General features: G+C 72.1%; 177 protein-coding genes and 1 pseudogene (1 of these 178 running past the window's edge). 91 read left to right on the forward strand and 87 right to left on the reverse strand.

The genetic code is table 11. The features are described 5' to 3' along the window. Both AB0K14_RS14070 and AB0K14_RS14075 read left to right on the forward strand, forming a co-directional pair. On the forward strand, positions 1-1,740 hold the 3' portion of the coding sequence (locus tag AB0K14_RS14070) for a hypothetical protein (protein WP_360450548.1). It extends 594 nt beyond the left edge of the window; the window shows 1,740 of its 2,334 coding nt (coding positions 595-2,334); its start codon lies beyond the left edge, outside the window; it ends in the stop codon at positions 1,738-1,740. A 215-nt stretch (positions 1,741-1,955) separates the two neighbouring features. Beyond that, positions 1,956-2,490: pseudogene (locus tag AB0K14_RS14075) on the forward strand (integrase core domain-containing protein); the annotation flags it as partial. Between the two features lie 10 nt (positions 2,491-2,500). Here AB0K14_RS14075 and AB0K14_RS14080 read toward each other — a convergent pair. Next, on the reverse strand, positions 2,501-4,219 hold the full coding sequence (locus AB0K14_RS14080; RefSeq protein ID WP_360450550.1) for a hypothetical protein: 1,719 nt from the start codon (positions 4,217-4,219) through the stop codon (positions 2,501-2,503). A gap of 35 nt (positions 4,220-4,254) precedes the next feature. After that, complete coding sequence (locus tag AB0K14_RS14085) at positions 4,255-5,700, reverse strand: VWA domain-containing protein (protein WP_364338066.1); 1,446 nt, start codon at positions 5,698-5,700, stop codon at positions 4,255-4,257. 368 nt (positions 5,701-6,068) lie between these two features. Between AB0K14_RS14085 and AB0K14_RS14090 the strand changes: the two genes are divergently transcribed. The 8 genes from AB0K14_RS14090 to AB0K14_RS14125 all read left to right on the forward strand — a co-directional run bounded on the left by AB0K14_RS14090 (position 6,069) and on the right by AB0K14_RS14125 (position 14,378). After that, entirely contained in the window at positions 6,069-6,581 is a 513-nt protein-coding gene (locus AB0K14_RS14090) for a hypothetical protein (protein ID WP_360450555.1), read from the forward strand. 719 nt (positions 6,582-7,300) lie between these two features. Further along, the gene (gene sigJ, locus AB0K14_RS14095) at positions 7,301-8,245 is read left to right on the forward strand and encodes an RNA polymerase sigma factor SigJ (protein WP_360450558.1); all 945 of its coding nucleotides are present in this window, start codon (positions 7,301-7,303) and stop codon (positions 8,243-8,245) included. A gap of 84 nt (positions 8,246-8,329) precedes the next feature. After that, positions 8,330-9,517: an FAD-dependent oxidoreductase gene (locus tag AB0K14_RS14100; RefSeq protein WP_360450561.1), complete on the forward strand. Its 1,188-nt coding sequence runs from the start codon at positions 8,330-8,332 to the stop codon at positions 9,515-9,517. A gap of 253 nt (positions 9,518-9,770) precedes the next feature. Continuing rightward, positions 9,771-11,459, forward strand: coding sequence for a hypothetical protein (locus AB0K14_RS14105; RefSeq protein WP_360450563.1), 1,689 nt, complete (start codon positions 9,771-9,773; stop codon positions 11,457-11,459). A gap of 48 nt (positions 11,460-11,507) precedes the next feature. After that, positions 11,508-11,852, forward strand: a complete 345-nt coding sequence (locus AB0K14_RS14110; RefSeq protein ID WP_360450566.1) for a lycopene cyclase domain-containing protein — start codon at positions 11,508-11,510, stop codon at positions 11,850-11,852. Continuing rightward, positions 11,834-12,154 carry a lycopene cyclase domain-containing protein gene (locus tag AB0K14_RS14115; RefSeq protein WP_360450569.1) on the forward strand — a complete coding sequence of 107 codons (321 nt, stop codon included), beginning with the start codon at positions 11,834-11,836 and terminating at the stop codon, positions 12,152-12,154. The genes AB0K14_RS14110 and AB0K14_RS14115 overlap by 19 nt, the downstream gene beginning before the upstream one ends. Further along, positions 12,151-12,849, forward strand: coding sequence for a class I SAM-dependent methyltransferase (locus AB0K14_RS14120; protein ID WP_360450572.1), 699 nt, complete (start codon positions 12,151-12,153; stop codon positions 12,847-12,849). The genes AB0K14_RS14115 and AB0K14_RS14120 overlap by 4 nt, the downstream gene beginning before the upstream one ends. Further along, complete coding sequence (locus tag AB0K14_RS14125; RefSeq protein ID WP_360450574.1) at positions 12,846-14,378, forward strand: FAD-dependent oxidoreductase; 1,533 nt, start codon at positions 12,846-12,848, stop codon at positions 14,376-14,378. The genes AB0K14_RS14120 and AB0K14_RS14125 overlap by 4 nt, the downstream gene beginning before the upstream one ends. Before the next feature lie 53 nt (positions 14,379-14,431). Here the strand turns inward: AB0K14_RS14125 and AB0K14_RS14130 are convergent, their stop codons facing one another. Together AB0K14_RS14130 and AB0K14_RS14135 are read right to left on the reverse strand one after the other, a co-directional pair. After that, complete coding sequence (locus tag AB0K14_RS14130; protein ID WP_360450577.1) at positions 14,432-14,566, reverse strand: hypothetical protein; 135 nt, start codon at positions 14,564-14,566, stop codon at positions 14,432-14,434. 159 nt (positions 14,567-14,725) lie between these two features. After that, positions 14,726-15,757 carry an LLM class flavin-dependent oxidoreductase gene (locus AB0K14_RS14135; protein WP_360450579.1) on the reverse strand — a complete coding sequence of 344 codons (1,032 nt, stop codon included), beginning with the start codon at positions 15,755-15,757 and terminating at the stop codon, positions 14,726-14,728. A gap of 69 nt (positions 15,758-15,826) precedes the next feature. Here AB0K14_RS14135 and AB0K14_RS14140 point away from each other — a divergent pair, with 69 nt between their 5' ends. Further along, positions 15,827-16,105 (forward strand): GNAT family N-acetyltransferase, encoded by a 279-nt coding sequence (locus AB0K14_RS14140; protein ID WP_360450582.1) that lies wholly within the window; start codon positions 15,827-15,829, stop codon positions 16,103-16,105. A 9-nt stretch (positions 16,106-16,114) separates the two neighbouring features. Further along, positions 16,115-17,113, forward strand: a complete 999-nt coding sequence (locus AB0K14_RS14145) for an MBL fold metallo-hydrolase (RefSeq protein WP_360450585.1) — start codon at positions 16,115-16,117, stop codon at positions 17,111-17,113. A gap of 128 nt (positions 17,114-17,241) precedes the next feature. Here the strand turns inward: AB0K14_RS14145 and AB0K14_RS14150 are convergent, their stop codons facing one another. Continuing rightward, complete coding sequence (locus tag AB0K14_RS14150) at positions 17,242-17,997, reverse strand: alpha/beta hydrolase (protein ID WP_360450588.1); 756 nt, start codon at positions 17,995-17,997, stop codon at positions 17,242-17,244. Positions 17,998-18,072: 75 nt separating this feature from the next. Here AB0K14_RS14150 and AB0K14_RS14155 point away from each other — a divergent pair, with 75 nt between their 5' ends. Next, entirely contained in the window at positions 18,073-18,684 is a 612-nt protein-coding gene (locus AB0K14_RS14155; RefSeq protein WP_360450591.1) for a TetR/AcrR family transcriptional regulator, read from the forward strand. Here AB0K14_RS14155 and AB0K14_RS14160 read toward each other — a convergent pair. From AB0K14_RS14160 to AB0K14_RS14170, 3 genes are read right to left on the reverse strand one after another with little or no spacing between them, the layout of a single operon-like run. Then, the gene (locus AB0K14_RS14160) at positions 18,681-19,118 is read right to left on the reverse strand and encodes a response regulator (RefSeq protein WP_360450594.1); all 438 of its coding nucleotides are present in this window, start codon (positions 19,116-19,118) and stop codon (positions 18,681-18,683) included. The two genes, AB0K14_RS14155 and AB0K14_RS14160, sit on opposite strands and share 4 nt — an antisense overlap. Then, complete coding sequence (locus AB0K14_RS14165; protein ID WP_360450597.1) at positions 19,115-20,605, reverse strand: ATP-binding protein; 1,491 nt, start codon at positions 20,603-20,605, stop codon at positions 19,115-19,117. Before AB0K14_RS14165 ends, AB0K14_RS14160 begins: the two co-directional genes overlap by 4 nt. Further along, positions 20,605-21,795: a fused response regulator/phosphatase gene (locus AB0K14_RS14170; protein ID WP_360450600.1), complete on the reverse strand. Its 1,191-nt coding sequence runs from the start codon at positions 21,793-21,795 to the stop codon at positions 20,605-20,607. Before AB0K14_RS14170 ends, AB0K14_RS14165 begins: the two co-directional genes overlap by 1 nt. 131 nt (positions 21,796-21,926) lie before the next feature. On the opposite strand from AB0K14_RS14170, the gene AB0K14_RS14175 reads away from it, so the two are divergent. Beyond that, entirely contained in the window at positions 21,927-22,628 is a 702-nt protein-coding gene (locus AB0K14_RS14175; protein WP_360450703.1) for a lysophospholipid acyltransferase family protein, read from the forward strand. 3 nt (positions 22,629-22,631) lie between these two features. Here the strand turns inward: AB0K14_RS14175 and AB0K14_RS14180 are convergent, their stop codons facing one another. Beyond that, entirely contained in the window at positions 22,632-23,081 is a 450-nt protein-coding gene (locus tag AB0K14_RS14180; protein WP_360450603.1) for a YkvA family protein, read from the reverse strand. A 114-nt stretch (positions 23,082-23,195) separates the two neighbouring features. Between AB0K14_RS14180 and AB0K14_RS14185 the strand changes: the two genes are divergently transcribed. Together AB0K14_RS14185 and AB0K14_RS14190 are read left to right on the forward strand one after the other, a co-directional pair. Next, positions 23,196-23,837 carry a hypothetical protein gene (locus AB0K14_RS14185; protein WP_360450606.1) on the forward strand — a complete coding sequence of 214 codons (642 nt, stop codon included), beginning with the start codon at positions 23,196-23,198 and terminating at the stop codon, positions 23,835-23,837. After that, entirely contained in the window at positions 23,837-25,225 is a 1,389-nt protein-coding gene (locus AB0K14_RS14190) for a serine protease (RefSeq protein WP_360450609.1), read from the forward strand. Before AB0K14_RS14185 ends, AB0K14_RS14190 begins: the two co-directional genes overlap by 1 nt. Before the next feature lie 149 nt (positions 25,226-25,374). Here AB0K14_RS14190 and AB0K14_RS14195 read toward each other — a convergent pair whose 3' ends face one another. The 7 genes from AB0K14_RS14195 to AB0K14_RS14225 all read right to left on the reverse strand — a co-directional run bounded on the left by AB0K14_RS14195 (position 25,375) and on the right by AB0K14_RS14225 (position 36,035). Continuing rightward, the gene (locus AB0K14_RS14195; protein ID WP_360450612.1) at positions 25,375-26,178 is read right to left on the reverse strand and encodes a hypothetical protein; all 804 of its coding nucleotides are present in this window, start codon (positions 26,176-26,178) and stop codon (positions 25,375-25,377) included. A 4-nt stretch (positions 26,179-26,182) separates the two neighbouring features. Further along, positions 26,183-30,592 carry a protein kinase gene (locus tag AB0K14_RS14200; protein WP_360450615.1) on the reverse strand — a complete coding sequence of 1,470 codons (4,410 nt, stop codon included), beginning with the start codon at positions 30,590-30,592 and terminating at the stop codon, positions 26,183-26,185. A 245-nt stretch (positions 30,593-30,837) separates the two neighbouring features. Then, positions 30,838-31,560, reverse strand: a complete 723-nt coding sequence (locus AB0K14_RS14205; protein ID WP_360450618.1) for a D-Ala-D-Ala carboxypeptidase family metallohydrolase — start codon at positions 31,558-31,560, stop codon at positions 30,838-30,840. 250 nt (positions 31,561-31,810) lie between these two features. Beyond that, positions 31,811-33,634, reverse strand: coding sequence for an FAD-dependent oxidoreductase (locus AB0K14_RS14210; protein WP_360450621.1), 1,824 nt, complete (start codon positions 33,632-33,634; stop codon positions 31,811-31,813). Continuing rightward, the gene (locus AB0K14_RS14215) at positions 33,631-34,470 is read right to left on the reverse strand and encodes a ferredoxin (protein WP_360450623.1); all 840 of its coding nucleotides are present in this window, start codon (positions 34,468-34,470) and stop codon (positions 33,631-33,633) included. Before AB0K14_RS14215 ends, AB0K14_RS14210 begins: the two co-directional genes overlap by 4 nt. 221 nt (positions 34,471-34,691) lie before the next feature. Next, a complete protein-coding gene (locus tag AB0K14_RS14220) occupies positions 34,692-35,444 on the reverse strand; it encodes a DUF4142 domain-containing protein (protein ID WP_360450626.1) in 753 nt (250 codons plus the stop codon). 12 nt (positions 35,445-35,456) lie between these two features. Beyond that, complete coding sequence (locus AB0K14_RS14225; RefSeq protein ID WP_360450629.1) at positions 35,457-36,035, reverse strand: hypothetical protein; 579 nt, start codon at positions 36,033-36,035, stop codon at positions 35,457-35,459. A gap of 178 nt (positions 36,036-36,213) precedes the next feature. On the opposite strand from AB0K14_RS14225, the gene AB0K14_RS14230 reads away from it, so the two are divergent. The 3 genes from AB0K14_RS14230 (at position 36,214) to AB0K14_RS14240 (ending at position 38,697) form a co-directional block, all read left to right on the forward strand. Further along, complete coding sequence (locus AB0K14_RS14230) at positions 36,214-36,777, forward strand: sigma-70 family RNA polymerase sigma factor (RefSeq protein ID WP_360450632.1); 564 nt, start codon at positions 36,214-36,216, stop codon at positions 36,775-36,777. 4 nt (positions 36,778-36,781) lie between these two features. Beyond that, positions 36,782-37,516: a zf-HC2 domain-containing protein gene (locus AB0K14_RS14235; protein WP_360450635.1), complete on the forward strand. Its 735-nt coding sequence runs from the start codon at positions 36,782-36,784 to the stop codon at positions 37,514-37,516. 272 nt (positions 37,517-37,788) lie between these two features. Then, positions 37,789-38,697: an NAD(P)-dependent oxidoreductase gene (locus AB0K14_RS14240; protein WP_360450638.1), complete on the forward strand. Its 909-nt coding sequence runs from the start codon at positions 37,789-37,791 to the stop codon at positions 38,695-38,697. Here the strand turns inward: AB0K14_RS14240 and AB0K14_RS14245 are convergent. After that, complete coding sequence (locus AB0K14_RS14245; RefSeq protein WP_360450641.1) at positions 38,650-38,994, reverse strand: DUF742 domain-containing protein; 345 nt, start codon at positions 38,992-38,994, stop codon at positions 38,650-38,652. The genes AB0K14_RS14240 and AB0K14_RS14245 overlap by 48 nt on opposite strands. A 485-nt stretch (positions 38,995-39,479) precedes the next feature. Here AB0K14_RS14245 and AB0K14_RS14250 point away from each other — a divergent pair, with 485 nt between their 5' ends. Both AB0K14_RS14250 and AB0K14_RS14255 read left to right on the forward strand, forming a co-directional pair. Continuing rightward, complete coding sequence (locus tag AB0K14_RS14250; protein WP_360450643.1) at positions 39,480-40,238, forward strand: ABC transporter ATP-binding protein; 759 nt, start codon at positions 39,480-39,482, stop codon at positions 40,236-40,238. After that, positions 40,238-42,775 (forward strand): ABC transporter permease, encoded by a 2,538-nt coding sequence (locus AB0K14_RS14255; RefSeq protein WP_360450646.1) that lies wholly within the window; start codon positions 40,238-40,240, stop codon positions 42,773-42,775. The genes AB0K14_RS14250 and AB0K14_RS14255 overlap by 1 nt, the downstream gene beginning before the upstream one ends. 185 nt (positions 42,776-42,960) lie before the next feature. Here AB0K14_RS14255 and ispH read toward each other — a convergent pair whose 3' ends face one another. From ispH to AB0K14_RS14280, 5 genes are all read right to left on the reverse strand, one after another. Beyond that, positions 42,961-43,887 carry a 4-hydroxy-3-methylbut-2-enyl diphosphate reductase gene (gene ispH / locus AB0K14_RS14260; protein ID WP_360450649.1) on the reverse strand — a complete coding sequence of 309 codons (927 nt, stop codon included), beginning with the start codon at positions 43,885-43,887 and terminating at the stop codon, positions 42,961-42,963. Between the two features lie 239 nt (positions 43,888-44,126). After that, positions 44,127-45,167: a family 2 encapsulin nanocompartment cargo protein polyprenyl transferase gene (locus AB0K14_RS14265; RefSeq protein WP_360450652.1), complete on the reverse strand. Its 1,041-nt coding sequence runs from the start codon at positions 45,165-45,167 to the stop codon at positions 44,127-44,129. Between the two features lie 237 nt (positions 45,168-45,404). After that, positions 45,405-46,814, reverse strand: coding sequence for a family 2B encapsulin nanocompartment shell protein (locus AB0K14_RS14270; RefSeq protein ID WP_360450655.1), 1,410 nt, complete (start codon positions 46,812-46,814; stop codon positions 45,405-45,407). Between the two features lie 30 nt (positions 46,815-46,844). Continuing rightward, complete coding sequence (locus tag AB0K14_RS14275; protein WP_360450658.1) at positions 46,845-48,251, reverse strand: family 2B encapsulin nanocompartment shell protein; 1,407 nt, start codon at positions 48,249-48,251, stop codon at positions 46,845-46,847. A gap of 434 nt (positions 48,252-48,685) precedes the next feature. Then, entirely contained in the window at positions 48,686-49,510 is an 825-nt protein-coding gene (locus AB0K14_RS14280; protein WP_364338128.1) for an alpha/beta hydrolase, read from the reverse strand. Positions 49,511-49,719: 209 nt separating this feature from the next. Here AB0K14_RS14280 and AB0K14_RS14285 point away from each other — a divergent pair, with 209 nt between their 5' ends. From AB0K14_RS14285 to AB0K14_RS14310, 6 genes are all read left to right on the forward strand, one after another. Beyond that, a complete protein-coding gene (locus AB0K14_RS14285) occupies positions 49,720-52,212 on the forward strand; it encodes a helix-turn-helix transcriptional regulator (RefSeq protein WP_360461071.1) in 2,493 nt (830 codons plus the stop codon). 12 nt (positions 52,213-52,224) lie between these two features. Then, on the forward strand, positions 52,225-52,641 hold the full coding sequence (locus AB0K14_RS14290; protein ID WP_360461068.1) for a thioesterase family protein: 417 nt from the start codon (positions 52,225-52,227) through the stop codon (positions 52,639-52,641). Continuing rightward, positions 52,638-53,738, forward strand: a complete 1,101-nt coding sequence (locus tag AB0K14_RS14295; protein ID WP_360461065.1) for a zinc-binding dehydrogenase — start codon at positions 52,638-52,640, stop codon at positions 53,736-53,738. Before AB0K14_RS14290 ends, AB0K14_RS14295 begins: the two co-directional genes overlap by 4 nt. A 59-nt stretch (positions 53,739-53,797) precedes the next feature. Further along, entirely contained in the window at positions 53,798-54,616 is an 819-nt protein-coding gene (locus AB0K14_RS14300; protein ID WP_360461062.1) for a cyclase family protein, read from the forward strand. Between the two features lie 137 nt (positions 54,617-54,753). Continuing rightward, positions 54,754-55,017 (forward strand): helix-turn-helix domain-containing protein, encoded by a 264-nt coding sequence (locus tag AB0K14_RS14305; protein WP_360461059.1) that lies wholly within the window; start codon positions 54,754-54,756, stop codon positions 55,015-55,017. 3 nt (positions 55,018-55,020) lie between these two features. Continuing rightward, positions 55,021-55,950 carry an IS630 family transposase gene (locus tag AB0K14_RS14310; RefSeq protein ID WP_360461056.1) on the forward strand — a complete coding sequence of 310 codons (930 nt, stop codon included), beginning with the start codon at positions 55,021-55,023 and terminating at the stop codon, positions 55,948-55,950. On the opposite strand, the gene AB0K14_RS14315 is transcribed toward AB0K14_RS14310, so the two are convergent. Both AB0K14_RS14315 and AB0K14_RS14320 read right to left on the reverse strand, forming a co-directional pair. Beyond that, complete coding sequence (locus tag AB0K14_RS14315) at positions 55,845-56,363, reverse strand: GNAT family N-acetyltransferase (RefSeq protein ID WP_360461053.1); 519 nt, start codon at positions 56,361-56,363, stop codon at positions 55,845-55,847. The two genes, AB0K14_RS14310 and AB0K14_RS14315, sit on opposite strands and share 106 nt — an antisense overlap. Positions 56,364-56,543: 180 nt before the next feature. Beyond that, entirely contained in the window at positions 56,544-58,004 is a 1,461-nt protein-coding gene (locus AB0K14_RS14320; RefSeq protein ID WP_360461050.1) for a protein adenylyltransferase SelO, read from the reverse strand. Positions 58,005-58,132: 128 nt separating this feature from the next. Here AB0K14_RS14320 and AB0K14_RS14325 point away from each other — a divergent pair, with 128 nt between their 5' ends. The 3 genes from AB0K14_RS14325 to ppk2 all read left to right on the forward strand — a co-directional run bounded on the left by AB0K14_RS14325 (position 58,133) and on the right by ppk2 (position 60,764). Then, complete coding sequence (locus AB0K14_RS14325) at positions 58,133-58,342, forward strand: DUF2795 domain-containing protein (RefSeq protein WP_360461047.1); 210 nt, start codon at positions 58,133-58,135, stop codon at positions 58,340-58,342. Positions 58,343-58,542: 200 nt separating this feature from the next. Next, a complete protein-coding gene (locus tag AB0K14_RS14330; protein WP_360461044.1) occupies positions 58,543-59,685 on the forward strand; it encodes a serine protease in 1,143 nt (380 codons plus the stop codon). A gap of 110 nt (positions 59,686-59,795) precedes the next feature. Then, positions 59,796-60,764: a polyphosphate kinase 2 gene (gene ppk2 / locus AB0K14_RS14335; protein WP_360461041.1), complete on the forward strand. Its 969-nt coding sequence runs from the start codon at positions 59,796-59,798 to the stop codon at positions 60,762-60,764. 159 nt (positions 60,765-60,923) lie between these two features. Here the strand turns inward: ppk2 and AB0K14_RS14340 are convergent, their stop codons facing one another. Beyond that, positions 60,924-62,240 carry a protein kinase gene (locus tag AB0K14_RS14340; protein ID WP_360461038.1) on the reverse strand — a complete coding sequence of 439 codons (1,317 nt, stop codon included), beginning with the start codon at positions 62,238-62,240 and terminating at the stop codon, positions 60,924-60,926. 132 nt (positions 62,241-62,372) lie between these two features. Between AB0K14_RS14340 and AB0K14_RS14345 the strand changes: the two genes are divergently transcribed. Beyond that, positions 62,373-63,350 carry a hypothetical protein gene (locus AB0K14_RS14345; RefSeq protein WP_360461035.1) on the forward strand — a complete coding sequence of 326 codons (978 nt, stop codon included), beginning with the start codon at positions 62,373-62,375 and terminating at the stop codon, positions 63,348-63,350. A gap of 171 nt (positions 63,351-63,521) precedes the next feature. After that, entirely contained in the window at positions 63,522-63,917 is a 396-nt protein-coding gene (locus AB0K14_RS14350; RefSeq protein ID WP_360461033.1) for a bacteriophage spanin2 family protein, read from the forward strand. 437 nt (positions 63,918-64,354) lie between these two features. Here AB0K14_RS14350 and AB0K14_RS14355 read toward each other — a convergent pair whose 3' ends face one another. Next, entirely contained in the window at positions 64,355-65,866 is a 1,512-nt protein-coding gene (locus AB0K14_RS14355) for a GGDEF domain-containing protein (protein ID WP_360461030.1), read from the reverse strand. 58 nt (positions 65,867-65,924) lie between these two features. On the opposite strand from AB0K14_RS14355, the gene AB0K14_RS14360 reads away from it, so the two are divergent. Continuing rightward, a complete protein-coding gene (locus tag AB0K14_RS14360; protein WP_360461027.1) occupies positions 65,925-66,443 on the forward strand; it encodes a MarR family transcriptional regulator in 519 nt (172 codons plus the stop codon). A gap of 155 nt (positions 66,444-66,598) precedes the next feature. Here the strand turns inward: AB0K14_RS14360 and AB0K14_RS14365 are convergent, their stop codons facing one another. From AB0K14_RS14365 to AB0K14_RS14390, 6 genes are all read right to left on the reverse strand, one after another. Beyond that, positions 66,599-68,050, reverse strand: a complete 1,452-nt coding sequence (locus tag AB0K14_RS14365; RefSeq protein ID WP_360461025.1) for a glutamate synthase subunit beta — start codon at positions 68,048-68,050, stop codon at positions 66,599-66,601. Continuing rightward, positions 68,043-72,593, reverse strand: coding sequence for a glutamate synthase large subunit (gene gltB, locus AB0K14_RS14370; protein ID WP_360461022.1), 4,551 nt, complete (start codon positions 72,591-72,593; stop codon positions 68,043-68,045). Before gltB ends, AB0K14_RS14365 begins: the two co-directional genes overlap by 8 nt. 398 nt (positions 72,594-72,991) lie before the next feature. Further along, positions 72,992-73,204, reverse strand: coding sequence for a hypothetical protein (locus tag AB0K14_RS14375; RefSeq protein ID WP_360461019.1), 213 nt, complete (start codon positions 73,202-73,204; stop codon positions 72,992-72,994). A 141-nt stretch (positions 73,205-73,345) separates the two neighbouring features. Continuing rightward, entirely contained in the window at positions 73,346-74,050 is a 705-nt protein-coding gene (locus tag AB0K14_RS14380; RefSeq protein WP_360461016.1) for a VIT family protein, read from the reverse strand. Positions 74,051-74,184: 134 nt separating this feature from the next. Next, entirely contained in the window at positions 74,185-74,721 is a 537-nt protein-coding gene (locus AB0K14_RS14385) for a hypothetical protein (RefSeq protein ID WP_360461013.1), read from the reverse strand. Positions 74,722-74,869: 148 nt separating this feature from the next. Continuing rightward, positions 74,870-75,232 (reverse strand): helix-turn-helix transcriptional regulator, encoded by a 363-nt coding sequence (locus AB0K14_RS14390; RefSeq protein ID WP_360461011.1) that lies wholly within the window; start codon positions 75,230-75,232, stop codon positions 74,870-74,872. A gap of 93 nt (positions 75,233-75,325) precedes the next feature. On the opposite strand from AB0K14_RS14390, the gene AB0K14_RS14395 reads away from it, so the two are divergent. Then, positions 75,326-76,057 carry an SDR family oxidoreductase gene (locus AB0K14_RS14395; protein ID WP_360461008.1) on the forward strand — a complete coding sequence of 244 codons (732 nt, stop codon included), beginning with the start codon at positions 75,326-75,328 and terminating at the stop codon, positions 76,055-76,057. Positions 76,058-76,281: 224 nt separating this feature from the next. Here the strand turns inward: AB0K14_RS14395 and AB0K14_RS14400 are convergent, their stop codons facing one another. Further along, positions 76,282-77,064: an SGNH/GDSL hydrolase family protein gene (locus AB0K14_RS14400; RefSeq protein ID WP_360461005.1), complete on the reverse strand. Its 783-nt coding sequence runs from the start codon at positions 77,062-77,064 to the stop codon at positions 76,282-76,284. Between the two features lie 135 nt (positions 77,065-77,199). On the opposite strand from AB0K14_RS14400, the gene AB0K14_RS14405 reads away from it, so the two are divergent. The 4 genes from AB0K14_RS14405 to AB0K14_RS14420 all read left to right on the forward strand — a co-directional run bounded on the left by AB0K14_RS14405 (position 77,200) and on the right by AB0K14_RS14420 (position 80,768). Next, positions 77,200-77,751, forward strand: coding sequence for a TetR/AcrR family transcriptional regulator (locus AB0K14_RS14405; protein WP_360461002.1), 552 nt, complete (start codon positions 77,200-77,202; stop codon positions 77,749-77,751). A 113-nt stretch (positions 77,752-77,864) separates the two neighbouring features. Continuing rightward, on the forward strand, positions 77,865-78,545 hold the full coding sequence (locus AB0K14_RS14410) for a response regulator transcription factor (RefSeq protein ID WP_360460999.1): 681 nt from the start codon (positions 77,865-77,867) through the stop codon (positions 78,543-78,545). Beyond that, positions 78,542-79,822 carry a HAMP domain-containing sensor histidine kinase gene (locus AB0K14_RS14415; RefSeq protein WP_360460996.1) on the forward strand — a complete coding sequence of 427 codons (1,281 nt, stop codon included), beginning with the start codon at positions 78,542-78,544 and terminating at the stop codon, positions 79,820-79,822. Before AB0K14_RS14410 ends, AB0K14_RS14415 begins: the two co-directional genes overlap by 4 nt. 241 nt (positions 79,823-80,063) lie before the next feature. Then, positions 80,064-80,768, forward strand: a complete 705-nt coding sequence (locus tag AB0K14_RS14420; protein WP_360460993.1) for a CAP domain-containing protein — start codon at positions 80,064-80,066, stop codon at positions 80,766-80,768. Here the strand turns inward: AB0K14_RS14420 and AB0K14_RS14425 are convergent. Beyond that, positions 80,750-81,241 carry an Lrp/AsnC family transcriptional regulator gene (locus AB0K14_RS14425; RefSeq protein ID WP_360460990.1) on the reverse strand — a complete coding sequence of 164 codons (492 nt, stop codon included), beginning with the start codon at positions 81,239-81,241 and terminating at the stop codon, positions 80,750-80,752. The two genes, AB0K14_RS14420 and AB0K14_RS14425, sit on opposite strands and share 19 nt — an antisense overlap. Before the next feature lie 121 nt (positions 81,242-81,362). Here AB0K14_RS14425 and pdhA point away from each other — a divergent pair, with 121 nt between their 5' ends. The 6 genes from pdhA (at position 81,363) to AB0K14_RS14455 (ending at position 86,289) form a co-directional block, all read left to right on the forward strand. Continuing rightward, positions 81,363-82,436, forward strand: coding sequence for a pyruvate dehydrogenase (acetyl-transferring) E1 component subunit alpha (gene pdhA, locus AB0K14_RS14430; protein WP_360460988.1), 1,074 nt, complete (start codon positions 81,363-81,365; stop codon positions 82,434-82,436). Next, positions 82,433-83,452: an alpha-ketoacid dehydrogenase subunit beta gene (locus AB0K14_RS14435; RefSeq protein ID WP_360460986.1), complete on the forward strand. Its 1,020-nt coding sequence runs from the start codon at positions 82,433-82,435 to the stop codon at positions 83,450-83,452. The genes pdhA and AB0K14_RS14435 overlap by 4 nt, the downstream gene beginning before the upstream one ends. Further along, the gene (locus AB0K14_RS14440; protein ID WP_360460983.1) at positions 83,445-84,743 is read left to right on the forward strand and encodes a dihydrolipoamide acetyltransferase family protein; all 1,299 of its coding nucleotides are present in this window, start codon (positions 83,445-83,447) and stop codon (positions 84,741-84,743) included. Before AB0K14_RS14435 ends, AB0K14_RS14440 begins: the two co-directional genes overlap by 8 nt. A gap of 68 nt (positions 84,744-84,811) precedes the next feature. Continuing rightward, positions 84,812-85,393, forward strand: coding sequence for a GNAT family protein (locus tag AB0K14_RS14445; protein ID WP_360460980.1), 582 nt, complete (start codon positions 84,812-84,814; stop codon positions 85,391-85,393). 7 nt (positions 85,394-85,400) lie between these two features. Then, positions 85,401-85,652 (forward strand): hypothetical protein, encoded by a 252-nt coding sequence (locus AB0K14_RS14450; protein WP_360460977.1) that lies wholly within the window; start codon positions 85,401-85,403, stop codon positions 85,650-85,652. Positions 85,653-85,662: 10 nt separating this feature from the next. Then, positions 85,663-86,289, forward strand: a complete 627-nt coding sequence (locus tag AB0K14_RS14455) for a histone deacetylase (protein WP_360460974.1) — start codon at positions 85,663-85,665, stop codon at positions 86,287-86,289. On the opposite strand, the gene AB0K14_RS14460 is transcribed toward AB0K14_RS14455, so the two are convergent. The 4 genes from AB0K14_RS14460 to AB0K14_RS14475 are packed head-to-tail and all read right to left on the reverse strand — an operon-like array spanning position 86,264 to position 91,075. Continuing rightward, entirely contained in the window at positions 86,264-87,307 is a 1,044-nt protein-coding gene (locus AB0K14_RS14460) for a GDSL-type esterase/lipase family protein (protein WP_360460971.1), read from the reverse strand. The two genes, AB0K14_RS14455 and AB0K14_RS14460, sit on opposite strands and share 26 nt — an antisense overlap. A 6-nt stretch (positions 87,308-87,313) precedes the next feature. Then, a complete protein-coding gene (locus AB0K14_RS14465) occupies positions 87,314-87,958 on the reverse strand; it encodes an ATP-binding cassette domain-containing protein (protein WP_360460968.1) in 645 nt (214 codons plus the stop codon). Continuing rightward, a complete protein-coding gene (locus AB0K14_RS14470; protein WP_360460965.1) occupies positions 87,955-88,620 on the reverse strand; it encodes an ATP-binding cassette domain-containing protein in 666 nt (221 codons plus the stop codon). Before AB0K14_RS14470 ends, AB0K14_RS14465 begins: the two co-directional genes overlap by 4 nt. Next, positions 88,613-91,075: an ABC transporter permease gene (locus tag AB0K14_RS14475; RefSeq protein ID WP_360460962.1), complete on the reverse strand. Its 2,463-nt coding sequence runs from the start codon at positions 91,073-91,075 to the stop codon at positions 88,613-88,615. The genes AB0K14_RS14470 and AB0K14_RS14475 overlap by 8 nt, the downstream gene beginning before the upstream one ends. A 156-nt stretch (positions 91,076-91,231) precedes the next feature. Between AB0K14_RS14475 and AB0K14_RS14480 the strand changes: the two genes are divergently transcribed. Both AB0K14_RS14480 and AB0K14_RS14485 read left to right on the forward strand, forming a co-directional pair. Continuing rightward, on the forward strand, positions 91,232-91,441 hold the full coding sequence (locus AB0K14_RS14480) for a hypothetical protein (RefSeq protein WP_360460959.1): 210 nt from the start codon (positions 91,232-91,234) through the stop codon (positions 91,439-91,441). A 26-nt stretch (positions 91,442-91,467) separates the two neighbouring features. Next, entirely contained in the window at positions 91,468-92,658 is a 1,191-nt protein-coding gene (locus tag AB0K14_RS14485; RefSeq protein ID WP_360460957.1) for a phage tail sheath subtilisin-like domain-containing protein, read from the forward strand. On the opposite strand, the gene AB0K14_RS14490 is transcribed toward AB0K14_RS14485, so the two are convergent. Next, the gene (locus AB0K14_RS14490; protein WP_360460954.1) at positions 92,655-96,194 is read right to left on the reverse strand and encodes a HEAT repeat domain-containing protein; all 3,540 of its coding nucleotides are present in this window, start codon (positions 96,192-96,194) and stop codon (positions 92,655-92,657) included. The two genes, AB0K14_RS14485 and AB0K14_RS14490, sit on opposite strands and share 4 nt — an antisense overlap. Positions 96,195-96,257: 63 nt before the next feature. Further along, the gene (locus tag AB0K14_RS14495; RefSeq protein WP_360460951.1) at positions 96,258-96,446 is read right to left on the reverse strand and encodes a DUF3072 domain-containing protein; all 189 of its coding nucleotides are present in this window, start codon (positions 96,444-96,446) and stop codon (positions 96,258-96,260) included. 139 nt (positions 96,447-96,585) lie between these two features. On the opposite strand from AB0K14_RS14495, the gene AB0K14_RS14500 reads away from it, so the two are divergent. Both AB0K14_RS14500 and AB0K14_RS14505 read left to right on the forward strand, forming a co-directional pair. After that, a complete protein-coding gene (locus AB0K14_RS14500; protein WP_360460948.1) occupies positions 96,586-98,112 on the forward strand; it encodes a cellulose binding domain-containing protein in 1,527 nt (508 codons plus the stop codon). 89 nt (positions 98,113-98,201) lie between these two features. Beyond that, entirely contained in the window at positions 98,202-99,008 is an 807-nt protein-coding gene (locus AB0K14_RS14505) for a hypothetical protein (protein ID WP_360460945.1), read from the forward strand. A gap of 12 nt (positions 99,009-99,020) precedes the next feature. Here AB0K14_RS14505 and AB0K14_RS14510 read toward each other — a convergent pair whose 3' ends face one another. From AB0K14_RS14510 to AB0K14_RS14520, 3 genes are all read right to left on the reverse strand, one after another. Then, the gene (locus tag AB0K14_RS14510) at positions 99,021-100,523 is read right to left on the reverse strand and encodes a methionine--tRNA ligase (RefSeq protein ID WP_360460942.1); all 1,503 of its coding nucleotides are present in this window, start codon (positions 100,521-100,523) and stop codon (positions 99,021-99,023) included. Between the two features lie 194 nt (positions 100,524-100,717). Continuing rightward, positions 100,718-101,152 (reverse strand): alpha/beta hydrolase, encoded by a 435-nt coding sequence (locus AB0K14_RS14515; protein ID WP_360460939.1) that lies wholly within the window; start codon positions 101,150-101,152, stop codon positions 100,718-100,720. A gap of 63 nt (positions 101,153-101,215) precedes the next feature. After that, a complete protein-coding gene (locus tag AB0K14_RS14520) occupies positions 101,216-101,980 on the reverse strand; it encodes an alpha/beta fold hydrolase (RefSeq protein WP_360460936.1) in 765 nt (254 codons plus the stop codon). A 53-nt stretch (positions 101,981-102,033) separates the two neighbouring features. On the opposite strand from AB0K14_RS14520, the gene AB0K14_RS14525 reads away from it, so the two are divergent. Together AB0K14_RS14525 and AB0K14_RS14530 are read left to right on the forward strand one after the other, a co-directional pair. Continuing rightward, complete coding sequence (locus AB0K14_RS14525; protein ID WP_360460933.1) at positions 102,034-102,249, forward strand: hypothetical protein; 216 nt, start codon at positions 102,034-102,036, stop codon at positions 102,247-102,249. A gap of 378 nt (positions 102,250-102,627) precedes the next feature. Next, positions 102,628-103,059, forward strand: a complete 432-nt coding sequence (locus AB0K14_RS14530) for a hypothetical protein (RefSeq protein ID WP_360460930.1) — start codon at positions 102,628-102,630, stop codon at positions 103,057-103,059. Between the two features lie 100 nt (positions 103,060-103,159). On the opposite strand, the gene AB0K14_RS14535 is transcribed toward AB0K14_RS14530, so the two are convergent. The 3 genes from AB0K14_RS14535 to AB0K14_RS14545 all read right to left on the reverse strand — a co-directional run bounded on the left by AB0K14_RS14535 (position 103,160) and on the right by AB0K14_RS14545 (position 105,376). Further along, positions 103,160-103,936, reverse strand: a complete 777-nt coding sequence (locus AB0K14_RS14535) for a hypothetical protein (RefSeq protein ID WP_364338095.1) — start codon at positions 103,934-103,936, stop codon at positions 103,160-103,162. Positions 103,937-104,113: 177 nt separating this feature from the next. Continuing rightward, a complete protein-coding gene (locus AB0K14_RS14540; RefSeq protein ID WP_360464345.1) occupies positions 104,114-104,734 on the reverse strand; it encodes an L-threonylcarbamoyladenylate synthase in 621 nt (206 codons plus the stop codon). A 36-nt stretch (positions 104,735-104,770) separates the two neighbouring features. Then, positions 104,771-105,376, reverse strand: coding sequence for a LysE family translocator (locus tag AB0K14_RS14545; protein ID WP_360464343.1), 606 nt, complete (start codon positions 105,374-105,376; stop codon positions 104,771-104,773). 58 nt (positions 105,377-105,434) lie between these two features. Between AB0K14_RS14545 and AB0K14_RS14550 the strand changes: the two genes are divergently transcribed. The 4 genes from AB0K14_RS14550 to AB0K14_RS14565 all read left to right on the forward strand — a co-directional run bounded on the left by AB0K14_RS14550 (position 105,435) and on the right by AB0K14_RS14565 (position 109,730). Continuing rightward, positions 105,435-106,901 carry a PLP-dependent aminotransferase family protein gene (locus AB0K14_RS14550; protein WP_360464340.1) on the forward strand — a complete coding sequence of 489 codons (1,467 nt, stop codon included), beginning with the start codon at positions 105,435-105,437 and terminating at the stop codon, positions 106,899-106,901. A 277-nt stretch (positions 106,902-107,178) separates the two neighbouring features. Continuing rightward, positions 107,179-108,216 carry a hypothetical protein gene (locus tag AB0K14_RS14555; protein WP_364338097.1) on the forward strand — a complete coding sequence of 346 codons (1,038 nt, stop codon included), beginning with the start codon at positions 107,179-107,181 and terminating at the stop codon, positions 108,214-108,216. A gap of 235 nt (positions 108,217-108,451) precedes the next feature. Beyond that, on the forward strand, positions 108,452-108,790 hold the full coding sequence (locus AB0K14_RS14560) for a YciI family protein (protein ID WP_360464334.1): 339 nt from the start codon (positions 108,452-108,454) through the stop codon (positions 108,788-108,790). 121 nt (positions 108,791-108,911) lie between these two features. Further along, the gene (locus AB0K14_RS14565; RefSeq protein WP_360464331.1) at positions 108,912-109,730 is read left to right on the forward strand and encodes a siderophore-interacting protein; all 819 of its coding nucleotides are present in this window, start codon (positions 108,912-108,914) and stop codon (positions 109,728-109,730) included. A gap of 76 nt (positions 109,731-109,806) precedes the next feature. Here AB0K14_RS14565 and AB0K14_RS14570 read toward each other — a convergent pair whose 3' ends face one another. Continuing rightward, positions 109,807-110,439 carry a helix-turn-helix domain-containing protein gene (locus tag AB0K14_RS14570; RefSeq protein ID WP_360464328.1) on the reverse strand — a complete coding sequence of 211 codons (633 nt, stop codon included), beginning with the start codon at positions 110,437-110,439 and terminating at the stop codon, positions 109,807-109,809. Positions 110,440-110,531: 92 nt separating this feature from the next. Between AB0K14_RS14570 and AB0K14_RS14575 the strand changes: the two genes are divergently transcribed. Then, positions 110,532-111,458, forward strand: a complete 927-nt coding sequence (locus tag AB0K14_RS14575; RefSeq protein ID WP_360464325.1) for an NAD(P)-dependent alcohol dehydrogenase — start codon at positions 110,532-110,534, stop codon at positions 111,456-111,458. Here AB0K14_RS14575 and AB0K14_RS14580 read toward each other — a convergent pair whose 3' ends face one another. Then, positions 111,459-112,604, reverse strand: a complete 1,146-nt coding sequence (locus tag AB0K14_RS14580; protein WP_360464322.1) for an acyl-CoA dehydrogenase family protein — start codon at positions 112,602-112,604, stop codon at positions 111,459-111,461. 160 nt (positions 112,605-112,764) lie between these two features. On the opposite strand from AB0K14_RS14580, the gene AB0K14_RS14585 reads away from it, so the two are divergent. The 3 genes from AB0K14_RS14585 (at position 112,765) to AB0K14_RS14595 (ending at position 114,575) form a co-directional block, all read left to right on the forward strand. Continuing rightward, on the forward strand, positions 112,765-113,268 hold the full coding sequence (locus tag AB0K14_RS14585; RefSeq protein ID WP_360464319.1) for a SigE family RNA polymerase sigma factor: 504 nt from the start codon (positions 112,765-112,767) through the stop codon (positions 113,266-113,268). After that, the gene (locus AB0K14_RS14590) at positions 113,265-114,089 is read left to right on the forward strand and encodes a hypothetical protein (RefSeq protein WP_360464316.1); all 825 of its coding nucleotides are present in this window, start codon (positions 113,265-113,267) and stop codon (positions 114,087-114,089) included. The genes AB0K14_RS14585 and AB0K14_RS14590 overlap by 4 nt, the downstream gene beginning before the upstream one ends. Positions 114,090-114,215: 126 nt before the next feature. After that, positions 114,216-114,575 carry a hypothetical protein gene (locus AB0K14_RS14595; protein ID WP_360464313.1) on the forward strand — a complete coding sequence of 120 codons (360 nt, stop codon included), beginning with the start codon at positions 114,216-114,218 and terminating at the stop codon, positions 114,573-114,575. Here AB0K14_RS14595 and AB0K14_RS14600 read toward each other — a convergent pair. Further along, the gene (locus AB0K14_RS14600; RefSeq protein ID WP_360464312.1) at positions 114,561-115,325 is read right to left on the reverse strand and encodes a DinB family protein; all 765 of its coding nucleotides are present in this window, start codon (positions 115,323-115,325) and stop codon (positions 114,561-114,563) included. The two genes, AB0K14_RS14595 and AB0K14_RS14600, sit on opposite strands and share 15 nt — an antisense overlap. 154 nt (positions 115,326-115,479) lie before the next feature. Here AB0K14_RS14600 and AB0K14_RS14605 point away from each other — a divergent pair, with 154 nt between their 5' ends. Further along, positions 115,480-116,862: an FAD-binding oxidoreductase gene (locus AB0K14_RS14605; protein WP_360464310.1), complete on the forward strand. Its 1,383-nt coding sequence runs from the start codon at positions 115,480-115,482 to the stop codon at positions 116,860-116,862. 239 nt (positions 116,863-117,101) lie between these two features. Further along, positions 117,102-117,851, forward strand: a complete 750-nt coding sequence (locus AB0K14_RS14610; protein ID WP_360464307.1) for a glycoside hydrolase — start codon at positions 117,102-117,104, stop codon at positions 117,849-117,851. A 160-nt stretch (positions 117,852-118,011) separates the two neighbouring features. Here AB0K14_RS14610 and AB0K14_RS14615 read toward each other — a convergent pair whose 3' ends face one another. Beyond that, entirely contained in the window at positions 118,012-118,605 is a 594-nt protein-coding gene (locus tag AB0K14_RS14615) for an isochorismatase family cysteine hydrolase (RefSeq protein WP_364338103.1), read from the reverse strand. A 283-nt stretch (positions 118,606-118,888) separates the two neighbouring features. Here AB0K14_RS14615 and AB0K14_RS14620 point away from each other — a divergent pair, with 283 nt between their 5' ends. Beyond that, complete coding sequence (locus AB0K14_RS14620; protein WP_360464302.1) at positions 118,889-119,773, forward strand: hypothetical protein; 885 nt, start codon at positions 118,889-118,891, stop codon at positions 119,771-119,773. A 10-nt stretch (positions 119,774-119,783) separates the two neighbouring features. On the opposite strand, the gene AB0K14_RS14625 is transcribed toward AB0K14_RS14620, so the two are convergent. Together AB0K14_RS14625 and AB0K14_RS14630 are read right to left on the reverse strand one after the other, a co-directional pair. Continuing rightward, entirely contained in the window at positions 119,784-120,974 is a 1,191-nt protein-coding gene (locus AB0K14_RS14625) for an MFS transporter (protein WP_360464299.1), read from the reverse strand. Further along, positions 120,971-121,747, reverse strand: a complete 777-nt coding sequence (locus tag AB0K14_RS14630) for a DeoR/GlpR family DNA-binding transcription regulator (protein ID WP_360464296.1) — start codon at positions 121,745-121,747, stop codon at positions 120,971-120,973. Before AB0K14_RS14630 ends, AB0K14_RS14625 begins: the two co-directional genes overlap by 4 nt. A 244-nt stretch (positions 121,748-121,991) precedes the next feature. On the opposite strand from AB0K14_RS14630, the gene AB0K14_RS14635 reads away from it, so the two are divergent. Beyond that, positions 121,992-123,983: an endo-1,4-beta-xylanase gene (locus AB0K14_RS14635; protein WP_360464293.1), complete on the forward strand. Its 1,992-nt coding sequence runs from the start codon at positions 121,992-121,994 to the stop codon at positions 123,981-123,983. Between the two features lie 300 nt (positions 123,984-124,283). Here the strand turns inward: AB0K14_RS14635 and AB0K14_RS14640 are convergent, their stop codons facing one another. From AB0K14_RS14640 to aroF, 3 genes are all read right to left on the reverse strand, one after another. After that, a complete protein-coding gene (locus AB0K14_RS14640) occupies positions 124,284-125,447 on the reverse strand; it encodes a cytochrome P450 (protein ID WP_360464290.1) in 1,164 nt (387 codons plus the stop codon). 15 nt (positions 125,448-125,462) lie between these two features. Continuing rightward, entirely contained in the window at positions 125,463-126,599 is a 1,137-nt protein-coding gene (locus AB0K14_RS14645; protein WP_360464287.1) for an MFS transporter, read from the reverse strand. A gap of 320 nt (positions 126,600-126,919) precedes the next feature. After that, on the reverse strand, positions 126,920-127,948 hold the full coding sequence (aroF, locus tag AB0K14_RS14650) for a 3-deoxy-7-phosphoheptulonate synthase (RefSeq protein ID WP_360464285.1): 1,029 nt from the start codon (positions 127,946-127,948) through the stop codon (positions 126,920-126,922). A 371-nt stretch (positions 127,949-128,319) separates the two neighbouring features. On the opposite strand from aroF, the gene AB0K14_RS14655 reads away from it, so the two are divergent. Continuing rightward, positions 128,320-129,264, forward strand: a complete 945-nt coding sequence (locus tag AB0K14_RS14655) for a prephenate dehydrogenase (protein ID WP_360464283.1) — start codon at positions 128,320-128,322, stop codon at positions 129,262-129,264. A gap of 81 nt (positions 129,265-129,345) precedes the next feature. Here the strand turns inward: AB0K14_RS14655 and aroH are convergent, their stop codons facing one another. From aroH to AB0K14_RS14670, 3 genes are read right to left on the reverse strand one after another with little or no spacing between them, the layout of a single operon-like run. Further along, positions 129,346-129,717: a chorismate mutase gene (aroH, locus tag AB0K14_RS14660; RefSeq protein WP_360464280.1), complete on the reverse strand. Its 372-nt coding sequence runs from the start codon at positions 129,715-129,717 to the stop codon at positions 129,346-129,348. A gap of 4 nt (positions 129,718-129,721) precedes the next feature. Then, a complete protein-coding gene (locus AB0K14_RS14665) occupies positions 129,722-130,534 on the reverse strand; it encodes a class II aldolase/adducin family protein (RefSeq protein WP_360464277.1) in 813 nt (270 codons plus the stop codon). Between the two features lie 30 nt (positions 130,535-130,564). Then, entirely contained in the window at positions 130,565-132,097 is a 1,533-nt protein-coding gene (locus tag AB0K14_RS14670) for an FAD/NAD(P)-binding protein (protein WP_360464274.1), read from the reverse strand. Between the two features lie 1,407 nt (positions 132,098-133,504). Between AB0K14_RS14670 and AB0K14_RS14675 the strand changes: the two genes are divergently transcribed. Then, complete coding sequence (locus AB0K14_RS14675; RefSeq protein WP_364338109.1) at positions 133,505-134,437, forward strand: helix-turn-helix domain-containing protein; 933 nt, start codon at positions 133,505-133,507, stop codon at positions 134,435-134,437. Positions 134,438-134,483: 46 nt separating this feature from the next. On the opposite strand, the gene AB0K14_RS14680 is transcribed toward AB0K14_RS14675, so the two are convergent. After that, a complete protein-coding gene (locus AB0K14_RS14680) occupies positions 134,484-134,960 on the reverse strand; it encodes a TIGR03618 family F420-dependent PPOX class oxidoreductase (protein ID WP_360460924.1) in 477 nt (158 codons plus the stop codon). Positions 134,961-134,999: 39 nt separating this feature from the next. On the opposite strand from AB0K14_RS14680, the gene AB0K14_RS14685 reads away from it, so the two are divergent. From AB0K14_RS14685 to AB0K14_RS14695, 3 genes are read left to right on the forward strand one after another with little or no spacing between them, the layout of a single operon-like run. Continuing rightward, entirely contained in the window at positions 135,000-135,677 is a 678-nt protein-coding gene (locus AB0K14_RS14685; protein WP_360460921.1) for a flavin reductase family protein, read from the forward strand. Continuing rightward, entirely contained in the window at positions 135,674-137,125 is a 1,452-nt protein-coding gene (locus AB0K14_RS14690; RefSeq protein WP_360460918.1) for an FAD-binding oxidoreductase, read from the forward strand. The genes AB0K14_RS14685 and AB0K14_RS14690 overlap by 4 nt, the downstream gene beginning before the upstream one ends. 16 nt (positions 137,126-137,141) lie before the next feature. Then, positions 137,142-138,335, forward strand: a complete 1,194-nt coding sequence (locus AB0K14_RS14695) for an acyl-CoA dehydrogenase family protein (protein ID WP_360460915.1) — start codon at positions 137,142-137,144, stop codon at positions 138,333-138,335. 99 nt (positions 138,336-138,434) lie between these two features. Here the strand turns inward: AB0K14_RS14695 and AB0K14_RS14700 are convergent, their stop codons facing one another. From AB0K14_RS14700 to AB0K14_RS14715, 4 genes are all read right to left on the reverse strand, one after another. Continuing rightward, positions 138,435-138,929 carry a nuclear transport factor 2 family protein gene (locus AB0K14_RS14700; RefSeq protein WP_360460912.1) on the reverse strand — a complete coding sequence of 165 codons (495 nt, stop codon included), beginning with the start codon at positions 138,927-138,929 and terminating at the stop codon, positions 138,435-138,437. Further along, the gene (locus tag AB0K14_RS14705) at positions 138,913-140,457 is read right to left on the reverse strand and encodes an AMP-binding protein (protein WP_360460909.1); all 1,545 of its coding nucleotides are present in this window, start codon (positions 140,455-140,457) and stop codon (positions 138,913-138,915) included. Before AB0K14_RS14705 ends, AB0K14_RS14700 begins: the two co-directional genes overlap by 17 nt. A 67-nt stretch (positions 140,458-140,524) precedes the next feature. Beyond that, entirely contained in the window at positions 140,525-141,970 is a 1,446-nt protein-coding gene (locus AB0K14_RS14710) for an MFS transporter (protein WP_360460906.1), read from the reverse strand. A gap of 89 nt (positions 141,971-142,059) precedes the next feature. Further along, positions 142,060-142,638, reverse strand: a complete 579-nt coding sequence (locus AB0K14_RS14715; protein ID WP_360460903.1) for a TetR/AcrR family transcriptional regulator — start codon at positions 142,636-142,638, stop codon at positions 142,060-142,062. Positions 142,639-142,689: 51 nt separating this feature from the next. On the opposite strand from AB0K14_RS14715, the gene AB0K14_RS14720 reads away from it, so the two are divergent. After that, positions 142,690-143,649, forward strand: coding sequence for an LLM class oxidoreductase (locus AB0K14_RS14720; protein ID WP_360460900.1), 960 nt, complete (start codon positions 142,690-142,692; stop codon positions 143,647-143,649). A 23-nt stretch (positions 143,650-143,672) separates the two neighbouring features. Here AB0K14_RS14720 and AB0K14_RS14725 read toward each other — a convergent pair whose 3' ends face one another. Then, positions 143,673-144,698, reverse strand: coding sequence for a LysR family transcriptional regulator (locus AB0K14_RS14725; RefSeq protein WP_360460897.1), 1,026 nt, complete (start codon positions 144,696-144,698; stop codon positions 143,673-143,675). Between the two features lie 88 nt (positions 144,699-144,786). Here AB0K14_RS14725 and AB0K14_RS14730 point away from each other — a divergent pair, with 88 nt between their 5' ends. From AB0K14_RS14730 to AB0K14_RS14740, 3 genes are read left to right on the forward strand one after another with little or no spacing between them, the layout of a single operon-like run. Beyond that, a complete protein-coding gene (locus AB0K14_RS14730) occupies positions 144,787-145,872 on the forward strand; it encodes a maleylacetate reductase (RefSeq protein WP_360460894.1) in 1,086 nt (361 codons plus the stop codon). Next, complete coding sequence (locus AB0K14_RS14735; RefSeq protein WP_360460891.1) at positions 145,869-146,735, forward strand: intradiol ring-cleavage dioxygenase; 867 nt, start codon at positions 145,869-145,871, stop codon at positions 146,733-146,735. The genes AB0K14_RS14730 and AB0K14_RS14735 overlap by 4 nt, the downstream gene beginning before the upstream one ends. Further along, a complete protein-coding gene (locus tag AB0K14_RS14740; RefSeq protein ID WP_360460888.1) occupies positions 146,732-148,564 on the forward strand; it encodes an FAD-dependent monooxygenase in 1,833 nt (610 codons plus the stop codon). Before AB0K14_RS14735 ends, AB0K14_RS14740 begins: the two co-directional genes overlap by 4 nt. A 172-nt stretch (positions 148,565-148,736) precedes the next feature. Here the strand turns inward: AB0K14_RS14740 and AB0K14_RS14745 are convergent, their stop codons facing one another. After that, positions 148,737-149,255, reverse strand: coding sequence for a hypothetical protein (locus tag AB0K14_RS14745; protein ID WP_360460885.1), 519 nt, complete (start codon positions 149,253-149,255; stop codon positions 148,737-148,739). Between the two features lie 182 nt (positions 149,256-149,437). Here AB0K14_RS14745 and AB0K14_RS14750 point away from each other — a divergent pair, with 182 nt between their 5' ends. After that, positions 149,438-150,025, forward strand: coding sequence for a superoxide dismutase (locus tag AB0K14_RS14750; protein ID WP_360460882.1), 588 nt, complete (start codon positions 149,438-149,440; stop codon positions 150,023-150,025). 4 nt (positions 150,026-150,029) lie between these two features. Here AB0K14_RS14750 and AB0K14_RS14755 read toward each other — a convergent pair whose 3' ends face one another. After that, on the reverse strand, positions 150,030-150,632 hold the full coding sequence (locus tag AB0K14_RS14755) for a GNAT family N-acetyltransferase (RefSeq protein ID WP_360460879.1): 603 nt from the start codon (positions 150,630-150,632) through the stop codon (positions 150,030-150,032). On the opposite strand from AB0K14_RS14755, the gene AB0K14_RS14760 reads away from it, so the two are divergent. Beyond that, positions 150,543-151,172 (forward strand): GNAT family N-acetyltransferase, encoded by a 630-nt coding sequence (locus tag AB0K14_RS14760; RefSeq protein ID WP_360460876.1) that lies wholly within the window; start codon positions 150,543-150,545, stop codon positions 151,170-151,172. The two genes, AB0K14_RS14755 and AB0K14_RS14760, sit on opposite strands and share 90 nt — an antisense overlap. Here AB0K14_RS14760 and AB0K14_RS14765 read toward each other — a convergent pair. The 5 genes from AB0K14_RS14765 to AB0K14_RS14785 all read right to left on the reverse strand — a co-directional run bounded on the left by AB0K14_RS14765 (position 151,095) and on the right by AB0K14_RS14785 (position 156,496). Next, the gene (locus tag AB0K14_RS14765) at positions 151,095-152,003 is read right to left on the reverse strand and encodes a trypsin-like peptidase domain-containing protein (RefSeq protein ID WP_360460873.1); all 909 of its coding nucleotides are present in this window, start codon (positions 152,001-152,003) and stop codon (positions 151,095-151,097) included. The genes AB0K14_RS14760 and AB0K14_RS14765 overlap by 78 nt on opposite strands. A gap of 102 nt (positions 152,004-152,105) precedes the next feature. Then, a complete protein-coding gene (locus AB0K14_RS14770; protein WP_360460870.1) occupies positions 152,106-153,323 on the reverse strand; it encodes an SGNH/GDSL hydrolase family protein in 1,218 nt (405 codons plus the stop codon). 250 nt (positions 153,324-153,573) lie between these two features. After that, a complete protein-coding gene (locus AB0K14_RS14775) occupies positions 153,574-154,719 on the reverse strand; it encodes a glycosyltransferase (RefSeq protein WP_360460867.1) in 1,146 nt (381 codons plus the stop codon). A gap of 91 nt (positions 154,720-154,810) precedes the next feature. Beyond that, positions 154,811-155,905 carry a nucleotide disphospho-sugar-binding domain-containing protein gene (locus tag AB0K14_RS14780; protein ID WP_360460864.1) on the reverse strand — a complete coding sequence of 365 codons (1,095 nt, stop codon included), beginning with the start codon at positions 155,903-155,905 and terminating at the stop codon, positions 154,811-154,813. Positions 155,906-156,004: 99 nt separating this feature from the next. Further along, entirely contained in the window at positions 156,005-156,496 is a 492-nt protein-coding gene (locus AB0K14_RS14785) for a MarR family transcriptional regulator (protein ID WP_360460861.1), read from the reverse strand. A gap of 74 nt (positions 156,497-156,570) precedes the next feature. Here AB0K14_RS14785 and AB0K14_RS14790 point away from each other — a divergent pair, with 74 nt between their 5' ends. From AB0K14_RS14790 to sigJ (AB0K14_RS14800), 3 genes are all read left to right on the forward strand, one after another. After that, positions 156,571-158,586: an efflux RND transporter permease subunit gene (locus AB0K14_RS14790; RefSeq protein ID WP_360460858.1), complete on the forward strand. Its 2,016-nt coding sequence runs from the start codon at positions 156,571-156,573 to the stop codon at positions 158,584-158,586. A 72-nt stretch (positions 158,587-158,658) separates the two neighbouring features. Then, positions 158,659-159,297 carry an NAD(P)H-binding protein gene (locus AB0K14_RS14795; protein ID WP_360460855.1) on the forward strand — a complete coding sequence of 213 codons (639 nt, stop codon included), beginning with the start codon at positions 158,659-158,661 and terminating at the stop codon, positions 159,295-159,297. Continuing rightward, complete coding sequence (sigJ, locus tag AB0K14_RS14800) at positions 159,294-160,274, forward strand: RNA polymerase sigma factor SigJ (RefSeq protein WP_360460853.1); 981 nt, start codon at positions 159,294-159,296, stop codon at positions 160,272-160,274. The genes AB0K14_RS14795 and sigJ (AB0K14_RS14800) overlap by 4 nt, the downstream gene beginning before the upstream one ends. A 42-nt stretch (positions 160,275-160,316) precedes the next feature. Here the strand turns inward: sigJ (AB0K14_RS14800) and AB0K14_RS14805 are convergent, their stop codons facing one another. Continuing rightward, positions 160,317-160,895 carry a TetR family transcriptional regulator gene (locus AB0K14_RS14805; protein ID WP_360460850.1) on the reverse strand — a complete coding sequence of 193 codons (579 nt, stop codon included), beginning with the start codon at positions 160,893-160,895 and terminating at the stop codon, positions 160,317-160,319. 106 nt (positions 160,896-161,001) lie between these two features. Between AB0K14_RS14805 and AB0K14_RS14810 the strand changes: the two genes are divergently transcribed. Next, positions 161,002-162,021, forward strand: coding sequence for an aldo/keto reductase (locus AB0K14_RS14810; RefSeq protein WP_360460847.1), 1,020 nt, complete (start codon positions 161,002-161,004; stop codon positions 162,019-162,021). 139 nt (positions 162,022-162,160) lie between these two features. Continuing rightward, positions 162,161-162,430: a hypothetical protein gene (locus AB0K14_RS14815; protein ID WP_360460844.1), complete on the forward strand. Its 270-nt coding sequence runs from the start codon at positions 162,161-162,163 to the stop codon at positions 162,428-162,430. On the opposite strand, the gene AB0K14_RS14820 is transcribed toward AB0K14_RS14815, so the two are convergent. After that, complete coding sequence (locus AB0K14_RS14820; protein ID WP_360460841.1) at positions 162,427-163,173, reverse strand: class I SAM-dependent methyltransferase; 747 nt, start codon at positions 163,171-163,173, stop codon at positions 162,427-162,429. The two genes, AB0K14_RS14815 and AB0K14_RS14820, sit on opposite strands and share 4 nt — an antisense overlap. Before the next feature lie 201 nt (positions 163,174-163,374). Between AB0K14_RS14820 and AB0K14_RS14825 the strand changes: the two genes are divergently transcribed. Next, positions 163,375-165,246 (forward strand): hypothetical protein, encoded by a 1,872-nt coding sequence (locus tag AB0K14_RS14825; RefSeq protein WP_360460838.1) that lies wholly within the window; start codon positions 163,375-163,377, stop codon positions 165,244-165,246. Positions 165,247-165,337: 91 nt separating this feature from the next. Here AB0K14_RS14825 and ilvD read toward each other — a convergent pair whose 3' ends face one another. The 3 genes from ilvD to dacB all read right to left on the reverse strand — a co-directional run bounded on the left by ilvD (position 165,338) and on the right by dacB (position 169,581). Continuing rightward, entirely contained in the window at positions 165,338-167,035 is a 1,698-nt protein-coding gene (ilvD, locus tag AB0K14_RS14830) for a dihydroxy-acid dehydratase (protein ID WP_360460836.1), read from the reverse strand. A gap of 136 nt (positions 167,036-167,171) precedes the next feature. After that, positions 167,172-167,936, reverse strand: a complete 765-nt coding sequence (locus AB0K14_RS14835; protein WP_360460833.1) for a hypothetical protein — start codon at positions 167,934-167,936, stop codon at positions 167,172-167,174. Between the two features lie 88 nt (positions 167,937-168,024). After that, positions 168,025-169,581 (reverse strand): D-alanyl-D-alanine carboxypeptidase/D-alanyl-D-alanine-endopeptidase, encoded by a 1,557-nt coding sequence (gene dacB, locus AB0K14_RS14840; RefSeq protein WP_360460830.1) that lies wholly within the window; start codon positions 169,579-169,581, stop codon positions 168,025-168,027. A gap of 168 nt (positions 169,582-169,749) precedes the next feature. On the opposite strand from dacB, the gene AB0K14_RS14845 reads away from it, so the two are divergent. Both AB0K14_RS14845 and AB0K14_RS14850 read left to right on the forward strand, forming a co-directional pair. Beyond that, complete coding sequence (locus AB0K14_RS14845; RefSeq protein ID WP_360460827.1) at positions 169,750-170,556, forward strand: SAM-dependent methyltransferase; 807 nt, start codon at positions 169,750-169,752, stop codon at positions 170,554-170,556. Positions 170,557-170,607: 51 nt separating this feature from the next. Continuing rightward, positions 170,608-171,066 (forward strand): cold shock domain-containing protein, encoded by a 459-nt coding sequence (locus AB0K14_RS14850; protein WP_360460824.1) that lies wholly within the window; start codon positions 170,608-170,610, stop codon positions 171,064-171,066. 73 nt (positions 171,067-171,139) lie between these two features. Here the strand turns inward: AB0K14_RS14850 and AB0K14_RS14855 are convergent, their stop codons facing one another. Further along, positions 171,140-172,315, reverse strand: a complete 1,176-nt coding sequence (locus tag AB0K14_RS14855; protein ID WP_360460821.1) for an ATP-binding protein — start codon at positions 172,313-172,315, stop codon at positions 171,140-171,142. Beyond that, positions 172,315-172,968: a response regulator transcription factor gene (locus AB0K14_RS14860; protein ID WP_360460818.1), complete on the reverse strand. Its 654-nt coding sequence runs from the start codon at positions 172,966-172,968 to the stop codon at positions 172,315-172,317. Before AB0K14_RS14860 ends, AB0K14_RS14855 begins: the two co-directional genes overlap by 1 nt. 120 nt (positions 172,969-173,088) lie before the next feature. Here AB0K14_RS14860 and AB0K14_RS14865 point away from each other — a divergent pair, with 120 nt between their 5' ends. Next, on the forward strand, positions 173,089-174,483 hold the full coding sequence (locus AB0K14_RS14865) for a S41 family peptidase (RefSeq protein WP_360460816.1): 1,395 nt from the start codon (positions 173,089-173,091) through the stop codon (positions 174,481-174,483). Positions 174,484-174,520: 37 nt separating this feature from the next. Here AB0K14_RS14865 and AB0K14_RS14870 read toward each other — a convergent pair whose 3' ends face one another. Then, entirely contained in the window at positions 174,521-175,414 is an 894-nt protein-coding gene (locus tag AB0K14_RS14870) for a LysR family transcriptional regulator (RefSeq protein ID WP_360460813.1), read from the reverse strand. 75 nt (positions 175,415-175,489) lie between these two features. On the opposite strand from AB0K14_RS14870, the gene AB0K14_RS14875 reads away from it, so the two are divergent. Further along, a complete protein-coding gene (locus tag AB0K14_RS14875; RefSeq protein ID WP_360460810.1) occupies positions 175,490-176,527 on the forward strand; it encodes an alpha/beta fold hydrolase in 1,038 nt (345 codons plus the stop codon). A gap of 3 nt (positions 176,528-176,530) precedes the next feature. Here AB0K14_RS14875 and AB0K14_RS14880 read toward each other — a convergent pair whose 3' ends face one another. From AB0K14_RS14880 to AB0K14_RS14890, 3 genes are read right to left on the reverse strand one after another with little or no spacing between them, the layout of a single operon-like run. Then, positions 176,531-176,782, reverse strand: coding sequence for a hypothetical protein (locus AB0K14_RS14880; protein ID WP_360460807.1), 252 nt, complete (start codon positions 176,780-176,782; stop codon positions 176,531-176,533). A 16-nt stretch (positions 176,783-176,798) separates the two neighbouring features. After that, positions 176,799-177,929 (reverse strand): glycosyltransferase family 4 protein, encoded by a 1,131-nt coding sequence (locus AB0K14_RS14885; protein WP_360460805.1) that lies wholly within the window; start codon positions 177,927-177,929, stop codon positions 176,799-176,801. Continuing rightward, positions 177,926-180,079 (reverse strand): glycogen debranching N-terminal domain-containing protein, encoded by a 2,154-nt coding sequence (locus AB0K14_RS14890; RefSeq protein ID WP_360460802.1) that lies wholly within the window; start codon positions 180,077-180,079, stop codon positions 177,926-177,928. Before AB0K14_RS14890 ends, AB0K14_RS14885 begins: the two co-directional genes overlap by 4 nt. Before the next feature lie 219 nt (positions 180,080-180,298). Between AB0K14_RS14890 and AB0K14_RS14895 the strand changes: the two genes are divergently transcribed. Beyond that, positions 180,299-180,664 (forward strand): DUF1330 domain-containing protein, encoded by a 366-nt coding sequence (locus tag AB0K14_RS14895; protein ID WP_360460799.1) that lies wholly within the window; start codon positions 180,299-180,301, stop codon positions 180,662-180,664. A 4-nt stretch (positions 180,665-180,668) separates the two neighbouring features. Here AB0K14_RS14895 and AB0K14_RS14900 read toward each other — a convergent pair whose 3' ends face one another. Continuing rightward, entirely contained in the window at positions 180,669-181,241 is a 573-nt protein-coding gene (locus AB0K14_RS14900) for a D-alanyl-D-alanine carboxypeptidase family protein (RefSeq protein ID WP_360460797.1), read from the reverse strand. Further along, positions 181,241-182,179 (reverse strand): class A beta-lactamase, encoded by a 939-nt coding sequence (bla, locus tag AB0K14_RS14905; protein ID WP_360460794.1) that lies wholly within the window; start codon positions 182,177-182,179, stop codon positions 181,241-181,243. Before bla ends, AB0K14_RS14900 begins: the two co-directional genes overlap by 1 nt. Before the next feature lie 82 nt (positions 182,180-182,261). On the opposite strand from bla, the gene AB0K14_RS14910 reads away from it, so the two are divergent. Then, a complete protein-coding gene (locus AB0K14_RS14910) occupies positions 182,262-183,143 on the forward strand; it encodes a LysR family transcriptional regulator (RefSeq protein ID WP_360460791.1) in 882 nt (293 codons plus the stop codon). Further along, the gene (locus tag AB0K14_RS14915; protein ID WP_360460788.1) at positions 183,140-184,042 is read left to right on the forward strand and encodes a serine hydrolase; all 903 of its coding nucleotides are present in this window, start codon (positions 183,140-183,142) and stop codon (positions 184,040-184,042) included. Before AB0K14_RS14910 ends, AB0K14_RS14915 begins: the two co-directional genes overlap by 4 nt. Before the next feature lie 112 nt (positions 184,043-184,154). Here the strand turns inward: AB0K14_RS14915 and AB0K14_RS14920 are convergent, their stop codons facing one another. Further along, a complete protein-coding gene (locus AB0K14_RS14920; protein WP_360460785.1) occupies positions 184,155-185,321 on the reverse strand; it encodes a helix-turn-helix domain-containing protein in 1,167 nt (388 codons plus the stop codon). Positions 185,322-185,538: 217 nt separating this feature from the next. Here AB0K14_RS14920 and AB0K14_RS14925 point away from each other — a divergent pair, with 217 nt between their 5' ends. From AB0K14_RS14925 to AB0K14_RS14935, 3 genes are all read left to right on the forward strand, one after another. Beyond that, on the forward strand, positions 185,539-186,816 hold the full coding sequence (locus AB0K14_RS14925; protein WP_360460783.1) for a YncE family protein: 1,278 nt from the start codon (positions 185,539-185,541) through the stop codon (positions 186,814-186,816). Positions 186,817-187,129: 313 nt separating this feature from the next. Then, the gene (locus AB0K14_RS14930; protein ID WP_364338129.1) at positions 187,130-187,705 is read left to right on the forward strand and encodes a cyclodeaminase/cyclohydrolase family protein; all 576 of its coding nucleotides are present in this window, start codon (positions 187,130-187,132) and stop codon (positions 187,703-187,705) included. After that, a complete protein-coding gene (locus AB0K14_RS14935; RefSeq protein ID WP_360460780.1) occupies positions 187,702-188,610 on the forward strand; it encodes a bifunctional methylenetetrahydrofolate dehydrogenase/methenyltetrahydrofolate cyclohydrolase in 909 nt (302 codons plus the stop codon). The genes AB0K14_RS14930 and AB0K14_RS14935 overlap by 4 nt, the downstream gene beginning before the upstream one ends. 40 nt (positions 188,611-188,650) lie before the next feature. On the opposite strand, the gene AB0K14_RS14940 is transcribed toward AB0K14_RS14935, so the two are convergent. Further along, entirely contained in the window at positions 188,651-189,784 is a 1,134-nt protein-coding gene (locus AB0K14_RS14940; protein ID WP_360460777.1) for a hypothetical protein, read from the reverse strand. A gap of 298 nt (positions 189,785-190,082) precedes the next feature. Here AB0K14_RS14940 and AB0K14_RS14945 point away from each other — a divergent pair, with 298 nt between their 5' ends. Together AB0K14_RS14945 and AB0K14_RS14950 are read left to right on the forward strand one after the other, a co-directional pair. Further along, the gene (locus AB0K14_RS14945) at positions 190,083-190,631 is read left to right on the forward strand and encodes a hemerythrin domain-containing protein (RefSeq protein WP_360460774.1); all 549 of its coding nucleotides are present in this window, start codon (positions 190,083-190,085) and stop codon (positions 190,629-190,631) included. A gap of 157 nt (positions 190,632-190,788) precedes the next feature. Beyond that, positions 190,789-191,724, forward strand: coding sequence for a DUF3048 domain-containing protein (locus tag AB0K14_RS14950; protein WP_360460771.1), 936 nt, complete (start codon positions 190,789-190,791; stop codon positions 191,722-191,724). 1 nt (position 191,725) lies between these two features. On the opposite strand, the gene AB0K14_RS14955 is transcribed toward AB0K14_RS14950, so the two are convergent. Further along, positions 191,726-193,570 carry a cellulase family glycosylhydrolase gene (locus tag AB0K14_RS14955; protein WP_364338124.1) on the reverse strand — a complete coding sequence of 615 codons (1,845 nt, stop codon included), beginning with the start codon at positions 193,568-193,570 and terminating at the stop codon, positions 191,726-191,728. Positions 193,571-193,819 lie beyond the last annotated feature (249 nt).

Below are 193,819 nucleotides of genomic sequence, written 5' to 3' on the forward strand. Positions count from 1 at the left end.
CCGCCCGCGAGGCCCACCGGTTTGAAGCTCGACGGCATGGACTGCGGTGCCGAGCCGATGATCACCGCCTCCCACGGGCCGAACCTGTACGCCCAGGTCGGCGACCCGGACGGGCCCTACGGGCTGGAAGCCCGCTTCGCGTACTGGCCGGTGGCCGCGCCCGATCAGCGGCACGAGGTGTTCCCCGTCTGGGCAGGCAGCGGCTACGCCGCCGCGTACTTCCCCCAGGACATGGTCCAGGACGGCGGTACCTACGCCTGGCAGGTGCGCGGCGAGGACGGCTTCGCCACGTCCGAGTGGTCCGAGCAGTGCCTGTTCACCGCCGACCACACCAGGCCGGACGTCGAGCCGACGGTGACCTCCCCGGTGTACCGGGAGAACGGCGGACCGCCCGGTGACGGCGGGCAGGGCGTGCCGGGCGACTTCACGTTCACCGCGAACGGCGTGGCCGACGTGGTGGCATTCGAGTACGACGGCGTCGGCCTGCCCTACGGCAGGGTTTCCGCCGATCGGCCCGGAGGGTCGGCGACGGTGTCCCTCACCCCGGTCGCCGACGGTCCGGTGTACCTGTCCGTGACGAGCATCGACCGCGCCGGCAACCGCTCACCCGAACGGAGCTACCGGTTCTGGGTGCGCTCCACCGGGCCGTTGATCGACGGCAGCCCGCAGCTGGGCAAGCCCGAGGAGTTCACCTTCACCGCCCGCCAGGAGGGCGCGGTCCAGCTCACCTACCGGCTGGACAGTGGACCCGAGACCACCGTCCCCCTCGGCCCGGACGGCACGGCGAAGGCGACGATCACGGTCACCGAGGCCGATCCGGAGTTCCACGAGCTGGTGGCGTGGACCACCAACGCGACCGGCCAGAAGTCGGGCACCTCGACGGAGTTCTTCTACCTGGACGCGATGCGTCCGGAGGTATCGATCGACACGTGGGAAGGCCCGATCGGCCGCGAGCGGAAGTTCTCCGTCACCGCCACGATGCCCGACGCCGTGTCGTTCACATACCGCGTCGACAACGGGCCGCAGACGACGGTGCCCGCGTCCGCCGGCGGCACGGCGGAGCTCGCCTTCACCCCGACTGAGGTGGGCTGGTACGAGCTGTTCGTGTTCAGCACCAACGGGGAGGGCGTCCGGTCCGGCGCTGCCACGGTGGAGTTCCTCGCGGACGGCGCCGCGCCCGTGGTCACCAGCACCGACTACCCCGCGTGGCAAATGTCCGGAGGGCCGGGTGTCAAGGGCGCGTTCAGCTTGTCGTCACTGCTGCCCGACGTCGTGGAATACCGGTACTGGTTCGAAGGGGAGCCGGAGCGCGTGGTTCCGGCCAACCCGGACGGCACCGCATCCTTCGACTTCACGCCGACCAAGCCAGGCTGGTGGTACATGTACGTGAAAGCGGTGTCCCGAACCGGTTTGGTGTCGGCGCACGCGCGGCACGACTTCCAGGTGAAGGCGTTCGAGCCGACGGTCGCCAGCCCGCAGTACCCGCCGGACGGCAGCGGTGGCGTCCGGGTCGGCGAACCGATCGAGTTCACCTTCACCTCGGCACTGCCCGAGTCGACGGAGTTCGTCTACTGGCTGGAATTCGGCCCGCAGATCACCGTCCCGGCCGGTCCGGACGGCACGGCGACCATCACCTACACGCCGACGAACGCGTACACCCACAAGCTCCGGGTGTTCAGCCGCACACCGGAGGGCTACGTCTCAGGCACGCGGGACCACTACTTCACGGTCCGCGCCTGAGCCCTCCCGCGGCGGGGCCGTTCGCGCCCCGCCGCGGGACAACACCTTCAGTGTGGGCGTTCATACGAGGCGCTTGTGGCGCGCTCTTGATGACGCGCAGGTCGTCGGTCTGGAAGACGGTGTCGAACGTCTTGCCGTACTTGCCGTCGCGGTCGCCGAGCAGGGTGCCTGGCGTGACCGAAAGACCCCCGCCACCACCGACGATCCACCAACCCGGACAGGGCAGCGAACCAGAACCGACAGGTCGAACGCGCGAAGAACACCAGTGCGGCGCAGTTCGGCGCCCGGCGCGGTTGCACCTACCTGCACTCCGCACTCGACGGGTTCTCCCGCATGGCCTGCACCGAGGCACTGCCCGACGAGAAGGCGGTCACCGCGATCGGCTTCACCCACCGGGCGTGGGCGTTCTTCACCGCCCACGGCATCGACCACGTCCACCGCATCGTCACCGACAACGGCTCCTGCTACCGCGCTCAGGACTTCGTCACCGTGCTGCGCGGCTCCCGCCACCAACGGATCACCCATACACCCCACGCCACAACGGCAAGGTCGAACGCTACCAACACGTCCTGGGTGAGGAATTCCTCCATGCTCAGGTGTGGACCAGCGAACAACAACGCGCCGAAGCCCTACAGGTGTGGAACGTGCACTACTACTACTTCGACCCCGCACGGCCGTCGGAAACCGACCACCGGCGTCCTGGCTCGACACCGGCGTCACCAAGTTTTGGCTTCATACAACCCGCATTGAGATCGAATGTTCAGGGCCTCGGCAGCACTCGCCGGACATCCTGCGCGACCGTGACCGATCTGCCACCGCCGGTCAAGGTCAGGGTTCCTACGCCCCGAGAGGACGCCATCCCGGTGTAAACCAGGGTGGTGACCCAACCGCCACCCGCATCTTCCACGATCGGTTCGGCAGTCGCCGTGCGAGTCCAGTTGCCGCTGGAGTACCGATGGGTGGTGGGCGTGGCTGAGCGTACTTTGTTGACCCCTGCCCAAGGGGGCAGGGAATTGTCGGGATCCGCATCGATCGGAGCAGGGCTGGTGAGGGTGATCGCGGAGACGTCGTCTCCGGGGAGGAAGCGCACGTCGCTGACGGTTTGGTTCCTGCCGGAGCCGCCCGTGGACGATTCGAGACCGAGGTCGTCACGAGAGATCGTTCTACCGTCCTTGTCGAGGATCACCAGTTCGTCGCTGACATAGGCGATGCGGTTCTCGTCTTCGTTCGTCGCCATGGTGCGGAACCCGGGAACTCCTCGAACCGTGAAGGCGGGTTCAGCCGTCACGTCACTGAGCACGCGGTACACGGTGCGCTCGGGTGTGGAGACCCCGCCGCTGTTGACTGCGTGGACCTTGTAGGAGTTCGCCGTGCGGATGGTCGTCATGTACTGCACGTGCAGGCCCTCGGGTGTGTCCGCCGGTCGTCCGGGTAGTCCCGGGATGGTCAGGGAAGTGGGTGGGCCGCCGTCGTCGGGGTAGGACAGCCAGCCGGTCCCGGCACCGTCACTGGACACCAGGAGGTTGCCGACGAACGCGATGCCGCACCCCACACAAGTCCAGGAGTGCCGTACTCCCGTCCCCACGTGGTAGAGCTCCACTTGGCGGGCCGCGTCGCCGCCGAAGTCAAGCCAGGCCAGGCGCTTGCCGTCCGCGGACCACACCAGTTCGCCGAGCCCTGGTTCGTTCTCCGAGTTCTGCGCCAGCACCACTGGCTCGGCCTCGGGGGTGTTGAGCAGTCGTATGTCGGTCGCTGTCTCGTAGGCAAAGGGGCGGAAGGGCGGTGGTGGCGGCGTGGTCGACTGCGTCAATCCGGGGACGTCGAGGCGGTCCGCGTCGGGTCGGTCGGGCACGCTCAGGCGTTGGAGGACGGTGTCCAGCTCTGCTGCGGTCGCCGCGAATTCCGGTTCGGCGGACCCGGTGATCTCGGTGAGCCGGGCCAGGGCCTCGCGCTGCTCGTCGGGAACCTGGTAGCCGATGACCCGCAGGTCCATGCGCACGCCGATGGCCTCCACCCGATCGCGAATGGCTTTGAGAGTGGCGTCCTGGGCTTCAGTGCAGGCGTCGGCCCCGTGTGTGGTGACGACGATGATGCGGTTGCGGTGGCGACCACGGAAGGGGTAGATCCCGGAGAAGTCGTCGACAGCCGCGAGGACGCCGTCGAACAGGGTGGCCTCGCCGGCGGTGTTGACGCCTCGGGCCGCTTCGCCGATCCGGGTGCCGTTGCCGGCAGCGCTGGGCACCAGCTCCCTGGTGTTCCCGGGGTCGCCGCACGTTCCACCGAACGTGCGCAGGGCTAGCGCGTCGCCGTCACCGCTGTTGCGTGCGGCGGAGTCGACCGCGTCGACCACTGCGGTCGTATCACCACCAGCCGAGGCGTCGAGCAGGAAGGACGTCCGGTGGTCCGGGATGGCTGCGATCACCGCTGTGACCACGCCTGCGACGATGACGAGTACCGCGATGGCCGCGAGGGCGATCACCCGCGGTCGGCGTCGGGGGGATGCGGGTCGTCGGGTCACCGGTCGCCTCCCGGTCCTGCGGCACGCAGAGCGGCCAGCGTGTTGTTCAACTCGTCCACTTGGCGGTTGTAGTCATCGGCGGTGCGTCGGAACGCCTCGAGCCGAGGCTCCAACTGCTCTGCGGACTGTGCGGCTTCCAACAGCGCCGCAGCATCGCTCACCACCCGACTCTGGAGGCTGCGCAGCGCAGTCGCCCGGTCGTACGCGTCCTTCGCCGGGGGAGTTCGGACCCGGCTGCGCAGATCGTCGAACGGGGCGTCGGAGATCGCCGTGGCGTTCCTCGCCGCTTCGAGGGCGCGTTCGGCGACGTCCAAGCGTCCACCGATCGTCGCCCGCACCGCTTCGTCGACCTGGTTCACGGCAGGGTTGAGGGACTCGACTACTTGCTGGGCTGAGCGCAGGACCGGTTCGACGTTGGTGAACCAGTCCAGGGAAGCGTCGAGTTCGTCGGGATTGTCGGCGAACACCGGTGGGGGTGCGCCGGCGGCGGTGGCGATGCGGTCGAGTCGACTGCGTTGATCACCGGGTACCTGGTAGCCGACGAACCGGAACTGCACCGACAGCCCGGCGGCGGCGAGCCTGTCCCTGATCTCTGCTTGCACGAACTCGTCATCGTCATCGCAGGCGTCCGCACCGTGCCGGGTCACCACCACGACCCGATTGACCTGTTTCGCTGCCTGGTGGAAGGGACGTGTGAAGTCCTGGGTCGCCTGGACGACGCCCCGCAGCAGAGTGGCACCGGTGCTGCTGGCAACTCCCCGTGCCGCATCGGTGATCTCCTGGCGGTTGTCGGTGGCGAAGTCGACCAGCCGGGCGGTGTTGTCGGGGGAACCGCAGTCACCGCCGAAGCTACGCAGGGCCAAAGCGTCATCGTCGCCGGAGTTGCCGACGGTCTTCCGCAGGGCTTCCACCGTGTCGTGCAGTTCGCCGGTCTGCCCGCCGGCCGTGTCCAGCAGGAACACGGTCTTGTACAGCGGTGCGAATTGCGGCATGACCCAGACCACGGCGGCCCACCCGATGACCACGACGAGCACGGTCGCGGCGAGGGTGGTGAGCGTGACGCGCAGGCCGCGGGGCATCGGGATGCGGAAGTGCTTGTGCTCTCCCACCGCCATGTTCTTGCTGCCGCGACCGTCGACGTTGTAGTTGGTGACCGAGTTCGCACTGGTCGAGTGCGTGGTGACGCCACCGTGCACGGAACCTGCCTGCACCACGGTACCCGCCGACCCCGATACTTCGTTGCTCACTGTCGGGGTTCCGGGCGTCTCGATCCCGTCGGGCCCGGCCTGGGAATGAGGTGTGGTCATCGGCTGCCTTCGCGCATGGACCTTGCGGCCGGTGGAGTGCTTGTGGACCACCGCTCCAGATGTCAGGGATTGTGCACCGGCGGCGTTCTGGAGAAACCGCATTAGTGCGCTTTGAGATCGGTTCGACACGAACATGGCGGGACCGAGGAGTGTGAATAGTGCGCTTTGTGCAAATGTCTGGTGATCGGCTTGGCCGGAAGCGCTCCCAATGTGCCCTTAATCGTGAAGGTGCAGGTCACGAGGATGGCGATGATCAGCAGGGCGGCGCCGACCCAGCCAGCTGCGAGGGTGGCGGCCATCGCACCTCCGGCGCCGCCCGTCATGGCCCTGACCGATGGCCGCCTCATCGGTCCACCGCGCGATATGCGGCCAGTCGCAGGGCAATTGCGAGTCGATGTTGCGTCTGATCGGGTTGCACACGGGCGTCTGAGTATCTGCTGCATTTGCCCGGTGTTCCTCTCAACCGGGCGCGATAGTCGCGTCCTGATCTTGGAGGGAGTCGCATGAGCATCCGACGAAGGATCATGGCCGGGATCGCGTTACCGGTGGTGGTTGCGGGCTGCCTTACGGTCGGACAGGGTGCTGCTTCCGCGTCGCCCGCGGTGGCATCGGGTGCCGGGGTGCGCACGATCGTCAAGGCCGACGCGCCGCCGAACGCCGTCCAGGCGACGCGAGGGGACGTGACGATCGCCGCCGACAGCCATGGCTGCAACGGGAGCGAGGTGTCGAACAACAGTTACGTACACGTGTGCTTCGTGCGGGACGGCGACAAGATCTGGGTTCGCGACGACGAGGCGAACGGCCGCTCGGCGGTCGGTCAGATCCACTTCTACGACGCGGGGTCTTGGTACTACGGCTACTGCCTGAACCCGAACAGCCACGCCAGCGGCATCTGGGTCTACTGCGGCTTCCCCGAGGCCGACGAGAACACCACGGCCTTGTACCGCGGCTACGACACGGACGGCGACACCGTACCGTCCCACTTCACCGCCTGGCAGGATGAGCCGACCAGCTGACCTGACACTGGCCGGCCCCAGGCCCCAGGCTGACGCGCATCGCCACGACCCTGGTCACCGCGCCCGTGACCGTCCAGGGATCGACCACGACGTTCTCCTCACCTCACCACACGGCCGCGTTCGCGCCGTCCCGGTGTGTGGGTCGTCCACCCGGCCGTCGCGTTCCCTCGCCGTCGGGTCGCTCGCGGACCACGTCGGCGGGCGGGTGGACGACCGTGATCGACCCGCTCCCAGGGCGGACGACCCGCTGCCGGTGCCATTGCAAAGACCGGAAGGTGTTCGGCCTCGGCGCGCTGGGCTCAGCCGCGTCGTCGGCCGAGCTCGCTCCGTTCGTCGAGGCGGCAGTGTTCGTCCTAGATCACCGCGGCAAGTGTCGTCGGCGCGATGACGGGCGCCGTCAGCGCCGCCGCTGTCGCCGGCCTCCAACTCGGCGAACCGGCTGAGCGGACCCCGCGCTGCGATGCAGCACGCGGCCGGGGTCGCACTGCACTACGTTGCATCACTCGACACGCTCGACCTCACCGGGCACACCGCTCCACGAGCTTCCCCCGGAGCAAGGGCAACCCCGCCCGCCGATGACCGGAATCAGCTCCCGTTACCGATCTTGCCCTCGACCGTGCTCGGGGTCTTCGCCCTCCACGCCATACGCGACCGGATGAGTTGGATGCTGGACCCGAAGAAGGATCACGGTGGCCGGCGCGGATGGTTAACTTCGATCCATGCTGGTTGGTACCCGCGAGATCGAGGTGTTCGAGGGATTCAGGGCGCGGTTGGAGGCGATCGCGTACCGCTTGTTGGGGTCGGCCAATGATGCCGAGGACGTGGTGCAGGACACGTTCCTGCGCTGGCAGTCCGCTGACCGGGAGCTCATCGAGACGCCCGAGGCGTGGCTGACGAAGGTGCTCACCAACATCTGCCTCAACCGGCTCACGTCGGCGCGGGCCAGGCGGGAGACCTATGTGGGCCAGTGGCTACCCGAGCCGGTCTTCGCCGGGGACCGGATGCTCGGCCCGTCCGAGACCGTCGAGCAGCGTGAGTCGGTCTCGATCGCGATGCTCACGCTGATGGAGCGGCTCTCGGCCAATGAACGCGTCGTGTACGTGCTGCGCGAGGCGTTCGGTTACTCGCACGGCGAGATCGCCGAGGTGCTCGACCTCACCGAGTCGAACTGTCAACAGCTCTCCCGGCGGGCCAAGCAGCACCTGGCCGCCGGCCGCCGCCGGGTGGAGGTCGATGAGGCCGCCGCCCGCAAGATCGTCGAGGAGTTCCTCGCCGCGGCACTCAGCGGCAGGACCGACTCACTGGTGCGGATGCTGACCGACGACGCGATCCACGTGGGCGACGGTGGTGGCGTGGTCTTCTCGCTGCCGTTGCCGATCACCGGTGCGCTGCGGGTGGCGAGGTTCCTGCGCGGGCTGGTCGAGCCCAGCACGGCCAAGTGGGAGATGATCGGCGGTCGACCCGTCCTGTTCGCCGCGGTCGCCAACGGCTTGCCCGCGCTGGTGCTCCTGGTCGGCGACCGGGTCGCCACCGTCGTCTCCCTGGACGTGACCACCGACGGCATCGCGGCCGTCCACACCCAGGCGAACCCCGGCAAGCTCGAACGCGCGACACGCCAGTGGGCCGCATGCGAACACGGGGACGCGCTCGTCGACAACTGGTGACCCAGGTCACATCCCGTTGCTGTCAGGTTTCGTGTCGCTGCCCGGTTCAGGAAGCAACACCAACCGGGCAGGGAGTGAGTGACCATGAACAAGCACCAGATCGTCGTTCTCGGGGCCGGCTACGCCGGAGCCAACGCCGCCGGGCGCCTGGCCAAGCGACTGCACCCCGCCGACACCGAGATCACCCTCGTCAACGCCGATCCCGAGTTCGTCGAACGGGTCCGCATGCACCAACTCGCGGCCGGCCAGGACTTGAAGCCTCGCGCGCTGACCGATGTCTTCGCGGGCACGGGCGTGCGGGTGCGGCTCGCGCGGGTCACCGCCGTCGACACCGAACACAAGACCGTCGACATCGTCGATGCCGACGGCCCCGGCGAGATCGCCTACGACACGCTGGTCTACGCCCTGGGCAGCGCCGCCGCCGACTGCGGTGTTCCGGGCGTCGTCGAGCACGCCCACGACATCGCCGGCAAGCAGTCCGCGTTGCGGTTGCGTGCGAGTCTGGCCGACCTCGCCGCGGGCGGCACCGTGCTCGTCATCGGGGGCGGCCTCACCGGCATCGAAGCCGTCACCGAGATCGCCGAAGCACGGCCGGACCTCGATGTCGCACTCGCCGCCCGCGGCGGCCTCGGCGACTGGCTGAGCGAGAAGGCCCAGCACCACCTGCGCAGGGCATTCGACCGGCTCGGCATCACCCTGCACGAGCACACCGAAATCTCGAGCGTCGAGTCGACCGGCGCGGTCACCGCCGACGGCCACGCGATCCCGGCCCAGGTGACCGTCTGGACGGCCGGCTTCGCCGTCCATCCCATCGCCGCGGCCACAACCCTGCGGGTTTCCCCGACCGGCCAGATCGTCGTCGACGACACGATGCGGTCGGTCTCCCACCCCGACGTCTACGCCGTCGGTGACGCCGCGCTCGCACCAGGCGCGAGCGGCACACCACTGCGGATGTCCTGCGCCTCGGGAGTCCCCTCCGCCCACCTGGCGGCCGACGCCATCGCCGCCCGCCTCACTGGACGCCGGCTCCCCCAGAACAAGATCGGCTACCTCGGCCAGTGCATCAGCCTCGGCCGTCGCGACGCCCTCGTGCAGTGGGTCACCCCCGACGACCAGCCCAAACCGTCCGCGACGACCGGCAAGTTGGCCGCACGCCTCAAGGAGATCATTTGCAAGAGCGCGGCCTGGAGCATCTCCCACCCGACAGCGATGGTCCCCACCCGGCGTCGCCACACCATCCCGGCCGAAGAACCCCTCGCGATCACCGCGTGACACCCACCGTCGCATGGGCGTACCGCTACGGCCCCGTGCGGTGGCGGGGACAGGACCAGCACCGATGGCCTTCGACGCGTACAACCCCTCCGGGCGCCGATCGCCGCGACCGATTCGTGTCGCCCAAGGAGTAACCACACGTCGGTAGCACCACCGGGCGACACCCGTCCTGTACGAGTAGACGACTTCCGCCGACCGCGCCCGGGCCACGAAACCAGTCTTCGACAGGGCGTGCTGGCGAAGTCCTCAAGAGGTGATTGCCACGACGGGGCGGGCGTTCCCGGATCGACGGATCCGGGAACGCCCGCGCCATCGACCGGACCTGCTGACCGCCGGGCACAGCGGCGCGCCCGCCCGGCAGCGGACCCTGCGGGCGGTGCTCGACTGGAGCTGGGACCTGCTGACCGAGTCCGAGCAGGTCGTGCTGCGCCGGCTGTCGGTGCACGTGGACGGCTGGACGTTGGGCGCGGCGGAAGCCGTGGCGGGCGGCGCAGGCCTCGACGTGCCGGACCTGGTGGCCCGCCTGGTCGACCACTCCCTGGTCACGACGACCGGGGTCGACCCGCCCCGGTACCGGCTGCTGGAGTCGGTCGCGGCGTACAGCGCGGCGAAACTGCGCGAGGCGGGCGGTGCGGACGAGGTCGCCGATGTCGAGCGGCGGCACCGGGACCACTACGCCCGGCTCGCCGTGACCGCCGACCATCACCTGCGCGGACCGGGGCAGTCGCGGTGGCTGCGCCTGCTCGACGCCGAGGCCACCAACCTGCGCGCCGCGCTCGACCACGCCGCCCGCGACGGGGAAGCGCTGCCGGTGGTCGAGTCGTTGGCGTGGTGCCGGGTGCTGCGCGGGCGCCTCGGCGAGGGACGTCGGGCGCTGACCGCGGCGCTGGCCGCCGGCGGTCCGAGCGGCGTGGCGGGCACGGTGCAGGTGTGGCACGCCGCGTTCAGCCTGCTCATGGGCGTGGCGTCCGGGCTGGTGCCGTCACCGGTGACCCGTCCGACCGGGGCGGAGGACGCGGCACGGCGGGCGCGGGCGGAGTGGTTCCTCGCCGGTCTGGGCATCGGTGAGCTGGGCGTCGGCCGCGACTTGGTCGCCTCCGCGCTGGCGGTGTTCCGGGAGCAGGACGACCGGTGGGGCACGGCCGCCGCGCTGGGCACGCTCGCGCGGTACGCGTTGGCGTGCAGCGACCTGGACGCGATGGCCGGGCACGGCGAGCGCAGCATCGCCCTGTTCACCGAGGTCGGTGACCGGTGGGGGCAGCTGCACGCCACGTTCGGGCTCGGCACGCACGCCGAGGTCGTCGTCGGCGACTACGACCGCGCCGCCCGGCTGCACCGCGACGGTCTGCGGATCGCCGAGGAGCTGGGCCTGAGCACCGAGGTGTCCGACAAGCTGTCCGCGCCCGGCCGGATCGTGCTGCTGACCGGCGACCACGAGCAGGCCGACGAGCTGCACGAGTGCGCCCGCGAGCAGGCCGTCGCGCAGGGCTACACGGTCGGCGAGGAGGTCGCCGAGCTCGGGCTGGCGCTGGGCGCGCGGCGGCAGGGTCGGTTCGACCAAGCCGAGGCGTTGCTGCGCAAGTGGCTGGTGTACGACCGGCGGCTGGAGTCCGACATCGCGGTCGCCCTCATCGCCGCCGAGCTGGGCTTCATCGCCGAACAGGGCGGCGACGCCGACGCCGCCCGCGCCCTGCACCTGGAGGGGTTGGCGGCGGCGCGCAAGGCGGCCGACCCGCGGGCGGCACGGCTGCTCGGCGCGGCCGCGGCGCTGCGTGAGCAGGTCGGCGCGCCGCTGCCGACCGGTGAGCGCGGCGACGTCGACCGGATCACCGCGACCTGCCGCTCGGCGTCGGGCGAGGAGGCGTTCACCTCCGCGTTCACCTCCGCGCTCGACGACGGCCGGGCGCGCCGCGAGTCCGAAGTGGACCTCGTGGTGCCCTGAGCCGCCGCTGTCATGCGGACCGCTGTCACCCGCCTTACGGTGAACCGCATGGACGATCGGTGGGAGTACCTGTCGGTGCTCGTCGTCTGCCTCCTGCTGACCGCGCCGCTGGAGTACCTGGGCGCGGGGGTGTACCGGCGGTTCGACGCGTTGGCCCGCGCGGTGCTGCCGGTGGTGGTGCTGTTCGGCGCCTGGGACCTGGTGGCCATCGCGCGCGGGCACTGGACGTTCAGCGAGCGGTTCACGCTGGGGTTCGTGCTGCCGGGCGGGATGCCGGTGGAGGAGGCGTTGTTCTTCCTGGTGATCCCGCTGTGCGCGCTGCTGACCTACGAGGCGGTGGGCGCCGTGGTCGTGCCCCGGGCGGAGGGCGCGCGGTGGGTCCGGAATACCTGATCGCGGCGGCGGCGTCGGTCGGGCTGACGGTCGCCGCCGAGCTGTTCCTGCTGCGCACCGGCCTGTTCCGCCGTCCCGCCTACTGGCTGACCATGGCGATCGTGTTCGCGTTCCAGGTGCCGGTCGACGGCTGGCTGACCAAGTTGAGCGCGCCCGTCGTCATCTACGCGCCCACTGCCATCAGCGGGCTGCGCGTGCCGTGGGACATCCCCGTGGAGGACTTCTTGTTCGGCTTCTCGATGATCACCCTGACCCTGCTGCTGTGGGAACGCGCCCGTGCCCGGGAGGTGGCGGCCCGATGACCGGGTTGGCGATCGACGCGGTGCCCGCCGCGTTCGACTCGGCGGCGCGCGGCTACGACCTGCTGGTGGGCGCGAACCCGGGTTACCACCGGGAGCTGCGCAGGTCGGCCACCGCGCTCGGGATCGCGCACGACGGCGCCGGCCAGCGCTTGCTCGACCTCGGGTGCGGCACCGGCGCGTCCACGGCGGCACTGCTCTCGGTCGCGCCGAAGGCGGAGATCGTCGCGGTGGACGCGTCGGCCGGGATGCTCGACCGGGCGCGGCGCAAACCGTGGCCGGACACCGTGTCGTTCGTGCACGCCCGAGCCGAGGAACTCACCGCGCACGGCCCGTTCGACGGGATCTTCGCCGCGTACCTGGTCCGCAACCTGGCCGACCCCGACCCGGTGCTCGCCGCGGTCCGCGGCCTGCTCAAGCCGCGGGCGAGGTTCGTGGCGCACGAGTACTCGGTGCGCGACTCGCCGGTGGCGGGCGCGGTCTGGACCGCCGTCTGCTGGACGGTGATCATCCCCGGTGGCGCGGTGATGACCGGGTCCCCGGCGCTCTACACGTACCTGTGGCGCAGCGTGCTCGACTTCGACGGTGTTCGCGCGTTGCGGCACCGGCTGCGGCGCAACGGGTTCACCGACGTCCGCGTGCTTCCCGCCGCCGGGTGGCAGCGGGGGATCCTGCACACGTTCGTGGGGCAGACGTGAGACGGGACCGCAGGGCGGTGCGCGTTCCGGCGCCGACCGGGCGGCCGACGTGCGAGCGGGACGTGGTGGTCGTCGGCGGCGGGATCGCGGGGCTGGCCGCGGCGACGATCCTGGCCGAACGCGGCGCGCGCGTGGTGCTGTGCGAACGGGAGGACTACCTCGGCGGCCGGGTGGGCGGCTGGTCGACGCGGTTGGCCGACGGCAGCCACGCCACCATGACCCGCGGTTTCCACGCGTTCTTCCGCCAGTACTACAACCTGCGGTCGCTGCTGGCCAGGGTCGACCCGGACGGCTCGGCCCTGGTCGGCCTGCCGGACTACCCGCTGTGGCGCGCCGGCGGCCACCGCGAGGGCTTCGCCGGGTTGCCGCGCGCCGTGCCGTGGAACGCGGCCGGTTTCCTGTTGCGCAGCCCCGCGTTCGCGTGGCGCGACCTGGCCGCCGTGGACGCCCGTGCCGCCCTGCCGCTGCTGGACGTCTCCGTGCCGCGCACTTACCACGACCTGGACGACCTGGACGCCGCCACCTACCTGGACCGCGTCCGCTTCCCCCGGGCGGCGCACGCGTTGGCGTTCGAGGTGTTCTCCCGCAGCTTCTTCGCCCACCCCGGCCGGATGTCCGCCGCCGAACTCGCGACCATGTTCCACATCTACTTCCTCGGGTCGAGCGAGGGCCTGCTGTTCGACGTGCCCACCGACCCGTTCCCGCACGTGCTCTGGCAACCGCTGGCCCGTTACCTGACCGGTCTCGGGGTGACCGTGCGGACCGGCACGCCGGTGCTGCGGGTGGACCGGGGTGAGCGGTTCACCGTCCACCTGCCGGACTCGGTGCTGGCAGCGGACGCCGTGGTCATGGCCTTGGACGTGGAGGGCTTGCGCCGAGTCGTGGGTGAGTCGGACCTGGGCACCCCGCGGTGGCGCGCGGACATCGCGGACCTGGAGTGCGCGCCGCCGTTCCTGGTCTCCCGCTACTGGCTGGACCGCCCGGTGCGCGGCGACCGGCCGGGCTTCCTCGGCACCACCGGCTACGACCTGCTGGACAACGTCTCGGTGCTCGACCGCTACGAACGCGAGGCCGGCGAGTGGGCCGCCCGCACCGGCGGCTCGGTGGTCGAACTGCACGGCTACGCCCTGCCGTCCACGGTGGATCCGGCCGACGCCCGAGCCCGGCTGTTGGCGCAACTGCACGCCGTGTACCCGGAAACGCGTGCGGCACGGATCGTCGACGCGCGACACGAACTGCGCGCCGACTGCCCGTTGTTCCCACCGGGCGGCTTCGCCCGCCGCCCCACCGTGCGGACACCGGTGGACGGCCTGGTCCTGGCGGGCGACCTGGTCCGGATCGACCTGCCGGTGGCGTTGATGGAACGTGCCGCGACCACCGGCTTCGCCGCCGCCAACCACCTGCTGTCGAGGTGGGGTGTGGCGGGCACGGACCTGTGGAGCGTCCCGACCGCCGGCCGGGGTCCGGTGCTGCGCGCCCTGGCCCGCCGCTTCGGACGCAACCCGACCAACGCCCCGGTCCCGATCTGAGCACCGGTGCTCAGGGCGTCACCGCTGTGACAACGCCCTGAGCACCGGGGACGTCACGTCGGCGTGGGCGGTTCCGGCGTGGGCGGGATCGGCGGCTCGGTGGCGGGCGAGGGCTCGGGCCCCGGCGGCTGGGGCACCGGCTCCGGCACGGGCACGGGCCGCGGATCGGGCGTCTGAGGCTGGACCATGTCGACCTCCTTCACTCCACCGGGTTACCCAATCCCCCGCCTCCTACCTCCAAACCCCGAACCTCCTACCTCCACCCCGCGCGAGTCCTACCTTCAAACCGCGCGTGTCCTACGTTCGGAACGCGCGTGTCCCACGTTCAGGACCCCCGAGTTCAACGCTCAGGACGCGCGGGGTGGGTCCGTGGCGCGACGGGCGACCGACGGTGACGGGGTCAGGTTCGGCAGGACCTCCCGGCCGAACAGCCGGATCGTGTCGAGCACCGCCTGGTGCGGCAGACCGCCGATGTCGACCATGACCAGCTGCGCGTCCAGGCCCAGCAGCTCGGTCAACCGGTTCAACCGGTCGGTCACCTCGGCCGGGTCGCCGCACACCGCGGCACCCTCCACCAGCGCCTCGACGTCCACCTCACCGTCACCGCGCCAGGGATCGGCGAACCGCGCGTACGCGCTCAGGTACGGCTGCCACGTGGCCCGTGCCTCGGCGGCCGTCGGCGCGACGAACACGTGACTCGGCAACGCCACCCGCCCACGCCCGCCCATCGCCTCCCGGTAACGCTCCACCACCGGTCGGTGCGTGCACGGGTCGCGCAACGTGCTGGGCAGCATCAACGGCAACTCGAGCTCCACCGCCAAGTCGGCCGACACCGCCGACCCGCTGCCGATCCACACCGAGGGCCTGGGCTGCTGCACGGGACGCGGCGTCGTCGTGACGTCCTCCAGCGGACTGCGGTACTTCCCCGCCCACGTCACGTGCCGCTCCTCCAGCAGCCGCAGCAGCAGCCGCAGGTTCTCGTCGAACCGCGCCCGCAGGTCGTCCTGCACCCCGAACGCCGCGTCGGTCCGCTGCGACACGCCCCGCGCCACGATCAGCTCCGCCCGCCCCCGCGACAGCACGTCCAGCGTGGCCAGGTTCTCCGCCACCCGGACGGGGTCGTGGTGCGCCAGCAGCGTCACCCCGGTGGACAGCCGCAACCCGGTCGTGCGCTCGGCGATCGTGGCCAACAACAGCTCGGGCGCCGAGACGATGTACCGGGTGAAGTGGTGCTCGCCGATCGCCACCCCGGCGAAACCCGCCTCCTCGGCCACGACGGCCTGCTCCACGATCGCCCGCATCCGGTCGCACTCGGTGACCGCCCGACCGGTGTGCGGGTTGGGCAGGTGGTCGCCCAGGATCAGCAGGTAGACGTCCATCCGCCAATCTTGCCCGGCACGGCTACGGTGGCACCCGTCGAGAACCCGTCCGAGCGTCAGGAGCGCGGCGTGACCGCAGTGTCCGTGTCCGACAAGCCCGAGCAGTCCCGCTACGAGGTGCGCCTGGACGGCGAACTCGGCGGCTTCGCCGAATACACCTCGGCGGACGGCGTGGTCACGTTCACCCACACCGAGGTCGCCATCGAGGGCAAGGGCCTGGGTAGCGCGCTCGTCCGGCACGCGCTGGAGGACGTGCGCGCCAAGGGCCTGACCGTGGTGGCCCAGTGCACGTTCGTGCGCGGCTACCTGGACAAGCACCCCGAGCTGGCCGAGGTTACCGGCAAGTAGTATCCGGGGATGGAGTGGACAGAACCCGGAGTCTTCGAGGTCGCACCCGGTGTATACAGGATACCGCTGCCGCTGCCGAACGACGGATTGCACACCGTCAACGTGTATGCAATCGACGATGGTGACGGCCTCGTCCTGATCGACTCCGGCTGGGCGCTCGACGAGGGCGAGACGGCACTGGAGACGGCGCTGGGCTCCCTGGGGCACGGGTTCGAGGACGTCCGCCGCTTCCTGGTCACCCACGTCCACCGCGACCACTACACGATGGCCGTGGCGCTGCGCCGCCGGTTCGGCACCAGGATCGCGCTGGGCGCGGGGGAGCAGCCGTCCCTGGCCAAGGTCATCGGCCGCCGCCGGGACGGCTACCGCGACCTCGTCACGTGGGGCGCACCGCACCTGGCCGAACGGTGGCGCGCCGTGGTGGCGTCGGTCGGCGAGGCGGAGCTGCGCGACTACGAGGAGCCGGACGACTGGCTCCACGCCACCGACCTGGCCCTGGACAAGCGCGTGCTGCGCGTCCTGCCGACCCCCGGCCACACCCGAGGGCACGTGGTGTTCATCGACGTCGACGCGTCGCTGCTGTTCGCCGGCGACCACGTGCTGCCGCACATCACGCCGTCCATCGGCTTCGAACCGGCCCGGCCCGCGCTGCCGCTGGGCGACTACCTCGACTCGCTCCGCCTGGTCCGCGACTACCCGGACCTGCGGCTGCTGCCCGCGCACGGGCCCGTCACCGAGTCCAGCCACGCCAGGGTGGACGAACTGCTCACCCACCACGAGGACCGCCTGGCGGCCACGCTGGACGCCGTGCGCGCGGGCACGGGCACCGCCTTCGAGACCGCCCGCAGGCTGGGCTGGACCCGGCGGAACCGGACGTTCGCCGAGTTGGACCTGTTCAACCAGGTGCTGGCCACCGGCGAGACGGCCGCGCACCTGGACGTGCTGGTCCACCGCGGTGTGCTGACCGCCGACGAGGACGACGGCGTGAGGCGGTACGCGATCTGCTGAAGTACCGGGTCGGCTGAGGCACCGGGTCGGCTGAGCTGCCGGGGTCGACCGAAGCGCCGGTCGGTGGAATTGCCGGGGTAGCCGAGGCGCCCGGTCCGCGCAATTGCCGAGGTAGCCCAGGTGCCGGGTCAGCGGAAGTGCTCGGCGAGGACCGGGGCGAGGACGTCCGGCGTGATGTCGTGCCAGCCGCCGTCCAGCGTGCGGCGCCGCGCGTTCGGCAGGCGTTCGGCGACACCGTCGGCCCAGGCGCGCAGCCGTTCGTCGCTGCCCTCGCTGTCCAGCACGAGCGTCGGCACGCCGACCGAGGCCAGGTCCGGGACGGTGCCGGTGATCGTCAGGTCGTAGGCGGTGGTGTGGGCCAACGCCTCCAGCACGGGCCAGGCGGGTGACCGCCGCATCCCGGCGGTGACCTCCTCCGGCACGCCGCACGCGACGTGGAACCGGCTCATCGCGTCACCACGCCGACCCTCCGCCACCAGGGCGTCGATCTCGGCGCTCACGTCCGGCCCGGTCTGCTCCTCGAACGACAGCGGCGGCTCCAGCAGCGCCAACGCGGTGATCGGCACCCCGGCCGCCGCCGCGTGCAGGGCCAGCACCGCGCCGGACGAAAAACCGTATGCAAAAGCCGATCCACCGGCCGCCTCCACGACCGCCGCCAGGTCTTCCACCTCACGGTCGATTGCATACGGTCTGCGGTCGCCACTCTCGCCACGACCCCGGCGGTCGTAGGTGTATGCGGTATACCCCCGCAAGGCCTCGGCCAGAGCGGGCATCGGCCCCGAGCCGCGGAAGCAACACGCCGGGTCCACCAACACCACGGCCGGACCGTCGCCGACCCGTGAGTACCCGATCGTGGTGCCGTCCTTCGAGGTCACGGTGCTCATGACCCACTCCTCAAGGTTGGGAACTGGACGGTACCGTACTCGCCACAGTACTGGACGGTCCAGTACTGTCGACGTGTGGAAGAGACACGATCCGACCGCAAGCGCCGAGCCGTCCTGGACGCGGCCCGCACCGTGTTCCTGCGGCACGGCTACGTCGGCGCGAGCATGGACGAGGTCGCCGCCCTGGCCGAGGTGTCCAAGCAGACCGTCTACAAGCACTTCGCCGACAAGCAACGGCTGTTCACCGAGGTCATCACGTCCGACATCCGGGCGGCCGAACAGCGGTCCGACGAGGTGGTCGACGGCCTGGCCGACACCGCCGACCTGGCGGGTGACCTGCGCGAGATCGCCCGCAAGCTGGTCACCGTGGTCACCCAGCCGCACCTGGTCCGGCTGCGGCAGGTCGTCATCGGCGAGGCCGACCGGTTCCCCGACCTGGCCCGCACCTGGTACGCCTCGGGCCCGCACCGCGGCTACGAGCGGCTGGCCGAGCGGTTCGCCCGCCTCACCGAGCAGGGCAGGCTCCGGACACCGGACCCGCTGCTGGCCGCGCAGCAGTTCACCTGGCTCGCCCTGTCGGTGCCGCTGAACCGGGCCATGTTCGACCCCGAGCGCTACCCCGAGGACGAACTGCTCAGGTTCGCCGACGAGGGCGTGCGCGTCTTCCTGGCCGCGTACCAGCCCTAGCGGGGCAGCTTCACGACGGTCACGAAGAAGTCGTCGATCTGCCGCACGACCTCGATGAACCGGTCGAAGTCCACCGGCTTGGTGACGTAGGCGTTGGCGTGCAGGTTGTAGCTGCGCAGGATGTCCTCCTCCGCCTCCGACGTGGTCAGCACCACCACCGGGATGGGCCGCAGCGTCGCGTCCGCCTTGATCTCGGCCAGCACCTCGCGGCCGTCCATCTTCGGCAGGTTCAGGTCGAGCAGGATCAGCCCCGGCCGCGGCGCGTCCTCGTACTGGCCCTGGCGGCGGAGGAACTCCAGCGCCTCGACGCCGTCGCGCACCACGTGCAGCTGGTTGCGGATCTTGTGGTGCTCGAACGCCTCCTGCGTCATCAGCGCGTCGCCGGGATCGTCTTCGACCAGCAGGACGTCGATCACGTTCAGCGGGTTGGTCATTGCTCGTCGTCCTCTACTGCCGGCAGCGTGAACTTGAAGGTGGTTCCGGTGTCGTTCGTGGTGTCCAGCCAGATCGTGCCACCGTGGTACTCGATGATCTTGCGGCACATGGCCAGCCCGATGCCGGTACCGGGGTAGTCGTCCTTGTGGTGCAGGCGCTGGAAGATCACGAAGATCCGTTCAGCGTACTCGGGCTCGATGCCGATGCCGTTATCACTGATCGTGAACGTCCAGAATTCGCCCGTCCGCTCCACGTCCACGCGCACGTGCGGCGGCTCGTCGCCGTGGAACTTCAGCGCGTTGCTGATCAGGTTGCCGAACACGCCGCCGAGCAGCGACTCCTCGCCGCGCACGGTGGGCAGGTCCGCCACCTCGACGGTGGCCCGGGTCCGCTCGACGACCTCGGAGTAGTTGTCCAGCGCGTGGGAGACCACGTCGTCGCAGTCCACCAGCGTCTGCTCGCGGGACATCCGGCCGACCCGGGAGAACGCCAGCAGGTCGTTGATCAGCACCTGCATCCGCTTCGCGCCGTCGACGGCGAACCGCAGGTACTGCTCGCCGCGCTCGTCGAGCTCACCGGAGTAGCGCCGCTCCAGCAGCTGGCAGAAGCTCGCCACCTTCCGCAGCGGTTCCTGCAGGTCGTGCGAGGCGACGTAGGCGAACTGCTCCAGCTCCGAGTTGGACCGCCGCAGCTCCTCCAGGTCGGAGAGGATGCGCACCCGCATGGCCTCGACGTCCTGGCCGAGCATCACCGTCTCCTTCGGCCCGCCCGCCTCGACCGGGTGCTCGTAGTCGCCCGACGACACCTGTCGCACGTCCGCGGCCAGCCCCGTCAACGGCGCGATGACGATCCGGTACAGCATCACCGCCACCCCGGCGATGATCAGCACCAGCAGCAGGCCCAGGCCGATGAGCAGCCACAACGCCTGGCGAGCCGTGTCCGTCACGTTCTGGCGGCCCTCGGTGGACGCGTCCGCGAGCTTGGCCTTCAGCGCGGCCAGCGCGGTGCGGGCCCGGTCGAACAGCTCCTTGCCGCGCTCGGCGTCGGCCAGGGTGGTCTGCGGGTTGCCCGACACGTACACGAAGTCGACCAGCGGCTGGGCGTAGCTCTGCCGCCAGTCGGCCGCCAGCTGGTCGACCTCGTCCAGTTCCCGGACCAGGTCGGGCCGCGCCTGCGACAGCAGCGAGCGGGCGGCCTCCACGGCGTCGTGCTCGGCCCGACCGCCCTCGGTGTAGGGGGACAGGAAGTCCTGGTTCGCGGTGAGCACGAACCCGCGCAGACCGGTCTCCTGGTTGGCCAGCGCGATCTCGACCTCGAACAGCTCGCGGCCCGCCGGGTCGATCCGGTCCAGCAGCTCGGTGCGGGCCTCGGTCAGGCCGTTCAGCGCGACCACGAGGCTGCCGATGGCCCCGGCGCAGACGACGATCAGGACCGCGACGGCCGCGATCAACAGCTTGCTGGCGGGCCAGCGGGTGCGGTAGCGCATCAGGCGCGGTCCGAGATCAGCAGCACGGCCATGTCGTCGTCCAGCTCCCCGCCGTTGAGTTCCTTCACCCTGCTGATCAGGCTGTCCAGCAGCGTCGCCGGTGTGCGCGTCCAGTCCGGCCGCGCCGCGGTGATGTCGCCGATCAGGTCGATCAGCCGCTCCGAGCCCAGCCGCTCGCTGTCGCCGTGCACGCGGCCCTCGACCAGGCCGTCGGTGTAGAGCAACATCGCCCACCCCGGCGGCAGCGGCACGTCCAGACCGCTCCACGTGCTGTCCGGCAGCACGCCCAGCGGCAGCCCGGCCCGGTCGCGCGGCAGCTCCACCACGCGGTCGCCGACCAGCAGCATCGGCTCCGGGTGCCCGGCCAGGTAGACCCGGGCCCACCGGCGGTCCGGCGAGATCGTCACCATGCAGGCGGTGGTGAACAGGCCCGGCTGGTGGCGTTCGTGCTCCAGGATCTCGTGCAGCGTGCGCAGCACCCGCGACGGCTCCTGGTCGGCCAGCACGAGCGCCCGCCACGCGATGCGCAGGAACACGCCGATCGCGGCCTCGTCCGGGCCGTGCCCGCACACGTCGCCGATCAGCACCTGCAACGTGCCGTCGGAGGTGCGCACCACGTCGTAGAAGTCACCGCCCAGCAGCATCCGGCTGCCGCCTGGCCGGTAGCGGACCTGCCAGCCGATGTCCTCGCCGTGCATGATCGGCGACGGCAGCAGGCCGCGTTCCAGGCGGGTCTTCTCCGCCGCGAGCAGTTTCTCGTCGCGCAGTTGGCGCTGGGTCTCCTCGACGCGCTTGCGGCCGACCGCGTACCGGATGCTCCGGGCCAGGCCGACACCGTCCACCTGGCCCTTGACCAGGTAGTCCTCCGCGCCCTGGGCCACCGCCTGGGTGCCCTGGTGCTCGTCGTTGAGGCCGGTGAGCACGATGATCGCCACCGGTGCCGGGTTGGCGAGCAGCCTGGTCAGGCCGTCGAGACCGGTCGTGTCGGGCAGCCCGAGGTCCAGCAGCACGCAGTCGGCCTTGGGCAGCAGGCCCTCGGCCTCGCGCAGGGTCCGCGCCCGGTGCAGTGCGACGTCCGCCTCGACTTCCTCCAACAGGGCTTCGACCAGCACGGCGTCGCCCTCGTCGTCTTCGACGAGGAGCACGTTGATCCGGTTCACCGCGGTCCGCGGTGTGGGAAGCCCTGCCACGGGGGAGGAGATTAGTCGAACTCGATCAGGCCTGGGTGAGGGTGGTGCGGCGGGTCGGCGGAACCGACGGGTGGGGCGCGGTGCGCGGCCCGGACGCCATGACCGAAGATCCTGGCGTGACGTTCTCCCAGATGGTGGCGCTGACGACCCGTTTGCCCCGGCGGGGCCGCGGTTTCTGGTACTCCGTGGCGATCGACCTGCTGTGGCCGCTGGTGGTGCTGTTCGTGCGCATGCGGATGGCGGGTAGGACCAACATCCCGCGTGAGGGCGCGGTGCTGCTGGCCTCCAACCACCTGTCCTTCGCCGACCCGGTCACGTTGACCGCGTTCGCGCTCGCCTCCGGCAGGGTGCCCCGGTACCTGGCCAAGGCGAGCCTGTGGAAGGCGCCGGTGATCGGGTGGGTCATGTCGTCGGGGCGGCACATCCCGGTCGACCGCGACAGCGTGCGCGCGGGCAAGGCGCTGGACGGCGCGCGGACCTCGCTGGACGCGGGGGAGTGCGTGATCGTCTACCCCGAGGGGACCTTCACCAACGATCCCGACGGCTGGCCCATGCGCGGCAAGAACGGCGTCGCGCGGCTGGCGTTGACGTCCCGCACGCCCGTGGTGCCGGTGGCGCAGTGGGGCACCAGGGAACTGCTGCCGCCGGGCAGGTTCGTGCCCCGGCCGTGGCGGAAGGTGACCGTGGTCGCGGGTGCGGAGGTCGACCTGTCCGACCTGTACGGGCTGGAGCCGACCAAGGTGGTGCTGGACGAGGCGACCGCGCGGATCATGGGCGCGGTGACCGCGCTGCTCACCGGTGTGCGCGACCTGCCGCACCCCGGCGGGCGGTGACGGTCAGCGGGTCTTCGCCTGGCGCTCGCGCTCCCACCGCAGGTACTGGCCCGTGACGGTGGACACGCTGGTGAGCAGCCACACGGCCACGCCCGCGTCGTCCGTGACGCCGATCAGCGGCAGCAGTTCGGGCAGCAGGTCGATCGGGGAGACCAGGTAGGCGACGGCGAACCCCCACGTGGCCAGGGTGGTCGTGGGCAGGCCGTAGGCCTTGCGCTCGCGCAGCAGCCGGGGCAGCGCCCTGGCCCGGTCCACGACGTTGCCGACCGGGCGCGGCTCGCCGTTGCGCTCCCACCGGCGGCGCCGGCGCACGACCCACAGCACACCGGCCGCCACGCCGAGCACGACCAGGCCGGAGCCGACGACGGCGGGCGGCAGGCCGATCAGCTCGTCGTCACGCCACAGCAGCGTGCTCAGCCCGACGAGGGTGAGGACCACGCTGAGGAAGATCACACGTCCATGGTAGTGGCGGCGGGCCGCTCGTGCGGGCGGGCGCCGGGTCACGGGGCGGAAACTTCCGCGTCGACCTGGGCGCGGCGCGGGCGGGTCGATCAATACGATGGCTCGGTGAGCGATTCCCCCCGGTTACCGCCGAGATCGGTCGTCGTCGCGCTGTTCGTCGTCGCCGCCTGCGCGGTCCTCGCGGCCGGCGGCCTGACCGCCGTGGTGCTCGCGGACGACGGGCCCCGGCAGGCCGCCCAGGCGCCGGCCGGGCGACCCTCGCCGAGCGCCCGGGAGGACACCTCCCGCGCCGTCGGGGCGCCGTTGTGCCTGGTCGGCTCCTGGCGCACGGTGGACGAGCGGTTGATGATCAAGTTCTACACCAACGAGGACCCGATCCCGTTCACGGTGAGCGGCCGGGCCTACGACTTCCGGCCCGACGGCACCGGGACCGAGCGGATGGACAACGTCGTGTTCACCGGCACGTTCCAGGGCAACCAGCTGCGGTTGGTGGGCCAGGGGTTCAGCGAGTTCACCTGGACCGCCACGGACAAGGTGATCACCTACGGCAACCGGACCCGGTCCGAGGCGTCGTTCTCGTACTACGACCAGCGCGGGTTCCTCGAAACGCAGCCGTTGCCGGGTGACCGCCCGATGAACGAGGTGAACGACTACGCCTGCCAGGGCACGCAGCTCGTGGAGAGCAACGCGGGTCTCGGCTTCCAGTCGGCGTGGGTGCGCACCGCCGCGTCCGGGGTGTACGGCTGATGCGGGCGGTGTTGACGGCGGTGGCGCTGCTGGCGTTCATGGCTGCCGCCGCTGGTCCTGTTGCCGCCGCTCCTGTTGCTGCCGTTGCCGTTGCCGGCCGGCCGTCGAGCCCGGAGGAGTTGGCCGCCGCCATCGCCAGGCCGGCCATCGTGTTCATCACCGTGGAGTGGCACGGCTGGGTGCGCGACAAGCGCACCGGCGAGGTGTTCGGCGGTGAGAAGGGCTACGCGGTGAAGGCGACGTGCAGCGGTGTGGTGATCCGGCCGGACGGGCACGTGGCCACCGCGAGCCACTGCGTCCACACCGGACCGCAGGGTGGCGCGGGCGTGTTGTTCGACGCGGCGATCGCCGACCTCGCGGCGGTCGGTCGGATCGGTGACCGGGTGAAGGCCAAGCAGCAGATGGCCGAGCACGCCGTGGCCGAAGGGGCGAACCCCGACCGGCCGATCGACCGCGCGATCCAGGTGGAGCGGATGGAGTCCACCGGCGACGGTCCGATCCGCGACATCGCGCCGGCCACGGTGGTGGACCTGGTCGCGCCGACCGACGGTGACGTGGCGGTGCTGAAGGTGCCGCGCGACAACCTGCCGTCGTTGGAGGTCCGGGCGGAGCAGACGGCGGTCGGCACGCCGATCCTGGCCATCGGGTACCCCGGTTCGGCGAGCGCGGCGGTCGACCCGAGCCTGGAGCCGAGCAACAAGAACGGGCAGGTGTCGGCGCGGCGGACGCAGAACGAGCGGCCGTTCTACGAGTTCAGCGCCGCGGCCACGCAGGGCATGAGCGGCGGGCCGGTGGTGGACATGGAGGGGCGGGTCGTCGGTCTGGTGAGCCAGGGGTCGCCGGGGGAGACGCAGTCGTTCAACTTCGCCGCCGCGTCGTCGACGCTGCTGGACGTGCTGGCGGGCAAGGACGTCAAGGCGGAGCCGGGCGCGCACGACCGTGCGTACCGGGCCGCGTTGGACAGCTACTTCGCCGAGGACTTCGACGGTGCGGTGGAGGGGTTCGACGACGTGCTGGCGGCGTCGCCCGGTCACCTGCCGGCCACGGAGTACCGGCGGTCGGCGGTCGATCGCGGTGGGTCGGCTGGAGGTGGCTCGATGCTGCTCATCGGGTTCGCGGTGCTCTGCGCCGGTGTGGCGGTGGCGACCGCGACCGCGGGCACGGCGATCGCACTGGCCCGCAGGCGGCAGTCGTCCGCCGGTGCCGTGCCGCCGCCTGGGCCGGTTCCGGTCCCCGGGCCGGTTCCGCCGGTGGTGTCCGGTGTGGACACGCCGCCGTTCGGCATCCCGGTTCAGGTGGCACCCGTCGTGCCGCCGCCGGCGGCCGCGGACACCGTCAAGGTGGAGCGGCAGGAGGACGGACCGACGACGCCGCAACCCTCGTCCTGAGCGTTGAACTCAGGGGTCCTGAGCGTTCGACTCGCGCGTCCTGAACGTAGGACTCGCGCGACGCGAACGGAGGACACGCGCGTTCTGAGTGTTGGACACGCGCGTTCTGAACGTAGGACACGCGCGTTCTGAGCGTTGGACACGCGGGGTTAGGGGTTGCGGGATCTGGCGGTGCGGTTGGCTTCGGTCAGGTCGGCGGCGGTGACGAGGCGGACCTCGGCGGCGCGGCGGGCCACGGCGAACCTGGTGTTCTGCAGGCGGCCCGCGTGCGGTGCGAGGAACGGGTCGTCGGCGGCGCCGAAGGCGATGGCCGAGATCGCGCGGATCGCGTCGTCGACCCGTTGCGGCCGGTGCAGGTTCCACGCGTAGCCGTGCCATTCGAGGACCCGTTCGAAGATCTCCCGGTTCGACGGCGGCCGGGGGTAGTCGTCCGCGCCCACCAGCCACGGTTCGCACAGCGCCAGCGCGACGAACCAGTCCCGCCCGCCGCGCACCAGCCCCGGACCGGTCCGCGTGTCCTCACCGACCGACCCGAACGGCACCTCCGGCGTCATCGGCGAGTGCTCCACGTCGAGGGTGATCAGCAGGTCGGCGAACCCGTCGCCGCCACCGTTCCTGCCCCGCAGCAGCACCAGCTGGTTCTCCCCGGCGTCCAGCAACGCCGCCGCCGACCGGGTCAGGATCACCCGCCGCGCCCCGCCCGGCGCGTCGAACAGGCTCGACAGCTGCGCCTCACCCGCGCCCAGCCACGTCAACGACACCACGTCCGCGCCGACGGCCAGCTCGCCGACCAGCCGCGACACGTGCGGCGCGCAGTCCGGCAACGCCACCACCACCCGACCGGGACCGGCCGGACCCACCACACCGTGCGGCGCACGCCCGAATAGCAACGACTCGCCGGGCCCCAACACCACCGAGGCCAGCCCCGCGCCCCGCACCACCACCCGCGGCACGGCGCTACTCCGGGCACCGGGGCGGGTCGCCCCGGTCCGGTCCCAGCGCCTGCCACTCCTCGGCCAGCGTCGCCGGGTCGAGCGCACCGCACAGCACCTCGACCGCGCGGTCCGGCACGAGGTCCCACAGGTGGGCGGCGCCGTCGGCGCTCACCGACGCGACCAGCTCGCCGTCCGGGTGGAACGCCACGTCGTTCAGCTCGGCGCCGTGTCGGTCCAGCCGTGCCAACTGCCTCGCGCCGTCGACCTCCCACAAGCGCAGCACGGTGTCCTGGCTCGCGGTGGCCAGCGTCCGGCCGTCCGGGCTCCACGCCACCCGGCGCACCGGCGAGTCGTTGCCGGTGAGCCTGCCGACCTCGACGCCGTCCTTGATCCGCCACAGCCGCACCAGCCGGTCGCCGCCGCCGGTGGCCAGCACGGAGCCGTCCGGGCTGAACTCCACGTCGATCGCGATGCTGTCGTGGCCGGGCAGGATCCTCCACTCCGAGCCGGGGTCCACGAGGTCCCACAGCCCGATCCGCCCGCCCGCCAACGTCACCGCCAGCGTGCGGCCGTCGGGGCTGAACGAGACGCCGGTCGGGTAGTTGGGCTCCACACCGTTGACCGGTGTGTTGCGCGGCTCCTGCGCCGTCGCCCGGCGGTTGACCAGCTCCAGGTCGGCGGCGTCGAACAGGAGCGTTTCGTCGCGCTCCTCCTTCGACCCGGTCGGGGTGCGGCCCGCGACGGCGATCGTCTTGCCGTCCGGGCTGAACCGCACCGCGGTGAACTCCGTGCCGGGCCGGGAGAACCGGCGGGCCTCCGCGCCCGTCTCCGCCTTCCACACCACGAGCAGGCCGTCCACGTCCACCGTGGCCAGCTCGGTGCCGTCCGGGCTGAACGCCACGTCGTAGGCGTGGTCGCCGTGACCCGCCAGCTCGTGGACCAGCTTCGAGTTCCGGTGGTCCCACAGCCGCACCACGCCGTTGCCGCTGGTGGTGGCGAGCAGGTCCCCGCCGGGCTGGAAGGCCGCGCTGAGCAGCGCGGAGTCGCGCCGGCTCAACGTCGTCCGCTGGTAGGACCACACCGTGATCACGCCGGTGGAGTCGGAGCTGAGCAGCGTGCGGCCGTCGGCGGGCATCGCCACGCCGAACGTGGTCACCGAACCGGCTGCGTACTGGGTCAGCAGGTCACCGGTGGCGGTGTCCCACGAGTAGACGCTCGCACCGACCGCGCCCGCCACCACGGCCGAGCCGGACGGCGTGAACGCGACGGAGCTCAACCCCACCTCGGGCGAGGTCACCACCTTGCGCGTGGCCCACGTCGCGGTGTCCCACAACCGGATCGTCGCGTCCATGCCGGTGGTGGCCAGCAGCCCGCCGTCCGGCGCGAACGCCAGTGAGTTCACCTCGCCGGTGTGCCCGGTGAGGTTCGCGACCACCGCGCCGTCGCTCGCCCGGTGCACCACGACGTCGTTGCCGTTGGTCAACGCGATCAGCCCCGGGTCGGGCAGCAGCGCCATCCGGATCGAGGGCGCCGCCGTGAACACCGCCTTCTCGGTGAACCCCGCCGTCTCCCACACCACCACACCGCGATCGGTGTAGGCGACCAGCGTGCCGCCGTCGGGGGAGAGCGCGGTGTCGACGGCCTCGCCCGGCACGGTGAACACCCGCTTGCGTGCCGGCACGTCCCACAGCTCGACCTTCGACGTGGTCGGGTCGGCCGTCGCGAGCAGCCGGCCGTCGGCGCTCATCGCCGCCGTGCGGTACCAGCCGCCCTTGTCGTCCAGCACGGCCAGCTCACGACGCGTGGGCACGTCCCACAGCCGCAGCGTGCCGTCCCGGCCGCCGGACGCCGCGGTCTTCCCGTCACCGCTGACCACGAGCGCGTTGATCGCGCCGACGTGCCCGGTCATCCGGCCGCGGTAGGCGTCGGTGCTCGCGGACAGCAGCGCGCTGCGCCCCTCGACGGTCGGGCTCGCCCGCCACGCGCCGAACGCCGCCAACGCCGCCCGCCGCGGGTCCACGGTCCTGGCCAGCGCCGATTCCGCCGCCAGCTGCCGCGACAGGTTCTGCTGCCGGCCGGTGTCCGCGCGGTCCCGTTCGGCCTGCGCCGACTGCTGCAACCGCGTGGCCACCACGACCGCCACCGACGCGATCACCAGCAGCAGGCTCAGCGCCACCACCAGGCCGCGCAACCGGTTCGTGCGCCGCCGTGCCGCCAGCTGACCGGCGTGCTCGGCCGCGGTCGACCGGGCGAGGAACTCCTGTTCCACCGGCTGCAACCGCACCCGGTCCCGCGCCGACTCCAACCAGGTGCTCAGCGACGCCAACCGGACACCCCGGTACAGGTCGTCGTCGTGCTGCCCGGACTCCACCCAGACCCGGACCGAGTCGGTGAACCGGCGGTGCTGCACCAGGCCGGCGCGGTCCTCCTCGATCCAGTCCCGCAGCCGCGGCCACGCGGTGAACAACGCCTCGTGGCTCAGCCGCGCGCCCGACCCGTCCACGGTCACCAGCCGTGCCGCGATCAACCGGTCCAGCACGTGCCGCTGCACGGCGAACTCGCGCGGGTCCACCCGCCGCCGGACCACGGCGCCGTCGTCCAGCACCGCCACCAGTCGCAGCAGGATCGCCCGCAACGCCTGCCGCCCGGCCGGGTCGAGCGCGGCGTGGATCTCCTCGGCGGTGCGCGACACCGCGCCGTCGATGCCACCCGCACGGCGGTAGGCGGCCAGCGTCAGCACCGGGCCGTCGCGGTGCAGCCACGACTCGCGCAGCGCGTGCGCCAACCGGGGCAACGCGCCGGGGTCGTAGCCGATCTCACCGCGCACGCCCAGGTCGGCGATCATCCGCTCGGGCAGGCCGGGTTCCACCTCGACGCCGAAGTCCTTGGCGGGGCTGACGATCGCCTGCCGCAACCCGGTGGCGTCCAGCGGCCCCAGCAGCACCGGCGCGGCGAGCGCGGGGCGCAGCGGCGCGAGTTCGATGCACCGGTCCAGCAGGTCCGCCCGCACGGCCAGGACGACCAGCGCCGGGCGTGCGGCGGTCAGGGCCGTGGCGAAGGCCAACCGGGCCGCCTCCGGCGCGTTGAACACCTCCTCGAACTGGTCGACCACGATCACCGGCCGCGTCGGGCCGGCGCAGAACTCGCCGAACCGCAGCGGCGTCTCCCAGATCAGCCGCGTCCACTCCGCGACGCCGACCGGGGTGTGCGCGGCCATCGCGGCGGCCAGGTTGCCCACCGGGTCGACGCCCGGCGTCAACACCACCTGCGGCCACGTGTCGTCGCCCTCCGAGCTCAGCGCGGGCAGCAGACCGGCCTTGAGCACGGACGACTTGCCCGCGCCGGACGCGCCGACCACCACCACCGGCTCGCCGCCGCCGACCTGCTCGGCCAACCGGACCAGCAGTTCGGTGACGACGTGCTCGCGGCCGTGGAACAGGTCGGCGTCGGCCCGCTCGAACCCGCTCAGACCGGGGTACGGGGTGACCTGCGACCGGGTGCGCGGGCCGCGGGGCCTGTTGGCGGAGCGCAGGACCGCGCGCACCAACCGGCCCTGGTCGCCCTCCTGGCCGGGCGAGGTGGGCCGGGCGGCCCGTGCGGTGTCACCGTCGTACGCGGCGGTCCGGGCGGCGGCGATGAGCGCCGAGGCCGACTCGAACCGCCGTGCCGGGTCCTTCGCCAGTCCGCGCAGGACCACCGCGTCCAGCCCGGGGGTGACGGTCGGGCTGAACACCGACGGCGCGGGCGGCGGTTGCAGGAGGTGGGCGGCGACCTTCGCGGCCGGGTCGGTGGCCGGGTGCGGCAGCCTGCCGGTCAGGCACTCGAACAGCACGCAGGCCAGGGAGTACTGGTCGGACCGGCCGTCGACCGCGCCGCCGGACAGGCGTTCTGGCGCCATGTAGTCCCAGGAGCCGATGAGGTCGCCGGACCGGGTCAGCGCGGTGGCCTCGGGCGAGGTCTCCCGCGCGATGCCGAAGTCGGCCAGGTACGCGTGGTCCTCGGCGGTGATCAGGATGTTGGACGGCTTGACGTCCCGGTGGACCAGGCCGCGCTCGTGGGCGGCGTCCAGCGCGGCGGCGACCTGCGCGAGGATCTCCAGCGCCCGCACCGGGTCCACCTCGCCCCCACCGAGCGCGCGGCGCAGGTCCGTGCCCTCGACCAGCATCATGTCGAGGAAGAGGTGGCCGTCGATCTCGCCGAAGTCGTTGACCGGGATGACGTTCGGGTGGCGCAGCCCGGCGGCGATGCGCGACTCGCGCTGGAACCGGGCGCGGTACTCGTGGTCGGTGGCCGAGGCGGCGAGGCGCTTCAGCGCGACGACCCGGTCGTTGGCGCTGTCGTAGGCGCGGTGCACCACGCCCATGCCGCCCTGCCCCAGCAGGTCGCGGATCTCGTACCGCCCGAAGTCCGCTAAGCCGGACCGCGCCCCCATAGCGCCCCCTCACCCTGAGCCCGCCCAACCCTACTCGGCCGCGCCTGCCCGGTGATCCGCGCTCGACCCCGACCGGAAGGGGTGTGCCGCGGGCCCCGGACGGGTGTGGGACGCCCGCCCGCGGCCCGCGGTTCCTCGCGTCGGACCCCGCCGGCCGAAGGGGGGTGCCGGCGGGGTCCGGGGAGCGGCGCCCGCGGGGCGAGGGGTGAACCCGCGGACGCCGGGGTCGCGCCCTGCCGGATCGGTCAGATGCCGCAGGCCGACGCCGACCAGAAGCGGCTGCCCCGGTGGTCGACGTGGGTGTGGTCGCCGTGACCCGGGTAGCCCGGGCCGAGAATGCCGTTGAAGCCGTGGTTGCGGGCCTGCTGGGCGAGCCGGCACAGGGAGTGCGGTCCGGCGCCGAGGTCGACCGCGTCGCCGTAGAGATGTCGGGAGTCGGACGCGCCGCCGACCGCGTCGTTGCACGCGATGCTGCGGAACCCGCTGGTCACCCGGATCGCCTGGTCGCCCAACGCGTGCCGCATCGCCTGGAGCTTCCACATCGACACCAGGGCGTTGAACTTCGCGGTCGCCGCCGACACCTTGCCGCCGCCCCAGGTGGAGTTGCAGTTGTTCAACTCCGCGTAGGAGAAGTTGACCGGTGTGCAGTCGTCGTCCTGCAGGGCGTAGAGCCGCGAGTACGTCGCGCTGCCCGCCACCCCGTCCGCCCCGAGCCCGTACGCCTGCTGGAAGCGCACGAGGGCCGACCTGGTGGCCGGGCCGAACTGGCCGTCGATGCCGAGCACCGCGCCGTAGCCGGGGTAGCCCGACAGCCGGATCTGCAACTGCCGCACGTCCTCGCCGGACGCGCCCGAGGAGAGGGTTCGGTTCCACGTGTAGCAGCCGTCGGCTTGCGCCGTACCACCACCAGTCACGAGCACCACGGCGACGAGCGCCAACGACGCCAGATAGGAAACTAGTCGGAGCACAGGGACCTCCAGACCGGGTTGGGGGACGGCTCTGGAGCCTGGCGGAGAGGTAAACTTGCGTCAATCTGTCCTCGATGTCCGAATATTTCACACATCAAGAACAGTTTGTGAACGGGCGGGTCGCGTCGGGACGAGCCTTCGGTGCCGCGAAGTCGGGCCACCGCGGGCGGGGCGGTGACCCGACTTCCCTTCGTCCTGGACCGGATGTTCGACGATCCGGGTTACGGCGACACGGCGTCCAGGTGACGCGTCACCGCGGTCTGGCCTTCGGTCCGGTGCGGGCCAGCGACCGCGTGTGCGACCGCGAGCGCACCACCGGCGCGTGCGAGGGCGGGATGGGCAGCGGCTGGGACTCCTGCTGCTGGCGCGGCACCCGGGCCAGCTCGACCGGGTCCGAGAACTGCATGTGGTTCGGTCCCGGCTGGGCGCGCACGGATTCCGCGCCTGCCGACGTGCCGCGTGCCGGTTCCGAACGTGCCGGTTCCGAGCGCGCCGAGTCCGAGCGCGCGACCCCGGACCGGACCGCTTCCTGGAGCAGGGCGTTCTCCAGTCGCAACGCCTCGGACCGCACGGCCTCGAACCGCATCGACTGCTCCGACCGCGTCGGCTGGGACCGCCTCGGCGCCTCGAAGTGCACCGACTCGGTGCGTGGCGCCTCGAACCGGACCGACTCAGGGCGCGGCGCCTCGAACCGGACCGACTCGGTGCGTGGTGCCTCGAACCGCACCGACTCCTGGATCCGGTTCGGCGCCGCCATCGGACCGGCCGCCGCGACCGGCACCGGTTGCGCAGGCGGTGCCGGTAGCACCGGTGGGGCGGGCGGCGGGTTCATCGCCACCGGGTCCTGCTGGGGCACCTGCTGCGGGCGACGCCGCTGCGGCCCATTGTCGGTCACCCGGTTGTGCCGCCACAGCTCCGTCGACAGCTTGATCATCGCGGTCGGCGCGTCCAACCCCACCATCCCGACCAGGCGGCCGTCGTTGATGAACCCGGTGATGGTCCGGTGGTCCTTCTGCGAACCGGCCAACGTCGTGGTGTCCGTGCCCATCGCGGGCAGCCCGGACCCCTGGATGCGCATCCCGTACTGCTCGGTCCAGAACCGGGGTACTGGGGTGAACGGCCGCGAATTCTCCCTGCCCGCCAACAGGTTCTCCGCGGCCGCCCGCCCCATTTCCACCGCGTTGAGCCAGTGCTCCACCCGACGCGGTTGCCCTCCGAACCGGAGGTTCGGCCACCGCGCGACGTCACCCGCGGCCACGATGTCGGTCCCGCCGACCACGTGGCACGTGGGGTCGCACAGCACACCGTCCTCCAGCACCAGACCCGACCCGCGCAGCCAGGCGATCGACGGCGAGGCGCCCACCGCGATCACCACGACCGCGGCGAAGAACACCTGCCCGTCGGAGAGGTGGATCGCCACCCCACCCGCCTGGCGCACCCAGTGCCGGATCTTCACGCCCATCGCCATCCGGACACCGCGCACCCGGTGCGCCTCGGTGACCGTGTCGGCGATGTTCTTGCCGACCGCGTTGCCCAGCAACGTGGACGACCGGCTCACGATGGCCACGTCACGGCCCATCATCTTCACCGACGCGGCCATCTCGCAGCCGATGAGGCCGCCGCCGACGACCACGATCAGGCCCTGCGTGGAGTTGATCGCCTGCTTGATCGCGATCGCGTCGTCCACCGTGCGCAGCACGTGGATGCGCGGGTCCTGGCGCGGCGCGCCCGCCAAGTGGCGCGGCTCGACGCCCGTCGCGATGATCAACCCGTCGTAGCGCAGCTCCTCACCGCCGGGCAAGCCCACCACGTGCCGGTCCGGCTCCAGGTGCGTGGCCGCGGTGCCCAGCCGCCACACCGCGTCCAGCTCCCGGCTGATGGTCAACCGCAGGTCGGACGCGATCAGCTCGCCGTTGATGGCCTCCTTGGACAGCGCGGGCCGGTGGTAGGGCAGGTGCCGTTCCGCGCTCACGATGGCGATCTCGCCGCGGAAGCCGAGCTCCCGCAGCCGTTCGCCCGCGCGCAGCCCGGCCAACCCGCCACCCGCGATGACCACGCGTTCCTCGTTCTTCACCGCACACGCTCCCGCAGTTCGATCGCCCGCATCGGGCAGGCACGCGCGGCGGCCCGCGCCTGGGCGAACTGCTCAGGTGGTGGCCTGCGCTCGTACCGCAGGCGCTCGTCGTCGACCAACTGGAACAACCCGGGCGCCTCGGCCTGGCAGATGCCGTAGCGGTGGCAGCGCTCGTTGTCGACGCTGATGTCCAACGCGCTGCCGCCCGCGCCGTCCGGCTCGGGCTCGAAACCGGGCTCCGGCTCCAGCATGCCCAGCCGCACCAGCCAGTCCGGCGGCAGGAAGCGGGCGATGGCGATGGTCGCCGTGGGGATCAGGATGGTGAGGCCGGCCAGCCACAGCACGGCCAGGTTGCCGTTCGCGATCGCGCCGAACCAGGAGTGCACCACGGTGACGGTGACCGCGACGTAGGCCAGCTGGTGCAGCCTGAGCCACTTGCGGTAGTAGACCTTCTTGCGCAGACCCGCGGTGACCGCGATGGTCAGCATGATCTCCAGGCCGAGGGTGCCCAGGGCGTGCCGGAACAGGCCGCCGTCGTAGAACGGCACCAGGACCTTCAAGTACGAGAACGCGCCGAGCTGCAACAGGGTGAACGAGATGGCGTGCAGCGACCCGAACGTCAGGGCCATGGTCGCCAGCACCATGTGGCTGTTGCGCAGCCCCTGTCTGCCGGAGATCTTGTTGGCCCAGCCCGTGGCGATCAGCACGCCCCAGCACAGGGTGGCGCACATGGTCGCGTAGGCCAGACGCGCCGAGATCTGCGCGACGTGGCGCACTCCGGCGTCGTGGTCGCCGCCGGTCGCCTGGGCGATCAGCAGCGGAACCTGGGTGAGCACTGGTCTTACCTCCGAGATGGCGGGAGAGAACTCGCAGGCGGTGGGAGGGGTCGACCCGTGGCCGACCCCGCGGGGCCGGCCCTCGGGGGCCGACCCGCCCGGCCGGCCGCGCAGGAGTGGTCACGACCTGCCGGGCGGGTTCGAGGGTGTGGAAGTCTCCGCGCGATGGGAGACGCGCTGTAGGTGCGAGTGCGTTTTCAGACCTGGCGAACCACCTCCTCTCACTTGACGTTGCCGCGAGGCCGCAGCAGGCGCAGGATCCCGATCGTCACCACCGCGCCTGCCAGGCACATGAGGAGCACGACGAGGGGACTCGGGCCGTCCGACGGGATCTGCGCCGCCGCGCGCACCGGGTCGGCGTCGACCGCCGCCGCGGGCGCCGCACCGGCGGCCACCGGCTTGGACAGGCCCATGTCGGTGACCATGTTGGTGCTCTCCAACAGGGTCATGTGCTTGAGCACGATCTGGTTGCACACCTGGGCGAACTGCCGGATCGCCTCGTTGCGGGTGGTGGCCCGCACCGCCGCGATGGCCGGGAAGATCGAGCCGTGCGCGGCGCGCAGCCGGTTGGCGAACGAGTCGTCGAACGCCGCGCCCGTGCGGGACCGCATCTCCGCCATCCACGACTGCTGGTCGGCGTTGGCCTCGTCCGGCAGCGGCACGCCCATCTGGGACGCCAGCCGCACCACCCGTTCGTCGAGGAACGTGTGGTCACTGGCCAACTGCGCGCCGACCTCCTTCACCCGCGTGCTGGCCGCACGGGTCTGCGCCTCCTCGCCCATGGGCATCTCCCACAGGCCGGCCAGCCGCACCTTGACCAGCAGCTCCTTGTCCGAAGCGGTGATCGGGCCCAGGGGTGTCTGCTCCACCGGCCCCGCACCGGGCGGGTCGTCGGCGTGCGCCACACCGGGCAACGCGGGCAGCACCAGCAGGTTCAGGGCCAGCACGACCGCCGCGAAACGCTTGGCTGACATGGGGTTCTCGTCCTAGTAGCCGTCGCCGGTGGACGGTTGGCCGGGCGCGGCGCCGTCGTTGGCCTGCGCCTTCTTGCCCTCGGGCGTCACCGCGAACCACGCGCCGCCCTTGCCCTGCCCGGCGAGGTCGCCCGCCTTCTTGTCGCCCGCGTACCGGTACAGGGGCCAGCCGGCCAGCGTGACCTGCTTCTTACCGTCCGCGCGGGCCACCGAGCCCACCAGCGTCGGGTCGACGCCCGAGGTCATGGTGTGGTCGCTGACCAGCACCGGCGGCCACATCTTCAGGCACTCGCCGTCACAATTGGACTTCGCCGGTTTCGCGGTGTCCTTGTCGTAGCGGTACAGCGCGAAGCCGCCCGCGTCCGCCACGAACCACCCGACCTGCTTCGACTCGGTGGCCGACAGCATCTGGTGCGGCTCCTTGCCGAATTCCGGCTGCTGTTGGAGAGTCGTCGAACCGGAACCGGCGCCGGCCGCGGGGTTCTGGTTGGCAGCGTTGTTGATCCCGGCCGCGCCACACGCGCTGACCAGCATCAACGCCGCTGCCGCCGGAGCCAGCAGCAACGCCTTCGCCGAACGTCGACTTCGCATCCTTGGTCCTTTCTCCTGCTGGCGGGTCCGCCGAAAGGCCTAAGGACCGGCGAGACCGGGTCCGAGCCTTTGAAGCGGATACCGTGGAGTACGGACACGATGCGATGACGGTTCACGAACAAATCAACGACTTTTTTTGCGGCCAAACCCTCGACGCGGCGGCCTCCGGCGCGCTTGGATGCTCGGCGTGGCGCGGCACAGACGCAGCACTTCCCCCCAAAGAGATCACAGTTGGCCGGACTTGAGTCTGGAAGACGAGCTGATCCGCAGGCTCTACCAGGAGTTCGGCAGCGCGCTGCTCGGGCATGCCATGAGGCTGACCGGCAGCGACCGGCAGTGGGCAGAGGACATCGTCCAGGAGACGCTCGTACGGGCGTGGCGCAACGCCGAGAAGCTGGAGCGGGACCCCGTCCTGCTGCGCTCCTGGCTGTTCACCGTCGCCCGGCGGCTGGTCATCGACGACCGTCGCAAGCGGAGCGTCCGACCGCAGGAGTCGGAGTTGACGCCGTCCGACGAGGCCCCGCAGCGGGACGAAGCGGACCGCACGCTGGCGGCCATAGTCGTAGCCGAAGCGATGAACGGACTGACGGAGGAACACCGGGAGGCTATTCTCGAGACGTACTTGAGGGATCGGACCGTCGGGGAGGCCGCAGCGGTGCTCGGGGTACCGCCCGGCACGGTGAAGTCCAGGGTGTATTACGCGCTTCGCGCCCTGCGGCGTGCTTTGCAGGATCGGGGCTGAACAGGTGACTTCGCTGCCGAACCACATCGACGTGGCGGCGTACGTCCTCGGTGTCCTCGATGAGGACGAGGTCGACGCGTTCGAGAACCACCTCGCCCAATGCCGTCGATGTGCGCTCGACCTGCGCGATTTCGCCGAACTGCCCGATCTGCTCGACGAGGCCGACGCCAACGGCATGCTGCGCGCCAACGCGGGGGAGCGGCCCGACGGCCGTTCGGTGCGCGCGATGCTGGACTCGGTCTCGGAAACCAGGGCGCGCAAGCGCCGCAACGTCGCGCTGCTGGCCGCCGCCGCCGCGGCGGTGCTCATCGCGGTGACCGCGGTCGTGTCGGTGAACGTCGCCGCACCGTCCGACTCGGTCGCCGGTTCCTCGTCCACACCCGCGGTGCCGGAGCAGTCCAACGTGGCGAAGGGCGCCCCGGACGCCTCCGGCACCATCACCCGCACCGATCCCGCGACCGGCGTGTTCGCCCGGCTCTCGGCCAGCCCCGAGCCGTGGGGCACGTCGTTGCAGGTCGAGGTGAAGGGCGCCAAGGGGCCCACCCGGTGCGAGCTGGTGGCGAAGTCGCGCACGGGCGAGGCGATGGTCATCGGCTCGTGGCTGGTGACGGCGTCGGGTCCGAGCAAGGACCCGGTCACCCTCCAGGCCTCGGTGGGCATGCGCTGGCACGACATCTCCGAGTTCGTCGTGCGCGACACCAAAGAAGGCGCCACCCTGGTCCGCCTACCAACCTCCTAACCCCCACCCCTTTCCACCCCCACCCCACCCGGCCTACCTGCACAACGCGCGAGTCGTACCTTCAGAACGCGCGTGTCCTACGTTCAGAACGCGCGTGTCCTACGTTCAGAACGCGCGTGTCCTACGTTCAGAACGCGCGTGTCCTACGTTCAGGACCCCCGAGTTCAACGCTCAGGACGCGCGCGGCGCACCACCGTTCAAGACCGGCACCACCGGCACGGCGTTGGATCCCGCCAGGGGACGGCGCCGTGCCGTCGTGTGAGGAGGTCTCGGTGGAGGTCGGTTTCGTCGGTCTCGGCATCATGGGTCAGCCGATGGCGCTCAACCTGGCCCGGTCCGGCCGGCCGCTCGTGGTGTGGAACCGCTCGCCGCACCGGACGGAGCCGCTGCGCGCGGCGGGCGCCCGGGTCGCGCGGACCCCGGCCGAGGTGTTCGCCGACGCCGAGGTCGTGATCCTCATGCTCGCCCACGAGGGCGCGATCGACGCCGTCCTCGACCGCGGCACGGAACGGTTCGCCGACCACGTCAACGGCCGCACCGTCGTGCACATGGGCACGACGTCCCCCGGCTACTCGCGCGGCCTCGCGGCCGACGTCCGCGCCGCCGGCGGCGACTACGTCGAAGCCCCGGTCTCCGGCTCGCGCGGCCCGGCCGAGGCCGGTGAACTGGTCGCCATGCTCGCGGGCGACCCCGAGGCCGTGGCCCGGGTGCGCGAGGTGATCGCGCCGATGTGCGCCGAGGTGGTGGACTGCGGCCAGTCGCCCCACGCCCTGCTGATGAAGCTGGCCGTGAACCTGTTCCTGATCACCATGACGACCGGCATCGCCGAGGCGTTCCACTTCGCCGAACGGCACGACCTGGACCTCGGCACTCTGGTCGAGGTGCTGGACAAGGGCCCGATGGCCAGCAAGGTGTCCCGCGCGAAGGCCTCGAAGCTCCTCGCCGACGACTTCGAGGCCCAGGCGGCGGCCCGCGACGTGCTGACGAACAACCAGCTGATCGCCGACGCCGCCCGTGCCGCCGGGGTCGCCTCACCGCTGCTGGACGCGTGCCTGGCCCTGTTCACCCGGGCGGTGGAACTCGGCCACGACAAGGAGGACATGATCGCCGTCGTGCACGCCTTGCGGGAACGCTCAGATCTGGCGCAACCCCATCAGGACGCGTTCCATCAACTCCAGTGACGGCCGGCCCTTGTCGTCGATCGCGTGACCCTCGTGCACGTTGATCAGGCTCATGTCCGACATATCCGCCAACAGCACGCGAACCACGCCGAGCGGCAATCGCAACGTCGCCGCCACTTCCGCGACGGAATGCGGATTGCGGCACAGATCGCTGATCACGCGGTGTTCCGCAGTTGACGTGAGGGCGTCTCGCGCCGCCCTTTCGTTCGTCGTCACGATGGTCTCGATGGCCAGCGTCGTCGCGGAGCGAGTACGCCCGCCGGTTCTGGTGTAGGGGCGCACCCGGAGGGTCGACACACCAGCTCCTCAAAGCGGTCGGCGTTGATCTTGGTCGCGCGGCGTCAGGTTCGCTGACGCCGGTAGACCCTACGAGTGATCACCGCTCCTGTCTCGGTTTTCCCGGCATGTGGGAGAGTCGGCGTGTCATCGCGACGGTCTGTGCCCGGTCGCTTCCGGGCGGTGTCCGAGGCCGTGCCGGGCCTGTGCGCAGGCGTCGGATGATCGGGTCGCTTCACCTCCCGTTCGCCCGCCGTTCGGCTCCCGATCGCCGCGGACGGGCGTCCGCGGCGATCGCCGGGGTCCACCTGATCGTCGCGGGATTCTCGATCACGCCCACTCCGAGGAACACTTCGCGGGGATTGGGGTGCGGAGATCCCGCAACCGCCTCCGGGAAATACCCCGACCACGATTCCGGGGTCATTCCCGACGCGCCGCCACCCGCCGATCCGCCACATTTGCTCCCGTGACGGCGAGCGCCGTCCGGGCAGAGGGGTGGAGGACCGGTGACGGGCAAGGCAGGGGCCGCCGCGAGAGCGGTGGACGTGTGGAAGTCCTACGGCACGGGGGAAGCCGCGGTCACCGCGCTCGCGGGGGTGAGCGTCGAGTTCGACCGCGGCCGGTTCACCGCGATCATGGGACCGTCCGGGTCGGGCAAGTCGACGCTCATGCACTGCCTGGCCGGACTCGACGTGATCGACTCCGGTGAGGTGTGGATCGGCGGCACCAGGGTCGACGGCCTGGGCGACAAGGCCCTCACCGACCTGCGCCGCAACCAGGTCGGCTTCATCTTCCAGCAGTTCAACCTGCTGCCGACGCTCACCGCCGAGGAGAACATCACGCTCCCGCTCGCCATCGGCGGCCGGAAGGTCGACCGCGACTGGTTCGACGTGGTGATCGACACCGTCGGCCTGCGCGACCGGCTCACGCACCGGCCGACGCAGCTGTCCGGCGGGCAGCAGCAACGCGTGGCCTGCGCCCGCGCCCTGGTCGCCCGACCCGACGTCGTGTTCGCCGACGAACCCACCGGCAACCTCGACTCGCGCTCCGGCGCCGAGGTCCTCGGCTTCCTCCAGCGCTCGGCCCGCGACTTCGGCCAGACCGTCGTCATGGTGACCCACGACCCGAACGCCGCCTCCTACGCCGACCGCGTCATCTTCCTGGCCGACGGCCGGATCGTGCGCGAGCTGCACGAACCCACCGCCGCCGCCGTGCTCGACACCATGAAGTCCCTCGACGACGACGACCGGCTGGTCGTGGCCTGATGCTCAAGGCAACGCTCAAGAGCGTGCTCGCACGCAAGCTGCGGCTGGTCCTGTCCGGCCTGGCCGTGGTGCTCGGCGTGATGTTCGTGTCCGGCTCCTTCGTGCTGACCGACACGCTGGACCGCTCGTTCAAGGACCTCTTCGCCTCCGTCTACTCCGAAGTGGACGTCCAGGTCGCGGTGCGGCCCAAGGTCGACGAGGACGACCCCGAGGCCGCGCTCGCCGGCACCCTGACCGCCGACGACGTCAAGACCGTCGCGTCGGTCGACGGCGTGCGCAGCGCGGTCGGCGACGTCGCCGGCTCCGCCCGACCCATCGGCGAGAACGGCAAGGTGCTCACCACCTCCGGCGCGCCACGCGTCGGCATCGCCTGGCGCGACGACGGCCAGGAGGAACTGCGCGAGGGCACACCACCCCGACGCGACGACGAGGTGGCCATCAGCGCCTACCTGGCCGAGACCGGCGGCTTCCAGGTCGGCGAGCAGATGTCCGTGCTCACCCTGGAACCGAAGCGCACCTTCACCGTCGCCGGGATCTTCGGCTACCCCGGCAACCGCGACTCCCTGGGCGGCGAGCTCACCACCGCGTTCACCGAGACCGCGGCCCAACAGCTCCTGCTCGGCACCCCCGGCGCGTACAGCACCATCACGGTGCTGGCCGACGAGGGCGTGTCACAAGCCGTGCTGCGCGACCGCGTGCAGGCCCAGTTGGGCGACGCCTACCAGGCCAAGACCGGTGAGCAACTGGCGAGCGAGTCGGCCGACGAGATCGGCGAAGGGCTCGCGTTCTTCAACTACGTGCTGCTCGGCTTCGCGGGCATCGCCCTGTTCGTCGGCATCTTCATCATCCTCAACACCTTCTCCATCATCGTCGCGCAACGCACCCGGGAACTGGCGCTCCTGCGGGCCATGGGCGCGAGCCGCAAGCAGATGATCGCCTCCGTCGTGATCGAGGCGGTGGTCATCGGCCTCGTCGCCGCCGTGGTCGGCCTGGGCGCGGGCATCGGCGTCGGTGCCCTGCTGGCGAACCTGTTCAGCACCCTCGGTGGCGGCAGCCTGCACCTCGCGGGCATCTCGGTGCCCTCCTCGGCGATCATCTCGTCGTTCGCGGTCGGCATCGTCGTCACCGTGCTGGCGGCGCTGCTGCCCGCCGTGCGCGCCTCCCGCATCGCACCGGTCGCCGCCCTGCGCGAGGCCGCCACCCCGGACCGGCCGCTGACCAAGCTGACCGTCGCGGGCGGCGCGCTGTCGCTGGTCGGCGGGGGGATGCTCGGCCTCGGCTTCGCCGACGGGACGCTGTGGCTCATCATGGCCGGGCTGCTGGTCTCGTTCGTCGGCGTCGCGCTGCTGACGCCGCTGATCAGCAGGCCCGTCGTGTCCGTGATCGGCAAGCTGCTCGCCTGGTCGGTGCCCGGCACGCTCGGCCGGCGCAACTCCGCGCGCAACCCCCGCCGCACCGCCATCACCGCCGCCGCGCTGATGGTCGGCATCGCCCTGATCACCGGCGTGAGCGTGGTGCTCACCTCCGCCACCACCAGCATCACCAAGGTCGCCGACACGCAGATCAAGGCCGACCTCATCATCTCCGGCGAAGCGACCAACGGCCAGAACGGCGGCACGTTCACCGCCGACCGGATGGACCGGGTGCTCGCCACACCGGGCGTGGACACCGGGTTCGGCTGGTACAACGACCGCGTCCTGATCGACGGGCAGGTCAAGTTCGGCACGCTGGTCACCGACGTGCCCGCGATGGAGCGCATCTTCGGGCTCAGCACCACCAGCGGCACGATCGCCGACCTCCGCGACGGCGAGATCGGCCTGGACGAGGCCACCGCCACCGCGCTGAACCTCCGCCAGGGCAGCACGGCGGCCGTGCAGACGACCAAGGGCGGGCAGCGCACCTACACGGTCGCGTTCGTGCTGGCCAAGAGCGTGGTCATGACCGACGCCGTCATCCTGCCCCGGTCGGCCGTCGACGAGCTCGCGCTGCCGCAGATCAGCAGCGCGTTCATCAAGGCCGACCCCGGCGTGAACGTCGCCGACCTGCGCAAGGGCATCGAGCCGCTGTTCGCCGACAACCCCGAGGTGTCCGTGCAGGATCTCGGCTCGTACGCGGAGCAGCAGGCCGCGCAGCTCGACACCGTGCTGATCATGATCCAGATCCTGCTCGCCCTGGCCATCCTCATCGCGGTGCTCGGTGTGATCAACACGCTGGCGCTGTCGGTGATCGAGCGGACCCGTGAACTCGGGCTGCTGAGGGCGATCGGAATGCGCCGCGCGCAGGTGATGCGGATGATCACCGTCGAGTCGGTGGTGATCTCGGTGTTCGGTGCGCTGCTCGGCCTGGTGGTGGGCACCGCGCTGGGCGTCGCGGCGGTCCGGGCGTTGGCGGACCAGGGGTTCACCGACCTCGGCATTCCGTGGGCGCAGCTGGGCAGCTACCTCCTGATCGCCGCCGTGGTCGGCGTGGTCGCGGCGATCCTGCCCGCGATCCGCGCCGCCCGGTTGAACGTCCTGCAGGCCGTCTCCTACGAGTGACGCGGGCGCGCCGCTCCCGGTGTCCGCCGCCCGATCGGTCCACTGAGGACCGGTCGGGCGGCGACCGTGGACTGATCAGGCGGTGACCGTGGATCGGTCGCGCAGCGACCCGTCGGGCGGCGACCGGTCGGGCGGCGACCGGTCGGGCGGCGACCGGTCGGGCGGCGACCGGTCGGGCGGCGACGTCACCGGGGCCGGATCGCGGTCGGCAGGGTGAACTGGATCGTCTCCCGGGCCGTCTCGCGCACCTGGACGTCCCACGCGCCCAGCGCCTCGACCACCTCGTCCACCAGCCGCGGCGGCGCCGACGCGCCCGCGCTCACCCCGACCACCCGCGCGCCGTCCAGCCACTCCGCCCGGATGTCGGACGCGTCGTCGACCAGGTGCGCGCGCGTGCCCGTCCGGCGGGCGGTCTCCACCAGCCGCACCGAGTTCGAGGAGTTCTCCGAACCGACCACCAGCACCAGGTCGGCTTCCTGCGCGATCTCGCGCACCGCGTCCTGCCGGTTCGTGGTGGCGTAGCAGATGTCCGCCGCCGACGGCCCCCGCAACGCCGGGAACTTCTCCCGCAACGCGGCCAGCACCTCCGCCGTCTCGTCTACGGCGAGCGTCGTCTGGGTCAGGTAGGAGACCCTGGTCGGGTCCGGCACCTCCAGCGCCGCCACGTCCGCGATGGTCTCCACCAGCACCATCTGCTCGGGCGCCTCGCCGAGCGTGCCCTCGACCTCCTCGTGCCCGGCGTGCCCGATCAGCACCACCGTGTCGCCACGCGCCGCGTACCGCTTCGCCTCCGCGTGCACCTTCGTCACCAGCGGGCAGGACGCGTCGACCACCTCCAGCCCCCGCCGCGCGGCCTCCTCCCGCACCGCGGGCGACACCCCGTGCGCGGAGAACACCACGACCGCGCCGTCCGGCACCGCGTCCAGCTCGTCGACGAACACCGCGCCACGTGCCTCCAGCTCGGCCACGACATGGGTGTTGTGCACGATCTGCTTGCGCACGTGGACCGGTCCACCGCGCTGGTCCAGGAGGCGGTCGACGATCTCGATGGCGCGTTCGACCCCGGCGCAGAACGACCGGGGCGAAGCCAACAGCACTACGGGTAAGGCCACGGCGCGGCTCCTCGTCGGATCTGGGTGTCTCGTCAGGCCGGCTGTCGGGATTCGGAGGGTGCGGAGGGTGTGGAGGGTGGGTGGCGGGGCAGGGGTTGGTTGCCGGCCTCGTTGTTTCAACCGACGTTTCACCGGGGCGATAACGGCGTTTTCGTTGCTCCTATTTTTATCTTCACTCGTTCGTGGTTCCTGTCCGCAGAGGAACCCCAGGTCAGAAGCTGTTTGGGGTCGTGCGGACCTCAGTGGTCACGGCGAGTGGCCAGGCGGGCGACGGCTTCCAGTTCCTGGGCGGCGCGCTCGGCTGGTCCGGCGGCACGCAGGTGCTCACGAGCGCGGACGAGGAGGTCGTCGGCGCGGCCCTGTGCCCAGGCGCGGGCGCCCGATTCCTCGATCAGCTCCGCCGCACGCGCCAGTTCGGCCGGGGTGAGCTGGTGCTCGGCGTGGTAGAGCGGGTGCAGTTCACGGCCGGCGGGTGTGTCCGAGGTCAGCGCGGCCACCACCGGCAGGGACTTCTTGCGGTTCTGCAGATCCGAGTACACCGGTTTGCCCGTCACCTCCGGGTCGCCCCAGATGCCGAGCAGGTCGTCCACGAACTGGAACGCCAAGCCGACCCGCTCGCCGAACGACCGCAGGTGCTCCACCTGCTCCGGCCGACCGTCGCCGAACAACGCGCCCAGCGCGCACGACGCGCCCAGCAGCGCACCGGTCTTGCACTCGGCCATCCGCACGCACTCCGCCAACCGCACGTCGGCGCGCTCCTCGAAGGCCAGGTCCGCGCTCTGCCCGTCCAGCAACCGCTGCACCGCGCCCGACAGCACCCGGATCGCCTGCTGCGCCTGCGGGTGGCCACTGCCGGCCAGCACGTCCGTCGCCAGCGTCAGCAGCGCGTCACCGGCCAGGACCGCCGGGTTCACGCCGAACACGTGCCACGCCGTCGGCCGGTGTCGCCGGGTCGTGTCGCCGTCCATGACGTCGTCGTGCAGCAACGAGAAGTTGTGCGCCAGCTCCACCGCCACCGCGGCCGGCAGCGCCGCGTCCACCGCGCCGCCCACCGCCTGCGCGCCCAGCAGCGCCAGCGCGGGCCGGATCGCCTTGCCCGCGTCCGCGCCCGTCGGCCTGCCGTGCTCGTCCCACCAACCGAAGTGGTAGCCCGTGATCGTCCGCATGGAGTCGGGCAACCGGTCGACCGCGGTCCGCAACGCCGGGTCGACCCCGGCACGGCTCCAGTTCAACACCTCGCGCGCGGACCGGTGATCGAGGCTCACGTCCAGGTCGGTCATCGCCACAGCTCCTGTTCGGGGGGAAGCGCCCGCCTCCGGAGGATCGGCGCCGGCCGCACGGGCGCGGGAGGAAGGGCAGGGAGAAAGCGCAGTAGGAGACGCGCAGAAGGGAACGGGCTCGGGAGAACGGTAGAGGGGACGGGCACGGGAGAGCGGCGGGGGAGCGCCAGGGGAGGAGCGCCAGGGGAGGAGCGGCAGCCGGGCGTGGTGGCCCGGCTGCCGTCGACTCCGGTGTGGTCAGGACCGACCGATCTCCACGTGTTCGAGGATGCCGAGCGCGTCCGGCACCAGCACCGCCACCGAGAAGTAGGCGCTGACGAGGTAGGACACGATGGCCTTCTCGTCGATCCCCATGAACCGGGCGTTCAGGCTGGGCTGCACCTCGTCCGGGATGCCCGGCTGGTGCAGGCCGATCACGCCGCTGTCGTCCTCGCCGATCCGCATGGCCAGGATCGAGGTGGTGTTCTGCGGCGAGATCGGGATCTTGTCCGACGGCAGCAGCGGCACACCCCGCCAGGTGACGACCTTCGTGCCGTCCACGTCCGCCGTCCCCGGGTACACGCCGCGCTTGCTGGCCTCCCGGCCGAACGCGGCGATCGTGCGCGGGTGGGCCAGCATGAACGCCGTCTTGCGCCGCCGGGACACCAGCTCGTCCAGGTCGTCCGGGGTGGGCGGGCCGCCCCGGGTGTGGATGCGCTGCTTGAGGTCCGCGTTGTGCAGCAGCCCGATCCGGCGGTTGTTGAGGATCTCGTGCTCCTGCCGCTCGCGCAGGGCCTCGATGGTCAGCCGCAACTGCTGCTCGGTCTGGTTCATCGGGTGGTTGTAGAGGTCGGCGACGCGGGTGTGCACCCGCAGCACGGTCTGCGCCACTTCCAGCTCGTACTCGCGCGGCGCCAGCTCGTAGTCCACGTACGTCGCCGGCAGGTCCGGCTCGCCCTCGTGGCCGGAGGCGATCTCGATCGCCGCCTCGCCGTGCTTGTTCTGCGGCTTGCCCGCGCTGTGCGCGAACGCCTCGATGTGCGCCCGCAGCGCGTCCGCCCGGTCCCCGAGCCCTTGCACCGACTGCCACGACAGCACCAGGACGGTGACCGGCGTGATCGCCTTGACGGTGTAGTCCCAGGTCAACTCGTCGCCGTACAGCACCTCGTCACCGAAGTGGTCGCCGTCGGCCAGCGTGCCGAGCACGGTCTGGTCGCCGTACTGGCCGCGCCCGATCTTGCTCACCTTGCCGTGCGCGACCAGGACGACCTCGTCGGCCCGATCACCCGAGGTCACCAGGAGCTGGCCGGGCTGGAACTCGCGCTGCCGGCACCGGTCCGCCAGCGCGATCAGGACGTCGTCGTCCGGGAAGTCGCGCAGCACCGGCAGCTCGCGCAGCTCCTGCGGGATGACCCGGATGTCGGCACCGGTGTTGGTGAAGCTCACCCGCCCGTCGCCGACGGCGTAGGTGAGGCGGCGGTTGACCCGGTACGTGCCTGCCTGGGTGGCCACCCAAGGCAGCTTCCGCAGCAGCCACCGTGGTGAGATGCCCTGCATCTGGGGGGTGGACTTGGTGGTGCTCGCCAGGTTCCGCGCGCTCGCGGTGCTCAGGCTCTGCCGCTGCTGCTCGGCCTCTTCGGGTGCGAGGCCGGGGTCTGTCACGGTCACGTCAGCTGCCCAATCTGGTCAGGGGGATCGTCAGTCTTCGCGGCCGAGTTCCACGTGTTCCAGCACGCCGATCGCGTCCGGCACGAGGATCGCGGTGGAGTAGTAGGCGCTGACGAGGTAGGAGATGATCGCCTTCTCGTTGATGCCCATGAACCGCACGTTCAGACCGGGCTGGTACTCGTCGGGCAGGCCGGTCTGGTGCAGGCCGATGACGCCCTGGTTGTGCTCGCCGGCGCGCAGCAGCATGATCGAGCTGGTGCGGGTCTTGGTGAGCGGGATCTTGTTGCACGGCAGCACGGGCACACCGCGCCACGCGGGCACGTGGTGGCCGTTGAGGTCGATGGTCGACGGGTAGATCCCCCGCTTGGTGCACTCGTTGCCGAACGCCGCGATGACCCGCGGGTGGGCGAGGAACGCGGTCGGTTCCTTCCAGACCGTGGCCAGCAGGTCGTCCATGTCGTCCGGGGTCGGCGGGCCGCTGCGGGTGTGGATGCGCTGCTTGAGGTCCGCGCTGTTGAGCAGCCCGAAGTCGCGGTTGTTGACCATCTCGTGCTCCTGGCGCTCGCGCAGCGCCTCGATGGTCAGCCGCAACTGCTGCTCGACCTGGTCCATCGGGTGGTTGTAGAGGTCGGCGACGCGGCTGTGCACCCGCAGCACGGTCTGCGCGACGCTGAGCTCCAGCTCGCGCGGCGCGACCTCGTAGTCGACGTACGTGCCGGGCAGGTCGGGTTCGCCGTCGTGGCCCGAGGCGATGTCGATCTCGGCCTCGCCGTAGGCGTTGGACCGGCCCTCACCGGCCGCGAACATCCGCTGGATGTGCGCGCGCAGCCCGCCCGCCTCGCCGTTGAGCCGCTCGAACACGTCCCACGGCAGCACCAGGGCGATGACCGGCGTGACGGCCTTGTACGTGCGGTCCCACTCGCCCTGGGGTCCGGCGAGCACCTGGCCGCCGAAGTGCTCGCCGTCGGCGAGCGTGCCGAGCACGGTCTGGTCGCCGTACTCGCCCTGGCCGATCATGTTCACCTTGCCGTGCGCGATGAGGTAGACCGCGTCCTGCGGCTGGTCGACCTGCACGATGACCGCGCCCGGCTCGTACTCGCGCTGCTCGAACCGGTCGGCCAGCGCGGCCAGCGCCTCGACGTCGTCGAAACCGCGCAGCAGCGCCAGTTCACTCAGTTCCTGCGGGATCACCCGGACGTCGGCGCCGATGTTGGTGAACGTCAGCCGCCCGTCGCCGACGGAGTAGCTGAGCCTGCGGTTGACCCGGAAGGCACCGCCCTTCGCCTCCACCCAGGGCAGGAGCTTGAGCAGCCACCGCGAGGTGATGCCCTGCATCTGGGGAACCGACTTGGTCGTCGTCGCCAGATTCCGCGCCGCCGCCGTGCCGAGGCTGAGTCGAGGTCGTTCGGTGTCCAAGTCCGAATCGGTCACAGTCACCGCGTCACACCGCCAATCGGAATTCGTACATTGGTCCGGGTTGACGGTAGTGAGCCTGAACGGGCCACGGGAAGCGGCCGATGTGACGACCCCCCTGAGGGTCAATCAGCCCTCTTGTGCGTACTCACCGTGGACGTTGTCCACCCCGCAAGTAATTAACGGGTGATCTTCCAGTGCGGTGGAGGGTTTATTCTGCCCGACCGGGAATCACTAGCTCAATGATCGTAACGGATTTCACTGGAAAGTGCCGTTGACGCCTGCGCGACCAATCCCTGGGTGGTCATTCCGCAGGTTTGCGGGCCAAAATTCACTCGCACGTGGGTACGACGACACGCGCGGTGCCGGCGTGGAGCCGACACCGCGTCAACGGATGTGGAACGGGCGTGGCGCCGCGGTCGACCGCGACGCCACGCCCGGGTCTGCCGACCCGTCGCTCAGACCGAGTGCGGGCAGGTGTCCCGGTAGTCGGAGATCAGCGAGCTGTCGGGGGGCGAGGGGCACAGGAACTGCTCGTAGCGGGTGTCGTTGTCGATGAACCGCTTGAGCCACGCGATGCTGTACTTCGCGATCGTCGTGTTGGAGCTGTTGGGCGCGAAGTGGCTGGCGCCGTTCAGCTCCAGGTACGCCTTGTCCAGGGTGGACGGCAGCGAGGTGTAGAACGGGATGGAGTGCGACGACACGGACGCCACCGAGTCGTCCTCGGCGCCGACGACGAGGGTCGGCACCGAGACGCCGCCCCAGCTCTTGTCGGTGTGCCACGCGGTCAGCGGGATCGCCGCCTGCAGGGCGGGGCGCCGCTCGGCGGCGCGCAGGGTGCCGCCGCCGCCCATCGAGTGCCCCATGACGCCCAGGCGGCTCGCGTCGATCCGGCTGCGCACCGAGCTGCTCCCGGTCAGGTAGTCCAGCGCGGCCAGCAGCTGGCTCGCCCGGCTGTCGGGCTGGTCGTAGCGGCTGTTGGTGTCGATGGTGAACACCACGAACCCCTGCGACGCGATCCGCGGGCCGAGCCACGACATCGTGGACTGGCTCGCGGTGTAGCCGGGGGACACGGCGATGGCGCCGAACGTGCCCTCGGCCGTGCTGGTCGGGTAGTAGATCGTGCCGCCGCCGAAACCGGAGACCGACAAGGAGGACACCGTGGTGGTGGCCGTGGCGAACGGGCCGCGGGACGCCTCGATGCTGGAGTTGGTCGGCGCGGGACCGCGCCGGTACTCGACTTCGGCGTTCGCCGGCGTCACGCCGACCAGGGACAGGGCCAGCGCCGGGATCAGCGCGGGGATCAGTTTGCGGAGTTGCACGTCGGTGTACACCTCGCTTGGCAGGGAACTACGGACAGCGATGACCCTGCGCCACCGGGTGAGCGCTCCGCATCGGTGCAACCACCGGTCCGGGGCCGAAAACTAACGCTGGTAGATAATTTTTCCCCGAGCCCTTCCGCTCGCCGTGGACCTCCGGACAGACTGGCCGCATGCTGCGCGGACGTGACCGGCAGCGCGTCGCCGTCGACGCGTTGCTCGCCCGCGCCCGCGCCGGTCACGGCGGGGCGCTGGTGCTGCGGGGCGGCCCGGGGTCGGGCAAGACCGCGATGCTCGCCGCCGCACGGCAGGCGGCCGCCCCGACCGACCGCGAAGTGCTCCTGTGCGTCGACGACGCGCACCTCCTGGAGGACACCGACTGGCTGGTGGAGCTCGCCGCGAACGCCGCCGACGAGCCGGTGGCCCTGCTGGTCGCCACGGAGGGCGGACCGCTGGGCCTGCCGTGGGTGCGGCTGGACCCGCTCGACCACGGCGACAGCCTGCGCGTGCTGCGCGACCTGCGCCCCGGCCTCGCGCCGGGGCTGGCCGACGACGTCGCCGACCTGGCCAGGGGCAACCCGCTCGCGCTCACCGAGCTGGCCCGCGCGCTGACCTCCGAGCAGCTCGGCGGCACCGCGCCCGCGCCGGACGCGCTGCCCGAGGACAGCTCGCTGCGGGCCAGGTTCAGCGCCCGCTTCCACGCCCTGTCCCCGCAGGCGAGGCACGCGGCGGCGCTGAGCGTGGTGGACGACGAGGTCGACGCCGACGCCCTGGCCCGGCTGCCCGACCTCGACCTGGCCGCGGTGGAGGAGGCCGCCGCCCTCCTCGACGGCGGCCCCCTGGTCCGGTCCACGCTGCGCACCGAGATCCCGCTGGCCCTGCGCTACGCCGCGCACGCCGCCCTGGCCGAGCACCTGCCACCCGGCCCGCGCCGCACCTGGCACGAGGCCGCCCGCGCGCCCGGCGGGCGCGACGCGTTCGCCGAACGCCTGGTCGACGCCGCGAGCCGGTCCCGCCGCTGCGGCGACTACCCGGCCGCGGCCCGGGACCACGACCGCGCCGCCGCGCTCACCACCGACCCGGACGCCAGGGCGCGCCACCTGGTCGCCGCCGCCACCGACCACTGGGCGTCCGGTGCGCCCCGCCGGGCCCGCGTCGCACTGCGCACCGCCGCCCGGCTGACCGACAGCGGCGAGCTGCGGGCCCGCACCGAGCTGCTGCGCGGCGGCATCGACCTGGGCAACGGCCTGCCCGACGTCGCGGTGCGCCGGCTGCTGCACGCGGCGGGCGAGCTCGTCGGCACCCACCGCTCGCTGGCCATCACCGCGCTCGGCTTCGCGGGCGAGGCGGCCAGCATCGCGGGCGACCACGCCCGGTACGCCGAGACCGCCGCGTTCGCGGCGAGCCTGCGCCGACCCGACGAGCCGGACGACACGCGGATCACCCTGGACCACCTCGCGGGCATGGCGGCCACGTTCGCCGGGCGGCACGAGGAGGCCCTGCCCGTGCTGCGCTCGGTGATCGAGCTGGCCGAACGGGTGCCGCACCCGCAGGCCAAGATCTGGGGCGGCCAGGCCGCCTACACCCTCGGCGACGCGTCCAGGGCGCACGAGCTCGCCACCAGCGCGGTCACGGCGGCGCACGAGCACGGGCTGACCGCCCTGGTGCCGTGGGCGCTGGTCTACCGCGCGTTGTCGGCGTTGCTGCTGGACCAGCACTCGGCGGCGTTGTCGGCCGCGTTCGAGGGCGTGCACGCGGCCACCGCCGTCGGCCAGCACAACGCCGTGGTCGACCACCTGACGATCCTCGCCCTGGTCGCCGCCCTGCGCGGCGACACGGAGACCGCGGTGCACCGCATCGACGCCGCCGCCGAGCAGATCGCCGAACGCGGGCTCGGCCGCTCCGGCACGTTCGGCGCGTGGGCGTTCGCCTGCGTCGACCTCGTGCTGGACCGCCCGGCCGACGCGCTGGACCGGCTGCGGCTGATGGCCGCCGGGTCGGGCGGCGTGCACACCGGCATCAAGGTGATGGCCGCGCCGCACGTGGTGGAGGCCGCCGTCGGCTGCGGTCGGCCGTCCACCGGTGACCGGGCGCTGCGCCGGTACGAGAAGTGGGCGGGCACCACGGGCAGCGCGGCGCGGCTGGCGCTGTCGCACCGCTGCCGCGGCCTGCTCGCCGAGGGCCCGCGCGCCGACGAGCACTTCCGCGAGGCGATCAGGCTGCACCGGGCCAGCGGCACCGCCATGGAACTGGCCAAGACCGAGCTGTTCTACGGCCACCGGCTGCGGCGCGACCGCAAGCCGCGGGTCGCGCGCGACCTGCTGCGCGACGCGGTGAAGATCTTCCAGCGCTACGACGCCGACCGCTGGGTCGTCCGCGCCCGCGCCGAGCTGCGCGCGGCGGGCGAGGCGGTCGGGCCGACCCAGGCCGACCGGACCGCCGACCGCGCCGCCAACCGCGCCGCGGGCCGCTCCGACGTCGACCCGGCCGCGGGCCTGACCCCGCAGCAGGCGCAGATCGCCCGCCTGGTCGCCGAGGGCGCCACCAACCGGGAGGTCGCCGCCCGGCTGTTCCTGAGCCACCGCACCGTCGAGCACCACCTGCGCAACATCTTCGCCAGGCTCGAGGTGCGGTCCCGGGTCGAGCTGACCCGGATGCTCGACTGATCAGGAGGATTGGTGCGACAGGACTACCGGCACTGGCAGCGGATACCGACCCGGTGGCACGACAACGACGTGTACGGGCACGTGAACAACGTCGTGCACTACGCCTTCATGGACACCGTGATCAACACGTGGTTGATCACCGAGGGCGGGTTGGACATCCACCACGGCCAGGCCATCGGCCTGTGCGTGGAGTCCCACTGCAACTACCGCGCGTCCATCGCGTTCCCCGAGGCGGTCGACGCGGGTCTGCGGATCGGCCACCTCGGCCGCTCCAGCGTCCGCTACGAGGTCGGCTTCTACCCCGAGGGGCGGGACGAGGTGGTCGCCGAAGGGCACTTCGTGCACGTGTTCACCGACCGCGGGACCCGCAAGCCGGTGGCCATCCCGGCCGGTGTGCGCGCCGCGATGGAAGGGCTGGTGGTGGCGTGAGGACCAGGGGCGCGGTGCTGACCGCGGTGGGCGGTCCGCTGGAGGTGCTCGACCTCGACCTGGATCCGCCGGGCGCGGGCGAGGTGCTGGTGAAGGTGCACGCCACCGGGTTGTGCCACTCCGACCTGTCGGTGATCGACGGCTCCCGGCTGCGGCCGCTGCCGATGCTGCTCGGCCACGAGGCCGCGGGCGAGGTGGTCGAGACCGGGCCGGGCGCGTCGGACTTCGCCGTCGGCGACCGGGTGGTGCTGTCGTTCGTGCCCGCGTGCGGGTCGTGCCGCCGGTGCGTGTCCGGGCGGCAGGCGCTGTGCGAACCGGGTGCGGCGGCCAACCGGGAGGGCACGCTGCTCGGCGGAGCGCGGCGGCTGAGGCTGCCCGACGGCACGCACGCGCACCACCACCTGGGGGTGTCCGGGTTCGCCGAGTACGCCGTGGTGTCGGAGAAGTCGGCCACCCGCGTGCCCGCCGACCTGCCGTTCGAGATCGCCGCCCTGTTCGGCTGCGCGGTGCTCACCGGCGCGGGTGCCGCGTTCTACAGCGCGGCCGTCACGCCGGGCGACCGGGTCGCGGTGTTCGGGCTCGGTGGCGTGGGGCTGGCCGCGCTGCTCGCCGCACGGGCGGCGGGCGCGACGCAGATCGTCGCGGTGGACGTGGTGGCGCACAAGCGCGAGCTCGCCCGCAAGCTCGGCGCGACCCACGACGTGGCCGGTGGTCCGGACGCGGTGGAGGAAGTGCGCTCGTTGACGGGCGGCGGCGCGGACAAGGTCATCGACACCACCGGTGTGGCGGCCGTGCTGGAGCAGGCGTACCTGGCCACCGGCGCCGGCGGCACCACGGTGACGGTGGGCCTGCCGCACCCCGACCGCACCGTCTCGCTGCCCGCGTTGAGCCTGGTCGCCGAGGAGCGGACGTTGAAGGGCAGCTACCTCGGCTCCTGCGTGCCGCGGCGGGACGTGCCCCGGTTCGTCGACCTGTACCGGGCCGGTCTGCTGCCCGTCCAGGAACTGCTGTCCGGACGGCTCGCGCTGGACGAGATCAACACCGGGTTCGCCCGTTTGGCGTCCGGAGAAGCCGTCCGGCAGGTCGTCGTCTTGTGATCACCCAGCCGGTACGGTTGCCCGGATCGGGTGACGGCTAGGCAGAGGAGTGGTCGGCGGTGCGCAGACGGTCGATGCTCGCGGGTGTGGCGACAGCGGTGGGCGGCATGATCGCGGGCGGTGGGTCGGCGGGGGCCTCGGGACGGACGGGTGCGCTGAGCCTGGCCGACTACCGGCTGGTCAACCTGGCGCACGTGAACGACCCGGACCGGACCAACGTCTACCCGGGCGACCCGGCGTTCACCCTGACGACCGTGACCACGGTGCCGGAGCACGGGTTCTACCTGCAGTACGTGCAGCAGGGGGAGCACACCGGCACGCATTGGGGCGCGCCCGCGCACTTCAACGACGACCAGCCGCACGCCGACGAGCTCGACGCCGAGGACCTGTTCCTGCCCGCCGTCCGGATCGACGTGCGGGAGCAGGCCGCGCGCGACGCCGACTACGAGGTGAGCGTCGCCGACCTGCAGCGGTGGGAGAGGCGGCACGGCCGCATCCCGAACGAGGCCGCGGTCGTGCTGTGGACCGGGTGGGAGGAGCGCTGGGGCACCCCGGCGTTCTTCAACTTCGACGCCGACGGGCAGATGCACCAGCCCGGGTTCTCGCTGGCGGCCGTGCGGTGGCTGGTGGACACCGGCCGCCTCGGCCGCCGGGGTGCGCTGGGCACGGACACGTTCAGCCCCGAGTCGGCCCTGGACGTCGACTACCAGGTGTCCAAGCTGCTCTACCGGGAGCACCGGATCAGCCTGGAGATCCTGGCGAACCTGGCCGCGCTGCCGCCGACCGGCGCGCACGTCCTGGTCGGCGGCACGGTCAACCGACGTGGCTCCGGCTCGCCGGCCAGCATCTACGCCTTCGTGCCGAAGGTGACGCGCTAGTGCCGTGACCAAGAACGTTCACGGTGTTGGCTGACACGCCGCCCGGGCTGACGGCCGGGCGGCGTCGTGGCGTTCAGGCTGTGGTGGTGGCAGATCCTGTACGTGTACGGCGGCTGAGTGATCAGGAAGGTCAGCAGTTGCTGCGAATTACTCGCCGGGGTACCGGTTCACCGATCCGATTACGGCGGGCGATGGTGGTGCTCGCCTCGGCCGGCGGGAACACCGTGCCGGCGATCGCCCGGCTCGTGCAGGCCGACGAGGACACGGTCCGGCAGGTCATCCACCGGTTCAACGAGATGGGCATGGCCAGCCTGGACCCTCGGTGGGCGGGTGGCCGTCCCCGCCTGATCAGTCCTGACGACGAGCAGTTCGTCGTCGCGACGGCCAACACCCGCCCTTAAGCGTTGGGGCGGCCGTTCACCCGGTGGTGCATCCGTAAGCTCGCCGACTACCTCACCACGCAGGCCGCCCATCCGATCGAGATCGGGCGGGAACGGCTGCGGCAACTGCTGATCAAGCACGGGATCACCTTCCAGCGGACCAAGACCTGGAAGGAATCCACCGACCCGCAACGCGACGCCAAACTCGCCCGCATCGACTACATCACCAGCAACTTCCCGCAGCGGGTATTCGCGTTCGACGAGTTCGGTCCCCTCGTCATCCGCCCGCAGGCCGGCACCGGCTGGGCACCCAAAGGACACCCGCATCGGCTGCCCGCGAACTATCACAAGCTGCATGGCGTCCGGCAGTTCCACGGCTGCTACAGCGTCGGCGACGACCAGCTCTGGGGCGTCGTGCACCGCCGCAAAAGCGCCGCGAACACCCTCGCGGCGCTCAAGTCGATCCGCCGAGAGCGGCCGGACGGCGCACCCATCTACGTCATCCTGGACAACCTGTCCGCGCACAAAGGCAAGAAGATCCGCCCGTGGGCGGCCTGTAGCAAGGTCGAGCTGTGTTTCACCCCGACCTACGCCTCCTGGGCCAATCCGATCGAAGCCCAGTTCGGGCCGCCGCGCACCTTCGTGATCGCCGGCTCGAACCACCCGAATCATCCTGCGCTGATCCGCCACCTGCATCGATACCTACGCTGGCGCAACGCCAACGCCCGCCACCCCGACGTCCTGGCCGCCCAACGCCGCGAACGCGCCCGCATCCGCGGCGAACGACAACGACGCTGGGGCCAACCCGCACCCGAGCAGCCTGACCACAACACCTCAAACACTCATGGTCACGGTGCCGTCGAAGGCGCCCGCACGTCGCGAACCATGCGAATCTCCCGCACGCCGTCCTCGACCTGGGCCGTCCCGTCGGCAACGAAGCCATGCTTGCGGTAAAACGCCTGCGCGCGAGGATTCGGATCGGCGACCCACAGCGCCGCGGACTCCGCGGGGTCGATCACGGCCTGCAACAACGCTCGCCCAGCACCAGTGCCGTGGTGAGCTGTATACACATAGAGCACATACAGCTGCCTCGCCCACACCGCCGCAGCGTCCAGCGGCGGACCCGACATCGCGATCCCGATCAACTCGCCCTCCCGTTCGGCCACAGCCGCCCGGTTCGCGCGATATCGCTCGTCAGTCAAAGCAGCAGTCCAAAACCGCTCTCGAACAGCCGGGAAACTCGGATCATCAAGGACTGCATCCGACATGATTCCCCGATAGGTCTCCTGCCAGCACCGAACATGCACACATGCCATCTGGGCGACGTCCTCGACCCGGGCCGAGCGAACAGTCAGCGAGGAACCCACCGCGGAATCGTAGACCGCGCTCAGATGCTCGCCGAACCGAACTCACGGCGGCCGTTCAGCCGCCAGCCCAGGGCGCCGTGCTACTCAACACCGTGAACGTTCTTGGTCACGGCACAAGCCCGCGGACGGGTCGTCGCCCACCGACGGCCGTCGGTCCCGGTGATGCCCCGCGCGCCGGCCTCAGGTGCCGCAGAAGGTCTGGTAGGCGGCGCCGAACCCGCTCGGGGCGGGCTCGGCGTAGCGGTCGAGGCCGGGGCGCTCGTCGTAGGGGGCGGTCACCGCGTCCAGGAGGCGGTCGAGCGGACGCTGGTCGCCCTCGGTCGCGGCGTCGAGGGCTTCCTCCACGAGGTGGTTGCGGGGGATGTAGACGGGGTTGACCCGGCTCATCGCGTCGGCGTTCGGTTCGAGGGCCCGCCAGCGGGTCAGCCAGCCGTCGATCGCGGCGAGGTCGAGGAACAGCTCGCGCGCGGGCCCGGTGTCGCCGGCGGCCGCCGCGCCCAGGCGGCGGTGGAACGACGTGTGGTCGACGCGGTTGTCCTGGAGGAGGGTCGGCAGTTCCTCGACCAGCGGCCCGGTCACCGCCTGGTCGACGTGGTCGGGCAGGCCGAGCTTGGCCCTCATCCCAGCCGACCAGGCGTCGTCGTACCGCCCGCGGAACGTGCCGAGCGCCTCGACCGCCAGGGCGACCGCCTGCTCCTCGTCGTCGGCGAACAGGGGGAGGAGCGCCTCGGCGAGCCGCGCGAGGTTCCACTCGGCCACGCGCGGCTGGTTGCCGTAGGCGTAGCGCCCGCCGTGGTCGATGGAGCTGTAGACGGTGGCCGGGTCGAACGCCTCCATGAACGCGCACGGCCCGTAGTCGATGGTTTCGCCGGAGATCGTCATGTTGTCGGTGTTCATGACGCCGTGGACGAACCCCACGAGCATCCACCGCGCCACCAGCGCGGCCTGCGCCGCGACCACCGCATCGAACAGCGCGAGGTACGGGCGCTCGGCCCGCGCGGCGCGGGGGTGGTGGCGGGCGATGGCGTGGTCGGCCAGGCGGCGCAGCAGGTCCACGTCGCCGGTGGCCCTGGCGTACTGGAAGCTGCCCACGCGCAGGTGGCTGCGGGCGACCCGAGCGAGCACGGCTCCCGGCAGCACGGTCTCGCGGCGCACCGGCCGCCCGGTCGCCACCACGGCCAGCGAGCGGGTCGTCGGGATGCCGAGCGCGTGCATCGCCTCGCTGACGACGTGCTCGCGCAGCATCGGGCCGATCGCCGCCAAGCCGTCGCCGCCACGGGAGAACGGCGTGCGCCCGGAGCCCTTGAGGTGCAGGTCGCGCGGCTCGCCGTCGGCGTGGACGACCTCGCCGAGCAGCAGGGCGCGACCGTCGCCGAGCCGCGGGGAGTAGTGCCCGAACTGGTGCCCGGCGTAGGCCTGCGCCACCGGGGTCGCGCCGTCGGGGACGTGCTCGCCGACGAGCAGGCGGAGGCCCTCGGCGCCACGCAGCCACGCGGCGTCCAGCCCGAGTTCCGCGGCCAGCCGCTCGTTGAGCACGAGCAGGCGCGGCGCGGGAGCCTGCTCGGCCCGCCAGGCGAGAGCCATCTCCGGGAGTTCCCGGGCGAAGCGGTCGCCCAGGGTGACGGTCGGTGCGGTGCTCACGCGGTCCACGGTACGTCGTCCCGGCGGTCGGCTCCGTCGAGCTGCCGGGTTCCCGGTGCGCGGGGCGGGTGTCGGCGCACGGCTGTCGGGTAACCGGTGGGCGATCGCCGATGCGTGAAGGGAGAGCGATGAGCGACACGACGACGGTGGGCAGGTTGCGCACCGTGCTGGGTGACGTCGCGTACCCGGCGGACAAGGGTCAGTTGGTCGACCACGCGTCGCGCAACAACGCCGACGAGGACACCGTGCACGCGCTGCACTCGATCCCGCAACGCCGCTACGAGTCCTTCGACCAGGTGGTCGAGTCGGTCGCGATCGACCAGGACCGCGACGCCTGACCGCACGCCGAACGCCCGGTGATCACGGACCGTCCGATCACCGGGCGTTTCCGCGTGCCCGAACGGGAGCGTTCTCTGTCCTCTGTGGACTGATGCGGTTCACCGGAACGCTACCCGACGTTCGGCGGGCTGACACTTCCGAGTGAGAGGAGCAGCATCACGACGTGTCACCACCCCTGCTCACGAAGTGAGGTGAACCAGTGCGGAGAACCCTGCAACTCCTCGCTGCTGCCCTGCTCGTCATACCCCTGACAGGAGCGACGACAAGCGCGACCGCTGCCCCGGAGCACTTCCCGCAGACCCAGAAGGTGGGCGAGGACGAGGTCGTGTCGACCGTCCTCGGCCGCAAGTCACCGTCCACGACCGTCGAACGCCCCGGCTCGTGGTACCTGAAGACCCATTTCACCGGCCTGCGCCTGATCGCGGGCGACGTGCTCACGGTGTCCGACCCGACCGGCGCCGAGACCTACCGCTACACCTCCGACGTCACCGCGTCGGGCACGGCCACCCTCGACGCGACCGGCTTCTGGGCCATGTCGGTCACCGGCGACAAGGCCGTGATCAGCCTGCGCGGTCGGGACGGCGGACCGGCGCACCCGGCCAGCCGGGTGAGGCTCGACAAGATCACCCGCGGCTACACCGACGCCGAGCTGGCCGCGGCGGCGGAGATCGCGCCCCAGAGCATCTGCGGCACGAACGACTACCGCGACGCCGTCTGCTACCAGTCGAGCAACCCCACCGAGTTCGGCCGCACCAGGGCGGTGGCCAAGCTGCTGCGCAACGGCGGTTCGCTGTGCACGGCGTGGCGGGTCGGCGCAAACAACCGGATGCTGACCAACAACCACTGCTTCACCAGCGGCACCGGCATCGAGGTGTGGTTCAACTACCAGTGCCCGACCTGCGGCGGCACCGCCAGCGCGGCGGTCACCAAGGTGCTGGTGTCGTCGGTGCTCAAGACGAGCGCGGCGTTGGACTACACGCTGTTCAGCGTCACGAACTTCGCGTCGCTCTCGTCGTTCGGCTACCTGGAGCTGGACGCGCGGGTGCCGGCGGTCGGCGAGGAGATGTACGTCGTCGGCCACCCGGCGGGCAAGCTCAAGAAGCTCTCGCTGCGTGACGACCAGAACGGCGGCGGTTACTGCGTCGTCTCGGCGGTCCGGGTGAACGGCAGCTCGTCGCAGTCCGACATCGCCTACCGGTGCGACACCGAGGGCGGCTCGTCCGGCTCACCGGTGCTGTCCCGCCGCACGCACAAGGTGATCGGACTGCACCACTACGGCGGCTGCCCGAACCAGGGCGTCCGGATCGACCTGGTCGCGGCGCAGATCGGCACGTTGCTGTAACCGCGTGGTCGGCGTGAGGCCGCGTTCACGTGTCCGAACGCGAACGCGGCCTCGCGCCGTCGGCGGAGTTTGCCCGGTGGTGGGGTGGGTACGTCGACACCGTGGACAGCGTGCCCGACCTTTCCCGGCTCTTCCCCGGCCTGAGCGTGGACGACCTCCTCGTGGACTACGACGACGCGGACGACCCCGTGCTCCGGCACCCGGACGGCACCGAGATCGACACCTGGCGGGAGAACTACCCGTACCCGACGCGGCTGACGCGTGAGGAGTACGAGCTGTCGAAGCGGTTGCTGCAGATCGAGCTGCTGAAGCTCCAGTACTGGATCAAGGACACCGGCGGGCGGATGGTCGTCGTGTTCGAGGGGCGTGACGCGGCGGGCAAGGGCGGCACGATCAAGCGGTTCACCGAGCACCTCAACCCGCGTGGCGCGCGGGTGGTGGCGTTGAGCAAGCCGACCGAGCGCGAGCAGGGCGAGTGGTACTTCCAGCGCTACGTCAACCACCTGCCGACCGCCGGTGAGATCGTGATGTTCGACCGGTCCTGGTACAACCGGGCCGGTGTGGAGCGGGTCATGGGCTACTGCACCGACGAGCAGTACGAGCGCTTCATGCGGCAGGCGCCGACGTTCGAGCGGATGCTCGTGGACGACGGGATCGTGCTGGTCAAGCTGTGGTTCTCGGTGTCGCGGGCGGAGCAGCGGACGCGGTTCCTGATCCGGCAGGTCGACCCGGTGCGGCAGTGGAAGCTCAGCCCGAACGACATCGAGTCGCTGGACCGGTGGGACGCCTACACCGAGGCGAAGGTGGCCATGTTCCGCGCCACCGACACCGAGGCCGCGCCGTGGACCGTGGTGAAGAGCAACGACAAGAAGCGGGCCCGCATCGAGGCCATGCGCAGCGTGCTGGCGCGCGTGGACTACGCCGACGCGGACCCCGAGGTGGTGGGCGTGCCGGACCCGCGGGTGGTCGGCCCGGCGGCCACGCTGCTGGAGGAGGGCGAGGACGAAGCGTCGCTCAGCCCGACCCGCATCGCACCCGACCCGGATCCCGACCACGGGCCGGGAATGCACCCGTCCTGAGGATCGTTGCCGTGCGACGCTGTCGAAGGACGTTGTCGAGGCGGCCGTCAAGAGTCGTTGCGGGTCGTGCTGACACGGCAACGCTGACGCGGAACCCTTGCCTCTGACGCGGAACCCTTGCCGCAGGGCCGAGATCCGACTCCGGTGACCTCGGCCGGCTCAGGTCCCGTCGGCGTTGTCGTCCTCGGTGGGCTCGCTCGGCGGCTCGTTGGGGTCCGGGCTCGGCTGCGTGCTCTGGGTCGTGGTGGTCGGCGGGATCGAGGTCTGCGGCGCCGTGGTGGTGGGCACGGGCGCGGTGGTGGTGACCTGACCCGTCTCGGGCGCCGGCGCGTCGCCCACCGCGGCCTCGGCGGGCGCGGGCGTCGAACTGGTGGCTCGCGGCGTGGCGGGCGCCTGCGTCGTGCCCCCGGTCTGCTGCGTGCCCACGAACCTGGGCTCGGCCTGGTCCCGCGGCGCGTCCGACGAGCCGGGCTGCTGCGGTGCCGCCTCCTGCGTCGGGGACGCGGGCGGCGAGGAGGTCGCCGGTGGCTCGCCCGACATCGCCGCCATCGTGATCGCGAACGCGCCGAGGAGCGCACCCGCCGAGGCGGCGAACGTCTTCCACGACGGACGGGTCGCGGGTGGGAGCTCCTCGGTGGCGTCGCCCGCGCTCGGCTCGACCGCGGGTTCCAACGGGACGAGACCCGCGGCCAAGAGCTGCGCGCAGTCGTGTGCGGTGGGGCGGTCCTCCGGCGCGGTCGACGTCATGCCGGCCAGCAGACCCCGGACGTCGACCGGCAGGTCCACCGGGACGACGGGCGGGCGGTGCAGCCGGGCGACCGCGGCCTCCACGTCACCGCCCTGGTACTCGCGCCGCCCGGTCAGGCACTCCAGCAGCACCAGGCCCAGGGCGTACACGTCGGCCGGGTGGTCGACCTCCCCGCCGAGCACCTGCTCCGGGGCGAGGTAGGCGGCGGTGCCGACCAGTTGGTCGGTGCGGGTCAGCCGCGTGGCGCCGGTCAGGTGCGCCAGGCCGAAGTCGGCGAGGTAGGCCTCGCCCTCGTGGTCGAGCAGGATGTTCGACGGCTTCACGTCCCGGTGCACCAGGCCGTGGGCGTGCACGTGCGCCAGCGCGTCGGCCAGCCGGGCACCGAGCCGGCGCGCCTGGTCCAGGGGCAGCGGTCCTCCCAGGGCCAGTCGGTCGTGCAAGGTGCTGCCCTCCACCAGCCGCAGCACGACGAACGGCGTCGCGCCGGTGGTGTCGGCGTCGTACACGGAGACCAGCGCGGGGTGCGAGAGCCCGGCCAGGACGCGGACCTCGTTGTCGAACCGCTGCGCGCCCGCGGGGTCGAAGCCCGGCTGGAACAGCTTGATCGCGACGTGCCGCCGCAACACGGTGTCCCAGGCGCGGTGGACCTCGGCCATCCCTCCGGTCCCGATCGGCTCGACGAGCTGGTAGCGGTCGGCCAGGACGTTCTCGCTTACCGAGGAAGACACCGGCCATACCTCCGGTCGCGTGAGTAGGACACTTCCGAATGCCCGGACCACGCCGACGGCAAACAGGTGAGCACGCCTCGGCTCGGCGGTCGTGCCCGCCACCGACGGGTGATCATCCCCTACGCTGCGCGCATGGCGAGAGCGCGTCGCGTTGTCCCGCTCCTGGTCGCACTGCTGCTCGTCGGCTGCGGCACGCACGTGACCGGCACCGCCGTGCCGGTGCCCGACCCGACGTCCCCCGAACCGCCCGCGCCCACCGCCGAACGGCTGCTCGGCGACCTCGCGTCGGTCGACCCGTGCGGACAGGTCGAGCCGGCGGACGTGGCCGCGTTCGGTGAGGCCTCGGTCGCGCCGGTCGAGTCCTTCGACTACTGCCTGCTGAAGCTGTCCGCGGGCGGCGTGGTGCTCGACGTGTCGGCGGGTGGCCTCGACCGGTTGCGGCACGAGGCCGTGCTCGACGGGCCGAAGGTGCCCTACAAGGAGTTGCGGGTCGCCGAGGTGCCGGGCGGTGACGTCCAGTGCCAGCGCGGTTTGCTGTTCGCCGATCTGGTGGCGCTGAACGTGACGGTCGACAACCCCTCCACCGACGGGGCCGGCGCGGCGCGGCTGTGCGAGATCGCCGACGTCCTGGTGCGCGCGATCGCGGACCGGGTGCTCGCGGGGGACGTGGCGCACCGGCGGTTCCCCGCGAAGTCCCTCGGCCCGGTCGACGCCTGCGCCGGGCTGTCGGAGGCGACGGTCGGGCGGCTGCCCGGCTTGGCGGGCGCGAGCGCCTGGCCCTACCCGGCGGGCCACCAGTGCCGGTGGAGCCCGAGCGGCACCACGACACCGCCCAGGGTGCGGGTAATGCACTCGGTGGGCGTGCCGACCGAGCCGAACGGCGGGAACAGCAAGCGCGAGGACATCGCCGGGCGGCCCACCGTGATGTCGTCGTTGACCACGTCGTCGTTCGTGCTGTGCGGTGCGGAGACCACCCACATCCCGTTCGCGGACGGGCTGAGCGAGCTCGCGCTGGTGACCGTCGCCCTGCCGACCGGTGCGACCGAGCAGGACGCCTGTGCCGCGACGAGGACCGCCGCGGCGGAGGTGTGGGCGGCGCTGCCGGGGTAACCCACGTCACTTTGACCGGCGCCCGGTTCACCGGCACTCTGGTGGCAGAGGGGAGTACCCACTCTGCGCGTGATCGTCATTACGGCCGCTCCACAGCGGTCCGGTCACGGCGCCACCGCGTGCGGTGGTCGGGGAGACCTCTGGTTCGGGTCAGAGCCGGAGGAACCAGCCATGCGCGTCACCAGTCGCGTCGTCGCCGCCATCACCACGATCACCGCCGTCACCGCGCTGAGCGCGTGCGGATCGCTCCAGGAAGCGTCCGACGCGGCCGCCGCCGTCGCCGACACGGCCTCCACCGTCCAGGTGTGCACCGAAGCCTTGTCCCAGGCCACGGCGGTGTTCGACACCGCGAGCCCGGACCGCGCGGTCGAGCAGGCCCACACCGCCGCGGACTCCCTGACCGACCTCGCCGCGAACGCCGCCGACACGACGGTGAACGAGGCCATCACCGCGATGGCCGCGACCCTGCGCGACGTGACCCTGGACGACCTGGTCCTGCGCCCGGCCGCCTGGCTGGAGGACAAGGCCACCCGGGTCGCCGACCTGACCGCCGCCTGCACGACCTGAGCGCCGCGTGCACGTCCTGAGCGGGCGCCGTGCCTGGGCCCGCCGCGGACCCGGGTGGGCACCGGCACCGGCCGCACCGTCGCTCGACGCCGCACGCGCACCCAGCGGGGGCGGGACCCGGTCCCGCCCCCGCTGTCGTGGTGCGGCGGAGGTCGCCCGGCCACCGGCGGCAGGCGGGTCCACCCGTGCTCTGCTTCCGGACTCACGACGTGGTCGTGCCGGTGAAACCCGGTCAGACCTGCTCTTACCTTCGGGTCGACCGCCGACCGTGCGAGATGCCCTCCGCGCTCACTTGGCGTAACCCAAATGCCGGTCGAGGCGAGCACATTCACCTGGAAGTGCGATACACGAACGAGTCCGGTACGTCTCCTGGCACGCGACCACGGCCTCTCCCGCGCCACGGAAGTAGTCCCCGTCGGGCCGGGCACGCCCGGTCGCTACGAGTGGATGACCAGACCCCGGCCACCGTCGCGCTTGGCCTCGTACATGGCCTTGTCGGCCCGGCTGAGCACCGACGCGGCGGTGGCCTCGGGGTCGGGGTCCGCGCAGATCACCACGCCGACCGACGCGCTGATCTCCTCGCCGAGCGCGTCCAGGACGCGGAACGCCACCTTCTCCGGCTCCTCGACGCCCTCGACCAGGACGCCGAACTCGTCACCACCCAGCCGGGCGACCACGTCCGTGTCGCGCACGCACTGCCGCAGCCGCCGCGCCACCTGTTCGAGCATCGCGTCACCGTGCGCGTGACCGGAGACGTCGTTGACCGACTTGAAGTCGTCCAGGTCCACGAACAGCAGCCCGAACGGCGTGCCGTCGCGGTGGTGTTCGTCCATCGCCTCGTCCAGCCTGCGCTCGAACAGCGCCCGGTTGGCCAAGCCGGTCAACGGGTCGTGGTGCGCCTGGTGGGTCAGGGTGCGTTCGGACTCGCGCAGCAGCAGCACGAGCTTGGTGTTGTCCACGAGGGTCACCAGCTGTCGCAGGATCACCGCGACGAACACGGTGAAGCCGCAGCCGATCTCCACCCCGTCCAACGGCCCCAGGTCGCCGATGATCGTGCGCCGGAGCACCAGCACGGTGCTCATCAGTAACGGCACGTACGGCATCATCAGGTAGGCCCACTGCCACGGGCGGCGGTTGCGGCCCGGGCCGGTCGGCGGCGACGGCACGGGCGCCAGCGCGGCCAGCGCGATCAGCGCGGGCCCCACCACGAACCCGGCGTTGGCCAGCGGCGGCACCTCGGGCGCCTGGATGCTGACCAGGTAGGCGAACGCGAAGTCGGACGCGGCCAGGCCGACCAGGCCGAGCCCGAGCAGCCGCAGCTGCGGTTGCAGCACGACCTTGCGGTCCGCGCTGAGCACCACCACGATCACCAGCAGCACGAGGTCGGTCACCGGGTAGGCGATGGCCACCAGGAACGCCGCCGAGCTCGGGTTGCCCACCTCGACCAGCCCGCCCAGCACGGTGGTCCAGGTCAGCACGAACAGCGACCCGACCACGATCACCCCGTCGAGCAGCAGCACGAGCCGGGCGCTGTGCGAGCGTCGGTCCAGCAGTGCGTCGGGCGAGTCGGAGCGGCGGAAGTTGCCGATGACCAGCAGCGCGATGAACGCGAACGGCACGATGCCGAGGTACCCGGCGTCGGCGGCCGACGGCGACGGCACCGCGCGCCGTTCGACCAGCTGGTACCACGTCCACAACGCCTGACCGGTGGACCAGCTCGCCATGCCGAAGCCCGTCGCGAGCCGCCAGCGGCGGTCCGGCCCGGTCGCCCGGCGCGCCGTCCACCAGCAGCAACCGGTCGCGAACAGGCCCGTGGCGAGTTGGGCCAGGTCGTCGAGGACCACCGCGCCCTCGCCCTTGACCAGGTCGAAACTGGCGGCCACGGACGCGGCGGTGGCGAGCACCAGCACGACCGCGGCCGTGATGGCGAACCGCCTCGTCCCGATCACGTCGGTAGTGTGCCGTATTCGCGACCCTCCGGCCGGGTCGCCCTGGGAGGATCAGCAGGTGGCAGAGCAGGAGGTTCCCGTCGCCGACGACGTGGCGACGGAGCAGGAGTACGAGCGGTTCGCCCGGCAGCGGATCACCGGGCTGGGCGGCGACGCGGACGCGTTCGGCCTGTCGTACAACGTGCTGCACCTGGCGTACATGATGATCACCGACTACGAGGCGCTGGTGCACCGCGAGCAGGGGTGGACCATGCCCGGGTTCCGGTTGATGTTCAAGCTGTGGCTGCTGGGGCCGACGCAGCCGGCCAGGCTCGCGGACCTGTCCGGCACGACGAGGTCGGCGATGTCCAACCTCATCAACACGCTGGAGCGGGCCGGGTTGGTGGAGCGGACCCGGGACGGCCAGGACCGGCGGGTGGTGTTCGTGGCGCTCACCGACGAGGGCCGCGCGGCGGTGTCGCGCGTCTTCCCGCGGCAGAACGCGCGCGAGGGTCGGTGGTTCGCCGTGCTGGACGAGGACGAACGCGCACAGATGGTCCAGTTGATCCGCCGGGTGGTCGCGGCTCGCCCGAAGTGACCGGTCCGGTCACCGCGGCGACGACCGGCAGGCCACCGGGTGCGGCGGAGCGTCGGTTCGGGGTGCCGCACGCCCCGGCGCCGGCAGGACGTCCCCGGTGGCCGACAGGGCGTCCCCCGGTGGCCGGACCACGCTGTCCGGCCACCGGGGACGAGTCACACGAGCGGCCGGTCGGTGGGCTCGATCGGCCTGGGCAGCACGGCGCGGCCCGTCAGGTAGGCGTCCACGCCGGCGGCGGCCGAACGGCCCTCGGCGATGGCCCACACGATCAGGGACTGGCCGCGGCCCATGTCGCCCGCCACGAACACGCCGTCGACGGAGGTGGCGAAGTCCTCGTCGCGCGCCACGTTGCCGCGCGCGTCGAGGTCCACGCCGAGCTCGGCGAGCAGGCCGGCCTTCTCCGGACCGACGAAGCCCATCGCCAAGGTCACCAGCTGCGCCGGGATCTCCCGCTCGCTGCCGGGCACCGGCTCGAACCGGCCGCCGGAGGCCTCGACCTCGACCAGCTTCAACGCCCGCACCGCGCCCTCGTCGTCACCGAGGAACTCGACCGTGGACACCGAGTACAGGCGCTCGCCGCCCTCCTCGTGCGCCGACGACACCCGGTACAGCATCGGGTAGGTCGGCCACGGGTGGACCTCGGCGCGCTTCTCCGGCGGCCGGGGCATGATCTCCAGCTGCGTCACCGAGAGCGCGCCCTGGCGGTGGGCGGTGCCCACGCAGTCCGCGCCGGTGTCGCCGCCGCCGATGACCACGACGTGCTTGCCCTCCGCCGTGATCGGCGGCGCGTCGAGGTCGCCGCGCGCCACCCGGTTCGCCCACGGCAGGTACTCCATCGCCTGGTGCACCCCGGACAGCGACCGGCCCGGCACCGGCAGGTCCCGCCACGCCGTCGCGCCACCGGCCAGCACCACCGCGTCGTAGGACTCCCGCAGCCGGTCGACCGTGACGTCGACGCCGACGTTCACGTTCGTCTCGAACCGCGTGCCCTCGGCCCGCATCTGGTCCAGCCGGCGGTCCAGCCGCCACTTCTCCATCTTGAACTCCGGGATGCCGTACCGCAGCAACCCGCCGATGGCGTCGGCCCGCTCCAGCACCGTCACGTCGTGACCGGCGCGGGTCAGCTGCTGCGCGGCGGCCAGGCCCGCGGGCCCGGAACCCACCACGGCCACCGAACGGCCGGTGCGCGTGGCGGGCAGCTGCGGCGTCACCCAGCCCTCGTCCCACGCCCGGTCGATGATGGAGATCTCGACCCGCTTGATGGTGACGGGATCGCCGTTGATCCCCACCACGCACGCGGCCTCGCACGGCGCGGGGCACAACGTTCCGGTGAACTCCGGGAAGTTGTTGGTGGCGTGCAGGCGTTCCGAGGCCAGCAGCCAGTCCTGCTTCCACACCAGGTTGTTCCACTCGGGGATCAGGTTCCCCAGCGGGCAGCCCTGGTGGCAGAACGGGATGCCGCAGTCCATGCACCGGCCGGCCTGCTTCTCCAGCTTGGGCCGCTCGAACTCCTCGTACACCTCGCGCCAGTCGCGCAGGCGCAGGAAAACAGGACGGCTGCGGGGAGTCTCACGCTCGGTGGTGAGGAACCCACGAGGGTCAGCCATGAGACGCCTCCATGATCGCTTCGTTGACGTCCCGGCCCTCCAGCTCGGCCCGGGCCTGTGCCGCCAGCACCCGCTTGTAGTCCTTCGGCATGACCTTGGTGAACCGGTCCACCGCGAGGTCCCAGTCGGCCAGCAGCGAGTGCGCCACCGCCGAGTCCGTTTCCACGTAGTGCTTCTCCACCGCGCGCCGCAGGAACTCGCGGTCCGACTCGTCCAGCGGGTCGAGGTCCACCATCTCCGGGTTGACCCGCTGGACGGCCGCGTCCAGCACGTAGGCGATGCCGCCGGACATGCCCGCGGCGAAGTTGCGCCCGGTCGGGCCGAGCACGACCACCCGCCCACCGGTCATGTACTCGCACCCGTGGTCGCCCACGCCCTCGACGACGGCCAGCGCGCCCGAGTTGCGCACGCAGAACCGCTCGCCGACCTTGCCGCGCAGGAAGACCTCGCCGCCGGTCGCGCCGTAGCCGATCACGTTGCCGGCGATGATGTGCTGCTCGGCGGCGAACTGCGCGTCGGGCACCGGCCGCACGACGATCCGCCCGCCCGACAAGCCCTTGGCCACGTAGTCGTTCGCGTCGCCGACGAGCCGCAACGTGATGCCGCGCGGCACGAAGGCGCCGAACGACTGCCCGGCCGTGCCGGTGAACGTGATGTCGATCGTGTCGTCGGGCAGACCCTCGCCGCCCCACCGCTTGGTCACCTCGGAGCCGAGCATGGTGCCGACGGTGCGGTTCACGTTGCGCACCGGCAGTTCCAGCCGCACCCGGTCACCGGAGGCGATCGCGCCCTCGGCGAGCTGGATCAGCGTGTTGTCCAACGCCTTCTCCAGCCCGTGGTCCTGGTCGGTGGTGCGGTGCCGCGCCGCGCCCTCGGGCAGTGCGGGTACGTGGAAGATCGGCGACAGGTCGAGCCCGGCCGCCTTCCAGTGGTCCACCGCGGCCCGCGTGTCCAGCAGGTCCGCGTGCCCGACGGCCTCGGCCAGGGTGCGGAAGCCCAGCTGCGCCAACAGCTCGCGGACCTCCTGCGCGACGAACTCGAAGAAGTTCACCACGTGCTCGGCCTTGCCCGCGAACTTCGCCCGCAGCACCGGGTTCTGCGTCGCCACGCCCACCGGGCAGGTGTCCAGGTGGCAGACCCGCATCATGATGCAGCCCGACACGACCAGCGGAGCGGTGGCGAAGCCGAACTCCTCCGCGCCGAGCAGCGCCGCGATCACCACGTCCCGCCCGGTCTTGAGCTGGCCGTCGGTCTGCACCACGATCCGGTCGCGCAACCGGTTGGCCAGCAGCGTCTGCTGCGTCTCGGCCAGGCCCAGCTCCCACGGACCGCCCGCGTGCTTGATGGACGACAGGGGAGAGGCGCCGGTGCCGCCGTCGTGGCCGGAGATCAGCACGACGTCCGCGTGCGCCTTGGACACGCCCGCCGCGACCGTGCCGACACCGACCTCGGAGACGAGCTTCACGTGGATGCGCGCCGCCGGGTTGGCGTTCTTCAGGTCGTGGATGAGCTGCGCCAAGTCCTCGATCGAGTAGATGTCGTGGTGCGGCGGCGGCGAGATGAGGCCGACGCCGGGTGTGGAGTGCCGGGTCTTGGCGATCCACGGGTACACCTTCGCGCCGGGCAGCTGCCCGCCCTCGCCGGGCTTGGCGCCCTGCGCCATCTTGATCTGGATGTCGTCGGCGTTGACCAGGTACTCGCTCGTCACGCCGAACCGGCCGGACGCCACCTGCTTGATCGCCGAACGCCGCGAGTCGCCGTTGGCGTCGCGGGTGAACCGCTCGGCGTCCTCACCGCCCTCACCGGTGTTGGACTTCGCGCCCAGCCGGTTCATCGCGATCGCCAGCACCTCGTGCATCTCCTGCGAGATGGACCCGTAGGAGATGGCGCCGGTGGCGAACCGCTTGACGATCGAGGAGACCGGCTCGACCTCGTCGATCGGCACGGGCTCGCGCACGCCCTCCTTGAACGCGAACAGCCCGCGCAGCGTCAGCAGCCGCTTGGCCTGCTCGTCCACCGCCCGCGTGTACTCCTTGAAGATGTCGTAGCGCCCGGTGCGGGTGGAGTGCTGGAGCTTGAACACGGTCTGCGGGTTGAACAGGTGCGCCTCGCCCTCGCGGCGCCACTGGTAGTCGCCGCCGACCTCCAGCTCGCGGTGGTGCGCCCGGACGCCGTCGACCGGGAACGCCATCCGGTGCCGCCGCGCCACTTCCTCGGCGATGACGTCGAAGCCGACGCCGCCCAGCCGCGAGGTGGTGCCGGTGAAGCACGAGTCCACGACCTCGTCGCCGAGGCCGATCGCCTCGAAGATCTGCGCCCCGGTGTAGGACGCCACGGTCGAGACGCCCATCTTGGACATCGTCTTGCGCACGCCCTTGCCCAGCGCCTTGATCAGGTTCCGGGTGGCCACCTCCGGCTCGACGTCGGCCAGCTCCTCCACCGACGCCATGGCCAGGTACGGGTTCACCGCCTTGGCGCCGTACCCGATCAGCAGCGCGATGTGGTGCACCTCGCGGGCGTCACCCGCCTCCACGATCAGGTCGACCTGCGTGCGGGTCTTCTCGCGCACCAGGTGGTGGTGCACGGCGCCGGTCAGCAGCAGCGACGGGATCGGCGCGTGCTCCTGGTCGACGCCGCGATCGGACAGCACGACCAACCGCGCGCCGTCGCGGATCGCCTGCGACACCTCGGCGCGGATCTCGTCCAGCCGCCGCACCAGTGCCTCGCCGCCACCCGCGACCTCGTACAGGCCGCGCACGCTGAACGTCCGGAACTCCGGCAGCGTGCCGTCGTCGTCCACGTGCACCAGCTTGGCCAGCTCGTCGTTGTCCACCACCGGGAACGGCAGCGAGATCCGCCGGCACGACGTCGCGTCCACGCTCAGCAGGTTGGGTTCCGCGCCGAGCGTGGCGTGCAGCGAGGTCACCAGCTCCTCGCGGATCGCGTCCAGCGGCGGGTTGGTCACCTGGGCGAACAGCTGGGTGAAGTAGTCGAACAGCTGCCGCGGCCGGTCCGACAGCGGCGCGAACGGCGCGTCGTTGCCCATCGAGCCGATCGGTTCCGCGCCGGTGCGGGCCATCGGGCCCAGCAGCAGCGCCATCTCCTCCTCGGTGTAGCCGAACGCCTGCTGACGACGCACCAGGGACGAGTGCGTCGGCACCTCGCGCTCACGCGCCGGGAGGTCGGCCAGGTGCAGGATGCCGTCGGCCACCCACTCCTGGTACGGGTGCTCGGCCGCGAGCTGCCCCTTGATCTCCTCGTCGTCGATGATCCGCCCCTGGGCGGTGTCGACCAGGAACATCCGGCCCGGCTCCAACCGGCCCTTGCGCACGATCGTGGCCGGGTCGAACTCCAGCACGCCCGCCTCGCTGCCGAGCACGACCAGGCCGTCCTCGGTGACCCAGTACCGGGCCGGCCGCAGACCATTGCGGTCCAGCACCGCGCCGATCAGCGTGCCGTCGGTGAAGGCCACCAGCGCCGGGCCGTCCCACGGCTCCATGAGCGTGGAGTGGAACTCGTAGAACGCGCGCCGTTGCGCGTCCATCTCGGCGTGGTTCTCCCACGCCTCGGGAATCATCATCAGCACCGCGTGCGGCAGGCTGCGCCCGCCCAGGTGCAGCAGCTCCAGCACCTCGTCGAACGTCGCCGAGTCGCTCGCGCCGCGCGTGATGACCGGGAAGACCCGGGACAGGTCGCCGGGGATCAGGTCGGTGGCGAGCACGGACTCGCGCGCGTCCATCCAGTTCCGGTTGCCGCGCAACGTGTTGATCTCACCGTTGTGGGCCACGTACCGGTACGGGTGGGCCAGCGGCCACGACGGGAACGTGTTGGTGGAGAACCGCGAGTGCACCAGGCCGATCGAGCTGGTGACCCGCTCGTCGGTCAAGTCGGGGAAGAACTTCTCCACCTGGGGCTCGGTGAGCATGCCCTTGTAGACGATCGTCCGCCCGGACAGGCTCGGGAAGTACACGCCCGTCGCGTGCTCGACGCGCTTGCGCACCACGAACGCCAGCCGCTCCAGCTCCAGCCCTTCCGCGCCTGCTCCTCCTGGCCTGCTGAGGAAGAGCTGGCTGAACACCGGCATGGTCGTCTTCGCGGTCGGACCGACGTGGTCGGCGTCCACCGGCAGTTCGCGCCACCCGAGGACGGTCGCGCCCTCTTCCTCGGCGATGCGCTCGATCCGGGCCTTGACCTCCTGGGCCGTCACCTCTCGGGCGGTCACCTCGTCGGCCTCGACCCCGTCCTGGCCCTCCTGGGGGAGGAACGCGGTACCGACCGCGTAGCCGCCGGGCTCGGGCAGCGGGAAGCCGACGACCTCGCGGTAGAACGCGTCGGGCACCTGGATCAGGATGCCCGCGCCGTCGCCGGTCTCCGGCTCGGCGCCGCGCGCGCCCCGGTGTTCGAGGTTGCGCAGCGCCACCAGTGCCTGGCGGACGATCGCGTGATTTCGGCGACCGGCCAGGTCGGCGACGAACGCGACACCGCAGGCGTCGTGCTCGTACTGCGGGTCGTAAAGGCCTTGAGGCTGGTGGTGGTGGGTCACAACGGGCCCTCCCGTGGCGTCGTCAGTCGCCCTGCTTTTGGGCGCACGGAGACGGCCGAACGCCCGCGCGCGGCTTTACGCGGACAACTCGGCCTGCAGGTACTGGCTGTGGATCCACGCCCGAGAGATCGTCGGCGTGGGGACCGCACTCCGTTGTGCGGGGAAACTGCACTTCCTTGTGCGCGCGCCTCGCGGCCCGATGGGGCCGTTCGTGAGCGCCTGGCGGTGCACCGGGATTGCCGGGGTCTTGTGACGATAGTGTGAATTCGCGGTTATGGCTCTAGTCCGAGAGGGCGTCGTGGTGAATCACACCCCTACTTGACGCCGTTCCTACCAACGGGGTACGCCCGGTCGGACCAGAGTTTCGCTCGGTTTCGATCCTTCAGCGTCGGGTGAAGTCAGCTGCCGGCTCTTCTGGAGCGCACCGCGCAGCCGACCGAGACGGCGAGGCACAGCGCCGCGACGGCGCCCTGCAACCACGCGGCCTCGCTCACGGCGAGGATCACGTTGACGCCCGAGACCAGGGCGAACAGTGCGGACAGCAGGGCCCAGAGCCGTCGTTCGGCCTTCTCGCCGCGGAACACGAGCAGGGGTGTCGGTGGGTGGGTCACGGCGGGCACCTCCAGTCCGGGCCTGTCGCGCTCAACGTCGACAAGTCAGACGCCGGGTACCCGCACTTTGCGTACCTCACACCTCCGGGTGCCGACTTTCTGGGACCGGCTCCGGACGGTGTGCGCGGTGCGTGATCGCGCTCACCCGACCGTTACTCCGAACAGGAGACCGACGGAGTAGGTGACGACCATCGTGAGCGACCCGACGACCACGTTGCGGCGCACCGCGCGGCCCGTGCGGCTCGACCCGAGGCGGGCGCTGATCACGCCGGTGAGCACCAAGCCGACCAGCACGGCCAGGGCGCACGCCCACACCCGCCACTGCGTCGGCGGCAGCACGATCGCGACCAGCGGGATCGACGCGCCGGCCGCGAACGCCAGCAGCGACGCCCACGCCGCCTGCCACGGGCTGGTGAGGTTGTCCGGGTCGATCTGCAGCTCGGCCTCCGCGTGGGCGCGCAGGGCGTCCTGCTCGGTCAGCTCGCGGGCCACCTGCGCGGCCAGCTCCTCGGACAGCCCCTTGTCCTGGTAGATCTCGGCGAGCTCGCGTTCCTCCTCCTCCGGCATCTCGCGCAGTTCGCGCTCTTCGAGCTTGAGCGCCGCCCGCTCGGTGTCGCGCTGGGTGCTGACCGACACGTACTCGCCGCCCGCCATGGACAGGGAGCCCGCGACGAGCCCGGCGACGCCCGCGGCGAGGATGGCGGTGCGGTCGGTGGTGGCGCCCGCGACGCCGACCACGAGGCCGGCGGTGGACACGATGCCGTCGTTGGCGCCCAGGACGCCGGCGCGCAGCCGGTTGAGCCGGCCGGAGAGGTCGTCGCGGTGCGGTTCACCGGGATGCGTCATGACCGTGATCGAACCACCGCTCGGCCAACGGGTGGTGGCCCCGTCGCGAACGGGTGAAGGCCTGGACAGCGGGAGGATTCCACCTCCGGGGGTGCGGGTGATCCACTCCCGGCTGACGAATCGGGGAGCGGCGGTCAGCCCGCTTCCACGATCCGCCACTGCGGTCCGCCGACCCAGGTGGCCTCCAGCCGGGACCGGTGGCCGGCGCTGGTGAACTCGACCACGACGGCGTCCGCGGGTTGCTCGACGGTGGCGGCGAAGCCCTGGCGCGGGGTGGCCGAGATCGGCTCCATCCCGCCGGCGGAGAAGCGGATCGCGACGACCCCGCCGCGCAGGCTGAAGCTGCGCAGGTACACCGGTTCGCCGTCCTGCTCGGTCCACGTGCCGTTCTCCGACGGCAGGGGTGGCGTGGTCGTGGTGGGTGCGACCGTCGTCGTGGTCGGGGCGACCGTGGCGATCACCGCGACCGTGGTCGTCGTGGTGACCGGTGCGGCGGTGGTGGTCCTGGCGGTGGTCGTGGCGATCGCGGACGACTGCGTCGGTCCGGCGACGACGCGCGGCAGTTCGGGTGCGCCCGCGTCCAGCACGAACCGGATGCCCAGCCAGGACAACGCCACCGCGACCGCGGTCGACGCCGACCACGCGGCGAAGTACTGCAGGCCCCTGGTCACGCGGTCATCCTGCCGGCGGGATCGGCGCCGCGAACCCCTCGGTCGGCGGGACCGGCGCTGCGGACCCCTCTGCTGCCCGTGGAACCGGCGCCGCGGACCCCTCTGCTGCCTGTGGAACGGGCGTCGCGGACCCCTGACCGCCGGTCGGTCAGCGCCCGGTTCCGGGATCGCACGGCGTGGTGCCGACGTGGCTGCCGACGTCGTCCTGGTCGGCGGCGGCGAGCACGGTGTCGAGCAGGTTGGGGAACCGGGCGTCGACGTCCGCGCGGCGCAGCCGGACGTAGCACCGGGTGCCCTCGTCGCGCCGCCAGGTCAGGCCTGCGGTGTTGAGCACCTTCAGGTGGTGGCTGAGCGTGGACTTGGCGACGGGGACGGCGAACTCGCCGAAGTTGTGCTCCTCGCCGTCGGCGAGCAGGCGGACCAGGCCGACGCGCAACGGGTCGCTGAGCGCCGCGAGCACGTCGGTCAGCATCAGCCGATCGACGTCGGGGTTGGGTTCGGGGTGGCGCACACCACCAAGTCTAGATGTTCGATAGTTTGCGAACATCGAAGTTGCGCGAGTAGGTTGTTCGTTGTTCACCGAACTTCGAACAAGGCGGGGATCATGGAGTTTGACGGGCAGGTCGCACTGGTCACGGGCAGTACTTTGGGCATCGGTCGGGAGACCGCGCGACTGCTGGCGCTCGGCGGCGCGACGGTGATCGTCACGGGGCGGGACGTGGCGCGCGGCGCGGAGACCGTGGCGATGGTCGAGGCCGACGGTGGGCGGGCGAAGTTCATCGCGGCGGACATGGCGGACCTGGACTCGGTGCGCGAGTTGGCCGAGGCGGTCGGCGAGGTGGACGTGTTGGTGAACAACGCGGGCATCTTCCCGTTCGCGCCGACGGTGGAGCAGGACGTGGAGACGTTCCAGCGGCTGTTCGACGTGAACGTGCGGGCGCCGTTCTTCCTGACCGCAGCCCTGCTGCCGCGGATGGCGGCGCGTGGCAAGGGGAGTGTGGTGAACGTGTCCACGTCGCTCACCTCGTTCGCCCTGCCGGGCGGCGCCGTCTACGCGGCCACCAAGGCGGCGCTGGAGTCCCTGACCCGGACCTGGGCGGTGGAGTTCGGCGGCACCGGCGTGCGGATCAACGCCATCGCGCCGGGCGCGACGGACACCGAGGGGGCCTTGGCCCTCAACTCGGACGCGGTGGCGGCGGTCGGCGACCAGTCACCGCTCGGCCGCACGGCCTCACCGCGCGAGATCGCCGAGGCCATCGTCTTCCTCGCCTCGCCGCGCTCCAGCTACATCCACGGCGAACTCCTCCAAGCCGACGGCGGCCGCACCATCGGCTAACCCCCGCAACCCCCCACATCTCCCACCTCCAAAACGCGCGTGTCCCACCTCCAAAACGCGCGTGTCCTACGTTCAGAACGCGCGTGTCCTACGTTCAGGTACCCCGAGTTCAACGCTCAGGATCGCCAGACCTGTTCTGAGCGTTGAACTCGGGTGTTCTGAACGTAGGACACGCGCGACCGGAACGTAGGACACGCGCGACGTGAACGTGGGACTCGCGCGGGTTAGTTGGTGGCGGAGTTCAGGAGGGGCAGGTAGCCCTGGGCGTAGCCGGTGGCGTTGGGGTGGAAGGACTCGACCAGGCGGAACAGGGAGAACTGGTTGATCCACGGGGAACTGCCGCACGCGCCGTGGCCCGCGAAGTGGGCGCGGGCGTCGACGTAGCGGACGCCGGCGGCCGCGGCGCGGGCGGCGATGACCTCGTGGAGGTTGTCGGCGCCCCGGTTGAGGGCGGTGCGCTTGGTGGTGCTCATGCACGTGCCGGCCGGCTCGACCAGTCGCGGGTAGCCCAGGACGACCACGGTCGCGTTCGGGGCGCGGGTGCGGATCGTGGCGTAGGTGACGTCGAGTCGCCCGGGCAGGGTGGTGCGCGCGGCCTCGATGCCGTTGTTCACCGCGTTGACGCAACTGGTGTCGCTGCCCGTGACGCAGGTGATCATGGTGTTGGCGAAGCCGACGTCGTTGCCGCCGATGGTGATCGAGACGAGGTCCGTGCCCGCGTCGAGCGAGGCGAACTGGTCGGTCATGCTCTGCGTGGTGGCCCCACCGCAGGCGGCGTACTTGAACGACGACACCTCGTGGGTGTTCGCCCACAGCTGGGCGTACCCGCGCGAGCTGCGGTAGCACGACCCGCTCTGGTACGGCGGCGCGCCGGTGCCGGAGGAGTACGAGTCGCCCAACGCGACGTAGTCGACCGGAGCGGCGGCCTGGGCCCCGGTCGAGGTGAGCATGACAGCCAGGGCGGCGGGCAGCACCGCGCACACGACCCTGAGAAGACGTCCGCGCACGTCGAGTCCTTCCTCGAAACATCACCTGCGTGAAGGCGGCAGGTCGCCGACGTTACGAAGGCGTTCCGAGGGATCACAGACGGTGCTATTCTCATTACCTGCGAGTAACCTGGACCGCTTCGCCGGGGTGCCGCCATGACCGTTCCGCGCCGCAGCGACGCCCTGAGGAACCGGGCGTCGATCATCCGCGCGGCCGAGCAGCTGGTGGTCCGGGGCACCACCCCGTCGCTGGCGCAGGTCGCCCGCCTGACCGGCCTCGGCCAGGCGACGGTGTACCGCCACTTCTCCGACCGCCGCACGTTGCTGCTGGCCCTTGCCCGGGAACACCTCGGCGTGCTGGTCGAAGCGGCCGAGCGCAACGCCGACGACCCCGCCGCGTTCCGGGCGCTGCTGGGCGCGGTGATGGCCTACCAGGTGTCGATGCGCCCGCTGGTCGACGAGATGCGCCGGTTCCCCGAGCCCGACCGACGCGGCCACCTGCGCCGGCTGCTCGACGCGCTGCGCGGGCCGTTCGACCGCTCGCAGGCCGCGGGCCACCTCCGCCACGACGTCGTGCTCACCGACGTGGTGGTGGTGCTGACGATGCTCCAGGCGGCGGTGGACCGGACGCCCGACCCGAAGCGGGCGATCCCCGTGCTGCTGAACGGTCTGTTCCGCCCGGAGCCCGAACCCCGCCAGGTCGGGTGACGAGCCCTGTCGAGCCGGGGGCGAGTTCTGTCGAGCCGGGTGACGAGCCCCGGCAGGTCGGGTGACGAGCCCGACCGCCCAGGGGCGCACCGGCCCGCGTTACCGTGCGCGCCATGGTCTCGGTGCTGCTCGTCGAGGACGATCCGGTGGTGCGGTCGGCGGTGAGCCGGGCGTTGACCGGGCTCGGACATGCCGTGCTGCCCGTCGGCACCGCGCTGGAGGCGTTGCGGGAGATCACCGGCGGCGCGTTCGACCTCGTCGTGCTCGACCTGGGCCTGCCCGACATGGACGGCGCGGACGCGCTGCGCATGATGCGCGGCGTCTGCGACGTGCCGGTCATCGTCGCCACCGCCCGCGACGACGAGACCGAGATCGTCCGCCTCCTCAACGCGGGCGCCGACGACTACCTGGTCAAGCCCTTCTCCAGCGAGCACCTCGCGGCCCGGCTGGCCGCGGTGCTGCGCCGGGCCCGCAAGGACACCGCGCCCGCGGCGCTGCGGATCGGCCGGCTCACCGTGGACCCCGACCGCCGTGAGGCCCGGCTGGACGGCCGCGAGCTCAACCTGACCCGCAAGGAGTTCGACCTGCTGGCCTACCTGGCCGCGCGCGAGGGCAAGGTGGTGCCGCGCGCCGAGCTGCTGGCCAACCTGTGGAACCTGCCCGGCAGGCACGACGACCAGACGCTGGACGTCCACCTGTCCTGGCTGCGCCGCAAGCTCGGCGAACGCGCCGCCGAACCCCGTTACCTGCACACCGTGCGCGGTGTCGGGTTCAAGCTCACGGCGGCGGAATGAGGAAGTCGCTCGCCCTGGTCTCGCTGGCCGTCACCTCGATGGTCGCGCTCGCGTTCCTCATCCCGCTGGCCCTCGTGGTGCGCCAACTCGCCGAGGACCGCGCCATCGCCGACGCCCAACGCCTCGCTGGCGCGCTCACCCCCGTCCTGGTGATTACCACCGACCCCGCGTCGGTCGGTCAGGCGCTCATGAGCACCGCCGGCCGGGTCGCGGTGCACCTGGCCGGCGGCGAGGTCGTCGGCGTGCCGGTGGCGACCGACGACCAGCTCCGCACCGCCCGCGAGCAGGGCCTGTCGTTCACCCAGCCGATCCCGGCCGGTTACGTGCACCTCCAGCCCGTGCTGCTGGACGAGGGCCGGGTGGCCGTGGTGGAGGCGTTCGTGCCGCGGGCCGAGCTGTCCCGAGGCGTGGAGCAGGCGTGGCTCGCGCTCAGCGGGGTCGCCGTCGCCCTGGTGCTGGGTTCCGTGCTGGTCGCCGACCGCCTCGGCGCACGGGTCGTCAAAGCCGCCGCCGCACTCGCCGAGGGCGCGCGCAGAATGGGCCAGGGTGATCTCACCACCCGGGTGGCGCCGAGTGGACCGCCGGAATTGCTCGACGTGGGTGTGGCGTTCAACCGGATGGCGGATCGGATCGGCCAACTGGTCGCGAACGAACGCGAAATCCTGGCCGACCTGTCGCACCGCCTGCGCACCCCGCTCACCGCGTTGCGGCTCGATTCCGAAACACTCGGGCAGGACCCCAACGCCAACCGGGTCCGACAGGCCGTGCACGCGCTCGAACGCGAGGTCAACGAACTCATCCGGGCCGCCCGCCGGGAACTCGACGACCCCGACGGCGGCCGCTGCGACGCCGCCCGGGTCGTGCACGACCGGCTCGTGTTCTGGTCCGCCCTGGCCGACGACCAGCGGCGGCTGTGGAACCTGCGCGGCACCGAGCGGCCCGCGCTCGTCCCGCTCACCCGCAGCGACCTGGCCGCAGCGATGGACGCGGTGCTGGGCAACGTCTTCCGGCACACTCCCGAGGGCGTCGGGTTCGTCGTGGCGCTGGCCCGCCGGGCCGACCACGTGGTGATCGTCATCGAGGACGCCGGGCCCGGCATCGAGGACCTGGAGGCGGCGGTGCGGCGGGGGAGCAGCGGCGCGGGCTCGACCGGCCTCGGCCTCGACATCGCCCGCCGGGCGGCGGAGTCCACCGGCGGGTCGTTGGTGGTCGACCGGGGACCGCTCGGCGGCACGCGGGTCCAACTGCGGCTGGGCCTCGCGGAGGAGCCAGTCTGACCGCCGATCCCTTTTCGGCGCCTGATGACACCTTTAAATGTTCCTTAAATAATTAGTCGTTGACACTTCCTCGTTCCCGGATAAAGTGATTCACGGAATTAGGACGGACGCAGCGCTCCCCCCTTGCCGGTCCGCCCGGTTCCCACTTCGGTGCGGCGACCGCGTGCGCTTACCCTGCGAAGAAGCGCACCTGCGGTCGCCGCGCCCGAAATGCCGCCGAATGCAGATTGAGGTTTTTCGCGTGTCGCGCAAGAGCAGTGTGCTGCCGGTCGTCGCCGTGCTCGCCGGGCTGGTCCTGTCCGGGTGCGAGCACCCGGACGGCCTGGCGCTGGTCGCGGCGAGCGCCACCGCCACCGCCCGCACCACGTCCGAGGTCGACGTCGAGCCGACCACCGCGACCACGTCGGACCCCGCCTCGTCGGCACCCGGCACCACCACGACCACGACGAGCGAGCCGCCGCCCGTCACCACGACCACGACCGCGGTCACGACCACCGCCGAGCCGCCGAGGCAGACCCAGCCCGCGGCGCAGCCGCCCGCGGCCGCCACGCCGACCAGGACCGACGTCGAGCTGGCCGAGGCGAAGGTGGTCGAGCTGACCAACGGCCAACGCGCCGCGCACGGCTGCCCCGCGTTGGCCGCCGACGACCGGCTGGCCGCCGCCGCCCGCGCGCACAGCGCGGACATGGCCGCGCAGAACTACTTCGACCACGTGTCCAAGGACGGCCGCAGCTTCGTCGACCGGGTCAAGGCCGCCGGTTACCCCGCACCCGGCGCGGAGAACATCGCCGCCGGTCAGCGCACCGCCGAGGCGGTGGTCAAGGGGTGGATGGACTCGCCGGGCCACCGCGCCAACATCCTCAACTGCAAGCTCAAGACGTTGGGCGTGGGCATGGCTCGCGGCGGTTCCTACGGCATCTACTGGACTCAGAACTTCGGCTGGTGACCGTCGCGGTCGTGCCCGCCCGCCGGTAGCTCGTCCAGGATGAGCACGGTGTGGCTGGACGTCACGTCCGGCATCGTCTGCAACCGGGACAGCACCAGGTCGCGCAGGCTGTGCGCGTCCGGCGCGCGGACCAGCAGCACGAGGTCGTAGTCGCCCGACACCAGCGCGCCGTGCCACACCTCCGGGATCTCCATCACCCGCCGCCGCACCGCCTTCCACGAGTGCTGGCTGATCTTGAGGTAGACGTAGGCGGAGATGCCGAAGCCGTAGCGCTCCGGGTCGACCACCGCCGAGTACCCGGTGACGACGCCGTCGCGGTGCAGCCGTTCCACCCGCGAGTACGCGCTGGCCCGCGAGATGTGCAGCTTCTCCGCCAGCGTCCGCATCGACATCCGGCCGTCCGCGCGCAACTCCTCCACGATGCGCCGGTCGAGCGCGTCGAGGGGTGCCGAATGTCCAGCCCGCACCGTCATGTGGCCGACCTTAACCCGCCTGCGCGGCCATTCGTCCGGATCAGGGCTCCGGATCTGGAACTTTGGCCGGTGTGAGCTGGACCATGCCCTCCATCTCGACCCTTGAGACACCGGAGGAGCCATGGCCCGCACCCGCGTGCCCGAGCGGACGTTGCTGCCCAGCGACGAACCGCTGTCGCTGCTGCGCAAGGACGGCTCGCCGGTGGACGACTCGCCGCTGGCGATGCCCGACGACGACGTGCTGGTCGAGCTGCACCGCCGGATGGTCGTCGGCCGCCGCTTCGACACCCAGGCCACCGCGCTGACCAAGCAGGGCAGGCTGGCGGTCTACCCGTCCTCACGCGGCCAGGAGGCCTGCGAGGTCGGCTCGGTGCTCGCGCTGCGCCCCACCGACTGGCTGTTCCCGACCTACCGCGACTCCGTCGCGCTGGTGACCCGGGGTGTCGACCCGGCCGAGACGCTGACCCTGCTCCAGGGCGGTTGGCACCTGGGCTACGACCCCTACGAGCACCGCGTCGGCCCCCAGTGCACCCCGTTGGCGACCAACACGCTGCACGCCGTCGGCTTCGCCCACGCGGCCCGGCTCAAGGGTGAGGACACCGCCGCGCTCGTGCTGCTCGGTGACGGCGCCACGTCCGAGGGCGACACGCACGAGGCGCTGAACTTCGCCGGCGTGTGGCGGGCCCCGGTGGTGTTCCTGGTGCAGAACAACGGCTACGCGATCAGCGTGCCCATGTCCAAGCAGAACGCCGCGCCCTCGTTGGCGCACAAGGGCATCGGGTACGGCGTGCCGTCCGTGCTGGTGGACGGGAACGACGTGGCCGCCGTGTACGCGGTGGTGCGCGAGGCACTGGAGTCCGGCGGGCCGACGTTGATCGAGGCGCTCACCTACCGGATCGAGGCGCACACCAACGCCGACGACGCCACCCGCTACCGCACGTCCGACGAGGTCGCGGCGTGGCTGGACCGGGACCCGGTGGACCGGATCGAGGCGTACCTGACGGCGCGGGGGCTGCTGGACAACGCGCGCCGGGCGGCGGTGGCGGCCGAGGCGGAGGAGTTCGCGGCGTCCGTGCGGGCGAAGATGAACGCCGACGTCGTGCCCTCGCCCGACGAGCTGTTCGAGCACGTCTACGCGACCACGCCGCGCCACCTGCGCGAGCAGGCCGCGGCGCTGCGGGAGGAGCTGGCATGACCGCGGTGTCCACGCAGGCGTCCCAGGTGTCCATGGCCGGCGCGTTGAACCGGGCGCTGGCCGACGCGCTGGCCGAAGACCCGAGCGTGCTGGTGTTCGGCGAGGACGTCGGCGCGCTCGGCGGTGTGTTCCGGGTGACCGACGGCCTGGCCGCGCGGTTCGGCGAGCAGCGCGTGTTCGACACGCCGCTGGCCGAGTCCGGCATCGTGGGCACCGCCATCGGCATGGCGATGAACGGGCTGCGGCCGGTGGTGGAGATGCAGTTCGACGCGTTCGCCTACCCGGCGTTCGAGCAGATCACCAGCCACCTGGCCAAGATGCGCAACCGCACGCGCGGCCGGGTGTCGTTGCCGGTGGTGATCCGGGTGCCCTACGGGGGCGGCATCGGCGGCGTCGAGCACCACTGCGACTCGTCGGAGGCTTACTACACGCACACGCCGGGGCTGCGGGTCGTCACGCCCGGCACGCCCGACGACGCGTACCGGTTGCTGCGCGACTCGATCGACTCGCCTGATCCGGTGATCTTCCTGGAGCCGAAGCGGCGGTACTGGGCCAAGGGTTCCCTCGATCCGGCGAACCCCGTCGCGTTCGACCGGGCGCTGGTGCGGCGGGCCGGGCGGGACGTCACGCTGATCGCGTACGGGCCGATGGTCGCCACCGCGCTGGAGACGGCCGAGGCGGCCGAGGAGGAGGGCTGGGACGTCGAGGTGGTCGACCTGCGGTCGCTCTCGCCGTTCGACGACGAGACGGTGTGCGCCTCGGTGGTGAGGACGGGGCGGGCCGTGGTCGTGCACGAGGCGTCCGGGTTCGGCGGGTACGGCGCGGAGGTCGTGGCCCGGGTGACCGAGCGGTGCTTCCACCACCTGCACGCGCCGGTGCTGCGGGTGACCGGGTTCGACATCCCCTACCCGCCGCCGAAGCTGGAGGAGCACCACCTGCCGGGCGTCGACCGCATCCTGGACGCGATCGCCCGGCTCCAGTGGGACGACCAGGTCGTGGGAGGCCGCGGTGCCTGACTTCCGGCTGCCCGACCTGGGCGAGGGGTTGACCGAGGGCGAGATCGTCACGTGGCTGGTGTCGGTCGGCGACCAGGTGACCATCGACCAGCCCGTGGTCGAGGTGGAGACGGCGAAGGCCGTGGTCGAGGTGCCGTGCCCGTTCGAGGGCGTGGTGAGCGCGCGGTTCGGCGAGCCGGGGGAGAAGCTGGCCGTCGGCTCGGTGCTGCTGACCGTGGGCGCGCCCGAACCCGCGCCGGAACCGGGGTCGGAGTCCTCCGGCAACGTCCTGATCGGCTACGGCACGTCCGACTCCCCGCGCCGCCGACGCCGCCACACCCGCGAGTCCCGCACCCGGAACGCGCGTGTCCTGCGTTCGGAACACCCGGGTTCGACGCTCGGCACACCCGAGCCGGTCGCCGTCCCGGCCGCGCGCACCGCCGCGCCCGCCGTCATCTCGCCGTTGGTGCGGCAGCTGGCCCGGGAGAACGGCCTGGCGCTCGACCGGATCCCCGGCACCGGGCCCGGCGGGGTCATCCGGCGTGCCGACGTGGAACGGGAACTGGCCGCCCGCGCCGTGCCGGACGCGCCTGCCGTGTCCGCAGCGTCCGCAGGGCCTGCCGCGTCCGCTGGGGCTGCCGGGCCTGGCCGCCGCATCCCGTTGCGCGGCCTGCGCGGCGCGGTGGCGGAGAAGCTGGCCACGTCACGTCGGGAGATCCCCGAGGCGACCGTGTGGGTGGACGTCGACGCCACCGGGTTCCTGGCCGCACGGGCCGCGATGCCGTCGGTGTCGCTGCTGGCGCTGCTGGCCAGGTTCACCGTGCTGGGCCTCAAGAAGTTCCCCGAGCTGAACTCGCGCGTCGAGGGCGACGAGATCGTGGTCCTCGACCAGGTGCACCTCGGCTTCGCTGCCCAGACCGACCGCGGCCTGGTGGTGCCGGTGGTGCGGGACGCGCAGTCCCTGACCACCGCCGAACTCGCGTCCGCGATCGCCGCGCACACCGCGACGGCACGCGAGGGCAGGCTCACGCCCGCCGCGATGACCGGCGGCACGTTCACGGTCAACAACTACGGCGTGTTCGGCGTCGACGGCTCGGCCGCGATCATCAACCACCCGGAGGCCGCGATCCTCGGCATCGGCCGGATCATCGACCGGCCGTGGGCGGTGGACGGGCAGCTCGCCGTGCGCAAGGTCGCCCAGCTGACGCTCGCGTTCGACCACCGGGTGTGCGACGGCGGCACGGCGGGCGGGTTCCTGCGGTTCGTGGCCGACTGCGTCGAGTCCCCGATCACCGCCCTGGCCGACCTCTAGGGCCGGCGAGGTGACCCGCCGCGGAAATCCGAACGACGGCGGCGCGGGACTTTCGTAGGTTGTCCGACGTGACCAAGCCCGACTACCCCGTTCGGACCCGGCGCCTGACCCTGCGCCCGTTCACCCTCGACGACCACGCCGCGCTGCACTCGTGGATGTCGCGGCCCGACGTCGTGCGCTACCTGTACGGCGAAGCCCGCACCACCGAGGTGACCGCCGCCAGCCTGGCGCTCAAGGCGTCGGTGCGGTGGCCGGAGAAGGAGGGCGACCACCTCGCGCTGGCCGTGGAGGTCGGCGGCGAGGTGATCGGCGAGGCGGTGCTCAAGTGGCTCAGCGAGGAGCACCGGCAGGGCGAGGTCGGCTACATCCTGCACCCCGACCACCACGGGCACGGCTACGCCACCGAGGCCGCCGCGGCCGTGCTCGACCTCGGCTTCACCCACCTGGGCCTGCACCGGATCGTGGCGTCCTGCGACGCGTTCAACGAGCCGTCGTGGCGCGTGATGGAACGGCTGGGGATGCGCCGCGAAGCCCACTTCCGGCACAACGAGATCTTCAAGGGCGCCTGGGGCGAGGAGTTGATCTACGCGATCCTGGAGGACGAGTGGCACCGGATGGGGGACAGCCGGTGGCGGCCGGACGGCGGATGATGGCTCGATGCAGAGGTTCACGGAGGACAGCGGCGCCTACGAGCACTGGCTGACGGACAACCAGGACCAGTACGTCATCAACGCCGAACGCAGCCTGAACCCGAACAACCTCATGCTCCACCGCGCCTCCTGCCACACGATCAACGGCACACCGGCCGGCGGCACCACGTGGGTCGGCAGCTACGTGAAGCTCGTCGGCACCCGCGCGGAACTCCAGACCGAACACCCGACCGCCCGCCCGTGCCGCCTCTGCCTGTAGGGACGCGGTCATGTCGAGCCGGTTGGTCTGGTACGTCAGCTACGGGTCGAACATGCACGCCGAGCGGTTCGCGTGCTACCTCGCCGGTGGCACGCCGGTCGGTGCGGCGCGGGGCTACCCGGGCTGCCGGGACACCAGCCCACCCCTCGACACCAGGGCACTGGAGTTGCCCGGTGGCATCTACTTCGCCACCGAGTCGCCCGTCTGGCTCGGCGGGCGCGCGTTCTACGACCCCGAACTGCCCGGCACCACCGCCGCCCGCGCCTACCTGGTCACCGCCGGGCAGTTCGCCGACGTCGCCGCCCAGGAGATGTACCGCGACCCCGGCGTCGACCTCGACCTGACCGCGGTGACGACCCACGGCAGGCACGCGCTCGGCACCGGCCGCTACGAGACCCTGCTCCACCTCGGCGAGCACGACGGCCACCCGGCGCTGACGTTCACCGCGCCGTGGCGCGCGGCCGACGTCGAGCACACCAGACCCTCGGCCGCCTACCTCACCATGCTCGCGTCCGGCCTCGCGGAGGCGCACGGCTGGACCGCCGCCCGCATCGCCGACCACCTCGCCCGCCGCACCCCGTTCTGGACCGCGGCCGACATCGCGGCGCTGGTCAGTCCTTCGCCACCACCGCGTTGAGGTTGCCGTCGTCCCCGGCGACGCACGACGCCTCCCGCACCGTCATGGCCAGGAACTCCGTCATGCACCGGCCGAACTGCTCGTAACCCCGGTCGTTGGGGTGGAACGACTCCTGCAACGCGTGCCGGGCCCGCGCCTCGTCCCGCAGGCCGTCGAAGTCCACCGTGAGCCGGGTGAACCACTCGTCGTCCTGCTTCTCGCCGCCCATGCACGCCTCGCGGTGATCACCGGCCTTGGACAGGTCCAGGAACCGCGCCTCCGCCGCCTTCGCCGCCGTCCGCAGGCCCTCCGACAGCTGCTCGACCGCCTTCTCCCGCACCCACCGCAGGTCACCGGTGCGCAGCGGGCACCCGGCCAGGTTCTGCAGGTCGAACGGGAGCCCGGGCGCGACCGGCGCGGCGTAGGACTGGAGCACCAACGTGTACGAGCGGGGCGTGTAGCCCTCGTCCTGCAACACCCGGCGGACATCGCGCAGCGCACGCTCCACCTTGGGCGTCATCCGCTCGACCCGGGCCTTCCACTCGTCCGCCATGGCCTGCGCGCAGTCGGTGCGGCGCTCGATCCACGCCCGCAGGCACGCGCCGAGCACGTCGGCGAACCGCGGGTCGTCGTTCGCGCCCACCGCCACCACGACCACCGACACCCGGTACTCGCGCGCGATCGCGGCCAGCTGCCTGGCCTGCGACCCCTCGGTGTTGCGGACCTGGTCGGTGATGCCGACCTGCTCGGAGTTCGCGCCCGAGCAGGCCAGGTTGAACACCCGGTCCACGCCCGCGACCTGCGTGCTGTGCACCGAGGCCTTCGTCGACCGGTGGCACCAGTTGCCGTTCTCGCCGTTGGTGCCCGGCTCGTACGAACCCGCGCCCTCGCCGGCCATGGTGCTGTCGCCGAGGGCCACGATCGCGCGGGGCGCGTCGCGCTTGGGCCCCGGCAGCGTCGGGTACGGCGAGTCGCTGACCAGCAGCAACAGGGCGAGCAGCGGGAACACCAGGACGACGGTGGAGAATCGGCGCGACATCGACGCCTATCCTACGGAGATCCGCCCGCCGCCGAGCACCAGCGTGCGGTCCGCCGCGCGGTGCACCTCGTCGTGGTGCGTGGCGACCAGCACGGCCGTGCCCTCGTCGGCCGCACGGCGCAGCACCCCCACCGCCGTCGGCGCGCTGCGCTGGTCCAGGTGCGCGGTGGGTTCGTCGGCCAGCAGCACCCCCGGCCCGCCGACCACGGCACGGGCCAGCGCGGCCCGCTGCTGCTGCCCGAACGACACCTCCGCCGGGTACCGGTCGGCCAGCTCCGCGATGCCCAGCTCCTCCAGCAGCCCGGTCACCCTGGTCAACGAGCCGCCGCCGCGGCCGAGCCGGAGGGGCAGCGCCACGTTCTCGGCCAACGTCAGCTCGCCCGCCAGGCCCAACGCCTGCGGCAGCAGGGCGCACACCTGCCACGACGGCGGCGACGTCAGCACCTCGCCACCCATCTCCACCGTGCCCTCGTCCGCCCGGTCGAACCCCGCCAGCACGGCCAGCAACGCGCTCTTGCCCGACCCGGACGGCCCCGACAGCGTCACCAGCTCGCCGGGCGCCACCTCCAGGTCCACGCCGCGCAGCACGTGCACCGGTCCGCCGGCGTGCCGGAACGTCCGTTCGATCCCCTTCGCCCGCAGGGCCGTCATGCCACCAGCGCTCCGTTCCGCAGGTCGAACCGGGTGTCGGCCAGCGCGATCAGCCGGGGGTCGTGCGAGGCCACCACGACCGGCACGCCACCGCGCGCCAGGTCGGCCAACGTCTCCAGCACCAGGTCGGCCGACGCGGTGTCCAGCTGCGAGGTCGGCTCGTCGGCCAGCACGACGCCCGCCTGCCGGGCCAGCGCGCACCCGAACGCCAGCCGCTGCTGCTGCCCGCCGGACATCGCCGACACCTTCCACCAGGCGGTGCCCGGCAGCCCCAGCCGCTCCAGCACCTCGTCCACCGGGGCGACCCGACCGGCCGCCTGCGCCGCCGCACGCAGGTTGTCGCCCACGTCCAGGTGGCCGATCAGGTTGTCCGCCGGGTGCTGGAACACCAGCGCGACGTCGCGCCGCCGCAGCTCGCGCCGCGCGCGGGACGACAACCGCGCCGTGCCCCTCCCGCGCAGCTCGACCGCGCCCCGCGTGGGCCGCTCGACCAGGCTCAACACCCGCAGCAACGTCGACTTGCCCGACCCGGACGGCCCGGCCAGCACCGTCAGGCCCCTCGCGGGCACGTCCAGCGACACGTCCGACACCGCGGTCACCGCGCCGGCGGGCGTGCGGTAGTCCACGCCCACCTCGCGCACCCGCAACACGTGCTCAACCACGGATGAGCTCCCCGATCCTCGCCGAACGCACCGCGCGCACCGCGATCCACGCCGCCACCAGCACCACCAGCACGCTCCCCACGACCGTCGTCACCAGCAGCGGCAGGACGTCCGGGACCTCCGGGGCGGGCGTGAGGCGTGGCGCGGGATCCAGCTTCGGCACGGTGACGCCGCTGCTCACCGCGCTCGCGGCCAGGCCGACGACGACCGCCGCCGCGGCCACCGCGCCCAGCTCGACCAGGTGGCTGCGCAGCATCGCGGCCGGTCCCAGGCCCATCCTGGTGCTGAACGCGCCCGACAGCGCGTTCTGCCGCCGCCGCACCTCCACCGCCAGCAGCAGCGCGATCGACGCCACCACCGCGAGCACCGCGCCCAGCGCCGCGACGAACCCGAACGTCCACTGGATCGTCAGGAACGGCAGGCCCTGCACCGCCTTCTCCTTCTCGCCGACGTTGCGCGACAGCTTCACGCCGGCCGCCGACAGGGCCTCGGTCACCTCGCCCAACGGCTTGCTCGACCACACGTACCAGGAGCCGACGTCACGTCGGTCCCCGATCCGGTCGACCGGCACCACCCAGCCGGACCGGCCGAGCTTCGGCAACGACGGCACCCACGCGTCCGGCTCGATCGGCGGCAGCCCCGGCAACCGGACCTCGCCGCGCGGTACGTCACCCACCCGCAGCGGCTGGGCCAGCAGCGCCGGGTCGACCTCCGACGGGAACGCGCCGTCGCCGAACGTCCTCGGGTCCACCACCAGCGCCGCGCGCTCGTACTGCTTGACGAAGCCCACGATGGTGGAGTTGCCGCGCAACGCCTCCGGCAGCTCGGTGACCCCCGCCGGGATCTGGACGTAGCTGTTCGCCCCCGTGTACATCCCGGACTTCACCTCCAACGCGGTCCGCTGCGACCCCGAGATGGCGGCGCCGACCGCGATGGTGCCCACGGCCAGCACACCCACCAGCAGCACACCGGTCACCGGACCGGCGCCCGCCGCGAGCCGCCGGATCGCCAACTGCGCGGCCGGCTTCGACCACAGCCGCACCCGGTGCGACGCGGCCAGCGCCCACCTCGCCACCCGGGCGGCCAGCAGCGCCGCCGTGAGCACGACCAGCAGCGGGAACGCCAGCGCGGCGGCGTCGATGCGCGGCAGCGCGCCGATCCTGGGCGTGGTGGCCAGGCCGCTGTGCTGCACCCGGTTCCACGCCCAGACCGCGAGGGCCGCGGTGGCCAGCTCCCACGGCAGGGCGGCCAGCACCTTGCGCAGCCGGTTGCCGCGCTGCGCGACCTGGAACATCCGGTGCGTGCGCAACGCGCCGGTCGCGAACGCGACCACGAGGCTCAGCGCCACCACGACGACCACCGCCAGCGCCGCGGTCGTCACGGTGCCCGGCGGCAGCCGGTCGGACGGCGCGTACCAGGGCAGCAGCAACCGGGCCGTGCCCAACCCGGCCGCACCGCCCAGCACCAGCGGCAGGCCCAGTTCCAGCACGCCACGACCGCCGAGGGCGAACGGCCCGGCGCCGCGCACCCACAGCAGCCGCAGTTCCCGCTCCCGGCGCTGTGCCCACTGGACGGTGACCGTGGCGACGCCCGCCAGGCCGATGAGCAGGCTGATCAAGGTGAGCGGCAGCACGGCGGACCGCACGTTGGTCACGGTCTGCCTGGCGTTGTCCACCGGCAGGTCCAGCAGCGAGATCGTGCGGTTGAAGTGCTGTTGGAGCGGGGCGATGCGCGCCGTGCCCTCGGCGAGCAGGGCCGCGGCCTCGTCGACGGTGCCCGGCGGGTCGGCGGGGAAGCGCACCGTCACGTCCGTCAAGCCGGCGATCTCCGGTGGCAGCGCGGCGAACGACTCTGCGCTGGGCAGCCACACCACGGCGGTCGCCAACTCGTCGCGGTCGAGCACGTTGGGCACGACGAAGTGGCGTTCCGAGCACCACCACCCGGGCAGCGGGTCGAGGATGTCGGCGTAGATCGCGGTGACCGGTGGCAGCCGCCCGCCCATGCCGCGCTCGCCCAGCCGCAGGTCCGTGGTCTCGGCGATGCTCCGCGGCACCCACAGGCCGTCCTTCGAGCCGCCTTCGAGAACCTTCAGCCGGTCGGTGGCGCCGGGGCGGTAGCCGAACTTCGCGTCGGTCGGCCGGCCACCGAAGTCGACGCGCTGCTCCCGGAGGTAGGTGCCGATCAACGGTGCGCGGTCCGGCACCGACTCCTCGATCGCCCGGACCATCCCGGGGACGTGCTCGTGGGGGACCCCGGTGGCCTCCAGCGACGGGTGCAACGCCTCCGTGCACAGCCGGTCCTGCTGGTAGTCGATCGCGGCGCTGCCGGACGCCGCCGAGTGCATCACGGCGGCGGCCACCACGAAGCTCAGCAGCAGCGCGGTGACCACGCTGACCAGCAAGGTCAGCGGACTCGACAGGGCCGCGCGCGGGGCGGCCCTCCACGGGATCTGCACCCGCGAACGGTAACCGGCGACCTGTCCACAGAGGAGACCTTCCGTGAACGCCGTTCATGATCCGGACAACGTCCGGACAACGCGGTCCGTTGTCCGGAATCGACGGACTGGATCGGACACGGGTTGACGCCGGCCGGTTCAGGGTACCGGGACGGCATGAGGCCGAACGTGCTGAAGAAGTCGCTCGCGGTGTTGGTCAGCGGCGCGGCGTTGTTCCTGACCCTGGGTGCCGGGTGCCAGAACGAGGGCGACGGCGAGAACGGCGACCAGCCGGGCGTGGAGCAGCAGGACGAGCAACAGGACCAGGACGGCGAGCAGCAGGACGGCGGTGAGCAGGAGGGCGGCGAGCAGGAGGGCGACAACTGACCGGCGCTGGGCGCTAATGTGCGCCCATGGCGACGTACCTGCGCCCCGGTGTGTACGTGGAAGAGGTCGGTGTCCGCAACCGGGCGTCGTACGGCCACCCGCTGCGCGACCTCGACCGGTCCGAACCGACCGCGCCCCGGCGGATCGCCGAGCACGGCGTGGCGGCGTTCGTCGGGCTCGCGTCCGACGGCCCGGCGCACGTGGTCACGATGATCCGCGGTTGGACCGAGTTCGAGCAGCGGTTCGGCGGTGTGGTGGACGGCGCGTACCTCGGCCACGCCGTGCACGGCTTCTTCACCAACGGCGGCCGGGAGTGCCACGTCGTGCGCGTCAACGACGGGCGGTTCGACCAGGTCACCGTGGAGGATCTGGTAGGCAGCGCCGAGGAGCGGACCGGGATCGCGAGCCTGGAGGCGGTCGAGGACGTGTCCGTGATCGCCGCGCCGGACGTGATGGCGCTGCGGGCCCAGTTGGGCGAGGAGGGCGTGAAGGCGGCACAGCTCGCGCTGGTGTACAACAGCGAGTTGATGGGCGACCGGATCGCCCTCATCGACTGCCCGCCCGACCTGTCGCCCCATGAGGTCCGGGACTGGCGCACTGACGTCGCGGGCTACGACTCGAAGTTCGCGGTGCTCTACTACCCGTGGCTCAAGGTGTCCGACCACTGGCAGGGGACGACGGTCGTGCCGCCGTCCGGGCACCTGGCCGGCGTCCACGCCCGGACCGACCTGCACCGCCACGCCGCCAACGACCCGGTGCGCGGTGCGTTCGGGGTGGAGCGCGACCTGCTGCTGCAAGAGCAAGAACTGTTGCACCCCTTGAGCGTCAACGCCTTGGTCCGGGCACCCGGTGGGCCGGTCGTCTGGGGCGCGCGCACGCTGTCGAGCGATCCGAAGTGGCGGTACCTGCGTTCCCGGCGGCTGATGAACTTCCTCGTGCGCAACATCCGCGCGGGCGTGGCGTGGGTCGTGTTCGGCCAAGCCCACGACCGGGAGGTGTGGCGGCGGGTCCGGCGCGAGCTGGAGGAGTTCCTGTCGATGGTGTGGCGGTCCGGCGCGCTGTTCGGCGACGATCCCGACGAGGCGTTCTACGTGAAGTGCGACCAGGAGACCAACCCGTCCGAGAGCGTCGATGCCAACCTGGTCGTGGCGGACTGCGGGGTGGCCGGGCACGACGGCGTCGAGCTGAACTTCCGGGTCGTCTGCTACCTGGGTTAGTCGATCTCGGGCAGCAAGCCCAGTTCGGAGAGCCCGAACACCGCCGCCGGCGTGCCGATGTCGGTCAGCACGGCCACCGCCAGGCCGCGCAGCTCGTTGTCGGACATCCGGGTGAGCCGGACCAGCTCGGGCACGGCGGGTTCGCCGATGAGGCGCAGCGCGTGCCCGGCGGCGGTGCGGGCGGCGACGTCCGGGCGTTCGACGATCCGCAGCAGCAACGGCAGCGCCGTCACGCCGAACCCGCCGAGCGCGGTCGCGGCGGCCAGCCGGACGGCCTCGTCGTCGTCGCGCAGCAACCTGCCCAGCATCGACGGCGCCTTCTTCGACCGGCTCGCGCCGAGCGCCTCGACGGCCGTACGCCGGACCGAGGCGTCGGGGTCGGACGTCAGCTCGGCCAGTGCGGGCAGCGCCGCGTCGCCGACGGCCTGGAGCACGGCCGCCGCACCGCGCCGCCGGCGTCGGTCGGCACCCCGCACGGTGCGCGCGGCGGCGGGCACGACCTCCGCGCCGCGCCCGGCCAACGCGTCCACCGCGGGCATCCACCGCTCCGGGTCGCCCCCGAAGGCCAGCAGCACGGTGATGCCCTTCGACCCGGAAGCGGCCAAGGCCTTCGCCGCCCGCGTGCGGACGACCAGCGGATCATCGGACTTGAGCACCGGGATCAGCGGGTCTACTGCCGGCTCGCCGATCCGGGCCAGCGACCGGGCGGCCTGTTCGGCGACTTCGGCGTCGACGTCCGCCAACGCCGTCACCAGGCCGGTGGTGGCGTCGGCGTGCCCGCCCAACGCCCGAGCCGCCGCCCGGCGCACGGCCGGGTGGTCGTCCACCAGCGCGGTGAGCAGCGCGGGCACGGCCCCCGGATCGCCACCCCGAGCGGCCAGCACCTCCGCCGCCCGCCACCGCACGTCCACGTCGTCGTCGCCGAGCGCCCGCACCAGCCCCGTGGTGGCGTCGACCTCGGCCAAGACCTCGGCGGCTGCGGCCCGCAGCCGGGGATCCGGGTCGCGCAGCGCGTCCACCAGCGGGTCGGGATAGGACTGAGCGATGGCTTCGAGCGCGGCGGACGCGCCGGCCCGGACCCGGCGGTCGGCGTCGCCCATCGAGAGCAGCAGCGGTCCGACCGCGGCCTCCCCGAACGCGCCCAACGCGCCGACCGCGCGCCACCGCACGTCCAGGTCGGCGTCCGACATCGCGTCGGTCAGCGCCGCGACGGCCTCGGGCGACCCCACCGCGGTGAGCGCGCCGAACGTCAGCGACCGGACCCGTTCGTCGTCGTCCCGCAACGCGGTCGCGAACGTGGGCACGGCACCGGGGTGGTCGAGCTGCCGCAACGCGCCCAGCGCGGTCAGCCGCACCTCGGGCTCCGGGTCGCGGGCACGGTCGACCAGGCCGGGTACCGCCGCCTCGCCGATGCGCACCAACGCCGTGCCGGCGGACGTCCGCACGGCCACGTGCGGCGATCGCAGCGCGCCGAGCAGGCCGGGGATGGCGGCCGTGCCGATCGACACCAGCCGGTCGGTCAAGGCCTGCCGCCGGTAGGTGGGGATGGTCGGGTCGAGGAACGTCGGCAGGAGCCGTTCGTGCTCGGGCCGCAGGAAGTCGGCCGGCACGGTGTCCGCCGCGGGCTCCAGCCGTTCCAGCGTCTCGTAAACCGGCGCGAGGCGTTCGTGCTGCCACAGGTACGCCTCGGCGCGACCGCTCTCCTCCCACTCGCGGGCCGCCGCGCGGACCCGGCGCAGCAGGCGCAGGTCGTCCTTGATGACCTCGATCCACTCCCGCAGCCGGGTCCAGCCCGCGAACAACGCCTCGTGCGCCACCGAGACCAGCGGCCGCTGCGCCGGACCCGCGCTGCGCACGAACAGCCTGGCCTCGGTGAACACGTCCACGAACCGCCGGGTGTGCTCGTCCACCGCGATCCGGTCGAGCGCGACCCGCCTGCGCACGGGCAGGCCGGACTCGTCGATGTCGGAGAGCTCCCGGAAGACGCGGGTGAACGTGGCGCGGGTGTCGTCGTCCAGGAGGTCGCGGAACACGCCCTCGGCCCGCGTGCCGACCGCGCCGCGCACGCCGCCGAGCCGCTGGTACGCCTCGTGGCTCAGGGTGCGGGTCGCGCCCCGCGTCCGGTACAGCTCGTCCAGCGTGTAGGCCAGCAGGGGCAGTGCGCCGGGGTCGCGGCCGGTGTCGGCGAGGATGCGCCCGGCGAGGCCCTCCTCGAAGTCCAGGCCCGCCCGTTCGGCCGGTCGGACGATCATGTCGAACAGCGTGTCCCGCGGCGCCGACAGCGGGAACTGGCCGCCTGCCAGCAGGTCGGCGAGGGCGGGGATCGCCACGCAGCGGTGGTAGAAGTCCGACCGGACGGTCACCACGACGTGGGCGGTCGTGGTCCGCAGCAGGTCCAGGAACGGCTCGACGTGCTCGGCGTCGACCGTCGTGAACAGCTCCTCGAACTGGTCGACGAACAGCAACGCGCGCTCGCGCCCCGCCGACGCGCGGCCGAGGTACCCGGCCAGGCTCCCCGGTACCCGTCGGAGGTCGGCCGCGATGTCCCGGGCCGTGCCACCGACCAGGGGCGCGAGCTTCACGGCCAGGGCGAGGAACGGGTTGTCGCCCAGTTCGCCGGGCGTGATCCGCAGCCCGGTCCACTGGTTGGTCGCGGGGTCGTGGTCGGGCAGCAGCCAGCCGCCGCCCAACGTGCCGCCGCCCAGCGCGCCCGCGGCCAGACGGGGGATGAGCCCGGCGCCCACCAGCGAGGACTTGCCCGAGCCGCTCGCGCCCACGACCGCGAGGAAGCGGCTCTCCGCCAGGCGCGCCAGCAGCTCGTCCACCTCGCGCCCGCGGCCGAAGTAGATCGGCGCGTCACGCGGGGTGAACGCGCGCAGCCCGGGGAACGGCGAGCCGTCCCACAGCGGCGGCGCGGGCGTGCCGCCGGCCCTGGGGTTCGCCGCGATCAGCCTGCCGACCAGCGCCCGCAGGTCGGCCTCGAACTCGACCCGGAACGCGTCGGGCGTCCGGCACTCCTTGTGGCCGCCCAGGATCGCGCCCGTGCTCGGGTCGCGGCGGCGCTCGAAGAACTCCCGCACCGCGCGGGCCTGCCGCCACCGCTCCTCGGCGTCGTGCCGGTCGGGGTCCAGCGGCGCCATGGGCACCCGGCGGTAGAGCAGCACGGCGGGGGTGCCGCGCGCCCCGGCACCCCGGACGGCGTCCTCGAACTCCCACTCCGTGCCGGACAGGTACGGCTCCCCGTTGTCCTTAAGGTACTCGGGGTGCGGCAGGGGAGTGCCCATGCGCGACCAGAACAGCACCACGACCACGTCGCACTCGGACGGGCGCGGCAGCCCTTCGTCGATCGACGCCTGCGGCGTGCGGGTGGCCAGGATGGGCGTGCCGGCGCCGGCCCGGTCCCACGCGACGACCTCGAAGTCCACCCGCCCGCGCAGGTCGTGGTCGTACCGCAGGCGGTCCAGCACCTCCAGGGCGACGGCCCGCTCGTCCCTCACGTCGCCCGGCGAGGAGAGGAAGACGCGGACCCGGCGCACCGGCCCATCCTAGGGTCACCGGCCCGGCCATCCGCGGTGGTTCCCGCGGATGGCCGAGCCGGGTCAACGCCCGCGACCCGTCTTCTCCTGCAACCGGTCGATCAACTGCGAAGCCTCCACCTTGGTCAGCCCTCCCGGCACCTCTTCGCCCGCCTCCTGCGCCAACGTGTGCAGGTAGGACTCCTGCGGGCCGGTCATCGGCTCGTCGCCGGTGGTCCACTCGCTCGGGTCCTTCTCCGGATTGCGGTCCACGTGCGGCTCCTTCCCTCGAACGCTCGTTCGAGGTACCCGCTGCGCCGTTCGGTCAACCACCTCCGGCCCACCCTTGACACGACGTAGGTGGTCTAGTCCAATTTCCCCACCTGGAGGCCGCCACCGCTAGGAGGAGACGATGTCGCGCAGGATCCTGTTCGCCAGGGTGGCGGCGGTGGCGGCGTTGGTGGTGGCAGCGGCGGTGGTCGGCTTCACGCCCGCGTACGCCGCGTCGGTCACCGCGACGTTCACCAAGACCGCGAGCTGGGAGACCGGCTACACCGCGCAGTTCTCGATCAAGAACGAGACCAGCGCGGCGATCTCGGGGTGGAAGGTCGAGTTCGACCTGCCCGCCGGGACGGCGGTCGGCGCCTACTGGGACGCGTTGCAGACCAACGCGTCCGGCCACTACGCGTTCACCCACCGCGAGTACAACGGCAGCGTCGCGCCCGGCGCCTCGGTGACGTTCGGCTTCAACGCCTCGGGCACCGCGAGCCCGGCCAACTGCAAGATCAACGGCGCGTCGTGCGCCGGTTCACCGACCACGGCGACGACCACGTCTCGCACCACGACAACGACCACCACGACTACCACCACCACGACCACCACGGGCCCGACGACCACTACGACCCCCACGACGACCCCGCCCACCGGGCTGCCCAAGCGCGTCCTGGTCGGCTACCTGCACGCGAGCTTCGCCAACGGCTCCGGCTACATCCGGATGAAGGACGTCCCCGACGACTGGGACATCGTCAACCTGTCCTTCGCCGAACCCACCTCGGCCACGTCCGGCGACCTCCGCTTCGCCCAGTGCCCGGTGGCCGAGTGCCCGGGCGTCGAGTCCGAGGCCGAGTTCATCGCGGGCATCCGCGACAAGCAGGCCAAGGGCAGGAAGGTGCTGATCTCCGTCGGCGGCGCGAACGGCCAGGTGCAGCTGTCCACCACGGCCGCGCGCGACGCGTTCGTCCGCTCCGCCTCGGCGATCATCGACAAGTACGGCCTCGACGGCCTGGACGTCGACTTCGAGGGCCACTCGCTGTCCCTGAACGCGGGCGACACCGACTTCCGCGCGCCGACCACACCCGTGATCGTCAACCTCATCCAGGCGTTGAAGACGCTGAAAGCGCGCTACGGCGCGAAGTTCGTGCTCACCATGGCCCCGGAGACGTTCTTCGTCCAGGTGGGCTACCAGCACTACGGCGGCAGCGGTGGCGCCGACCCCCGCGCGGGCGCGTACCTGCCGGTGATCCACGCGTTGCGCGACGACCTGACCCTCCTGCACGTCCAGCACTACAACTCGGGCCCGATCATGGGCCTGGACGGCCAGTACCACTTCATGGGCGGACACGACTTCCACATCTCGATGGCGGACATGGTGCTGGCCGGGTTCCCGGTGCGGGGTGACGCCACGAGGGTGTTCCCGGGGCTGAGGCAGGACCAGGTGGCGATCGGCCTGCCGGCGAGCGTCAACGCGGGCAACGGGTTCACGTCCGTTACCGAGGTGCACAGGTCGTGGGACTGCCTGGTGAAGGGCGCGAACTGCGGCACGTACAAGCCGAAGGCGGTCTACCCGGACCTGCGGGGGCTGATGACGTGGTCGGTCAACTGGGACCGCCACAACAACTTCGAGTTCAGCCGATCGCACCGCGCCCACCTGCCCAGGTGACGCCGCCGGACCCGCCGGGGTGCCACCCGGCGGGTCCGCCGCTAACGGTTGCCCGTGCGCGGCCGATCTGCGGGTGAGGGAGGTGGACCTTGACCACCAGAACCCGACTCGGCGTCGGCCACCTGCGTTGGCTGCCCCAGGCCGTGCCCGGCTTCCTGTTGTTGATCGCGGTGCTGCTGGTGCCGGTGACACCCGTGGAGGCGACCGACGGGATGTACCGCGTCGACACCCCCGAGTTCTCCGTCGTCGACGGCTTCGACTGCGCCGCGGACGGCGTCCTGACCACCTGCACCGTGCCCGTCGCCGGTCGGCCGCTGACCGTCGAGGTCGAGACCACGCCGCCCCTCGCGGCCTGCGCCGCGGACTACGACGGCCGTCGGCTGACGTGCGCGCAGGTCAGGCGGTACGGCCCCGCGTCGCCGTGGGTCCGGGTCGGTTCGCTCGGCATCCCCGCGAGCGAGGCGCCGCACGCGCCGTGGTGGCGTGACGCGCTGGACCTGTGGTGGGAACGGCTGGTGCTCGGCGCCACCCTGCTGCTCGCGCTGCTCGCGGGGCTGGCCGCGTTCCTCCTCTACCGCGGACCCCGCCTGGAGGACGACGACCGGCTCCGGCGGACGATGATCACCGGGTTGTCCTCCTGGGTGCTCGCGATAGTGAGTTGCGCGCTGGTGACCGCGCGCGCCGACGACGACTTCGGGGCGATGCCCGTGTTCGTCACGGTCGCGGTGGTCGTGCCCGCGGGCATGATGGCGTGCTGGCAGTACGTCGCGGCCGGACCGACCGGCGGCCGGCTGCGGGAGCGGTTCGGGCACGCGGTCATCGCGTTCGTCGCCACCCTGCTGCTCGGCGCCGTCCAACTGCTGTGGCTGGGGCTCGCCGTGGGCCTGCTCGACTGAGCCCCGCCCGAGTCACAGCCTGGGGAACACGGGCTGTGGCTGGGGTAGTCGGCCGGTCAGCGTGACGCACTGCTCGGAGATCCGCGTGGCGAGCGCGGGCACGAACGGCGTGAGCTCGCGCGCCAGCACCCGGCACGCGGTCAGCAACGCGGTGACGGCCGCGTCCAGCCGCTTGCCCGCCTCGGCGTCACCGCCGCGTTCGGCCCGGGCCAGGTCCCACGGTCGCACCTGCTCGACGTACCGGTTGGCCTCCTCCACGATCCGCCACACCGCCGCCGTCGCCCGCCTGAAGTCGAAATCGGCGACGGCGGCGCGCACGAGGTCCGGCGCCTCGCGGCACGCGGTCGCCAACGGCTCGGCGTCGGCGTCCGGCTCGGCGCCGTCGGGCGGCTTGCCCTCGCGGTAGCGGTGGACCATGACGGTGACGCGGTTGACCAGGTTGCCGAGGCCGTTGGCCAGGTCTTCGTTCGCGCGGGCGACCAGGCGTGCCTCGGTGAAGTCGGCGTCGCCGACGCGCGGCACGTCGCGCAGCAGCCACCACCGCACCGCGTCGGAGCCGTACCGGTCCGCCAACGCCACCGGGTCGACCACCGCGCCGGTCGACTTGCTGATCTTGCGGCCGTCGGTGGTGAGGTAGTCGTGGACCAGGATGTCGGTCGGCAGCGGCTCGCCCGCGGACAGCAGCATGGCGAGCCAGTACACGGCGTGGAACCGGACCACGCCCTTGCCGATCACGTGCACGCGCCGGTCGTTCTCCACCCACCAGCGTCGGTAGTTCGAGCCCTCACCGCCGTAGCCGAGGCTGGTGATGTAGTTGCCCAGCGCGTCCCACCACACGTAGACCACCTGGTCCGGATCGCCAGGGACGGGGATGCCCCAGCCGTGCGCGCGGGCGCGTGACCGCGAGATGGAGAAGTCCCGCAGGCCGGCGGCGATGAACGCCAGCACCTCGTTGCGGCGGGCGGCGGGCTCGACCCGGACCACACCGCCGTCGATCAGCTCGCGCAACCGGTCGGCGTAACGGGAGAGGCGGAAGAACCAGTTCTCCTCGGCCACCGGTCGCGGTTCGACGTCGTGCTCCGGGCACTTGCCGTCGACCAACTCGGCCGGGGTGTAGAACTGCTCGCAACCCACGCAGTACAGGCCCTCGTAGTGCCGGCGGTAGAGGTCTCCGGCGTCCGCGCAGGCCTGCCAGAGCCGTTCGACGCCGATGCGGTGCCTGGTGTCGCGGCTGGTGCGGATGAAGTCGGTGAACGACAACGCCAACGGGTCGCGCAGCGCCGCGAACGCCGCCGCGTTGCGGTCGACCAGTTCGCCGGTCTCCAGCCCTTCCGCCTCGGCGGCCAGCACGTTCTTGAGCGAGTTGTCGTCGGTGCCGGTCAGGAACCGGACCCGGTCGCCGCGCAGGCGGTGGTGCCGGGCCAGCACGTCGGCCTGCACGATCTCCAGCGCGAAACCCAGGTGCGGGCGCGAGTTGACGTACGGGATGGCGGTGGTCACGTAGTAGCGCGACATCGGAACCTCCTGGTGCGGGGGTTCCCGGTCGAGACCCCCTGGGACGGGGGCCTCGGACTCGTCATCCGTGCAGCGTCGGCCGCCCCGCGTGGCGGGGCATCATGACGGCGGACGACGGGGACATGGCGGCGACGCTAGCAGCGCCACCGCCCGTCTCGCGCCTGGTTTTCGGTCGTCGTGCCCGGCACGACCGCTCAGGAGCCGGGCACCGGCGTCCGCCCCTGGCACCGCGTATCCGCCGGCTCGGTGCCGTGCAGGAGGAAGGCCTCGACCGGCCGGGCGACGCAGTCGCGGCCGGTCCGGTGCTCGATCGTGGCGTCGTAGGCGCCGTGCCCGAACCCGTTGTAGCTGATCAGTGGAGCGGACGCGTCGGCCGCGAGCCGCCGTGCCCAGACCTGGGGCGTGGCGCCGTCGTACCGCATCGAGGTGACCACCAACGGCACCTGCCCGGGGAACGGCTCGGGACGCCACTCGCCCAGGTCGGTGCCCAGGCACGTCCGCATCCAGACCCAGTGCCACGAGGAGGTCCGCACGATCGGCGCGACGTCCCGGCTGCTCCGCCACAGGTCCCGCCACTGGTCCTCGGTCGTGATGGTCCGGTCGAAGAAGTCGTTGCAGCGCAACAGCATCTGGGTGTCCGAGGTGGGCTCGTCGACCGTTCGGGGGGTGGTGTCCTGCCGTTGTTCGGCTCGCTACTTCGCGAGGACGCCGGCCTGCTCTTCGAGGTGGTAGGAGCTGTCTTTGTGGTACTGCAGGGATTGGAACACCGCCGTGAGATCGTCCGGCGTCACGAGCCGGCCCTGGCCGTCCCGGAGCTTCCCGGCCTCGGCCAAGGAGCGCAGTCCGGTCAGGTGGTCGAGCACCTGCTTGGCGGTGATCCCCACGCCCTTCCCGACAGTCCGCGCGAGAGTTCGGCACGACCCCTTCCCCGGTCGTGTGAACTGGGGTGCCTGGCACCAGCGGGCGAACCCGTGGGCCATGTCCTCGATGCCCGCCGCGGCGGTGAGGAGGTAGTCGCGGGTGCTCAGCCGCGGGTACTGCGGGCTGTCGAGCACCATCGACCGGATGGTGTCCGGGAACAGCTCGGCCAGCGCCTGCCCGACCACGGTCCCGTAGGACACGCCGTAGAAGCTGACCACGTCGACGCCGAGACCCCGGCGGAGCGCGTCCAGATCCCTGGCCCGGTCCAACGAGTTGATCGTCTTCAGGCCGGGCGGGTGGCAGCTCTTGGCGTAGCGGTCGTTGTCGGTGGTGAGGACGGTGAAGGCGCTCAGCGACGGGTCCAGCGGCAGGTGCTCGTTCACTTGAGGGCCCTGGCAGGCGATCTTGCCCTCCCGCTCGTCGAGCGCGACGATGTCGAAGGCGCCGCGCACCGGCTCGGTGAACCTCTGGTACCCCTCACCCTCCAACGTGTTGGCCGACAGTCCCTCCGGGCCGCCGTTGTCGAAGAGCAGCACTTCCCGGTACGCGTTGCCCGACCCGCTCGCCTCCCCGCTTCACCACCTTGAGCGTGATCACGTCGGCCAAGTCCGCGTCGTCCCACCGCTCGGGCACGGACAACGTCGCGCACCGGGCCTTCGGGTTGTCCGGGCATGGCTCGAAGCCGGACAACGACGACGATGACGCGGCCGCCTGGGGCGCGACCACCACAACCGACAACACCACCGCGGTCGTCGCCATGGCGATCCACCGTCCGCGTGGCGTGCCGGTCGACGGCCTTCTTTGATCTTTGTCTACCTCGGGCACGGAGATCCCCTTTCCTGGTCGGGTCAAGTCGATCCAAACCGTCGGCCGGGGATCCTGTTGCTTTCTGCTTGACGATGCGCCGTCAGGTTCGTCAAGCCCCTCTTTTCGGTGTCGTCGCTTCACCGGGCGTGCCTGAGGTCATTGTGGGTGAACGTCGCCTCCTTTTTGGGGTGATACGGAGTGGAACACTGACTCGCGTTCTCGCGGCGAGCGGACCGCCGGATGCCGTGCGGGTCGCAAATGTTCCGAATCGGGTGGTACCCCGGAATTCGCCTTCCGTGGCGGTGCTCGGACGACTGCACTGGTCGGCGAGGACGGACCCCGGTCGGCCGGGGTCGATAACCAGAGAGGACGGAACATGGGGATTATCCGCAAGGTCGTGACCGGTGGGCTCGCCGTGGTGGCGGGACTTCTCGTGGTGTCGGGTACGGGTGCCGCGGCGCCGACCAGTTCTGCCGACGAGCGGCTCTACGCCGCCTGCAACGTGTCGAACTTCCCGAACCCGGTCACGAAGGTCGTCTGGACGGCTGCGCCGGCCTACTACATCAAGGGGGATGGAACGAGGACGTACAAGGGGACGGTGGCGGCGGGGAACAAGGGCTTCTACTGCCAGAAGAACTGGGGAGAGGGGTACCGGGTCACGATCAAGGACGCGAAGGGCCGCGAATACACCAACACGTGGTGGGCCTTGACGAACATCAAGAACGCACCGAACGTTTGGGTCAACGTCGTCTACCTCCAGGGCGGCAACAACAACCAGCCTGAGCCTGGCGTGCCGACGGGCACGTGAAACGAGGTCCGGCGAAGTTGGAGCGGGGACGGGTCTCGATGAGACCCGTCCCCGCTGGGGTGGTGTCGTGCCCGGGATTCCGCTGCGGAACCGGGGGCGATCAGCAGCCGATGCGCTGGGCGCCCAGGGCGATGTCGTCCAGCCAGATGTCGTAGCTGCCCTCGTTGGGCTGGTAGAGCTGCCAGCCGAGCTTGACCGTGTCGAACTTCGGGAACAGGAAGTCGACCTGGTTGCCGCCGTGCTCGCGGGTCGAGACGGTCAGGTCGGGGTTCGGCACGCCGTCGAACCAGAGCGTGATCCGGTTGTCCGAGGCGTCCATCCGCCACTCGACGCACGTCCACGCGCCGGCCTTCGACGGCGCGGACTCGCGCCAGTTCGTCCAATCGCCGGTCGGGCCGCCGTCCGCGCCGACGCCCCACAGAGCCTTGTCCAACGTGGGCACGTACTGGCCGCCGAGCGGCCGCACGACCTCGGGGCCGTCACCGGTGGCCTCGACCAGCGTGTAGTGCGCCCAGTCCGGCGCGTCCGGGAACGCCTCGACCTTCACCCGGACCCGGCCGTAGAAGCTGTTGCCCGGCGCGGCGAAGTCGTCCACCTTCAGGAACGCCCGGCCGTTGCCCTCCGCCCGCACGTGCAGCACCTTCTGGCCGCGCCGGTCGCGTTCGACCTCCAGCGAGCCGTTGCGGGTGTCCACACCCCACTTGAGGCTCGTGCCGGCACCGGTGGGCACCTGCTGGAAGTCCTCGCAGAACAGCAGGCCTGGCTTGGCGCAGGTCTTGAGCCGGTGATCGTGGTCCGGGCCGGCGGCGTCCGCGACCGGGAGGGCGACGACCGAGAGCAGGACGGCGAGGACCGCCGAGGACAACCGTTTCCGCACGGGGAGCTCCTTCTGCGCTGAGGGGTAGCAGGAAGTTACCGACTCTGGGAACGCTCCCATACCTCTGTGCGGCGCAAACGCGATGATCCGTTGGCAGGCAGGCAGGCAGGCAGGCAGGCAGGCAGGCAGGCAGGCGTCGGACGTCGGAGGCGGCAGGTCCGCCGGGCGGGTCCGGGATCAGGCGAAGCGGGCCGGGTCGCCCGCGCCGAGCCGGACGATCTCCGGCTCGCCCTGGGAGAAGTCGACCACGGTGGTCGGCTCGGTGCCGCAGTCGCCCGCGTCCAGCACCGCGTCCACCACGTGGTCCAGTCGCTCCTTGATGTCCCAGCCGTGCACCAGCGGTTCTTCCTGGTCGGGCAGCAGGAGCGTGCTGGACAGCAGCGGTTCGCCGAGCTGTGCCAGCAGCGCCTGTGCCACCGGGTGGTCCGGGATGCGCGCGCCCACGGTCTTCTTCTTCGGGTGCATCAACCGCCGCGGCACCTCGGTGGTCGCCGGGAGGATGAAGGTGTAGCTGCCCGGCGTCGCCGCCTTGATCGCCCGGAAGACCGCGTTGTCCACGTGCACGAACTGCCCCAGCTGCGAGAAGTCGCGACACATGAGCGTGAAGTGGTGCCGGTCGTCCAGGTGCCGGATCTGCCGGATCCGGTCCAGCCCCGCCTTGTTGCCGAGCCGGCAGCCGAGCGCGTAGCAGGAGTCGGTCGGATAGGCGATCAGACCGTCCGACTTGATCAGCTCCACCGCTTGGTCGATGGACCTGCGCTGCGGGTTGACCGGGTGCACGTCGAAGTACCTCGCCATGCGGGGAGCCTAGTCGCCCGACCCGCGCGCGGTGGATCAGGTGAACGCCAGCAGGGCGGCGAGCGCGACGAACGCCACCGCGAAGCACCGCCGGATCCACGCCTGCACGCCGGGGCGGTCGACGACGTGGTCGCGGACGGCGGCGGCGAACCAGCCGTAGCCCGCGAACACCACGAGCGTGAGCGCCATGAACACCGCGCTCAGCTCGACCATGCGCAGCACGGCGTCCGGCTCGTCCGGCCGCACGAACTGGGGCAGGAACGCGAAGAAGAAGATCGTCAGCTTCGGGTTGAGCAGGTTCACCATGACCCCGGACGCCACCACCCGGGCGGCCGGGCGGTGCGCCGCGCCGGGCTCCACGGTGAGCGCGGTCCTGTCGCGGAGCGTGCTCCAGGCCAGGTAGCAGAGGTAGGCGACGCCGAGGTACTTGAGCACCTGGAACGTGGGCGTGCTCGCGTTCAGCACGGCGGCCAGTCCGGTCACCGCGGCCAGCACGTGGGGCACGATGCCCAACGTGCAGCCCACCGCGGCCACCAGGCTGGTCCGCGCACCGCCGGAGAGGCCGGCGGCGGTCGTGTAGAGCACGCCGGTCCCCGGCGTGGCCACGATGACGAGCGACGTCAGGAGGAAGTGGACGGTCACCGGGCGCGGCCCGTCGCGGCGAGGTTCATGCCGTCCACCCTGATGACAGACTGGTCCGGTGAACAGGTCCAATCCAGACCCACCGGACAGGTCCACAACCTCGGGGTCGGACTTCCTGCAACTCGACATCGGTGACGCGCCGACCGGTGGTCGGGCCGACTGGCTGGCCCGGCGGCTGCGCCAGGCGGTCGCGGACGGCCGGTTGCCGGTCGGCAGCCGACTGCCCGCGACCCGCGTGCTGGCGGGCGAGCTGCGCGTGTCCCGGGGCGTGGTCACGGAGGCGTACCAGCGGCTGGCCGAGGACGGTCACGTGAGCGGCCGGGGGAGGGCGGGCACGGTGGTGGTGGCCGCGCCGATCACCGCGGCGCCCGCCCCGGCCCGCCCGCCCCGCACCCAGGACGTGTTCGCCCGACCGCCGGGTGCGGACGCGTTCGACGCGTTGCGCGCCGTGCCCGCTCGGATCGACCTGTCGCCCGGTGTGCCGGACCTGACCGCGTTCCCGCGCGCAGCCTGGCTGCGTGCCGAACGGGCGGTGCTCGGCACCCTGTCCGCGGCGGACTTCGGCTACGGCGACCCGCGTGGCGCGCCCGCGCTGCGGCACGCCGTCGCCCGCCTGCTGGCCCGCAACCGGGGCGTCCGGGTGGACGCGGACGAGGTCGTGGTGGTCGCCGGTGTCGCCCAGGCGCTCGGGCTGCTCGCCCAGGTGTTGCGCCGCGACGGGGTCGACGAGGTCGCGGTGGAGGACCCCGGCTCGCTGGGTGCCCGTCAGCACCTGCGCAACTGGGGCGTCGCCACACCACCCGTCCCGGTGGACGCCGAGGGCATCCGGGTGGACGAGTTGCGGGCCGGGGGCGCGCCCGCGGTGCTGTTGACACCGGCGCACCAGTTCCCGACGGGCGTGGTGCTCGGCGGCGGCCGGCGCCGTGAGCTCATGCGGTGGGCCGACGAGGGCGGGCTGGTCATCGAGGACGACTACGACGCGGAACACCGCTACGACAGGCCTCCGGTGCCCGCGCTGCGGTCGATGCTCGCCGAACGCGTGTGCTACGCGGGGAGCGTGTCGAAGGTGCTCGCCCCGGCCCTGCGGGTGGGTTGGCTGCTGGTGCCGGGCGCGTACCGGGAGGGCGTGGTGGAGGCCAAGCGGTACGCCGACCTCGGCAACGCCGTGCTGCCGCAGCTGGTGCTGGCCGCGCTGATGGAGTCCGGTGAGCTGGAACGACACCTGCGGTTGGTGCGCCGACGCCACCGCCGCAGGCGGGACGCGATGATCGCGGCGATCGCCGAGCACCTGCCCGGCGCGGTCGTGCACGGCGCGGCGGCCGGGCTGCACCTGCTGATCACCTTCGACCGGGACCTGTCCGACACCGAGGTGGCCGCCGCGGCGCTCGCCCGAGGGGTGAAGGCGCAGCCGCTGTCGTGGCACCGCCAGCGGCCCGGCCCGCCGGGGTTGGTGCTCGGCTACGGGGCGAGCGCGGTGACCGATATCGCCGAGGGCGTCGCCATCGTCGCCGACGTCCTCCGCTGATCGGTAACGACGATTCCTTTCGTCACGCGGTTTTCCCTGCGGTCAACGAGTTCACACGAACGCGTGGATGATGTGCACGGTCGGATTTTCGTGATCATCCTAAGTGGACAGGCGGAGTCCGACCCGGTCAGGATGCGGTGGACGCCGGGAAGTCGGGCGCGGAGATCCTGCGGCACTCCCGGGCGTGCCATGCTTCGTCTCGTTCGAAAGCAGAAGACTCATGTCCCGCACGACCGCAGATGCACCCACTCCGGCAGACGATCAAGCCCACCGCCCGTTGCCCGTCCACCTCGTCGGCTCGCTGCCGCGGCCGTTGTGCGACGACCCCGCCACCGCCCTGCGCTGGTTCGTCGAACACCGGGGCGAGGCCGAGCTGACCGCCCTGCCCTCCGACCGCGACCCGCGGTGGATCATCGACTGGCTCACCCGCCACCTGTCGTCCGTGCCCTCGCTCGAACAGGTGCGCGGCGGCGAGAGCCGCGGTTACGACGACATGCCGTACTACCGCGTCCGGCCCGGGCAGCGGCTGAGCGAGCAGGAGGTGGGCCTCCGTCGCGTCGAGCAGGCCGAGGCGGCTTTCGCGGCACTGGACCGGATGTGCCCCGGCGGGCCGGGTGAACCGCCGCGCGTGCAGGTCGGCATACCCAACGCGCTGGACCTCGCGCTGTTCGCGTTCGGCTCGATCGACGCCGCCCGCGAGTGGATGCCCACCGTGCAGGCCGCGGTGCGGCACGAGGTGGCCGAGCTCGACGCCCGGTGGGGTGACCGGTTGCAGCTCCAGCTGGAGACGCCCGCCGTGCTGGTGGCCTACCACCTCGCGCCACCGCCCGCCTGGGCGATGCTGACCGCCGACCTCACCCGCCAGGTGTCCGGGGTGCTCGCCGCCGCGCCGCGCGCCAGGTGGGTGCTGCACCTGTGCTACGGAGACCTGGAGCGCGTGCCGGTGTTCACGCCGACCGACCTGCGGTCGGCGGTGCGGTTCCTCAACGCGCTGACCGACCTGCTGGCCGAGCAGGGCGCGCCGATGCCGACCGTGCACCTGCCCGTGGTCTGCGGCCGGCAGGCACCGCCCACCGATCCCGCGTTCTACGAGGAGCTCCGGCACCTGCGGCGCGGGGTCGGGATCATCCCGGGCGTGGTGGTCGAGGACTACCCCGAGGAGACGCGTGAGGCGCTGCGGCTGGCCGAGGAGGCGCTCGGTGCGCCGGTGAGCGGTGTCGCCGCCGCGTGCGGGTACGGGCGGCGCACCGAGGAGGCCGCCGCGGCGAACCTCGCGCTGGCCGCCCGGTTGGCGCGGGAGTGGAGCATGCGCTGACCCGCGGGGCGGTGGGACGTCACGGCGTCCCACCGCCTGTCGTGGTCATCCGACCGGCACGTCCCGCCGGTCGCACTGTCCTTTGTGGACAATTATGGATGGTCGCCGACGCTCCGCTCCCGGCGCCGGTTGTGACCCGCGTCATAGATCAAATTTGTCCGTCCTCGCCCCACCCGCCACCCATCCTCTGGTTGAGTGATAACAGCATTACCGAACGTTCGAGGAGCTCATTCACATGAAGTTCATGCTGTTGATCAACGAACTGCCCGAGGTCTACAACGGCCTCGACGACGCTGAGCTCCAGGCCATCTCGGCCGAGTACATCGCGCTGATGTCGGATGAGCGCGTGATCGGCGGGGAGCGGCTGCAGCCGGCCGAGACCGCGACCACGCTGCGCGTCTCGGACGGCGAGCGGTTACTGACCGACGGGCCGTTCGCCGGCACCAAGGAGGTCCTGGGCGGGTACTACATCCTCGACGTGGCCGACCTGGACACGGCGCTGGACATCGCCGCCAAGACCCCGGCCGCCCGGCTCGGTGGCGTGATCGAGGTTCGACCGCTGGTCGAGCGGTAGGTCGCGCCGGCTTCCCCGGCGGGGGCGACCTCGCCGGGGGAGCCTCGCGGGCGGTCACGGCCTGGCTGTCACGTACGGTGAAAGCTGGTTGCGCCGTTGGAATCAGCGAGGAGTACGCGACATGGCCGAACGGTCCCGGGGCAGGAGCGGGCGAGTGGTGCGCACCGAGCGGATCGCGCCGCAGATGGTCCGCGTCGTGCTCGGGGGAGAAGGGCTCGCGGGGTTCGCCGTCGGCCCCTACACCGACAGCTACGTCAAGCTCGCCTTCCCGTTGGAGGACGTGCTCTACCCCGAGCCGTTCGACCTCGGTGCGATCCGCGCGGCGATGCCGCGGGACAAGTGGCCGCGGACCCGCACCTACACGGTGCGCAAGTGGGACGCCGATGCCGGTGAGCTGTGGATCGACTTCGTCACGCACGGCGACTCCGGCGTGGCCGGGCCGTGGGCGGCCAAGGCGCAGCCCGGTGATGTGCTCCACTTCGCCGGACCCGGCGGCGGGTACGCGCCCGACCCGGACGTCGCCTGGCACCTGATGGCCGGTGACGAGAGCGCCTGGCCCGCCATCGCGGCGGCCCTGGAGGCGTTGCCCGCGGGCGCTCGGGCCGAGGTGTTCGTCGAGGTCGACGGGCCGGAGGACGAGCAGGCCGTGCGGACGGCGGGAGAGGTCGACCTGCGGTGGTTGCACCGCGGCGGCGGCCCGCGCGGGCGGCTGGTCGTGGCGGCGGTCGAGGCGTTGCCGTTCCCCGAGGGCGTGGTCCAGGTGTTCGTGCACGGCGAGGCGAACATGGTCAAGGACCTGCGCGGACACCTGAAGCTGGACCGGGGCGTGCCGCGCGAGCAGATGTCGATCTCCGGCTACTGGCGGCTCGGCGCGGACGAGGACGGCTGGCAGTCGGCCAAGGGCGAGTGGAACCGGCGGGTCGAGCAGGAGCAGGGCTAGCGGCTCGCGGGTCGTGCCGTCGGTGGCATGACCTCGCGGGTGAACCGGACGAGCGGGCCGAACGGCGTCCTGCGGGTCACCGGGGCCGATCTCGGCCGAGCGCCTCGCGCAGCCCGAGGCGGACGGGCGGCGGCAGCGGGTCGTTCGCTTGGAAGGCTTGCAGGAAGTACGCGACCAGGCGGCGTGCGGCGGCCACGGCCGCGTCCACCGAGTCGGTGACCAGACCGTCGTTGGCCATCAGCACCAGCGTCAGGTCGTCGGTGGTGAAGTCGGGGCGCAGCCTGCCCGCGGCCTTGGCGCGTGACACCAGCCCGGCGAACACCTCCTCCGCCGACGCGCGCTTCTCGTCCACCGGCACCGCGTCGGGGAAGGCGGTCAGGAACGCCGCGCTGAACCCCCGGTCCCGCGCCTGCATCTCGCACAGCCCCGCCACCACCCGGCAGAAACCGCGCCACGGGTCGGGGTCGGCCGCGGCCCGGTGCACCTCGGCCGTGCAGGCCTCCAGCTGGTCCGAGAACACCTCGGTGACCAGCGACTCCTTCGTGGGGAAGCGGCGGTAGAGGGTCGCCACGCCCACTCCCGCGCGTCGGGCGATCTCGGTCATCGACACGTCCAGCCCGTCGGCGGCGAACGCCTCCCGCGCCGTGGCGACGATGCGGTCGCGGTTCTCCCGCGCGTCCACGCGCAACCGAGTCGTCTCACCGGGCACGTCTCTCACTTTAGCTCAAGTGGAGGGCACCTTCCGCTTGTCCTGTTAGCGTCGAAGTGGAGGAGAGCTTCCACTTGTGCGAGAGGTGACGGATGCGTGCAGCGCTGTTCGACCGGTACGGGCCGCCGGAGGTCTTGTACGAGGGTGTCGTGCCCGACCCGGAGGCCGGACCGGGGCAGGTGGTGGTGCGCGTCCACGCCGCCAGCGTCAACGGCGGCGAGCTGATGGGCCGGTCCGGCCGGCTGAAGCTCCTGCTCGGCAGGCGGTTTCCCAAGCGGGTGGGCATCGACTTCGCGGGCGAGGTCGTGTCCGGCCCGGGATTCCCGCCCGGCACCCACGTGTGGGGAGGCCTGCCGCGCGGCCGGTTCGGCAGCGCCGCCGAGTACGTCGCCGTCCACCCGGACCGGCTCGCGCCCAGCCCCGCCGGTCTGGACCTGGTGCGGGCCGCCGCGCTGCCCGGTGTCGGCACCACCGCGATCACCGCCCTGCGGGACAAGGCCCGGTTGCGCCCGGGCGAACGACTCCTGGTGCGCGGTGCGAGCGGGGGAGTGGGCAGCGTGGCGGTGCAGGTCGGCAAGGCCTACGGCGCGCACGTCACCGCCCTGGCGGGTGAGCGCAACCTCGACTTCGTGCGCGGACTGGGCGCCGACGAGGCTATCGACTACCGCACCGACCCGGCCGACCTCGGCCGGTTCGACGTCGTCCTGGACACGCACGGCAGCACGCCGCGCGCGTACCGCCGCCTGCTCGGCCCCGGTGGCCGCATGGTCGGCATCGCCTTCCGCTCCGCGGCCGACGTCGGCTACGTCCTCGGGTCCGCGGTGTTCGGGTCCCGTCGCGTCCGGTTCTTCAGCGGCAACCCCACGTCCGACCTGTTCGCCGACCTCACCGCGCTGGTGGAGAGCGGCGCGGTCCGGCCGGTGGTCGACGCGGTCCACCCGCTCGCCGACGTCGCCGGAGCGCACCGCGCGTTGGAGGCCGGTGGCGTGCGCGGCAAGCACGTGATCCGGATCGGGTGATCAGACGAACGGGCTGACGGTGTTCTCCGCGCCCACCAGGGTCGAGCCGTAGAGCTCCAGGTTGACCTGCGGGAGCAGCATGCCGTGGCGGGCGGCCACGTTCGCGTCGCGCCAGATCCGCTGCAGCGGGCTGGCGTCGGCGAAGCCGCGCGATCCGTGCGCGTACATCAACGTCTCCAAGGCGCGGGTCACGTAGCGGACGGCCACGGAGGCGTCGGCACGGCAACGGGTGCGCAGCAGCTCGGGCGGGTAGGTGGTCTCGGCGGCGTGCCGGTCGAGGGCGTCGGCGGCGCGGTAGGCGTGCAACTCGGCGCTGTCCACCGCGCACGCGGCCTCGGCGACCAGGAGCTGGAAGGCGGCCGAGTCGCGCTGGCTGGCGAAGCCCGTGTACGCGATGCCCTTGTCCGGTGCGGCTTCGATGACGTGCGCCAGGGCCGCACGGCCCAGCCCGAGCAGTGGACCGGTGATCATCACCACCAGCGACGGCACGAACGCGGCGCGGAAGGTGGTGGCGGTGGCCGCCGTGACGTTGGCGCCCGCCATCACCCGTTCGATCCGCAGCACGCGGTGCCCGGGCACGAACGCGCCCTCCACCACGAACCGGTTGCTGCCGGTCGACCTCATCCCGGCCACGTGCCACTCGTCCACGACCTCGAAGTCCTCGCGCGGCACCAGCAGCCACGCCAGGCCGTCGTCGAGGACCGCCGCCGCCAGTCCCCACGACGCGTGCCCGATCCCGGAGGCGTAGGTCCAGGCACCGCTGAGCCGGTAACCGCCCGGCACGCGCTCGGCCCTCCCGCTCGGCATCAACGTGCCGCTGGCCAGGGCCTCGGGGTCGGCGCCCCACACGTCCTGCTGGGCCTGCTCGGGGAACAGGGCGACGATCCAGTTGCCGCCGTTCCACAGCGCCGTCGACCAGCCCGCGCCGCCGTCGAGCGCGGCCACCGCCGACGACAGGTCCAGGTGCGTGCGGATGGAGGCCTCCGCACCGCCGTACCGCGCGGGCCGGGTGGCGCGGAACGCGCCGGCGTCCCGCAACGCCGCCACGGTGTCGTCGGCCAACCGGCGGTCCTCGTCGGCCCGCGCGGCGGCGTCGGTCAACCGCGGCGCGAGGGCCTTGATGGCGGTCAGGACGTCGGAACTCATCGGGAAACCCCCTGGGGCTCGGCGACCGCGGCGAGTGGTCGATCGTCCCACCGGCGGTCGTCGGACCGGAGCGGCCATTCGCGTGGCCCGGCGCGCCGAACGGGTCGGCGGCAACCGAACGGTGGTCGCACCTCGTCGTGTTGGTGGAGGGGGTGGACGGGTGAAGGACAAAGATGCCGAGTTCGTCGAGTTCGTCCGGGCGAAGCACGGCCACGTGCGGCGGACGGCGTTCCTGCTGTGCGCGGACTGGCACCTGGCCGAGGACCTGGCGCAGGCCACGCTGCTGAAGCTGTACCGCTCCTGGTCGCGGGTGCGGCGGGCCGACTCGGTCGACGCGTACTGGCGCACGGTGCTCGTGCGCACCGTGATCGACCACCGGCGCCCGTTGAAGAGCTCGGAGAGGCCGGTCGCCGAACCGCCGGACCTGCCCGCCGTCGAGGTGGAGCACGGGCACGGCGTCGACGTGCAGCGCGCGTTGGCGACGTTGCCGCCGGGGCAACGCGCGGCGGTCGTGCTGCGGTACTGGGAGGACCTGTCGGTCACGCAGGTGGCGACGTTGCTCAAGTGCAGCGAGGGCACGGTCAAGAGCCAGTGCGCCAAGGGCCTCGCGGCATTGCGGCGCGCGCTGAACGGCAACCTGGACAAGGGAGGAGTGGCGACGTGAACGACGTGAACGAGGTGCGCGGGATGCTCGCCCCGGCGCTGGAAGGCGACACCGGGCCGCGGCACTCGCCGGAGGAGGTGCTGCGGTCGGCGCACCGGGCGACGGCGCGACGGAGGGCGGTGGTGGTCGCCGCGTTGTCGGTCGGGGTGGTGCTCGCGACGGGGACGAGCGTGCTCGTCGGCGTGACCACGTCGTCCACCGTGGCGTCCGCGTCGAGTGCCGCGCCCACGACCGCGGTCCAACCGCCGACCGACGTGCGCCCGGTGCGGACCACGCTCGGGCACGCCGACGAGCTGACCGCGGCACTGGCCGCCGCGGATGTCATCCCGGACGGCCTCGACCTCGTCGCCACGCTCCCCGACGGCACCGCGCCGGAAGTCCCGCCGCTGCACTTCCGCCCGTTCGGCGAGGACACCTCGGGCGGCTACCTGGCCTCCGCGGTGGTCGTCGACGCCAAGGGCCGGGCCACGTTGACGGTGTACGTGCGGTCGGCCACGGCACCGGACAAGTGCACGGCGGAGAGCCGCTGCCCGATCTTCGCCGCGGCCCGGGCCGCGAACCTGGGACAATCGACCGTGACATCCGTCGACGGCGTCGAGGTCGCGGTGGCGCGCGACCACGGCACCGGCCTGCCGGGCATGGTGTCGGTGACCGCGCACCTCCCGGACGGCACGGTGGTGAAGGCGACGGTCGTCACCGAGGTCACCGTGTTGTCCCAGGGCGTGCCGTACCCCGAACCGGCCACTCGCGACAGCGTGCCGCTGACCGAGCGGCAGCTGATCGACCTGGTCAAGAAGCCCGGTTTCCGCTACCGACCGTGATCACCGCGCGCCGGTCGGTGCACCCGCCGCCTGGACGGCTGCCGGCGACCGGCGGCATCCCCCATCACGTCGAATCGCGGCGGCGGCGATACGTATGATCCGGGTTCCACGACAGGGGGACCGGACATGACCAGGGATCCGAAGGCCCGATCCGCCGCCGTGCCGCCCCCGCCCCCGCCGCCTCCTCCGCCGAAGTCCTCGTTCCTCCGGTACCTCCTGGCGCACCTGCTGACGGCACTGCTGGTGTTCGTGGTGGTGACGGTCGTCGTGGACACCCGCGACCCGCTGCCGTTCGGCGCCGTGCTGCTGGACTACGTCACCGTCCACATGCCGGTCCCGCTGCTGCTCTCGGCGCTGTTGGCGTGGTTGCTGACCCGTCGCCTGCGGCCACCGTTCTGGGTGCTGCCGCTCGTCGCCGTGCCGTTCTACGTGGGCGCCCTGTTCGTCTACGAGATGGGCCTGCTGATGGCGTCAACCCAGCAGTGAAGCCAGGTCGCGCTCGGCGTAGAGCCGGTGCTCCCACTCCTCGTTGAGGACGGTGCGCAGGCATGCCTTGACCGGGTACCGCTCCGCCTGCGGCCAGCCGGGCTCCGTGCGGGTCACGTCGGTCGCCAGTTGCTCGTCGGTGAGCGCGTCGAGGACGCGGCGGACCATCGCCTGCCGGTCGCGCCGGACCGCCAGCACCTCGTCGAGCGACGGCCGCGCCTCGCGGTCCCACGGGACGCCGTCCCACCCGGGCGCCTCGTCCCACGGCAGGTCCAGCGGGTGCCACGGCGAGGCGTTGCCGAGGACCATCCGGCCGATCCACGCCGCACTGGCGAAGTTGAGGTGGCGCAGGGTCTGGACGAACGACCACTCGTCGTCGACGCCGCGGTGCAGCGCCGCCTCGGGCAGGGCACGCGCCCGCGCGACGGTGCCGTCCCACAGCCGTTCCAGGATCGCCCACGCCTCGCGGAACCCGTCCGCGTCGTCGGGGCGCATCCTCGCCCGCTCGGGCATGCGGCGGTTCAGCTCGGCGTCCACGAGCGGCGCGATGTCGACGCCGTTCACGACGACGTTCACCAGGTCGCCGCTGATCTCGACGTCGACCAGCTCGACACCGCGCAGCTGGCTGCCGTGCAGCATCGCGCCGCGGATCTTCGCGCCGCTGAGGTCGACCGCGCGCATGTCGGCGTTGCGGAGGCGCACGCGGTCGAAGCGCGCTCCGGAGAGGTCCTGATCGCGGAACTCGGTCATGGGATGACATTAGGACCGGTTCCGGGGGATCCGCAGCCGGTTCGGCCGTCCGGGGGCCGATCGGACGCGTCCCGGGGCCGGGGTCGGAATTCCCACCGTTCGGCGGAGTGGCGTGCCCGTCGGCAGCGGGACCATGGTTCCGGGGGTAGTACTCATGGAATTCGGTCGCAGAACTTTCATCCAGGCAACCGGACTCGTCACGCTGGGGGCGTGGGAGCGCGATTGGGACCGGTTGCGCCGCAAGCTCACCGGCAGGCTGGTGCTGCCGGGCGACGACGTCTACGACACCGTGCGCCGGCCGTACAACACGGTGTACGCGCACCGCAGGCCCGCGGCCGTCGCGCTGTGCGCCGACGAGTCCGACGTCGCTCGTTGCCTGGAATTCGCCGCGCGGGAACGGATCCCCGTCGCCGCGCGCAGCGGCGGGCACAGCTACGCCGGCTACTCGGTGCCGGAGAACGGTCTCGTCGTCGACCTGTCCGCGCTGCGCGCGATCCGGGTGGACCACCGGGGCCGGGCCGAGGTCGGCGCGGGCACCCGGATGCTCGACCTGTACGACGAGTTGGCCCGGCGCGGTCGGCTGCTGCCCGCCGGCTCGTGCCCCACGGTCGGCATCGGCGGGCTGGCGCTGGGCGGCGGGATCAGCGTCGTGGGCCGCAGGTACGGCCTGACGTGCGACCACCTGAGCGCCGCGCGGATCGTGACACCGGGCAGCCGGGTGCGCCGGACCGACGCGCACACCGAACCCGACCTGTTCTGGGCGCTGCGCGGCGGCGGTGGCGGCAACTTCGGCGTCGTCACCTCGTTCACCTTCGACACCGCGCCCGCGCCGGACGTGACCGCGTTCCTCCTGGCGTTCCCCGCGGGCGCGGCGACCGATGTGCTCGGCGCGTGGCAGGAGTGGGTGGTCGGCACACCGGACGGCCTGTGGTCGGCGTGCAACGTCGGCGCGGGCAGCCCGCCGACCACCAACGTCATCGGCAGCTGGATCGGCCCGGACGACGAGCTGACCCGGCTCCTCGACCGGTTCGCCGCGAAGGTCGCGCCGACCGGCCGCACGGTCCTGCCGATGGACTACGGCAGCGCCATGCGGTTCTTCGCCGGCTGCCTGCCCGCGTGCCAACCGGACGACGGCTCGCCGTTCGTGGCCTCCTCCAGGATGCTGCGCCGGCCGGTCGACCCGGCGCGCGTCGTCGGCCTGCTGGACGGGCGGCGCACGGGGCGGGCGCAGTTCGACACGTTCGGCGGCGCGATCGCGCGCGTGCGGCCGGAGGCCACCGCGTTCCCGCACCGGCACGCCATCGCCAGCGCCCAGGCGTACGTCGACGTGGTCGGCGTGGACGAGGCCGAGGCCCGCCGCATCCTGGCCGACCTGCGCGACGGGATCGGCCACGGCACCGGCTACGTCAACTACATCGACCCGGACATGCCGGACTGGCCGACCGCCTACTACGGCCGCAACCTCCCCCGGCTGCGCCGCGTCGCGCGCCGCTACGACCCGGACCGCGTCCTGGCGTTCCCCCAAGGGCTCGCCTGACGCCCGAGGTCATCGGGGAAGGGCACCGGCCCGTGCGCCCGGCGACCGTGCCGCGCCTCCGGTGACCGTGCCGACCGTCGGGGACCGTGCCGACCGTCGGGGACCGTGCCAATCGTCCGGGGACCGTGCCGCGCGATCGGAACCGGTTCGGCTCGACGTGTACGGCAGGGGCATTCCGGTCTACTCTGGGAGCGCTCCCGGAGATTCCCCGCCGTCGTGGACCCTTCGAAAGGAGTTCCATGCGAAGCACCGTCCGAGCTCTCGTGCTGGCCGGGCTGATGGCCGCCGGCGTGGTCGTCGCGACCGGGCCGGCCGCGCAGGCCGACACGACGATCTGCGAGCAGTACGGGTCGACCACCATCCAGGGCCGCTACGTGGTCCAGAACAACCGGTGGGGCACCTCGGCGACCCAGTGCATCAACGTCACCTCGACCGGTTTCCGGATCACCCAGCAGCAGGGCTCGGCGCCGACCAACGGCGCACCGCTGTCGTACCCGTCGGTGTTCCTGGGCTGCCACTACACCAACTGCTCGCCGGGCAGCAACCTGCCGATGCAGGTCAGCCGGATCCGCAGCGCGACGTCCTCGATCAACTACAGCTACGTGGGCGGCACCTACAACGCCTCCTACGACATCTGGCTCGACCCCACGCCCAAGACCAACGGGGTCAACCAGATGGAGATCATGATCTGGTTCAACCGCCAGGGCTCGATCCAGCCGATCGGCAGCGCCGTCGGCAACACCACCATCGGCGGCCGCAGTTGGCAGGTCTGGCGCGGCAGCAACGGTGCCAACAACGTGATCTCCTACGTCGCGCCGTCGCCGATCACGTCGTGGTCGTTCAACGTGCTCGACTTCGTCAACGACGTCCGCAACCGCGGCGCGATCACCACGTCGTGGTACCTGACCAGCATCCAGGCCGGTTTCGAGCCGTGGAACGGCGGCGTCGGCCTGGCGGTCAACAACTTCTCGGCCTCGGTCAGCGGCTGACCCGCGCCACCCGGTCGCCGGGGCCGGTCCGGGACGACACCCCGGACCGGCCTCCCGCCGTCCACGTCCGTTCGCACCGGCACGGGGACCGGCTCTCGTGCACCACGTGCGATGGCCGACCATCAGGCAGGCGGCCGACCATCGGGCCGGCCGCCGGGCGTCAGGCAGGCGGCCGGAACACGACGTCGGACGCGGCGCGCAGGCGCAGCGTCCCGCCGGGGTGGATCGCGGTGCTGAGGATCCGGTTGTGCCGGTCGACGACCTGCTCGGCGGTCAGGCCCGCCGCCGGGTCGCCGTCGGCGGCCGGGGCGTGCCCGTCGCTGACCAGCACCACGTCCAGGCCGTGGCTCAGCGCGGACCGCGCGGTCGTGTCGACGCAGTAGTCGGTGGCGAGGCCGGTCAGCACGACGGTGTCCACGTGCCGTTCGGCGAGCACCGCGGCGAGCTCGGTGCGGTAGAAGGCGTCGGTCGCGGTCTTGTGCACGACCACGTCGGTCGGCTCGAGACCGAGGCGCGGGCTGAGCCGCGTGCCCGGGTCGTCGGGGTCGAAGTCCGAGCCGGCGGGCCCGACCTGCCGCAGCGCGATCACCGGCACACCCTGCCGCCGGGCCGCGCGCGCCAGGGAGGCGATGCGGTCGGCTAGCTCCTCACCGCGCCAGACGAGCGGGATCAGCAGGTCCTGCACGTCCACGATGACCAGCGCCGGCTCCACACCGCCACAGCCTATCGACGTCTGGCCGCGCAACGGCACCATGATGGCCACCGTGCCGCCGAGCGGGACGTTGACGGTGTCGCGCCAGGCCCGCCGCGGTTCACGCGCGCCAATACCCGTTCAGCCGTTCGGGTGGTCATGGCTACTATCGGAATTTTATGACTGGTCAGTCACTCACTTTGCCATCAGCTCATTGCCCCGTGTGATCGCCTGTCAAGCCCCAAGTGGAAGATTTGTGAGTGTTCAGTCACTCTCTTCTTGTGGTAACGGAGCGTAGAACGGGGTCGATGACCGGCGTACATCCGTTCGGTGTAAGGAGCACGCTGTGGTGGAGAACTCCGCATTAGGTCTGGTCATGCTGGGGACCGGGGTCCCGGTCGTGGTGACCGGCGAGGAACACCACCAGGAGTGGCTGGCGAGGTACCCGGTCGCGCCCGGCGAGCAGCGACGCGTCGCGGTCGCGCTGGCCTGGTGCACCATCGGCTCGGGCAAGCACCGCGGCCAGTACGCCATCGAGGTCCGGCTGGACGGGCAGCGCGTCGGCGAGCTGACCTACCTGATGTCGCGGCGCTACGCCGACGTGCTCGGCCGGGTGATCGAGGCGGGCGGCACGCCGGGTTGCGAAGCGGTGCTCCAACAGGGCAACCGGGGCTCGGAGGTCGTGCTCCAACTGCCGCGCGACACGTCGGCCGCGGGTGTGCCGCCGCAGCCCGCGGTCTTCGCCCCGCAGGCGAAGCGCAAGTCGCACCGTCCGGCGTGGATCGCCGCCGCCGCGGTGGTGTTCCTGTTCATCGTCATCGGCGCGCTGGCCGACGACTCACCGTCCACTCGGGACTCGGCGGCCCCGCTCACCACGACGCGGACGACCGTGCCGACGACGACCACCACCGCGCCTACGACCACCACCACGACCACGACGACGACCACCACCACCACCACCACCACGGTCGCGGCGCCGGCTCCGAAGCCCAACCCGCAACCGAACCCCCAGCCCAACCCGCAACCGAACCCGGCGACCCAGGCCCCACCGCCGCCCGCGCCGAACCAGGGCTGCCACGCCAACTACAAGCCGTGCGTGCCGATCGCGAGCGACGTCGACTGCGAGGGTGGCTCGGGCGACGGGCCGGCCTACGTGCGCGGGCCGGTCACCGTCATCGGCGCGGACCCGTACCGCTTGGACCACGACAAGAACGGCATCGGCTGCGAGTAGGTCGCGCGGGTCAGCGGCTCGGCGAGGTGACGGGTTGCGCGGTCGGCGCCGGTCGGGGCGCCAGGACGCCTGCGAAGACCACCCCGAGCAGGCACAGCGCCACCGGCACGAGGAACGCCACGTTCAACGGGATCCAGTGCGCCAGGCCGCCGATCAGCGCCGGACCCGCGAGCAGACCCACGTAGCCGAGGCCTACGACCCGCGCCATCAACGCGCCGGACGAGCGCTTGTCCAGGTTGCCCGCGGCGGAGAACAGCTGCGGCACGCTGCCGGACAGGCCCAGGCCGAACAACGCCCAGCCCGCGAAGGCGAGCCCCACCCACGGCGCGAACACCACGAGCGTGAGCCCGAGCGCGGCCAGTGCCGCCCCGTACCGCACGATGGCGACGGGACCGACGGCCGCGGCGACCCGGTCGGTGGCGAACCGGCCGACGGTCATCGCCACGGCGAACGAGCCGTAGGCGAAGGCGGCGGTGCTGGTCGAGGTGCCCAGGACGTCCTCGGCGTGCAGCGCGGCCCAGTCGTTGGCGACGCCCTCGGCGAGCATCATGGCGAACGCGATCGCGCCCAGCAGCCACACGAGCCTGGTCGACGGCTTCGCCGCCGGGGCGTCGGACGTGCCCTCCGCCGGCTCCTCGGTGTCGGCGTCGATCAGGAACCGGCCGGTGAGCAGCGACACGACGATGGTGAACGCACCGCACGCGCTCAACGTCACCGTCGTGGGCACGGCCGCACCCAGCGTGACCGCGCCGACCACCGCGGCGATCGCGCCGCCGATGGACCACATCGCGTGGAACGACGCCATGATCGGCCGAGGGTAGGCGCGTTCCACGACCACGGCGTGGGAGTTCATCGCCACGTCGATCGTGCCGTTGCCGAAGCCGAACAGCAGCAGCGCCAGTCCCAGCGCCCACCACGTGTCCGCCAGGCCGGGGAAGAACAGGGCGACGCCGAGCAGCACCCCCGCCGCGGGCAGGAGCTTGCGCTGGCCCAGCCTGTCGGCCAGCGGACCGGCGACCTGCATGCCGACGAACGCCGCGCCGCCCAGCACGAGCAGCAGCGCGCCCAGTGCGCTGTGCGAGATGCCGGTCGCGCGCTCGATGTTCGGGATGTGCACGACCCACAGGCCGACGGCGAACCCGTTGAGGGTGAAGTAAATCCAGGTCGCGACGCGGGCGGCGCGCGGCAGGGCGGTCGTCACGGGTTCTCCAGTCGTTCGGCTACGTGCACGAGCACCCCGCGCGCTTCGAGCTCGCGGCGCACGTCCGCAGGGGTGTCGGGATCGGTGACGAGCACGTCGGGTCGGTCGGCGGGGCAGACGTGGGCGAGCGCGGTGCGGCCGAACTTGGTGCTGTCGGCGAGCACGACCGTGCGCGCGGACACCGCCATCGCCTGCTGCTTGACCTCGGCGTCGGCGAGGTTGTGCGCGGTGAGCCCGGCGTCCAGGTCGAACGCGCACGGGCTGAGCAGGGCCACGTCGAAGCGCAGCGCCCGCAGCGACGCCAGCGCCAGCGGGCCCACCATGGCCAGTTCGCCGGGCCGCGGCTCGCCGCCGGGCAGCAGCAGGCGCACCTCGGGCGCGTCGATCAGCTCGCGCACCGCGTGCAGGGACAGCGGCATCACCGCCACCGGTCGGCCGCGCAGCAGCTTCGCCACCTCGACCGCCGTCGAGCCGCTGTCCAGCACGATCGTCTCGCCGTCGCGGACCAGCTCGACGACGGCCGCCGCGATGGCGCGTTTCGCCGCGGTGGCGGTCGCGGTGCGCGCCGTGAACGGCGGCTCGACCCCCGCCGGGCTGAGCGGCACGGCCCCGCCGTGCACCCGGCGCAGCACACCGCCCGCCGCGAGCAGGTCCAGGTCGCGGCGGATGGTCATCTCCGACGCGCCGGTGGCGGCCGCCAACTCCGCCACGGCGACCTGCGCGCCGGAGCGGAGCCGTTCGACGATCACGCGGTGGCGATCGGTGCTCTTCACGTGAGCAACCTTCGCAAAGGATGTTCATTCGAACAAGTGCTTTGTGCTTCCGCTCGCATTCGGTCCTCCACGCAGTGGCTCGCCGATCTGGTCCGGCACGTGCGCCGGTCGTGCCGGCCCGTCCGGGTGCGAGTGCGGGTGTTTGGGCTGAACGGCGGCCGGCCGGCGGTCGACGCCCCTGCCTATAGTCCGGCGAGGAGTTCTGGGAGCGCTCCCAGAGCGTTCGACGGAAGAGGGATTCTCGATGAGGAGAGTTCTCGCCGGTGTGCTCGCGACCTCGGTCGTGGCCGGCCTGGTCACGTTGGCGGCGCACGCGAGCCCGCGGGCCGTCGCCGACGAACCCGTGGTCGTGGTCTCCAGCACGTTCGACGACGGCACCGCGCAAGGCTGGACGTCCCGCGCCGGCGAACTGGTCGAGCCGAGCACCGCGGTGGCGCACAGCGGCTCGCACAGCCTCGCGATCACCGGCCGCGCCCAGACCTGGCAGGGTCCGACGCTCGACGTGCTCGACGAGGTGCGCAAGGGCATCCGCTACGACCTGTCGGTGTGGGTGCGCCTGGCGGCGGGCGAGGCGGCCACGCAGGCCCGGCTGTCGGTCGAGCGCCGCACCGCGGGCACGCCGAGCTACGACCAGGTCGCGGGTGACACCGCGGTGAGCGCGGACGGCTGGGTCAACCTGCGCGGCAGCTACACCCTCGCCGCCGACGTCGAGTTCCTCGCCACGTACGTCGAGCTGGGCAGCGCGACGGCGGCCCTGCACATCGACGACTTCTCCCTGTCCTACACGCCGTTGCCGCCGATCCAGACCGACATCCCGTCGGTGAAGGACGTGCTGGCCGACCACTTCGCCGTGGGCGCCGCCGTCGAAGGCGCGCAGGTGCTCGACAAGCACGGTCAGCTGCTCGCCAAGCACTTCGACTCGATCACGCCGGGCAACACGCTCAAGTGGGACGCCACCGAACCCGCCGAGGGCACGTTCCGCTTCGGCGACGCGGAGACCCTCGTCGCCTGGGCGAAGGCCAACGGCGCGGCCGTGCGCGGGCACACGCTGGTGTGGCACCAGCAGACACCGGCGTGGGTGTTCAAGGACGCCGCGGGCAACGACATGACCGCGACCCCGGAGAACAAGGCCCTGCTGCTCTCCCGCCTCGAAGCGCACATCCGCGCGGTCGTCGGCCACTTCGGCGACGACATCCCGGTGTGGGACGTGGTGAACGAGGTGGTCGACGAGACTCAGGCCGACGGCATGCGGCGCAGCCGGTGGTTCGAGATCACCGGGCTGGACTACCTGCGCACGGCGTTCCGCGTGGCCCGCGAGGTCTCGCCGGACGCCCGGCTGGTGATCAACGACTACAACACCAACGTGCCGGCCAAGCGCGACAAGCTCTACGACCTGATCGTGCGGCTGCGCGCCGAGGGCGTGCCGATCGACGCGGTGGGCCACCAGATGCACGTCAACGTGCAGTGGCCGGCGCTGCCGGAGACCGAGGCGATGCTGGCGAAGTTCGTGCCGCTGGGCATCGACCAGCAGATCACCGAGATGGACGTGTCCGTCTACACCGACAACAGCCAGTCCTACCCGACCCCGCCCCGCGAGGTGCTGCTCACCCAGGCCTACCGGTACCGCGACTTCTTCGAGCTCTACAAGAAGTACTCCGACCACATCAGCTCGGTGACCTTGTGGGGACTGGCGGACGACAGCACGTGGCTGGACAGCTTCCCGGTGACCCGCAAGGACCACCCGCTGCTGTTCGACACGAGGTTGCAGGCGAAGGACGCCTACTGGGGCGTGGTGGACCCGGGCCGGATCGGCGGTCCGACCAGCACGACCACGACCACAACCACGACGACTACGACCACCACGACTACGACCACTACGACTACGACCACCACGACTACGACCACGACGGTGCCCCCGGCGTCGTGCGCGGTCGCGTACACGATCGGCGGGCAGTGGCAGGGTGGCTTCCAGGGCGAGGTCCGGATCACGAACCGGAGCGCCGCGCCGATCACGTCGTGGACGCTCGCCTGGTCGTTCGCCGACGGTCAGCGGATCACCCAGCTCTGGGCCGGCACGCACACCCAGACCGGCGCGGCGGTGAGCGTGCGGCACGCGTCCTGGAACAGCATGATCCCGCCGGGCGGCTCGGTGTCGTTCGGGTTCCTGGGCAGCTGGGCGGGCGCGAACGGCAAGCCGACCGCGTTCACCCTGAACGGGGCGCCCTGCCAGAGCTGACGCGTCAGCCCTCCGCACACCGGAGGCCTGCGGGGTCTGTTGCGGGACATGCGCCTGTCGTGCGGGCCGTCCACGCGGCAGTGGGGGTGGTTAGGGCTGAACGGCGGCCGGCCGCGGTCGACGCGGCTGCCTGTAATCCGGTCGAACGGCCTGGGAGCGCTCCGGGCCGTTGGACGGAAGAGGGATTCTCGATGAGGAGAGTTCTCGCCGGTGTGCTCGCGACCTCGGTCGTGGCCGGCCTGGTCACGTTGGCGGCGCACGCGAGCCCGCGGGGGCACCGAATCCCGAAGCCGTGCCCGGTCAGCCGTCGGTCCCGCCGCTCGCCACGTTCCAGCGGACCGGTAGGGCCTTGAGGCCGCGCATCGTCGGCGATGCGTACCACGCCAACTCCTCCTCCGGCACGGCGAGCTTCGGCCGGGCGGGGAGGTCCAGCAGGGCGCCGAGCGCCGCCCGCACCACGATCCGGGTGAGGTGCGCGCCGACGCAGTGGTGGGCGCCGCGGCCGAACGTCAGGTGTCGTCGGTTCGCCTGGCGGCTCGGGTCGAACTCGTGGGGCGAGTCGAACACCTCGGGGTCGCGGTTGGCCAGCGGGATCGCGGACACGACGCGCTGCCCGGCCTTGACCCGGGTGCCGCCGAGGTCGAGGTCGGAGGTAGCGATGCGGGCCATGCTCAGCGTCACCGAAGGGCTGTGGCGCAACGACTCCTCGATGACACCGTCGAGCAGACCTCGGTCCTCTCGCAGCTCGGCGTGCAGCGCGGGACGGGTCAGCACGGCCAACGCGGCGTTGCCGATCTGCGCGGTGGCCAGTGCGTGGCCGTCGAAGAACAGCGACGCCGCGACGCCGGTCAGTTCGGTGGCGGTCAGCAGGCCCGCGTCACGGTGCGCGGCGACCAGGTCGGCCAGCAGCCCCGGTGGCAGGCCGCCCCTGTCCAGCACGTCGGAGACCTCGTCGTGCAGGCGCAGCTCGGCGCGATAGGTCTGTTCGGCGTCGACGGCGGCCAGTCGGTCCACCGAGCGCCGCCAGACCGGTTCCCGCCGGTCGACGGGTACGCCGAGCAATTCGCAGTGCGCCGTGAAAGCGAGTGGGGCGAAGCCGGTGACGAGATCTGCGGTGGGACCGGACCGGACGAGTTCGCCCAGCAGCTGTTCGGCGGTCCGCTCGACCAGTGGTCGCAGCCGTTCCGAGCGCCGCGCGGAGAAAGCTCCGCCGACCAGACCTCGGATACGGGTGTGCACGGGGCTGTCCATCTCGGTGACCGACATTCGCAGGGCGGGCCCACGCGGCGTGATCCTCTCGGACACCGCGGCACGGCTCAGCCGCACCTCACCCAGGAACTCCTTCGTCTCCCGGTAGCCGGTCACCAGCAGGTCGTGGTCGGGCACGGTCTCGCCGACAAGGTGCCGTCGGTGCCTGCCCTCGACGAAGTCCGAGCCGCCGAAACCCCTGGTTGTACCGACCACGGCCGGTTCCTCCCGTCATCGTGTCCTGACATTGGTGGGGATGGTGCGGGCGAGCAGGCACACGGCCAGGCAGGCCGGCAGGAGCACCACCATCGCGGTGCGAAGATCGGTGTGATCGGCGACCTGCCCGAGCAGCGCAGGTCCGAGCAGCAGCCCGAGGTTGGCCCAGGACGCGGTCGCGCCGATGGCCGCACCGCTGTCACCCGGCGGCGCCGCGCGGCCGGCCAGCCCGTAGACCGTGGGCGTGGCCACCGAGACCGCCAGCCCCGCCAGCGCCGTGCCCACCAGCGCGGTGGACGGCGTGCCCGCCGTGGCCAACAGCAGGACCCCGCACCCGGAGACCAGGCCCGCCGCGACGAGCAGCACCCGTTCCCCGGTGTGCGGCAGCAGCCAGTGACCCCCGAACCTGCCCGCGGCCATCATCCCGGCGAAGACACCGGGCGCTGCGGAAGACCACATCAAGGGCGCGTGCACCACGTCCGACAGGAACACCGAGCTCCACTGCTGGACGCCGCTCTCCACCAGCATCGCCAGCCCGGCGAGCAGGCACAGCAGCGCGACCGGGCGGACCGGCCGCCGCCGCACGCGGTTCCGCGCGCGCCCGGGGAACTGTCCTCGCACCTTCACCGCCCAGAAGACGACGCACGCCGCCGGCACCGTGCACAGGACTCCGGCCGGCACGCCCAACGCGCCCAGCGCGCCGGTTCCGAGGCTGCACATCAGCAGCCCCACGCTGAACAACGCGTGGGCCTGGTTCATCACCCGCACCCCGGTGCCCGCCTCGGCACGCGAGGCGAGGGCCACCATCACGACGTTGCACGCACCGGACCCGAACCCGAACAGCGCGACCGCCACGACCAGTCCGGGCACCGATCCCGCCCACATCGGCAACACCGCCGCCACCGCGAACGAGATCACCACCGACACCGCGACCACCCGGCCGTGGCGGTCCAGCAAGCGGCCGACCCACGCCATCGCGGGCAGTGCGGCTACCGCGCCGACCAACAGCGCCAAGCCCAATTGCCCGGTAGTCGCGCCGGTCGCCGCACGGATTCCCGGCAATGACGCCAGGTAAGGGCCCCACAGCGCGCCATAGCCCGCGAACCCGGTCAGGACGACCAACGGACGCGGCGGCGCAGCAATAGCCGTCACGATTCCCCCAAGAAAACAGCCCGTCGGTACGGGCCGCAAGACAGCGAGACCCCGGCCGCTAGTTGCCAGGGAGTCCCTTCGGCGTACGCCGATCATTTCGCGGAAGCCTGCGGTGATCGCAGGTGACCGCACCTGGTCGTCGCGCGGGTCACTTCGGTCTTCGGTGAGTCACCGTCGGAATTCGACCACTGTTGATCGATCGTGCCCGGTGCTGTCGTATCGATTTTACGAAGCGGCCGGATCTCGGCCGGGAAAGCGATGGCGCGGCGGCGGCCGACCCCGCTGGGGTGTCCACCGCCGCGCCGCGCCCGGCGTGACGGTCAGGCGCCGGTCAGTTCGAGGGGCCAGGCCATCGCCCGGCCGGTGATCGACGCGAAGTCCCTGACCGTCTGGGCCAGCCCCGACATGTCCGAGCGCACCAGTGCCTGCGGGCCGTCGCACAGGGCGTTCTCCGGTGCCGGGTGGACGTCCACGATCACGCCGTCCGCCCCGATCGCGATCGCCGCTCGGGTCAGCGGGAGCACCAGGTCGCGCCTGCCGCCCGAGTGCGACGGGTCGACGATCACCGGGAGGTGGGACAGTTGCTGGGCCACCGGCACGGCGGAGATGTCGAGGGTGTTGCGGGTGGCGGTCTCGAAGGTGCGGATGCCGCGCTCGCAGAGCACGATCTGGAGGTTGCCGCGCTGGGCGATGTACTCGGCGGCCATCAGCCACTCCTCGATGGTGGCGCTCATGCCGCGCTTGAGCATGACCGGCTTGCCCAGCGAACCGACCGCCTGGAGCAGCGGGAAGTTCTGCATGTTGCGGGTGCCGACCTGCACCATGTCGGTGTACTCGGCGACCACGTCGACGTCTTCCGGGGCGACCACCTCGGTCACCACGGGCAGACCGGTCTCCTCGCGCACGGCGGCGAGGATGCGCAACCCCTCCACACCGAGCCCCTGGAACGCGTACGGGGACGTGCGGGGCTTGTAGGCACCGCCTCGCAGCAGCGTCGCACCGGCCTCCAAGGCCATCTTCGCGGCTTCAAGGGTCTGCGTGTACTCCTCGACCGCGCACGGGCCCGCGATGAGCGTCACGGTCTCCGGACCGATCGGCACGTTGCCCACGTGGATGGTCGAGCGCTCCGGGTGGTGCTCCCGGCTGACCAGCTTGTACTTGGCCGAGATGCGCACCACGTCGACCACGCCGGGCAGGCTTCGGAGCTCGACTTCGCTGAACCTGTCGACCTCACCGACCAAACCGATGATCGTCCGGTTGACGCCACGGCTGATGAATGCCCGCGTCCCGGAGGACTCGACGAAGTTCACGACCGCGGCCAGGTCGTCTCCGTTCGCTCCGGCTGTCATAATGATGACCACGGGAACCCGCTCCTCGCTGGTGTCCGACAGTTCTTAAGTCTCAAGGCGACGCTATCCGGAGATCCGGTCTGCCAATGGTGGATCGGTGCATGATCACTGGTGGATTCGCGAACCACAGCGCTGGACCGGACGTGCCGAGCACTGCTTCTGCGGTGTGCCGAAGTCACGCCGGTCAGCGACGGGCATGTGCCCGAGTACGCTGACGGACTGCACACCCCGTTGTCGACGGGGCAGCCGCGGGTCCGCTACGCGACAACCGCCTCGCCTGACTCTCGGGGTTCCGCGGGAATCCACCGCACCGCCCGAATCCTGGATCAGCGCGACGAGGCCTGTGCGCGTCCGATCGAGGAGCGACACCAGTGACCACCGCACCAGCGCCCTCCCCGAGCCACCCGGCCGGGCAGTCATCCACGACCCCACCGCGCCTGACGACCTTGGCGGTCGTCGGCACCGGCCTGATCGGAACGTCGATCGCACTGGCCGCGCGCGCCGCCGGGACCCACGTGTTGCTGGCAGACCGCGATGAAGACGCCCTCGCCGCGGCGATCGCCCGGGGCGCGGGGGAGCAAGTGGCGGACGGCGCGCCTCCCGTCGACCTCGCGGTGCTCGCCGTTCCGCCGCACGCGGTGGCCGCCACCCTGCGCCACGCGCAGGACACCGGACTCGCCCGCGCCTACACCGATGTCGCGAGCACCAAGGCGAGCGTGGTCACGCGCACCCAGGCGCACGGTTGCCGGCCGCAAGGGTTCCTGCCTGGTCACCCAGTGGCGGGAAGCGAGCGCTCCGGCCCTGGAGCCGCCGACGCCGAACTGTTCCGAGGGGCCGCCTGGGTCCTGTGCCCGCAAGCGGAAACCGGTGACTTCGCGCTGCGCGTCGTCCGCGACCTGGTGGAGCTGTGCGGCGGGCGGCCGGTCGAGATGGCGGCCGATGCACACGACCGAGCCATGGCCCTCGTGTCGCACGGGCCGCACGTCGTCGCCGCCGCCCTGGCCGCCGCGATCGGGGCCGCGCCGACGGATGTGCTGCGGCTGGCCGGACGCGGCGTGCGTGACACCACGCGGATCGCGGCGGGTGACCCGGCACTGTGGACGGACATCGTGGAGCAGAACGCCGAGCACGTCGCCGTGCTGCTGGCGGACATCGCCGCCGACCTCGGTTCGGCGGCTACCGCGCTGTCCGCCGTCGCGCGTGGCGACCGGGAGGCGTTGGCCGTGGCGACCGACTTGCTAACGCGTGGCACCGCGGGGCGGCGGAACCTGATGGCCGCCGGTGCCGACCCCGCGGGCGCCGCAGTGCCGGGATAGGACCCGGGACTCCGGGACGGACCCCGTCGGTCGTGGACGTCTTGGGTGTCGTGGGTGGGCGTGATACCCACCCACGACACCTCACCGCGTGACCAGGTCGGGGCGGAGGACCACCGCGCCACGCAGGTAGACGTGACGGATCTCCGACCGCGACCGCGTGGTGTGCACGTGTGCCATCGCCCGGATCACCCGCGGCAGACCACCGGGCACGGAGATCTCCGTGGCGCACATCATCGGCACGTCCCACAGGGCGCCGTCCCTGGCGGCGGCCGCGGGGAAGGCGCTGCACAGGTCTCCCGTCACGGTGAACAGGACGCTGACGAAGTCTCCCGGCTCCAGGTCGTTGCCGCTGATGATCTCGGCCATCATCTCGCGGGTCGCCTCGGCGATGTCGACGGGGGTGTCGGCGTCGACCTGGATCGCGCCGCGGATCGCCCGCACGGTGGTCGTCACGTCGTCACTCTTCGAGCAGGTCCGGCTGCTCCTGGGTGATCTCCTGGTACAGCAGCTGGAAGCTGAACCAGCCCAGTTGGGCGTCGCCGAATCCGTCCTTGGCCGCTGCCGCCTGCTCGTGGTTCATGGCCTGCGGCTCGCCCGCCGCCATCGCGAGCAGCTGGACCTGCGCGCAGCTGTCGAAGGTGAAGAACCAGTGCACCGCTTCTTCCAGCGAGCCGCCGACGGTGATCAGGCCGTGGTGACGCAGCAGGATCGCGCGCTTGTCGCCCAGCTTCTCCGCGATGTCACGGCCCTGCTCGACCGCGATCGAGGGACCGCGGTAGTCGTCGTACAGCACCTGGTCCTCGTAGAAGGCGGCCGACTCCTGGTCCAGCGGGACGAGCACCTTGCCGAGCGCGCCGAGCGCCCTGGAGTGGGCGGTGTGCGCGTGCGCGGCGGCCTCGGCGTGCGGGTTCAGGCCGTGGATCTGCGAGTGGATCACGAAGGCGCTCGGGTTGACCGGGTGCCGTCCCTCCACCACGGTGCCCTGGTCATCGACGCAGATGAGGTCGCGGACCTTGACCAAGTTGAACGACACGCCGAACGGGTTGACCCAGAACAGGTTGGGGTGCTCGGGGTCGCGCACCGAGATGTGGCCGGAGATGCCTTCACCGAAGCCGTACTTGCCGAACAACCGCAGCGCAGCGGCGAGGCGCTGCTTGCGGTACCTGCGTTCGTCCGCGACGTCGTCGAAGACGGGCGCGTGCGGCATGGGCAGGCCGGTGTGGGTGTCGGCCAGGTAGTCGGGCCGCTCGGCCTGTTCCAGAGTGGACATTCCGTGACTCTCCTTGAGCTGTCTTGTGGTTCAGACGGTCTGGAGCCGGCCGTGGTGATGCGCCGGCGCGGTGCTGTCCTTGTGGATCGCCTGCACGATGTCCACTGCCCGATCGACCAGCGACTGCACGCCGAAGGTGAAGTACAGGCTGCCGAGGGCCGGGTCGCCCAGCGCGTACAGCCGGGGGTCGGCGCGGCCGCCGACGGTGAGCCGACTGGTCGCCCGCTCGACGCGCACGCCACCGCGTGGGTGCTGTTCGGCAAGGCCGGCCGCTAGGAGTGAGCTGAACAGCGGCATCGCCTTCTCGGACAGCTTGCGCAGCCGGGCGTTGACCGCGTTGACCACGACGTCGGCCCGGAGGTCTCGGGTGGCGGTGCTCAGCTCGAAACCGTCACCGGTCGACTCGATGCCCTGGATCCCGCTCACCAGCTCCACCTGGCCCGCGTCGATCAGCGACAGCAGCTTCGCGGCATTGGCGGGCGGCATCGGGCAGCACAGGCTCATCAGGGCCCGGTCGTACTCGACCAGCGCGACGTTCTGCTCGTGCTCGCTCAGCAGCGGCCACACGTCAGGACCCGCTTCGGGCACGGCCTGCTGGAGGATGCGCATGGCGATGCTGGGTGAGGCGACCTCGTCGAGCTGTCGGCGCAGTCGCGCCACCGGGTGCTCGGTGCGCACGGCGTCGAGTTCGGCGCGCACCACGTCCAGGCTCTCGCCGGCGTCCGCCAGCTCGGCCCTCATGACCGCTACCAGGTCCGAGAGCGTCGCCTTCCCACCGTGCGCGGTCATCGTCCGGAACCGGGCGGGGGTGAAGTGGCGGAGCACGTGGCGGATCGGCCGCTGCCGCACACCCGGCAGCACGCCACGACGGGACATCAGCGAGATCCGGCCGCGATGTCCATTGGCCGTGAGCGCCAACACCACGTCCACCGCCGTGAGGCCGCTACCGATGATCGCTACGTCGTCGTCCGGTGCGACACCGCTCATGGACCGGCGGACCGGATACGGCTCGCCGATGAATCCGGGACTGCCGGCCAGCTTGTACTGGTCGGCGGGGCGGCCCGCGCCGACGCTCAGCACCGCGTAGTCCAGGTGGTGCCTCTCACCCGTCTCGGTCCGCAGCACGAGACCGTCCCCGTCGGACTCCGCGTGCTCCACCCGTTGCCGCACCAGCTTCACCTGCCAGCCGCGGCGCACCAGCGCCACCAACGCCGCGCGGGCGGACTGCTCCAGGTAGTCCCCAAACACCGCGCGCGGCACGAAGTGGGCGCCAGAGATCGGATCGGCGTAACTGGACCCGCTCCCGACGAACATCTCCCGCGTGGTCAACCACTCGATCAAGTGCTGGTTGTCACCGGCACGGACGGACATGTCGTCCGGTGTCGCGTTGACGCGCACCACGTCGAGGTCCGGCTGGTACGGCCGGCCCCGCCACAAGTAGGGGGATGCGTCGAAGACGGTGACCAAACCCGACCTGACCCGTGGTTCCTGCGCGAGCGCGTCCAGCAGGCACACCGCCGACGCGCCGCCGCCCACCACGCCGATTCTCGGTAAAGACGACATGTCCCACCTTTGGCATCCGACATCCCAGGAGGTCCGCCCGCGGACCCGGTTCGAAAGGTGCTCATAGAATGTCCGTCATTTAGCACCCCGTCGACGTGACACTACCGCCTGCCCGACGCGGTGGTTTGTGCACGAACGCTCGACTAGTTGCGCGTGAGCGCATCCGAAGGACGGTGGGAGATCGTCGTCGGGTGCGGCCCATCTCCCGAGCTTCGATTGTGGAGTGACTGTCCTCACATATCGGGAATCCGTATGGAGTGCACCGGTTTCCTGTCCCACCTTGGCGTCCTCGCGGTGGTCGTGACTGCGGCCTCGGTGCACGACCCGGCCGCTGGCAAGGAAATCCTGACCGCCTACCCGTCGCACACCCGGAGGTGTCGCCGGCCCGCGTGGACGGAGGCCGCAAACGCGAGGTCGTCCGGCACGGCATCCGCGTCGAAGTCGCCAGCGTATTCCGCTGGATTCGTTGACGGTGTGGGAGGTTTCGCGCTCCGTGGGCCCGGAACCGCCTCGTCGGGGCGGCCGATCGTCCATCCGCGACACGAAATTCGGCCTCGCGGAAGGTCGCTGAAGTGCGTACGTCGCGAGCTCGCAGCTCGTCGGGATTGAGTTCGGGGGCCGTGGTGGCTGCGAACGACCGGGTGGGGTGGCATCCGGGGGCAATCGCACTGGTCGACCCGAGCGATCACCGCCCCCGCGCCCCCGCGGCTCGATCGCCGGATGCCCCTCGTCCGTCCAGGCCTGCACCGCACCGCCGGTTGTCGTTCGTAGGCACGCTGTGCCGGGCGCTGCGGCGTGAACCCGTTGCGGGGCAGCCGCAATCCGACGCCCCCGCTCGGTCATCGCCACACCGACGACCGGCCTGGCCGACTCGACCAACGCCGGCGGGGTCCACCACGGGCCGTCGATCAACAGCTCCTCGGGCGTGTGGTCCGCCATCGCCGCGGACCACGTGCCCCGATCCTCGCCGCTGATCGGCTCGGCCGGACCGGGACGTCGTCCCCGCCCTGCCGTCAGGCCCTCCCGACCGGTCGCCCGGTAGGCCGCGCCACCAGGTGACCACCGGGCGTTCCGGGACCCCGAACCTCTCCTCAGCCCGTCGGTGGCCCTCGACGGTCCGGCGCCGCCACCGCCCGCAGCACCTCAAGCTCCACAGGCGACAATCGAGGCGCACCCCCGAGCTCGATCACGAAGGTCGGCTTGGAGGCGAGTGATCATTTCGCTTCAATGGCAGTTGTATCGGACAGGTATAATTGCAGGGTTCGCCATCATGCGGCCATCCATCGTATGCTTCAGTAGGTTCCAAATTGATCCACACGTCATGGTAAGCCTAGGCGACATGGGGGTGGTTCTGCCGTGACCGGTCAATCCGTTGCGGAGATACGGGATGCGGTCGTTGTCGATCCGGTGGGGAAGTTCGATTCGTGGGAGGACCAGGTTCGCCGCCACTGCGGCACGGTGCAATTGATAGGAGACCGCGACCGGTTCGAGGGTGGCAGCATCAGCACCAGAATCTTCGGAAATGCGCAGGTGTCGCTGATCACAGCGGACCCGCACATGGTGGTGAGGCACGACAGCGTGGCGACCAGCGAGGGCGGCCACGTGTACGTCGCCACCCCGCTGTCGGGGTGCACGCACTTGAGCCAGGACGGCACGGAGGTCGTTGTGTCCGCGGGCGACGTGGTGGCGTTCGACAGCAGCAGGCCGTACACGCTGACCATGCCGGAGCCGTTCACCATGGTCGCGGTGCGTGCGCCGCACCGCGAACTCGGTGTGGCACCGCAGCGAACCCACTCGGTGACGGCGTCGCCGTGGACCGGCACGTGCGGGGTGGGTGCGCTCGCCAGCCGGACGTTGGCCGGGCTGGGCGCCCACCTGACCGAATTGGACGAAGCGGCGCGCGAACCGCTCGGCGCCATGGTCAGCGGGTTGATCAACACACTGTTCGCCGACCGGCTGTGCTCGATGGGGATGGACCCGGTGGCGGCCAGGCAGCTGCTCATGCTGCGCATCTGCGGCTTCGCCAAGGAGCACCTCGGCGACAGCTCGCTCAGCCCGGCCATGCTCGCCCGCCGGTACAACATCTCGTTGCGCTACTTGCAGATCCTGTTCGCCGAACAGGACACCAGCCCGGCCAGGTGGATCCGGGACCAGCGGCTGGAACGGCTCCGGATCGACCTCGCCAACCCGCGTTACGACCACCTGACCGTCGCGGCGATCGGCGGGCGCTGGGGCCTGGGGGACGCGTCGCAGGTGAGCAGGCTGTTCCGGATGAAGTACGGTGTCTCGCCCCGCGACTACCGCCGGATGCGGGGTGACGGCCTGGTAGCCGCAGCCTGAGGCGCCGACCTGTCGGGTGCTCCCGGTGGGAGCACCCGACAGGTCGTCAGGTCTGCCGGTCGTGCGGCCCGGGGTTGGTCACGAACCGCTCGGGGCGCACGAACACTGCGGCACGCCGGTCGGCGACCATCTCCCGGTCGTACTCCTCCAGGTCCGGGTGTTCACCCCCCGCTGCGGCGTAGACCCGCCGCAGCAGCTGCGGGATGTCGCCGGCCGCGACGCCCGGGAGCTCGTCGTCCGGCCCGGCGACCTCGACCCCGCCGGTCACCGAGATCCAGTCCCACCCCGCCCGGAACACCAGCGTGGCGCGCGGGTGCCTGCGCAGGTTGCGCAATTTCCTGGTGCGGCCGCGCGACACCAGTGCGAGCACCAGTTCGGCGGTCACCGGGTGCGGCACCACGGCCGCGTTCACCACGGAAACCGCGGGCTCGCCGTCGGCATCCGTCGTGACCAAGACCGCGAGCCAGTCCTGAGTGGACGCCAACTCGGCGACCCGGCGCAGGCCGTCCTCCGTGGAGATCATGTGGTTCACCGCTCCTAGGCTGTGCGTGAAATGGGCAGAGTGCGTGCGCTCACCGACCTGGTACGCGGCGCGGTGCTCGATAATATCCGTGCGATCGAACCGACTGCCCCTCAGGTGGAGGGATGTCCGGGAACTGGTCACGGTCCGCGCGACCGGCCTAGATCGACCCGCTCTCGACAGGAGGAACCGGTGGGCGTCGACCTACGCAAAACAATGCGCAATTTCGCCACGGGGGTCTGCGTCATCACGACGCACGTCGATGGTCCGAGTGGGTGGGAGCACGACGCGGTCACCGTCAACTCATTCACGTCGGTGTCGCTCGACCCGCCGATCGTATCCGTGTCGCTGCGGAAGAATTCGAGCTTCCTGACCGCTCTGCTGAAGAGCGGGGTGTGGGCCGTGTCCATCCTGGACATCGGCGCGGCGGATGTGGCGAAGCAGTTCGCCCAGAGCCGGGAGAACCGGATGGCCACGCTGTGCACGGTGTCCTCGATGCCCGGTGAGCACACCGGTGCGTTGATCCTCGACGGACCGGGCTGGCTCGAATGCACGCTGCGGCAGCGCATCGACATCGGTGACCACACCGTCGTCCTCGGTGACGTGGTCGCCACCGGCGCCCAGGACCGGCGGCCACTCCTGGTCTTCCTGCACGGCGAGTACCACGTCGTCGGCGCCGACGGCGCCGCACGACCGAGGAGAGAGGTGTTCAAGTCATGACGGCGTTGCACAGTCCCGACACAGACATCGCCGCTGTGCTCCAGGCGGCGGCGGCGGTGGTCGGCGACGGTCGCGTGACGCGCGGCGGGCTGGGCGACAACACCGGGCGGTTCCGGCAGCGCGAAGTCGTCGCCACCATCCGGCCGAGCACCGCCGACCAGGTGCGGCAGGTGATCGAGGTGATCGGTCGGGCGGCGGGATCGGTGTCGTTGCACGCCTACAGCACCGGCCGCAACTGGGGCCTCGGCTCCCGAGAGCCGGTGGACGACGGTGTGGTCGTGCTCGACCTCAGCGAGTTGAACCAGATCCACGACATCGACGTCGCGGCCGGCTGGGCGGTCGTCGGGCCGGGGGTGACCCAGGGACAAATGGCCGGCATCCTCGCCGACACCGACCGCATGGTCAACGTGACCGTGTCCTCGGCGCACTCCAGCCTGCTGGGCAACGCGCTGGACCGCGGAGTCGGGCTGCGCCACCAGCGGGTCGAAGACTTGCTCGGGGTCGAGGTCGTGCTCCCGGACGGCGAGGTCGTGCGGGTCGGCTGGTGGCCCGACGCGGACCGGGCGACTCCCGTGTACCCGCACACGCTCGGACCGTCGCTGGTGCAGATGTTCGTGCAGTCGAACCTCGGTGTTGTCACCGCCGCCACGTTCCGGCTCCTACCCAGGCCCGAGGCGTTGCGCGTGGTGCGGCTGAACTTCACGCCCGACCGGCTCGGTGAGGCCACCGCCCTGCTGCGCCGGTGGGTCGCCCAAGGGTTGACAAGAGGCGTGTCCAAGTTCTACAACCCCGCCGCGGCGCGCGGCTACGGCAGCGCTAGGGGGAAGTTCCTCGTCCACATCTGCGTCGACGGGACGGCCGCGGCGGTGGAAGCGCTGACGGCCGTCATCGCCGACGAGGCTCGCGCCAGCGGTGTGTTCACCGAGGTGTCGACGACCGACTCGGTGGAACCGACGAGCGAGCACCACCAGGTGACGACGCTGGTCGAGCGCTCCTATCGAGGTGACCCCGACATCACCGACACCGTGTTCGAGGCGAAGATGGGGATGCCCGCGAGTCGGCTCGACAGCGACATGGGTTTCCTGTTCTTCCTGCCGCTGATGCCCTTCACCCCGGACGCCGTGGTGACGGCGGAGGAGTTGCTGTCACACGTTACCGAGGAAACCGGCATCATCTGCGGCGGCACCGGGAACGTGCTCGGCCCGGACCTGGTCGACTTCGTCGTCTCCATGAAGTTCGAGCGCGGTGTCGCCGAGTCGGCGCACCGGGCGCTGGACATGCTGTACGCGTCGTTCACGGAACAGGGCTTCCTGCCCTACCGGTTGGACGTCGACCACCACGACTGGATCGACCGCTGCGGTCTCACGCCGGCCGAGCGGGCACTCGCTCGGCGGCTCAAGGACTCCATCGACCCGACCGGGGTCATGGCTCCCGGTCGCTACTCCTGAGGTCAGAAAGGACACAATGACCCTCTTGGACACCGTTAAGGCCAATCCGCTGACCGCGCAGGAAATCCTCGCCCGCGCGAAGGCCGCGGCACCGATGCTGAGGGAGCAGTCCGAGGAGATCGAGCGGACCCGTTGCCTGCCACTGGATGTGATCGAACTGCTGCGCGGCACCGGAGTCTTCCGGATGGCCGTGCCCGCCGCGTCCGGCGGCCCGGAACTCAACGCCATGGAGCAGACCGAGGTCATCGAGGCGCTGGCCCTGGGCGACTCGTCGGCCGCGTGGTGCGCGATGATCGGCATGGACACCCCGCTGTACGCCAACTACCTGGACGAGGCGGTGGCCCGTGAGCTGTTCACCGACCCCGACATGGTCACCGCCGGGCTGATCCTGCCGATCGGGCGTGCGGACCGGGTGCCGGGTGGTTTCCGGGTGAACGGCCGGTGGCAGTTCGGCAGCGGCATCACCCACGCGGACTGGGTGGTCGCCGGGTGCTTCGTCTACGACGACGGCAAGCCGGAGCCGAGCCCTTCCGGCGTGCCGATGCACTGGCGGATCATGATCGCCCGCCAGGACCAGTTCGAGATCCACGACACCTGGCACACCACCGGTCTCGCGGGCAGCGGAAGCCGCGATTACCAGGCCACCGACCTGTTCGTGCCTGAAGGGCACTCGTTCAGCCTCGGCAAGTCGCGCATCACCGGCCCGTCGTCCACGCCCGAAGCCGTGCTGCGCAACATGCCTGGTGTCCCGCTCGGTGTCGCCCGCGCCGCGCTGGACTTCGTGCGCGAACTGGCCTCCGGCCGGGTCGACCGCCCCACCCAGCAGCCGTGGGCCGAGACCTACCGCGTGCAGATGGCCATCGGGGAAGCGGAGATGGAGCTCCGCGCCGCCCGTGAAGCGGTGTACGGCACCCTCCGCGCGCAGTGGGAGCTACTGGAGGCCGGCGGGGAGCCGACCCCCGACCAGCGGGTCGCCACGGCGCTCGCCCGGACCAACTCGTTCCGCGCGGCCCGGTCGGTGGTGTCCAAGCTGTACGACCTCATCGCCACCACCGCCATCTACAAGCCATCACCGATGGACCGGTGGCTGCGCGACGTGAACACGATGTGCCAGCACGTCATCGCGCAAGACCAGGTGATCCAGTCGGCGGGCGCCTACCTGCTCGGCGGTACCCCGCACAACCCGTTCAGCATCGGCATCCTGCCGTGACGGCGAGTCCTGCGCTGTTTCGGCTGCGGTGACCAGTGAGCGCGAGAGCTCCCGGAGACGGACCTGTCTCCGGGAGCTCTCGCGCTCACGGTCCCGTCGTCAGCCGCCGACGATCACCTTGGGATCCCCGGTGAACCAGACGTTGTCGATGTGCACCTTGCGCATCCGCCAGCGGTCGCCGTCACGCACGAGGTCCACGGCGTAGAGGTTCTTCAGCAGCGCGTGCCGGCTGTGGTCGTCGGCCGGCAAGTGCTGGGCCTCCACGACGGCGCTGAGACGCGCGGTGTCACCGGTCACCTCCACCCGGCAGTTGCCGACCGTGTGAGTGGTGTGCAGGCGCGGGTCGAGCACGATGCCCGCGATCATGTCGATGCCCGTCATCAGCGGCACCTCCAGCCCGCACTTGGTCGCGGCCGGCCGGAAGTCGAACTCGGCGTCCTCGGTGAACGCCGAGCGGAACAGTTCCCGGTCACCGATGTCCCGGCCGAATGCGAAGCGGTGCAGGGTGTCCACGATCTCGTGCCGGTCGGCCAGTCCGCGGACGGTGGCCTCCAGACCGGTGTCGGCGAGGGCACGGTCAGTGGTGACGTACACGGTTCTCCTTGGATGAGATGATGTCCCGCAGGGCCGCTCGTCGCGGTTTCCCGGTGCGGGTCGTCGGGAAGGTGTCCGCGGGCAGGACGACGACCCGGTGCACGTGCAAGCCGTGCCGGGCCAGCACGGCGGCCCGGACCGCGTCCTCGTCGTACTCGCCCGCGTAGGCGACGACAAGCTCGCCGTCGACCAGGCACGCGCCGACGGGACCCCGTTCGGCGCAGGGGAGTTCGGCGACGGTCGACTCGATCAGGTGCGCGTGGTGCAGCACGTCGTCGATCCACAGCGCGCCGGCGGTGTTGCCGGTGACGGTGAGCACGCCCTCGGAGACGATGGCGAAGTCGCCGGTGTCGAGCCAGCCGTCGGGGGTGAAGGCGGTGCCGTTGGCGGGGTGGCCGTCGGCGTAGCCGGAGGTGACCGAGGCGCCGGACACCTGCATCCGGCCCTCGACGTGCTCGGGGACCACGGTGCCGTGCTCGTCGACGACGCGGACCTTGATGCCCGCGTGCGGGGTGCCGACCGGGACGTGCCGGTCGTCCGCGTGCCGGAGGTCGTCGAGGTCCAGTCGGTGGTCGATGACGCCCGCGGAGGTCTCGGACATGCCCCAACCGGGCCGCACCGCGGTGCTCGCCAGCCCGAACGGGGCCAGCGCGGTGAGGAAGCGTCGGATCGTCCGGGCCTTGACCGGCTCGCCGCCGTTCATCACGTAGTCGAGGCAGTCCAAGTTCCACGATCCCGTCGTGGCACGAGACGTGATCGCGTCCAACACCGATGTCGTGCCCCATGCGACGGTGACCCGGAACCGGTCGACGATGTCGAGCCACCGCGCCGGGTCGCCGAGGATCCAGTCCCGGTGGGCGTGCACCTGCGTGCAGGCCAACTGCACGTCGCGCAGGTGGAACATCACCAGCCCGCCGACGTGGTCCAGCGGCATCGAGTTGAGCGTCACGGCGGTCTCGTCCAGCCGGTTGTCCTGGATCGTGGCGGCCGACCGGCTCAGCACGTTGCCGTGGTCAAGCAGCACGGGCTTCGGCGCCCCGGAGCTGCCTGCCGTCTTGGTGAGCAGCACGACGTCCCCGGCGTCGGCGGCGAACCAGAGGTGGTCCGGCGCGCCGGACGCCAGGTTCGCGACCGTGCCGATCCAGTGCGGGCCGTCAGGGTGCGTCCGGTCGGCGACCAGCCAGCGATAGCCCCGTTCGGGTGCGAGGCCGGTGGGGCCCGCGCCGGTCGGCACGGCGACGAAACCACCGAGGACGCACGCCCAGAAGGCGACGAGCAGGTCCTGGTTGTCCCGCAGGTGCAGCACGACGCGTTCGCCGGTCCGTACCCCGGCCCGCCGCAGGCCGCCGAGCACCCGGCACGCCGAGTCGAGCAGTTCCGCGTACGACAGGGCCGACTCGGTGCCGTCGGCGTTGATGAAGTGGATGGCGGCGCCGGTCGTCCGGCGCGCGGCGCGGGGCAGCAGTTCGGCGAGGTTGGCCGCGGCCAGGGCGGGGGCTGCTCCTCCGTCGAGGATCGACGAGGTCATGCCGGGATCCTCCTTCGGGAACGGACGAGGCGGTGCCGGTGACACGCCCGGCACCGCCTCGTGGGCATCAGGCGGCCGTGCGCCGACTGGCCCGCAACGCGTTGATCAACGTGGCGACCAGGGTGAGGGCGGAGACGGCGGTGACCACGTACATGCTGTTGTGGTAGCTCGACAGGGTGTTCTGCGCGCCGCCGTCGTGGCCGATGGCCATGGTGGCGGTGACGATCGCCAGCAGCAGAGCCGCGCCGACCTGGTAACCGGTCTGCAGCACACCCGCGGCAAGTCCCTGCTCGGCGTCGGCCACGCCGCTGGTGGCCTGCACGTAGGCACCGGTGAACGACAGCGGGAACGCGACGCCGATCAGCAGCATGGTCGGCAGCAGCACCGTCACGTAGTTGGAGTCGGTGTCGATGCGCAGGAACGACAGGTAGGCCAGCGTGTAAGCCAGGAAGCCGGCGACCATCATCCACTTCGGTCCGAACTTGCCGATCAGACCGCCGGCGCGCGGCGCGATGAGGGCGATCAGCAGACCGCACGGCAGGAACGCCAGCGCCATCTCCAGCGGCGACCAGCCACGGGTGGCCTGCAAGTACAGCGCGCCGATGAACTGGAAGCTCATGTAGGTGCCGAGGATGGCGGCGGCGACCAGGGCGGCGCCGATCAGCGCGGGGTTGCGCAGGAAGGACAGGCGGATCAGTGGCTGCGCGGTCTTGCGCTCGATCACCACGAACGCGACGAGCAGCACCACGACACCCACGAACTGGGCCAGCGTGCTGACCGACGTCCAGCCGACCTCGGGAGCCCTGACGATGGTGTAGACGAGCAGCAGCATCGCGCCGGTGATGCTGGCCGCGCCGGGCAGGTCGTAGTTGCGCTTGCCGGTGCTCGGCTCGTCCTTGCGGACCAGGATGAACGAGCCGATCAGCACGGCCAGCGCGATCGGCACGGGCATCAGGAAGGTCCAGCGCCAGCCGATCTCGGTGAGCAGACCACCGGCGACCAGGCCGAGCGAGAAGCCGGTGGCGCCGCAGGCGGTGTAGATGCTGACCGCCTTGTTGCGGGCCGCGCCCTCGGGGAACGTCGTCATGATGATCGAGAGGCCTGCGGGCGCGGTGAACGCCGCGCTGACACCCATGACGAAGCGCGCCGCGATGACCATCATGCCGTCCTGCGCGAGACCTCCGGCCAGCGACGCGATTGCGAACACGGCGACCGCCACGAGCAGCACCTTGCGACGTCCGACCAGGTCGGCCATGCGGCCACCGAGCATCAGGAAGCCACCGAAGCCCAAGACGTAGGCGCTGACCACCCACTGCACCGACGACGTGGTCATCCCGAGTTCGGCCTGGATCGGAGGCACTGCGATGCCCACCATGGCGTTGTCGAGCGCGTCGAGGAACATCGCGCTGCACAGCACGATCAACATGGCCCAGAGCCGCCCACTCCAGCCCTTCGACCCGTCTTCCGCCGGTTGGACCGGCGCGACCGGCGCCGCACCGTTTTCCTGGGACATCGTCATGATGGTCTTCCTACTCCGCTCTTATTTTTGAACTCTAGGTACAAAACTCGGGTGACGGTGATCAGGTGGTGACCGGTCCCCGCTCAGATGGCCGTGATCGCGGCGTCGATCGTGGACTCGAAGCGGTCGAAGTCCGCCCTCGTCTTCGCGAGGACCCGGAGTCCGATCATGGTGCTCTGCATCAGACCCGCGAGTGCCTTGGGGTCGCGGTCCGGCCCGATCTCACCGCTCTCGCGTGCCGCGATGAACGCCATGTGCAGCACCGCTTCGGTGGCGTCGAAGGACCGGCCGAGCAACAGTGCGGCCGACTTGTCGGCCGGTGCGACTTCCACGGCGCTGTTCACCACCAGGCAGCCGCATCGGTCCGGGTCGTCGAGGTCCGACCGGACGAACCCGATCAGCAGGTTGCGCACCCGCTCCCGGATCGGCCTGTCGGTGTCCATGACGGCCTTCAGCTCGGTGAGCGAGGTGTCGGTGTAGCGTTCCAGGCTCCTCAGGAACAAGTCGTGCTTGCTCCCGAAGGCGTTGTAGAGACTGCCCTTGCCGATGCCCAGGCTGTCCGCGAGGGTCTGTGGGGAGGTCTCGGCGTAGCCGTGGGCTCGGAAGGTCTCCGCGGCCTGCTCCACCGCTCTGTCCGGGTCGAATTTCTTTGGCCTCCCCATGGGACGCAACGGTAGAGATTTTAGTCCTTGAGGTCAAGTATGCTGGCGACCGTGACGACTGACGAGTTCGGTGATCGGCCGGGCTTCGCTTCCATGTTCCTGGAGAGCGAGCTCACGCTCGGCCTCCTGATGCCGCTTGAGTCCTATGCGGGCCCGGTGCCGAGGATGGACGTGGCCGAGCAGGTCGAGCAGGCCGTGCTGGCGGAACAACGCGGGTTCGCCGCGCTGTGGGCGAGGGACGTCCCGCTGCTCGACCCGTCGTTCGGCGACGGCGGCCAGCTGTTCGACCCGTGGGTGTGGCTGGCCCACCTGGTTTCGCGGACATCGCACATCGCGCTGGCCACCGGGTCGACGGTGCTGCCGCTGCGGAACCCGATCGACATCGCCAAGGCCGCCGCATCGCTGGACCTGCTCAGCGGTGAACGGCTGGTGCTCGGTGCGGCCACCGGCGATCGCGGCGTGGAGTTCCCCGCTTACGGCCTCGACCGCGCGGACAGCGGCGAGCTGTACCGCGACTCGATCGAGGCGATCCGGCGGCTGTGGGCGGAGGACTTCCCGGCGATGGACTCGCGGTACGGCACGATGCGCGGCACGGACCTGCTGCCGAAGCCGCGCGGCAGGCGGATACCGATCATGGTCACCGGGAACAGCCGGCAGGACTTGCCGTGGATCGCCGAGCACGCCGACGGGTGGTTGATGTACCCCAGGCCGATCCGCGAGCAGAAGATGATCACCTCGGCGTGGCGGGCGTCCGTCGGCGAGTGGAAGCCGTTCGCCCAGTCGCTCTACATCGACCTGGTGGAGGACCCCGGTGCCGGGCCGGCGCCAATCCACCTCGGCTTCCGCAGCGGTCGCGACCACCTCCTGGACCACCTCGGCGGGCTGCGCGATATCGGTGTCAACCACGTGCTGCTGAACGTGAAGTACGGCCGCCGGCCCGCGGCCGAGGTGCTCCAGGAGGTCGGGGAGTACGTGCTGCCGCACTTCCCGACGGTGAAGAAGGTCAGCTAGCCGGACCGCTCCCGGCGGCGCCGTCACGACGGCTCCTGGAACCGCACCGGATCCTCGACGGGTTGCGGCGCCCGCGAGACGGGCTCCTTCGCCGACCCGATGTCCGGACCGGGACCGCGTCCGGGGATCAGGTGGGCACCCAGTGCGTGCGGCTCGGGTGTGGCCAGGGCGATTCGGGTGAAGTACCGCAGCGTCGCGGACGGCGTGAGGTCGCGGTGCTGCACGAGTGCGGTCTCGACCACGGGGATGTGCGTGCTCAACGGCAGGACCGCCACCTCCGGGCCCGACAACCCGCGCACCGAGGCGGGCAGGATCGAAACCCCGACCCCCGCGCCGATGAGTGACACCGCAGTCGGCATCGACCTCACCTCGCGCAGCACCGCCTCGAACCCCGCGTGCCGGCAGGCCTCGACGACGTGCGCCGACAGACCGGCACGGGTGCCGCCGGCGGGCACCAGGAACGGCTGGTCGGCCAGGGTGCGCAGGTCCACTCGCGGGCCCACGGCGTCCGCGAGCGCGGCCGGCACCACCGCTACCAGCGGTTCCCTGTCCACCACCGCCAGGTCCAGGCGGGCATCGGGCGGGACGCGCGCCACGGGCGGCGGCAGGTGGGTCAGACCGATCTCGGCACGGCGGGACAGCACGGCCTCCAAAACCCCGTCGGGGGTGTCCTCCACGACGTCGATGGCGACGGCGGGCCGCTCCGCCCGGTAGCGGCTGATCAACCTCGGCAGCACCACCGAGGCGGTGGCGGAGTCGAAGGCCAGCACGATCCGTCCGCTGCGACCCTCGCCGAGATGGCGCACCGATTCGGCCGCGGCCTCAACGTCGGCGAGCAACTGCCGGGCGCGGGTGAGCAGTTGCCGGCCCGCGTCGGTCAGGTCCACACCCCTGCGGTGCCGGTGCAGCAGGCGGACGCCCAGCTCGTGCTCCAAGCGGGCGAGCTGGCCGCTCAGCGGTGGCTGGGTCAGGTGCAGGCGGGCAGCGGCACGGGTGATCGACCGCTCCTCGGCGACCGCGACGAAGTAGCGCAGCTGACGTAGCTCCATAGTTCATCGTATAGCTGTGCCATCTAATGCGTATTAGACATATACCTGCTGGTCCGGCACCATCAACGACCTTGCTCAGGACAACGGTGTGCCGGAGGCCCGTGTGCTGGATTTCAGCTATGACGCTCTGCCCGGCCGGGTCGTCTTCGGGCGCGGGGCGGCGCGTGCTCGGCTTGCCGAAGAGATCACGCGGCTGGGTGCCCACCGGCTGCTGGTGATCGCGGGCAAGTCGTCGGAAGCTCTGGCCGGGGACCTGACCGCGCCCTTCGTCGACCGGATCGCGGGGTACTTCTCCGACGTCCGCCGCCACGTGCCGGCGGAGATCGTCGAGAACGCCCGTGAAGTGGCGGCAGAACTCCGGGCCGACGCGCTCCTCAGCCTCGGCGGCGGCTCCGCGACCGGCCTGGCCAAGGCCGTCGCCCTCACCACCCGCCTGCCGATCGTCGCGGTGCCCACCACCTACGCCGGATCCGAGGTCACCCCGGTCTGGGGCCTCACCGCGGGCGGGCGCAAGACCACCGGCGTCGACCCCGCCGTCCTGCCCCGGACGGTTGTCTACGACCCCGAACTGACCACCACGCTGTCCGCAGAGCTGTCCACGGCCAGCGGCCTCAACGCGATGGCGCACTGCGTCGAGGCGTTGTGGGCGCCCCGCCGCAACCCGGTCAGCTCCCTGGTCGCGGAGGAGGGCATCCGGGTACTGGCCGCCGGGCTGCCCGCCGTCGTGCGCGACGGCGCCGATCTCGACGCCAGGGCAGACCTGCTGTACGGCGCCTACCTGGCCGGCTCCGCGTTCGCGGTGGCGGGCTCCGGCCTGCACCACAAGCTCTGCCACGCGCTGGGTGGCGCCCACGACCTGCCCCACGCCCAGACCCACGCGATCGTGCTGCCGCACGTGCTGGCGTTCAACGCGCCGGGCGCGCCCGATGCCGCCGACCGGATCGCCCGCGCACTCGGCGTCGACGACCCGGTCGCCGGGTTGCGTGACCTGACCGCGCGGCTGTGCACACCGTCCGGTCTCGCCGCGCTCGGGCTGCGCGAGGACCAACTCGACGAGGTCGTCCGCCTGGTGGAGCCCACCATCCCGGCGGGCAACCCCGTCCCGGTCGACACGGCCCGGCTGCGTGCCCTGCTCACCGCCGCCTGGGCCGGGACCACGGAGGAGCGGCGATGAACGACCGGCGTGAAGAAGCGCTGACCGAACAGGTGCTCGCCGCCTTCCGGGCGGCGCCGCCCCGTTACCGCGAGATCATGACCGGCCTCGTCCACCACCTGCACGCCTTCGCCCGCGAGGTCCGCCTCACGGAGGGGGAGTGGGCCACCGCGATCGACTTCCTCACCCGCGCGGGCCACATCACGACCGACCGGCGGCAGGAGTTCATCCTGCTGTCCGACGTGCTCGGGCTGTCCATGCTCACCGTCACCATCGCCGAACCCGAAGACGCGGAGGCCACTGAGTCGACCGTGCTCGGCCCCTTCTTCGCCGAGGACTCGCCGGAGGTCCCGCTCGGCGGTGACATCGCGCGCGGCGCCAAGGGCGACCCGTGCTACGTCAGCGGATACGTGCGCTCGACCGACGGCCGGCCGCTGCCGGACGCCAGGATCGACGTGTGGGAAGCCGACGAAGAGGGCTTATACGACGTGCAGCACGACGAGACGGCGTCGGCCGGCCGCGGGTGGCTGCGCGCCGGCGAAGAAGGCGAGTACCGGTTCTGGTCCGTGCGTCCCGTTCCCTACCCGATCCCGGACGACGGCCCGGTCGGCGATCTGCTCCGGGCCGCGCACCGCAGCCCGATGCGCCCGGCTCACCTGCACTTCAAGGTCGAGGCGCCGGGACACCGCACGCTGATCACCCACGTCTTCGTTGCCGGCGACCCGTACCTGGACTCCGACGCGGTCTTCGGGGTCAAGGACAGCCTGGTGGTCGACGTGGTGGAACACCCGCCCGGCACCGCACCGGACGGTTCCCGAGTGGACCGCACCTGGCACTCCGTCGCCTTCGACATCACCCTCGCCCAGGAGCAGGAGCCGTCATGACGCAGCCCTCCACCGCCGTCTCGGGCGGGGACCTCGACGACGCACACCAGGTGCGTCTCGCTCACAGCGACGACGGCGACCTGGTGACCGACGTGCTGATCATCGGCAGCGGTCCGGCCGGGGGAGCCGCCGCGCTGGCGCTGGCCACGCTCGGCGTGGAACACCTGGTCATCACCAAGTACCACTGGACCGCCAACACACCGCGTGCGCACATCACCAACCAGCGGACGATGGAGATCTTCCGCGACCTCGGCATCGAGGACGACGTGCTGGCGCAGGCGTCGCCGCACGAGTTGATGGGCGAAACCGTGTTCTGCACCAGCCTGACCGGCGACGAACTGGGCCGGGTGCGCGCTTGGGGCACCCACCCGGCGCGCGAGGGCGACTACGTGCAGGCGAGCCCGTCGCTGAACTGCGACATCCCGCAGAGCCTGCTGGAACCGATCGTCATCGGGCACGCGGCCTCGCGCGGCAGCCGGATCAGGTTCGACACCGAGTACCGCGGCCTCACCCAGGACGCGCAGGGCGTCACGGTGCGGGTGCGGGACCGGGTGACCGGCACCGAGTACACCATCCGCGCCAAGTACGTCATCGGCGCCGACGGCGGGCGCAGCGCGGTGGCCGCGGACATCGGCCTGCCGTTCGACGGGCAGATGGACGTCGCCGGCAGCATGAACATCGTCGTGCATGCCGACCTGTCGCCTCTCGTCGCCCACCGCCCGAGCGTCCTGTACTGGGTGCTGCAACCGGGCGCGGACGTCGGCGGTATCGGCCTGGGCCTGGTCCGCATGGTCAGGCCGTGGAACGAGTGGCTGATCGTCTGGGGCTACGACATCACCAAGCCGCCGCCCGAGGTGGACGACGAGATGGCCGCCAGGATCGTGCACCAGCTCGTGGGCGACGACTCGGTGCCGGTGACGGTCCGCTCCACCTCGTTGTGGGGGAACAACAAGATGTACGCCACCCACTACCAGTCCGGCCGCGTCTTCTGCGCGGGCGACGCCGTCCACCGCCATCCGCCGTCGAACGGCCTCGGCTCCAACACGTCCATTCAGGACGCCTACAACCTGGCCTGGAAGCTGGCCTACGTGCTGCGAGGCCAGGCCGGCGAAGGACTCCTGGACTCCTACAGCGCGGAACGAGCCCCGATCGGCAGGCAGATCGTGCTGCGGGCCAACAAGAGCATCGAGGAGTTCGGCGCCATCCTGGCCGCTCTGGGACTGGACGACACCAGCGACCCGGAGCGGATGCGGGCCCGGATCGACGCACGCGGTGACAACACCCCGGAGGCCGCCGCGCAACGCGAGGCACTCCGGAAGGCGCTCGAACTGAAGAACTACGAGTTCAACGCCCACGGCGTGGAGCTGGGACAGCGCTACCACTCGGACGCGGTCGTCCCCGACGGCACCGTCGAGCCCGCACCGACCCGTGACCCGGAGCTGTACTACCAACCCACGACCCGGCCTGGCGCCAGGCTGCCGCACGTGTGGCTGGGCCACCCGGACGGCCGTCGCACCAGCACCCACGACGTGGCGGGCAACGGCAGCTTCTGCCTGCTCACCGGCATCGCGGGGGAGCGGTGGGCGGAAGCCGCCACCGGCGTGGCCGAGAAGCTGGGCATTCCGCTGAACGCCCACGTCATCGGCCCTGGACGCGACTACATCGATCTCTACGACGACTGGGCGCGCACCAGGGAGGTGACCGAGGCGGGCTGCGTGCTCATCCGCCCGGATGTGCACATCGCTTGGCGGAGCGCCGACCTGGCCGACGACCCGGCCACCGAACTGCACCGCGTCCTCACCCGGGTCCTGGCACTGGGCAGCGACTGAGACGCCGGAGGCGGGCTCACCGCTCCGGCCCTTGCTCGTGGACGCTGGCCTGGTCGTTTGCCGGCGGTCAGCGGATCACCCAGCTCTGAGCCGGCACGCACACCCCGGACCGGCGCGAACGGCAAGCCGACCGCGTTCACCCTGAACGGGGCGCCCTGCCAGAGCTGACGCGTCAGCCCTCGACCACCTTGTGGTAGCGCAACGGGGTGTAGGCGCCCGCCGTCCGCGCCGTCCACTTCCGCTCCACCGGTGGCTCGCCGTCGGGGCCGGTCTGCTCGCGCACGACCGGCTCCGACCTCGCGTCGTCGGCCCAGCGGACGAACAGCGCCGCGTGGCCCGCGTTGACCAGGGCGTCACCGGGCAGCAGATCGGCGTGCGCGACCTCGGTGGCGACGTCGCGCAGCGTGGTGGTGGTGCGGGAGTGGGTGAGGCCCCACGCCATGGAGACGTAGCCGGAGCAGTCGGTGCGGTAGTTGCCGTGCTCGTTCTGGTGGCACGCCTGCTGGCTGTACGGCACCCGGGCGTCCAACCAGGACTGCGACCGGGTCTGCGTCTCGCCGCGCGTGGTCACGCGGTCCTCCGGTGTCGTCCCGCACGCGGCCAAGCCGCCCGGGTCGTCCACCGCGTGCGCGACCGGTGCCTGGAACGCCGCCGCGCAGGCGATGGCGGCGATCAGCGTGCGGGTGCTCATCGGACCCCCTCGGGTCGTCGTGGCCGCGGACGGCCCGCGGCGTCGGCACCACGAGGTTTCCCGCCGTTCGGTGGCACAGCGCCAAACCACTCGGCCGAGTGATCTACGGCGTGCGGAGGGTTCACCCGGACCGGCGGGGGTAGTTCGACGGTGCTCACGGCGGACGTCCGAAGGGGACCGGTATGCGCTTCGTCATCGTCGTGGCCGCGCTGTGCGCCGCGGTGGGGTGCGGCGGCGACCCGGAAGCGGGACGGGCCAGGTCGTCCGCCGCGGAGGTGGGCAGCCGGGAGATCGGCGTCCTGGCACCGGCCGAGGCGGCCGGCACCGCGTTCACCTACGACCCGGTCGCCGCGCCACCGGGCGCGGAACTGGAGGTGGAGGTGGTCGGCGGCGACGGCACGACGACCGTGCGGCTGAGCGCCGACCTGCTCCAACCCGATCGCGGTTACGCCGCCCACGCGCACACCGACCCCTGCGGCCGCAACGGCACCGACGCCGGCCCGCACTACCAGCACGAGGTCGACCCCGCCGCGACGCCCGAGCGGCCGTCGGTCGACCCGGCCTACGCCAACCCGCGCAACGAGATCTGGCTCGACCTCACCACCGACGGCCGGGGCAGCGGCACGGCCGAGACCACGGTCCCGTTCGCCTTCGGCGACCGCGTGCCGTCCTCGATCGTGCTGCACGAGCACCCGACCACCGAGACCCGGCAGGGCCGCGCGGGCAGCGCGGGTGCCCGGATCGCCTGCTTCACCGCACCGTTCCGCTGACGGCTCAGTCCACGGCGGTGGTCTTCGGCGTGCGGTAGACGATGTCGACGTACTCGCGGTGCCGGTCGATGTAGCCCTTGATGAACGGGCACAGCGGCAGCACGGGCAACCCCCACGCCCGCGCCTGGTCGAGCGCGCCCCGGGCCAGGGCGCTGCCGACGCCCTTGCCCTCGAACGCGGGGTCGACCTCGGTGTGGGTGAACACGATCAGGTCGGGCGTGCGGATGTAGACCGCCTTGCCCGCCGCCGTGCCGTCGACCACGGCCGCGAAGTGCTTCTCCGCGGGAACGTCGTGCACCTCGATGACCATGGCGCGATCCTCGCACGGCCCGCCCGTCCAGTGCTCGCGGAGCAACCGCGGCCCGGTCGTCGCCGGTGCCGTGGGCCCTCTGCCCCGGTCGCCCGGCCCCTCGACTCGTCCGACGCACGTACCGCCGGTCGGCGCGCCCGGGTGGTCTTCGTCGGCCGGTAGAGAAATCGGTACGCCCAGGTGCCGGCGATCGGGCAGGCTGACGCGATGGGGTATGCGGTGCGCGACTACGTCGCCGAGGACGAACGGTCGTGGCTGCGGTGCCGGGTGTCGTCGTCCCTGGGCACCGCCCTCCACGACGACGTGGTGGCGGCCAAGCCCGAGGTCAGCGGTGCGGAACTCGTGGCGGTGGACGGGGCGGTGGTCGTCGGCATCCTCGACCTCGCGGTCGACGGCGACCTGGCCACCATCGAGACGATCGCGGTGCACCCGGACCACCAGCACCGGGGGATCGGCGGCGCGCTGCTGTCACGGGCCCGGACCCGTGCCCTGGCGCTCGGCGCGACCACGCTGGACGCCTGGACCCGGGACGACCCGCCGACGTTGCGCTGGTACCGCGCCATGGGCTTCGGCGAGAGCGACCAGCACCTGCGCGTGATCGCCGACCAGCGCACCTCGCCCGACGAGCCGGCCCGTGCCGTCGCCGCGCGACCCGACCGGCGCGTGGCGAAGGCGTTCCGGCGCGCCGACGTCACCGAGGAGGCGCGGTCGCGCCGGGAGTTCGCCCGCGTGCACGCGCGCCGGCGGTTCGCGATGCCGTTACGTGGTGAGCTCCGTCGGCGTGGCGATGACGTCGACCATGGCGCCGTTGCGCAGGACGGTCACCGGCAGCGGTAATCCGATGGCCTCGGCGAACAGCTGCCGCTGGATGCCCTGGGCGTCGTTGACCGGCGTCCGGGCCACGCTCAGCACGAGGTCGCCGTCGCGCAGTCCCGCGCGTTCGGCCGGACCGCCGGGCACGACCTGCACCAGCCGCACGCCCGCGCGCTGCCCGGTGCGTTCGGCGACGGCGTCGGGCAGGGGCGCGGGCGCGCCGACCAGGCCCAGGTAGGCCCGCCGCACCCGGCCCTCGACCAGCAGGGTCGACAGGATCCGCTGGGTGGTGCTGTTCATCGGGATCGCCAACCCCAGGCCGATGCCCGCCAACGCGGTGTTGATGCCGACCACCTCGCCCGCGGAGTTGGCCAGCGCGCCGCCGGAGTTGCCCGGGTTGAGCGCCGCGTCGGTCTGGATCACGTCCTCGATCACGCGCCCCATCCGGCCGTTGCTCACCGGAACCGCGCGGCCCAGCGCGCTGACGACGCCGGCGGTCACCGAACCGGCGAGGCCGAGCGGGTTGCCCACGGCGATCACCAGTTGGCCGACCTGCAGGTGGTCGGCGTCGCCGAACTTCGCGGGACCGGGCGCCTCCGCCGACGCCCACAGCACCGCCAGGTCGGCCAGCGGATCGGTGCCCACCACCGTGAACGGCGCCTCGGAACCGTCCGCGAACACCGCCGTCCCGTCCCGCGCGCTGCCGACCACGTGCGCGTTGGTCAGCAGGTGGCCGTCATCGGTGAACACCACCGCCGACCCCGTGCCGCGCGGCATGCGCACGCTGGCCACGTGCGGCGTGACCGACTTCGCCACCGCGATCACGGCCTGCGAGTAGGCGTCCAGCGGGTCCATCGGCGCCTCCTGATTACACGATTACACCTCATCGTGCGCTCGGGGAGGCCGTGCTGTCCGGGGCGTTCGCCGACAGCGGATTCACCCCGGACAGCGGCGGTGTCAGCGGTCCAGCAGCATCGCCAGGTCGACGGCGTTCGCCATGGCTTCCGTGCCCGCGTCGTTCGGGTGCAGGTGGTCGCCGCTGTCGTAGGCCGGGTCCAGGGTGGCCGGGTCGCCGGGCACGGCGGTCGCGGCGGCGAAGTCGACCACGCCGTCGAACTCGCCGGACGTGCGGATCCAGTCGTTGAGCGCCCGCCAGGTCGCCTCGCGCTCCTCGGTCCAGATGAACGAGCCCTTGAACGGCAGGATCGTGCCGCCGTACACCCGCACGCCCTTCGCCCGCGCCTGCGCGATCACCTCGCGGTGCCCGGCGATCAGGTCCTCGGCCGACGCGCTGTAGCCGATGTCGTTCACGGCCTCCAGCAGGATCATCGCCTTGACGCCGGTCTGGGACAGCACGTCCCGCTGCACGCGCGTCACACCCGCCACGCCCCAGTACGGCTCGTCGCGGTCGGCGATCAGGCGGTTGCCGCCCAGGCCCGCGTTCACCACGGACAGCGTCCGACCCGGCACCGCGTTCAGCCGCCTGGCCAGGAAGTCCGGCCACCGGCGGTTGGCGTTGCCGGTGGTGCTGGCCGTGTCGGTGATCGAGTCGCCGAACGCCACCACCGTGCCCGCGACCCGCTTGGCGGGCGCCACGTCCACACCGTCGACGACCATCCAGCACGGCGTGTCCTGGAACCCGCCCGCCAGCGCACCGGTGCGGTCGCCCGGGGCCAGGTAGTTGCCCTGCGCGGTGAACGGGTGGTTGGTCAGCGGGCCGGTGGCGTCCGGCAGGTAAGCGCTCACCAGGAGCGTGGACAGCGCTTTCACGTCCAACGGGACCGGGTCGCTGAACAGCTCCCGGCCGACCGGCACCGTGACGCCGCGCCTGCCGTTGAACGTCAACGCGCGCAACGTGCCGGGCACCGCCGCGTCACCGGACGCCTGCACCGCGACCGACGCGCGGCCGACCCGCAACGGCGTGGCGCCGAACGCGTTGGTCAGCCGGACCCGCACCGAGTTGCCGCCGGCGCTGAGGAACACCACGTTGCGCACGGTCTGGTCCCGCAGCCCCTGGCCCGCCGGGCAGTCGCTCCACGGTATGTCGCTGCCCACCACGGGGCTCGCCGCCCAGCCGGCCACCCAGGGCTTGCCGTGCGCGGTGGCGGTCGGTTGCAGCACGGCCGTCGCCACGAGCGCGGCCGTGACGGCCAGCTTCCCCACGTGCCCTGCCATGAAGGTCTCCCCACGCCGGTCGTCATCGGTGACGTCGCCGACGGTGGCAGCGATCAAATTAACCGGTCAAGCACCCCACGACGAGTGGCGCGATAGTTGCGACGAGTGGCCCTGCTTACGCGTTCAGCACGTGGTCCGGTCGGCGGTCGCACCGCTGCGCCGCGTCGACCGCGGCCACCGCGCCGGGGCTGCGCGGTTCCGCACCCCGCCTGACCGCGTCCCCCGGTCGCGGTCAGGCGGGCACGCGGGTTCAGACGTGGTCGGGCAGCGAGCGGGCCATGTCGTGCGGGGACGGCATGGCGGCCACCTCGTCGGCGATCGCCCGCGCCGCGCCGAGCACGGCCTCGTCGGCGAGCAGGCGCCGCGCCCGGGTCGTGATCGCCTCGGCGGTCGTCTCCGCGCCCAGCAGCCGGTCGCCGAGCCCCGCCTCGGTCACCATCGCGGCGTTGCTGAACTGGTCGGCCCCCTGCGGCAGGACGAGCTGCGGCACGCCCGCGCCGAACGAGCCCATCGTGGTCCCGCTGCCGCCGTGGTGCACCACCAGGTCCACGTGCGGCAGCAGGTCGGCCTGCGGCACCCACGGCAGCACGACGACGTTGTCCGGCAGTTCGCCGAGGGCGTCCACCTCGACCGTCGGCCCGGCCGCCACGAGCACCTTCGCGTCCAGCGCGCCGAGGCCTTCGATCGCCGTGCGCAGCACACCCGCCTCGCCGAACGCGGTGCCCAACGTGAGGTACACCAGCGGTTCGCGGTGGTCGAGCACCCACGACGGCAGCTCCCCGGGTTCGGCGAACGGCACGGGTCGCAGCGGGATCCGGTGCGGTGCCGTGGCCAGGAACCGCGGGTCCTGCACCGACGGCGGGCAGATGTCGATGTACGGGTTGCCCAGCACCATGAAGTCGTCGTCCGGCAGGTCGACGCCGAGGTCCGCGGCGACCGCGGACAGGTGCTTGAGCACGGGGTCGGAGAACTCCTCGGCCTCCCACATCCGGCCGAACGAGTGGCACAGCGCGGGCACGCCCGCGGCCTTCGCGGCCAGCCCCGCGCCGGGGTTGCCCAACTCGTGCACGACCAGGTCGGGCTTGCGGTCGGCGATGACCCGCGCCACGTCGGCGGCGAAGCGGCGCGGCAGCACCGAGCCGAACACCGCCGAGATCTGGTCGGCGCCGACGTCCTGCGCCTGCACCCCGTCCGCGCTCCCGAACGCGGCCGCGAACGCCTCGTGGATGCTCAGGCCGCCGACGACGTGCTCGACACCGTGCGGGGCTAAGGCGTTCGCGAACGCCTCCGAGGTCACGAAGATGACCTCGTGGCCGACTTCGCGTGCGGCGATCGCGAGCGGCAGCAGGGGATAGGTGTGTCCGTGTGAGCCGAGGCTCGAGAAGAGGATTCGCACTGGTTCGAGCGTAGCGAGATTTTCCACGGTGGGTGAATTTCGTCCGGTTCGGGTGCTCCCCGGGACGAGGCGAAGATCACCCCGGCGCGGTTCAGGCGAAGTCGGGCAGCACGGCGGCCACGTCGTGCGGTGACGGCATGGCGGCCACCTCGTCGGCCATCGCCCGGGCCGCGTCGAGCACGGCGTCGTCGGCGAGCAGGCGGCGCGCCTTGGCGGCGATCACCTCGGGCGTCACCTCCGCGCCGAGCACCCGGTCGCCCAGGCCCGCCTCAGTCACCATGGCGGCGTTGGCGAACTGGTCGGCGCCCTGCGGCAGCACCAGGTGCGGCACGCCCGCGCCGAACGTGCCCATCGTGGTGCCCGCACCGCCGTGGTGGACCACGAGGTCCGCATAGGGGAGCAGGTCGCCCTGCGGCAACCACGCCCGCACGACGACGTTGTCCGGCAACTCGCCCAGGTCGTCCACCTCCACGGCCATGGCGGTGGACACGAGCACCTTGGCGTCCAGCGTGCCGAGGCCCTCGATGGCGGTGCGCAGCACGCCCGCCGTGCCGAACGCCGTGCCCAACGTCAGGTACACCAGCGGTTCGCGGTGGTCGAGCACCCACGACGGCAGGCCGCCGGGCTCGGCGAACTGCACCGGTCGCAGCGGGACGCGGTCCGACGTGGTGGCCAGGAAGTCCTGGTCCTGCACGGACGGCGGGCAGATGTCGAGGTAGGGGTTGCCGAACCGCATGACGTCGCCGTCGGGGACCTCGACGCCGTACTCGGCCGCGACCTCGGCCAGGTGCAGGCGGATGTCCTCCAGGGGGCCGCTGGGCAGCCAGTACTTGCCGAACGAGTGGCACACCGCGGGCGTGTCGGCCGCCCTCGCCGCGAGCGCCACGCCGACGTTGGCCACCTCGTGCACGACCAGGTCGGGCTTGCGGTCGAGGATGATCGGCGCCAGGTCGGCGGCGTGCCTGCGCGCCAGGATCGAGCCGAACACCGCCGAGACGCGCCTGGGGTCGAAGTCCTCCGCCTTGCGCGCGGCGGGGCTCGCGTTGCCCAGTTCGAACGCCTCCAGCATGTCCATCCCACCCGGGACGTGCTCGATGCCCTGCGCGGTCAGCGCCTCCGCGAACTTGTCCGTGGTCACGAACGTGACGTCGTGGCCCAACTCGCGCGCCGCGACGGCGAGGGGCACGAGGGGGAACGTGTGTCCGTGTGAGCCGAGGCTCGAGAAGAGGATTCTCACGGTGAGACCCTGTCGCTTTTCGGCCGGCACGCTCCTGTTACCCGTGGGTCACTGCGGACCGGGCGGAGATGACTTCGGGTCCGGCGGCGCGGCCAGCTCCGCCCGCACGGCGGTGGTCGCGTCGATGCTCGCGACCAGGAACCGGGCGATCACCTCCTTGTCCGCGTCGCCGAACCGCTCCCAGGCGCGGGTGTACGCGCCGTCGAGCGGCTCGAAGAAGTGACGTCCCAGCTCCAGCGCCTTGGTCGACACGTGCAGCTCGACCTTGCGCCGGTCGTGCGGGTTGCGCGTGCGCTCGACGTGCCCGGAGGCCTCCAGCCGGTCCAGGACCGACGTCGTGGCGGACGTGCTCAGGTGCAGCGCCTCGGCCAGCCTGGTCGGGGACATCGGCGTGCCGCCCCACCGCGCGTCCATGATCAGCGCGAGCGCGTTGAGGTCGGTGCGGTGCATCCGCTGCTTCTCGCCGAACATCTCCACGAACCGGTCGGTTTCGACCGTCAGTTGCCGGAGCAACCTGACCAGGGCCGAGTTGTCGGCCATGCGCCCTCCCGTTATTGTTTCGACGGTCGAACTATTGGATCGTCGAACTTTGTGGCCTCGGAGGTCATTGTCCCGTGCACGCGACCCGGAACCGCACCCGCTGGTTGTTGCCCGCCCTGGTGGCGGTGGCGTGGCTGGCGCTCGGCGGCTTCTCCGGCCCGTTCGCGGGCAAGCTGAGCGAGGTCGCGGTCAACGACAGCACCGCGTTCCTGCCCGCCTCCGCCGAGGCCACCGAGGTCTCCGAGCAGGTCAAGGCGTTCGGTGACGCCCGCGGCCTGCCCGCGGTCGTGGTCGCCGAGCGCGCCTCGGGGCTCACCCCCGCCGACCTGGAGTACCTGGGCGGCCGCGGCTTCACCGGCGAGGCGTCGCCGGTGATCCCGTCGACCCGCGACGACCAGGCCGCGCAGGTCGTCATCGCGGTCGACCCGGCCGACCCGGCAGGCGCGGTGGAGGACATCCGGGCGAAGCTGACCGACCCGCCCGACGGGCTCACCGTGCTGGTCGCCGGGCCCGCCGCGCAGGTCGCCGACCTCAAGGAGGCGTTCAGCGGCATCGACGGCCTGCTGCTGCTGGTCGCGGGCGCGGTCGTGGCGCTGATCCTCGTGCTGGTCTACCGCAGCCCGCTGCTGCCGCTGGTGGTGCTGCTGTCCGGGGTGTTCGCGCTCGGCCTGGCCAGCCTCGCGGTGTACCTGCTGGCCGACGGCGAGGTGATCGACCTCAACGGCCAGAGCCAGGGCATCCTGTTCATCCTGGTCTTCGGCGCGGCCACGGACTACGCGTTGCTGCTGGTGTCCCGGTTCCGCGAGGAACTGCGCGACACCGAGGACCGGTACCGGGCGATGCGGGTGGCGTGGCGGGCCACCGTCGAGCCGATCGCCGCGTCGGCGGGCACGGTCGTGCTCGGCGTGCTGTGCCTGCTGTTCAGCGACCTCAACTCCAACAAGGGCCTCGGGCCGGTGGCCGCGATCGGCATCGGCGCGGCGCTGCTGGCCTCGGTGACGTTCCTGCCCGCCGTGCTGGTGCTGCTGGGCCGGTCCGCGTTCTGGCCGCTGCGGCCGAAGGTCGGCTCGCCGCACCCCGAGACGAGCGGGGTGTGGGCGCGGGTCGCCGGGATGATCTCGGCCCGGCCGCGGGCCACGTGGGTCGTCACCGCGGTGGTGCTGCTGATCGGCGTCGCGTTCGTGCCGCAGCTCAAGGCCTCCGGTACGGCGCAGTCCGACGTGTTCCTCACCGAGGTCGACTCGGTGGCCGGGCAGGAGGTGCTGTCGCGGCACTTCCCGGGCGGCACCGGCGCGCCGACGGTCGTGCTCGCCCGTGCGGGGCGGGCGGAGGCCGTGACGATGGCGGCGGACGTGGACGGCGTGTCCGAGGTGCGGCCGGCGGGGGAGGCCTCGGGGCTGGTGCGGCTCGACGTCGTGCTGGAGGACCCGGCCGACTCCGAGGCCGCGTTGGCGACGGTGCAACGGCTGCGCGACGCCGTCCGGGCGGTACCGGACGCGGACGCCAAGGTGGGCGGGCCCACCGCCACGCAGCTGGACACGCAGACCACGTCCGAGCGCGACCGGCTGGTGATCATCCCCATCGTGCTGTTGGTGATCTTCCTGGTCCTGGCGCTGCTGCTGCGGTCGCTGCTGGCGCCGTTGCTGCTGATCGCCACGGTCGTGCTGTCGTTCGCCGCGACCATGGGCGTGTCGGCGCTGGTGTTCAACGGGATCTTCGACTTCCCCGGTGCCGACCCCGTGGTGCCGCTGTTCGGGTTCGTGTTCCTGGTGGCGCTGGGCATCGACTACAACATCTTCCTGATGACGCGGGTGCGCGAGGAGGCCGGGGGGCTCGGCACCCGCGCGGGGGTGCTGCGCGGGTTGACCATCACCGGCGGCGTGATCACGTCGGCGGGTGTGGTGCTGGCGGCGACCTTCTCGGCGTTGGCGGTGCTGCCGATCCTGTTCCTCGCGCAGATCGCGTTCATCGTGGCGTTCGGCGTGCTGCTGGACACGTTCGTGGTGCGGTCGTTGCTGGTGCCGGCGTTGGGCGTGGACGTGGGCAGGCGTATCTGGTGGCCGTCGAAGCTCGCGCGCGGTGAGGACTGACACCGGGCGATGTCACAGTTCGCGTGGCCCGGATCGTCCTGACCGTGGCGGGGTCTCGCGGAGGAGGACACGATGAAGATCGCGGTCGTGGGCGGCACGGGAGCGGGCGGGCGCCGGGTGGTCGACGAGGTGGCCCGGTCCGGGCACGAGGCGGTCGTGGTCGGTCGGTCGGCCGGGGTCGACCTGCTGACCGGCGCCGGGCTCGACGCGGCCCTGGCGGGGTGCGCCGCGGTCGTGGACGTGTCGAACTCGCCGGGCTGGAGCCGGGACGAGGCGGAGCCGTTGTCGACCCGGGGCACCGGCAACCTGCTGGACGCCTCGGCCCGCGCGGGCGTGCGGCACCTGGTCGTGCTGTCGATCGTGGGTGCGGACGAGGTCGACCTCGACTACTACTTCGGCAAGCGGCGGCAGGAGGCGCTGGTGATGGCCGGGTCGGTGCCCTGGAGCGTGCTGCGGACCACCCGGCCCCCCGAGCCGGCGGCCGGGTCGCCGGCGTGCGTGACCGGGCCGGTGGCGCCGTCGGTGTCGTCGCAGCCGGTGTCGTCCCTGCCGATGTCGCCGCCGCCGGTGTCCGCGGCGGACGTGGCGGCCCGGTTGATCGAGCTCGCGGTGGGTCGGCCGCAGGGGTTCGTCCTGCCCGTCGCCGGTCCCGATCGCCCGGGGGTGGGGGAGGGGACGTTCGCCGGGTGCCGGGACGGGGTGTGCCCGTGACCGGGCGCGCCGAGGGATCCTCGACCGGACGCGCCCCCGAGCCGACCACCGGGCCGACCCCCGAGCCGACCCCCGGGCCGACCACCGGGCCTGTGGCCGACCGGGTCGCCGAGTTGGCCGCGGAGTACACGCGCATCAGGCCGCGACTGGTGGGCGTCGCGTACTCGATCGTCGGCACGGTGGCCGAGGCGCAGGACGTGGTGTCGGACTGCTGGTTGCGACTGACCGCCGCCGACGAGCAGGAACCGGTCCGCGACGTCGAGGCGTGGGCCGTGGTGGCGGTGGCGCGGCGCGCGGTGGACGTGCTGCGCTCGGCCAGGGTGCGGCGCGAGGAGTACGTCGGCCCCTGGCTGCCGGAACCGCTCGTGGGCGCCACCGCGGACGACCCGGCGGAACGGGTGACGCTGGACGACGCGGTGAGCTTCGCGCTCATGGTCGTGCTGGAGACCCTGACGCCCGCCGAACGCACCACGTGGGTGCTGCACGAGGTGTTCGGGATGCCGTTCCCGGAGATCGCCGCCGTCGTGGGCCGCAGCCCGGCCGCCGTGCGGCAGCTGGCCGTGCGGGCCCGCGCGCACGTCGCGGCCGGCGCGCCCCGGGTCGACGTCGGCACCGCCGAGCACCGCTCGGCCGTCGACGCGTTCGTCCGCGCCGTCGGCCAGGGCGACCTGCGCGGCCTGCTGGCCGTGCTGGACCCGGACGTCGTGCTCACCAGCGACGGCGGTGGCGTGGTCGGCGCGGCCCGGCGCCCGGTCCACGGCGCGGACCGCGTGGGGCGCTTCCTCGTCGGGGTGCGCGGCAAGCTGCCCACGGGGGCGCGGATCGCGCCGCTGACCGTGAACGGCGGGCCCGGCTTCGTCGCGCTGGTCGGCACGACCCCGTGGTTCGTCTGCTCCTTCACCCTCCAGGACGGTCGGGCCAGGCGGGTCGACCTCGTGGTGACACCGCACAAGCTCCCGCGCGACTTGAAGGTTTAGCGCCAAGGTCCGCACCAGGGGTCGGCGCCACCGGTGGCGCCCTCAGGCTCGGCGCAGCCCGGCGACGAGGAGCGCGACCAGCCGACGTGCGTCGTAGTGGGGGTCGCGGTCGGCGCCGATGCAGAGGTTGCCGACGCCGCGCATGAGTTCGAGGGCCTCGACGTCGGCACGGATCTCGCCCGCCTCGGCGGCGGCGTCGAGCAGTCGGGTGCACACGGGCACCAGGCGGTCCAGGAAGTACGCGTGCAGCGCGTCGAAGCCGGCGTTGTCGGACCGCAGCACGGCGGCGAGCCCGTGCTTGGTCACCAGGAAGTCGACGAAGAGGTCGATCCACCGCCCGAGCGCGGCGTACGGGCTCGGGCCGTCCGCCAGCAGGGCGGGCCCGGCCTCGGCGCAGGCCTCCACCTGGTGCCGGTACACGGCGATGATCAGGTCCGCCCGGGTCGGGAAGTGGCGGTAGATCGTGGCCGTGCCGACGCCGGCCGCCGCCGCGATGTCGCGCACGGGCGCTTCCACGCCCGAGGCGACGAAGACCGCGGCGGCCGCGTCGAGCAGGGACTCCTCGTTGCGCCGGGCGTCGGCCCGCTTCGGCTTGGCCGCAGGCCGGTCCTCGTCGTTCACGCGCGTTCCCTCCAGAGCCGTGGTTGCTAAGCGGGACACTGTTCCGTATCGTCAAACGGGACAGCGTTCCGCTTGTTCAGGATGTCAGACCAGGAGACGACACGTCATGCAGTACCGCACTTTGGGCCGCACCGGTGTACAGGTCGGCTCCCTCGCGCTGGGCGCGATGAACTTCGGCGCGATCGGGCGCACCGCCCAGGACGAGGCGACCGCGATCGTCGACGCCGCCCTCGAAGGCGGCATCAACGTCATCGACACCGCCGACTGGTACAGCGCCGGCGAGTCGGAGGTGATGGTCGGCAAGGCCATCGCGGGCCGCCGCGACGACATCGTGCTGGCCACCAAGGCGAACATGCCGATGGGTGACGAGCGCAACCACCAGGGCAGCTCGCGCCGCTGGCTGGTCACCGAGCTGGACCACAGCCTGCGCCGGCTGGGCGTCGACCACGTCGACCTCTACCAGGTCCACCGGTGGGACCCGACCACGAGCGACGAGGAGACGCTGTCGGCGCTGACCGACCTCCAGCGCGCGGGGAAGATCCGCTACTTCGGCTCCTCCACCTTCCCGGCCTACCGCATCGTGCAGGCGCAGTGGGCCGCCCGGGAGCACCACCTCGGCCGTTACGTCACCGAGCAGCCCAGCTACTCGATCCTCCAGCGCGGCATCGAGGCGCACGTGCTCCCGGTGGCCCAGGAGTACGGGCTCGGCGTGCTGGCCTGGAGCCCGCTGGCCTCGGGCTGGCTGTCCGGAGCGGTCCGCGCCGGCCGGGAGGTCGCCACCCACCGCTCGGCGATCCTGCCGGAACGGTTCGACACCGCGATCCCGGCCAACCGGGCCAGGCTCGACGCCGTGGAGCGGTTGGTCGAGGTCGCCGCCGAGGCCGGCCTGACCCTGATCCAGCTCGCCCTCGGGTTCGTCACCGCGCACCCGGCCGTGACCGGCGCGATCATCGGGCCGCGCACGCTCGACCACCTGCACTCGCAACTCGCGGCGGCGGACACCGTGCTGCCGGCGGACGTGCTGGACGCGATCGACGAGATCGTCGCCCCGGGCGTCGACCTCGCACCGCAGGAGAAGTTCGACACCCCGCCCGCGCTGCTCGACGCGTCGCTGAGGCGTCGCTGACGGGCGTCGCTGACCGGGTGGCGCCAGCGGGGTGCCGCTGACGGGGGCGCCGCTGACGGGGGCGGCGCGGCCGGTTGGCCGGACCGGCGACTCCGTGTGGTCCCGTGCGGTCGATCTCCACCGCCTCGACACTGGGACCATGGGACTTCGCCGGATCCTCGTGTGCGCCGCGCTCGTCCTCGGCTTCGGCGCGGTCACCGTGCCGGCCGGGTCGCCGGTGGCGAACGCCGACGCGGTGGACTGCGTCGACTACTTGTACTGGAAGCACTTCGACGGCTTCATCATCAGCAGTGCGTGCGGGCTCGGCGAGGACGGCAACGTGCGGAGCTGCCAGGACATCCTCGCCTGGGCGAACGTGCGACCGCAGGACGTGGTCGAGGAAGCGTGCCGGTTGGCGGCCCAGCCCTAGGGCGTGGGCCGGAGCACGAGGGTGACGAAGCCCAGCACGCCGCGGTAGCCGTTGAGCCAGCTGTCGCGGTGCGCGGCGGACGTGGCCAGGACCTGCTCCCGGTCCGGGTGGTCGGGGTGGTCCAGCGCCCACGAGGCCAGCGAGCCCGTCCAGCTCCACTCGTACTCGTCCCACTCCGCCGTCGTGCTCACGTGGCCGTGCACCGGCGTCCAGCCGTCGGCGACCACGCGGGCGACCGTGGTCGGCAGGTCCGCGTACTTCTGCGGACCGTCCTCCAACTCCGCCCGGACCGCCGGGCTCGGCTCGCGTTCCCAGAAGCAGTCGCCCAGCACGACCACGCCGTCCTCGGCCAGGTGGCCCCGGGCGGCGGCGAGCGCGGGCAGCAGCTCGCCGAAGGCGTAGGCCGCGCCGATGCTGAGCACCACGTCCGCCTTGCGGGGCGACCGGTACGCGGTCACGTCCGCGCACACCAGGTCGAGCCGGTCGGCCACGCCGAGCCGGGCGGCGTCGGCGAGGGTCGTGTCGAAGCCCGCGTCGGAGATGTCGACGCCGACCGCGGTGATGCCGTCGTGCTCCTGCACCGCGCGCAACAGCCACGCGCCCTCGCCGCAGCCCAGGTCGAGCACGTGGGCGTCGGGTCGACGGATCGCCCGGTCCAGGACGTCGGTGACGGTCGGGTCGCCGACGGGCGCCGCGATGGGGTGTTCCGCGTGCGCCAAGGCGCTGAGTGTCTGTCGATCCACGATCAGTGACTAACACACCGGCAGGCGCGACCGCGCCTGTTTTTCCCGGTCCGTACCGGTACGGATTCGTGCCGGCCGGGCATGGCGCGGGAGCGGATCGTGAAGTAGAAATAGCCAACTCAACACCGCCGACGCCCTGACCTCGCCGGACCTGAGAGAGCGCTCTCTTACACGGCGGTCGGCGTCACTACCCCCAGAGGCATGTCAATGACGATCATGCGCCACGCCAGACGTGAGAGCGCTCACACGAGACTGCGCCGGGTGTTCGTGCTCGGCCTCGCCTTGGCCGCCGCGACCGCCGCGGCGCCGGCCGTGAGTGCGGACCCGCCCCGGCGCACGCAGGACCTCGGCGTGAACGTGAAGGTGTTCGACCCCTCCATGCCGGTCGCCGAGATCCAGGCGGCCCTCGACGCGACGCACGCCGCCCAGGTCGACAACGAGATGGGCACGCAGCGGTACGCGTACCTGTTCAAGCCGGGTCACTACGGCACCGCCGAGCAGCCGCTGCAGATCAAGGTGGGCTACTACACCGAGATCGCGGGCCTCGGCGCGTCGCCGACCGACGTGGTGATCAACGGCAAGGTCGAGGTCTACAACCGCTGCCTGGCCGACGGCGGCACGGGCAACTGCCTCGCGCTGGTCAACTTCTGGCGCACGCTGGGCAACCTGACCATCAACATCGACGGCAAGGACCAGGACGGCTGCCGGTCCGGGGCGAACTTCTGGGCCGTCTCGCAGGCGGTGTCGCTGCGCCGGCTCAACGTCACCAGCGGCACCTTCACGCTGATGGACTACTGCACCGCCGGCCCGCAGTACGCCAGCGGCGGGTTCATCGCCGACTCCAGGCTGCCGTCGGTCGTCAACGGCTCGCAGCAGCAGTGGCTGACCCGCGACAGCGAGCTCGGCAGCTGGTCGAACGGCGTGTGGAACCAGGTGTTCTCGGGTGTCGAGGGCGCCCCCGACGACGCGGCGTTCCCGAACCCGCCGTACACCACGCTCGACGCCACGCCGCTGAGCCGGGAGAAGCCGTTCCTGTTCGTCGACGACGCCGGCCGCTACCAGGTCCGCGTCCCGGCCGCCCGGCGCGACACCAGCGGTGTGTCGTGGGCCGACGGCATGACGCCCGGCCGCACGGTCCCGCTGTCCGACTTCTTCGTCGCCAAGCCCGGCGACTCGGTGCGCGACATCAACAACGCGCTCGCGCGCGGCAAGCACCTGCTGCTCACGCCGGGCGTCTACGACGTCGCCCGCAGCATCGAGGTCAAGCGCCCCGACACGGTGGTGCTCGGTCTCGGGCACGCCACGCTGACCGCCGTGCACGGCTCGACCCCGCTGGACGTGGCGGACGTGCCCGGTGTCGTCATCGCCGGTGTCACGGTCGACGCGGGCACCGAGCTGTCCCCGGTGCTGGTGCGCGTGGGCAAGAAGCACGGCAACCGGCCGAGCAAGCCGCTCAACCCGACCACGCTGTCCGACGTGTACTTCCGCGTCGGCGGGCCGCACGTGGGCAAGGCGGACACCGCGCTGGAGGTCAACAGCGACAACGTGCTCATCGACCACACCTGGGTGTGGCGGGCCGACCACGGCGTCGAGGGCTTCACCGACACGCAGCGCTGGAACACCAACACCGGCCTCACCGGTGTCGTCGTCAACGGCGACGACGTGACCGCGACCGGTCTGTTCGTGGAGCACTTCCAGCGGCACAACACCGTCTGGAACGGCGAGCGCGGCACCGTCGTGCTCTACCAGAACGAGCTGCCCTACGACCCGCCGACGCAGGCCGACTGGATGAAGGGCGACGTCGAGGGCTGGGCGGGCTACAAGGTCGGCGACCACGTGCGCACGCACACCCTGCACGGCGGTGGCGTCTACGTGTTCAACCAGAACAACCCGGAGATCCACACCGAGAACGGCTTCGAGGTCCCCGAGACGCCGGGCGTGAAGCTGCACCACATCATGACCGTCAACCTCAGCGCCGGCGTGATCGACCACGTCGTCAACGGCGTCGGCGGCGCGGCGGACATGACCAAGGTCGGCGTTCCGGTCTACATCGCGGAGTACCCCGCGCCGTGACACGGAGGCGGTGAGCCGGCTGCGGCGAGCCAGACGCCGTGGGACAGGTGCGGTGCCCGACCCCGACCGGGGCCGGGCACCGCTCGTCCGACTACCCGCAGACCGCGCCGACGGAGGCCGAGCCGACGAGCTTGGCGTACTTCGCCAGCACGCCCCGCTGGTACCGGGCGGGCAGCGGCGCCCAGCCCTCGCGGCGGGCGGCCAGCTCGGCGTCGTCCACCGCGACGTCCAGCCTGCCGTTGGCGACGTCGAGCGTGATCTGGTCGCCGTCGCGGATGAACGCGATCGGCCCGCCGTCCACCGCCTCCGGCGCGACGTGGCCGACGCACAGGCCGGTCGTGCCGCCGGAGAACCGGCCGTCGGTGAGCAGCAGCACGTCCTTGCCCAGGCCCGCGCCCTTGATCGCCGCGGTGACGGCGAGCATCTCCCGCATGCCCGGCCCGCCCTTCGGGCCCTCGTAGCGGATGACCACCACGTCGCCCGCGGTGATCGTGCCTGCCTCCAGCGCGTCCATCGCCGCGCGCTCGCGGTCGAACACGCGGGCGGTGCCGGTGAACACGTCCGAGTCGAACCCGGCGGACTTCACCACCGCGCCGTCGGGCGCGAGCGACCCGCGCAGGATGGTGATGCCGCCGGTGCGGTGGATCGGCTCGCTCATCGCCCGCAGCACGGTGCCGTCGGGGTCGGGCGGCGCGATGTCGGCCAGGTTCTCCGCGACCGTGCGGCCGGTGACGGTCAGGCAGTCGCCGTGCAGCAGGCCCGCGTCCAGCAGCGCCTTCATCACCACGGGCACGCCGCCGATGCGGTCGACGTCGGTCATCACGTGCCTGCCGAACGGCTTGACGTCGGCCAGGTGCGGCACCTTCGCGCCGATCCGGGTGAAGTCGTCCAGGCTCAGCTCGACCTCGGCCTCGTGCGCGATGGCCAGCAGGTGCAGCACCGCGTTGGTGGAGCCGCCGAACGCCATCACCACGGCGATCGCGTTCTCGAACGCCTCACGCGTCATGATCTGCCGCGCGGTGATGCCCCGGCGCAGCATCTCGACCACGGCCTGGCCGGACTTGCGGGCGAACCCGTCGCGCCGCCGGTCCGTGGCGGGCGGCGCCGCGCTGCCGGGCAGCGACATGCCCAGCGCCTCCGCCGCGCTCGCCATCGTGTTCGCCGTGTACATGCCGCCGCACGCGCCCTCACCGGGGCAGATGGCCCGTTCGATGAGGTCGACGTCCTCGCGGCTCATCAGGCCGCGGGAGCACGCGCCGACCGCCTCGAACGCGTCGATGATGGTCACCTCGCGCTCGCTGCCGTCGGTCAACGTCACCCGACCGGGCAGGATCGAGCCCGCGTAGAGGAACACGCTGGCCAGGTCGAGCCGGGCGGCGGCCATCAGCATGCCGGGCAGGGACTTGTCGCAGCCCGCGAGCAGCACGGACCCGTCCAGCCGCTCGGCCTGCATGACGGTCTCCACGCTGTCCGCGATCACCTCGCGCGACACCAGGGAGAAGTGCATGCCCTCGTGGCCCATCGAGATGCCGTCGGACACCGAGATCGTGCCGAACTCCAGCGGGTAACCGCCCGCCGCGTGCACGCCGTCCTTGCTCGCCTTCGCGAGCCGGTCCAACGGCAGGTTGCACGGCGTGATCTCGTTCCACGACGAGGCGACACCGATCTGGGGCTTGACCCAGTCGTCGTCACCCATCCCGACCGCCCGCAGCATCCCTCGCGCGGCGGTGCTCTCCAGGCCGTCGGTGACGTCGCGGCTACGCGGCTTGATGTCCGGGGTCTCGTTCATGGCAGGAAACCTAGTCGAACTCGGCGCGGCGGATCCGCCTCGGGCTCGTGGACCGGCTCGGATCCCCCGGTCAGGTGCATCACGTCCGTGCCCGGCCCCGACCGGCCGGCGCGGTCGGTCGGGGCCGAGGCGGCCGTCAGAGCTCGGTGTAGCTCTTCAGCCCGACCAGCGTGGTGAGCTTCATCGAGTTCGCGCCGGAGGGGGAGGGCAGGCCGAACCGCTTGTCCACCAACCGGCCCAGACCGCCGCAGCCGTGCGTGGCGGGGACGGCGAACGCGTTGTCCTCGATGGTGAACCTGAGCACCGGCGGGTCGGCGGAGATCCGGTCGGGTCCGCTGGTCCGGATGGGTCGGAACACGAGCGGGTCCGCGTCGTCGCCGATCGTGCAGCTGCCCGGCAGCAGGTCGTTGAGCACGCGGAGCTTCAGGTGCTGCACGCCCATCCGGTCGCCGTCGGAGAGGAAGTCGGCGAACCCGGCGTACTCGATGCGCAGGTCCGTGCGCAGCAGCGGGTTGCGGCCGGGCACGCCGAGCAGGCCGCCCGGCACGCGGGTCGGCTCGGCCCGCAGCGCGCCGAAGACCTGCGCGAACTTCCCGTCCAGCTGTCCCTCGGCGAACGTGAGCCGCATCGCGCCGGTGCCCTGCTCGCCGAGGTTGCCGAACCTGATGGAGCCGCTGGACACCAACACCTCGCAGCGCCACCGCGCGGGGTCGGCGCCGGCGGGGATCGCGGGGCAGTCGGCGAAGTCGAACGCGGGCACCGGCTCGGGCTGCGCCGCGGCGGTCCGCGGCGGCACCGGACCGGGTTGCGCGGCGGCGGTCTGCGGCACCGCCGCGGCGAGGCCGATCAGCGCGGTGCTCGCCAGTGCCGCGACCGCGGCGCGGCGGAAGGTTCTCGTCATGCCGCAGAGCCTTCCGCCCCGCGCGGCTCCCATGATCCGGTAGACCCCCGGGATCACCCCCGGTCCGACCCCGAGGCGCGGCCGGGGGTCAGCAGGACTTGGTCCAGCTGCACTCCACCTCGGCGCGCTGGTCGCCGGCCGGATCCGCGGCGATCGTGACCGCGGGCGCGGCCTGCCCGTCGCGGTGGCCCGCCAACCGCACGGCGACGGCGTCCTCGACCGGTTTCGCGGAGGTGAGCGTGTTGTTGCTGATCATGGCGAACACCAGCGGGGTGCCGTCGGCCGTGGTCACGTAACCGGACAGGGCGCTGACGCCGGTCAGGGTGCCGGTCTTGGCCCGGACGTTGCCCTCGGCCGGCGTGCCGCGCATCCGGTTGCGCAGCGTGCCGCCGACGGCCCGGTCACCGACGCCGGCCACGGGCAGCGCCTCGTACCAGGTCCGGAACCAGGGCTTGCGCTTGGCCGCGAGCAGCAGCGCGGCCAGCTGGTCCGGCGCCACCTGGTCCATCCTGGACAGGCCCGAACCGTCCCGCAGCGTCAGCGCCGCCGGGTCGACGCCCAACCCGCCGAGCGTCGCCGACATCGCCCGCAGGCCCGCGCTCCAGCTGCCCTCGTCGAAGACGGCCCGGCCGGCTGTCTTCACAAGGATCTCGGCGTGCATGTTGTTGCTGAGCTTGAGGAACGGCGCCAGCAGCCGTGACAGCGGCATCGACAGGTGCTCGCCGAGGACCCGTGCGTCCGCCGGGGTCGCGCCCGCGGCCGTGCCGCCGAGGACGTGGACCCCGTGCCGGGCGAGCGCGTCGTGGAACAGCGAGGTGACCAGCCCGGTCGGTTCCCAGACCGTGCTCCACTCGCTCTCGACGGCGCCACCGGCCGGGACCGCGCCCCGCACGTCGATCACGTTGGTGCCGTGCCGCCGTTCGACGGACACGCTCGACGCCGAGCCGGGCGGGCCGGTGACGGCGGTGTTGGCGATCGTGACGTAACTCGTCGGCGGCTCGGTGGTGACCGTCGCGGGCTGGCCCGGCGCCGCGGGGGCGACCCGCACGATGACCGTTCCGGCGTCGTAGTCGGTGTCCGGCGAGACGGTCAGCGCCGAGATCTGGGCGTTGTAGTAGTACGGCTCGTCGTCCCAGGCCCACCCGGTGCCCAGCCGCACGGAGTCGAACCAGGTGTCGTCGGCGACCAGCCTGCCGTGGACCACCCTGATGCCGCTGCCCGCGACCCGGGCGGCCAGCGCGTCGTAGTCGGCGGCGAGCACGGTCGGGTCGCCGGTGCCCCGCAGGTGCAGGTCACCCGCCAGCACCCCGGCGCGCACGCGGCCCGCCGCGGACACGGTCGTGCGGAACCGGTGGTCGGGGCCCAGGACCTCCAGCGCCGCGGCGGAGCTGAGGAGCTTGCCGTTGGACGCCGGTTGGCCGCGCCGGTCGCCCTCGCTGGCGAACACCACGGCGCCGGTCTCGGCGTGGCGGACCACCAGCCCCACGTCCGCCCCGTCGAGGCTCGGACCGGTGATGATCGCCGCGAGGTCCCGGGTGAGCGCGTCGTCCGCCTGCGCCGACGCGGGTGTCACCAGGTCGGCGGCGGGCACCGCGGCGAACACCGCGGCGGCCAGGACGAGCGCGAACGACCGTGATCCGGGCATGGGGGACTCCTCCGCAGCGTCGAGTGTTCGCCAAGGATTCTCCACCTGGCCGGGTGTGTTGTGAAGATTTGACGTTCGTTCGGGGTGGGTGTCGCCCCGTCCCCGGCCCACGTGGTCGTTGTAGCGTGCGCGCGAGCACGGTCAGTGGTGGACCTTGAGGGGGGACGCGTGGAGAGACCGGCCTGGGTCGGCCCCGATATCGACCTGTCGCGACCGAGCCCGGCGCGGGTCTACGACGTGCACCTGGGCGGCGCGCACAACTTCCAGGTCGACCGCGAGGCGGCGGAGCGCATCGCCGCCGTGATGCCGGACCTGCCGCGGATCCTGCGGGCCAACCGGGCGTTCCTGCGCCGCGCGGTGCGCCACCTGGTCGACCAGGGCGTCACCCAGTTCCTCGACCTCGGGTCGGGCATCCCCACGGTCGGCAACGTGCACGAGGTCGCGTGGGCCGTGAACCCCGACTGCCGGATCGTCTACGTGGACGTCGACCCGGTCGCGGTCGCGCACAGCGCGGCCATCCTCGGCGAGAGCGACAACGCCACGGCGGTGCAGGGCGACATGCGCAGGCCGCACGACATCCTGAACCACCCCGAGACGCGGCGGATGCTGGACCTCACCCGCCCGGTCGGTGTGCTGATGTTCGCGGTGCTGCACTTCGTGCCGGACTCGGACCGGCCCGCCGAGATCATCCGCCGGTACCTGGACGCGGTGGTGCCGGGCAGCTACGTCGCCTTCTCGCACGCCAGCCTGGAAGGTGGGGCGGACAAGGCGGAGGAGGCGACCGAGCAGTTCCGGAGCCGGGTGACCGACTTCGCGATGCGCACCCGGGCCGAGATCGCCGACCTGTTCGCGTGCGTGGAGCTGCTCGACCCCGGCGTGGTCTACCTGACCGAGTGGCGCCCGGACGCCGGCGACGAGGACGACGACCCGAAGCGGACGTCCACGTTCGCGGGTGTCGGCCGCAAGACCGGCTGACCGGTTTCGCGGTGCCGCTGCCCGGGTGGCGGACGGGATAGGATCGTGGTGATGTCGTCGCGTGTCGCGGCGCGTGCTGCTGGTAAGGGGTTTGCGGTGGTGGTCAAGGGCAAGGTCGTCCGGTTCGACGAGGTCCGCGGGTACGGGTTCGTGTCGCCGGACGAGGGTGGCGAGGACGTGTTCATCCACGTCAACGACATCGACTTCGACAAGCGGCTCATGGCGCCCGGCGCGCTGGTCGAGTTCCTGGTGGAGATGGGCGACCGGGGTCCCAAGGCCTCCCGGGTGAGCCTGGTGCGGGAAGCGCCCGCGCGGACGTCGGCCTACCACTCGGGCGACGAGCCCAACGGCAGCGACGTCTTCTGCGAGGTCGTGTCGACCAAGCGGTACCTGCAGGAGGTCACCGAGACGCTGCTGGCCGCGGCTCCGGGCATGACGGCCGAGCAGATCCTGAACGTGCGCCGGAACCTGGTCGGGATGGCGCGCAAGTACAACTGGATCGACGACTGACCTGAGGCAGGCACCCGCCGGCCCGTCCACCGTGGAGGGCCGGCTCGGGTCACCCGGCAGTCGGCTCTTGGGCTCAGGCCGTCCCGGCGAACGCGACCGTGACGGCCAGGCCGCCGTCCGGTCTCGGCGTCACGTCGACGACCGCGTCGTGCGCGGTCGCGATGGCGTGCACGATCGACAGCCCCAACCCCAGTCCCGGCCCCGTCCGGGCCGGCCGCAGCCGGTGGAACGGCTGGAAGAGGCGCCGCACCTCGTCCGCCGGCACGACCGGACCGGTGTTGACCACGGTCAGCACACCGCGGTCGCACGACACCTCGACCCACCCGCCGGGCACGTTGTGCCGGATCGCGTTGTCCACCAGGTTCACCACCAGCCGCTCGGCCAGCGCCCGGTGCCCGGACACCACGCTCGACTCGACCGACGCCCGCAGCTCCACCTCCGGCGGGCGGCGGACGTCGACGACCTCGGTGACCACCTCGCCGAGGTCGAACGGGTGGCGCACGTCGAGGCCCGCCTGACCGCGGGCCAGCGTGAGCATGGCCTCGATCAGCCGTTCCTGCTGCGCGCCCGCCGCGAGCACGCGTTCGTGCGCCGCGCGCAGGGCCGCCGCGGTCGCGTCCGGGTCGTCCAGCGCCACCTGTCCGATCGCGCGCTGCCGGGCCAACGGCGTGCGCAGCTCGTGCGAGGCGTTCGCGACGAACCGGCGCTGCGCCTCGAACGACGCCTCCAACCGGCCCAGCAGCTCGTCGAACGTGTCACCCAGCTCCTTGAGCTCGTCGTCCGGCCCGGTCAGGGCCAGGCGCCGGTGCAGGTTGGTCGCCGAGATCTGCCGCGCCGCCGCGGTGATCGTGCGCAGCCTGCGCAGGACGCGGCCCGCCACCCACCAGCCCAGCGCGAGCGCGACCACCATCGTCATGCCGAGCGCGACCCCGGACTGGACCAGCAGCTGGCGCAGCACGTCGAGCCGCTGCTGCATCAGCGCCCGCTCGGCCTCCGCGACGATCCGCCCCGCCGTGCTGTCGGGTGGCAGGCGCGGGCCGCGCGGCGGAGGGGGCTCCGCGGCCGTGCCGGGGTACCGGAACAGCGTCACGTCGTCCATCGGCGTCACCGCGTGCCGCACCAGGAAGAAGGTGGCGGTCAGCAGCGCCGCGCCGCAGAGCAGGAAGAGCCCGCCGTAGAGCAGGGTCAGCCGCAGCCGCACGGTCCGGCGCGGCCGCAGGCGCGCGGCGAGCCGGGTGCGCGCGCCCATCAGATCCGGTACCCGCTGCGGGCCACGGTCTCCACCACCGGCGGGTCGCCGAGCTTGGCGCGCAGCCGGCTGACGGTGATCTTCACCGCGTTGGTGAACGGGTCGGTCGCCTCGTCCCACACCCGTTCCAGCAACTCCTCCGCCGACACCGCCCGGCCCGCCGCGGCCAGCAGCACCTCCAGCACGCCGAACTCCTTCGGCGCGAGGTCCAGCGGCCGGTCACCGCGCGCGACCCGGCGGCGTGCGGTGTCGACCACCAGGTCACCGTGGCGCAGCACCGGCGGCACGGCCGGGTGCGCCCGCCGCGCCAGCGCACCGATCCGCGCCACGAGCGCGCGGAAGTCGAACGGCTTGGGCAGGTAGTCGTCCGCGCCGAGGCCGAGCCCGTCGACCAGGTCGTCGGTCGTGGCCGCCGCGGTCAGCATCAGGACCCGGCCCCGGCAGCCGGCCGCGATCAGCGCCGCGCACACGTCGTCGCCGTGCGTCCCGGGCAGGTCGCGGTCCAGCACGATCACGTCGTAATCGGTGCACAGCGCGCGTTCCAGCCCGTCGGTGCCGTCGAACGCGACGTCGACGGCCATGTGCGCCCGGCGCAGCCCCGTCGCGACCGTCAGCGCCATTTCCTCGTCGTCCTCGACCACCAGCACGCGCATGCGCACCAGTATCGGCGGCCCCCGGTTTCGCCGAGGTCTCATCGGCGGTGAAACCCTCCCGAAACTCCTCCCCGCGTAGAACTCGCCTTGCCAGAACCGGCTACACCAAGGGGAATCCTCGTGAGAATCAGATGGCGTCCGCTCGCCACCGCGACGGCGCTGCTCGCCGTCACCGCCGCACTCGTCGGCCTGGGGGTCGGCACCTCGTCCGCGGGCGCCGAACGGCCTCCCGCCTGCGCCCGGCCCACTCCCGAACAGCCGCCGCCGACGCCGAAGCCGGCCACGCTCACCACGGTCGGCCAGGCGTACTACTGCATCTTCGACAACTACTACAGCGGACCGGTGCTCGACAGCCGCACGCTGCTCGTGCCCGCGTTCGCCGCGCTCACGCAGGAGCTGCAACGCCGCGGCCTCGACCGGTCCGACGCCACGCTGCCCGCGCTCACCGGCCGCAAGGACGCCGACTGGTCCGCGTTCGGCAAGGTCTACCGGCGGATCGCCGACGCCATGCCGGACGACGACACCCGGGCGGCCATCGCCGCGGCGGCCATCCGGTCCATGGTGGACGCGCTGGGCGACAACCACGCCCGGTGGCTGACGAAGTTCGTGCCGAACCTCTACGGGTTCGACCTCTCGGTGACGGTGGGTCCCGGCGACATCGACCCGGTGGCCGCCGAGCCCGCCCACGTCAACCGGATCATCGCGGGCGGACCGGCCGAGGCCGCCGGTCTCAAGCTGGGTGACGAGGTCGTGGCGATCAACGGCGTGCCGGTGTTCGTGAACGGGATCCTCAACACGGCCGTGCTGTCGTGGCTCACCGACGGTCAAGTCGGCTCGACGGTGCAGCTCACCGCGCGCCGCCCGGTCACCGGCGAGACGTTCACCGCCACCGCGACCGCCGCCCCGTTCTCGTCGACGCGGCCGAGCGTCCAGTCCCGGCTCGTGGACGGGGACATCGCCTACGTCACGCTGCCGGGCTTCGCGCCGCCGTTGGCCGACGAGGTGCTCGCCGCGATCGCGAAGCTGCGTGCGGGCACCGAGCTGCGAGGCGTGGTCCTGGACCTGCGGGGCAACGGCGGCGGCAGCCCGGAGGCGGTCGCCAAGCTGCTCGGCGCGCTCGTCCACGGCAAGACCACCAGCTACTGGTGCGACGTCAAGGACCGCTGCACGCCCAACCGGACCGACGACTCGGTCGAACTGCTGAACGTGCCGTTCGTCGCGCTGACCGACCGCCGCTGCGCGTCGGCGTGCGACTCGTTCTCCAGCGCGGTCAAGGACCTCAAGCTCGGCACGCTGGTCGGCACGCGCACCGCCGGTGCCGTGTCCGGCCCGGGGCAGGGGTACCTGCTGGACAACGGCACCGGGCTGATGCTGCCCAAGCTGCACGAGGTCGCTGCGAACAAGGAGGTCGTGAACACCATCGGCGTCGCGCCGGACCACCACGTCCCGACGACGGCGGCCGACCTGTCCGCCGGTCGTGACCCGGCCCTGGACAAGGCGGTCTCGCTGCTCTGACCGATCGGTGGCCGGGCCGGACGCGGCCCGGCCACCGTCAGCGCACCCTGGTGAGGCCCCGGGCCAGTGCGGTGAAGTTGGCGGCGACCACCGAACGCCTCGCCACGGGCAGCGCGATCGCCAGGTCCACCAGCCGCACCGTCGGGTTCAGCGGCACGAACGCGACCTCCGGCCGGGCCTGCGCGGCGGAGGACCCCGGCACGATGGCCACCCCGCAACCGGCCGCGACCAGGCCGATGATCGTCGGCACCTGCACGGCCTCCTGCACGACCTCGGGGGTGAACCCGCCGCGTCGGCACAGGGCGGTGATCTCGTCGTGCAGGCCGGGGCCGAGGTGGCGCGGGAACAGCACGAACGGCTCGCCCGCGAGCGAGCGGACGTGCACCCGGCGCCGCCGGGCCAGCCGGTGGTCGTTCGGCACCACGGCGACCAGCGGCTCCCGCGACACCGGCACCAGCTCCAGGTCGTCGGCCGGTCCGGGCAGCGGCGGCCGGAGCAGGCCCACGTCCAGCGCGGCCGTGCGCAGCTGCTCGACCTGCGGCACGGTGGGCAGCACGGTGAAGGACAGGGTGACGGCCGGGTAGCGCGCCCGGAACTCGCGGATGATCATCGGCAGCGGGTGCAGCACCGACGAGCCGACCATGCCGATGGCCAGCGAGCCCTCCTCGCCCCGTCCGGCCGCACGCGCCCTGCGGGCGGCGCCGTCCACCATGGACAGCGCGGCGCGCGCCTCGGCGACGAACACCTCGCCCGCCCGCGTGACGTGGACGTTGCGGGTGTCGCGGTGGAACAGCTCCACGCCGAGTTCGTGCTCCAGCGCCCGGACGGTCTGGCTCAGCGGCGGCTGCGCGATGCCGAGCGCGGCGGCAGCCCGGCCGAAGTGCAGGTGGTCGGCGACCGCGACGGCCGCCCGCAGGTGCTTGAGATCCATACCGCCCTCGAATCAATTACCACTGATCCGGTACACGATCAGACTAGGTGGCCGGTCCGACGGCACCCTGACCGCATGGTGAAGACGAACCCCACGCTCGCGACCGTCGCGCAGGCGGCGCCCTCGGACCCGGTGTCGCGCAAGGATTGGCGGGTGCCCGGTGACGGTGGGCACCTGGGCGTCCGCGAGGTGCGCCCGGACCGGTCGCCGAACGGCCGGCCGGTGCTGCTGCTGCACGGCGCCCGAGTGCCCGGCATCGCGTCGTTCGACCTGCCCGTGCCCGGCGGGTCGCTCGCCGCGGACCTCGCGCGGGAGGGCCACCGGGTGTTCATCGTGGACGCACGCGGCTACGGCGCGTCCGACCGCCCCGCGGCGCTCGACGCGCCCGCGTCGGCCAACCCGCCGGCCGTCACGGGGGAGCAGGTGGTGCGCGACATCGCGTCGGTCGTGGACCGGCTGCGCGCGACGACCCGCCACGACCGGGTCGACCTCGTCGGCTGGGCGACCGGCGGGCACTGGGCCGCCTGGTACGCGAGCGAGCACCCGGACCGCGTCGAGCGGCTGGTGGTGCACAACAGCTTGTACGGCGCGCTCGACGGCCACCCGGTGCTCGGCCGCGGCTCGGACTACGAGAACCCGGCGCGGCCGGGCGAGTTCGACGACGCCCGGCACGGCGCCTACCGGCTCTCGACCGGACCGGGTCTGCTCGGCGGTTGGGACGCCGGCATCCCCGTGGACGACAAGGCGCGGTGGCGCGATCCGCGCGTGGCGGCGGCGTACGTCGAGCAGGCGCTGGCGAGCGACCCCACGTCGGCCGACCGCGAGCCGCCGAGCCTGCGCGCGCCGACCGGCGCGATGAAGGACAGCTTCCTCCTCGCGACCGGCCGGCGGCTCTGGCACGCGGGCACGATCACCGCCCGGACGCTGGTCCTGCGCGGCGAGCACGACTTCTGGTCCCGCGAGGGCGACGTGACCACGCTGGTCGCCGACCTGGCCCGGGCGCGGGACGTGCGGGCGGTGCGCCTGGACGGCGCGACGCACTTCGTCCACCTGGACCGGCCCGAGCGCGGTCGCGACCGGTTCATCGAGGAGGTGCTGTCATGGCTCCGGTGACCCTCACGACCGCCGTGCGAGCAGGTGCGCGCGGAGTCGTTGCAGCGGAGGCATGAGCCCGTAGATGACGATCGGCACCGCGACCGTCGCCAGGACCAGGGTCCGCACGACGGTCGGCGCGCCGTCCAGGAGGTCGCCGAGCAGCAGTTGCAGCACGGTCAGGGTGGGGAAGACGGCCAGCCAGATCATGAGGGCCAGGTGGTGGCGGGGCGGTGGCCCGACCCGGGTCACCGCCGCCGCGTTGTTCTCGGTCATGGCGCCAGGTTCCGCCTCAGCTGCCGAGGTCGACAACTCCTGTTGCCGTTTCCGGGACGAGTCCGCGTCGGAGACCCGTTCCGCCCCGGACCGCGGGCGGTTTCGCGGCCACGTGCCGACGCCCGCCGACGGCCTCGCAGTAGACGTCCTCGTACCGGGCGGTCATCAGGTCGACGTCGAACCGCCCGACCACCTCGGCGCGGCACCGGTCGGGTGACAGCTCGTCCACCCGGCGCAACGCGGCGACCAGCGACTCGTGGTCGTCGCACACGAAACCGGTCTCCCCGTGCGCGACCACCTCCGGGACGGAACCGCGGCGGCTGGCGACCACCGGGGTGCCGCACGCCATCGCCTCGACCATCACCATCCCGAACGGCTCGTCCCAGCGAATCGGGAACAGCAGGCACCGGGCGGCGCCCAGCAGCGCCAGCTTCTCCTCGCGGTCGACCTCGCCGAGCCACTCGACGCCGGGCCCGAGCAGCGGCTTGACCTCGCGGTCGAAGTACTCGTGCTCGTCGGGCTGACGGCACTTGGCCGCGATGAGCAGGCGGATGCCCGCCCGTGCCGCGGCGGCGATCGCCTCGGGGATCCCCTTGCACGGCGCGGCCCGGCCGAGGAACAGCGCGAAGTCCTCCTTGTCCCGCCGGAACGGGACCTGGTCGACCGCGATCGCGTTGTGCACGGTGCCCGCCCAGTCGAGGTCCGGTGCCTGCCGCCGCTGCGCGTCGGAGATGGCCACGAGGTGCACGCTGCCGTTCAGGCGCCGGTAGTAGCGGCCCAGGTCGCCGGTCACCGGCCCGTGCGCGGTGACCACGGTGGGCGTCGGACGGCCGCGGGCCAGCAGCGGTCCGGCGAAGCTGTGGTCGTGCACCACGTCCACGTCCAGCTCGGCCAGGATGGCGGGCAGCGCGGCCGCGTGCACCACGTCCGGCACGCTCTGGCCGAGCAGGTCGCCCTCGGGTCGGTCCGAGGTGGACCGGAACTCGGCGGCCGTGCCGTTGCGGCCGACGCCGACGAGGACGACGTGGTTGCCGCGGGCGACCAACCGGTCGACCAGGTCGGCGCACATCGACTCGATACCGCCGTAAGCCGACGGCGGCAGTTCCATCCAGGGCGGGGCGATCATGGCGATGCGCAACGGGTTCACCGGTCCCGCCCCCTGTCCAACCCGGGGTGCACGCCCGCAGGCTCGCGGACCAGCTCGACGTCGTCGGGCAGACCGGTCACCCGCACGTCGGCGCCGTCGACCTCCAGGTCGACGCGGGCGCCCAGCAGCGGTATGCCGTCGAGGGCGAGCGGCTGGAACGACTCGGGCAGCACGGGGGCCAGCCACACCTTGCGCCGCGGCGCGTACGGCTCCACCCGCAGCAACACGCGCAGCAGGTGCACGGGGGTCGCCGACGCCCAGGCCTGGGGCGAGCACGACGTCGGGTAGGGGATAGGTTCCGGGTACTCGGCGCGGTCGAAGCCGCACAGCAGCTCGGGCAGCCTGCCGCCGAACGCCTCGGCCGCGTCCATGACCGCGGACGCCACCCGCTGCGCGTGCTCCACGAAGCCGTACCGCATGAGCCCGTGCGCGATGAGGGCGTTGTCGTGCGGCCACACCGATCCGTTGTGGTAGCTCATCGGGTTGTACGCGCCCATGCCGGACGCGAGCGTCCGCACGCCCCAGCCGGTGAACATCCCGGGTGCGAGCAACGCCTCCGCGACCTGCTCGGCCTTGTCGTCGTCCACGATCCCGCTCCACAGGCAGTGGCCGATGTTGGAGGAGAGCGCGTCCACCGGCTGCTTGTCGCCGTCCAGGGCGATCGCGTAGTGACCGCGGTCGGGCAGCCAGAAGCGCTCGTTGAACCGCGCCTTGAACTCCGCCGCGCGGTCGCGCCAGCGCCTCGCGCCGGCCAGGTCCTCGAAGTCCTCGCACATGCAGGCCCGTGCCAGGTAGGCGTTGTAGACGTAACCCTGCACCTCGCACAGCGCGATCGGGCCGCGCGCGATCCGGCCGTCGGCGAAGTTCACCCCGTCCCAGGAGTCCTTCCAGCCCTGGTTGGCCAGTCCGCGCTCGGTCGCGCGCTGGTACTCCACGAACCCGTCGCCGTCCCGGTCGCCGTAGTGCTCGATCCACTCCAGCGCGCGGTCCACGTGCGGGAGCAGCGCCTCGACCTGGTCCCGGTCGATGCCCCACCGGGACAGCTCGCCCAGCAGCATCACGAACAACGGGGTGGCGTCGGCGGTGCCGTAGTAGACGTTGCTGCCGCCCAGCGCCAGCGACGCGTCCGCGCCGAACCGCATCTCGTGCAGGATGCGCCCCGGCTCCTCCTCGCTGTCGGGCTCGACCCGCGTGCCCTGGTGGTGGGCCAGGGTCCGCGCCGTGCCGAGCGCCAGGGTGGGGTCGATGGGCAGCGACATCAGCGAGGCCAGGATCGAGTCGCGGCCGAACAGCGTCATGAACCACGGCGCGCCGGCGGCGACCGCGGTGTCCGAGGGGCGTTCCGGGTCGAAAATCCGCAGCGCGCCCAGGTCCTGCCTGCTGCGTTGCAGCGTCACGGCCAACGACGGCTTGCCCGAGTACCTCAGCACGGGCGCGACCTCGCGCCACCGCCGGGCGCGCTGGACCGGCACCGACTCGTCGATCGGCCGCTCGCGCGGGAACATCGGCTCGGTCGCCTGGCCGTCCACGACCGGTTGCACGGTCACGCGCGTCGACCACTCGCCCTTCGGCGGGACGACGGCGCGGAAGGTGAGCGTGGACGGCGAGTAGTCGGCGCCGTCCGCCCGCACCTGCACGCCGCGGCTCTGCCCGTCCAGACCCCGGGTCAGGAGCAGCTCGTCCGGTTGGACGTCGGAGTCGGGCCTGCCGCGTTCGCGGACCCGGCCTTCCTTGACCTCGAACAGGTCGGCGAAGTCGGCTTCGACGTGGACGGTGACGACGTGCTCGACGGTGTCCCGGCCGAAGTTGCGCAGCGTGATGTCCTCGCGCATGCCCGTGCCGACGTACCGCTCGCGCCGCACGAGCAGGGTGCTCTCGGCGCCGTGCGCCCGGGACCGCCCGCGGCCGACGAACGTCATCCGGAACGGGTCGCGGGTGATCGTGGTGATGTGCTCGACGCCTCTGCCGTCCACCCGCAACGCCCAGCCGGAGAGGATCCTGGTGTCCTGGAAGAACACGCCCTGGGCGGCGGCGCCGTTCACGTCGCCGTCGCTGCCGCACACGCAGAACGAGGTCCCGTGGACCAGCGTCACGGTATCGGGTGACAGCGTGACGGGCTCGCCGTCGTAAGCCCAACCACCCTCGGTCATCGTCGCCTCCTCCGCCGGGTGTTCGCCCCGCCGTTCAGGTGCAGTACGGGTGCCACCCGCGCCGACCGGCAAACAACGGCCATCCCTCCGGGTGCCCCGGTGGCGGGATCGCCGCCCTACCGCGGCCGGGTGACGTCGAGGTGGTCATCCGGCCGGCACGGCTGGCGACCGGTGGACCCACCGATGCGGACGTGATCACGTGCGGCCATGCTGTCGGGCATGGCAATCGACCCACGAGGTGCCGACCTGAAGCGACTGCTGGCCGACGACCCGGGCGGGCCGGTGGTCATGCTCAACCTGCTGCGGTTCGCCGAGGGCGGCCTGGCGTCGTACGAGGAGTATGCGCGCCGGCTGCGCGAGACGTTCCTGCCCCGCTACGGCGCCGAGATCGTCTACGCCGGCACCGGCTCCACCGTGCTGGCCGCCGAGGACGGGCAGAGCTGGGACGCGGTGGTGGTCGTCCGCTACCCCGACCGCGCCGCGTTCGGCCGCATGGTCGCCGACCCGGAGTACCAGCAGGTGACGCGCCTGCGCACGGAGTCGCTGACCGAAGCGGTGCTCCAGGCGACGATCCCGTGGACCTGAGCGCTCAGCCGCCGTTGGCGCTGGGCAGCATCACCGGGCAGCCCGCGGTGGCGTAGCCCGGGTCGTACTCGAAGTGCCACTCCTCGTTGAGGTAACGGCGGCACCAGCCCAGCGCGGGTCCGTGCCGCTGCACCCAGGCCGCCGACTCCAGCGGTTGCACGTCCACCGCGATCCCCTTGACGTGCATCGACTTCTCCGGCGGCAGGACGTACCGCGCGGCCAGCTCCTCGGTGCCGAACCGCCGCACGGCGTCCTCGAACTCCCGCCGCTGCTGGCCGGTGCTGCGCTTGCCGTCGTTCAGGCACAGGCCGACGCCCTGCCCGCCCGCGGCGGCGCCGAGCCGCTGCCACGCCGCCAGCACGTCGGGGCGCAGGCCGTCGGGCGGCTCGTCCGCGTACCGACCGTCCAGCGGACAGGGCGGCCCGGTCTCCGGACCCGGCACCTCCTCGACGATCGCCACCGGCCGTCCGGTGACGGGGTCGTGGACCAGGACCAGCCGGCCCGTCGCGCCCAGCGCCCCGGCCGAGGCGACCGCCAGCAGCAGGGCCACCAGCACGCCGATCACGGTGCGTCGCATCAGGTCAGGGTCTCCACGACGTACGCGGCGGCCTCGGCGAGCAGCGCCTGGTCGTACTCGGCGTCCGCGGCGGCCTTGCTGGACATGATCGACAGCACCAGCGGCGCGGCGTCCGGGGGCCACACGACGGCGATGTCGTTGACCGTGCCGTAGTCGCCGGTGCCGGTCTTGTCGGCCACGGTCCACCCCTGCGGCACGCCGGCCCGGACGCGCCGGGTGCCCGCCCGGGTGGCGTTGCGTTCGAGCAGGTCACGCAGGAAGGCGCGCTTCTCGGGCGCCAGGGCGTCGCCGAGCACGATCTGCCGGTAGTCGGTGCCGATGGCGCGGGGCGAGGTCGTGTCGCGGAGGTCGTCGGGCACGGCGGTGGTGAGGTCCGGCTCGACCCGGTCCGACCGCGTGACGGTGTCGCCGAGGCCGCGCGCGTACGCGGTCAGCCCGGCCGGGCCGCCGAGCTCGCGCAGCAGCAGGTTGCCCGCCGTGCCGTCGCTGTGGCGGACCGCCGCGTCGCACACCTGCCGGATCGTCATGCCTGTCGCCACGTGCTGCCTCGTGATCTCCGAGCTCGCCATCAGGTCATTCTCGGTGTACCGCACGACGGTGTCCAAGTGGGACAGCGGGTTGCGGTGCAGCACCGCCGCGGCCGCCAACCCCTTGAACGTCGAGCAGAACGCGAACCGCTCGTCCGCCCGGTGCGCGATGGTGGCGCCGGTGCCGGTGGCCACCGCGTACACGCCCAGTCGCGCGTCGAACTTCCGTTCCAACTCGATCAGGCGATCGTGCGACGCGGGCGGAGGAGACGCGGGGGGAGTGGTCGTGACGACCGGTTCGGACGACGGCGCGGGCGCCGCCTCCGGCTCCTGGGCGCAGCCCGCCAGCGGGAGGAGCGCGGCCGCGCCGAGGAACGCGCGACGGCTGATGGTTCGGTACGGCGGTGTCACGGGAGTGAGCTTCACAGGCGACCGCGGATGCTGTCCAAGACACTGACACGTCGATTGATGCCGATCTGGCATAGTCGTGCCGGTGGACGTGGTCGAGGCGTGCAAGGCGTTCGTGGCCGTCAGCGGGCACGGCAGCTTCACCGTCGGCGCGGCCGCCGCGCGGATACCGCAGTCCGTGGCCAGCAGGCGCATCGCGGCGTTGGAGAAGCACTTCGGTGCCCGGCTGTTCACCCGCACGTCCCGCAGCGTGGCGCTGACGCCGTTCGGCCGGGAGATGCTGGTGTCGGCGCGGCGGCTGGTCGAGCTCGCCGAGGCGATGGAGCACGACGCCGAGCGCGCCAAGCTGCGCCCGTTCCGGCTGGCCGTGCCCGAGATCTGCGCACCGCGCCCACTGGCCCGGCTCGTCTCCGACGCCCGCCGCCACGACATCGACCTCGACCCGCGCCCGGCCGGACCGGTCGACCGGGTCGAGCTGGCCCGGACCCTGGACGTGCGGGCCGCGCTGGTCGCCGTGCCGCCGGACGAGGGGGCGTGGCGGGTGCCGCTGGGCCTGGCCGCTCACGCCGACCCGGGCACCGGCTCGGCGGTCTACGTGGAGACCCTGCGCGCGGGCCGGGCCGACCGCGACGCCCGCCGACGACGGATCCGGATCCAGCCGGAGGACGACGTGCCGCACGTCCGCGACCGCGTCACCCGGCTGCGTGACGCCGTCGGCCTGCAACCGGCCCAGGTGGTCGTGGCGGCCTCGCTGGTCGCCGCCGCGGCCGAGGTGCTCGGCTCGACCGACCTCCTGCTCTGCTCACCGCGCCAGGCCGACGAACTCGGCCTGCACTGGCGGCCGATCGGCGAGCTGGACCTGGCCCGCGGCTACGACGTCGCGGCCGGGCTGCGCGAGGACGCCGACCGGATCCGGGCCCTCCCGCCCGCCGCGATCGGCCGGTGCCTGGGCGGTGGTGAGTCGTGAGGACGGGCACGACCAAGGTTCTGCGCGACGCGCGGGAAGCGCTGGACGACGCCGGTCTGCGCGGCTCGTTCCTCGTGCGCGACCTGGACACCGGCGAGGAGCTCGGGATCGACGCGGACGTGGAGTACCCGGTCGCGTCGCTGGTGAAGGTGCCGCTCGCGGTCGCCACGCTGGAACGCGTCGAGCGCGGTGAGCTCGACGCCTCGACCCCGGTCGTCGTGCCGCCCGACCGGGTCGCCGCGCGGGGTCCGATCGGGCTGCCCAAGTTCCGCCACCCCGCCACGATCGCCGTGGACGACCTGCTCTACCTGAGCATCGCCATCAGCGACAGCACCGCCGCGGACGCCCTGTTCGCGCTGACCCCGCCCGCGGCCGTCGCCGCCGAGCTGCGCCGGCTCGGCTGCGCCGGCATCGCGGTCCGCCACCTCATGCGCGACCTCGTCGACACGCCCGCCGAGCGGTTCACCCCGGCGGAGGGCCACCTCGCCCACTCGCTGGCCATCGCGGCGGCCACCGAGGGACGTGGGCACCCGGTGACCCAGCTGGACATCAGCCGTGCGAACGCCGGTTCCGCCCGCGCGTTCGTCGACCTGCTCCAAGGCCTGTGGCGACCGACGACGATCCGGCCCGCGGTCGCCGCGCGGGTCCGGGAACTGATGGGGGACAACGCGTTGCGCCACCGGCTCGCGCCCGACTTCAGCTCGGACGCGTCCCGCTGGTCGTCCAAGACCGGCACGCTGCTCAACCTCCGGCACGAGGTCGGGGTGGTCGAGCACGCCGACGGCCAGGCGTTCGCCGTCGCCGCGCTCACCGAGTCCCGGGTGCCCGCCGTCGTGCAGCCGGGGGCGGAAGCGCTGATGGCTCACGTCGCCCGCACGTTGCGCGACCAGCTGCGCTGAGCTGTCCACCAGGATGTGTCCTCTGTGGACCGACCGGGTCGAGCGCCGCCCTCACCGCCCTCACCGCCCGATTGGGCTCTACCACTTCTATAGCTTCAGTGTTGACTGAATGTCACCGGTGCGGCCGGTGGTCGAGCCAGGCCCGCAACGCCCACCAGTGGCGCAGGGTGCCCAGGACGGTGGGGGCGTCGGCGTTGTCGTCCCACGGCGTGCCGGTGACCTCGGCCAACCGGTCGAGCCGGTACCGGACCGTGTTGGGGTGCACGTGCAGCGCGGCGGCGGCGTGGCCGAGGCGTTGGCCGTGGTCGAGGTAGACCAGGGCGGTGCCGACCAGTTCGCGGTGGAAGTCGTCGTCGTGGTCGAGCCCGGCGAGCGTGCCGCGCAGCAGGTCGGCGAGCACCGGTTGGGCGGCCAGCGCGACCTCGCCGGACAGGTCGGTGAGGTCGCGCAGGCCGCGCGTACCGGCCCGGCCGGCGATCCGCAGTGCCGCCACGCACAACGGGTGGACGTCGCGCATGAGCGCGAGCCCGGTGGCGGGCGCGGCCACGAGCAGGACGTCCGGCGCGAGGTCGGCGGGGGTCGGAGGTCGGGCGGACAGCCCGGTCAGGCGTCCCTCGACCAGCCCGTAGACGCCGCCGTGCCGGCGCAGGCGCTGTTCCAGCGCACGGGCCTGGTCGGGTTGCGCCACGTCGGAGACCAAGCAGTGGTACGGCTCGTCGGACGACAGGCCCGCGCGCCGCAACTCCTCGGGTTGGGGTGGCGCGCCGTCGCCGTGCAGGAGCAACCGCCGCAGCAGGTGGGTGTCGGCATCCCGGTTCGTGCGGGACAGTGCGAGTTCGGCGGTGTGGTAGCCGTTGATGACGTGCCGTTCGAGGGCCCCGGTGTAGCGGTCGAGGTCGATCATCCCCTCCAGGAGCGCCTCGTCGGGCACGCCCGCGTCACGGCTGCGCGCGATGGCGATCCGCATCGCCAGGGTGCGGCCCGCCTGGACGCCGCGCAGCAGGCCGTCGATGGAGATGCCCTGGGCCGCGCGGTCCGCGCCCAACGACTCGGCGGCCTCGAAGTCCCGGGCCGCGGGCTCCGCGGACCGCTCGAAGAAGTCGAGCCCGGTGGCCAGCAGGACCTCGACGTGGCGGCGGTTCTCCGCTTCCGGCAGCCGGGCCACCTCGGGCGACTGGCCGCGGGCGGCGCGGACCAGTGCGTCGACCACGTCGCGATCGGTCGCCATGGTCCTGAGCACCTGTCCGAGCAGGCGACCCCGGTCGTGTGCCGCCGACACCGGCCCTCCTCCCGCCGCGACGTTGTGGCAGTGGCATAACGAGCACGCGGCTCGTTGGGCATCGGCCCCTACCGCGTGCGCGGCGCGAGCCGGTATCTATTGCCTACTGAACGGTAACAGTCCGGTCGGACCCGGTGGCCCGCGAGTTCGCCGGATTGGCGTGGCCGAATCGAACCCTGCACGGATGTGACAATTCCGCATCCGGTTTGGAGCTCTCGTGGACAAGAAATCCGTTTCGAAGGGGCGGAAGCGCGTCGGTCCTGCGCGGCTGCTCGGCGTCCTGGCCACCTGCGCCCTGGTCGCCACCGCCGCACCGGCCGCGGCCGCCGCCCCACCGGCGGGCGTGGCGCTGCGCGAGGTCATGTTCGTCGGCAACAACTGGGACGGCACGGCCGACGTGATCGCGTCCGGTGGCGATTTCGCGCGGATCGGCCGGGTGAACATCATCCCGGACCGCTCGGAGCGGCTGTGGGAGATCTACCTGAACCCGATCAAGCTCGCGTTCTTCCTCGGCATCCGGTCGGGTCCCGGCGAGGGTCACGACCAGTTCGTCGACGACATGTACACCACGCCCGACGGCCGTGCCGTGGTCGCGTCACGGCCGAGCTTCGCCGACGTGGTGTCCATCGACCTGGCCACCGGTCGGGTGAACTGGCGCTTCCCGGTGTCGGGTTTCCGCTCCGACCACATGGCCGTCTCGCCCGACGGGCGCCGGGTGGCGGTGTCCGCTTCCACGTCCAACACGGTGCACGTGCTCGACATCGAGAGCGGCCGTCAGGTCGGTTCGTTCGCGACCGGCGACAAGCCGCACGAGAACGTGTTCACCGACGGCGGCCGGTACCTGTGGAACATGTCGATCGGCGAGGTCAACACCGCGCTGGACGACCCGGCGTTCGACTTCACCAAGGGCGACCGCCGCATCACCGTGGTCGACACGACGACGTTCCGGCAGGTCGAGGTGATCGACATGCGGGCGCGGTTGGACGCGTTCGGCCGGTCGGACCTGTCGGACTCGGTGCGGCCCGTGGCGTTCACGCCCGACGGGTCGAAGCTGTACTTCCAGGTGTCGTTCTTCAACGGGTTGGTGGAGTACGACGTCGCCGCGGACCGCGTCACGCGGGTCAAGGAGCTGCCCAAGAACCCCGGCACGAGCGAGGACCGCACGACCTGGGTCAACGACTCGCGCCACCACGGCATGTCGATGAGCCCGGCGGGCGACAAGTTGTGCGTCGCGGGGACCATGGACGACTACGCGGTGGTCGTCGACCGGGCGAGCCTGCGCGAGGGGCCGCTCGTGCCGGCGTCCAAGCCGTACTGGGCGACCGTGAGCGGTGACGGGCGCAGTTGCGTGATCTCGGAGAGCGGGTCCGACCAGGTGACCGCGATCGACTTCGCCACCGGCCGCAAGGTGGTCTCGGTGCCGGTCGGCGACCACCCGCAGCGGGTGCGCCTCGGGCACGTCCCGGGGGGTTGGACCGGGCCTTCGGGCGGCTGATCCGCGTGGGAGGCGGTGGTCGGCGGCGCGTCGACCACCGCCGTCACGGGTCGGCGAGGCCCGCTTCCCAGCTCGCGATGACCCGTTGTGCCCGGTCGGGCCGCGACGTCCCGTGGGCTCCAGGTCGTGTACCTGCACCCGACGTGCGTGGCCGTGCTGGTGGCGACGGCGTCGGGCGTGCCGCCGTGCCGGTGACGAGGGCCGTGGCGGTGTCGTCGCGGTAGCCGGCGCGCACGCGAGGTGGCAGCCGGCGGCGCGGGGAGCGATGATCTTCGGGTGACCACCGGGCCTGTGGGACCTGACTTCGGCCGACCTGCGCGCGCGGACGGCGAGTGCCGACCCCACCCCCGGTGGCGGGTCGGTGGCCGCGGTCACGGCGGCGTTGGGTGGCGCGTTGGTGCTCATGGCCCTGGAGATCACCGCCCGACGGGGACCGGCCGCCGCGGTCGAGGACGCGCTCGCGACGGGCAGGGCGCTGGTCGACCGGCTCGGTTCGGCCGCCGACCGCGACGTCGAGCTGTTCGAGGACTACCTCCGGGCGCGCCGGCTGCCGCGGTCCACCGACGAGGAACGCGCCGCGCGGCGGGCGGCGGTGGCGGCGGCCTCCACGGCGGCCACGGAAGGTCCGCTGACCGCCGCCGACGACGCCGTGCGTGCCTTGGAGTGGGCGTTCTCCGTGCTGCCCGTCGTGAGCGCCTCCGTGGTCAGCGACGTCCGGGCCGGCGCCGACCTCCTGCTGGGCTCCGCCCTGGCCACCCTGCGCGGGGCCGAGGCCAACGTGGCGCTGATGGGTGCCGACGACCCGGTGGCGCACGCGCTCAGCGCCCGACTGCAAGCCGTTCGACGCGCCGCCGCGGCCGCGCACACCCGCATCGAGGAGCACCGATGACCGCCCGCACCATCGACCCGGCCGAGCTGGCCGAGTCCATCCGCGCCGAGATCCGCGCCGACCTCGCGGCGCTCCCGCAACGCCTGACCGTCGTCGGCTTCCTGGTCGACGGTGACCGGCCGGCGCGCACCTACGCCGAGTACACCCGGCGGGCGTGCGCCGAGGTCGGCATCGACTTCGACCTGCGCACACCCCGTGCCGACGACATCGAGACCGCCGTGCGCGACGCGAGCGCGGACGACGGGGTGCACGGCGTGTTCGTCTACTACCCGGTCCGCGACCCCGAGCGCGACCGCTGGCTGCGTGAGCTGGTCGACCCGCGCAAGGACGTCGAGGGCCTGCACTCGTTCTGGAGCCGCTGCCTCTACGAGAACCGGCGCTTCATCGACGACGCGGGCACGCGCCGCGCCGTGCTGCCGTGCACGCCGCTGGCGGTCATGAAGCTGCTGGGCGAGGCGGGTGCGTTCCGCGGCGACGGCGACACCCCGTTGGCGTCGGTGAAGGCGTGCGTGTTCAACCGCAGCGAGATCGTCGGACGCCCGCTGGCCGCCATGCTCGCCAACGACGGCGCCGAGGTGACGTCGTTCGACGTCTCGGGCGCCCTGGCGTTCCGCCACGCGGCCGGGATCCAGGGCCACCACGTGGACGTGGTCGCGGTCGACCGCGCGACCGCCCTGGCCGAGGCGGACGTCGTGGTCACCGGCGTGCCGTCACGGGACTTCCCGCTGGTCCGGGCGGACGAGATCAAAGCCGGCGCGGTGTGCCTGAACTTCTCCACGATGAAGAACTTCGCCGACGACGTGGTGCACCGCGCCTCGGTCTTCGTGCCCCGGGTCGGCTCCATGACCGTGACCATGGCGATGCGCAACGCCGTCCGCCTCTACCGCAACGCCAGGACCGGCTGACCGGGTCCCGGGCGAGGCGCGGCCCGGGACCCGGCGGCGGTCAGCGAGCGGGGGTGGTCGTGACCGGGGTCCAGCGGACGCCCTTCTGCGAGCCGTCCGCGGCGGCGCTCCGGCCGACCACGACACCGTGGTTGTTCATCGCCACGGGCATGCTGTAGTCGCCGCCCAGCGAGGGCAGGTAGGTGACCCGGCCGTCGCGCCAGACGAACGCGCGGGTCACCGAGTAGTCCGGTGTCGAGGTGTGCCCGACCACGTCGCCCCGCTCGTTGATCGCGACCGCCGTCGACGGCCCGGGCACGTTGAGTTCGACCTGCTTGCCGCCGGCGGGCCACAGCACCGCGCGGCTGGTGCCGCTCGCGTCCACCACCCAGCCGACCGCGTCACCGCGCTCGTTGAGCGACTGCTCGCCGTGGGCGAGCCGGCCGGTCTCGGACAGCACGGTCACCTCGTCGCCGTCCCAGCGCAGCGCCACCATGCCCCGGTTGCCGACGACGACGCCGTCCTCGTTGATCGCCTCCGGGTCGTACGGCCCGTAGCCGGGACCGGGCCCCAGCTTCGTGCAGCCGTCCTCGGTGCAGCGCACCGCGGCGAACTGCTGGTCGGTGGCGGACGAGTAGCTCGCGGCCACGACACCGGCGTCGTTGATCGCGTACGCCGACAGGTACTCACCGGCCAGCGGCAGGTCCACGTGCCGCGTGCCGTCCCACACGCCGGCGCGCTGCGACCCCCTGGCGGACATGGCGTAGGACATCGGCACGCGACCGCTCTCGTTGATCACCTGGGACAGCGCCCACGCCGCACCGTGCGGCAGGATGGAGCGCCGTTGACCGCCGGACCACGTCCACGGCCGCTGGGTGTACGGGAGGCCGTCGCTGTCCAGCCCGAGCACCTGGCCGTGTTGGTTGATCGCCCCGGCCAGTCCGGGACCGAGGTCGGTCACCCCGCCGCGCGGGGACCACAGGACGGCGCGCGACCGGGTGTCGCCCTGGGCGCTGCCGACGACCTGGCCCAGGTCGTTGACGGCGGTCGGGTGGTGGCTGGCGTAACCGGGCAGGCCGTGCAGTTCGGCGACGACCGCGGTGGGCGTGACGTCGGCGACCGCCGCCGGCGCGGCCGCCAGGGGCAGGCTGGTCGCGAGCGCCAACACGGCCAGCGACGCGCGTAACTCGGGCATGATCGCTCCATTGCGAGGATGTCCTGCGGGAATGGTTCTGGATCGATCCGAACGGTAGCCCCGGCGCACCCGCGGTGGCGTCGGCCGGACAGCGCAACGAGCCGCGAAACCCCTGCTCCTGAAGGCGGACGCCCGCGGTTGTGGCGGCGTCCGGCACCCGGGTCGGATGAATTGGCGCACAACGGTGTCGCGGTGTCGCGGTGACGCCGGAGGAATTCGCTTCCAACACCGCGTCCGTGCGGGAGCTGGTACCGGGAGGGCTCGTTTCGCGGTTCGACCGGCGGGTAATCCGGTCGCCATGAACGAACAAGAAGACGTGGTCGGGCTGCTGGTCCGGCAGCACGGCGAGCTCCGCGCGCTGTTCGACGAGGTGCAGACCGCGAAGGGCAGCGAGCGCATCGACGCGTTCCACCGGCTGGTCCGGCTGCTCGCGGTGCACGAGACCGCCGAGGAGGAGATCGTCCACCCGGCCGCGCGGCGCGGCGAGGGCGGTGACGCGATCGTCGACGCACGGGTGGCCGAGGAGCGGCGGGCCAAGGAACTGCTGGTGACGATGGACAAGATCGGGGTGGACGCCGAGGGGTTCGACACGCTGTTGGCGCAGCTGCGCGACGACGTGCTGGCCCACGCCGAGCACGAGGAGCGCGACGAGTTCCCCCGGCTGCGCGAGCAGTACGACGACGACCGGCTGCGGGCGATGGCGAAGGCCGTGCGCGCCGCCGAGGCGATCGCGCCCACCCGCCCGCACCCCGGCATCGAGTCGCCCGCGGCGGCCATGCTGCTCGGCCCGCCGGTGGCGTTGTTCGACCGGGCCCGCGACCTGGTTCGCGACGCGCTGCGCAAGTGAGCACCACCCGTTGATCACCGCGTGACGCGGGACGGCGTTCCGGCCGCTGCCGCGTGGTGCGGGACGACCTTCCGCCGAGCCGCGCACGCCCTGGTGCCGAGGGCGTGCGCGGGCGGATGATGGGGGTGGTCGGGCGCTTCCGCGGGAGGTGGGTCCGATGGGTTCGCGGCAGAAGGTCGCCCTCGGTGTCGTCGCGGTCCTGGTGGTCCTGGGCGGGATCGCCGTCGCGGTGGTGTCGCGGGTCGGCGACGACGGCTCGGGTGGTGCCCCCGTCACGACGGGGCCGGCCCTGCCCGGTGCGCTCGTGGTCAAGGTCGACAACGCGCCGGCCGCGCGCCCGCAGACCGGGATCGGCACGGCCGACGTGGTCTACGTCGAGCCGGTCGAGGGCGGCGTCACCCGGTTCGCGGCGGTGTACCTCGGCGAGGTGCCCGCGGTCGTCGGACCCGTGCGCAGCGCCCGCGAGACCGACCTGGAACTGCTCGCGCAGTACGGCACGCCCGTGCTCGCGTTCTCCGGCGCCGCGCCGGAACTCGCCCCGCTGCTCGACCAGGCCCGGCTGACCAGGGCGTCACCGCAGGAAGCGGCCGCGGCCTACACCCGTGACGGGAACCGGCAGGCGCCGCACAACCTCTACGTCCACCCCGAAGGCCTGCCCGAGCCCGAACCCGGTGGTGGCGCGCCGTCGGTCGGGCCGGCGCCCGCCGGTGGTCGACCCGCCGCGACGTGGTCGGTCGGCTACCCCGCGGCGGCGTTCGACCTGGCGTGGTCGGCGGACGGGGGCGGTTGGGCGATCTCGGTCGACGGCGTCCCGCTGGTGGCGGCCGACTCCGGAGCGGTGGAGGCGACCAACGTGGTCGTGCAGCGGGTGCCGATGCGGGCGGGCCGGTTCGTGGAGGACGCGTCGGGCGCCGTGTCGCCGGTGGCCGGGACGGTCGGCTCCGGACCGGCGGCCGTGCTGCGGGACGGCGTCGTGTTCGAGGGCAGCTGGTCGCGCCCGACGCCCGACGAGCCGACCGGGTTCGCCACCGCCGACGGCGCCGACCTGCCCCTCGCGCCCGGCCGGACGTGGGTGTTCCTGGTCCCGATGTGACCTAGCGGAACGTCGCCACGACCCACGCGGCCAGCTCGGCCCGTGCCGCGGCCGCCGACGCGGTCGACGCGCCGTTGGCCACCAGGGCGAAGTGCGGCCCGGAGTCCCTTGTGAACAGCAGCAGCCGGTGCACGCCCGACGCGCCCGGTTCCGGCGCGACGGCCACCGGCTCGGCGCCGGTGTGGTCGGGCGGCCCGGTGACGGTCGCGAGATCGCTCACCACCGTGGTCGACGCGGGCGGGAACGACGACGGCAGGTGCAGCTCCGTCGGCGCCGCGACACCGTTGCCGCGCCACACCAGCACGCCGAACTGCCCCGTGCCGACCAGCGCGCGCACCGCGGGCATCGACTCCGGGATCCGGTTCCACGACAACACCGTGCCACCGTCCCGGGCGCGGTCCTCGTAGGTGAACGCCGCCGTGCGGCCGGCCACGGCACGCGGGAACAGCCGGTCGACCACCCGGCCCTCCACCGTGAGCACGTGGTTCCCGCCGTCGTCGACGCGCACCGCGGAGAAGTGCTCGTCGTTCATCGCGTCGCCCTCGGTGCGGACCTTGTCCGGGTTGTCGTTCATCAACTCGCGGTGCCGCCCGTAGTTGACGTCCCAGTGCCACTGGCTGCCCGACAGCACCGGGCCCGACCCCGCCGCGTCCGCCCACCACCGTGCGCCGGGCAGCCGGGAGTCCAGCGCCTGGTACATCGCCTTGAGCACGGTCGGGTTCTTGTCCGAGGTGAAACCGGCGACCGGGTGCCCGAACTCCGACACGATGCCGGCCGTGCCCAGCGCGGCCGCCCGGTCGCGGATCCGGGCGAAGTCCGCGGTGTACTCGCCGTCGCCCGCCTTGCCCGGCTTCAGCAGCCCCGACTGGGCCTTGCCGTCGTAGAAGTGCGAGTTGAACACGAAGCGGTCGCCGAGCGTCGGGACGGCCGCGAACCCGCCGGGCTCGGCGAAGAAGTCCACGTTCTGGTTCCAGAACACCAGCGGCTCCACGAACGCGGGCTTGTCGGCCCAGCCCGCCTCGTCCATCCGCTGCCGGAACTGCCGGTAGAACGGCATGAGCAGGTCGCGTTCCCAGGTGACGCCGTCCTGGCCCCGGTCGTACCGCCCGGCGTAGGGCTCGTTGAGCGGGTTGACGCCGAGCACCAGCCGGAACGCGTCGGCGGGCAGCGCGGATTTCAGGTGCCGCATCGCCTCGCCCGCCTGGTGCAGGAACTCGTCGCGGACGCGGATCGGCCCGGCCGAGGTGGTCAGCTCGCGGTTGTGCCAGAAGTCGTGCACCGCGGCGGTCACCGCGTTGTTGTTCTTCATGTTCTGGCCCCAGTGCACGCAGATCCCGCACGACTCCTTCGGGTAATCGCCCGCGCGCACCACCCACTCCGGCGCGCCGTCGCCGGTGTACCAGCTGTCGCGGTTGAACAGGTAGCGGGAGTAGAGGTCCTGGTGGAAGTCGACGTAGACCCGGATGCCCTGGTCGGTGAAGGCGCGGACCTGCTCGGTGACGCGGTCGAGGTAGGCGTGGTCGATCCGGCGCGGCTCCGGCTCGACCCAGGCCCACGTGACGAGGAAGCGCACCGCGTTCGCGCCGGTCATCCGACGCATCGCCACCGCGGACGACCGCGCGTCCGCCGCGCTCGCGAACGGCAGGCCGCGGTGCTCGGCGAGCTTGGCGGTGCCGGACACGTTGAACCCGCGCAGCACCACCTCCCGGCCGTGCTGGTCGCGGAACGCCCCGTCGGCCACCACGACGGTGGAGTCGTCGAACCACAACGCGTTCGGCGCGGCCACGACAGGTGTCGTCAACGACGCCAACAGGAGCACGACCACGAACACCATGCGCTTCACCACGTCCGCCCCCCAACACCGAAAGTGAACGAGTTTCGCGTTGAGCGTATCGGAACGCGGGCGTCGCACAAGTGCGTCGAGCCGGAGGGGTCGGGTTACGCTCGCCCGGTGATCCCGCACGACCCGCAGACCCCGGGCGGTGACCAGGAGGCATCGCTCCGGCCGCAGTCGTTGATGTTGAGCTTCCTGGGCATCCACGTGCTCAACCGCGGCGTCGCGGTCTTCTCCGGCAGCGTGATCGACGTCTTCGCC

It is taken from the genome of Actinosynnema sp. NPDC050801 (assembly GCF_040673975.1).
In the GTDB taxonomy this organism is placed as follows: Bacteria; Actinomycetota; Actinomycetes; order Mycobacteriales; family Pseudonocardiaceae; genus Actinosynnema.

Coding starts and splice junctions, on each gene's coding strand:
- aroF (WP_360464285.1), bottom strand. CDS start 127,948: ATGACAGCCGGAGCGAACGGAGACGACCTGGCCGCGGTCGTGAACTTC.
- AB0K14_RS14745 (WP_360460885.1), bottom strand. CDS start 149,255: ATGAGCACCCGCACGCTGATCGCCGCCATCGCCTGCGCGGCGGCGTTC.
- AB0K14_RS14665 (WP_360464277.1), bottom strand. CDS start 130,534: ATGTCCACTCTGGAACAGGCCGAGCGGCCCGACTACCTGGCCGACACC.
- AB0K14_RS14265 (WP_360450652.1), bottom strand. CDS start 45,167: ATGACCGACCTGGACGTGAGCCTCGATCACCGGTCCGCGCGCGAGGTG.
- AB0K14_RS14450 (WP_360460977.1), top strand. CDS start 85,401: ATGCAGAGGTTCACGGAGGACAGCGGCGCCTACGAGCACTGGCTGACG.
- AB0K14_RS14600 (WP_360464312.1), bottom strand. CDS start 115,325: ATGACCGAGTTCCGCGATCAGGACCTCTCCGGAGCGCGCTTCGACCGC.
- AB0K14_RS14165 (WP_360450597.1), bottom strand. CDS start 20,605: ATGCGCTACCGCACCCGCTGGCCCGCCAGCAAGCTGTTGATCGCGGCC.
- AB0K14_RS14515 (WP_360460939.1), bottom strand. CDS start 101,152: ATGCTGTTGCGCTGCAACGACTTCTTCGACCGGACCATCACGACCGAG.
- AB0K14_RS14880 (WP_360460807.1), bottom strand. CDS start 176,782: ATGACCGAGAACAACGCGGCGGCGGTGACCCGGGTCGGGCCACCGCCC.
- AB0K14_RS14680 (WP_360460924.1), bottom strand. CDS start 134,960: ATGATCTCCACGGAGGACGGCCTGCGCCGGGTCGCCGAGTTGGCGTCC.
- AB0K14_RS14860 (WP_360460818.1), bottom strand. CDS start 172,968: ATGCGCGTGCTGGTGGTCGAGGACGACGAGGAAATGGCGCTGACGGTC.
- AB0K14_RS14575 (WP_360464325.1), top strand. CDS start 110,532: ATGCGTGCAGCGCTGTTCGACCGGTACGGGCCGCCGGAGGTCTTGTAC.
- AB0K14_RS14875 (WP_360460810.1), top strand. CDS start 175,490: ATGGTGAAGACGAACCCCACGCTCGCGACCGTCGCGCAGGCGGCGCCC.
- AB0K14_RS14765 (WP_360460873.1), bottom strand. CDS start 152,003: ATGGACCCGCTGGACGCCTACTCGCAGGCCGTGATCGCGGTGGCGAAG.
- AB0K14_RS14750 (WP_360460882.1), top strand. CDS start 149,438: ATGCGCTTCGTCATCGTCGTGGCCGCGCTGTGCGCCGCGGTGGGGTGC.
- AB0K14_RS14100 (WP_360450561.1), top strand. CDS start 8,330: ATGAACAAGCACCAGATCGTCGTTCTCGGGGCCGGCTACGCCGGAGCC.
- AB0K14_RS14345 (WP_360461035.1), top strand. CDS start 62,373: ATGGCGAGAGCGCGTCGCGTTGTCCCGCTCCTGGTCGCACTGCTGCTC.
- pdhA (WP_360460988.1), top strand. CDS start 81,363: ATGGCCCGCACCCGCGTGCCCGAGCGGACGTTGCTGCCCAGCGACGAA.
- AB0K14_RS14110 (WP_360450566.1), top strand. CDS start 11,508: ATGGACGATCGGTGGGAGTACCTGTCGGTGCTCGTCGTCTGCCTCCTG.
- AB0K14_RS14395 (WP_360461008.1), top strand. CDS start 75,326: ATGGAGTTTGACGGGCAGGTCGCACTGGTCACGGGCAGTACTTTGGGC.
- AB0K14_RS14225 (WP_360450629.1), bottom strand. CDS start 36,035: ATGCGAAGTCGACGTTCGGCGAAGGCGTTGCTGCTGGCTCCGGCGGCA.
- AB0K14_RS14380 (WP_360461016.1), bottom strand. CDS start 74,050: ATGACGCATCCCGGTGAACCGCACCGCGACGACCTCTCCGGCCGGCTC.
- AB0K14_RS14510 (WP_360460942.1), bottom strand. CDS start 100,523: ATGTCGCGCTACTACGTGACCACCGCCATCCCGTACGTCAACTCGCGC.
- AB0K14_RS14465 (WP_360460968.1), bottom strand. CDS start 87,958: ATGACGGCCCTGCGGGCGAAGGGGATCGAACGGACGTTCCGGCACGCC.
- AB0K14_RS14950 (WP_360460771.1), top strand. CDS start 190,789: ATGGGTTCGCGGCAGAAGGTCGCCCTCGGTGTCGTCGCGGTCCTGGTG.
- AB0K14_RS14365 (WP_360461025.1), bottom strand. CDS start 68,050: ATGGCTGACCCTCGTGGGTTCCTCACCACCGAGCGTGAGACTCCCCGC.
- AB0K14_RS14895 (WP_360460799.1), top strand. CDS start 180,299: ATGGCAATCGACCCACGAGGTGCCGACCTGAAGCGACTGCTGGCCGAC.
- AB0K14_RS14150 (WP_360450588.1), bottom strand. CDS start 17,997: ATGAGCACCGTGACCTCGAAGGACGGCACCACGATCGGGTACTCACGG.
- AB0K14_RS14415 (WP_360460996.1), top strand. CDS start 78,542: ATGAGGAAGTCGCTCGCCCTGGTCTCGCTGGCCGTCACCTCGATGGTC.
- AB0K14_RS14835 (WP_360460833.1), bottom strand. CDS start 167,936: ATGACGAGAACCTTCCGCCGCGCCGCGGTCGCGGCACTGGCGAGCACC.
- AB0K14_RS14715 (WP_360460903.1), bottom strand. CDS start 142,638: ATGGGGAGGCCAAAGAAATTCGACCCGGACAGAGCGGTGGAGCAGGCC.
- AB0K14_RS14220 (WP_360450626.1), bottom strand. CDS start 35,444: ATGTCAGCCAAGCGTTTCGCGGCGGTCGTGCTGGCCCTGAACCTGCTG.
- AB0K14_RS14255 (WP_360450646.1), top strand. CDS start 40,238: ATGCTCAAGGCAACGCTCAAGAGCGTGCTCGCACGCAAGCTGCGGCTG.
- AB0K14_RS14480 (WP_360460959.1), top strand. CDS start 91,232: ATGAGGCCGAACGTGCTGAAGAAGTCGCTCGCGGTGTTGGTCAGCGGC.
- AB0K14_RS14595 (WP_360464313.1), top strand. CDS start 114,216: ATGACCAGGGATCCGAAGGCCCGATCCGCCGCCGTGCCGCCCCCGCCC.
- AB0K14_RS14795 (WP_360460855.1), top strand. CDS start 158,659: ATGAAGATCGCGGTCGTGGGCGGCACGGGAGCGGGCGGGCGCCGGGTG.
- AB0K14_RS14130 (WP_360450577.1), bottom strand. CDS start 14,566: ATGGTCCAGCCTCAGACGCCCGATCCGCGGCCCGTGCCCGTGCCGGAG.
- AB0K14_RS14610 (WP_360464307.1), top strand. CDS start 117,102: ATGCGAAGCACCGTCCGAGCTCTCGTGCTGGCCGGGCTGATGGCCGCC.
- AB0K14_RS14500 (WP_360460948.1), top strand. CDS start 96,586: ATGTCGCGCAGGATCCTGTTCGCCAGGGTGGCGGCGGTGGCGGCGTTG.
- AB0K14_RS14695 (WP_360460915.1), top strand. CDS start 137,142: ATGACCCTCTTGGACACCGTTAAGGCCAATCCGCTGACCGCGCAGGAA.
- AB0K14_RS14090 (WP_360450555.1), top strand. CDS start 6,069: ATGAGCATCCGACGAAGGATCATGGCCGGGATCGCGTTACCGGTGGTG.
- AB0K14_RS14735 (WP_360460891.1), top strand. CDS start 145,869: ATGAACGACCGGCGTGAAGAAGCGCTGACCGAACAGGTGCTCGCCGCC.
- AB0K14_RS14815 (WP_360460844.1), top strand. CDS start 162,161: ATGGGACTTCGCCGGATCCTCGTGTGCGCCGCGCTCGTCCTCGGCTTC.
- AB0K14_RS14760 (WP_360460876.1), top strand. CDS start 150,543: ATGGGGTATGCGGTGCGCGACTACGTCGCCGAGGACGAACGGTCGTGG.
- AB0K14_RS14540 (WP_360464345.1), bottom strand. CDS start 104,734: ATGGCGAGGTACTTCGACGTGCACCCGGTCAACCCGCAGCGCAGGTCC.
- sigJ (WP_360450558.1), top strand. CDS start 7,301: ATGCTGGTTGGTACCCGCGAGATCGAGGTGTTCGAGGGATTCAGGGCG.
- dacB (WP_360460830.1), bottom strand. CDS start 169,581: ATGCCCGGATCACGGTCGTTCGCGCTCGTCCTGGCCGCCGCGGTGTTC.
- AB0K14_RS14825 (WP_360460838.1), top strand. CDS start 163,375: ATGTCAATGACGATCATGCGCCACGCCAGACGTGAGAGCGCTCACACG.
- AB0K14_RS14580 (WP_360464322.1), bottom strand. CDS start 112,604: ATGAGTTCCGACGTCCTGACCGCCATCAAGGCCCTCGCGCCGCGGTTG.
- AB0K14_RS14460 (WP_360460971.1), bottom strand. CDS start 87,307: ATGTCGCGCCGATTCTCCACCGTCGTCCTGGTGTTCCCGCTGCTCGCC.
- AB0K14_RS14690 (WP_360460918.1), top strand. CDS start 135,674: ATGACGGCGTTGCACAGTCCCGACACAGACATCGCCGCTGTGCTCCAG.
- AB0K14_RS14200 (WP_360450615.1), bottom strand. CDS start 30,592: ATGGGGGCGCGGTCCGGCTTAGCGGACTTCGGGCGGTACGAGATCCGC.
- AB0K14_RS14485 (WP_360460957.1), top strand. CDS start 91,468: ATGGCGACGTACCTGCGCCCCGGTGTGTACGTGGAAGAGGTCGGTGTC.
- AB0K14_RS14530 (WP_360460930.1), top strand. CDS start 102,628: ATGGGGATTATCCGCAAGGTCGTGACCGGTGGGCTCGCCGTGGTGGCG.
- AB0K14_RS14710 (WP_360460906.1), bottom strand. CDS start 141,970: ATGTCCCAGGAAAACGGTGCGGCGCCGGTCGCGCCGGTCCAACCGGCG.
- AB0K14_RS14810 (WP_360460847.1), top strand. CDS start 161,002: ATGCAGTACCGCACTTTGGGCCGCACCGGTGTACAGGTCGGCTCCCTC.
- AB0K14_RS14900 (WP_360460797.1), bottom strand. CDS start 181,241: ATGCGACGCACCGTGATCGGCGTGCTGGTGGCCCTGCTGCTGGCGGTC.
- AB0K14_RS14145 (WP_360450585.1), top strand. CDS start 16,115: ATGGAGTGGACAGAACCCGGAGTCTTCGAGGTCGCACCCGGTGTATAC.
- AB0K14_RS14935 (WP_360460780.1), top strand. CDS start 187,702: ATGACCGCCCGCACCATCGACCCGGCCGAGCTGGCCGAGTCCATCCGC.
- AB0K14_RS14870 (WP_360460813.1), bottom strand. CDS start 175,414: ATGGATCTCAAGCACCTGCGGGCGGCCGTCGCGGTCGCCGACCACCTG.
- AB0K14_RS14410 (WP_360460999.1), top strand. CDS start 77,865: ATGGTCTCGGTGCTGCTCGTCGAGGACGATCCGGTGGTGCGGTCGGCG.
- AB0K14_RS14435 (WP_360460986.1), top strand. CDS start 82,433: ATGACCGCGGTGTCCACGCAGGCGTCCCAGGTGTCCATGGCCGGCGCG.
- AB0K14_RS14940 (WP_360460777.1), bottom strand. CDS start 189,784: ATGCCCGAGTTACGCGCGTCGCTGGCCGTGTTGGCGCTCGCGACCAGC.
- AB0K14_RS14740 (WP_360460888.1), top strand. CDS start 146,732: ATGACGCAGCCCTCCACCGCCGTCTCGGGCGGGGACCTCGACGACGCA.
- AB0K14_RS14085 (WP_364338066.1), bottom strand. CDS start 5,700: ATGTTCGTGTCGAACCGATCTCAAAGCGCACTAATGCGGTTTCTCCAG.
- AB0K14_RS14230 (WP_360450632.1), top strand. CDS start 36,214: ATGCTCGGCGTGGCGCGGCACAGACGCAGCACTTCCCCCCAAAGAGAT.
- AB0K14_RS14160 (WP_360450594.1), bottom strand. CDS start 19,118: ATGACCAACCCGCTGAACGTGATCGACGTCCTGCTGGTCGAAGACGAT.
- AB0K14_RS14350 (WP_360461033.1), top strand. CDS start 63,522: ATGCGCGTCACCAGTCGCGTCGTCGCCGCCATCACCACGATCACCGCC.
- AB0K14_RS14175 (WP_360450703.1), top strand. CDS start 21,927: ATGGTGGCGCTGACGACCCGTTTGCCCCGGCGGGGCCGCGGTTTCTGG.
- AB0K14_RS14635 (WP_360464293.1), top strand. CDS start 121,992: ATGAGGAGAGTTCTCGCCGGTGTGCTCGCGACCTCGGTCGTGGCCGGC.
- AB0K14_RS14455 (WP_360460974.1), top strand. CDS start 85,663: ATGTCGAGCCGGTTGGTCTGGTACGTCAGCTACGGGTCGAACATGCAC.
- AB0K14_RS14855 (WP_360460821.1), bottom strand. CDS start 172,315: ATGGGCGCGCGCACCCGGCTCGCCGCGCGCCTGCGGCCGCGCCGGACC.
- AB0K14_RS14405 (WP_360461002.1), top strand. CDS start 77,200: ATGACCGTTCCGCGCCGCAGCGACGCCCTGAGGAACCGGGCGTCGATC.
- AB0K14_RS14325 (WP_360461047.1), top strand. CDS start 58,133: ATGAGCGACACGACGACGGTGGGCAGGTTGCGCACCGTGCTGGGTGAC.
- AB0K14_RS14890 (WP_360460802.1), bottom strand. CDS start 180,079: ATGACCGAGGGTGGTTGGGCTTACGACGGCGAGCCCGTCACGCTGTCA.
- AB0K14_RS14560 (WP_360464334.1), top strand. CDS start 108,452: ATGAAGTTCATGCTGTTGATCAACGAACTGCCCGAGGTCTACAACGGC.
- AB0K14_RS14705 (WP_360460909.1), bottom strand. CDS start 140,457: ATGACCTCGTCGATCCTCGACGGAGGAGCAGCCCCCGCCCTGGCCGCG.
- AB0K14_RS14670 (WP_360464274.1), bottom strand. CDS start 132,097: ATGTCGTCTTTACCGAGAATCGGCGTGGTGGGCGGCGGCGCGTCGGCG.
- AB0K14_RS14285 (WP_360461071.1), top strand. CDS start 49,720: ATGCTGCGCGGACGTGACCGGCAGCGCGTCGCCGTCGACGCGTTGCTC.
- AB0K14_RS14135 (WP_360450579.1), bottom strand. CDS start 15,757: ATGGACGTCTACCTGCTGATCCTGGGCGACCACCTGCCCAACCCGCAC.
- AB0K14_RS14770 (WP_360460870.1), bottom strand. CDS start 153,323: ATGGCAGGGCACGTGGGGAAGCTGGCCGTCACGGCCGCGCTCGTGGCG.
- AB0K14_RS14605 (WP_360464310.1), top strand. CDS start 115,480: ATGGAATTCGGTCGCAGAACTTTCATCCAGGCAACCGGACTCGTCACG.
- AB0K14_RS14785 (WP_360460861.1), bottom strand. CDS start 156,496: ATGGCCGACAACTCGGCCCTGGTCAGGTTGCTCCGGCAACTGACGGTC.
- ilvD (WP_360460836.1), bottom strand. CDS start 167,035: ATGAACGAGACCCCGGACATCAAGCCGCGTAGCCGCGACGTCACCGAC.
- AB0K14_RS14945 (WP_360460774.1), top strand. CDS start 190,083: ATGAACGAACAAGAAGACGTGGTCGGGCTGCTGGTCCGGCAGCACGGC.
- AB0K14_RS14565 (WP_360464331.1), top strand. CDS start 108,912: ATGGCCGAACGGTCCCGGGGCAGGAGCGGGCGAGTGGTGCGCACCGAG.
- AB0K14_RS14190 (WP_360450609.1), top strand. CDS start 23,837: ATGCGGGCGGTGTTGACGGCGGTGGCGCTGCTGGCGTTCATGGCTGCC.
- AB0K14_RS14425 (WP_360460990.1), bottom strand. CDS start 81,241: ATGACGGTGCGGGCTGGACATTCGGCACCCCTCGACGCGCTCGACCGG.
- AB0K14_RS14850 (WP_360460824.1), top strand. CDS start 170,608: ATGTCGTCGCGTGTCGCGGCGCGTGCTGCTGGTAAGGGGTTTGCGGTG.
- AB0K14_RS14120 (WP_360450572.1), top strand. CDS start 12,151: ATGACCGGGTTGGCGATCGACGCGGTGCCCGCCGCGTTCGACTCGGCG.
- AB0K14_RS14725 (WP_360460897.1), bottom strand. CDS start 144,698: ATGGAGCTACGTCAGCTGCGCTACTTCGTCGCGGTCGCCGAGGAGCGG.
- AB0K14_RS14615 (WP_364338103.1), bottom strand. CDS start 118,605: ATGGTGCCGTTGCGCGGCCAGACGTCGATAGGCTGTGGCGGTGTGGAG.